Consider the following 228,619-nt stretch of genomic DNA (forward strand, 5'->3'; position numbering starts at 1 on the left):
CTGGTGGAAAAGGTCGTCCCGCCGCCCCACCATGGGGCGCAGCGCCTCGACGACATGCGCGGCTTCGGCGCAGAGCGTGGCGCCCTCGCGGATGAGATGGTTGCCGCCCTCGGCCCGCGGGTCGAGCGGCGAGCCCGGCACGGCGAAGACCTGCCTGCCCTGCTCGTTGGCGAAGCGCGCGGTGATGAGCGAGCCGGAGCGGCGCGCCGCCTCGACGACGACCGTGCCGAGCGCGAGCCCTGAGACGATGCGGTTGCGGCGCGGAAAATCACGGCCGCGCGGCTCGTAGCCGAGCGGCATCTCGCTGACGATGGCGCCCTCGGCTGCGATACGCTCGGCCAGCCCGCTATTCTGCGGCGGGTAGATCCGGTCGAGCCCGCCGGCCAGGACGGCGACGGTTCCGGTCGCGAGGCTCGCCTGATGGGCGGCGGTGTCGATGCCACGTGCGAGGCCGGAGACGATGGCGAAGCCCGCCTCGCCGATCTCGCGCGCCAGCCGGCGGGTGAAGGTCAATCCCGCAGCCGAGGCGTTGCGCGAGCCGACCAGCGCCACCGCCGGCAGCACCGGGAATTCTCCGCGTATCGCGACGAGCGGCGGCGCGGAATCGATCGCTCGCAGGGGCAGCGGATAGTCGGCCTCGCCCAGCGCGACGAAGCGGCCGCCGAGACGGCGCAGCCCCTCCATCTCGCGCTCGGCTTCGGCCTCCGGGAAGATGCGGATGTTGCGGCCGGCCTGCCGCGCGAGGTCGGGTAGCGCTTCCAGCGCGGGGCCGGCACCGCCGAAGCGGTTCGTGAGGGAGCGGAAGCTGCGCGGCCCGATGCCATCGCTGCGAATCAGCCTCAGCCAATCGAGGCGCTGGCGATCGGAGAGGACGATGCCAGCAGCCATGCCATCAGCCCTTCTGGCCGATCTTGCCTTCTCTGCCGGCCAACAGCCGGGCGATATTGGCCCGGTGCATGATCCAGAGCAGGATCGTGAGGACGGCCATCACCGCCGCCGCCTGATGCATCCCGGCGGCAAACCAGAGCAGCAGCGGCGTCAGCACGCTCGCCGTCAGCGCGGCGAGCGAGGAGTAGCGCGAGAGCCAGGCCACGCAGAGCCAGATCGCGGCAAAGGCGAGCGCGATCCAGCCATTGAAGCCGATCAGAACGCCGAGATAGGTCGCGACACCCTTGCCGCCCTTGAAGCCGATCCAGACTGGGAAGAGATGGCCGAGAAAGGCGCCGACCGCGGCGGCCAGCGCCGCCTGCGGCCCGCCGAGCCAGTGCCAGGCGACGAGGACGGCCACCGTGCCCTTGAGCATGTCACCGACGAGGGTCGCCGCCGCGAGCTTCTTGTTGCCGGTGCGCAGCACATTGGTCGCGCCGATATTCCCCGAGCCGATGCTGCGCAGATCCGGCCCGCCGGCGAGCTTCGTCAGGATGATGCCGAAGGGGATGGAGCCGAAGAGATAGCCGATAACGAGGGCAATCAGCGTGGCGGAGCCGGAAAGGCCCCAGGTCAACGTCTCAGCCATGCAGTCCCCTCGCCCCCTTGGCGAGCGTCACAATAGGATTTGTCGGTGGGAATAGAAAGCGCCCGCCCCCCATAAACGCGCTGTCCTCCCGGACAAGCCGCTTTGGCGGCGCAGATCCGGGATCCATGCCGGAGCGCTTTCCGCGGAGGTTCAGGCGTGGATCCCGGGTCTGCGCTTCGCTTGCCCGGGATGACCCATACCTTCCATTTAGAAAACTCAGCCCGGCCCGAGCTCGTAAACCGCCCGCCCACCGACGAAGGTCGTCTGCACGATGCCCTGAAGCCGCGCCTCGTCGAAGGGCGAGTTCTTGGCGCGGGATTTCAGCTTGCGCTTGTCGACGACGAAGGGCGCATCGGGGTCGAGCAGGATGAGATCGGCCGGGGCGCCCGCAGCAAGCCTGCCGCCGCCAAGCCCGAGCAGCCCGGCGGGGCGCGTCGAGAGGGCGGCCAGCAGCGCGGACAGGCCGATCTGCTCCGACTGCACCATGCGCAGCGCGGCCGCCAGCATGGTCTCGATGCCGAGCGCGCCGTCGGCCGCCTCGGCGAAGGGCTGGCGCTTGGTCTCGACATCCTGCGGATCGTGGTCGGAGACGATGACGTCGATCACGCCCTCGGCCAGCGCCGCGACCATGGCGAGACGCTCGTCCTCGGACCGCAGCGGCGGCGAGACCTTGCAGAAGGTGCGGTAGTCGCCGACGTCGTTCTCGTTGAGGGTGAGGTTGTTGATCGAGACGCCGCAGGTGACGCGCACGCCGTCCTGCTTCGCCCGGCGCACCAACTCGGCCGATTCCGCGCAGGAGATCATCGCGGCGTGGTAGCGGGCGCCGGTGGCGCGGGCGAGGCGCAGATCGCGTTCCAACATCACCGTCTCGGCCTCGGCCGGAATGCCCGGCAGGCCCTTGCGGCTGGCGAACTCGCCCTCGTTCATCACGCCGGAACCGCGCAGCTCGGGATCCTCGACATGGTTCATGATCAGCGCGTCGAAATTGCCGGCATAGATCATGGCGCGGCGCATGACCTGCGGATTGCGCAGCGCCCGGGCGCCGTCGCAGAAAGCGACCGCGCCGGCTTCGAGCAGCAGGCCGAATTCGGTGATCTCCCGGCCTTCCAGCCCCTTGGTCAGGGCGGCGCAGGGCAGCACGTTGACGATCGCCTTGTCGCGGGCGCGGCGCTTCAGGAAGTCGATGATGGCGGGGTCGTCGATCGGCGGATCGGTGTCCGGCCGGCAGACGACGGTGGTGACGCCGCCGGCAGCCGCCGCATGCGAGCCGGAGCCGAGCGTCTCGCGGAACTCCGCGCCGGGCTCACCGAGGAAGGCGCGCAGATCGACGAGGCCGGGCGTCAGCACCAGTCCCTTCGCATCGATGCGGCGGACGCTCTCGCCTGTCGCCGGCGCCGCGCCCCATTCCACGGCCGCGATGGCGCCATCGCGCAGCAGGACCGAACCCGCCCCTTCGCGACCCGTGGCCGGATCGACCAGCCGGGCGTTGACGATCGCGATGTCCTGCGCTGCGATGTCCTGCGTTTCAGCCATGATCCGTTCCATTGCGGCCGTCAGCATCCGGCCGGCGCGTAAAGACGAAGCTCCAGAAGGCGACGAGCCCCCAGAACAGCAGACAGAGCCCTGCACCGGCCAGGACGATGAACCAGGTCCAGCCGGCGTGCGGATCGGCCCAGAGATAGCCGGCCGCGACCACGAGATAGAGCCCGACGAAGACGAACCGCACCCGGCGCATCGTTCGAAGCAGCCAGGCGAGAGCTCCGTCCATCGGCCTCAGACATTCGGCAGGTGCTGTGCGAGCGCGTCGAGCACCGCCATGCGGACGGCGACGCCCATCTCGACCTGCTCCCGGATCAGCGACTGGGCACCGTCGGCCACCTCCGAGGAGATCTCGACGCCGCGGTTCATCGGGCCGGGATGCATCACCAGCGCATCGGGCGCGGCACGTTCCAGTTTCTCGCGGTCGAGCCCGTAATAGCGGAAATACTCCTTCGGGGACGGCACGAAGGCGCCATGCATGCGTTCGAGCTGGAGGCGCAACATCATCACGATGTCAGCGCCTTCGAGCCCCTTGTTCATGTCGGTGAAGAGTTCGACGCCCATGCGCTCGATACCCGGCGGCAGCAGCGTCGTCGGCGCGATCAGCCGGACTTTTGCGCCCAGCGCATTCAGCAGGATGATGTTGGAGCGGGCGACGCGCGAATGCAGGATGTCGCCGCAGATCGCCACCGTCAGCCCCTGGATGCGGCCCTTGTTGCGGCGGATGGTCAGGGCGTCGAGCAGGGCCTGGGTCGGATGCTCATGGGCGCCGTCGCCGGCGTTGACCACCGAGCAGCCCACCTTGCGGGCGAGCAGGTTGACCGCGCCGGCGGCATGGTGGCGCACGACAATGATGTCGGGCCGCATGGCGTTGAGCGTCGCGGCGGTGTCGATCAGCGTCTCGCCCTTCTTCACCGAGGAGGAGGCGACCGACATGTTCATGACGTCGGCGCCGAGCCGCTTGCCGGCGAGCTCGAAGGAAGCCTGCGTGCGGGTCGAAGGCTCGAAGAACAGATTGATCTGGGTGCGGCCGCGCAAGGTCGCCGCCTTCTTCTCGACCTGCCGCGACAGCGCGACATAATCCTCGGCCCGGTCCAACAGGCCCTCGATGTCGAGATGGGACAACCCCTCGATGCCGAGCAGGTGGCGGTGCGGATAGAGCGGCGCTGGCGATGTCATTTGAAGCAGGCTGTTTAGGCGCGACTCGCCCGAGGTGCAAGCCGCTCCGAACAGGAAAGACCGCTATGCCGCGCGCAGCGGTGGAGCTTGCCTGCGATTGGCGCTAGGTCAGAATCCGATCCGTCCGCTGCCTGCGTTTGCCGAAGGAATTCGCCTTGTCCGCTTCTACGACCGCTCATGTTCCGGCGCCTCACGGAGCCGATTGGCAGACCATCGCCCCGGCCGAGGCCGGCTTCGATGCCGGGCGGCTCGGCGAGGCCGTCACTTTCGCGCAAGGCCATGAGAGCCCCTGGCCGCGCAGCCTCTATTATCCGGACGGCTCCTATGTCGGGAATGTCGAATGGAACGAGACCGGCCCCTGGACCGAGATCGTCGGCCCGGTGCGCGAGCGCGGCGGCCCGGCCGGGCTGATTCTGAAGGGCGGGCGTATCGTTGCCGAATGGGGCGACACCGGCCGCACCGACATGACCTTCTCGATTGCGAAAAGCTATCTTTCGGTGCTCGCCGGCGTCGCCTTCGACGACGGGCTGATCCGCGATGTCGAGGAACCCATCGGCAAAAGCGTGGATGATCCCGCTTTCGCCGGGCCGCATAACGGCCAGATCACCTGGCGGCACCTGCTGCAGCAGTCGAGCGAATGGCAAGGCGAGATCTTCGGGAAATCCGATCAGGTCGATCACAACCGTCAGATCGGCCCCGGCGCCGACAACAGCCGCAAGGGTCAGCGCCGCGAGCTCAGGGATCCCGGCTCCTTCTACGAATATAACGATGTCCGCGTGAACGTCCTTGCCTATGCCCTTCTCCAGCTTTTCCGCCGGCCGCTGCCGGAGGTGCTGCGCGAACGGATCATGGACCCGGTCGGCGCCTCGCCGGACTGGCGATGGGAGGGCTACAGCTCGTCCTTCGTCGAGATCGATGGCCGGCGCATCCAGTCCGTGCCCGGCGGCGGGCATTGGGGCGGCGGGCTCTTCATCGGCGCCCGCGACCATGCCCGCTTCGGCCTGCTGATCGGCCGCAAGGGCGAGTGGAACGGCCGGCAGCTCGTTTCCCGCAGCTGGATCGAACGCTCGCTGACGCCCTCCCCCACGCTCGGCAATTACGGCTATCTGTGGTGGCTGGCGCGCGGCCCGGCGGCGCGGCCGGGCGTTCCGCAGACCGCATTCTCGGCGCTGGGCGCCGGCAGCAACGTGATCTGGGTCGAGCCGGAGCGCGACATCGTCGCGGTGCTGCGCTGGATCGAGGGCGCCTCGACCGAGGGCTTCATCGACCGGCTGCTGGCGGCGCAGGCCTGAGCGCGCCTCAGCCTTCCTTCACGGCATAAACCTGCTCAGGTCCGGGAAAGCGTCGGGCTCGAACCTCGGCGGCGTAGTCCGCCACGGCCTTGTCGACCCCCTCGGCGAGATTGCCGAAGAGCTTGACGAATTTCGGCACGCGCCCGGTCAAGCCGAGCATGTCGTCGAGCACGAGCACCTGCCCGTCGCAGGCGGCGGAGGCACCGATGCCGATGGTCGGGATCGCGATCCTGGCGGTGATCTCCGCCGCGAGCGGCTCGGCCACCGCCTCCAGCACCACGGCGAAGGCGCCGGCCTCGGTCACCGCCTCGGCATCGGCGATGATCGCCGGCCATTCGGCCCGGTTACGCCCCTGCGCCTTGAAGCCGCCGAGCACATTGACCGCCTGTGGCGTCAAGCCGACATGGGCCATCACCGGAATGCCGCGCTCGACGAGGAAGGCGATGGTCTTGGCCATGCGCTGCCCGCCTTCGAGCTTCACCGCCCCGCAGCCGGTCTCCTGCATGATGCGGGCGGCGTTGCGGAAGGCCTGCTCGGGGCTCTCCTCATAGCTGCCGAAGGGCATGTCGACGACGATCAGCGCGCGACGGGAGCCGCGCATGACCGCCTGCCCGTGCAGGATCATCATCTCCAGCGTCACCGGCACGGTGCTGTCGAGGCCGTGCACGACCATGCCCAGCGAGTCACCGACGAGCAGGAAATCGCAATGGCGGTCGGCCAGCGCCGCCATCGGCGCGGTATAGGCCGTCAGCGAGACGATCGGCTCAGCCGCCTTGCGGCTGCGGATGTCCAACGCCGTCATGCGCTTGATCTGTGCTTGCGACGACACGCTCTTCTCCCCATGTGACCGGTGCTACCCCGTGGAAGGCCCTAAACGCTCTCCCCCATCCCGGAAAGCGCAATCGGCGTTTGACACGGCTCGCCCGCTGAACCACTTTCGCGCGCAATTCCGAACCGCACAGGTCTTGCGGGTCGCGGACCCGTCCGTTACGGCCGGTTCCGCGCTCTGATCAGGGCTGTCATCGAGACACGAAAACCATGAAGCTCCTCGTCGTCGAGTCGCCGGCCAAGGCCAAGACGATCAACAAATATCTCGGCTCCGACTACGAGGTCATCGCCTCGTTCGGGCACATTCGCGACCTGCCGGCCAAGGACGGCTCGGTCGAGCCCGACAATGATTTCGCGATGAAGTGGGAGATCGAGGGGCGCGGCGCCAAGCAGGTCGCCGAGATCGCGCGCGCCGTGAAGGGCGCCGAGAAGCTGATCCTCGCCACCGACCCGGATCGCGAGGGCGAGGCGATCTCCTGGCATGTGCTGGAGGCCCTGAACCAGAAGCGCGTGCTCAAGGGCATCCCCGTCGAGCGCGTCACCTTCAACGCCGTGACCAAGGACGCCGTGCAGAAGGCGTTGGCCAATCCGCGTGCGATCGACCAGGCGCTGGTCGATGCCTATCTGGCCCGGCGCGCGCTCGACTACCTCGTCGGCTTCACCCTTTCGCCGGTGCTGTGGCGCAAGCTCCCAGGTGCCCGCTCGGCCGGCCGCGTGCAGTCGGTCGCGCTGCGCCTCGTCTGCGACCGCGAACGCGAGATCGAGGCCTTCCGGGCCCGCGAATACTGGTCGCTCGTCGCGACGCTCGCGACCGAATCCGGTCAGACCTTCGAGGCCCGTCTCGTCGGCGCCGACGGCAAGAAGATCGCAAGGCTCGACATCGGCAATGCCGAGGAGGCCAAGGCCTTCAAGGAGGCCCTGGAAACCGCGCTCTTCACCGTGACCGAGGTCGAGGCCAAGCCGGTCAAGCGCCACCCCTACCCGCCCTTCCAGACCTCGACGCTGCAGCAGGAAGCCTCGCGCAAGCTGGGTCTCGCCCCGGCCCGGACCATGCAGCTCGCCCAGCGCCTCTATGAGGGCGTCGATATCGGCGGCGAGACGGTCGGCCTCATCACCTATATGCGAACCGACGGCGTCGACATGGACGGCTCGGCCATCACCGCCGCGCGCAGCGTCATCGGCAAGGAATTCGGCGACCGCTACGTGCCGAGCGTGCCGCGCAAATACACGGTCAAGGCCAAGAACGCGCAGGAAGCTCACGAGGCCATCCGCCCGACCGATCTCGGCCGCCTGCCGGCGCAGGTCATGCGTCATCTCGAGCCGGAACAGGCCAAGCTCTACGAGCTGATCTGGAAGCGCACCATCGCGAGCCAGATGGAATCGGCCGAGATGGAACGCACCACGGTCGATATCGCGGCCAAGGTCGGCGCCCGCAATCTGGAGCTGCGCGCCTCCGGCCAGGTCGTGCTCTTCGACGGCTTCCTGACGCTCTATCAGGAAAGCCGCGACGACGAGGAGGACGAGGACTCCAAGAAGCTGCCGGCGATGAAGGCGGCCGACAGGCTGGAGAAGCGCGCCATCGCCGCCGACCAGCATTTCACCGAGCCGCCGCCGCGCTTCTCGGAAGCAAGCCTGGTCAAGCGCATGGAAGAGCTCGGCATCGGCCGGCCCTCGACCTATGCCGCGACGCTCTCGACCCTGCGCGACCGCGAATATGTCCGCATCGAGAAGAAGCGCCTCGTGCCCGAGGACAAGGGCATGCTGGTGACCTCGTTCCTGGAGAGCTTCTTCAAGCGCTATGTCGAGTTCGACTTCACCGCGAACCTGGAAGAGAAGCTCGACCGCGTCTCCAACGCCGAGATCGACTGGAAGGCGCTGCTGCGCGAGTTTTGGGAGGAATTCACCGCCTCCATCGGCGAGACCAAGGATCTGCGCGTCGGCGACGTGCTGGAGGCGCTGAACGGCGTCCTCGGCGACTATATCTTCCCGCAGAAGGCCGACGGTTCCGACCCGCGGATCTGCCCGACCTGCGGCAACGGCCAGCTTTCGCTCAAGCTCGGCAAGTTCGGCGCCTTCGTCGGCTGCTCGAACTATCCGGAATGCCGCTATACGCGGCCCCTCTCCGTGCCCGCCGCCGATGGCGAGGCCTCGGCCGAGGGCGGCCAGGGCGCGCCCGGCGTGCGCATCCTCGGCACCGATCCGGTGACGAGCCTCGAGGTCACGATGCGCGACGGCCGCTTCGGCCCCTATATCCAGCTCGGCGAGGGCGAGAAGCCGAAGCGCTCCAGCCTGCCCAAGGGCATGAGCCCGGCCAGCGTGACGCTGGAGAAGGCACTCGCCCTGCTCTCGCTGCCGCGTGAGGTGGCGCGGCACCCCGAAAGCGGCGAGCCCATCCTCGTCGGCATCGGTCGCTACGGGCCTTACGTGCAGCACGGCAAGACCTACGCCAATATCGACAAGGGCGACGACGTGCTCGAGCTCGGCGCCAACCGCGCCATCGACCTGATCGTCGCCAAGGAGAGCGGCGGTGGGCGCGGCGGCCGGGCATCGACACCGGGACGGGCGCTCGGCGATCATCCCGCCGGCGGCGCGCTGGAAGTGAAGGCCGGCAAATACGGCCCCTATGTCGCCTGGGGCAAGATCTTCGCGACACTGCCCAAGACGATGACTGCGGAGGGCATCACGCTGGAGCAGGCCATCGAGCTGGCGAACGCCAAGGCCGAGGCGAAAGGCGGCGCCAAGGGCAAGGCGAAGGCCGCGGGTGCTGCGGCAAAGGCCAAGGCACCGGCGAAAAAGCCCGCCGCGAAGAAGGCGCCGGCCAAGAAGGCTGCAGCCACGAAGGCTCCCGCCAAGGCCAAGACGGCAAGCGGCTGAGGCCGCTCGCTTTCGCGAGAGACAGCGCGGTCATGCGTCTGGCGAGCTGGTTATTTGCAGGTCTCGGGGCACTCGTCTGCTCCGTGACCTTCGCGGGCTGGGTCTGGCTCAACGCCTACGCCTGCGGAGGCTGCAAGAACTTCCGCCTGCGCTGGGAGGATACCGAGGCGCTCAGCCTGTTCATCCCGCCCTTCTTCCTGGGCTGCGTTCTGATGGTCACAGGCGCCGTGCTGTGGATCGGGAACCGTTCGCAACGGCGCTAGAGCTTGCTGGCTTTACCCGGACCACGGGTCGTTCCGGGCTCATGCTTGTGACATGCCCCTAATGACGGCGTGCTTCCGTCACAGGCTCGCGACCACCACGATCCGTCTCACCTCGCCGCGCAGGAAGGCCTGCAGGAAGCGCTCATAGTCCTTGAACGAGATGCAGCCGTTCGAGTCGCCGCGCGGCCCGAGCAGATAGGTGTGGGCGAGGAGACCGGCGCGGCCGTGGATCGCGCCCGAGCCGCCGACCGGATTGAGCCGGATGGCGCGCACGCCATGGAACAGCGCCTCGCGCTCGGTCAGCGTGTAGGTGTGCGGCGGGGTGACGCCCTTCATGCGGACATGGGCGTAGCTGGGATCATCCATCATCTCGCCCAGGCCGGAATGGGCCTCGAGCCGCTCGCCATTGGGCATGTAGACCATCTTGGCGCTAATATCGTAGATCGCGGTGCCGGCCTCGGCGGTGCGCGGCGGCGTGCCGGCCGAGGGGCTGAGACGTGCGACGCGCCCGCGGTCGACGACGTCATCCTGCGGCGCGGCATAGGCCAGCGCCGTGCCCGCCGGCTGCTGCTTCTGCACGCCGAAGAGCTTCTCGAAGAAATTGCGGTTGTCCTCAGGCGTCGGCGCGGGCGTGGCGGCAGCGACCCGGCTGCGGCGGGCCGATGTCGCCGGCTGCTGCGCCAGGCGCGGCGGCTGGGCCTCGGCAGGCGGCGGCACCAGCTCGGCCGGACGCGGCACGGGGAACGGAGCGGCAGCGAGGCCGGCGATCTCCTGCGAGGCCGTCTCGGGCGGAACGGACGCGATCAGCTCCGAGGGGCGCGACGCCGGCAGCGGCGCCTTTTCGGCCAGGCTCACGGGCGCCTGCGACGGCAGCGGCAGAACCGAACCCGAATCCGGCAGATCGAGCGCTTCCGGCACCGCGGCCAGGCGCATCGCGGAGCCGACCGGCCGGCTCTGCGCGAGCGAGGTCGGGGTCGTGCCGGCGAAATGCGGATCGAGCAGGCCGCCATAGGCCCGCTCGGTGGTCGTTCCGGCGAGGCGCTCCGGCGCAGGTGGCCTGATCACCTGGGAGATGGCGGCTTTCTTGTCGTTGGCGGCAACATCGACGCTGGGATCATGCGGCGCGACATGATCGAGCAAGCGGAAGCCCGTCATCGCTCCAAGGCAGAGCGCGGCCGCCCAGAACAGGGTCCGGCCGATGGGGCGGCGACGCCGCCGAAGACGCAGATGGGGCGCCCCGCTCCGCCGCGCATGTCTGCCATAGCTCATTGCCCGCACTCTCGATACGCCAACGCCACGCCCGGCCTCGACAGGCGCGCATGCTCGTTCCGCCACACCCCGAGGCAACGGGATGCGCGGCGCGTGACGATGCGTCCGGCCATGCTGGGAGAACCCAAACTACGTTCTTCTCCGATAAAGCGCCGTGTTGGTTAATCGTCGGTGAAGCCGACCGCGCTTTTTTTAGGCGGTGGGTGGTGAAGCGGCGCGACGTGTCGCGGGCCCCGAAGGCCACGCAAAGGCGGCACCATCAAGGCGCGGGTTGCAAGGCGCAGGGCGGTCATTCGCAAAGAGAGGGTTTTTCTGGCTCACCCGCCGCGATTAGTTCATCTTTCCGGGCGAAGGGACCCGGTCCTCTCCCCAGCCTGGCCGAATCGCACATGTCGCAAGGACCGCAGCCCGCAGAGACGGCCACGCAGGAGGCAGCGCCTCCGGTGACGCCGCCAGCCGAGGCGAGAACGAGTTCGGTCGCGGCGCTCGGCGCCATCGTGAGCGGCGCACTCATCCTGCAGATCGCCGCGACGATCGTGAACACGGTCATCCCGCTCAAGATGGCGCTCGCCCAGAAGGCGCCGCTGCTGATCGGCCTGGTCGGCTCGGCCTATTCGGTCGGCTTCCTCGCCGGCTGCTTCATCATTCCCGCCTTCATCCGGCGCGTGGGGCATATCCGCGCCTTTGCCGTCTTCGCGGCGTTGCAGGCAGTGCTGACGCTGAGCTTCGGGCAGACGCCGATCGACATCTGGGGCCTGTCGCGGCTGGGCATGGGCTTCGCCGGCGCGGGCCATGCCATCTGCATCGAGAGCTGGATCAGCGGCCAGGCGAAGGCGGGCCAGCGCGGGCGCATCTTCGGCCTGTATCAGATCATCAACCGGCTTGCCCTGATCGGCTCGCAGATCGGCGTCGGCTATGTCGCGATGCAGTCGAGCGAGATCTTCCTGTTCGCCAGCGCTGCGTTCTCGCTGGCGCTGATCCCGGTCGGCATGACGAAAGCCAGGGGCCCGGAATCGGGCGCCGTGATCTCGGTCAGGCTGAACACGATCTGGCAGTATGCCCCGGCCGCCGTCATCGGCTGCCTCTATGTCGGGCTGATGGGCGGGGCGCTCTCCAACGTCGCGCCGGCCTATGGCATCCTGATCGGCCTCGACCAGAAATGGGCGATCCTGCTGACCGCCGGCATCCAGATCGGCGCGCTGGTGCTGCAATGGCCGCTCGGCCTGCTGGCGGACCGGGTCGAGAGCCGCAAGATCATGCTGAGCGCCACCGCCTCGGTGGTGCTCTGCACGCTGGCGCTGGGCGTCGTGCTCTGGTTCGCCCTGCCCCATAGCCGGTTCTGGCTGTTCGGGCTGTTCGCGCTGATCGGCGCCGGCAGCATGCCGATCTATACCGTTGCCGTCGCCCATGCCTATTTCCGGCTCGGCCGCGAGCGGGCGCTCGGCCTCTCGGCGCAGCTCCTCTTCCTCTGGGCGACGGGCTCGGCCATCGGCCCGCTGGTCTCGACCGCCTTCATGCAGGTCATCGGGCCGCAGGGGATGCTGATCTATCTCGGCCTGCTCTCGGCCGCGACCGGCGTCTATCTCGCCTTCCGCCTGCGGCGTAACCCGCCCTCGGCCAATCCTTTCGGGGAACGCCCGACGACCGCGCCGACCATCCCCGACGTCTCGCCTTCGGGGCGTTCGCAGGGCGGCAAGTAACGAGCGCCGCCAACGAGCCGAGGCCTCATGCCTGGGCGGCGTGGCGCGTCGGCTTGGCCTTGAGCTTCAGCGCTTCCAGCTCCTCGCGCTCGCGCGGGGTGTTGCGCATGAGCTGGTCCTTGCCGGGCTGATACGGCACCGGCTGGGCGACATCGACCCCGTACCAGGCGGCCGCGCGCAGCACGAAGGACGGGTCGGCGAGGTGCGGGCGCCCGAGCGCGACGAGATCGGCGCGGCCGGCGGCGACGATGGTGTTGACCTGATCGACTGTCGTGATGTTGCCAACGCACATGGTCGCGACATCAGCCTCGTTGCGGATGCGGTCCGAGAACGGCGTCTGGAACATGCGGCCGTAGATGGGGCGTGATTCCCGCGTGGTCTGGCCGGTCGAGACGTCGACGAGATCGCAGCCCTCGGCGGCGAAAGCCTCGGCGATCGCCACGGAATCCGCCGCCGAGAGCCCGCCTTCGGCCCAGTCCGTCGCTGAGACGCGCACCGATATCGGCTTCTCGCGCGGCCAGGCCTCGCGCAGCGCCCGGAAGACCTCCAGCGGGAAGCGCAGGCGGTTCTCGACCGAGCCGCCATAGTCGTCCGTGCGCTTGTTGGTCAGCGGCGAGAGGAAGCTCGCCAGCAGATAGCCATGGGCGCAGTGCAGCTCCAGCATGTCGAAACCGGCGCGCATCCCCCGTTCGGCGGCCGCGACGAATTCCGCCTTGACCCGGTCCATGTCGGCGCGGGTCATCTCGCGCGGCACCTGGCTTTCCGGGTAATAGGGCAGCGGCGATGCGGAGATGATCGGCCAGGCGCCTTCCGGCAGCGGGCGGTCCATGCCCTCCCACATCAGCTTGGTCGCGCCCTTGCGGCCGGCATGGCCGAGCTGGAGGCAGATCTTCGCGGCCGAGTGGCCGTGCACGAAATCGACGATGCGCTTCCAGGCGGCTTCCTGCTCGTCGTTCCACAGGCCGGTGCAGCCGGGGGTGATCCGGGCATCGGGCGCGATGCAAGTCATCTCGGTGAAGATCAGGCCCGGGCCGCCGATGGCGCGCGAGCCGTAATGCATCAGGTGCCAGTCGCCCGGCAGGCCGTCCTCGGCGGAATACTGGCACATCGGCGAGAGCGTCATGCGGTTCTCGACCTGCATCTCGCGCAGCCTGAAAGGCTGGAAGGCCGGCGGGACCGGCGAGCCGTCCTTGCGGCGCTTGGCGAGGTCTCCGAGCCCATCCGCGACGAGCTTGTCGACGGCTGCGACCATCTCCGGCGCACGCAGGGCGAGGTTGTCGTAGGTGATCGCCTTGGAGCGGGTCATCAGGCCGAATGCGAAGCGCAGCGGCTCGAAATCCCAGAAGCGCTTCAATTCCTCGAACCAGACCAGCGAGACATCCGCGGCATGCTGGGTCTTCTCGACCTCCTCGCGGCGCTGCGTCTCGAACAGCCTCAGGCCCGCCGCGACATCGAGCTTCGCCTGCCCCATCGCCCTGTGAAGCGCGATCGCGTCCTCCATCGCGAGCTTGGTGCCGGAGCCGATCGAGAAATGCGCCGTCGCCTTGGCGTCGCCGATCAGCACGACATTCTCGCTCACCCAGTGGCGGCAGCGGATCATCGGGAAATTGCGCCAGAGCGAGCGGTTGGTGATGAGCTTGTGGCCTTCGAGCTCCTCCGCGAAGACGCCTTCGAGGAAGGCGGCCGACTGCGCCTCGTCGAGTTTGCCGAGCCCGGCCTTCTCGAAGGTCTCGGGGTCGGTTTCCAGCACCCAGGTCGAGCGCCCGGCCTCGTACTGGTAGCAATGGGCGATGAAGAGCCCGTGCTCGGTCTGCTTGAAGAAGAAGGTGAAGGCGTCGAAGGGGCGGGTCGAGCCCATCCAGGTGAACTTGTTCGGCCGCAGGTCGGTCTGCGGCTGGAAGCGGTCGCGCCAGTTCTCGCGGATGCGGCTGTTGATGCCGTCGGCAGCGACAACGAGGTCGTAATCGCGCTTCAGAGCCTCGATATCGGCAATCTCGTCGCCGAAATGCAGGTCGACGCCGAGAGCGCGTGCCCTCGCCTGCACCAGCATCAGCAGCGAGCGACGCGAGCAGCCGCAGAAGCCGTTGCCGGGAACGCGGTGGACCGTGTCCTTGAAGTGGATCTCGATGTCGTCCCAATAGGCGAAGTTGTCGCGGATCGCGGCATAGCTCTCGGCATCCGCCGCCTTGAACGTGTCGAGCGTCTGATCGGAGAACACGACGCCGAAGCCGAAGGTGTCGTCGGCCTGGTTGCGCTCGAAGACATCGACCGCAATCTCCGGCCAGTCACGTTTCATCAGCAGCGCGAAATAGAGCCCTGCCGGCCCGCCGCCCACGACCGCAATGCGCATCGACGCCTCCTCCAGAGCACCAGCCGATCCGGCTGAGAATATTATTTTAAACCTAAAGTATTTTTGAGCTCAAGAGACTTTTGCAACCTTCAAATCGGACACTCAACAACGGAGCTGAAACTCCATCGAACCCCCGCAGCCCCTATCCTGAGGAGCCGCGCAGCGGCGTCTCGAAGGACGGTCAAGAGACCTGCAAGTGCCTCAGGAAGCACCCTTCGAGACGCCATTACCGACGGGGCAGCTCCTCAGGATGAGGGCTTCACGCCCTGCAGACCAGCCCCGACGCCCCCAGAACGGCGCCGGCGTGTCCGCCGGCGCCCGACGAGCCGCTTGCAAATTGATTGAGACTTAAAATATGTTCTGCGGAGGAGGTCGAGCAATCATGACTCTGCGGGAACGGCACGCGCTGGTGACGGGAGGCGGACGCGGCATCGGCCGGGCCATCGCCGCGGCACTGACGCAGGCCGGAGCGCGGGTCAGCATCCTCGGGCGCGATGAAACCTCTCTGCGCGACGCCGTGGCTGCGGGAGTCGCCGCCGATTTCGCTCCTTGCGACGTGCGCGACGAGAGTGCCGTCTCGTCCGCGCTCGATCATCTCTCCGGCGGACATGGCTTCGACATCGCCATCGCCAATGCCGGCGCGGTCGAGACCGGCCCGTTCATGCGCAGCGACAGCGAACGTTTCCGCCGGATGGTCGAGATCAACCTGATCGGCACCGTCAATCTGTTCCACGCCGTGCTGCCGGCGATGCTGGAACAGCGCCGCGGCCGGCTGATCGCCATCGCCTCGACCGCCGGGCATCGCGGCTATCCTTATGTCAGCGCCTATGTGGCGGCGAAGCATGCCGTGGTCGGGCTGGTGAAGTCGCTGGCGCTGGAGACGGCCCGCTCCGGCGTCACCGTCAACGCCGTCTGCCCCGGTTACGCCGACACCGACATGGTCGCGAGCGGGCTCGACACCATCGCGGCGAAGACCGGCAAGAGCCGTGAGCAGGCATTGGCCGAGATGGTCAGGGACAATCCGCAAGGCCGGCTCATCGCGCCCGAAGAGGTCGCGGCCGCCGTGCTCTATCTCTGCGGGCCCGGCAGCGATGCCGTCACCGGCCAGTCGCTCATGATCAATGGTGGGGAGTTCTGAGATGGAGACACCCTCCTCCGCCCCGATGCTCGACCGCGAGACCAAGGCCAGCGAGCGCCCCGGCGACCACAAGGACGAGCTCAGGCTCTGGCTGCGCCTGCTCACCTGCTCGACCCTGATCGAGACCGAGATCCGCAACCGTTTGCGTGAGGAATTCAAGACCACGCTGCCGCGCTTCGATCTGATGGCCCAGCTCGACAAGACCGCCGTCGGCATGACGGTGGGCGAGGTCTCGCAGCGATTGATGGTGTCGAACGGCAATGTCACCGCCGTCGTGGCCGGGCTGGTGACGGACGGGCTCGTCGACAAGCGCTCCGCCCCGCAGGACCGGCGCGTGCAGATCCTCACGCTGACGGCGCAGGGTCGCAAGGCCTTCCGCGCCATGGCCGAACGCCATGAAGGCTGGATCGCCGAGCTCTTCGCCGGGCTCGACCAGCCCGAGCTCGCGCAGCTCTTCCGGTTGCTCGGAGAAACCAAGACCTCGCTGCATCGTGCCATCGCCGACCGCGCGAAGGATGCCGCCGACGAGGCCGCGAAGGGAAACGCCTGATGATCGCCGCCAACGCCACGATCCTGCCGCTGGCGGGCTTCACGCCGCAGCATTTCGCTCTCTCGGTCTCCGGCAAGGTCGCGACGGTGACACTGAACCGGCCTGAGAAAAAGAATCCGCTGACCTTCGCAAGCTACCGCGAACTCACGGATTTCTTCCTCGCCGCGCAGAAGGAGGAAGAGGTCAAGGCGATCGTCGTCACTGGCGCCGGCGGCAATTTCTCGTCCGGCGGGGACGTCTTCGAGATCATCGGCCCGCTGGTTGCGATGGAAACCAAGGAGCTGCTGAAATTCACCCGGATGACCGGCGAGCTGGTCAAGGCGATGCGCGCCTGCCCACAGCCGATCATCGCCGCGATCGACGGCGTCTGCGCCGGAGCCGGAGCCATCGTCGCCATGGCCTCCGACCTGCGCCTCGGCACGGCCGGCAGCAAGATCGCCTTCCTGTTCAACCGCGTCGGCCTGGCCGGCTGCGACATGGGCGCCTGTGCGATGCTGCCGCGCATCATCGGCCAGGGCCGCGCCGCCGAGCTGCTCTATACCGGCCGCGTGCTCAGGGGCGAGGAAGCCGAGCGCTGGGGCTTCCTCAACCGGCTCTGCGCATCCGAGGCCGTGCTGCCGGAAGCGCAAGCCCTCGCGGCCGAACTGGCGGATGGCCCCACCTTCGCCAACGCCATGACCAAGCGCATGCTCGAGATGGAATGGGCGATGTCGGTCGAGAGCGCGATCGAGGCCGAGGCCGTGGCGCAGGCCTTGTGCATGCAGACCGAGGATTTCGCCCGCGCCTATCATGCCTTCGCCGCGAAGCAGAAGCCGGTCTTCGAGGGCAACTGAGATGAGCGGCTCCCCTCGCCTCGGCCTCGATATCCTCGGCGACACGCTGGACTGGCCGTTCTTCGAGGATCGCCACCGCGCCTTCGCCACGGAGCTCTCCGGCTGGGCCGATTCCTATCTCGCCGATTTGCCGCATGACGATGTCGACGAGGCCTGCCGGGCGCGCGTCGCGGCCTTGGGTGCGGCTGGCTTCCTGAAGGCTGCCGTGCCGGCGGCCTATGGCGGGCTTTCCGACAAGCTCGATGTCCGCACGCTCTGCCTCGCCCGCGAGATCCTGGCGGCGCATGACGGACTCGCCGATTTTTCCTTCGCCATGCAGGGGCTCGGCACCGGCTCGATCAGCATCGCAGGCTCGGAGGCGATGAAGCAGCGCATCCTGCCTGATGTCGCGGCGGGAAAGCGCATCGCCGCCTTTGCGCTTTCAGAGAAGGAAGCGGGCTCGGACGTCGCCGCCATGGCGACGACCGCGACGCCGGACGGCAACAGCCATGTCCGCATCGACGGCGAGAAGAGCTGGATCTCCAATGGCGGCATCGCCGACCATTACATCGTCTTCGCCCGCACTGGCGAGGCGCCGGGCGCGCGCGGGCTCTCCGCCTTCCTGGTCGAGGCCGATACGCCCGGCTTGAGCATCGTCGAGCGCATCGAGGTGATCGCGCCGCATCCGCTGGCGACCCTGCGCTTCGAGGGCTGCCGCGTGCCGCTCGAAAACCGCATCGGCGGGCCGGGCGAGGGCTTCAAGGTCGCGATGGCAACGCTCGACATCTTCCGCTCAACGGTCGGCGCCGCCGCGCTCGGCTTCGCCCGACGGGCGCTGCACGAGACGATTTCGCACGCCAATGGCCGCAAGCTCTTCGGCGCCACGCTCGGCGACCTCCAGCTCTCGCAGGCGGCCATCGCCGACAGCGCGGCTGAGGTCGATGCCGCAGCCCTCCTCGTCTACCGCGCCGCCTGGACCAAGGATCGCGGCGCCGCCCGCGTCACCCGCGAGGCGGCACTGGCCAAACTCGTCGCGACGGAGAACGCCCAGAGGGTGATCGACCGGGCCGTCCAGATCCATGGCGGCCTCGGCGTCACCAAGGGCGTCAAGGTGGAGGAATTGTACCGGGAGATCAGAGCGCTGCGCATCTACGAGGGCGCCAGCGAGGTCCAGAAGGTCGTGATCGCGCGCGACCTGCTGAAATTACATGCCGAAAAGGCAGGGGAACGCAATGACAGCAACCGGATTCGCGAGATCAGGACATAAGGACAGCTTTGCGCGGGACAACCTGCCGCCGCGCGAAAGCTGGCCCGATCTCACATTTGCAGAGGCAGGGTTGGCCTATCCCGAAAGGCTGAACTGCGTCGCCGAACTGCTCGACCGGCACATCACCGAGGGACGCGGCCGACGCACCGCCGTTGTCGCGGCCGGTCTCGAGTGGAGCTATGCCGATCTCGCCGACAAGGTGAACCGCATCGCCAATGTGCTGAGCCGTGATCTCGGAATGATCAGCGGCAACCGCGTGCTGCTGCGCGCCGGCAACACGCCGATGATGGTCGCGGCCTATCTCGCCGTCATCAAGGCCGGCGGCGTCGCGGTCGCGACCATGCCGATGCTGCGGGTGGGCGAGCTCGTCTATCCCCTGCGCAAGGCGAAGATCGCGCTGGCGCTCTGCGACCATCGGCTTACCGCCGATCTCGAAGCCGCCGGAGCGCAAGTACCAGAGCTTGCCCGCATCGTCGCCTTCGGCGGCGCGGAGAGCGAGCTGGAGGCGCTGATGGCGCAGCCGGGCTACGAGCATTTCGAAGCCGTCGATACCGCGCGCGACGATGTCTGCCTGATCGCCTTCACCTCCGGCACGACCGGCGAGCCCAAGGGCACGATGCATTTCCACCAGGACATGCTGGCGATCTGCGACTGCTACGGCACCCGCGTGCTGAAGGCTTCGGCCGATGACCGCTTCACCGGCTCGCCGCCGCTCGCCTTCACCTTCGGGCTCGGCGGGCTCGTGCTGTTCCCGATGCGGATCGGCGCGGCGATGGTGCTGCCCGAGAAGGCGGGCCCCGCCGATCTGATCGACGCGATCGAGCGCTACAAGGTCAGCGTCGTCTTCACCGCGCCGACCGCCTACCGCGCCATTCTCGACAAGCTCGACGGGCGCGACATCTCTTCGCTCAGGATTTGCGTCTCGGCCGGCGAGGCCCTGCCCAAGGCGACCTTCGACGCCTGGCAGGCGCGCACCGGCATCCCGCTGATGGACGGCATCGGCGCGACCGAGATGCTGCACATCTTCATCGGCGCGCCACGCGACAGGATCAGGCCGGGCTCGACCGGAATTCCGGTGCCGGGCTACGAGGCCAAGATCGTCGACGAGGAAGGGCGCGACGTGCCGGACGGCACGCCGGGACGGCTCGCGGTGCGCGGCCCGACCGGCTGCCGCTATCTCGCCGACCCGCGGCAGGCGAAATACGTGCTGAGCGGCTGGAACATCACCGGCGACACCTATCTGCGCGATGCGGACGGCTATTTCTGGTACCAGGCCCGCTCCGACGACATGATCATCTCGGCCGGCTACAACATCGCCGGGCCCGAGGTCGAGGCCGCCCTGCTGACGCACGAGGCCGTGGCCGAATGCGGCGTGGTCGGCGCGCCCTGCCCCGAGCGCGGGCAGATCGTGAAGGCCTATGTCGTGCTGCGCGAGGGCGTCATCGGCGATGCCGCCCTGGTCAAGGCCTTGCAGGAGCATGTGAAGGCCGGTATCGCGCCGTACAAATATCCGCGCGCCATCGCCTTCGTCGAAGCCCTGCCGAAGACGGCGACCGGCAAGCTGCAACGCTTCGCGCTCCGCCAGATCGCGCAAGGCGAGAGCTGACCTTTCTTCCAACAGAGCCTGAACGGCCGAAATCGAGGCGATACGCCATGTCCGACCATTCGCAATCCCGCGCCATCCTGCCCGAGGGCTGGCCGCAGCCGCGCGGCTATGCCAACGGTATGGTGGCGGAAGGCCGCGTGCTGGTCACCGGCGGCCTTGTCGGCTGGGACGCGCAGGGCGTCTTCGCCAAGGGCTTCGTCGGCCAGTTGCGCCAGACCTTCCTCAATATCAGGGCGGTGGTCGAGGCCGGCGGCGGGCGCGTCGAGGATATCGTGCGGCTGACCTGGTACGTCACGGATATCGCGACCTATCGCGCCAGCCTCAAGGAAATGGGGCCGGTCTATCGCGAGGTCTTCGGCCGGCACTTCCCGGCCATGGCGGTGGTCGCGGTCACCGCGCTGGTCGAGCCGGAGGCGCTGCTGGAGATCGAGGCGACGGCGGTGGTGGACGGCTGAAGACAGCCTGCGTCAAACCGCCGCGATTCCACGGCCGAGAAGACAACTCACGCAACGTCATTCATTAGGCATTCACCAAGATTCCGAGCGCAGAATCCGGGACGCGTCGCAAGATCGCGACGTGTCCCGGAGTATCTCCATGTCCAGTATCAGCGGGGTGGGCGGCGGCTTCCGCCCCCACCACAAACCTCCCAGCTTCGACCAGATCGACAGTAACAGCGACGGCGGCATCAGCCTCGACGAGTTCGAGAGTGCCGCCCCCAAGGGTGCCGACAGCGCCAAGAGCGAAGAGCTCTTCAAGAAGATCGACACGGACGGCGACGGCTCGATCACCAAGGCCGAGTCGGATGCGTTCAAGGACAAGGCCAAGAAGGCCGACAGCCTGCTGCAGTCCTTCCTGTTCTCACTCCAGGCGGGCGGAACGCAGAACGCCCAAGCTGCCTCCGACAGCGACAGCGATAAAGACAGCAAGTCGGCCTTCGACGCGATCGACAGCGACGTCAATGGCGGGATCAGCAAGGACGAGTTCAGCGCGGCTTTCAAGGACAGCCGGCTGAACAGCGACCAGTTGAACCGGCTCTTCAGCTCGCTGGACAAGAATGGCGACGGCTCCGTCTCGCAGGACGAGGTGAAGGCCTTCCAGTCCTCGCTGCAACAATCCGGCGAGCGGCATCATCACCGGCGGCCGCCGGAAGCCTTCCAGAACGCCTCGCAAGCCTATGGCAGCGCGTCGCAGCTCTCAGCGCAGGGCACCACCGAAACGACCTACGCCAAGGCGGCCTGACTTCCGCCAACCGGATGCCGCCTCGCACCGTGGCAACCGCAACACTCTCGACGCCGACGGCAGAAGCCGCTGGCGCCGCTCCTCAGATCCCTGCCCCGTCCTGCAAGGTCCCGGTCGGCACCTTCCGCCAGAGCCGCATATGCAGCGCCCGCAGGCCCGGTCGCAGCAGGATGTCGCCGAAGGCGAGCGCCAGGGAAGCAGGCACATTCGCCGTCAGCGCAAAGGCCGCGACGAACAACCCCGCCGTGCTGAGAACGCGCCAGCTCACCGCCGCGAGCCAGGCCCTGCGGTCGGGCGTGCCCTTCCGGCCGACGATGCGAAGGACGCCGCGCTGCGCCCGTGCCAGCGCCCCGCCCTCGCCCACCGCCTGCCGGGCCTCGCCCTCGCCCGGCTCGACGAAGCCGAAGGCGACCGTCTCGTTGCTGATGCGGTCGATCAGGATGAAGCCGCCGAGCTCATGGCTGCGCGCATAGGGCAGCGAGACCAGCGGCCGGTCGAGCCGGAGCGTGACGAGGCCGATGCCGTTCATGCGCAGGCTCTGCGCCGGCAGGGGCTGGAAGCCCTCGATGTCGATGCTGTGATGCAGCGCCTCGACCGTGGCATTGGCGCTCTGCGTCGCGAGCTTCACGAGGAACTGCCCGCCTTCGAGCATGGCGCGCTCGCCGGTCCAGAGCAAACGCGCCTTCAGCCCGCGGCTCACCGGCAGCGTCGAACCCGCGGCAGCGATCACGTCGCCGCGCGAAATGTCGATGTCGTCTTCCAGCGTCACCGTCGCGGCCTGGCCGGCGGCGATCTGGCTGGCCTCGCCGGCCGCGCCGATCAATCGCGCGATGCGGCTCGTGCGGCCGGACGGCAGCGCCACGATGGGATCGCCGACGCGGGCTCGGCCGGCGACGGGCGTGCCGGCATAGCCGCGGAAGTCGAGATCCGGGCGGTTGACCCATTGCACCGGCAGCACGAAGCCCTCGTCGCGCGGCGCTGAGGGCGCGATCGCGACGCTTTCGAGATAGGGCAGCAGCGCCGGACCGTCATACCAGGGCATCAGGGCGGAGGGCCGCATGACGTTCTCGCCGTCGCGCGCCGAGACCGGGATGAAGCGGATCGAGGCGAAGCCGAGGTTTTGCACCGCCGCGCGGTAATCGGCGGCGATCTGCTCGAAGACCGCCTCGTCATAGCCGACGAGGTCCATCTTGTTGATCGCGACCACGACATGGCGCACGCCGACCAACGAGACGATGAAGGAATGGCGGCGGGTCTGCGGCAGCAGGCCCTTGCGCGCGTCGATCAGGATGATGGCGAGGTCGGCAGTGGAGGCGCCGGTCGCCATGTTGCGGGTGTATTGCTCGTGGCCGGGCGTGTCGGCGACGATGAAGCTGCGCCTGTCGGTCGCGAAATAGCGATAGGCGACATCGATGGTGATGCCCTGCTCGCGCTCGGCCGAAAGCCCATCGACGAGAAGCGCGAAATCGGGCGCCGCGCCTTGCGTGCCGAATTTGCGGGAATCGCTGTCGAGCGCGCTGAGCTGGTCGTCGAAGACCGCGCCGGCCTCGTAGAGCACACGGCCGATCAGCGTCGACTTGCCGTCATCGACCGAGCCGCAAGTGATGAAGCGCAGCAGCGAATGCTGGCCGGTTTCGGAGGCGCTGGGCGTATCGTTGGCGGGGAGAAGGTTCTGAGCCGGCCTCAGTGCCTTGTTCTTCTTGGCCAGATTCCTGGCGATGGCGAAGCTCATCAGAAATAGCCTTCCTGCTTCTTCTGCTCCATCGAGCCCGAGCCGTCATGGTCGATGACGCGGCCCTGCCGCTCGGAGGATCGCGACGAGCGCATCTCGGCGATGATGTCGGTGAGGCTGGCCGCCTCGCTCTCGACGGCGCCGGTCAGCGGGTAGCAGCCGAGCGTGCGGAAGCGGACCATGCGGGTCTCGACGACCTCGCCGGGGAGAAGCTCCATGCGCTCGTCGTCGCGCATGATCCAGGCGCCGTCGCGCCGGACGACCGGGCGCGGCGCGGCAAAATAGAGCGGCACGACCGGGATGTTCTCGAGCGCGATGTAGTCCCAGACGTCGCGCTCGGTCCAGTTCGAGAGCGGGAACACGCGAAAGCTCTCGCCGCGATGCTTGCGCGTGTTGAAGAGCTGCCAGGGCTCGGGGCGCTGGTTCTTCGGGTCCCAACGATGCTCAGGCGAGCGCAGCGAGAAGACGCGTTCCTTGGCCCGGCTCTTCTCCTCGTCGCGGCGCGCGCCGCCGAAGGCAGCATCGAACTTGTAGAGGTCGAGCGCCTGCTTCAACCCTTGCGTCTTCATCACGTCAGTATGGACGCGCGAGCCCGAGGCGAAGGGGCTGATTCCGGCCCTCACGCCCTCCTGGTTGATGTGGACGATGAGATCGAGCCCCAGCCGCGCCGCCGTCTCGTCGCGGAAGGCGATCATGTCGCGGAACTTCCAGGTCGTATCGACATGGAGCAGCGGGAACGGCGGCTTGGCCGGGTAGAACGCCTTCATCGCCAGATGCAGCAGGACGGCGGAATCCTTGCCGATCGAATAGAGCAGCACCGGCTTGTCCGATGTCGCCACCACCTCGCGGATGATGAAGATGGCTTCCGCCTCGAGCTTCTGGAGATGGCTGAGCTGGATCATGCGTGAGCCTCTGCCGGCGCGGTTTTGGCACGCGCCAGCTTTCCGTCCGACCCGACATGCAGGCCGCATTCCTTGGCGGCATCGTCCTCCCACCACCAGCGCCCGGCCCGCTCGGGCTCGTCGGGGCGGATGGCGCGGGTGCAGGGCTGGCAGCCGATCGAGACGAAGCCCTGTGCGTGCAGCGGGTTGATCGGCACGTCGTTCGCCTCGGCGAAGGCGAGCGTGCGTTCACGCGACCAGTCGATCAGCGGGCTCGCCTTGACGAGGCCGCGCGCCGCATCGGCCTCGGCCAGCTTGACGCCGCCGCGCGCGGCTGACTGATCGGCGCGCAGGCCGGTCAGCCAGATATCGGCCCCGGCCAGAGCCCGGCCGAGCGGCTCCACCTTGCGGATGTCGCAGCAGGATTTGCGGGCATCGCGCGAGCCGTAGAAGCCGTTGATGCCGTTCTGGCGAACATAGAGCTCGACCGCGTCATGGCGCGGATAATAGGGGCGGATCAGGATGCCATAGCGCTCCTCCGTCTCCTGCCAGAGGGCGTAGACCTCCGGAAAGAGCCGGCCGGTATCGAGCGTGGCGAAGGTGACGGGGAGCTTCGCGGTCGCGATGAAATGGGTCAGCACCTGATCTTCGAGGCCGAAGGAGGTGGTGAAGACGACGGGGCCGGCGGCTTGCGCGACGATGCCGGAGAGGCGCTCGGGAACGTCCGCCATGCCGAACGCCGCATCGAGCGCGGCCGCGCGGGCCGCCAGCACCCTAGGTGACTGCGGGTTTGTCGAGGTTTCGTCCGGGCCGGGGCTTGCCGCCATCGTTCTGGCCATCTGTTCGGTAAATCGAACGCTGGATTTATACCCATGAGCCCAAAGGTTCAATTTACGGCAGGTAGCGTGTTTTTTCTTATTTCACTTCCATTGGAGAAGTTTGTTTTAGCGGACATTGCTGGGCATTATCGGAGGGAGGCTCTGCCGCCGCCGCCTCCTCGCCGTCATCCCGGACGGGCGACGACGTCGCGCCGATCCGGGATCCATGCCGGAGCGGTTCCGATAGAGGTTCCGGCGTGGATCCCGGGTCTCGCTGCGCTCGCCCGGGATGACCCGCGCGGAGGCTGAACCGCCTGCCTCTCAGTGGAAATCCCGCGATTTCGGCAGGATGCGGACATTGCGCGGGTGGCGATGGCGCGGGAGCGGCGGGTTCTTCAATTCGTCGATCGGCATCGGAACCTCGGCGCGATGCGTGTCCGAGAGCGACAGGAGATCGATCGAACGATCGGCGATGCGCTGGGCCATGAGATGGGTGACGCCCTCGACGCTCTTCTGCACCCGGCCCTCGACCAGCATCAAACGCGCGCCCATCACCTCGCGGCGGAAGCGCTCGAACAATCGCGCCCAGATCACGACATTGGTGATGCCGGTCTCGTCCTCCAGCGTGACGAAGATGGCGTTGCCGTTGCCGGGGCGCTGGCGGACCAGCACGATTCCGGCCGTGCGGGCGAAGGCGGCGTCCGGCTTCCCCTCGGTCTGCGCGCAGCTCAGGATGCCCTCGCGTTGGAAGCGCGGGCGCAACAACTGCATCGGATGGCCCTTCAGCGAGAGCCGGACGGTCTGGTAGTCGGCGACGATATGCTCGGCAAGCGGCATGCTCGGCAGCGCCATCGCCCGCTCCTGTCCCAGTTCGCGGGCTTGCGCGGCCTGGAAGAGCGGCAGCGCCGCATCATCCGGCAGGCGACGCACGGCCCAGAGCGCCTCGCGCCGGTCGAGGCCGAGCGAGCGAAAGGCATCGGCATCGGCGAGCAGGCGCATGGCGCGGGCAGGAAGGCTGGCCCGGCGCATCAACTCCTCGACGTCGCGGTAGGGGCCGCCCGCTTCCCGCGCCTCCGCAATGGCCTTGCCCCATTCATCCTTGAAGCCGTCGATCTGACGGAAGCCCAGACGCAGGGCGAAGGGGCCCCTTTTGCTCTCCTGACCCAGCCGGTCATGGTAAGAGCTCGATTCCGAAACGGCTTCCAAGCTGTTGTCCAAAAAGCTGGAATTGACATCGGCCGGCCGTGGTTCGACGCCGCCGTTCTCCTCCGCCTCCCGCACGATCTGGGCCGGCGCATAGAAGCCCATCGGCTGGGAATTCAGCAGCGCGGCAGCGAAAGCGGCCGGATACCACCGCTTCAGGAAGGAGGAGATGTAGACCAGCTTGGCGAAGGAGGCGGCATGGCTCTCCGGAAAACCGTAGCTGCCGAAGCCCTTGATCTGCTCGAAACAGCGCTGGGCGAAATCGCGCTCATAGCCGCGCGCGACCATGCGCTCGACCATCATCGTCTCGTAATTGCCGATGGTGCCGGCATTGCGGAAGGTGGCCATCGCCTTGCGCAGGCCGTTGGCTTCGATGTCGGAGAACTTGGCAGCGACCATGGCGAGGCGCATCGCCTGCTCTTGGAAGAGCGGAACGCCGAAGGTCTTCTTCAGAACCTCATAGAGCTCATTTTCGTCTCCATGCTCCGGCGCCGGCGAGGGATAGGTCACCTCCTCGATCCCCGCCCGCCGCTTCAGATAAGGGTGCACCATATTGCCCTGGATCGGGCCGGGCCGGACGATCGCGACCTGGATGACGAGATCGTAGAATTTCCGCGGCTTGAGCCGCGGCAGCATGTTCATCTGCGCGCGGCTTTCGACCTGGAAGACGCCCAGCGACTTGCCCTCGCAGAGCATGTCGTAGGTTGCTTTGTCGCCGTCGGTGAAATCGGCGAGCTGATAGGATTTTCCGCCATTGGCTGCGATCAGATCGAACGCCTTGCGGATGCAGGTCAGCATGCCCAGCGCCAGCACATCGACCTTCATCAACTGCAACGCGTCGATGTCGTCGCGGTCCCATTCGATGAAGGTGCGGTCCGCCATCGCGGCATTGCCGATCGGCACGGTCTCGTCGAGGCGTCCGCGCGACAGCACGAAGCCGCCGACATGCTGCGAGAGATGGCGCGGATAGCCCAAGAGCCGGGTGGCGAAATCGACCGCTCGGCGGATCGTCGGATTGGTCGGGTCGAGCCCGGCCTGGCGGACGCGGGCGTCGCCGATCTCGCTGCCCCAGCTCCCCCAGTTCGTATCGGCGATGCGGGCGGTGACATCCTCGGTCAGGCCCAGCACCTTGCCGGCCTCGCGAATGGCACTGCGCGGCCGGTAATGGATCACCGTCGCGGCGATGCCGGCACGGTGGCGACCGTATTTCTCATAGATCCACTGGATCACCTCCTCGCGCCGCTCATGCTCGAAATCGACGTCGATGTCGGGCGGTTCGCGACGCTCGGTGGAGATGAAGCGCTCGAACAGCACGTCGTTGTCGGCCGGATCGACCGCGGTGATGCCGAGCACGTAACAGACGGCGGAATTGGCGGCCGATCCGCGGCCCTGGCAGAGGATGCCCTCCTTCTCGGCAAATTCGACGATGTCGCGAATGGTCAGGAAATAGCGGGCATATTCGAGCTTCTCGATGAGGGTGAGTTCCTTGACCAATAACCCTTGCACCTTCTCCGGAACGCCGTCGGGATAGCGGATCAGGCAGCAGCGGCGGACCAGTTCCACCAGCCAGTCCTGATCCTTCCAGCCGGGCGGGATCGGCTCGTCGGGGTATTCGTATTTGAGCTGGCCGAGATCGAATTCGATGCGGGAGAACAGGGTTTGCGTCTCGGCGATAGCCTCGGGCGCATCCCTGAAAAGACGGGCCATTTCCTGCGGCAGCTTGAGATGGCGCTCGGCATTGGATTCGAGCAACCGCCCGGCCCGCTCGATGGTGACGCCCTCGCGGATGCAGGTGAGCACGTCCTGCAGATCGCGCTGCGCGATGGAATCGTAGAGCGCGTCATTGCTCGCGATCAGCGGGGTGCGGGTCGCGGCGGCGATGGCCTTGAGCCGCGCGAGGCGGCGGCGATCGTCGCCGCGCCGGTGCATGCTGGCAGCGAGCCAGACCGCGCCGGGCGCGGCCTCGTCGAGCCGGGCGAGCACTTCAGGGAGCCCATCGAGCCTGCGGCCCGGCATCAGGATCAGCAGCAGGTCGCGGGCATCGTTCAGAAGGTCGTCGAGGACGAGGTGGCATTCGCCCTTCTTCACGCCGTCCTTGCGATTGCCGTGGCTGAGCAAACGGCAGAGCCGGCCCCAGCCGTCGCGATTGGCCGGGTAGATGACGATGTCGGGCGTGCCGTCGGCGAAGACGAGACGGGTGCCGGTCGCGAGCTTGAAGCGCTCCGCCAGCGCCTTCATCTCCTCGGGCTTGATGGGCAGGTCGGAGAAATCCGGGTTCTCGATCCAGACATATTCGCCGGGGCTGCCGCCTTCGCGGATTTTCTCGGGCGCCGGCAAGCCATCCTCGCGCAACTGCCTCAACGCCGCCCAGGCGCGCACGACGCCCGCCACCGTGTTGCGGTCGGCGATGCCGATGCCGGCATATCCGAGCAGCAGCGCCGTCAGCACCATGTTCGGCCCCGGCGAGGCACCGCGCAGGAAGGAAAAATTCGTCGCCGCAACAGGTTCGGCGAAAGGGCTGACAGACTGATTCATGCGAAGAGCCCGTGCAGGAACCAGCGCGGCGGCGCGCTCTCGGCCTCGTAGAAGCCGGTGCGGTAGAGCCAGAAGCGGCGGCCTTGCGCATCCTCGACGCGGTAATAATCGCGCATCGGCTCGTCCGAGCCGTCGCGCCACCATTCGGGCGCGATCCGCTCCGGGCCTTCGGCGCGAGCGACGTCGTGGATGAGGCGCCGCCAGCGGAAACGGATCGGCGGTCCATCCGGCACTTCCGCGATCGCCTCGACGGGTTGGGGCGGCTCGAAGAGCTGGAGCGGGCGGGCCGGGGGCTCCTGCGGCTCGGGTGCGGGCCAGGCCGCTTCCGGCATGGGCGCAGCGGCCGAGAGCGCCTTTGCCGCGCGGACGGGGTGATGAGTGTCCTGCGCCGCGAAGCGCAGCACCCGGTCGCGACCGAAGCGGGTGACGAGCCGGTCGACGAGATCGGCCACCGCCTCCTCCTCCACCGCGCGGCCGTCGAGGCTGTGCTGCTGCGTGTTGAGCGGCTCGCAGACCGGCACGGCGAGTTTGATGGCATCGAAACCGAAGCCGGGATCGAGCGGGTCGGCCAGGGTCTCGATGCGCTCGCGATAGAGCCGCAACAAAGCCTTGGCGTCGCGCGAGGGCCGGCCGGTCTCGATGACGAGGCGGCGAACCGTGCCGTCGCTGCGGAAGAAGCCGAGCTCGAAGGCGCGCCCGCCTTCACCGCGCGCCTCCAGCACCCGCGCCGCCTCCCCGATCAACCGGACGACCACTGCCTCGAGGCTCGCCGTATCGGCGAAGGGTTCGGGGAAATGACGCTCGACCACGCAATCCGGCGGCGGACGCAAGGGGGTGATGCGGCGATCCTCATGGCCGAGGATGCGCCGGAGCTTCACCGCCAGCGCCTCGCCGAAGCGGGCGGAGAGGGTTTCCGAGGGGCGCGCGGCGACATCGGCCAGGGTCTTCAGCCCGGCGCGGGAAAGAGCGATCACGGTCTCGGGCTCCGCCTCCAGCGCGGCGACCGGCAGCAGGCGCAGCACCGCTTCGTCCCGTCCCGGCGGGATGATGCCGCGCGGTCCGAAGCGGGAACAGGCGCGTGCGGCCTCGGGCGTGCCGGCGATGGCGGCTCGCAGGCTCAAGCCCGATCGATCCATCACCTGCCGCACGAGATCGAGCATCCCCGCCTCGCCGCCGAAGAGATGGGCGCAGCCGGTGACGTCGAGCGTGAGGCCGTGCGGCTCGTCGCGCGCGACCAGCGGGGTGAAGCGGTCGCAGAAAGCGGCGACCTCATCGAGGAAGGCCCGATCCGCCTGCGGTTCGGCTTCCAGCGCGACGAGATCGGGAATGCGGGCGCGGGCATCGGCCAGCGTCATGGCCCGCGTCAGGCCGAGGCGGACGGCGCGCCGGTCGCAATCGGCGAGGCGCAAAGCGTTGCCCTGCATCTCGACGAGGACATGGGGCTTCTCAGCCGGCGCGCCGAAGGCCGGAATCCGGCCCAGCCGCCGCAGCCTGTCCGTCGCCAGATAGGGAAACCAGAGGGCGAGATAGCGGCGGGACATCGTTCCTGCGGGGGATGAGCCTGTCGGATCGGTCAAAGACGGTTCGGTTCTCGAAAGCGCATCGGTCACGGTTCCACTCCACACGCCACTCACGCTCTGCCGCATCGCCGCGCACGCCGCCGCGATGGCGCAGCAACCTCAAGGCGAAGGCCGGGGCGCCCGGCGCATTCGCCTCCAGCGCCCGCGAGGCCAGCGGCACGACCTGCCAGCGCGTCCGCGCCGCGCTCGGCGCTTCCGCCGCCGCGACGCGCAGGAGCAGGGTCGCCACGCCGGAATCCTCGGCCGCGAGCGCAAGCCGCCGGCTCGCGGTCAGGTCGAAGGCGCGCGGCTCGCCCCAGGGCTCGATCAGCACGGCGCCGAGCGCCGGACAGCGCGCTCCCTCGGCGCCGGCCCGCAACACGCCCAGGGCGTCGCGTGCCCGCACCAGCAGAAGCCTGCCGGGATCGAGGCCGAGTTCGTTCAGCCCCGGCGCATGCAAACGGCCGGTCTCGGCATCGACGAAATCCTGCCGCACCCAGAGGATCGGCCGCGCAGCGTCGTCTCCCGCCTCCCCTTGCGCCGCCCGCAGAGCCAACCCGAGCGCAAAGCCCGTGGCGGCAGCGAGATCGGCGGTGCCGGCGGCGTAGACTTCATGCAGAGCCGCCCGTTCGAGCCCGCCGGACAGGGCCGCATCGATCTCCGCGGCGCCGAGGCTCACCTTGCCCGCCGCAGCCGGCCCCGACCGCAAGGCCGCCTCGGCGAGGCTGCGGCGCAGATCGGACAAGGCTGGCGAGATGGCGTTCTGCATGGGCGACAAAGCAATTGTTCACTCTTTGTTCTTTATAGAACGTCGTGCGGTGGAAGGCGAGTCGAGTCTCCCGTTTCGGCAGTGGACCGCTGACAGCGGGTGGCACGGAAAGATTCCCGGCTTCGTCCAGCGCCGTCATCCCGGACAAGTGGCGAAGCCGCGGCGATCCGGGATCCATGCCTGAATCTCACTCGGAAACGCTCCGGCATGGATCCCGGGTCTGCGCTTCGCTTCGCCCGGGATGACATGATTGTCGGAACAGCTACTCCGCCGCCGTACCCGCCGCCTGCCAGGTCAGCGTCTGCGCCTCGTGCAGCGCCTGGTAAGGCCCGCCGGCGCGGATGAGATCCTCGTGGCGGCCCTGCTCGGCGATGCCGGCCGGCGTCACCACCACGATGCGGTCGGCATGGCGGATGGTGGCGAGGCGGTGGGCGATGACCAGCGTCGTGCGCCCCTGCGCCAGCTCGGTCAGCGATTGCTGGATCGCCTTCTCGGTCTCGGTGTCGAGAGCGGAGGTGGCCTCGTCGAGGATCAGGATCGGCGGGTTCTTCAGGAAGATGCGGGCGATGGCGAGGCGCTGCTTCTGGCCGCCGGAGAGCTTGACGCCGCGCTCGCCGATCACAGTGTCCAGCCCCGCCGGAAGATCGGCGATCATCCGGTCGAGCCGCGCCCGGCGGGCGGCCTCTACGATCTCCGCTTCCGAGGCGCCGAGCCGGCCATAGGCGATGTTCTCGCGGATGGTGCCGGCGAAGAGGAAGACATCCTGCTGGACGATGCCGATCTGGCGGCGCAGCGAGGCGAGCGTCAGCTCGCGGAGATCGATGCCGTCGACGGTGATGCGGCCGGCATCGACCTCGTAGAAGCGCGGCAGCAGCGAGAGCAATGTCGTCTTGCCCGCCCCCGAGGGGCCGACGAAGGCAACCGTCTCGCCGGCCCGGATCGCGAGGTCGATATGGGACAGGATCGGCCTGTCCTTGGCATAGCCGAAGCGCACGCCCTCGAAACGGATGGTCCCCTTGAGCGGCGGCGCCTCGACCGCATCGGGCGCATCGGCGATATCGGGCTCGGTCGCGAGCAGTTCCTGGTAGCGGCGGAAGCCGGCGATGCCCTTCGGATAGGTCTCGATCACCGCCGCGATCTTGTCGAGCGGGCGGTAGAAGACGCCGACCAGCAAGAGGAAGCCAACGAAGCCGCCGATGCTGAGGCTGCCCTGCACGACATACCAAGTGCCGGCCAGCATGACCGCGAGCTGGACCAGGCGCATGCCGAGATAGTTCAGCGCCTGGCTCGCCGCCATGATGCGATAGGCTTCGAGCTTGGTCGAGCGATAGCGCTGGTTGTCGCCGGCGAAGAGCGCGCGCTCATGGGCCTCGTTGGCGAAAGCCTGCACGACGCGCATGCCGCCGATATTCTCCTCCAGCCGGGCGTTGAAGGCGCCGACGCGGCCATATTGCGCCTGCCAGTTGGTGGTCATGCGGCCGCCATAGCGGGCGACGATGAAGCCGGCGAGCGGCACGATCAGCGCCGTGATCAGCGCCAGATGGACATGGACCGAGAGCATCAGCAGGAAGGCGCCGACGAAGGTCATCACCGCGATGAACAGGTCCTCCGGCCCGTGATGGGCGACCTCGCCGATCTCCTCCAGATCCTTGGTGACGCGGGCGACGAGATGGCCGGTCTTCTGGTCGTCGTAGAAGCGGAAGGAGAGCTTCTGGAGATGGTCGAAGGCGCGCCGGCGCATCTCCGTCTCGATATTGATGCCGAGGCGGTGGCCCCAATAGGTCACGATCGCCATCAGCCCGGTGTTGAGCCCATAGATCGCGAGCAGCAGGACGCCCGCGAGCAGGATCAGCGGCCAGTCGCCGCGCGGCAGCAGGAGATCAACGAAGGCCTTCATCGCCATCGGAAAGCCGAGCTCGAGCAGGCCGGACAGCACGGCGCAGCCGAAATCGACCAGGAACAGCGTCCGGTGCGGGCGGTAATAGGCGAAGAACTCTCTCAGCATGGCGCGCTCATAGCAGATCGGCGCCGTTTTGCGTCAGCTTCGCGGCAACAGGCCGGATATTCGGAAACCGATATCAGGAGTTTCGATTCAGATCGGAACGGCGGATTGGCCAGTCAAAAAAGCCGCGGTGCCACTTTTCTTCGCCATGCTCTAGCTTCGCCTCATGTGGCAGATTCTCTCGACCTACTGGCCGCACATCCTCGCCGTCATTTCCGTGGTGATGGCGGCGGTGGCCGCCGCGCATGCGGTGATGACCAAGGACGAGGTGCGCGCCGCCATCGGCTGGGCCGGGGTCATCATCCTCTCGCCGATCGTCGGCCCGCTCCTCTATGCCGTCGCCGGCGTCAACCGCATCCGCCGCGCCACGATCCTCTCGCAACGCCCCGGGCCCGGCGCCGCCGCGGATTCCACCCGACGCTTCCATATCAGCCATGACGAGGTCGGCGAGGTCTTCGGCCAGCGCTTCGCGGCGCTGAAGACATTGGGCGACCGCGTCGCGCGCCATCCGCTGACCAAGGGCAACCAGATCGAGACGCTGCGGACCGGCGACGAGGCCTATGCCGCCATGCTCGCCGCCATCGCAGCGGCCGAGCGCAGCGTGATCCTGGAGACCTACATCTTCGACCGCGACCCGCTGGGCCTGAGGATCGCCGATGCGCTGATCGCGGCCTCGAGACGCGGTGTCTCCGTCCGCGTGCTGATCGATTCGGTCGGCGCCCGTTACTCGGTACCCAGCATCGTCGGCCCCCTGCGCAGCGGCGGCGTCACCGTCGCCGTGTTCAACGGCAACATCATCATGGGCCTCAGGCTGCCCTATGCCAATCTGCGCACCCACCGGAAGATCATCGTCGTGGACGGCGCGACCGCCTTCATGGGCGGAATGAACATCCGGCAGGGCTTCACGACGGAATTCGCGGGCGAGGCTTCGGCCCATGACACGCATTTCCGCATCACCGGGCCGGTCGTGGGCGACCTCTTCGCCGTGGCGGCCGAGGATTGGCGCTTCGCCACCGGCGAGGCGCTGACCGGCGCGGACTGGGCGATGCAGGCGCCGGCACCCGTCGAGCGGCCGGTGCTGATGCGCGCCGTGCCCTCCGGCCCCGACTCCTTCCTCGAGACCAATCACAAGCTGCTGATCGGTGCGCTCTCGGTGGCGCGCCGCTCGGTCAGGATCATGTCGCCCTATTTCCTGCCCGACCAGGAACTGATCAGCGCCCTGGTGACGGCGGCGCGGCGCGGCGTCGACATCGACATCGTCGTGCCCTCGGTCAACAACCTCGTGCTGGTCGACCGGGCAATGACGGCGCAGTTCGACCAGATCCTCAAGAATTACTGCCGGATCTGGCGCGCAACCGGCCCCTTCGACCATTCCAAGCTCTTCGCCATCGACGGGGCTTGGGCCTATGTCGGCTCCTCCAATCTCGATCCGCGCTCGCTCCGGCTGAATTTCGAGATCGACGTGGAGGTTCTCGATCCCGGCTTCGCACGCGGGATCGAGGCCCGGATCGACGCCGTGATCGCCAAGGCCGGCAAGGTCACGCTTGCCGGCCTGCGCGCGCGGCCCTATCTCGTACGTCTGATGGACCGGGTGATCTGGCTCGGCTCGCCCTATCTCTGACGAAACGGTGACGAGCCCGGCCTCCCCGGCGGTATAGACTGCGGGTCCGCCCGATTCGATTCCGTGCCGACACAGGCTGGCGCAGCGATGCAGAAGAAGAGCCCAAGCCTGCGGGCCAGCATCATCTCCTCGCTCCGCCAGCGCAGGAACCGGACGGGAACCCTTTCCGGCATCGCCGGCGAACGGCTCTCCGGCACGCTGGTCGCGTCCTACAATGTCCATAAATGCGTCGGCGTCGACGGCCGCTTCGATCCGGAGCGGATCGCCCGCGTCATCGCCGAGATCGGCCCCGACGTCATTGCCCTGCAGGAGGCCGACAAGCGCTTCGGCGAGCGCGAGGGCCTGCTCGACCTCGCCTGGCTCGAGCAGGAAACCGGGCTGGTGCCGGTCCCGCTCGGCAATGCCAGCCGGGCCCATGGCTGGCGCGGCAATGTCGTGCTGTTCCGGCGTGGCATCGTACAGGACGTCCATCAGGTGAGCCTGCCGGGGCTCGAGCCACGCGGCGCGCTCGTCGTCGATCTCGACCTCGAAAGCGGCGCGGCGCTCAGGCTCGTCGCCGCTCATTTCGGCCTGCTCCGGCGCTCGCGCTCGCAGCAGGCGCGCCGGCTGATCGAGATCATGCAAAGCCGGGACGAGCGCCCCACCCTCCTGCTGGGAGACCTCAACGAATGGCGCCTGGGCGAGCGCTCCTCGCTCAAGGAGCTGGGTCCGGCCTTCGGCAGGCTGCCGGTGCCGGTGCCGAGCTTTCCCTCCGGCCTGCCGCTCCTGGCGCTCGACCGCATCATCGCCAACCGGCCGGAAATCCTGTCCGATGTCGAAGTCCACGACACGCCGCTGGCAAGGACCGCCTCGGACCATCTGCCGATCAAGGCCTATGTCGATCCCGGCCTGCAGGGCCTCGCCCTTCCCGAGAGCGCGGAAACCGATGCCGCGACAGCAAGCGAGGCCACGCACGCCATGCTGTCTGAACGCCCCCTGCCCTTGCCGGAGGCGCTCTCGGGCGACACCGGCGAGCGGCGCAACCGCGAACTCGTCCGGAAAGCCGGCGTCCGCCTGAAACGGGCCGTCAGCCGCACCTTGCGGCGGCGCGAGCCTCCTTCGCGCTGATGAAACAGGCGCAACCCGCCCCTCGTCGTGCCGGTCATGACCAGCATGCGCGGGCGTGCTGGCCAGCCGGGACAAAGCCGGCAATGTGGGACGTTCCAGAGTCGCTCGTCTCCCGGAGTTGAGATGCCGGATTCCTCCCCAACGCCTCAGCCCAAAAGCCGGAACGCGGCGCTCCGAAAAGGCCGGGACGAAGCCCCCGCCGAACGCCCGAGCGCGGTGGAGCTCTTCCTGATCTTCACGCGCATCGGGTTGACCAGCTTCGGCGGCGGCCTGAGCGGCTGGCTGCTGCGGGAGTTCGTGCAGCGGCGCAAGCTGATGAGCGAGGAGGATTTCCTGAACGGGCTCTCGATCGCGCAGGCGCTTCCGGGGGTCAACGTCACCAATATGGCGATCTGGATCGGCTACAAGCTCGGCGGGCGCAACGGCGCCATCGCCTCCTGGCTCGGCATCATCGTGCCGGCCGCCATCGTGATCACGCTGATCAGCACCGTCTTCACCGCGCTCGCCGGCTTCGAGCTGACCCATGTCGCGCTTGCGGGCGCCGCCTGCGCCGCGATCGGGCTGTCGCTCTCGATGGGGCTCGTCGCCGCGCGGCGCGTGCCGCGCCGCGTGTTCCCGCTCGCGATCATGGCCGCCACCTTCGTCGCGGTCGCCATCCTGCAATTGCCGCTGATCTGGACGGTGCTCGTCGCCGGCTCGCTCAGCGTCGCCGTGACCTACCACCAGGGCTGACGGACAATGCCGGCCATCGCCATCAGCATCCTGCTGGTCTTCCTGCCGCTCTCGCTGGTGACGATCGGCGGCGGGCAGAGCGCCGTTGCCGACATGCACCGCCAGATCGTCGACGTGCATGGCTGGATGACCGCCTCCCAATTCGTCGACGCCTTCGCGATCTCGCGGCTGGCGCCGGGCCCGGGCTCGCTGCTCGCGACGCTGATCGGCTGGCGCATCGCCGGCTTCTGGGGCGCGCTGGCGGCGACCATCGGCATCTTCGGGCCGACCGCGCTGCTGATCTACGGTGTCGCCCATATCTGGTCGCGCTTCGAGGGTGCGCGATTGCTCAAGGCGCTGGAAAGAGGCCTGCGGCCCGTCGCGGCCGGGATGATCCTGGCGGCGAGCTACGTGCTGATCAATTCGCTCGACAGCGGCTGGATCGGGCGCGGGCTGGCGCTGGCCTCGACCGCGCTGCTGATGGCGACGCCGATCAATCCGCTCCTGCTGATCGGCGGCGGAGCGGGCTGCTTCGTCCTGCTGCACATGGCGGCGCTGATCTGAATCGCTTCGCAGAAAATGGCGCGACCTACGGGAGTCGAACCCGTCTCCCCAGCGTGAAAGGCTGGTGTCCTAACCGATAGACGAAGGTCGCGTGCTCTCGCGGCCGGGGCCGCGTTGCGAAGCGGGGCGAGGTATAGTGGCGGGCGTGCCGCTTCGCAAGCACCCGTTCACAAGAATCGTGAGCCGACCTCCCATTTTCAAAGCAAGCCGGGCGGACGCGCCTAGACGGCCCTGGCGAGGTCGAGGATCCGCAGCTCCGCCGTCTCGTTGCCGCCCCAGCGGTTGAGGCTCAAGGTCGCGGCGAGATGGACCATTTCGCCGCGTGCCGCGATCAGCGCTTGCCCCAGCGGTTCCTGCGCCGCGCGGAAGGCGACGCCGCCGATGCTGGCCCCATCGCCGCTGCGCAGCTTGATACGGATATGGCCGCCACTGCCGATCGGGATGGCATCGGTCAAGCGATGGGCGGGGAAGACGAAGACCGGCTCGGGGCTGCCTGAGCCGAAAGGTCCGGCCTTCTCGATCTCGGCGATGAGGCGCGGGCTGGCGCCCCCCGCGCTCAAGGCGGCATCGACCAGCAGCGCCTCGGCCTCGCTGGCGCCTGCGACCTCGCGGGCGAGATGCTCGTTCAGGAAGGCGTGGAAGGCATTCGCTTGCCCGCGCCCGAGCGTGACGCCGGCCGCCATGGCGTGGCCGCCGCCTTTCACCGCCATGCCGGCCTCGACCGCCGCGCGCACGGCCCGGCCGAGATCGACGCCCGCGACCGAGCGGCCCGAGCCGGTGGCGCCGCCCTCCCCGTTCAGCGCCAGAGCGAAAGCCGGGCGACGGAAGCGCTCCTTCAATCGTGCCGCCACCAGCCCGACGATGCCGGGGTGCCAGTCGGCGCTGCCTGCGAGCAGGACCGGCAGGCTCTCACTCGCGTCGGCGAGCTCATGCTCCGCCTGCGAGACGGCCTCCAGCACGGCGAGGCGCTCGATCTCCTGCCGCTCCTGGTTGAGGCGGTTGAGCTCGGCGGCGATGGCACGCGCCTCGACCTCGTCGGTGGTGAGCAGGAGGCGGGCGCCGAGAGCGGCATCGCCAATACGCCCGCCGGCATTGATGCGCGGGCCGAGCAGGAAGCCGAGATGCCAGGGCTGGACCGGCCCGTCGAGGCCAGCGACATCCATCAGCGCGGTCAGGCCCGGCCGGATGCGCGCGCGCATCATGGCGATGCCCTGCCGGACGAAGGCGCGGTTCAGCCCACGCAGCGGCACGACATCGGCGACCGTCGCCAGCGCGACGAGATCGAGCATCGCGAGCAGATCGGGCTCGCCACCACGCTCGGCCCAGACGCCCTGCCGGCGCAGTTCCCGGCTGGTCGCGACGAGGGCGAGGAAGACGACGCCGGCGGCGCAGAGATGCCCCAGGCCGGAGAGATCGTCCTGACGATTGGGATTGACCAGCGCCTCGACGGCCGGCAGCCGCTCCGGCGCCTGGTGATGGTCGAGCACGACGACATCGAGCCCGAGCCGGCGGGCCTCGGCCAGCGGCTCGTCGCTGGTGGTGCCGCAATCGACGGTGACGAGCAGCGTCGCGCCCTCGCCCGCCAGCATGCGGATGGCCTCGCTGTTGGGGCCGTAGCCCTCGATCAGCCGGTCGGGGATATGGATGCGCGGGCGGGCGCCGGCCTGCTCCAGGAAGCCGGCGAGCAGGGCGGAGGAGCAGGCGCCGTCGACGTCATAGTCGCCGAAGATCGCGACCTGCTCGCGGGCGGCACCGGCCCGTGCCAGCCGCGCGGCGGCGGCTTGCATGTCCGTGAGGATGGCGGGATCGGGCAAGAGATCGCGCAGCTTCGGCTCAAGGAAGCGCAGCGCCTCGGCCGGCTCGACATCGCGGGCGGCCAGCAGGCGCGCGAGGATGTCGGGCAAGCCCTGCTGCTGGCTCAACGCCTCGGCGCGGCCGAGGCCGGCCATGTCGAGCCGGTCGCGCCAGGGTCGGCCGAGCACGGATCGGGTCACGCCGAGAAAAGCACGGGGCTGCATCAGACTCATCGTGCTCCCGGCGTCGCGCAAGCGGAGCACAAGGTCAACCAGCGTCGAACTTGGCCGGCCGGTAACCGGGCGCCATACTGTGCACAAGCAGCCGGCCAAGGCGCAGGATCGGACAGGAAACGCGCATGGAAACAGAAACCGACGTCGTCATCGTCGGCGCCGGCCTGTCCGGCCTCGTCGCCGCCTGCGAGATCGCGGATACGGGCCGGAAGGCCGTGCTGCTCGACCAGGAGCCGGAAGCCTCGCTCGGCGGACAGGCCTTCTGGTCCTTCGGCGGGCTGTTCTTCATCGACAGCCCGGAGCAGAGGCGGCTGCGCATCCGCGATTCGCGCGAACTGGCGGCGGATGACTGGTTCGGCTCGGCCGGCTTCGACCGGCCGGAGGATGAATGGCCGCAGCGCTGGGCAAAGGCCTATCTCGATTTCGCAGCGGGCGAGAAGCGGAGCTGGCTGCATGCGATGGGCATGCGCTGGTTCCCGGTCGTCGGCTGGGCGGAACGCGGCGGCTACCTCGCCACGGGCCACGGCAATTCGGTGCCGCGCTTTCATGTCACCTGGGGCACCGGACCCGGCGTGCTGGAACCCTTCCTGCGCCGCGCCAAGGAGGCCGAAGCCAAGGGGCTGCTCTCGTTCCGGTTCCGCCACCGCGTCACCGATCTCACGAAAAGCGGCGGCGCGATCGACGGCGTCGCGGGCGAGATCCTGGAGCCGAGTGGCGTCGGGCGCGGCGAGAAGAGCGGCCGCACCGTCGCCGGGCATTTTTCACTGAAGGCGCAGGCGGTGATCGTCACCTCCGGCGGCATCGGCGGCAATCACGAGCTCGTCCGGGCGAATTGGCCGGAACGCCTGGGCAAGGCCCCTGCCCGGCTGCTCTCGGGCGTGCCCGATCATGTCGACGGCGCGATGCTTGCGGTCACGGAAGCCGCCGGCGGCCGGCTGATCAATAGCGACCGGATGTGGCACTATGTCGAAGGCATCGCCAACTGGGCGCCGATCTGGCCGCGGCACGCGATCCGCATCCTGCCCGGTCCCTCCTCGCTCTGGTTCGATGCGCGCGGCAACCGGCTGCCGGTGCCGCTCTTTCCCGGCTTCGACACGCTGGGCACGCTCGAGCACATCATGAAGACCGGCCATGGTCATTCCTGGTTCGTGCTCAGCCGCAGCATCATCGCCAAGGAATTCGCGCTGTCGGGCTCGGAGCAGAACCCGGACCTCACCGGCAAGAGCTGGCGGCAGGTGCTGAAGCGCGCGGGCGGCGGCGTGCCGGGGCCGGTGCAGGCCTTCATGGACAAGGGCGAGGACTTCATCGTCGAAACCGACTTCTCCCGCCTCGTCGCGCGCATGAATGCACTCGCCGGCGAGGCGCTGATCGACGAGGCGCATCTGCGCGGGCAGATCGAAGCGCGCGACCGGGCGCTCGCCAACCCCTTCGGCAAGGACATGCAGGTCGTGGCGCTGCGCGGCGCGCGGGCCTATCTCGGCGACCGATTGATCCGCACGGCAAAGCCGCACCGCATCCTCGACCCCGCCCATGGTCCGCTGATCGCGGTCAGGCTCAACATCCTGACGCGGAAGTCGCTGGGCGGGCTGATGACGGATTTGTCGTCACGCGTGCTCGACGCCGTGGGCGAGCCGGTGCCGGGGCTCTATGCGGCGGGAGAAGCGGCCGGCTTCGGCGGCGGCGGCCTGCATGGCTACCGGGCGCTGGAAGGCACCTTCCTCGGCGGCTGCATCTTCTCGGGGCGGGTGGCCGGGCGCGCCGCGGCGGAAGCTGTGGGATAAGACCGGCGGCGTAGCGCCGTCATTCTCGGGCTTGACCCGAGCATCTCATGACGATGGAGGCTCCAGCGCCTCTCTCGGCCTGAGATGCTCGGGTCAAGCCCGAGAATGACGCCCTATTGCAATTTCCGGCGCAGGCCAAAGGCCGGCGCCGGAAACACGGCTCCGCTCAATCGAGCTGGAACTTCGAGAATTCGCGATGCTCGCCGAAGATGCGGCGGACCGTGCCCGTGATCGAGCGATAGACCAGCGTCTCGGTCTCGATGAAGTCCTTGCCGAACTTCACGCCCGAGAGCAGCCCGCCATCGGTGACGCCGGTGGCGCAGACGATGACGTCGCCCGAAGCCATCTCCGACATGTCGTACTTCTTGTTCGGATCCTTGACGCCCATGCCCGCCGCGCGCACGCGCTTCTCCTCGGTGTCGAGGATCAGCCGGCCCTGCATCTGGCCGCCGACGCAACGCAGCGCAGCCGCCGCCAGCACGCCCTCGGGCGCGCCGCCGATGCCGAGATAGAGGTCGATACCGGTCTTCTCCGGCTGGGTGCAGAAGATCACGCCGGCCACGTCGCCATCGGTGATCAGGCGGATCGAGCAGCCGGTCTTGCGGACCTCCTCGATCAGCTTGGCATGGCGCGGGCGGTCCATGATCAGCGTCGAGATCTCATGCGGCTTCACGCCCTTGGCCTTGGCCAGCGCGTTGATGTTGTCGGCCGGCGAGGCGTCGAGGTCGATCACGCCTTTGGCATAGCCCGGGCCGCAGGCGATCTTGTCCATGTAGACGTCGGGTGCGTAGAGCAGGCTGCCGGCGCCGGCCATGGCCATCACGGCGATCGAGCCCGGCATGTCCTTTGCGCAAAGCGTCGTGCCCTCGAGCGGGTCGACCGCGATGTGCACCTTCGGCCCCTGCTTGTTGCCGACCTTCTCGCCGATGAAGAGCATCGGCGCCTCGTCGCGCTCGCCTTCGCCGATGACGATCTCGCCATCGATGGGCAGGCGGTTCAGTTCGCGGCGCATGGCGTCGACGGCGGCCTGGTCGGCGGCCTTCTCGTTGCCATGGCCGCGCAGGCGCGCGGCGGAAACGGCGGCGCGCTCGGTGACGCGCACCAGCTCCATCGAGAGATAGCGCTCGATGATCTGATCCGGGGAGATACGGAGATCGACGGACATGAAATGGTTTCCCCTTGCAATATGGCGGGCGGAATCGACCCGAAGGCCTATTCCCGCTCTATGCGGATGACTTGCGGCGGTTCCGCGACATGGCCGTCGGCCGTGACCTTTTCCAGCGCCGCCCGGATGGCGGATTCGCTCGTGGCGTAGGTGATGAGCACGACCGGCACCGGCGCGCCCGAGCGGCCGCCTGGATCGCGGTTCACGGCTTCCGGCGAGCGGCGCTGGACGATGCTTTCCAACGAGATGTCGGCTTCGGCCATGCGGGTTGCGATCGCAGCCGCGGCACCGGGACGGTCCGCCACGGCAAGGCGGACATAGTAGCCGCCCTCGTGACGCTGCATCGGCGCGCGCGTCGGCTCCTCCAGCCGCCCGACCGGCAGGCCGAAGGGCAGGCCCGCCGTGCCGCGCGCGACATCGGCGATGTCGGCCACCACGGCCGAGGCCGTCGGATCGCCGCCGGCGCCGGGGCCGACCAGCGTGATCTCGCGGACCGCGTCGGCATCGATGCTGACGGCGTTGAGCACGCCCATCACCTGCGCGATGGCGGAGGCTTTCGGCACCATGGTCGGGTGCACGCGCTGCTCGATGCCGGTCTTGGTGCGCTCGGCGACGCCGAGCAGCTTGATGCGGTAGCCGAGCTCGTCGGCCATGCGCAGATCGAGCGGCGTGATCGCGGAAATGCCTTCGACATGAATCGCTTCGGCGTCGATCTTCGTGCCGAAGGAGAGGCTGGTCAGGATGGCGAGCTTATGGGCGGTGTCGAAGCCCTCGACGTCGAAGGTCGGGTCCGCTTCGGCATAGCCGAGGCGCTGGGCGTCCGCCAGGCAGGCCTCGAAGGTCAGCCCCTCCTGCTCCATCCGCGAGAGGATGTAGTTGCAGGTGCCGTTGAGGATGCCGGAGATGCGGCTGACATTGTTGCCGGCCAGCGCCTCGCGCAGCGTCTTCACCACCGGGATGCCGCCGGCCGAGGAGGCTTCGAAGGCGAGCGCCACACCGTTGCTCTCGGCGAGTTCCGCAAGCGCGACGCCATGGGCCGCAAGCAGCGCCTTGTTGGCGGTGACGACATGCTTGCCGGCCGAGAGCGCGGCCTCCACCGTCGCCTTGGCCGGGCCGTCGGAACCGCCCATCAATTCGACCACGCAATCGACCTCGGCCGATTTCGCCAGCGCCACCGGATCGTCGAACCAGGTGAAACCGCCGAGATCGATCCCACGATCGCGCTTGCGGTCGCGCGCCGAGACGGCGACGACGCGGATCGCCCGGCCGCAGCGCGCGGCAAGCGCGTTCTCCTGCCGTTGTAGGATCTTCAGCACCGAGGCGCCGACCGTGCCGAGACCGGCGAGGCCGATGCGCAGAGGCTGGGAGGCGTTCGGGAGGACAGCGCTGGTCATGGGCGCGGGGTCGCATGAGGCGCGATGCGTGTCAACGGAGAGCAACGCTGCCAGGCCTGCGAAATCGCTCCGGCACGACTAGCGCTCGGCCGAAACGACGAAGGCTGAGATGCCTCCTTCGATCGGGCCGGAGCCGAAGCGACGCTCCAGCGCCCTCGCCACGGCCTCGGTCGCGGCCGTCAGCCCCGGCGCGGCGCGCGCCTCGATCTCGCCGCGGATCGGCGTGCCCTGGCAGAAGCCGGTCGCGACATCCAACGCGGAATTGGCGCGGGAACGCTTCTCGACACGCTCGATCGCCGGCCTCCCGAAGCCGCCGGCCATGACATCGAGCTCGATCATTCCGAGATCATGATAGCCATGCGGCGTGCGCTCGATGAAACGCGGAGGATCGGCTGGAAAAACCTCGGCCAGCGCGTCCAGCAGCACCGCCGTGAAATCGTTGCGGGCGACCGCATCCCAGACATTGAAGAGATAGCGCCCGCCCGGCCGCAGGACACGCCGGGCCTCGCTATAACCCTTCGGCTTGTCGGGGAAAAACATCGCGCCGAACTGGCAGGCGACAACATCGAAGCTCTCATCCGCGAAGGGCAGATCGAGCGCGTCCGCCTGCTTGCAAACGACCCTGGCGTCCCCCGCAAACCGTGCGGCGGCGATGTCGAGCATCGCCTGGTTGAGATCCGTCGCGACGATGCTCGCCCCATCGAGGCGCGCCGCCATCGCATGCGTCAGAGCGCCGGTCCCCGCCGCGAGCTCGAGAACATGGGCGGGCCGAGCGGCCACGACCCGAGCCGCCAGGTCCTCGGCATAGGGTTGAAAGATCAGGGGTACGAGCAGCCGGTCGTAGATCTGCGGAATGGGACCGGTGAAAACCTTGTCCGTCTCTTCCATGGCAGCACCTGTCGCAGCAGCCCTCGCGCAGGATAGCCCAGCGACTGACGTAACGGAACCGCCTTGTTCAGAGCCGCGGGTGCAGAGGCGCGGCGCCGATCCGACGGGCAAGCCGCTTCAGCGGCTCCCGCAACGCCTCTCAGCCGAAATGGCAGATCACCTCGGCGGCGACACGCTTCACCTTGCCGTCGTCGAAGGAGAGATAGACCCGCAGCAGATTGCTGACGAAGGCCGTCGCCTTGATCGTGCGCAGCGCTTCCAGCGTCTGGCCTTCCGAGACCGTGCTGTTCTCGACGTCGGGCGTCCAGAACCACGGCTTCGGCGGATCGATCGTCGCATCGGCGAGAATGCGCTCGGCCTCCGCCCTCTCCGTGCCGATCGGGATCCGCCGCGAAACCACATCGGTCACGTCGCGCGCGCATTCGCGGGCATTGCCGGATGACGCCAGGACGTCCCGGACCAGATCGGAGCTGGTGTCGGTGATGCGGCCCTTGGAGTAATCATAGGTCGCGACCAGGCAGACCGCCGCGAAAGCGGCGAAGCCGATGCCGATAAGGCGGCCTTTTCGTTGCATGGAAGCGAGCCCCGGACGCGATACGGAATCTCCCTTCCGCACCGCCCCGGTTCCCATGTTTTGGCGGCGGGGTCCAGAGGCAGTGCAAAGCCGCCACCGTCATTCTCGGGCGAAGCGAAGCGCAGACCCGAGAATCTCATGCAGGATGAGGCGCCTTTCCTTCAGGAGATGCTCGGGTCAGGCCCAAGCATGACGCCCTAACGCCCCGCCCTACCCTGCCTTCGGCATCTGGATGACGTTGTGCAATGTCGCGTCGGCGCCCTTCAGGAAGCGGCCGATATTGCGGGCGGCCTGGCGGATGCGCTGCTCGTTCTCGACGATGGCGATGCGGACATAATCGTCACCATGCTCGCCGAAGCCGATGCCCGGCGCCACCGCGACCTCGGCCTTCTCGATCAGGAGCTTGGAGAACTCCAGCGAGCCAAGATGGCGGAATTTCTCCGGGATCGGCACCCAGGCGAACATCGAGGCTTCCGGCGCGGGGAAGTCCCAGCCGGCCTTGCCGAAGCTCTCGACCAGCGCGTCGCGGCGCTTGCGGTAGATGTCGCGCATCTCGCGGATGCAGTCGTCCGGCCCGTTGAGCGCGGCAGCGGCAGCGACCTGGATCGGCGTGTAGGCGCCGTAGTCGAGATAGGATTTCACCCGCGCCAGCGCCGCCAGCAGCCGCTCATTGCCGACGGCGAAGCCCATGCGCCAGCCGGCCATGGAGAAGGTCTTCGACATCGAGGTGAACTCGACCGCGACATCGATCGCGCCCGGCACCTGCAGCATCGAGGGCGGCGGGTTGTTCTCGTCGAAATAGACCTCGGCATAGGCGAGGTCCGATAGCAGGATGAGTTCGTGCTTCCTGGCGAAGGCGACGAGGTCACGGTAGAAATCGAGCGTCGCGACATAGGCGGTCGGGTTCGCCGGATAGCAGGTGACAAGCGCGATCGGCTTCGGCACCGAATGCATCACCGCCCGTTCCAGCGCCGGGAACATCGCCGGCGTCGGCTCGGCCGGGACGGAGCGAATCACGCCGCCCGCCATCAGGAAGCCGAAGGCATGGATCGGATAGCTCGGGTTCGGCACGAGCACGACATCGCCCGGGCCGGTGATGGCCTGCGCCATGTTGGCGAAGCCCTCCTTCGAGCCGAGCGTCGCGACGACCTGCGTCTCGGGGTTCAGTTTCACGCCGAAGCGACGCTCATAGTAGTTCGCCTGGGCCCGGCGCAGGCCGCCGATGCCCTTCGAGGCCGAATAGCGGTCGGTGCGCGGCTTGCCCGCCGTCTCGACCAGCTTCTCGATGACGTGCTTGGGCGCCGGCAGGTCGGGATTGCCCATGCCGAGATCGATGATGTCGACGCCCTTGGCGCGTTCGGCGGCCTTGATCTTGTTGACCTGTTCGAAAACGTAAGGCGGCAGGCGCTTGATGCGGTGGAAATCGGTCATCTCGAACAGGTCCCTGAAGCACCGATCCGGAAAGCGGCATCCGCTTCCCGGAAAATCCGATGCGATAACAATAGGATAGATCATCGCGGCCGCATCCGTTCGGACGCGCGACGATCTATCTTCGGCCGGCGGCATCGCTCATGCGCAAGGTCACTTCCTTGCGCCAAGGCTGCTTAGCACCGCATCTTTGTTCAGGACAGGGCCAAAAACGCAAGAAATTGCGATCTTCGACCAATAGGCGAGCAGGCATGGGCGCTTGCCCGCAGGGCTTACGGCCCGGAGAGCGTCAGTTCAGCGGCGGAATCTGGGCCGGCTTCGGCGGCGTCGTCGCGGCTCCGAGGGATTTCGCCGTGTTGCCGGCCGCCTCGTTGACCTTCTGCTTTGCCGCGAGCTGCTTCTCGATCGACTCGAAGCCCGCCCGCGGCTTGCAGGGATCCTTGGGATCGCGGATCGGCGGCGGCGTCCTGAAGCGGGCGGCCTGGCCGGAGGGCACATAGGCCGGCGGAGGATTGGGGCCGGGGCAAAGCTGCGCCACCGGGATCGACGAGCCCACCGGGATATACTCCATCTCCGCCGGGCGGGTCGCGCGGACGAAGGCTTTCGATTCCTGCGGCGTCGTCGCCATGCCGATGGCCTCGGCCGAGCTCTTGACCGGGCCTTCCCCGACGCAGCCGGCCAGGGAGAGCCCCAGCAGCGCAGCCGACAGGATGAGCGGCTTTTTCACGGAGAGTTCGATCGGCATGAGGACTTCCGGCGGTTCGACGAATTTTCTTGGTAAAGCACACCGGCCGCGTCCTTAATAGGACCAAAATGGGGAGCGATGCGCTAACCTCAGAACAAGGGGGAAACGATTCATGGGCCGGCAGGGCGACGACCGATCGAAGGAAGCGGCTGGCGCGTCCGGGACGCCGACCCCGGATCTCGATCAGTTCGCGCAGAATATGGGCCGTCTCTTCGAGGAGTACGGCAAGGTCACGGCCGCCTATCTGAAACCGCTCGAACGCGGGCAGGCCAAGACCGGGCAGGCCGACGAAGCCAGCGACATGGTCAAGACGCTGGGGCGGGTCGCCGAGCGCTGGGTGAACGACCCGGCGAAGATCATCGAGGCCCAGGCCTCGCTCACCGGCGAATTCTTCAACCTGTGGAGCGCGGCGCTGAAGCGGGCCGCCGGCGAGGAGGTCGCCCCCGTCGCCGAGCCGGACAAGCGCGACACCCGCTTCAAGGACCCGGACTGGTCGAACCATCCGACCTTCGACTTCATCAAGCAGGCCTATCTCATCGGCTCGCGCTGGGCCGAGACCATGGTCGACAAGGCCGATGATCTCGACCCGCATACGCGCAACAAAGCTCGCTTCTACATCAAGCAGATCGCCAGCGCCCTCTCGCCCACCAATTTCGTCGCGACCAACCCCGAACTGCTGCGCGAAACCCTGGAACAGAACGGCGAGAACCTGGTGCGCGGCATGAAGATGCTCGCCGAGGATGTCGAGGCCGGCGGCGGCGAATTGAAGATCCGCCAGTCGGACGCCCAGTCCTTCGCGGTCGGCGTCAACATCGCGACGACGCCGGGCAAGGTGATCTTCCGCAACGAGATCATGGAGCTGATCCAGTACGCGCCGGCGACGCCGCAGGTGCTGAAGCGGCCGCTGCTGATCGTGCCGCCCTGGATCAACAAGTTCTACATCCTCGACCTCAATGCCGAGAAGAGCTTCATCCGCTGGTGCGTCGCGCAGGGGCTCACGGTCTTCTGCATCTCCTGGGTCAACCCGGATGCGCGCCATGCCGGCAAGGATTTCGAGAGCTATATGCGCGAGGGCATCTTCGCGGCGCTCGACGCCGTCGAGGAGGCGACGGGCGAAAAGAAGGTCTCGGCGATCGGCTATTGCGTCGGCGGCACGCTGCTCGGCGTGACGCTGGCCTATATGGCCGCGATCGGCGACAAGCGCATCGAGAGCGCGACCTTCTTCACCACCCAGGTCGATTTCTCGAAGGCCGGAGAGCTCTCCGTCTTCGTCGACGAGGAGCAGATCCGCGCCATCGAGGAGCAGATGGCGAAGACCGGTTTTCTCGACGGCTCGCGCATGTCGGGCGCGTTCAACATGCTCAGGCCCAACGACCTGATCTGGTCCTACGCCGTCAACAACTACCTGAAGGGCAAGGCGCCCGCCCCCTTCGACCTGCTCTACTGGAATGCGGATTCGACGCGGATGCCGGCGGCGAACCACTCCTTCTATCTGCGCAACTGCTATCTCGACAACAAGCTCTCCCGGGGCGAGATGGTCATCGGCGGCAAGATGCTCGACCTGAAGGCCGTGAAGATCCCGGTCTACAATCTCGCGACGCGCGAGGACCACATCGCGCCTGCCCCTTCCGTCTTCATCGGCTCGCAATGCTTCGGCGGCCCGGTGGAGCACGTCGTCGCAGGCTCCGGCCATATCGCCGGCGTGGTCAACCCACCCGCCAAGGTGAAGTACCAGTACTGGACCGGCGGCCCGGTGAAGGGCTCCTATGAGAGCTGGATGGACAAGGCGCAGGAGCATCCCGGCTCCTGGTGGCCGCATTGGTTCGCCTGGCTGGAAGCGCAGGCGCCGAAGACGATCGCCGCGCGCGAGCCCGGCGGCGGCAAGCTCAAGGCGCTGGCGGACGCGCCGGGGACCTATGTGAAGGTCAAGGTCTAGCCTCCCCTCCTCGGGCTCGCGATGGGAAGCAGGCAGAGGCTCGGCGCAAAGGTCTTCGCCCGCCCGCGTCGCCGCGTTCGGTGGTGGTGAGGGGCAGCGGAGCGCCGCGAGGCGCGGTTGGGTGTAAGGCCGCTTCCATTGAGCCAGGATGCGGCGCGGAGGGATTGAGCCACCCTCCGCATGCCCCGTGGTGCTCCGCTTATCGGCGTTCTTAAGTCTCCGGGCCGCGCTTATATGGCTTTGCGGGTCGGGAAAGGCGAACTCGGACGCCAGTTCCCCTCATCGGGTTGTCGCGTCCTTGCTCGCACCATCCGTTGCCAGCGAGCTCCTCGCACAGGGGCCGTAGTACCCCCAGGGCGGTGCCCCGAAGCCTCCCGGGAGCGGATCGTGACTCCACCCGCAGGCGCCGACCTCATCCCGCCACTGGCATACCTCCGGATGGCTGCCCCTCGGGGATGAGGTGGCCCGAGGATAAGCCGGACGGAAAGCGCGGGGATAAGTCGGGGCTGGTTCGTCTACTTTCGACCCATTGCGGAACTTCGCAGCGAATAGCTACTCACCGAACGCGGCGGTCTAGATCGGTCTATCGGTCAGATGAGCTGCCAACGACCAGCCCAAGCTCGGGCAGGACAAACATTCCGCGTAGACTGCCTGACCATTGATAGAAGCTTCCCGGCCTTTTCAGAGCTTCAGGTATCCCGCGCGGCCAAGCCCACGAATGCTCCCGACCGCAATACAGGTTCAGCGGTAATCCATCCGAAAAGAACGACGTGGGGACAGGCGTCTCCTTCCAATCGCCGTCGAAATAAGAACGGGTCGCTTGATTGGCCGGGTCGTCAATGTCGGTGAAGAAGCCGATGCCTTGAGATTTGATCGCCGCGACAGCCTGATCACTCAAACTAAACGCAAATGCTCCTTGGTGGCTGAGAAAGCGCGAGCAGCTTCCGTTAGCGTAGAACCAGCCCGTTCGAATTTTTTGAGGCACGCTTCCTCTTTGAAGGCTGCGGTTCACCAATGTGTCAACCGCTGACACCCCGGCAACGAGCGCAAGTCCGAGAATCGTCCATTTAGTAAGAGCGCGAGGCAGAACGTCCCCCGACGGATGGAGCTAGTACGTGCAGCTTAGGGGCTTCACCAGCGTCGGCAAACGACCCGTTGCAGACATCACCGACCGCCATCGCTTAATCGATCCGATACGCAAATCGGCTATCCAAGCGCCACGAAATCGCTTGGACCATTGGCCGTGCTTCTCCGTGCCCTGATCGCCATTGGTGCTTCCCTGGTAGTGCTTGGCCTCGCAGAATTCGTTGCAGAGAGGCTATCAGGCGAACGAATCCTCATCCTGATCGGCTACACACTGGCCCTCATCCTGATCCTATTTCCATTGTCATGGGCGGTGAGCCGTGTCGGAAATCGAGGGCCTCGGAGCCTCTTGCGGAGGAGCTTGGCGAAATTCGGATTGACCGCTGTCGCCGTAGCCCTCGCCTATGCCACCGTCCAATTTGCTCCAACTTGGCTTGTTGAAAAGCTGGACCGGCACGGGCATCGCCAGTTGGCCCCCGCACCTGCGGCCGTGCCGAATTTGGCACCATTGCCGGAGTACCCAAGTGGCGAACTAACATTCAGCAAGTGACCGCTTCCGACCCATAGCTGCCATCAAAGCCGGCACCTCACTTGTCCCTTCGTCGAGTTGACTTGTCGGGAGGGTAACCCAAAGTTGCCCCAAGCAAAGATGCTGGGGGGGCTTCCATGCTTAAGGCCGCGATCGCCGCGTTATTCGTCATAACCGCAACGGCTGCTTCCGCGCAGAATTACCCGCGACCCGTCGAGCGCGGTGCGCATTGCAGATGCGCCCGAATGCTTTTTGGGATTCAATCAGTCAACGGATATTGCCACTGGGACAACCGTCTCGCCGACGCCATCAACGACTGCGCCGCGCGGCAAGAGCGGGTGGTGCAAAGCCCGGTGCGAGCGAATGGCGCTGGCAGCATTCCCTATCGTATCGGTCTCGGTCTAGCCGCGCAGCGCGGCATCTACGGCGCCAGCGGCGGCTGCTTCGCTCGGGTCTTCGAGGCCTCCGCTTCTCAGCAGCCTTCCCCCGGTCCTCGAATCCGATACGGCATTCCCGGTCGGGACATGCCGGCATTTTCCCGAGAGCTGCAGCGGCGCTGTGGGATTTTGCAGTAGCGCCGACAAGGAGTCTCGAATGCCGCAGCCCGAACGGCATTACGCGACCCATTGCCAACCTCGAGAATGCCTGCTTCTGGGTTCTTCAGTAAAACATCGGGTAGGCTGACATGCGTTCGACCGCCATTGCGCTTTCGCTCCTATGCATCGCGCAGGCAGCAAATGCGCAATCGGGCCGGCGCCAGATCGATGTCCCCTCGCTGAACGAACCCGTCATCATCGAGAGCTACGAGAGCTGCGACAGACCGTCGTGCCCAGCAGCCTTGATACTGAGCGGAAGCAAAGGCTTCAAAGCCAAAGCTTACAGCGAGATCATCCGGAAATTTAACGCGGCAGACTTAAATGTCTACCTCGTCCACTTCCTTTCGCAGGCTGATATCGACATGATTGCCAAAGCGGAAAACGCCCACGCACGCCTGGCTTACTACGCAAAGCGCTTGCCGGACTGGATTTTCGCCGTTAGAGGAGTGATCGCTCATCTTAAAGCAAAACCCAATCGCGTACCAATCGGCGTCCTTGGCATCTCCCTAGGCGCGCAGGTTGCTTCGGCTGCGTCGGTCGGACGTGATGATATCGGCGCTCTCGTCCTAATCGATGGCGCCCTCCCGAGCGACCATCCTCGGCCCGTCTCTTCGTTGCCGCCTCTCCTTCTCATCTGGGGAAGCGCCGATCAGGTATTCCCCTTGCCGGTCGGTCGCGACATGCAACGGTCGGCACAACGCCTTGGCGGCTTTGCTGCACTCAGTGTCTATGAGAATGGAGCACATGACTTCTTCCTGAAACCAGGAACGAAAAACGCCGATGCGGCGACGAGAGACGCCATCGACTTTTTAAATTCGCGCCTGTCCCGCTGATAATCGGCCCGCAGTATCCACTTCCGGCGTCCGCTTTTAGGTATAGAGCTAACGACCGCTCCCCTCCCATCGCCGACATGCCTGCCACGCGATGAGCTTGTCGCGGCCTCACAGCAAAAAGCCGGCCCGAAGGCCGGCTTTGCAAAGCTCGCGCGTGCGGCTGCTCAGTACTTGCGGACGACCGGATGGACCGGGAGCGTCTGGGCCGGGTCGTCCCAGCGATAGGTCAGGCCGACCGAGGCGATGTTGATGTAGGGCTTGGCATCGCCCGAGAAGAGCACCGCGCTCTGCTGCGGGTGGAAGCCGGTGTAGTTCACCTTGGCCTTCTTCACGTCGATGAAGGTGTAACCGAGGTCGAGCTTCAGCTTCTCCGTGACCTGGTAGCTCAAGCCCGCGGAGAGCCAGAGCCGGTCGTTGTCGGCGATGAAGATCGTGCGGTTGCGGTCGTTGACCGCCGAGAGTTCGTAGCCGACACCGGCCCGCAGCGTCAGCGCGTTGTTGTACTTGTATTCCGCGCCGAGCGAGAAATACCAGGCGTCGTCATACTGGAAGTTCAGGCTGGTGATCGGAACGCTGCCGGTCTTGCTGACGATCGGGATGTTGCGGAAGCGGCTCCAGTTCGTCCACTCGACGCCGGCATGGACCTGCCACTGGTCGTTGATGACCTGCGAGACACCGAACACCACCGAGTCAGGCAGGTTGAGGTTGGCCTTGACCGGGATGACGCCCGCAGTCGGCGCCCGGAAGGTGCCTTCCAGCGTCTGGCGCACTTCCGAGCGGTAGGCCAGACCGATCGTCGTGCCCTGGAGCGGGGTCAGCGTCACACCGAAGCGGTAGCCGAAATCGATCGTGTTGCCTTCGATGATCACCGGTGCGGCGCTCGGGCCGATGCCCCCAGCCTGCTTCAGCGAGGCGTTGAAATACTGGACCTGCAGCGCCGCGCCGATCGCGAGCCAGTCATTGACCTGATAGCCGATCGTCGGCGAGACGTTGATGGTCTGCACCTTGGCGGAGCGGCCATAGATCTGCGCGGCATTGACCTGATGGTCGGGCTTCGAACGCAGGCCGTAGGGCGCGCCGGTGGTCACGCCGATCCACAGCCTGTCGGTGAGCTGCCAGGACGAATAGGAGGCGGGGATGAAGGCGCCGTCGCCGCCGAGATTGCCGGTGCCGTTCTGGATCGGGCTCAGCGGGAAGCCGGGCAGCGCCAGCCGCGTCGAGGTATTGGGGTCGTAGGCGGCGTTGGCGTTGAGATAGGTGAAGTTCCAGTTGCTGTTGCGGCCCGGGAACATGGTGATGGTCGCCGGGTTCCAGGCCATCGCAGCCATGCCGATGCCGCCCGAGGCCGCGCCGGCATAGGCCATGCCGAGGCCTTCGGCGCCCTGGCCGCTGCGGATCGCGAAGGAACTGGCGGAGGCCGCGCCCGCGGCCAGAAGAGCGGTCAGTGAAACCGAAGTGGCAGCGAGAGTGCGAGCAAGGCCCTTCATCGAATCCATCCCGTTTGTCGTTGTCCGAGGCGCTGCGGCCTCCCCTGATTCTGAGCATGACCCGAGCCGCCTGAGGCCGCAATCCCGCCGCGAACACCCCAAAACGGCCGCCTTGCCACCGCATTCGGCAGTGCAATCCGCAAAAAACGCTCAAAAAGGCCATTTTTGAAGGGGGCGAACCGGCTTCCGCCGAAAAAGGATCGTTCACATGCGAACTATTGCGGATTTTTGACGCCTTCGGTCCCCGGGCCCGCCACTGGGGCTCGCCGTAGCGTCATGTCGCTTTGCCCGCTCACGTTGCATTCGGGCAACAATTTTCCGGCCCTTGCGACGCAGGATCGCCATGCGCGATGATGGACTTGTCAGCAAGCGGCGCATTCGGTCAGATCGCGCGCCATTTATATCGTTTGAATTGGGGAAATGCCTTGAAACTCCTTCGTTACGGTGCGCCCGGCCAGGAAAAGCCGGCCCTTCTCGACGCGAAGGGCGGGTTGCGCGACCTGTCCGGCGTCATTCCCGATCTCGCCGGCAAGGCGTTGACCTCGGCCTCGCTGGCCAAGATCAAGGCGCTCTCGCCGGAATCGCTGCCGCTTGTTTCGGGCTCGCCGCGGATCGGCGCCTGCGTCGGCGATGTGCACAACTTCATCGCCGTCGGCCTGAACTTCGCCGACCACGCCGCCGAGACCGGCGCCGAGATCCCGAAGGAGCCGATCCTCTTCAACAAGGCGCCGAACTGCATCGTCGGCCCGAATGACGACGTGATCATCCCGAAGGGCTCGACGAAGACCGACTGGGAGGTCGAGCTGGCGATCATCATCGGCGATGGCGGCTCCTACATCCCGGAAGACAAGGCGATGGCGGCGATCGCGGGCTTCTGCGTCTGCAACGACGTCTCAGAGCGCGCCTTCCAGATCGAGCGCGGCGGCCAGTGGGCCAAGGGCAAGGGCTGCCCGACCTTCGGCCCGCTCGGCCCCTGGCTGGTGACGACGGACGAGGTCAAGGACATCCAGAATCTCGGCATGTGGCTCGAGGTCAATGGCGAGCGCGTCCAGAACGGCTCGACCAAGACGATGATCTTCGGCGCCGCCTATCTCGTCCACTACATCAGCCAGTTCATGCGTCTCGATGCGGGTGACGTCATCACCACCGGCACTCCTCCGGGCGTCGGCCTCGGCTTCAAGCCGCCGCGCTTCCTCAAGGGCGGCGAGGTCGTGACGCTCGGCATCGAGGGCCTCGGCGAGCAGAAGCAGAACTTCGTCGCCTATAAGGGCTGAGCATCCGGCTCCGTGGAAACGGAAAGGGCCGCGCAAGCGGCCCTTTTTTCTTTGGTTCTCTGTCGCGGACTTATCGAAGGCGTCCCGCCTCAGCCCTCGGGCAGGCCGAGCATCAGGCGGATGTTCTGCACCGCCGCGCCCGAGGCACCCTTGCCGAGATTGTCGAGCCGCGCGACCAGCACCGCCTGGCCGAGATCGTCCTGCCCGAACACCCTGAGCTCCAGCTTGTTGGTGTCGTTCAGCGCCTCGGGCTCGATCTTGCCGCCCATGCCATCCTGCCCGAGCACGCTGACATAGGTCGAGCCGGCATAGCGCTCGGCCAGCACATGGTGGAGGTCGCCCACGCTCGGCCGGCCGGGTAAGGTATCGAGATGCAGCGGCACCGAAACCAGCATGCCCTGCCGGAAATTGCCGACTGAAGGCACGAAGATCGGCCGCCGCGTCAGCTTGGCATAGGCCTGCAATTCGGGCAGGTGCTTGTGGCGGAGCCCAAGGCCGTAGAGCTCGAAGGCCGGGGCGACGCCCGTCTCGAACTCCTCGATCATCGCCTTGCCGCCACCGGAATAGCCGGAGACGGCGTTCACCGCGATCGGATGATCATGCGCGATCAACCCGGCATCGACGAGCGGGCGCAGCAGCGCGATGGCGCCGGTTGGATAGCAGCCGGGATTGGCGACGCGGTTGGCGTTGGCGATCTTGCCGGCATGGCCCGGCTCGAGCTCGGCGAAACCGTAGACCCAGCCCGGCGCGATGCGATGGGCCGTCGCGGCATCGACGATCTTGGGCGCGTGGGATCCGAGTTCATCGGCCAGCGCGACCGATTCCTTCGCCGCCTCGTCCGGCAGGCAGAGCACGACGAGATCGACAGCCGCCATCATATCCTTGCGGGCGGCCGGATCCTTGCGCTTGTCCGGGTCGATGCTTTTGACCGCCACTTCCGGAACCGCCGCGAGGCGTTCGCGGATGCCGAGCCCGGTGGTGCCGGCTTCGCCGTCGATGAAGATGGATTTCAGATTGTGGCTCATCGGGACCCCCGGTGGCTGGGCAGGCAAGCTGGCTAAAGGCATAAAAAAACCGCGCTCGATGGCGCGGTCGCGGGCGTTCGGACTTCAGCCGAGCGTCATCGCGGGCGCGCCGGAGCGGCCTGATACGGGCGACGTCGGGTCACATGCGTGATCATGCTCGCGTATATGAGCCACGACGCCCGCCCCGTCAATCGCCGAGGGATGCAGGCAAGCCCATCGCGCTCGGCGCCGACGCATATCGGCGGTCATACAGCCCGTCAGGACGGAGACAGGCAGCGGGCGGTCGTCTTGGCCGCGGATTCGATCAGTCCGCCAGCCAGGAACCTCGCGGGGCGTTCCGCGCCGATGCGGATCTCGATCCCGTTGCTGGCCAGCAGCATCGATCCGAAGACGCGCCTGCCCTCCTCGCCGTCCAGGACGAGGCGCTTGTCTTCTCCACGCCAGCCCTGGCTGATCCACGGCCCGCCATCGATGCGGTAGGCGACCGCGTCAGCTCCCTCGGCCGGCTTCGGCACGAGCACCAGCTTGAGCTGCTTCTCGGCGTTGCAAAGAATCCCGAGCGTCAGATTGCGACCGGGGTCGATCTGGGTGCTCATGTCCAGCTGCTGGCCGGTCTGCGGATTCTGCATCCGTCGGTGCATCCATACGCCGTCAAGCTCGGACTGCGCCGCCGCTCCGAATCCGCAGAAGACCAAGACGGCGACCAAGCCTGCGGCCCTGCCGCGATGGAACCTCATGAAGCATGCTTCCCCGGCCTGACCATGCCGACCGTGCCAGGCGATCGCCGCAGCTGTCCAGCATCCAGCCATTCAGCGACGGGCCGTGAACCAGACATAGAGGCACCAGGGCAGGATCAGCGCGAGGCCGCTGAGAACCAGGCGCAGCATCGTCCAGGCATTCGGATAGCTGAGGGCGCGCCCGTCCAGCTCCGGCACGCTCTGGATGGCGCCGAGCGCGATCGCGGGTGCAAGGAAGACGACCAGGGCCCGGCCGATGCGGCGGCCGCGCGGCAGCTCCTCCCGCGCCAGCATCATCAAGGCGGGGATCGCGATCATCCCGAAGGCGATCAGGGTCAAAAGAACGCGCATGGCAGGCCGGTCAGAACGAGGACGACCGGCTTTAGCACGGTCCGCCATCCACTTCAGCCTCAACGCCCGCCACGGCCGATCAGGCAGCGTCTCAAAGGACCTCTGCGCCGCCCCGATCCATTCGCAGCCGTTCCCCGGAACGCGGCCGCCCGATGTCCATAAGCCTCATTATGATAAGCGAGCACATCATTGTGATCGCCGCCCCCGATTTGCCACGCGGTTTCAAATTAAAGCCACAGGATCGTCTTTTTCCGGAGAGCATCCTGCAACTGTCCCAGCGAGCTCCGCGGGGGCAAATCGCGCTTATCTATCAAGAACATAGTCGGAGGGTACTATGAGCAAGACACTCGCTGCCGCAGCGTTCGGCCTGGCCTTGGCCATCGGGAGCATCGCCATTCATTCGCCAGCTTCGGCCGCCGGCACGGCAAGCGAACGGGCGCAGAACAAGCTCGCGCCGCAACAGCAGCAGGAGCCGCAGGAATACCCGAAATACCATGACCAGGCGACGGATGCGTATTACTCGCCCGGCGTGAAGGCCAATCCCTGCCACTTCACGCAGGCCAATATCGACGGCGTGATGAAGCAGGTGGAAGTCTGCGACTGAAGGCTACCGCACGTCCTCCCGCCATCCGACACCTCCCTTCACGAGAGCGGCGATCGCAACGGCGAGGAGCAGACGCCTAGACTTCCGACGCCGGCCGCACATTGCCGGCGTTCTTTTTTGCGTCGGATGCTGGCAGCGGCCCGACTGAACGCCCCGATGCCTCCGTTCAACGCCCGCCGGAAACCTTCAGGATCACGCCCGTCGTGTAGCGCGACGCCTCCGACAGCAGGAAGAGCACCGCTTCGGCGATCTCCTCGGGCGTCGCGGCGCGCTTCAGCGGAATCAGCGGCGCGATCCGGGCGACGCGGCCGGCCTCGCCCGTCGAGAGCGCGTGGATCTCGGTCTCGGTGATGCCGGGCGCGACAGCGTTCACGCGGATGCCCTGGCCCGCCAGCTCCTTGGCGAGCCCGATGGTGAGGGAATCGACTGCTCCCTTCGAGGCCGCGTACCAGACATATTCGCCGGGCGAACCGAGCTCGGCCGCGACCGAGGAGATGTTGACGATCGCCCTGCCCTTCGCGTCGGCATTGGCGATGAGCGCGCGGGCGGCCTCCCGCGCCACCAGGATGGCGCCGGTGACGTTGATGTCGATGCATTCCCGGATCACCTCGGTGCCGGCGTCGACGAGTGCGCTCGAACGGCCTGTGATGCCCGCGTTGCTGACGACATGGCTGAGCGGGCCGAGCGCGGCTTCGGCCCCGGCGAAGACGCGCAGGATGTCGGCCTCGCGCGCCATGTCGCCCTGGACCGCAACCGCCTTCGCGCCGGCGGCCTCGCAAGCCTTCACGACGGCGTCGGCGGCTCCGGCATTGCTCTGGTAGTTCACCGCGACATCGTAGCCACGCTGCGCCGCCATGATGCAGGTCGCGGCACCGATGCCGCGGCTGCCGCCGGTGACGAGAAGAACGGGGCGGGTCATGGCGGGCTCCATTAAAATCGGCGTTCGTTCACAGCCCTCATCCTGAGGAGCGAGCCGAAGGCTCGTGTCCCGGAAGATGCTCCAGATGGCTCCGGAGCTCGCTGGAGCCTCTTTCGAGACGCCGCCGCACAATTCCTCAGGATGAGGGATAGAGTGAGATGGGAGGACACTAGAAACGAAAAGGGCGGCTCTTGCGAGCCGCCCTTCCGCATATCGGGATGACCGGAAACGATCAGCGCTTGGAGAGCCAGAATCCTACATTTCCAAATGGCGCGTGACGCGTTCGAGCCAGATCTCGTGCCAGAAGATCAGTTCGTTCTGGGGGCATAGCCCGAGATATTCTCCCGTCGCGGCCACGCCCGCCAGGACAATGCAAGCACTGCCCATCGACAGCATTTTCCCGCTGGCCTCGTCGACAATGGTTCGCACCACCGACGCGACGCGAAACTCCCCGCCGCAAAACCGATGCATTTCGCGATCGAACCACAGCCCGCGATTTTTCGACACGTGATTCAAGGTTTCTTCGATCTGCCGTCGCGTCTTCACGCGCACGATCTCTCCCGGCTGGAGATCGAGCACTTCCTTTGGACTGGTCTTGCGGTCTGTCGGCTCGCGGTAGGGCGCCTCGGCACCGCGGAGTTTGCGCTGCACGGTGTTGAACAGCGCGAGCGCGACGGCCACGATGAAGGGGCCGAGCCGGACATTGCCCGAACGCAGTTCACGCCAGTAGTGCCTCGGGTCGCGCCAGCTCATTCGTGTCGTGGCGGCCGGCAGCTCGGTCATCTGGCAAGCATACCGCTCCTCGCCATCGGCCGATCTGGCCTTCGTGTAGCTGTTCAGCCACAACGCGTCGGCCGCTTCCGGTGCAGGCAAATCCGCCTCGGCGCTGTCGCTCGGGACGAGCCAAGCCTCTTTCCAGATGAGTTGACAACCGGCCTGGCAGCCGCCGTGTCCTGCGCCATCGCACCGCAATTCATCCAATAGCACCGCATCCTGCAAACGCCGCAGATGAGGTGCCGTGGCGCCGTAATAATGGTGGATCTTCTCGACTCGTCGAAAGACGCGGAGACGTTTTCCGCAGTGGCCGATCATCTCGGGCATGAACGGCAGACCGTCCAACCGGCCTTCGTCATCGAGTGTCGCCGCGATTTCCGCGAAGGGCCGGACCTTGACCCACTCGCCCGGCCAGAGCCGCAAGCGTGCCGGCGAGCCCGGAAGCAGGCTTAGCAGCTTCCGTCGCAGGTGAACGAAAGCACCGGCGGCGCATTCGCGCGGACGCTTGGAGTAGTAGGGTTGGCCGCGCAGTTCCATCGCGTCACGGGACAGACCGATGATCCCGCCAAACGCGACGAGACCGGCGATGGCTGCGGCCGCCAAACAAAACGCGAAGAACAGGATCGTGACGAGCCAGGGAACAGCGAAAGCCGCAATTCCCGTCAGTATCGCGAGAACGCAGAAGGTCGATGCGGCGACAGTCGTCCTTTGATAACTGCTCCGATTGTTCGACATCCGGCTGGCGCCCCCGTCACAAACTCATTTGAAATTTCACTTTTGAGATCAATCGTGCATCTATACTTAATTCACCACCGACATAAATGGATCACGACAAATTACTGAAATTTCAACCTATTATATTCCGTAACTGACTGCAAGCTTCTGCCTTATAGAAACCCGATTTGGATTGTCCCTTCCTGCCTGCGAAAGCTGAATCACCTGTAAAATTCGGTCGGACTTGCTGCCCGTCTTTCCCAAGGTTATTCCATCTTTCCTTCCCGCAAATCCTCGGTCGTATTGACGCGCCCGACTGAATTCCAGTCAGCGGCAAGCCTGCCCCATCGCACAGGAGAGGGACCGTGCGGCGCAGCCGTTTCCGTGCGGGAGATGTCGAAAACCGAGGCCGGACCCCCTGCCCCGTCCGGGCGTCAGCGAGCCCGCGCGAACAAAAAAGAGGGCTGGCATTTCTGCCAGCCCTCTGAATTTGAAACTCTTTTGAAGAGTGTAATCAGCGCTTCGAGAACTGGAAGCTGCGGCGGGCCTTGGCCTTACCGAACTTCTTACGCTCGACGACACGCGAGTCGCGGGTCAGGAAGCCTTCCTTCTTGAGCGGGCCGCGAAGCTCCGGCTCATAGAAGGTCAGCGCCTTCGAGATGCCGTGACGCACCGCGCCGGCCTGGCCGGAAAGGCCACCGCCCTTGACCGAGACGACGACGTCATACTGCGTCACGCGATCGACGAGCTGCAGCGGCTGCTTGAGCACGAGGCGCAGCACCGGACGGGCGAAATAGATCTCCTGATCGCGGCCATTGACCGTGACCTTGCCGGAGCCGGGCTTGATCCAGACGCGGGCGATGGCGTTCTTGCGCTTGCCGGTGGCATAGGCGCGGCCCTGCGCATCGACCTTCTTGACGTGGACCGGAGCTTCCGGCTGGGCGGGCTTGGCGACGTCGCCAAGCTGGGAGAGGGACTGAAGAACCTCGGCCATGGTCAGACCCTCTTGTTCTTGCTGTTGAGCGCGGCGACGTCCAGCGCCTCCGGCGACTGGGCGGCGTGCGGATGCTCGGCGCCCTTGTAGACGCGCAGATTGCCGAGGATCTGGCGGAAGAGCGGGCCGCGCGGCAGCATGCGCTCGACGGCCTTCTCGACGATCCGCTCAGGGAAGCGACCTTCGAGAATGAACTTGGCAGAGCGCTCCTTGATACCACCCGGGAAACCGGTGTGGTGGTAGTAGTTCTTCTGCTCGCGCTTGCGGCCGGTCAGGGAGACCTTCTCGGCATTGATGATGATGACATTGTCGCCGCAGTCGACATGGGGGGTGTAGGCGGCCTTGTGCTTGCCGCGCAGACGCATCGCCACCACGGAGGCGAGACGGCCGACGACGAGCCCGGAGGCGTCGATCACAACCCACTTCTTTTCGACATCGGCGGGCTTGAGCGAGACGGTCTTCATCGCGGCACCCTTCGGTTGCGTTAAAAAGGACAAGCCGCCGGAGAGCCCGGCGGCGGTGTGGGTGTGGCAATAGGGGCGGGAAAGCCGGCTGTCAAGCGCTCGACGCGGCGCTCGAACGAGGAAAACGTCTATTTTTCAGATACCTGAGAAAATCGGTATTATGATACCGTATCTCTGCCTGCCATCATGCCCGGGCTTGACCCGAGCATCTCCGGCCGAGAAGGCGCCCCACCCGTCACGAGATTCTCGGGTCTGCGCTTCGCTTCGCCCGAGAATGACGCTGCCAGCCCCTTCTCAACGCGCCGCCGGAATCGAATAGGTCCCCGTGGCGTGGCAGACCATCTCGGCCTCACCCTGCGAATAGAGGCCGACCTCGCCCACCGCCAGCCGCTTGCCCAGCTTCAGGAGCTTCGCCTCGCCGATCAGCGCCGCCTGCCCCGGCTTGCGCAGGAAGTTGAAATTGAGGCTCGTCGTCACCGCCAGCGCCACCGGGCCGATCTGGCCGAGGATCGCGGCATAGAGCGCGAGATCGGCGAGCGCCATCATCGTCGGGCCGGAGATGGTGCCGCCGGGGCGCAGATGGCGCTCGTGATAATCGCAGCGCATCCGGGCCGTCATCGGCCCGATCTCCTCGACGAAATAAGTGCGCCCGCCATGGTGAAGCTGCGGAAAGACCTCGTCGAGATAGGCTTCGATCTCGGAGGCGGTCATGCGAGGCGTCATGCGGAAAACCACGGGCTGAGGCGGGTCTTATCCCCTTGCAGCATGGCCGATGCGCTCCGACAATAGGCGCAAATGCGGAAAGGGAGCGCCATGAACGCCCACCACAAGCCGGACAGCGCCGCCGTCCTGCTGCGCGAAGACGCCAAGGGCATCGCGACCCTGACCCTGAACCGTCCGCAGGCGCGCAATCCGCTGAGCGAGGCGATGCTGGCCGCCCTGAGCGAGGCCTTCACCGCCATCGCCGCCGACCGCTCGGTCAAGGTGATCGTCCTCGCGGCCGCCGGGCCGGTGTTCAGCGCCGGCCACGACCTCAAGGAAATGACGGCCCATCGCGCCGATGCCGACCGTGGCCGGGCCTATTTCACGGACATCCTCGGGCGCTGCTCGGCCATGATGCAGCAGATCACCGCCCTGCCCCAGCCGGTCATCGCGGCTGTCGAGGGCACCGCGACGGCCGCCGGCTGCCAGCTCGTCGCGAGCTGCGACCTTGCGGTCGCGGGCAGCGAGGCGCGCTTCTGCACGCCGGGCGTCCATATCGGGCTGTTCTGCTCGACGCCGATGGTGGCGCTCTCGCGCAACCTTTCGGCCAAGCACGCGCTGGAGATGCTGCTGCTCGGCGAGATGGTGCCCGCCAGCGAGGCGGCCCGCATGGGCCTCGTCAACCGCGTCGTACCGGCCGGCGAGGCGCTGGCGGAAGCAGGCCGGCTCGCGGCGGTGATCGCCTCGAAATCGCCCGCGACGGTCAAGATCGGCAAGCGCGCCTTCTACGAGCAGCGCGAGATGGGTCTCAAGGCGGCCTATGATCACGCCTCGGCCGTGATGGTCGAGAACATGCTGGCGCGCGACGCGGAGGAAGGCATCGGCGCCTTCATGGAGAAGCGGGCGCCGCTATGGGAGCAATCCTGAACCTGCCGAGGCACGCCGCTGGACCGGAAAGGGGCATCGCGACGGTTCCCGACCGACCGCGATGCCGAGTGTGTCCGCGCAAGGCGCGCTCAGAAGATCATAAACGGCTGCCGCACCTCTTCCGCCGGCATGGCCCGCTCCTCGCCTTCCAGCTCAGGCGTGGCCGGGAGTTGCAGCACCGTGAGGCGCTGCCCTTCCACGAGATTCGTGACCTTCAGGATCTCGCCGCTCGGCAGCTCGAGCGCATCGTGGTGGAGATGCGGCTTGTCGAGATCGACCTGACGGAAGCGCGCGACCCTGGCCGCGATCTTCCGGCTGGGCAGCAATCCCAGGCCACGATCGCATTCGATATCGGCGTGGAAGGCGAGCTCGGTCCCCGGCATGACGCAGACGGCGACCTCGGGATGCCCGACGGCGCAGAAGCCGCGGGTGCTCGCATTCGGGAAGCTGGTCGAGACCAGTTCGTCGCCGACCTTGGCGGGAGTGGACATCACATGATGCAGGCTGTAGTCGCACATGGCAGGCACTCCTTTCTTCGCAGCAGGCTGGCCGGGCCTATCCCGTGCCGTTGCCAGTAAAGCATGAAAGCATGGCGAGGCTGTGATGACTCCGTCTTCACCCGCAGAACCAACAAACTGATATCGTTATGCTTTCTTGGGGTGCCGCACGTTGAACCACGATTCCTATGACGATGCGCTCATCCGCCGCATCCTGCGCGAAACGAAGCGGATCGCGCTGGTCGGTGCCTCGGCCAACGAGGCGCGGCCGAGCTGGATCGTCACCAAGTACCTGCTCGCACGCGGCTACGACGTCGTGCCGATCAATCCGGGGCTCGCCGGCCAGACCATTCTCGGCAAGACGGTCTATGCCGCGCTCAAGGACGTTCCCGGCCCGATCGACATGGTCGAGATCTTCCGCAACTCGGAAGCGGCCGGCCCGATCACCGACGAGGCGCTGGCGCTCGACCCGCTGCCGAAGGTGATCTGGATGCAGCTTTCCGTGCGCAATGACGAGGCCGCCGAGCGGGCGGAGGCGAAGGGCGTTACCGTCATCATGAACCGCTGCCCCAAGATCGAATATGGCCGGCTTTCCGGAGAGATCGGCTGGCAGGGCATCAATTCGCGCATCTTGTCATCGAAGAAGCCGGCCCTGGCCGGCAAGGGCTTCCAGAAGCTCACGATCGACCGGCCGGGGACATAAGCGTCCAGCGCGGCTTCAAGGGGCGGACAGGCTCGTGGCGATGCGAAGCGCCAACGCCGTCTGTCCGTTTGGCCGGTAGAAGGTATTGAACGAGGCCTTGTCCATCAGTTCGGCGGCGCGAGGCGTTCCCATCTCGGCATAAAAGGCTCGGGCGCGATCGCTCCCCTTCTCGCTGAATGTGTGGCCTTCGACTCGCCCGCCATCGCGATGAACCGGGTGGAAGCCGAGCCCGTTGCGGGCGCTCATTCCCTCTGCAACATGGTCGCCATTGACGTAGTGGCGTGTGACGCCCGCGACGAAGACGAAGGTGCAGGCGCTCGAGCAGGCTGCGGCATCGGCATCGACGACGGTAGCGATGCCGGCCTTGCGGACCATTCGGGCGATCGCGAAGGCCGGAGCGACCTTCCCGCCGCCACTCGACAAATAGAGCACGCGGATCGGCTGCGGCCGCGGCTTTTCGAGAAACGCCTTGAACGCCGCGTCGTCACCCATGACGAACGGACCGGTCAGCGTCGCCACAGCACCCTTGTCGGAGAGCCAGACGGCCCGAGCCGGGCTGGCAAGCCCGACGAAGCTCGCAGCAAAGCCTGCCAGCACCAGCCCATATCGCGCAGCCATCGTCTGCCCCCCATGCCGTGACGGAACACTCCGCTGGGGCGCTGTGGCTGTCAATTCCAGATCATCGGCCTGAATATCCTATTGATCCGATGACCTAATCCTTTGATTTCGCATCGGCTTTTCCGGGAACCGCGCTCCACTTTCGGACCGACGCTCTAGAAGGAGCGGCTGCACGGCTGTGTCGCCATCGCTGTCGAGCTAAGCTGGTGCGATCAAGACACCGGCCGATGCGTGAGGACAGACCATGCGCGAGCTCGCCACGACCTGCTGCATCGCCGGCGGCGGACCGGCGGGGATGATGCTCGGCTTCCTGCTGGCGCGGGCCGGGGTCGATGTGACCGTGCTGGAAAAGCACGCCGACTTCCTGCGCGATTTCCGCGGCGACACCATCCATCCCTCGACGATGCAATTGATGCAGGAACTCGGCCTGCTCGAGGATTTCCTGAAGCTGCCGCATACCGAGGAACGCAGCATCGTCGCCCGTTTCGGCGACAAGGACGTGCCGATCGCGGATTTCAGCCATCTGCCGGTGGCCGCGCCTTATATCGCCTTCATGCCGCAATGGGACTTCCTCGATTTCCTGGCGGATCGCGGCCGTGCCTTGCCGCATTTCAAGCTGCTGATGCGAGCGAAGGCGACCGGGCTGATCCGCTCGGGCGGTCGCGTCGCCGCCGTCACGGCCGAGACGGCCGAGGGCGAGGCGACGATCTGGGCCGATCTCGTCGTCGCGGCGGATGGGCGCCATTCCGATCTCCGTCAGGCCGGGGGCTTCACGGTGCGCGAGATCGGCGCGCCGATGGACGTGCTCTGGTTCCGGCTGTCGCGGCGCGAGAGCGACGCGGGCCAGACCTTCGGGCAGGTCGGGCGCGGGCGCTTTGCCGTGATGCTGAACCGCGGCGACTACTGGCAATGCGCCTATGTCATCCCGAAGGGCACGCTGGAAAAGCTCCACGCCGCCGGCCTCGGCGCCTTCAGGGCCGGCCTCGCCGAATTGTTGCCGATCGTCGCCGACCGCGCTGAGGAAATCGCAGGCTGGGACGACCTCAAGCTGCTCTCGGTCGCGGTCGACCGGCTCGAACGCTGGTGGCAGCCGGGCCTCATCTGCATCGGCGATGCGGCGCATGCGATGTCGCCGATCGGCGGCGTCGGCGTGAACCTCGCCATCCAGGACGCTGTCGCGGCCGCCAACCGGCTCGCCGGGCCGCTGCGCGATCGGAGCGTCCGCAGTGAGGATCTCGCTGCAGTGCAGGAGCGCCGGAACTTCCCGACCAAGGCGACGCAGGCCCTGCAGGTCGCGATCCAGAACCGCGTGATCACGCCGATCCTCGCCGGCAGCGGCCCGGTGAAGCCGCCCCTCCTGCTCGAGCTGCTGCGCTGGTTCCCCCTGCTGCGGCGCATCCCTGCCCGTCTGGTCGGCATGGGCTTCCGGCCGGAGCATATCGGGCCGGAGCTCGCGCCGCGCGGCTGAATTGACGCTGTCACAGGCGTTCGTTAAACCGAACGCATTGTCTTGCATTCAGAAGATTTCAGGGAGCACGCCATGACCGACCGGATGCCCGGCTTCAATACGCTCGCAATCCATGCCGGGGCGGCACCCGATGCAGCGACGGGCGCGCGCGCGACCCCGATCTACCAGACGACCTCCTTCGTCTTCGACGATGTCGACCATGCCGCCTCGCTGTTCGGTCTGCAGGCCTTCGGCAACATCTACACCCGCATCGGCAACCCGACGAACGCCGTGCTGGAAGAGCGCGTCGCGGCGCTGGAAGGCGGCACCGCCGCGCTTGCCGTCGCCTCCGGCCACGCGGCCGAGTTCCTGAGCTTCCATGCCCTGCTGCAGCCGGGTGACGAGTTCGTCGCGGCCCGGAAGCTCTATGGCGGCTCGATCAACCAGTTCAACCACTCCTATAAGAGCTTCGGCTGGAACGTAATCTGGGCCGATTCCGACGATATCGACAGCTTCGCCAAGGCGGTGACGCCGAAGACCAAGGCGATCTTCATCGAATCCATCGCCAATCCGGGTGGCGTCGTCGTCGACATCGCCGCGATCAGCGCCATCGCGAAGAAGCACAACATCCCGCTCATCGTCGACAACACCATGGCGACGCCCTATCTGCTGCGGCCCTTCGAGCATGGTGCCGACATCGTCGTGCATTCGGCGACCAAGTTCCTCGGCGGCCATGGCAACTCGATCGGCGGGCTGATCGTCGATGGCGGCTCGTTCAACTGGGTCGGCGACGACCGCTATCCGATGCTCTCCAAGCCCCGGCCGGAATATAACGGCATGGTGCTGGGCGAGACCTTCGGCAATTTCGCCTTCGCCATCGCGACGCGCGTGCTCGGCCTGCGCGACCTCGGCCCCGCGCTCTCGCCCTTCAACGCCTTCATGCTACTGACCGGCATCGAGACCTTGCCCTTGCGCATGCAGAGGCATTGCGAGAGCACGCAGAAGGTCGCAGAGCATCTCGCCAAGCACCCGGCCGTCGAATGGGTGAGCTATCCCGGCCTGCCCGGCGACAAGTATCACGAGCTCGCCAAGCGCTATGTGCCGAAGGGCGCGGGCGCGGTCTTCACCTTCGGGCTCAAGGGCGGCTACGACGCCGGCGTGAAGCTGGTCTCGAACCTCAAGCTGTTCTCGCATCTCGCCAATATCGGCGACACGCGCTCGCTGGTGATCCACCCGGCCTCGACCACCCATCGCCAGTTGACGGACGAGCAGAAGGTCGCCTCGGGCGCCGGCCCGCAGGTGGTGCGGCTCTCGATCGGCCTCGAGGATGTCGAAGACCTGATCGCGGATCTGGATCAGGCTCTGATCTGAGCAAAGCCGTCATTCTGACGAAAAGGGCGCTGGAAACGGCGCCCTTTTTGTTTGAGCGATGCTAGGGTCAGGCCCGAGCATAACGTGCCTCATGCCCGCGAGGCCTGCCCTGTGCGCGTGACATGCACCACCGCCATCGCGAGCACGGCGAAGGCGAGCGCCTGATGGGCGAGCCCGGCCCAGAGCGGCACGACCAAAAGCAATGTCGCGACGCCGAGCGCGGCCTGGGCCGTGACCATGCCGGCAATCGCCGTCGCCCGCTTGGCCGCGCTCGATTGCGGCGCCTTCCGCTTCAACCACCAGAGCTGCCAGAGCGCGAAGGCGAACAGCACATAGGCGCCCAGGCGGTGGTTGAACTGCACCAGCGCGACATTGTCGACGAAGTTTTCCCAGAAGGGCTGCTGCGCGAAGAGCAGCGAGCCCGGCGGCACCACCGCCCCATCCATCAACGGCCAGGTATTGAAGGTGAAGCCGGCTTTCGAGCCCGCCACCAGCCCGCCGAGCGCAATCTGGACGAAGGTCAGCAGCAGCAGGAGCCAGGCCATGGCGGCGCTTCCGGCCGTCTCGGGCCGGCGCAGCGGCGTCAGCCAGGTGGCGAAGGCGACGACCGAGGCGAAGAACAGGCCGGCGAAGGTCAGGTGCAGCGTCAGCTTTACCGGCGCGACGGCGACCATGCCGGGCTGGAGCCCCGAGGCCACCATGATCCAGCCGATCGCGCCCTGCAGGCCGAGCAGCAGCCCCATGCCGAACAGGATTGCGATCTGACGCCCCGGCAGGAGGCGGCGCAGCGCCACGACGAGGAAGCCGGCGAGGAAGACGAGCCCGATGAAGCGGCCGAGCTGGCGATGGCCCCATTCCCACCAGTAGATGAACTGGAATTCGCCGAGGCTCATGCCGTTGTTGAGGATCTGGTATTGCGGGCTCGCCTGGTATTTGGCGAACTCCTCGGCCCAGGCCTGCGTGGAAAGCGGCGGCAGCGCACCGGTGATCGGCTTCCATTCGGTGATCGAGAGGCCGGAACCGGTCAGCCGGGTCGCGCCACCGACGACGACCATCAGGAAGACGAGCCCCGCCACCACCCAGAGCCAGCGGCGGATGCCGGCATGGTTCGCAGCCAGGGCCGACATGGCGGTCTGTTTCACGGCGAGGGTCACGGAACGGCCTTAGGGTGCGGGATCGAGGATGGAGCGCTTCACAAGCACGGTCGGCGGTGACATAGCGCGAGCGAAGCAAATTCTGGTCGCAAAAGGGGTGCCCACTTTTGCGGAACATGCTTTAGACCCGTCGCGAAAAGGCGACAATGCCCGCATTGCCGCAGGAGCGGCCAACCCGAAACGCCGAACCCCGGCGACAGAGAGCCCGATGAGACAACGCACGCGCAAGCTGGTCGGAACCGTGGTGATCCTGGTCTTCGTCTGCGTCTACGCGCTCGTCGCGATGGCGCTGGCGCAGGGGCGGATCACCGAGGCGCCGAAGCTGGTGCAGACATTCGCCTATATCGCGCTCGGCCTCGCCTGGGTGCTGCCGCTGCTGCCGCTGATCAAATGGATGGAGCGGCGGGACGAGGTTTGAGCGCGACCAGGCTGTTACCCGATAGCGAGCCGCCGCCCCCGGTTCCGCAGCCAGAACGGCAATCCCGAGAGCAGCGCCCGCAGCGCCGCCTCGTTCTGGTGCAGCCCGTTGAGCGAGACGCGCGGCAGGGCGTGGAGATGGTTCACATGTTCCGGGAAGAGATGGCCGGGTCGCGTCGTGACGGCGCTGGCAAAACCGGCCTCTTTCGCCAAGCCGAACTCCCGTAGCCCGGCCGAACCGGGATCACCCACGGGATAGGCGAAATGGCGGATGGGCAGGCCGAACTCCGCTTCGAGCCGTGCCTTGCTCGCAACGATCTCGCGGTGCGCCGTCTCCGCATCGTGCTTCGCCAGCATCGGATGCGTCAGCGTATGGGCGCCGATCGTGACGCCCGGCGCGCCCGAGAGCGCCCGCAGCGTTTCCCAGGGCAGGCATTCGCGCTCGAGTAGCGCGGCGGCATCGATGCCGGCCTGCCCGGCCAGATCGGAAATCGCTGACAGCAGAATCGCTTCCGGCCCCTTGCGCAGACGCCAGTAGAGCTTGGCGAAGGCCCGGTTCTTTTCCGCATCGGTTTCCGTGCGGGCGGTGAAGCGCCCCTCCGGCAGCGCGAGATCGAGGCGCGGCAGGGCGCGGATCGCCTCCTCCAGCTCCAGCCACCAGAGCCGCGCTGTGCGGTCGGCGAAGCCCGGCGTGACGAAGAGCGTCCAGGGCGCGCCGTGCCTGGCGAGCACCGGCCAGGCATGCTCGACATTGTCGCGATAGCCGTCGTCGAAGGTCAGCGCCACGAAGAAGCGGCCCTGCTTCGGGCTCTGGAGCCGGGCGACGGCCTCGTCGAGCGAGACGAGCTCGTAGCCCTCGGCGCGAACCAGGCCGAGCGTGGCGTCGAGGAATTCGGGCGTGATCTCCAGCAATGCGTTGGGCGTAAAGCCGTGCGGCACAGCCGGGCGGACATGGTGGAGCGTCAGGATCACGCCCCTGCCCTGAGCAAAGCCCCTGCCCCAGCGGTCGGCGCCGACCGCCACCATCATCCTGAATGCGGCCGCGATGGCCCTGTGACGCCCGTTCATCGCCTGTCCATGCAACCGCCCGCTAACGCTATCGCGCGATCGCGCCGCGAAGAAACCGATCTTGACCGATCCGTTCACAATGCCGGGTTAAGGAGGCATCGTCCTGTCCTGCTCGCGAGGCACGGAGCGTGTCGGTTCCTGTCCATTCCCCGGAAGCCCGCCCCTGGGCATCGATCACGATCGCGACCGATCTCGCCGGGATCGCGGCCGAATGGCGCGCCTTCGAGGCGCGGGCGCTGGTCACGCCCTATCAGGCTTATGGCTGGGTCCGGCCCTTCGTCGAAACGGTCGGCGCGGCGCATGGCATGGACTGCCGCTTCGCCCTGCTGCGAGACGCGACGGGGGCGCTGTGCGCGCTGCTGCCCCTCGTCCTGACCCGGCGCAGCGGCATCCGCTTCGCCGAGTTCATCGGCGGCAAGCACGCCAACTACCATATGGGCCTCTATGACCCGGCTTTCGCCGCCGGGCTGGATAGCGGAACGGCAAGGCTCATGCTTGTCGAGGTCGCTCGGGCCATCGGCGGGCTCGATGCGCTGATCTTCGTGAACCAGCCGCCACGGTGGCAAGACATCGCCAACCCGGCTGCGCTGCTCGCGGCCGCGCCGAGCCCGAGCCGAGCCTACAAGCTCGCCCTGATCGCCGGCGACGGCGAGGCCACGCTGAGGCGCTCGATGAGCAGCCACGCCCGCAAGAAGCTCAAGAACAAGCGCAGCCGCTTCGCCGATTTCGGGCCCAGCTCAATGACGCTGGCCCGGACGCCGGCCGAGATCGAGCGGGTGATCGACGCCTTCCTGCAGCAGAAGGCAGAGCGTTTCCGCAGCATGGGCGTGCCCGACCCCTTCGCGGAACCGGCGATGCACGCTTTTCTGGCGCGGGCGGCGGCGGGCGACGGCGACGCGACGCCGACCATCGAGCTTTACTCACTCGATCTGAACGGCCGTTCCGTCGCGACCTATGTCGGCGCGGTTCAGGGAGGCCGCTTCTCCGGCATGGCAACCTCCTTCGACATGGCGAGCGAGACCATCAAGACCAGCCCCGGTGAGCTCCTGCTGGCCGATCTGATCCGGCTGAAATGCGACCAGGGATACGCAGCCTTCGACCTCGGCATCGGCGAGGCGCGCTACAAGACGACCTTCTGCGACGACCATGACGATCTCGTCGACAGCTTCCTGCCGCTGACACTGAAGGGGCGCCTGTTCGTACCGGTCGCGCAGGCGAAGCGGGAGCTGAAGCGGCGCATCAAGAATTCGCCCGTCGCGCTCAAGCTGGCGCAACGCGCCTCCGGCTGGCTGCGCCGACCGAAGGCGGGAGCCGTGGCGGATTAGGGCCGATCGACATCCAGGATTCGCTTCAATCGAATGAAGCACCTCCGTCGCTTTGCTGCGCACTTTGACCGAAGAACCCTTCACTTCAAAGGCTTCGTCTATCTTATAGCCCCGATGCTCCGGCTCTCATGAACGTCGATCCGTACTGGATCACCCGGCAACCTCCCTCAAAAACCCAAGCACCAGTTCCGTCACCGCTTCCGGCCTTTCCTGCTGCAGCCAATGGCCGGCGCCGGGGATGGTGTGGGAGCCACGCAGGCCGGGGACCAGATGCGGCATGGCGGCAATGATCTCGGGCATGCCGGGAATGGCGAGGCCGGTGTCGCGCTCGCCGATGGCAAACAGGGCGGGGACGGTGACGGTCTGGCCGGCATTGGCCTGCTGGAGCTCGTAGTTGCGGTCGAGATTGCGATAGTAATTCAGGGCCGGGCCGAAGCCGGTCGCGGTGAAGGCCTGGGCGAGACGGTTGAAATCTGCGGGCGGCAGCCAGGCGGGAAGCGCTTCGGGATCGGGCAGATCGGCCAGCAGGCCGCGGTTGTGGCTCACCATGCCGAAGGGGTTGGGCGTGCCGTCGCCGGGCCGGCGCGGTCCGGCTTCGCCGCTGGCAGCATGGATCAGCTTGCGCAGCGTCTGGCCGATATCGCGGCTGAACTCTTTCTCTGCGCCCTGCGGATCCTGGAAATAAAGCGTGTAGAACAGCGCTTCGCCATTCTGCGGAAAGAGCTTTGACGGCGGTACCGGCGGCAGGCCCATCATCGGCACGCTCAGCGCCACCACTGCGCGGAATCGGTCCGGGCGCATCAGGGCCGCCTGCCAGGCGATCGTAGCGCCCCAGTCGTGACCGACGATGACCGCCTGCTTCTCACCGATCGCATCGAGAAGCGCCACGAGATCGCCGACAGCATGGACGACGGTGTAGTGATCCGCCCCCTCGGGCGCTGCAGTGCCGCCGTATCCGCGCATATCCGGAGCGACGGCGCGGTAACCGGCGGCCGCAAGGGCACCGATCTGGTGGCGCCACGCATGCTTGGTCTCGGGAAAGCCATGACACATCAGCACCGGCGGGCCGCTGCCGGCATCGAGGATGCTCATCTCGAGCGTGCGGGTTGCGATGGTCTTTTCTTGCATGTTGGGCTCCCGGCCGGAGCCGTGAAGAATGGGTGTCGAGACGAGCAAGGCCGTCGAGGCGGTCAGAAACCGGCGTCGCAGCAGGCTTGCTCCTTTCAGTGCGTAACAATTCCTGTTACGCAAAAGCCGCGATGTCAATATCGCGTAACATCAATAGTTGCGGAAAGACTTGCGATGAAGACCGACGGCCGTCTGGCGCGGATGCTGCACGTGCTGGTGCATATGGGTTTGCTCGGCGGCAAGGAGACCTCGGAGCGGATTGCGCAGATGCTCAACACCAATCCCGTCGTTGTCCGCCGCACGCTGGGGGCGCTGCGCGACGCCGGCATCGTTGAGAGCGAAGGCGGCCGCGGCGGCGGCTGGAAACTGATCAGGACGCTCGACGAAATCACCGTGCTTGCCGTGCAGCGAGCGCTCAACGAGGGCCCCGTGCTCGCCGCCCCGGTCTCCCGCGACCATCCGTCCTGCCCGGTCGAGCGCGCCTCGAACTCCGTGCTGGAGGCAGCCCATGCGGCCGCCGAGACAGTGCTTCTGAAGAAATACGCGGCAACCACGCTGGCCGATATTGCCGGCATCGCGCTGGCCACCGGCAATTAGCGACAGATATCTTTCATCCGGCTCGACCGAGCCTGATGAAGGATAGATTCTAAGCCTCGACCGGCTCTTCCTCGTCCTGCCGCATGCGCGCCATCGGAACTTCGTGCTCGGCATCGAGCACGAGCGAAACCGGCGCCTTGGTCAATTCGCTGAGGCGATAGGCCACTTCGAGCGCGTGGCCGTTGCTGGCCTTTCCGCTCATCACGAGGCCACCCTGCGCCCGGCGCGCGACCGGCTCCAGCATCGAAGCCTCATCGTTGGAAGCGGCGGCGACCAGGACCCAGTCATAGGTCTCGCAGAGCGCGTCGAGCGCGACATCGACCAGATCGGCGGCGGCGAAGACCGCCTCGCGTCCCGCCCGGCCCGGGCCGATGCTGTGCAGGCGCGAGCCCGTCGCCCGCATGATGATGTCGGAAAACAGCGCCTCCCCGGCCAGCAGCTCCGAGAAACCCGGTTCGCCATGGTCGTGGTCGCTGGTGAGATCGACAAGGATGCAGCGGCAGCGCTGCGCCAGCAATTCGGCGAGATCATGCGGCCTGGCGGCGCCCTCGGCACCAGCGTCCAGCACCAGCATGACCGGCGCCAGGCCGCGCTGTGGCTCCTCGGTGCGTTCCGCCATCGCGGCCAGCGTTTCCTCCGGGCGGTCGAGGTCGAGCCTGATATGGCCGAGGCGGCCGGCATGGGTCAGCAGGCCCGCGACCGAATCGCGACGCGGTGTCTCGGGCGTCGGATTCTCCGACTTCGCCGCGGCCTCCTCATCAGCGACCGAGACCCAGCGCGGGCCGCGCGGCTGCGGCAGCGGGCGGGCCTGCCCGTTCAGGAGCTCCCGCGTCACGATGGTCGCCAGCGCGATCAGGAAGGTCGCAAGCGTCGAGACGAGGACGATCGGCAGCTTCTTCGGGAAGGACGGATCGATCGGCTCGACGGCGCGCGAGATGATGCGCGCATCGGCCGGGGTGGCATTCAGCGTGTCGCGCGCCACGGCCTCCCGATAGCGCTGCATATACTGCTCGAGCTGCTCGCGCAGGGTGCGGGCATCGAGTTCGAGCGCGCGCAACTGCACCTCGCTGTCGTTGGAGGTGGCGACGTTCTTCTTCTGGCCGTCGAGCGCGGCCTGGAAGCTTTCGACGCGCTGGCCGGTGATCTTGGCCTCGTTCTCCAGCGTGCGGACGGCGCGCTCGGCAGCGCCGCGCAACTGGCCTTCGAGATCGGCGAGTTGGGCGTTCAGCTCCTTGATACGGGGATGACCGGGCAGGAGGCTGCGCGATTCCGCCGCGATCTGGGCGCGGAGATTGACGCGCTGCTCGATCAGCCGGCGGACGAGTTCGTTGTTGGCCACCTCCGGAATCTCGAAGGTGCGGCCCTGCTTGATCGCATCGCGGATCATCCCCGCCTTGGCCTGCGCCTCGGCCTGCTGGCTGCGCGCCGCGGAGAGCTGCGTCGAGAGATCGGCGAGTTGCTGCGCGTTGATGCTGGTGTTGTTGGGGCCGGCGAAGAGGCCGTGCTGGGCGCGGAACGTCTCGACCTTGGCGTCGGCCTCGGCCACGCGCTTGCGCAGCGGCTCGATGGTGGTCGAGAGCCAGGCTGAGGCGCTGCGGGCATTGTCCTGCTTCGCCGCCTCCTGGAACTCCAGATAGGTCTCGGCGATGGTGTTGGCGGCCTTGGCGGCGAGCGCCCGGTCCTGCGAGGTGAACTCGATCGCGACGATGCGCGAGCGCGCCACCGGATAGACCAGGAGCCGGTCGTAATACTTCTCGAGAACGCGCTCTTCGGGAGAGCGGTCGGCCGGGTGGGCGCCGAGGCCCATCATCACCGCGACCTTGCGCAGGGCTCCGAGCGCGCCCGCACCGGAATCGAATTCGGGATTGCCGACGAGGCCGATGCGCTTGATCGCCTCCCGCGCCAGGTCGCGCGACATCATGATCTGCACCTGGCTCTGCACGGCCTCGGCGTCGAACTGGCCGGAGGTGTCCTGAGCCGACTGGCCGGGCAATGCGTAGAAACCGCTGCGGCTTTCCAGCAGCAGGCGCACCTCGCCGGTATAGCGGGGCGTCACGACGTTCACCGCGAGGAAGGACAGGCCGAGCGCCGCCAGCGTGGGCACGACGACCCAGGCTCTCCGGCGCTTGATCGCCGCCCAGAGTGCCGCGAGGTCGAGCATGTCGCCCCGGCCTTCGCCGTTGCCTCGCGCTTCAGTCCCAGCTTCAGCGGTCATGATCCACCCATGTGACGCAGAACTCTCGCATCCCGGGAAGGACGCCGCGTCATTCAAGGCTCAGTAAGGTTAGTGCCAGGTAAATGCCGGAGCCTCCAACCTCCGAAATCGTCGATTTTCATCTCCTCCACGCCTCCAGACACAAAAGCCCGACCTCTCGGCCGGGCTTCACGTCGACGTCCGGATTGTGCTCCGGGCCCTGTCGGCAACTCTTATGGCTTGGGCGCCTGAGGCATCGAGATGACCTTGCCGTCCGGCATGATGATGTCGCCCGGCTTCTGCCCCGGACCACAATCGCCGAGACGCTTGGCCTCGACCACCAGCCTGCGCTCCACCGGACCGGACTGGCCGGGCATGCCGGAGATCTTCGTCGTCCCCTCGGTTCGCAGCGAAGTTTCGAAATCGCCGGTGATAACGCTGCTCCCAGAGGCCTTGACCGGCCCCATGGAGCACTCCGTCTCCACCGCGTAGCCGGTCGCCGTCTTGGTCACCAGCATCTTGGAACAGGCGCCCGCCGTCATGCCGCCAATGGCGGATTGGTCAGTGCCGGGGCCGACGCACTGCTTGGCCACCGCTTCTCCCTGCTCCCCGGTCGATTTGGTCTCCCAGAGGCCAGGCTTGCGCTGCGGGAGATCCTCGGCAAAGGCCGGGACGGATGACAGGATCGCGATCGCGGCGAGCACCACAGATTTCATTTCCGGTCTCCTCGCGAGAATCGTTCGGGTCGAGCCTCAGACAAGGCCGGCGGGGAGGCCAGAATAAGGCGACCTACCTTGAATGGCTCAGCGGAATACGCCCTCCAGCGCCACCCGGAAGACCAGCGGGAAGACCGGAAGGAAGCCTTTGTTAACCATGTCGGGGCTAATGCTCTGCGCGAATTCCGCACGGATAGCCATCGATGAGTCGACGCCTCGCCTCTCTCGCCCTGGCCGCCGCCATGACGGTGGGCGCCTGCGCGCCCCGGTATCAGGCGACGGACTACGCACTCGCCCAGCCAGAGGGCCCCTATCAGCTCGCCAGCGGCGACAAGCTGCGCATCATCGTCTTCGGCCAGGACAATCTCTCGAACATCTATGCCGTCGACGGCTCGGGCAAGATCTCGATGCCCCTGGTCAATACGATCGTGGCCCAGGGCCGCTCCACCCAGCAACTGGCGCGCGAGATCGAGGCGAAGCTGCGCGGCGGATATCTGCGCGAGCCCAAGGTCTCGGTCGAGGTCGATACCTACCGCCCGTTCTTCGTGCTGGGCGAAGTGACGAATTCCGGCCAGTTCCCCTTCGTCAGCGGCATGACGGTGCAGACCGCCGTCGCCATCGCGGGCGGCTTCACCCCGCGCGGGCAGCGCAATTCGGCGGAGGTCACCCGGCAGATCGAGGGCCAGCTCGTCACCGCGACGGTGCCGATCACCTACCCGGTCCAGCCCGGCGACACGATCGTCATCAAGGAACGCTGGTTCTGACACCCCCGCCCGGCCCCGCCATGAGCGCCGCCGAAGGTGCGCCGCTCAGAATCCTCCATGTCTTTCGCGCACCGCTCGGCGGGCTCTTCCGGCATGTGCTCGACGTGGCGCGCGGACAGGCCGAGCGCGGCCATGAGGTGGGCATCTTCTGCGACGCCACCACAGGAGGGGCTCGCGCCGACGAGGTGTTCAGCGAGCTCGCTCAGACGCTGTCGCTCGGGATCACGCGCGTGCCGATGTCGCGCTATCCGAGCCGGACGGACGTCAAGGCGCAACTGGCGGAGATGGCCCTGCGCCGGCGCCTCGACCCCGATATCGTGCACTGTCACGGCTCGAAGGGCGGGGTCTATGGCCGTGTCCCGGCGCTGCTCTCGCCGGGCCGCCGCTATGCCACCGCCTATACGCCGCATGGCGGCAGCTTCAACTACAAGCCCGGCAGCACCGAGCATAAGGTCTACATGACGGTGGAGCGCCTGCTCGAGCGCGCGACCGACATGTTCCTGTTCGAGAGCCGCTTCATCGCCGGACGCTTCGAGGCCCATGTCGGGCATCAGCCCAGGACGGAGCACCGCATCGTGCTCAACGGCATCTCCGAAGCCGAGTTCGAGCCGATCAGCCACAGCGCGGCGAGTTTCGACCTGCTCTATCTGGGCGAGTTGCGCTCGGCCAAGGGCGTCGACACGCTGATCGACGCGCTCGCATTGCTGCGCCGGCGTGACGGGCTCGTCCCGCGCATCCTCATCGTCGGCTCGGGGCCGGACGAGGCCGAGCTCAAGGGCATGACGGTTTCGCGCGGCATCGCCGATCAATGCGTCTTCGAGCCGCCAGGGCCGATCCGCAAGGCGCTGGCGCGGGCGCGGGCGATGGTCATCCCGTCGCGCGCGGAATCGCTGCCCTATGTCATCCTCGAGGCGGCCGCGGCAGCGCAGCCGCTGATCTCGACCGATGTCGGCGGCATCAATGAAATCTACGGGCCTCGCCACCGGCACCGCCTGATCAAGGCGAACGACCCCGCGATCCTCGCCGACGCCATAAGCGCCATGCTGGCGCGGTCGGAAAGCGAGCGCCTCGCCGAGGCGGCCGATCTCGCCGCCCATGTCCGCCAGCATTTCCAGCTGGATGACATGGTCGACGGCGTCATCGCCGCCTATCGCGATGCGCTTCGGGCACGCCGCGGTGGCGTCGCCACCTTGGCCGCCAGAGCCGGATGACATCAGATGGAATCGCTTCGCGGTTCCATCTGATGTCTGAATCCGTCTCTTGCCGAAGGGTTAGAGCATGATGTCGCCCGAAAACCGGCTCCCACTTTTCGGCATCATGCTCTAGGTCAGTTTGAGAGCCACGACGCCGCCGACCACGAGCAGGATGCCGAGCCAGCCGGCCCGGTTGATCCGCTGGCCGAAGGCGAGCGCCCCGATGATCGCCGTCGCGACGAGGCCGGCCCCGCCCCAGACTGCATAGGCGACCGAGAGATCCATGCCCTTGATGGCCTGAGCAAGGGCGCCGAAGGCGCCCATGACGAGCAGCACTCCGCCAGCGCCCGGCAGGCGACGGGTCATCCCGTCCGAGAGCTTAAGCAGATAGGTGCCCGACAGCTCCAGGAGAACGGCGAAGAGAAGCCAGAGCAGGGGCATGAATTGAACGACGGAGACATTCACACATGCCTCCCCTCGCTCGACAGACGCTTATCCTCTGCCTCGCCACCATGGCCGATGCCGGCTTCGATCAGGACGATGCCGACCAGGATCGCCGCCAGCGCGGCGAAGCGGCCAGCCGTCAGGTGCTCGCCGAAGAGGAGATGCCCCATCGCCGCGATGCCGACGATGCCGAGCCCCTCCCAGACCGCATAGGCGACGGCCATGGGAATGACGCGCAAGGCGATGCTGAGCAGCGCGAAGGACAACCCGATCAACAGCAGCGGCAGGACGCCGACGAGCCAGGGGGCGGAGACGACCGACTTCAGCGCGGCCGTCGCGACGATCTCGACGGCGATGGCCGCGAGCAGAATCAACCAATGAAAAGACATGTTGCACACGGGCGAAGCCGCGCCACACGGCGCATTTGCGCCGCAAAGACAGCCAAGCAATCGTTAGAGATTTAAATCGAGAGTTCCGACGAAATTGAATTGCTGGAGCACCGCTCCGGCAAACTGCACCGCGGAAGGAGCAACGCCATAGGCGCCAGGCTCGTCACGCGAAATATGTGCTTCTCAGACACTCATCGCCGATAGATATGCCCGCACAAAGACCTTCTGTCAACCGATAAACACTTCCGATTAAATAAGACACACCAAATCGAACGAAAAAAGTATTGCGGTAAACTTCAGACAACCCCTTGAGGCGGCAGGGCTATTTCCGTTTCTTCACAGAGGCGGAAAACAGGCGGGGCGGCGTGCCCGCGCGGCCCACGAATCGCATGGGAAAACGTTGCAAATCCGCCGAAACAGCGAATAGTCCGGTTAAGCGTTCCGAGAGCAATTTCGGCTAGAGCAGGATGCGAAAAAATCGAAACCGGTTTTTCGCGAAGACCCGGCTCCAGCTCTCTGGCGGGGCCGGCTTCGGATTTCCGACGGGATCATGGGACGACCCCGCCTGAAATCATCCGGCTCTGGACCACAGCCCGGGTCGCGGCGCGAGACGCCGCGATCGGGACGAGGAATGGACGTCATGGGGACTTTCGATGTCCGCGATATGATGAAGGCGGATGCGGCCGGATCGGCCGCTCCGGCATCCATGGGCAAAACCGAGGACGGGCAGACGCGCCGCTTCCACCCACTCGCGGAGCGTATCGCGGCGCTGCCGGTCAAGCCCACGCTCTCGCCGGTGATGATCGAAGGGCTGGTGCGCCTGCTCGACGTGCTGGTCGTGCTCGCGGCCGGCGGACTGATCTACTGGCTCTATGCGGCCGGCAAGGTGGACGACCCCCTCGCCTATCAGATCACGATCCCGGTGGTCGCCGTCGGTGCGCTCGCCACCTTCCAGGCCCTGCGGCTCTATCCGGTCGGCGCGCTGCGCCATTTCGCCGGCATGGTGGTGCGGCTCATCGGCGGCTGGACGATGCTGTTCCTGATCGCGCTGGCCGCATTCTTCTTCCTCAAGGTCGGCAGCCAGGTCTCGCGTGGCTGGCTGATCGGCTTCTACCTCGCCGGCGGCGGCGCGCTCATCGCCGAGCGTTTCGCCGTCACCGCGGCGGTTCGCCGGCTGACGCGCTCCGGGCGCCTCGAACGGCGCACGGCCATCGTCGGCGGCGGCGAGGCCGGGGCGGAGCTGATCAAGGCTCTCGAGGCGCAGAAGGATACGGGGCTGCGCATCTGCGGCGTCTTCGACGACCGCAACGATGCGCGTTCGCCCGATCTCGTCGCCGGCTATCCGAAGCTCGGCACCATCGACGATCTCGTCGAGTTCGCGCGGCGCACCCGGCTCGACCTGGTGATCTTCACCCTGCCGATCTCGGCCGAGGCGCGGCTCCTGACGATGCTGCGCAAGCTCTGGATCCTGCCGATCGACATCCGGCTCTCGGCCCATATGTCGAAGCTGCGCTTCCGGCCCCGCTCCTATTCCTATCTCGGCGCGGTGCCGGTGCTCGACGTATTCGACCGGCCGATCGCGGACTGGGACATCGTGGTCAAATGGCTGTTCGACAAGTTCGTCGGCACGCTGGCGCTGATCGCGCTCTCTCCGGTGATGCTGGCGACCGCCATCGCGATCAAGCTCGACTCGAAGGGACCGGTGTTCTTCCGCCAGAAGCGCTACGGCTTCAACAACGAGATCGTCGAGGTGCTGAAGTTCCGCTCGCTGCGTCACGAGATGACCGACCACGCGGCGGCAAAGCAGGTCACCAAGGACGATCCACGCGTCACGCGCGTCGGCCGCTTCATCCGCAAGACTTCGATCGACGAACTGCCGCAATTGATCAATGTGGTGTTCAAGGGCGATCTTTCGCTCGTCGGCCCCCGGCCGCACGCGATCCATGCCAAGACGCTGAACCGCGCCTATGAGCAGGTGGTCGACGGCTATTTCGCCCGCCACAAGGTCAAGCCCGGCATCACCGGCTGGGCGCAGATCCATGGCTGGCGCGGCGAGACCGACACCGAGGACAAGATCCAGCGGCGCGTCGAGCACGATCTCTACTACATCGAGAACTGGTCGGTGCTGCTCGATCTCTACATCCTGGCGAAGACGCCGTTCTCGCTGCTCACCAAGAACGAGAACGCCTATTGAGCGCCACCGTGCAGCATTCGCAGGCTCAGGGCCGGCGCCCGGCGATCTCCTTCGCCGCGATCCAGCGCGGCGCGCTCTGGCTGCTGGCGGCTTCGGGCGGCCTCGTGCTGATCGAGCCCTCGCCCTATGAGCTGGTGTTCCTGCTCGTGCTCTTCGTGCTCGCGCTCACCGGCATCCGCTTCTCGCAGAAGCTGCTGCCGCTGGCCGTGCTGCTGCTGCTCTACAATATCGGCGGCGCCTTCTCGCTGATCCCCTGGATGGACGACCAGGCCTCGGTGCGCTTCACGGCCGTCTCGGCCTATCTGATGATCACCGCGATCGTGCTCGCCGCCGCGATGGCGCAGGACACGCTGCCGCGGCTCGAGGCGCTGCGGAAGGGCTATCTGCTCGCCGCCTGGTGCGCGGGGCTGGCAGCGATTCTCGGCTATTTCGACATCGCAGGGCTGGGTGAAGTCTTCGCCCTCTACGGGCGTGCCTCCGGCACCTTCAAGGACCCGAACGTGCTCGGGCCGTTCCTCACCCCGGCGATCGTCTACGTGCTCCAGCGCGTCCTGACCGGACAAACCGGCATCCTGCGCGGGCTCTTCGCACTCAGCGTGCCGCTGGCCGGGCTGTTCCTGACCTTCTCGCGCGGCGCCTGGGGCGTGCTCGTCGCCTCCGCGCTGATGATGACCGCGCTGAACTTCCTGATCGCGCCCGACGGCAAGGCCCGCGGCCGTATCGTCGCGATGTCGCTGGCGGCGCTTGTCGCCATGATCCTGGCGCTTCTGGTCGCGCTGTCCTTCGAGAATATCCGCGCCGTCTTCGAGGTCCGCGCGAGCCTCGACCAGGATTACGACCAGGGCGTCACCGGCCGCTTCGGCAACCAGATCCGCTCGATCCCGATGCTGCTCGAGGCCCCGAACGGCTTCGGGCCGCTGCGCTTCCGCTGGCTGTTCAACCAGAACGACCCGCACAACGTCTACATCAACGCCTTCGCCTCCTATGGCTGGCTCGGCGGCATCGCCTGGCTCGCACTGATGGCGGCGACGATCTATGTCGGCTGGCGGCTCGTCTTCCGGCGCGCGGCCTGGCAGAACCATGCGATCGTGCTGTGGTCGGTGCTGTTCGTGCTCATCCTGCAAGGGCTGCAGATCGACACCGACCACTGGCGGCATCTCTATCTCATGCTCGGGCTGGTCTGGGGCCTCAGCGCCCTGCCCGATCCGAACGCCGCGGGAGCGCCTCAGCCGCGCTCCTTGCGGACCACGACATAGGCGTAGGTGGTCACGAGGCTCCAGCCGGTCTTCGCCGCCAGCGCGTTGAAGCCATGGTCGAGCTGCTTCAGCCCCGGCATCCGGTCGAAATAGCCATGCCCCCAGAAGGGCTGGATATGGATGTCGCGGAAGCCGGCCCGATTCAGCATCGGCGTCAATATCCGCGGATTGCCGCGGCACCAGTCGTAGAGCGCCGGGAATTTCGGATCGCTGCCGCCGTCGCGGCGCGCCGGGAACAGCGCATGGACGATCGCGCGCGAGGCTTTCTCCGGCAGCACATGGTTCAGCGCGAAGACCGGGGCCCACAGTGTCGGGAAGAAGGCAAGCGCCACGCCGCCGGGCGCCAGCAGCGCATGGACGTTGCGCCAGGCCTGCTCGACGCCGTCGATATGCTCGAAGACCATGCGCGAGATCATCATGTCGTAGCCGCCGGGCGCGACATCCGGCTCGGAGAGGTCGCCGGCAATGTCGAAACGGGCCGTCTTCAGGCCGGCGGGGGTCAATGCCAGTTCGCCGGCGTCGATGTCGTTGACGATCAGGTCGATCCCACGCTCGGTCGCCTGCCCGGCGGTGAACAGCGGATCGCGCCCGCCGCCGATCTCACAGACGCTGCGCAGCCCATAAGTGCGCGCGAGCGTGAGGATGGTTGATTCGTAGTTGTCCCAGGCCCAGGCGGAGTGCCAGTCCGGGCGGATCTCCCCGAACAGCCGGGCAAGCGACCGGCCCGTCTGCTCATCGGCGGCAGAGGACGCGTTCACGGATGCACGCGGCGCGGCCGCAGGCGCGAGAGACATGGCTTTCCGAACTCCGACACCTGATCCATCTCCCCTGCGCACAGTGACGCCGGGTGGATCTCCTCGCAATCATCGTATCGGGCGAGGGTAAATGTTTCGCAGCCGCGATCGCTGCGACAGCCCTGAAGCCGCGGTGAGCCCTTCGGGGCAAGGCTCACATGGTGTCTTCAGGAATTTGAATGGTCGGAGCGAGAGGATTCGAACCTCCGACCCCTTGTCCCCCAGACAAGTGCGCTAACCGGGCTGCGCTACGCTCCGACGGACCGGCTTATAGTGGGGGGCCGAACCGGATGCAATCCGCTTTGGAGCCCTGATGACAACATCCACGTCGATGTTCGCACGGACCTCGCCACAATGCTGCCATAGTCGATGTTGCCCGCAGGCCGATTGCAACCTCTAGCTGCGCTCTCCACAGCTTAGAGACCTCCGATGATTCGCCTCCTTTCGCTTGCACTGATCGTCCTGTCGCTCGGCGGCTGCATCAGCGTTTCCAATACAATTCCAGCGGACGAGATCGCATCCTTCGGGTTGAAGTCGGTGCAGGTGGGCTACGACCAGAGCGCCGCCATCTGGTGGGGTGACGCAGAACGCGCCTATGCGGCCTCCAAGGGATTGCCGGCAATCCAGTCGGACGAACTCGGCAAGACCGAGGAAGGCCGTGCCTATGTGCGGGAAGCTGCGGCACGGAAGATCGCAACCGCATTGGAGAGGACGCTGAAGCCCGAGCTCTCCGGGTCGCGACCGGTCACGCTCCGGGTAACGATCAAAAACCTGATGATCAGCTCAGCCATTCAGCGGGTGCTGGTTGGCGGCGATCATCGCATTACGGCCCATGTCGATCTGATCGACGGCAAGAGCGGAAAGATCCTCCTTGCCGTGCCGGATCTCACGGTCAACGCGCTCGCCGGTCAGGGAATCGGTGGCGCGTTGCTCGACCAAGCCTTCATGCCTGATCCGATCGACCGCGTTTCCGGTAATTTCGCACAACGTTACGCCGACTGGCTCCTCCACAAGCAGCAATCCTAAAACTCGGGCGAGGAGCGCCGCCTCCAGATCAAACCCGCGCCAGCCAGTCTTTCAGCAGCCCGATATCCGCCTGGGTGAGTCCATGGCTCGCCGGCAAGCTGCGATGCTCCACGGTGGCACCGTCGGCCGCGAGCGTCTGCGCCAGCGCCTCGGCGCCGGCGGCAGGGACGATCGGGTCGAGCAGACCCGAGAGCAGGAGCACGGGCTTGCCCGCCAGGTCGACACGCAGCGGCTGCCTGAACGGCGGCATGGCGCGCAGCAGCGCCGCGCCGGCCAACGCCTCCGGCCGCAGCAGCAGCAGGCTCGCCGCGATGTTGGCGCCGTTCGAGAAGCCAAGCGCGATCGGCGCCGGCAAGCCGTAACGGGAGCGGGCCTCCTCGATGAAGTCGGCGAGTTCATGGGTGCGGCGGATCAGATCCGCCTCATCGAACACGCCTTCCGCCAGGCGGCGGAAGAAGCGCGGCGCGGCGCCTTCCAGCACCTTGCCGCGCGGCGAGAGCAGGCTCGCCCCCGGCGCGACGGTGCGCCCCAGGGAAAGCAGGTCGCGCTCGTCGCCGCCGGTGCCGTGCAGCAGCAGGAGCGGCTTGCGGGCGGCGTCGCTGCCCGGCTCGAAGACATGGATGAAGCCGGTATCGGCTGCGGTCGCGGTCATGAGGTCTCTCCCTTCAGGAAGCGGAGGAGCCGCCTCGCCCCCGCGAACGGCGAGCGAGGCGGCGGTGTTGGTCGCCGTCAGGCGAGCTCGGGCAGGACGGCTTCGATCTGCGCGCGATGCGCCTCGAGGCCGGCCGGCAGCTTGAGCGAGCGGCCGAGCTCGGCGGCCGGCTCGTCCACGGCGAAGCCGGGGATGTCGGTCGCGATCTCGAACAGGACATGGCCGGGCTCGCGGAAATAGACCGAGCGGAAATAGTTCCGATCGCGCTGTTCCGTGGGGCTGATGCCATGGTTCTGGACAAGACGGCGCACCATCTCCTGCTGCGCGGCGTCATCGGCCGCCCGGAAGGCGATATGGTGGACCGAGCCCGTGCCCTGCCGGGCCGGCAGGAAGCCGCCGGCGACGCGCAGGTCGATGACGCCGCCGATCTGCGTGCCCTTCACCGCATAGCGGATCAGCGTGTCCTCGCGGGCGGCCTCGGCGAAGCCGAAGACGTCGGTGAGGATCGCCGCCGTCGGCGCCGCATCGGCCAGGAGCAGGCTGACGCTGTGGAAGCCACGGATCGCGTTCTCCGGGCCGATGCCGCCATCCGTCCAATAGGGCTCGGCCTCGACGCCGGCCAGGCCGACGAGCGCAAGCCGCATCCCGTCCGGATCGCGGAAGCTCAGCACGGTTTCGCCGAAGCGCTTCAGCGGCGCCTCATGCGGCACGCCCTGCTCGACGAAGCGGTGCGCCCAGAAGCCGATGGAGCCTTCCGGCACCCGGAACACGGTTTCCTGCGTCTCGCCGACGCCGAGACGGCCCGGCGCCGCATGCTCCCAGGGGAAGAAGGTCAGGATCGAGCCCGGCGCCGCGTCGGCATCGCCGAAATAGAGGTGATAGGTGCCGGGATCGTCGAAATTGACGGTCTTCTTGACCAGGCGCAGGCCAAGCACGCGGCTGTAGAAATCGAGATTGCGGCGGGCGGGGCCAGAGATGGCGGTGACGTGGTGAAGCCCATTGATCTGCATGATGACGGTCCTCCGTTCCAAAGGCGTTTCAGGAGAGCGCCGCCCGCCAAAGGGCCGGTTCGGCGTCGCTGTTGGCCGAGAGATTGGCAGCATCGGCCCGGAATGCCAGAGGTAGATCATTGCTTTGGTGCAATGTCATGAGATCGAAATCACAATTTGAATTGCTGCATGTCCCGGACGATTTTGGGTGGCGAACGATACCGCCCACCCCTCACCCAACCGGAGACACGACCATGACCGATACCCGCCTCGCTCCTTACGGCGCCCTCGCCTTGCGCATCGCGCTCGGCGCCATGTTCATCGCCCATGCCTATCTCAAGCTCGTCATCTTCACGCCGGCCGGCTTTGCAGGCTTCCTCGGGCAGGTCGGCCTGCCGGGCTTCCTCGCCTGGCCGATCATGCTGGCGGAGCTTCTCGGCGGCCTCGCCATCCTGCTCGGCTTCTACGGCCGCTATGTCTCGCTGCTGCTGATCCCGATCCTGCTCGGCGCGCTGATGGTCCATGCCCCGAATGGCTGGGTGTTCAATGTCCCGAACGGCGGCTGGGAATATCCGGCTTTCCTGGCGCTGACCGCCTTCGCCCACGCCCTGATCGGCGACGGCGCCTTCGCGGTGAAGCCGGCACCGTCGCTCCTCGATGCGAAGCCCGCCCTCGCCTGACACTGCCTGACTTCACCGAGCCTCCGTCCGACGCCGGCCATGGCCGGCGTCGGTCTTGAACGTGACGATGCCTTGGCGGAAACTGACCGGATGACGTCTTCCCCTCGCCCCTCCGCCACCAAAACGCTCGCCTGGGACGATTTCCGCCTGATCAAGGCTGTCGCCGACAAGCGGGCCCTGCCGGCGGCCGCCGACGCGCTCGGCGTCAACCACTCCACCGTGTTCCGACGGCTCGGCCAGATCGAGGAAGCGCTCGGTGTCAGGCTGTTCGAGCGGCACCGCAGCGGCTATGTCGCGACGCCGGCCGGCGAGGAGATGGTCCAGCTCGCGGGCCGGGTCGACGACGACATCCACGCCTTCACGCGCCGGCTCGCCGGCCAGGAGATCAAGCCCGCCGGCGAATTGCGGATCGCCACCAACGACACGCTGCTGGTCGACCTGCTGACGCCGGTCTTCGCGAAGTTCCTGGCGCAATGCCCGGATATCAGGCTCGACATCCTGATCGGCAACCAGGCCGCCAATCTCTCCAAGCGCGATGCCGACATCGCGATCCGCGCCACCGACAATCCGCCGGAGACGCTGATCGGACGCAAGCCCGCCCGCATCGCCTGGGCGCTCTATGGGCGCAGCGCCGATTTTCCCGGCCCGGAACTGCCCGCGCGCGAGGCCCTGTGGGAGCACAAATGGGTGTCGCTCGGCGAGCAGTTCACCATGCTGAGCGCCGTGCGCTATCTCGCTCGCCACGTCGCGCCCGAGCGGGTCGTCTACAAGCTCAACACGGTGCTCGGCCTCGCGGAAGCGGTCGAGGCCGGCATCGGCATCGGTTTCCTGCCCTGCTTCATCGGCGATACGCGGCCCGGATTGACGCGGCTTGCCGAACCCGATCCCGACCTCTCGGCCGATCTCTGGCTGCTGACCCATCCCGATCTGCGGCATACGCCGCGCGTGCGGCTGTTCCTCGACTTCGCCGCCACCGAGCTGGCGCGCCTGAAGCCGCTGGTCGAGGGCGACAGGATCGTCGGGCGGACAGAGGCCGTCACAGGGACCGGCGCCGCATCCCCAGCTTGACACCGTCCGTCCGGCTGCGGTCGACCCCGGATTTGGCGGGCGGTGCGAGCTTGCCCTATGCTCGCGCCATGGAGATCATGATCCCCCTCATCGCCGGGCTGGCGCTGTTCTGGCTGATCGGTCGTGGCGTTCCCTGGAATGCCAAGCTGACGACGATCGTGGTGACGCTCGCCATCGTCCTGCTGATCGTGGCGCTCGAACGCGGCGGCTACTGGCCCGAGGCCTTTCGCCGCCGCTAGAGCATTTTCGAGCGAAGTGGAAACCGGTTTTCGCGAGAATCCCGCTCTCACTCTTCGGTCAGAGACGGAGCGTCAGGCCGAGACCAGCTTGAGCCCGACGATGCCCGCCACGATCAGGCCGATGCAGGCGAGACGCAGCGCGCCGGCCGGCTCGCCCAGCATGACCATGCCGAGAATGGCGGTGCCGGTCGTGCCGATGCCGGTCCAGATCGCATAGGCCGTGCCGACCGGCAGGTTCTTCAGGGCGAGCCCGAGCAGGCCGACGCTGATCACCATGCTGGCGAGCGTGAAGACGGTCGGCATGAGGCGGGTGAAGCCCTGCGTGTATTTCAGGCCGATCGCCCAGCCGACCTCGAACAAACCCGCGATGAAAAGATAGAGCCAGGCCATGACGGCGCTCCTCGGAAATCCGGCGAGGTCGTCCACGCCTGTCACATGAAAGGGCTGCTAGCCGGGGTCGTCCCCGATGGGGGAACCTAATGCGCAAGCGGCGGCAATCAAGCGCCGGAGCGCAGCCATGGGTCAGACTATGTGCTAACCGGGCAAGCGCTCGACCGCTTGCTACACTCAGGCCGGCTCGGCGGCGGGCTTCAGCGCGCGTTCGAGGATGCGCCGGCACTCGCCGAGCTCGGCCATCACGGCCGTCAGGACCGTGATGTCGTCGAGCCCTTCCGGGACGGGCGGGTGCCGGGGCGCCCTGTCATCGGCGTGAGGCGCCTCGCCTGCGTGATCGGCGCGCGCCGGCGCGGATGACGGGCCGGCGCCGCTGGCCGGGCCGATGGGCCCCCCGCGTCCGATGGCCTGGACATGGCGCGGCCCCTGCTCCTTCAGGATCCGCTGCAGGCCCTTGATCGTATAGCCCTCGCCGTACAACAGGCGGCGGATGCCCTTGAGCAGGGCGACGTCGTCAGGGCGGTAGTAGCGGCGCCCGCCGCCGCGCTTCAGCGGCTTGATCTGGTTGAAGCGGGTTTCCCAGAAACGGAGCACATGCTGGGGAACGTCGAGGTCCTCTGCGACCTCGCTGATGGTTCGGAAGGCATCGGGGCTCTTGGTGTCCAATTCGGCCTCCGCATCTGCTTCGCCGGCGTGGAACTCCAGATTCACTCGGTCTCGTCCTCACCCGTCTGCCCGTTGATGCGGGCCTTCATCACGTTCGAGGGCTTGAACACCATCACGCGACGCGGCTCGATGGGCACCTCAACGCCAGTCTTGGGATTACGCCCGATTCGCTCGCCCTTGTCTCGCACGACGAACGAACCGAACGAGGACAACTTCACGTTCTCGCCGCGCGCGACTGCGTCGCAGATCTCGTCGAGCACGGCCTCGACCAGTTTCGACGCCTCCGTGCGGGACAGCCCGATCTTCTGGTAGACAGCCTCGCACAGATCCGCACGAGTCACCGTTTGCCCCGACATTCATATCCTCCAGAGGCGCATCATCGACGGCGGCCGCAGCCTCCGCCCTTCGCCAAATACGGACGGCGGACGCTAGGCGCCCGCGCTGTCCCGGTCAATCCTCGAACGCGGGATTAGCGGCCACACCGACGAAAATCGACCCGAATCGGCAAGAAAAACGTCACAATTTAAGCAAATGCCGCAAACCGGCTCACCACCGGATCAGCGCCGACCCCCAGGTGAAACCGCCGCCCATCGCCTCGATCAGCACGAGCTGACCCGGCTTGATCCGGCCGTCCTTATGCGCCTCCGCCAGCGCCAGCGGAATCGAGGCGGCCGAGGTGTTGCCATGGCGATCCACGGTCAGCACGACATGGTCGTGGCTGATCCCGAGCTTGTCGGCGGTGGCGTCGATGATGCGGCGGTTGGCCTGGTGCGGCACGAACCAGTCGATGTCGGTACCGGAGAGCCCCGTCTCGGCGAAGGTATGGCGCACCGTCTCGGCGAGGTTGTTGACGGCGTGGCGGAAGACTTCCTTGCCCTCCATGCGCAGGAAGCCGACCGTCTTGGTCGAGCCCGCGCCGCCATCGACATAGAGCTTGTCCTTGTAGCGGCCATCCGAGCGGATATGGGTCGTGAGCACGCCACGGTCGGCGAGCGTCCCCTCGCCGGGAACGGCCTTCAGCACCACCGCACCGGCGCCGTCGCCAAAGAGGACGCAGGTCGCGCGGTCCTCCCAGTCGAGGATGCGCGAGAAGGTCTCCGCGCCGATCACGAGCGCGGTCCTGGCGCCGCCCGTCGTGAGGAACTTGTCCGCCGTCGCCAGCGCGAAGACGAAGCCGGAACAGACCGCCTGCAGGTCAAAGGCGACGCCGCCGGTGATGCCGAGCGCGGCCTGGATCTGAGTCGCGGTGGCGGGAAAGGTATGGTCGGGCGTCGCGGTCGCGACGATGATCAGGTCGATCTCGGCGGCGTCGATGCCGGCGTCGGCGATGGCGTCCTGCGCGGCCTTGAGGCCGACCACGGAGGTGGGCTCGTCATCGGCTGCGACATGGCGCTGGCGGATGCCGGTGCGCTGGACGATCCACTCGTCGCTGGTGTCGACGCGCGTGGCGAGTTCGGCATTGGTGACGATGCGGGCCGGAAGATAGGAGCCGCAGCCGACGACCTGTGAGCGCAAGATGGACAAGGAGACTATTCCCTATTCGGCGTCGGCCGGCTGCGCGGCGACAGGCGCCGGCTGCGTGCTCGCGGCGACCATCTCGCGCAGCTTCGCCATCAGATCCTCGCGCGCCATCTCATAGGCGAGCTCGGCCGCGCTGGCGAAGCCGATGGCATCCGTACCGCCATGACTCTTGATGACGATGCCTTCCAGCCCCAGGAAGACGCCGCCGTTGGATTTGCGCGGATCGAGCTTCTCGCGCAGCGCCGAGAAGGCGCCGCGGGCGAAGAGATAGCCGATCTTCGCCATCAGCGAACGGCTGATGGCGGCACGCAGATAGTCTGTGACCTGGCGCGCCGTACCTTCGGCGGTCTTGAGCGCGATGTTGCCGGTGAAGCCTTCCGTCACCACCACGTCGACCGTGCCCTTGCCGAGATCGTCGCCCTCGACGAAGCCGTGATAGGTCAGATGCGGCAGGTTGCCCTCGCGCAGGATGCGCCCGGCCTCCTTCACCGCCTCGACGCCCTTGATCTCCTCGACGCCGACATTCAGCAGGCCGACCGTCGGCCGGTCGAGATCGAAGACGACGCGGGCCATGGCCGCGCCCATCACCGCGAGATCGACGAGATGGCGGGCATCGGCGCCGATGGTCGCGCCGACATCGAGCACGATGCTCTCGCCGCGCGCCGTCGGCCACAGGCAGGCAATCGCCGGCCGGTCGACCTGTGCCATCGACTTCAGGCAGAATTTCGACATTGCCATCAGCGCGCCGGTGTTGCCGGCGGAGACGGTGACATCGGCCTCGCCGGTCTTGGTCGCGTCGATGGCGCGCCACATCGAGGATTTGTAGCGGCCGTAGCGCAGCGCCTGGCTCGGCTTGTCGTCCATCTTCACCGAGACTTCGGTATGATGGAACGTCGTGACGGCCTTGAGCTTCGGGTGCTGCTCGACCAGAGGCAGAACCTCCTTCTCGTCGCCGAAAATGACGAAGCGCGCATCCGGGCGTCGTTCCAGCATCAGGGCAGCGCCGGGAATGGCGACGGAAGGGCCGTGGTCCCCGCCCATCGCATCGAGCGCGATTGTAACCGGTCTTGTCATGGAGTTCTGGTGTGTCCCGGGAGCGGCCGACCTTCGATCCCGGGCGGCTCTTTGCCGGCCGGACAATAGCGGTTTAGCGCCAAGCCGCAAGCGGCGGAGGCGGTTTGGCGCCGCTCAATCATTGTTGCGATCCGTCTCCGCGGCCCTGCTGCCCGCTGCCCGCGTCACGTGGCGTCCCGCTTCAGCTTCGCGAGCGCGGCGAAGGGCGAGAGCTCTGCGGAATCCGTCGCCGGCGCCTCGAAGCTCACGCCCGGCTTGCGCGGGTAGGGATCGAGCGAGAGCGCCAGGAATTCGAGCGTGACGCTGCCCAGATCGATGACGCCGTCCACGATCGGCTCCGGCGGGTCCTCCTCGTTGAGCAGGACCTCGATGTCGATGTCGGCATCGCCCGAATCGGTGCGGCGCGCGGCAGCAAGCGCATCGTCTTGCGGTGCGAAATCGAGCTTCACCGGCACGTCGAGCCGGACCGGGAAAGGCTCGAGCGTGACGATGCAGGTCTGATGCAGCCGCGCCTCGATGCGGCCCTCGAGCTTCACCCGTTCGCCATTGCGCGAGAGCATATAGCGCGCCTCGAGCGCCTCCAGGGAGGCGAGGTCGAGCATCGCGGCGATGCCGGCCAGCTGCTGCGGCTCGGCCTTGACCACGGCCTCGGTGCCGCGCAGGCGGATGAGCTCGACGCGGATGGGGTGGCTCAAGGGCAAGACGCGCCCGTGATCAGGCGTCATGCACGGCCTCCTGGCTGACGAAATCGGGAAAAAGCGGCTCGCGATGCAGAAGCGCTTCGAGGTCGAGGGCGGCGAGCCCGGCCTGCGCCTCACGCAGATAGGTAGCGACGACGGAAGCACCCTGCTGCGAGGCATTGCGGTGCAACGCTTCCGTCAGCGCCTCGGGATCGGATCCGGCAAAGGCCGGCTCATAGGCCTGGATGCGGCCATAGAACATCTGGCCGATCTTCTTCATCCGCTTCGGCACGGCGATGTCGCTGACGCCGCCATTGCGGAAGCCGAGCTCGAGATAGGCGAAGCAGGCGTCGATCAGCTCCTGCGAGAGGTCGCCCGCAGGCGGCGGCAATTCGCGCAACCGCCGCAAGACCAGGAACATGTGCAAGGTCAGCGATTCGAAGCGCCCCTCGAAGCTGTCGGGAATGCCGCCCGCGAGATAGAGCCCGGGCTGACGCGACGCTTCCGCGACGCGCCCGAACAGCGCATCCACAGGTGCGCGCCGTTGCGCGCGCTTGCCGAACCAACCGAAAATCACGCTCTTGCCTCCGCCCGGCCGCGTCGCGGGCGTCCTCGCCTTGCCAAAGCCATCCTCGGGCGTTACGCCAACCCTGCCCCTTTTGACAAGCGGCTTGGAACGGTCACCCGGCCCTCCACGTCCGCCCTCGCCTTTCGGATCGTGCCCGCATGACCCAGATTTCCCGCCGCGCCGTTCTGCTCGGAGCCCTCGCGACCTCGTCCCTGACGCTGGCCGGCTGCGGCCCCGATGCCGGCGGCTTCGTCCTGCCGACATCGACCGGCATGAACGAGGAATTCACCCGTGGCTTCGTGATGGACGACTCGCTCGTCGCGCAGGTCAAGGTCGGCATGGACGTGCAGTCGGTGCTGCAGATCCTCGGCACGCCGTCGACGACCTCGACCGTCGGCAACCGCACCTTCTACTATATCAGCCAGCGGATGCGCCGTCGCTTCCAGTTCCAGGACCCGCAGGTCATCGACCAGAACGTGCTGGTGATCTATTTCAACAAGAGCTTCAAGGTCGAGCGCATCGCCAATTACGGGCTGCAGGACGGCGTGATCTTCGACTTCATCAGCCGCACCACCCCGGCTGGCGGCCAGGAGCAGAGCTTCCTGCGCAACCTGTTCCGCGGCGTCACCAAGTTCAACCCGCTCGGCGCCTGAACGGCTCCCACGCGGTCAGAAGACAAGAGAACCCCGCGACAAGGTCGCGGGGTTTCTTTTTGGGCCATTTCGGGATGTGCACCGGCCCTCAGGCAGGCCGGGCCTGCTTTTTCTCCGGCAAGGTCATCGCCATCACCCCGACGACCACCAGCGCAAGACCGGCCCAGGCCGTCGGCTGAAGGCGTTCGCCCAGGAAGACGAGGCCGATCGCCACGCCGATCGGCACACGCAGATAGGACACCGCCGTCGTCCCGACCGAGCCGAGCGTGCGGATCAGCCGGAAATAGATGGCGAAGGCGAGCGCCGTCGAGAACACCGACAACGCCAGCAGCGCGAGCAGGGATTCCTGCGAGGGCGCCAGCGTCCAGGGCCGGTCGACGACGAGGGCGGCCGGGATCAGCAGCGCCGTGCCGGTCAGCATCGAACCGGCCGCCGGCAGCAGCGGATCCATGCCGGTGAAATGCCGGCCGAACAGCGCCGCGCAGGCATAGGCGATCGTCGCCGCGACGATGGCGAGCTGCGGCAGGGCTTGCGAGCCCAATCCGGAAAAGGCGTCGACGCCGACGATCAGGCTGATGCCGGCGACGCCAGCGGCGACACCGAGGCCCTTGCGCCAGTCGGGGCGCTTGCCGGACATCAACGCCAGCGAGATCAGGAAGACGAAGACCGGCGTGGTGCCGTTGAGGATCGAGGCGAGGCCGGCATCGACGCTGCGCTCGGCCCAGGCGATCAGCGTGAAGGGCACGACGCTGTTGAGGCAGGCCTGGGTCAGGAAGCGCCGCCAGGCGGTCAGATCCCGCGGCATCCGCAGGCCGCGACCCCGGATGACGGCGAGCAGGATCAAGCCGGCGATCAGCGTGCGGGCGGCGATCAGGGTCAGCGGCGGGATCGTCTCCACGCCGAGCTTGATGAAGGTGTAGGAGCCGCCCCAAAGCGTCGCCAGCGCCAGCAGCAGGGCGAATTCGGTGCTGCGGTTCGGGGCCGCGGATGTGGCTTCAAGCGCTTGCGTGGACATGGTTCCTCCTCGGTCGCGGAGACCATGCCAGCACTTCGCGCCGACAGCATGCGGCAACACTACGCTCCCGGCCGTAGCTTGCGGGCTTGATTCAAGGCGTTGCCGATTTGATTCAATCGGCCGCTGCAAGCCATTGCCCAAAAAGAAGAACCCGCGACTTCCGCCGCGGGCTCCAGATGTTCAGGCGATGCCTGCGCTCAGCTATGCGCCAGGATCGCCAGCAGCAGCAGGGCGATGATGTTGGTGATCTTGATCGCCGGGTTCACGGCGGGGCCCGCCGTGTCCTTGTAGGGGTCGCCGACGGTATCGCCGGTCACCGAGGCCTTGTGCGCGTCCGAGCCCTTCATGTGGCGCACGCCGTCCTTGTCGACGAAGCCGTCCTCGAAGCTCTTCTTGGCGTTGTCCCAGGCGCCGCCGCCCGACGTCATCGAGATCGCGACGAAGATGCCGGTGACGATCACGCCCATCAGCATGGCGCCGACGGCCGCGAAGGCGTTGTTCTTGCCGGCGATCCAGTAGATCACGAAATAGGTCACGATCGGCGCCAGCACCGGCAGGAGCGAGGGCACGATCATCTCCTTGATCGCGGCCTTGGTCAGCAGATCGACGGCGCGGGCGTAATCGGGCCGCTCCGTGCCCTGCATGATGCCGGGCTTCTCGCGGAACTGCCGGCGGACTTCCTCGACCACCGAGCCTGCCGCGCGCCCGACCGCCGTCATGCCCATGCCGCCGAAGAGGAAGGGGATGAGACCGCCGAGCAGCAGGCCGACGACGACATAGGGGTTGGACAGCGAGAAATCGAGCGTGACGCCCTTGAAGTACTGGAAGGCCGTGCTGCCCGCCTTGTTGGCCTCGGTAATGAAGAAGTTGAGGTCCGAGGTGTAGGCGGCGAACAGCACCAGCGCGCCCAGGCCGGCCGAGCCGATGGCATAGCCCTTGGTGACCGCCTTGGTGGTGTTGCCGACCGCGTCGAGCGCGTCGGTGGAGTGGCGGACCTCCTTGGGCAGCCCCGCCATCTCGGCGATGCCGCCGGCATTGTCCGTCACCGGACCGAAGGCATCGAGCGCCACCACGACACCGGCCAGCGCCAGCATGGCCGTGGTCGCGATCGCGATGCCGAACAGGCCGGCGAGGCTGTAGGCCGCGATGATGCCGGCGATGATGACGATGGTCGGCGCCGCCGTCGCCTCCAGCGAGACCGCGAGGCCCTGGATGACGTTGGTGCCGTGGCCGGTCACCGAAGCCTGGGCGATGGAGACGACCGGGCGCTTGCCGGTGCCGGTGTAGTATTCGGTGATGATGACGATGCAGAGCGTCACGGCAAGGCCGACCAGCGCGCAGCCGAAGAGGTTGCCGGAGGTGAAGGTGACGTTCTGGACCGTCGTGAAGCTGGTGGAGAAGCCGCCGAACATGACGTAGTTCACCACCGCGATCGCGCCGACCGAGAGCACGCCGGCCGCGATGAAGCCCTTGTAGAGCGCTCCCATGATCGACTGGTTGGCGCCGAGCTTCACGAAGAAGGTGCCGATGATCGAGGTGACGATGCAGGCCGCGCCGATCGCCATCGGATAGAGCATCATCGTGCCCAGCGCGGGCTGGCCGGCGAAGAAGATCGCGGCGAGCACCATGGTCGCGACCAGCGTCACCGCATAGGTCTCGAACAGGTCGGCGGCCATGCCGGCGCAATCGCCGACATTGTCGCCGACATTGTCGGCGATGGTCGCGGGGTTGCGCGGATCGTCCTCGGGGATGCCGGCCTCGACCTTGCCGACGAGGTCGGCGCCCACATCCGCGCCCTTGGTGAAGATGCCGCCGCCGAGACGGGCGAAGATCGAGATCAGCGAGGCGCCGAAGCCGAGCGCCACCAGCGAGTCGATGACGGTGCGGCTCGAAGGCTCGAAGCCGAGGAAGGAGGTCAGGACGCCGTAATAGACGGCGACGCCGAGCAGCGCGAGGCCGGCGACCAGCATGCCGGTGACCGCGCCGGCCTTGAAGGCGACGTCGAGCCCCTCGCCGAGCGACTGCATCGCCGCCTGCGCCGTGCGGACATTGGCGCGCACCGAGACGTTCATGCCGATGAAGCCGGCGCTGCCCGAAAGCACCGCGCCGATCAGGAAACCGATGCCCACCCACTTGCCGAGCAGCCAGGCCAGCACGACGAAGAGGACGACGCCGACCATGGAAATGGTGAGATATTGGCGCTTGAGATAGGCCTGCGCGCCTTCGGCGACCGCGCCGGAGATCTCCTGCATGCGCTGGTTGCCGGCATCGCGCTTCATGACGTCGCCATAGGCCCAGATGCCGTAAGCAATCGACAGCGCACTCAATACGATGATGAGAAGCAGAGCTGACATTCGGTTTCCTACCTTGAGCTTCCGGGCTGTCGGGAGCGCTGTCGCTCCTCTTTGCAGCGTTGGACGTCAGGCAGCGAAAAAACGGGCCCTGAAGACTAAAAGGCCCGCCTTGCGTCGCCTGTGTCAGGCGAATTTGTGGCAAGTTTCGGCGGTGAGCGCAAACGGCTGCGCTTACAAATTTCGTCGAATGTCAGGTACGGGCGATTCAGGCTCAGAGCGCGACGTCGCGGTTGACGTTCTTGTAGAGCAGGTAGCAGGCGTCGCCATGGCCGGTCGGATAGAATTGCTGGGGGCAAAAGCCGCCCATCCAGATGAAATCCCGCTCCCAGATCTCGTGCCAGTCCTGATCGAGGAAGTAGAGCCCCTGCCCTTCCAGCATGTAGAGGCCGTGTTCCATCACATGGGTTTCGACCGCCGGGAAGCAGACTCCCGGCTTGAACCACATCAGGTTCATCTCGAAATCGAAGCGCATATCGCCATAGGGCAGCAGGAACTGGAAGCCGCGCCCCTCCATGCCGGTATGATTCGTCATCGGCACGGCGTCGCGATGCGACAGGATCGATTCGGGGACAGTGAGGCCGGGCGCCGGCTCGTAGCGTTTGCGCAGCGCCAGCACATCGGCGCGACTGCCCGTGTCGTTGCGCAGCGTGAAGCGCGTGCCGGGCGGCAGATAGGCAAAGCCGCCGGGGCCGAGCGTCCGGCTCTCGCCACCTTCGATGGCGAAGGCGATCTCGCCGGAGAGGACATAGTAGAAATGCTGGATGTCCGGCTCGCCGAAAGGAGCCGGCGTCCCGCCGCCCGGCGCGATTTCGAGCACATATTGCGCAAATCCCGCCCCAAGCACGGGCGCCGCGAGGATGCGGACGACGGTGCTCGCCCAATGCGGCAGGCGGCTGATCAGGACGCCTTCGGGCGGCATGAAGGCATAGTTCCGCTTCACCACGCCGCGGTTATGGCCGATCGCGCCGGGCGGCACGCGGCCGGTGGCAGGCGGAAAGCTGCGGTCGGTCATCCGTTTTCCCCGGCATCGTCAGATCAGGAGGGCTTCAGGCCAGCCCCACGCGCTTCTGCGTGCGCTGCCAGATCACCAAGAGCAAGGCAAGCGCGACCGGCGGAAAGACGAGCCAGTTCACGGTTTCCCAGCCGCCATGACTGAGCAGGCCGCCGGACGAAAACGAGGCAATGGCGACCGAGCCGAAGACGAGGAAGTCGTTGGCCGCCTGCACCTTCACCCGTTCTTCCGGCCGGTAGCAATCCGTCACCAGCGCGGTGGCGCCGATGAAGCCGAAGTTCCAGCCGATGCCGAGCAGCACCAGCGCCAGCCAGAAATGGCCGACGCTGAGGCCCGTCAGGCCGATGATCGCCGCCAGCGCCGTCAGGGCGAGGCCCGTGATCGTCACCGCCTCCTTGCCGAAGCGTTCGATCAGCTTGCCGGTGAAGAAGCTCGGCCCGTACATGCCCAGCACATGCCACTGGATGCCGAGCGCGGCATCACCGACCGAATGGCCGCAGGCGACCATCGCCATGGGCGCCGCCGTCATCACGAAGCTCATCAGCCCGTAGGCCACGAGCGCGGCGATGACCGAGGCAATGAATTTCGGCTGGCGCATGATCTGGCCGAGCGGCCGGCCGAGATCGCTGCGAACCGTCTTCACCGGCGGCGCGTGCAGTTGGGAGACGATGCAGATCGCCAGCAGCGCCAGCGCACCCTGGGCGAGGAAGCTCGCGGCGAAGGGCGCGGATGGTGTCAGGTCTCGGGTCCAGTAGACCGATTGCGGACCGATGATGCCCGCCGCCAGCCCGCCGAGCATGACCCAGGAAATCGCGCGGGGCCGGAAGCTCGCGCTGGCGGTATCGGCGGCGGCGAAGCGATAGCTCTGGACGAAGGCGCCGTAGAGCCCGCAGATGAAGGTGCCGAGGCAAAACAGCCCGAATTGCCGGGAGGCGACGCCGCCGGCCGCCAGGCTCGCTCCCGTGGCCCCGACAAGCGCGCCGATGAGATAGCCGCCGCGCCGGCCGAAACGGCGCATCAGCATCGCCGCCGGAATGACGCCGGCCGCGATGCCGAGCTGCAGCAGGCTGACCGGCACGGTGGCGAAGGTCTTGTCCGCGGCGAGCTGGGCGCCGACGAGGCCGCCGAGCGAGACGATGATCGCCGGATTGGCGCCGCCGAGCGCCTGCGCGCCGGACAGAACGAGCGCATTGCGCTTCGCGAGCCTGTCGCCTTCGGCGACCTGGACATGCTGGTTCATCGCCACGCCATTCCGCGGCGCCGCGGGGCGTCGCTTTCAGAAATGAGAGAAGGAGCCGCGCGTGAAATCCCGCGCCCCGCCCTTCCCGCTGTAACGCACCGCGCCCGCCCCGGAGACGATCCGGCCGATCGGCGTCAGCGGAACCGCATGCTCCGCAGCCGCCGCAATCAGAGAAGAATACTCTCCTTCAGGCGCCGTGCAGAGAATTTCGTAGTCGTCTCCTCCGGTCCAGGCCAGTTCCGCCAGCGCGGGATCGGCCATGAGCGCGGCGCGGGCCGGACCGGACAGCGGAACGGCGTCGAGGTCGATCTCGGCCCCGACCTGGGAGGCCTTCAACATCTTGGCGAGGTCGCCGACGAGCCCGTCCGAGATGTCCATGGCGGCGCTGGCATGACGCTGGAGCGCCTCGGCCAGGGTGGTGCGCGGCTGCGGATGCAGATAGCGGTCGGCCAGGAACCCACGCTGGCCGTCATCCAGCGCGGCGACCCAGCTGGGCTTGTCCGGACCATGCACCTTGAGGCCGAGGGCGCCGTCGCCGATGGAGCCGGAAACGAGCACGACGTCGCCGGGTTTCGCGCCGGCACGGCGGACCATCCGGCCGGCGGGAACCGCACCGAAAGCGGTGATCGAGAGAGTGAGTGGCCCGGAGGTCGAGACGGTATCGCCGCCGATCAGCGGGCAGCCGGCCTGTTGCGCGAGACGGCCGAGGCCTGCAGCAAAGTCCTTCAGCCAGCCTTCGGTCCAGTTGCGCGGCAGGGCGATGGTGAGGACGAAGCCCTCGGGCTTCGCCCCCTTGGCGGCGAGGTCGGAGAGGTTGACGGCAAGCGCCTTCCAGCCGATCGCGGCCGGCGGATCGTCCGGAAAGAAGTGCACGCCGGCGACCAGCGCATCGGCGGTGACGACGACCTCGTAGCCGCGGCCCGGCCGCAGCAGCCCGGCATCGTCGAGGAGGCCGAGGCCGCCCGGCCCGGCCAAAGGCGCGAAATAGCGCTCGATCAGCTCGAATTCGCCGGGGCGCTGGTTATCGGCCATCGTCGACCGGCCTCCAAGGGTTCCGAGCCTGTCCGTCGTCATTCCGGGCAAGCTGCGAAAGCAGCGCCGACCCGGAATCCATCATAGAACGCGACGCCCGACGATGGTTTCCGGATCTCCGCTTCGCTGCGTCCGGAATGACGGCGTAGAGCTCAATGAGCTAAGCCGCCGGAGCGTCGAACTCGTCAGCGCGGAAGTCGCGGGCCATGCGGTCGAGCACGGCGTTGATCATGCCGATCTCGTCGCCGTCATAGAAGGCGCGGGCGACCGCGACATATTCGGAGATGACGGCGCGGGCCGGCACGTCCTTGCGGAAGGCGAGCTCATAGGCGCCGGCACGCAGGACGGCGCGGACGACCGCCTCGACGCGCTTCAGCGGCCAGTCCTTGGCGAGAAGCTCATCGACGGTGCGATCCACCAGCCGCTGCTCGCGCACGACACCACCGAGCAGGTCGCGGAAGAAGGCGATCTCCGCCTTCGGCAACTCGATCTCCTCGACCTCCTGGCCGATCCAGAAAGCCTCGAACTCGGCCATGGCCTCGGTGACGCCGCGGCCGCCGATCTCCATCTCGTAGAGCGCCTGCACAACCGACAGACGCGCGCCGCGCCGCATCTCGGCGCGGCTCATTCCGGTTGCTCCGGATCGGCGGCCTCGGCCAGCGAGCGCTTGTAGCGCAGCACGGCGAGCGCGGCTTCGGCCGCGCCGCCGCCCTTGTCCATCTCGGAGCGGTTGGCGCGGGCCCAGGCCTGCGCCTCGTTCTCGACGGTGAGGATGCCGTTGCCGAGCGGCAGGGCGAAGGCGACCGAGAGGTCCATCAGCGCGCGCGAGCTTTCACCCGCGACGATGTCGTAATGGCCGGTCTCGCCGCGAATGACGGTGCCGAGCGCGACGACGGCCTCGTAAGGGTCGACCGACTCATCGGCGGCGCGCAGGCCGATGACGATCGCCGAGGGAATTTCGAGCGCGCCGGGCACGGTGACCACGTCGACGCGGCAGCCGGCCTTCTCGAGCACGGCAGTGGCGCCCGCCAGCAATTCATCGGCGAGCGTGTCGTAGAAGCGCGCCTCGACCACGAGCACGCGGGCGCCCTCGATGTCGAGCGCGGGAGTTGCGGCCTCGTCGGCCGAGATCTGCCGGGGTCCGGCCATGGTTCTTGTCCTTGTTGCAGTCGACTCCGGTCCAATGACCGGATCACACAGCCCTCATCCTGAGGAGCCATTTCCACAGAAATGGCGTCTCGAAGGATGGTCCAGAGCACGCTGGAACATCCTTCGAGACGCCGCTTCGCGGCTCCTCAGGATGAGGGCTCGAATTCTCGAATTGAGCGCAGGCTCTTACCCCTGCGGGCGCGCCTCCGCAAGCCGCGCGGCATAGCGCGCCATCAGATCGACCTCGACATGGACGGCATCACCCTCCTTGCGTTGCCCCCAGGTGGTGACGGCGAAGGAATGCGGGATCAGCAATACGGTGAAGACGTCGCCCTCGACCGTGTTGATGGTGAGCGAGGTGCCGTCGAGGCAGATCGAGCCCTTGGTCGCGATGAAGCGCGCCAGGCCCTGCGGCGCCCGGATGTGGAAGCGGGCGGTCGCGCCCCAGGGCTCGTCGGGATCGGCTTCGATCGCGTCGATCTTCAGGATGCGGCCGACACCGTCGACATGGCCGACGACGAGATGGCCGCCGAGCTCGTCGCCGACCTTGAGCGAGCGCTCAAGATTGACCAGCGTGCCGGGTTCCCATTCGCCGACCAGCGTCTTGGCCAGCGTCTCGGCCGCCGCCTCGACCTGGAAGATGCAGCCGAGCTCGCCATCCGTGCGCGGCCGGAGCGCCGTGACAGTGAGGCAGACACCGGCGCAGGCGATCGAGGCGCCGATAGCGATACCGTCCGCCTCATAGGGGCAGGCGATGGCGAGGCGCTTGAGGTTCGGCCCCTTGCGCTCGGATTCGACGACCTCGCCGATGGCGGTGACGATGCCGGTGAACATCAGCCTCTCCTCACGAATTGCTCGAAACGATCGCCGCCGATCCATTCGGTTTCGGCGAGGCGGTAAAGATCGGGGTCGGCCAGCAGCCCGGCAAGTCCCGGACGCACGGCAACAATGCCGGGCTGACCCAGCATTTTCGGGGAGGTCGAGACGATGACCTCGTCGGCGAGCCCCGCCAGCGCCAGCTTCTCGCCAATGCGCGGGCCCCCTTCCGAGAACACGCGGGTGATGCCGCGCGTGCCGAGCAGCTTCAGCGCCTCGCCAAGGTCGAGATGACCGTCCGGCGCAGCCGAAACGCGCATGACCTCGACGCCGGCCGCGACCAGCGTGGTTTCCGGCTCGACCGGCGCAGTCTCGGCCGCGATCACCCAGACCGGAACCTCGCGGGCGGTGCGAACGAGCCTCGCCGTCAGCGGCAGCCGCAAATGGGTGTCGAGGATGACCCGCACGGGCGAGCGCTCCGCCATGCCGGGCAGGCGCACCGTCAGTTGCGGATCGTCCGAGAGCACCGAGCCGATACCGAGCATGATCGCGTCGTGATGCGCCCGCTGCAGATGCACCCAGGCCCCGGCCGCCGGACTGGAGACGGCGATCGGCTTGCCCCCTGCCCCGCCGGCATAGCCATCGGCCGTGCGGGCAATCTTGAAGGTCACCATCGGCCGGCCTTGCGTCACCCGTAGGACATGGCCGCGATGGGCGCGCTCTGCCTCCTCCCGCAACACCCCGGTTACGACCTCGATGCCAGCCGTGCGCAGCAATGCATGGCCGAGACCGGCGATGAAGGGATTCGGGTCCGTCATGGCCGAGACGACACGCCTCACGCCGGAGAGAATCGTGTGCTCGACGCAAGGAATGCCGCCGCGCAGCGAACGATGCGAGCAGGGTTCGAGCGTGACATAAAGCGTGCCGCCCATCGATGCGGCGCCCGCCCGCGCGAAGGCCAGGGCCTCGCCATGCGGGCGCCCGCCGGCTTGCGTCAGCCCGCGCGCCACCACGATCGGCCCGTCCGGCGTATCGCGCGTGACGATGGCGCCGACCGAAGGGTTCGGCCAGGTCGCACCGAGATTGCGCGCGCCATAAGCCAGCGCCTGCGCCATGAAGACGCGGTCGACCGCGTCTCGGTCAGTCATCAGCGCGGGGCGGCGGGGCGGAAGCGGCCTCCTCCTCGATGGTGCCGAGCTGGCCGAGCAGCTCCTCGAAGTCCTTGGCCTCGCGGAAGTTCTTGTAGACCGAGGCGAAGCGGACATAGGCGACGTCGTCGAGGCCTTTCAGCCCCTCCATGACCAGTTCGCCGATGGTCGAGCTGGGGATCTCCGCCTCGCCCGAGCTTTCGAGCTGGCGCACGATGCCGTTGACCATGCGCTCGATACGCTCGGGCGCGACCGGGCGCTTGCGCAGCGCATGCGCGATCGAGGTCTCCAGCTTGTCGCGATCGAAAGGCGCGCGACGACCCGAGCGCTTGACCACGGTGAGCTCGCGCAACTGCACGCGCTCGAAGGTGGTGAAGCGGCCGCCGCAATCGGGACAGACCCGGCGGCGGCGGATCGAGGCATGATCGTCGGTGGGACGGGAGTCCTTCACCTGCGTGTCGAGGGAGCCGCAATAGGGACAGCGCATTCCGGTTCGCCAGCCTTTCTCAGAGCCCCTTCGAGACCATCCTCAATAGATCGGGAAGCGCGCGGTGAGCGCCTTGACCTTGGCGGTCACGGCCTGCTCGACGGCGGCGTTGCCGTCCTCGCCATTGGCGGCGAGACCGTCCAGCACCTCGGCGATCAGTTCACCGACCTGCTTGAACTCGGCGATGCCGAAGCCGCGCGAGGTCGCCGCAGGGGTGCCCAGACGGATGCCGGAGGTCGTCATCGGCTTCTCCGGGTCGAAGGGGATGCCGTTCTTGTTGCAGGTGATGTGGGCGCGGCCGAGCGCCGCTTCCGCCGCCTTGCCGGTCAGCTTCTTCGAGCGCAGATCGACCAGCATCAGGTGGTTGTCGGTGCCGCCGGTGACGAGGTCGAAGCCCTTCGCCTTCAGCGTCTCGGCCAGCGCCTTGGCGTTGGCGACGACGGCATGGGCATAGGTCTTGAACTCGGGCTGCAGCGCCTCGAGGAAGGACACCGCCTTGGCCGCGATGACATGCATCAGCGGGCCGCCCTGGATGCCCGGGAAGATCGCCGAGTTGATCTTCTTCGCCAGCGCCTCGTCATTGGTCAGGATCATGCCGCCGCGCGGGCCGCGCAGCGTCTTGTGCGTCGTGGTGGTGACGACATGGGCGTGCGGGAACGGCGAAGGATGCGCGCCACCGGCGACGAGACCGGCGAAATGGGCGATATCGACCATGAAATAGGCGCCGACCTTGTCGGCGATCTCGCGGAAGCGGGCGAAGTCCCAGTGGCGGGCATAGGCCGAGCCACCGGCGACGATGACCTTCGGCTTGTGCTCGACGGCGAGACGCTCCAGCGCGTCATAGTCGATCAGCTGGTCGACGACGCAGACGCCGTAGGAGACGACGTTGAACCATTTGCCGGACTGGTTGACCGGCGCGCCATGGGTCAGGTGCCCGCCGGCGGCGAGATCGAGGCCCATGAAGGTGTCGCCGGGCTGCATCAGGGCCATGAAGACGCCCTGGTTGGCCTGCGAGCCCGAGTTCGGCTGGACATTGGCGAAGCTGCAGCCGAACAGCCGGCAGGCGCGCTCGATGGCGAGCTTCTCGGCGATGTCGACGAACTGGCAGCCGCCATAGTAGCGCCGGCCGGGATAGCCCTCGGCATATTTGTTGGTCATCACCGAGCCCTGCGCCTCGAGCACGGCGCGGGAGACGATGTTCTCGGAGGCGATCAGCTCGATCTCGTCGCGCTGGCGACCGAGCTCCAGATCGATCGCGCGGGCGATCTCGGGATCGGCATCATGCAGCGAGGCGCCGAAGAAGGAGTTCGAGAGGTGCTTGTCGCGCGCGGCTTCGCTCATATCCGGCTCCTGAAGTTCGGCGGCCGGCCACGAACCGGCTCCATCGCCGGCTCCCTATCATGCGGCGGGGGGCTGTCCAAGCGTTTCCCCTTCCCCGAGGCATTGCGCCGCTCGCCGAGGCGCCGCCGCCGCCCGCGAGCGCAGGCTCTAGCCAGCCGCGGCCCCGCCATGTTAGTTGCGAAATATCCGCGTCAGGCGCGGATGCGGCGGCATCCAGCGCGATGCCGCCTTTTTTGTTCTCCGGCGTGGCGACACGCCGCAACCTTCCAGAGGAGATCATGCCTGCGGGCGATGGCAGTAGCAGTTGGGTCGACGTTCTCGGAATCCTGTCGGTCCTCATCCTCGTTGCCGCGAACGGCTTTTTCGTCGCGGCGGAGTTCTCGCTCGTCGCGGTTCGCAAGAGCCGGGTGACGGAGCTGGTCGCGGCAGGCCGCATGAATGCGACCGTCCTTCAGCGCGCGCTCGACAATCTCGACTCCAACCTGGCCGCCACGCAGCTCGGCATCACCATATCCTCGCTCGCCCTGGGCTGGATCGGCGAACCCGCGCTGGCGCATCTCATCGTTCCGCTGCTGGGGTGGCTGCCAGAGGGGCTGATCTCCTTCGGCTCGCATGCCATCGCCGTGGCGATCGCCTTCATCATCATCACGACCCTGCACATCGTGCTGGGCGAGCTCGCGCCGAAAAGCCTCGCACTGCAGCGCAGCGAGGGCACGGCGCTGTGGATCGTGCGCCCGCTCGGGCTGTTCCTGTTCCTGCTGCGGCCGGCTATCGTGACGCTCAACGGGCTCGGCAACCTCGTCCTGCGCGCCTGCGGCCTGCGGCCGGGCGCAGCGGAAGGAGCATTGCACTCGCCCGACGAGCTGAAGCTGCTGGTTCAGGCCAGCCAGGAAGCCGGCATCTTCGAAAGGGCGCAGCAGGAGGTGCTGGTCCGGGCGCTGAACATCGGTGACCTGCGGGTCGCCAACATCATGACGCCTCGCCACGAGATCGAGTGGATCGACGCCGAGGAAACGCGCGAGGACATGATCCGCATCATCCGCGCCTGCCGGCACGAGCAGTTGCTCGTCGGGCGCGGCAGTATCGACGAGCCGCTCGGCATGGTGCTGAAGAAGGATCTTCTCGACCAGTTCCTCGACGGGCAGCCGCTCGACCCCATCGCGGTGATCCGCGAACCGGTGATCGTCCATGAGGCGACATCAGCGGTGAAGATTCTCGAGCTCTTCAAGCGCTCGCCGCTGCGCCTAGCGACGATCGTCGACGAATATGGCAGCCTCCAGGGCATCGTCACGCAAACCGACCTGCTCGAGGCCATCGCCGGCGCCCTGCCCGCCACGGAGGGCGAGGATCCGGACGTCACCGTGCGGGAGGACGGCTCGCTGCTGATCGACGGCATGATGCCGGCGCACGAGGCCCTGAGCCATCTCGGCATCAGGCCGCAATCCGCCGACGGCGATTTTCACACCGTCGCAGGCTTCGCGCTGTTCCAGCTCGGGCATCTGCCCGATGTCGGGGAAAGCTTCGTTTTCGACGGCTGGCGCTTCGAAATCGTCGACCTCGACGGCCGCCGCATCGACAAGCTCCTGGTGCGCCCGGAGTCTGCCCCGCAATAGGCGCGCCTCGTGTTTCGGTCCGGCGTGGCCGCCGGTGCTCCCGCGTCTCCGCGACGCGCGGCCCGGACGATCGAAGCAGGCGAACCAAGCAAAAGCCCGCCGATGAAGATCGGCGGGCTTCGTAGCGATCCGGCGGAGCGCCCGGGATCAGATGTCGTTCTCGCCCTGCAGTGCGGCGACCGGCGCCGGGCCGAGGCCGTCCTTGTTGTAGATGTCGTCGCGGAACTGCACGCCGCCATCCGGCGTCGCCCAGGCCGTGACATAGACCCAATAGCAGGAGACCGGATCGGCGATGCGGGCGTTGACGCGCTGGCCGGAATTGATCGTCTCGTCGATCTTGGCACGGTCCCAGCCGGGGGTGTTCTTGAGCAGCCAGGCGACGTAGTCGCGCACGTTCTGGACGCGCATGCAGCCCGAGGAGACGAAGCGGTAATCGTCGCCGAAGATGCCCTTGGCCGGCGTGTCGTGCATGTAGACGCCGTAGGGGCTGGGAATGTTGATGCGCACGAAGCCGAGCGAGTTGAAGTCACCGCCCGGATCCTGCCGGAAGGTGTAGCGCGTCGCCTCGTCCGAATTCCAGTTGACCTGCGAAGGCGCGATCTCGCCACCGCTGGACGAGATGATGCGGATCTTGTTCTCGGCGAGGTAGTTCGGCTCCTTCCTCATCTTCGGGATGAGGTCCTTCTTGATGATCGAGGCGGGAACCGTCCAGGTCGGGTTGAAATTGACTTCCGGAATCTTGGTCTGGAGCAGCGGCGACTGGCGGTCGATCTTGCCGACGCCGGCAGCATGGCGCGTCGCGACATGGCCGTTCTCGACCGTCTCGACCATCGCAGCCGGGATGTTGGCGACGACATAGCGCCCGCCGAGATTGCCGGACCAGGTGCGCAGGCGCACGACGTTGGTCTCGAGCTGGCGGATGCGGCGGTCGATCGGAACGTTGAGGGCGACGACCGTCGCGCGGTTGATCGCGCCGGTCGTGGAAAGGCCGACCCGGGCCTGGAACTGGCGCACCGCCGCTTCGACATAGGAGTCGTAGACGTTGCTCTCACCGGCATTCTGCTGGAGGTCGCCGGTGATCGAGAGGCGCTGGCGCAGCGCCGCAACGGCGGGGCCCCTGGCGCCGAGGCCCATGCGATCGGGCAACTGCACGGGCTGCCAGCCGCCGCGGGCGGCAAGGTCGCGATAGGCGGCGATCGCCTGCTCCGTCGCCTGCAGCGACTCGGGCGACAGCATCGGCGTCGAGGAGCGCAACACGGCGTTGCGCGGGCCGGCATCGTAATTCTGAAGCCATTCGGCCTGCTGGGCGAAAGCAGGAGCCGCTGCGGTCGAGGCAGCGCCGGAAAGCAGCGCCAGCACAGTCTCGCGGCGTGTCAGGCTCAGTTGCGACATCTCTTCCCTCTTCAACTTCATCCGAACGCGGGCGGCCGGCACGAAAACGCCGCCGGCGGGAGCGGCAGCGCAGCTGATCGGCTCCCATGACGGCGACGGTGTCGTATCACAGTTAAAGAGGCGTGATGAGAGCGGCGAATTTAGGGCATGGCCATGTTTTGCCGCATGCATGGCCATAAAGTCACACTTGACTGCCGGCCGGCATCTCACCGCCGCTGAAACGACCCCGGGCGGCTGGGGTAGCCAGCCGCCCGGTGGGCAATCTCCCGAAAACCCCTGGAAGGACGGCCTTCAGAGCTTGTAGCGGATCTGATCGGTCCAGAAGCGCTCCAGCCGCAGCAGCGCGTTGTTCATGCGCTCGAAGTCATCAGCCGCGATGCCGCCGATCTGCTCGACGGTGCGAACATGCTTGTCGTAGACGCCCTTCACGATGTCGTGCACTTCGGCGCCCTTCTCGGTCAGGCTGATGCGGACCGAGCGGCGGTCGATGCGCGACCGGGCGTGGTGGAGATAGCCGAGCTCGACCAGCTTCTTGACGTTGTAGGAGACGTTCGAGCCGAGATAGTAGCCGCGGGTGCGCAGCTCGCTGGCGGAGAGTTCGGCGTCGCCGATATTATAGAGCAGCAGGGCCTGCACGCTGTTGACGTCGTCGCGACCGCGGCGCTCGAACTCATCCTTGATGACGTCGAGAAGCCGGCGATGCAGCCGCTCCACCAGGGTGAGCGACTCAAGATAAAGCGGCTTCACATTGAGATCGGCCGCGCTATCCTTGGCAACTACAGAAGTCTTCACGCTCGCTTTCATGGTATTACCCGCCTGTTGTGTGCCGGCCGGAATTTCTCTTCCGGTCCGCTTCTGAAAAACACCATAAGCCTGCCCGGATGAAAACGAGTTTAAATATCAGGATGAATCGGAGATTTACCCCTTTGGGTGAATCGTAAGTGAAGCCAGAAACGCTTAAGCTAAAGCGATTCTTACCATGACTCGCGGCAATTGCGCGGTTGCAGGGCGTCAGCGCCCATCGCTTGAAGTCGGCCGGAGGGTCGATATCTGCGCTGAAATCCGAGCCTCATCCTTCGAGACACCGCTTGCGCGGCTCCTCAGGATGAGGGCTCGCTCGACAAGGAGGCCGGAGCGCCCTACTCCGCCTCGTTCTCGGCCGCCCAGGTGACGAGGAAGTAGACCGCGATCAGCGCCATATAGATGCCGACCATCCAGGTCGTCATCGGCACGAAGCGCGGGAAGAAGAAGCTCAACAGGAGTTGGCTCAACGTCGCGAGCAGCCAGAGCACCCCGCCCCAGGTCGAGGTCAGCCACAGCCCCACCGCCGCGACGAGATCGATTACCGCGAAATAGACGATGATCGCCTGGAAACTGAGCAAACGATTCTCGAAGGGCAGCTGGCCGTCGCCCGAAACGCCGAAGATCACCATCCAGGCCATCAGCCCCTTGGCGAGCCAGAGCACCGAGAGCAGCCGCAGGAACCAGACCAGCACGAGCCGCCAGCGGGCCGCATCCTTGGTGCCGCCCTCGCCCGCCTGTTCGCCGCGCAGGGCCTCGACGTCGCCACCCAGACCCAAGCTCAGACCTCCAGCTTCAGCTCGGCGGCGCCGAGCGGAGCGAAATAGGCCGCGATCGCGGCAGGCTCGACGGCTTCCAGCGTATCCGGCCGCCAGTGCGGCGCCTGGTCCTTGTCGATCACCACCGCGCGCACGCCTTCATAGAAATCATGGCCATGGGCGATGCGCGAGACGATGCGGAATTCGGTGCGCATCGCCTCGGCGAAATCGAGATCCTTGCCGCGGCGCATCTGCTCATGGGCGATGGCGACGCTGGTCGGCGATTTGGCGGCGATGGTCTGCGCGAGCTTGCCGGCAAAGGCGCTGCCGCCGGTCGCGAGAGCTTTCAGCCGCGCGACGACCTCCAGCGGCGAGGCGGCGGCGAAGGCGTCCGCGATCGTCGCGGCCTCCGCCTGCAACGGGCCGGGCGGCCGGGCGATGGTGAAGCCGGCGAGGATGTCGTCGAGGGCGGCGCGGCTGGTCAGCGCGTCGGCGAGCTCGGCCATGCGGTCGCTGGCGACGCTATGGGTGGCAAGGCCGACCGAAAGTGCGTCGGCCGCACCGATGCGCTCGCCGGTCAAGGCGAGGAAGTGACCGAAGGCGCCGGGCAGGCGCGGCAAGGCATAAGTCGCGCCGACATCGGGGAAGAAGCCGATGCCGACCTCGGGCATGGCGAAGAGATAGCGGTCGCCGGCGATGCGATGGCTGCCATGCAGCGAGATGCCGACACCGCCGCCCATGACGATGCCGTCGATGAGCGCGACATAGGGCTTGGGATAGGTCTTGATGCGGTGATTGAGGATGTATTCCTCGCCCCAGAAGGCGAGCATCTCGTCCTGGCGGCCGGCCTTGCCGCAATCATGCAGCCAGCGGATGTCGCCGCCGGCCGAAAAAGCCTTCTCGCTCGTGCTGATGACGACGACGCGCGTCACCTGCGGATCGTTCTCCCAGGCGTCGAGGGCGCGGGCGAGCTCGCGGACCATGCCGAGGCTGAGCGCGTTCAGCGCCTTCGGCCGGTTGAGGATGACGACGCCGGCCGCGCCGCGGATCTCGCAGATGATGTCCTGGTCCTGCGCCATGATCCGCCCCGGTTACGATGGGCTGCGGTTCTGGAAGGCGGGGGCGAGGTTGTCAACGCGGGGGGTGGTGTAGCGGTGCAAATGTCGGTTTGGGGTGGAAAACGAACGCTGGAGGACCTCCCTGGAAGCCGGCACCCAGCCCCAAGACCTGCCTCGGCTCAAACGGTGCTGCTGGAGCCGGTGAAGGTTGCGTGCTGGCCGGTGGCTCGGATCATTGGTGCGTCAGGAGCGGGTCGAGGGCGAGCGGCCTGCCGGCGACCAATTCCGAATGGTCTTCGGCACCTTCTCCCCTTGCAGAGGCCTTGCATACAAATAGCCTTGAGCGGAATCGCACCCTGTTTCTCGCAAGCGCGCGGCCTGCTCGGCGCTTTCGACCCCTTCTGCCGTCGTATGCATTCCCATGGCGTGGCCGAGGCTCACGATGGCGGCGACAATCGCGGCGTCACTGTCGTCGCTGATCAGGTTCTGCACGAAACTCTGGTCGATCTTGATGTGATCCACGGGGAACTGCTTGAGGTGCAGGAGCGAGGCAAACCCCGTCCCGAAATCGTCCAGAGCGATGGAGACGCCAGCCTCATGCAGTTCGCTCAAGATGGCGGACGCCGTCGCTGTCCTGCGCCCGAGGAACGCCGTTTCGGTCACTTCGACTTCAAAATGCACCGAGGAGACGCGCGCCTCTTCCAGGATGCGGAGAATCCTGTCGGCGAGTTTCGGGTCGGAGATGTCGGCCGAAGACAGATTGACGGCCACCCGGCCGCATTCGAGACCCTGGTCCAGCCATAACCGGACATCGGCGGCAACCTGGCGGATCATCTGCTCGCCCAGCGCAATCGAAATGGCCTGCTCAGAGAACATGGAGCCAAAGTAACCGGGAGTGAGAAGCCCTTTGGTCGGGTGGTTCCACCGCGCGAGGGCCTCGAAGCCGACGATCCGGCCTGTCACCAACGACACTTTCGGCTGGTAGTACGGGACGAACTGCCGCGCAGTGAGCCCTTCACGCACGTCATGTGCGATGGTCACGCGGTGTTCCATCGTCTCGCGGGCGGCGCTGGTATAGACCACGGCCTGGCTGCGCCCCTGCTCCTTGGCGCGATAAAGCGCGATGTCGGCGTCCTTCATCAGTTCGACCGGGTCGCGGTGATGTTCCGGGAAGGTCGCCAGCCCAATGCTGACCGTGGTGGAGAGCGCCCGCCCCTCGTGCTGGAAGGGCGCGCGCAGAGCCTCGACAATTTCCGCAGCCCGGGCGATGGCGTCGCTCCCCGCTGAAATCTCGGCGAGGATAATGGCGAACTCATCGCCCCCGAGGCGTGCCACGGTATCGCCTTCGCCAACGAAGCTCCTGAGCCGAAGGGCCGCTTCCTGAAGGAGGAGGTCTCCGACCGCATGGCCGAGGGTATCGTTGACATCCTTGAAGTCGTCGAGATCGAGCAGCAGCAGGCCCACACCAACCCCGGAGTCCCCCGCATTCTTCAGGGCCTCGTTCAGGCGGACATGGAACAGCGCCCGGTTCGCCAGGCCCGTCAGGGGGTCGTGGTTGGCGGTTCGCCAGATGGCTTCCTCGGCCGCTTTCCGATCGGCGATGTCGAAGGTCAGTCCGATGAGCCGGTTTTCGCCCTTTCGCTCAGCCCTGAGCGACAGCCATGTATGCGTGCCGTCTGGGGACAGGTAGCGCACTTCAGTCGCGCCACTGCCCTCCGATATGACGGTATGCCAGAAAGTCGTCACCCTCTGCCGGTCGTCGGGATGCACCCGATCGATGAAATCGGCCGCCGGTCCCGAAGAAATCCCCAGCAGCACCATGGAATTCTCAGAGCGATCGACCCACAGCGTCTCGAGATCGAGCTCCCAGGCCGCCATCCTGCTCGCTTGCAAAGCCAGCCGCAGGCGCTCCTCGCTCACCCTGATCGCGTTCTCGGCTGCATTGCGGATGGTGATGTCGGTAAAGGTGCGCACCATTCCGCCATTGGGAAGGCGGTTGGTTCGAACCTCCAGCACCGTCCCGTCCGGTCTCTGCCTCTCATAGTCCAGAATTTCGACGTTTATTCCTTCGTATTTGATGGCGCGAAGGAGCGCTTCGGTGACCGTACCGAATTCACCTTGCTCCATCTGCCATCGTTTCACCGCCTCGAACGACGGATGGGACCGCATCAAGTCGGCAGGCAGGCCGAGCAGATCGATCGCGCGCTGATTGCAGACCGCCACATAGCCGTTGGCGTCCACCATCAGAATTCCCTGGTCCACATGCTCCACGACAGCGTTCAACAGAGCGCTGTCCACGGGGAATGCTCGCGTCATGCGCTGAGTGGTCAAGCGTCGGCCCCTCCCCAAGCTAATGCTCAAGCAAGGTATGGCCGCCCACTTTCGAAATACTGAAAGACCGAATTGCCCGGCATCGCTGGCCAGACCGGCATGCTCGCCAGGCTTGCGACCATGCGCCTCTGGTTTGGAATTGTTCCGATGTGATATGAAGCCGGCATGCCGCTGCCGCCCGCTCAAGCCTCGGGCGTGCCGCGACGTCGTCATTTGAGGCATCGCCATGGAATCCCGGGTCGTCAGGCCGTTCCCCCATCCTGAGTCGCGCCAGAGCGAGGCCCAGGCCGTCCCCTCGCTCGGACTGACGCGCCGCATGCGCCGCAACCGCAAGGCCGAGTGGTCGCGACGGCTGGTGCGCGAGACACGGCTGACGACCGACGATCTGATCTGGCCGATCTTCCTGATGGACGGGCAGCAGGCCCGCACGCCGGTGGAATGGATGCCCGGCGTCGACCGGCTGAACATCGACGAGGCCGTCCGGCAGGCGGCCGAGGCGGCGGCACTCGGCATCCCCGCCATCGCCCCCTTCCCCTATGTCGAAAAGGCGCTGCGCGACCCGACGGGCTCCGAGGCGCTGAGCAGCGAAAACCTGATGTGCCGCGCGGTGCGGGCGATCAAGCGGGAGGTGCCGCAGATCGGCATCATCTGCGACGCGGCGCTCGACCCCTACACCTCGCACGGCCATGACGGCGTGATGGATGGCGAGCGCATCCTGAACGATGCCAGCGTCGCGATCCTCGTCCGGCAGGCGCTGGCGCTGGCCGATGCCGGCGCCGACGTGATCGCCCCCTCCGACATGATGGACGGGCGCGTCGGCGCGATCCGCGCCGCGCTCGACACCGCCGGCCAGGAGGACGTGCAGATCATGGCCTATGCGGCCAAATATGCGTCCGCCTTCTACGGCCCGTTCCGGGACGCCATCGGCACCAATGCGACGCTGATCGGCGACAAGCGCACCTACCAGATGGACCCGGCCAACACCGACGAGGCCATCGCCGAGGTCGCGCTCGACCTCGAGGAGGGCGCCGACATGGTGATGATCAAGCCCGGCCTGCCCTATCTCGACGTGGTGGCGCGGGTGAAGGACCAGTTCCGCGTGCCGACCTTCGCCTATCAGGTCTCCGGCGAGTACGCGATGCTGATGGCCGCCGTGCAGAATGGCTGGCTCGACAGCGACAAGGCGATGCTGGAGAGCCTGCTGGCCTTCAAGCGCGCCGGCGCCGACGGCGTGCTGACCTATTTCGCGCCGCGCGTGGCGAAGATGCTGAAGGCGGGCTGAGCTTTCCGGTCCCAGACGATTTCGGCGCGTTCGGTGGTACCGAATGATTTTCCGCTCCGCTCGAAAGCGACGACGGTTTCAGCATGATGACGGATGAAAGCCAGAGCTTCCTGGCGCGACTGAAGGCCGACCTGCGAACGGCGATGCGAGAGCGCAAATCGGTCGAGGTGACGGCACTGCGTGAATTGATCGCTGCGATCGACAATGCCCAGGCCGTTCCAGTCGGCGATCGGCACGACAGCTATGTGTTTCACGCATTCGGCGACAGCGCGGTCGAAGTCCCACGCAAGGTGCTGGGCAAGGACGAGCTGCGCCGTTTGGTCGAAGCCGAAATCCAGAGCCGAAACGACGCAGCGAAGACGTATCGCAGCCTCGGGCGCGACGACAAGGCTCGGGATCTGTCTGATGGAGCACAGACCCTGAATCGATATCTCGATCCACCCGATCTGAGCTAGCGGCACACCCCCCACTCCAAAGCCATGTTTCAAACGGCACGGGCAAGCGCTACCGTTGCCGCCGCATGCGCCCGCTCCTCCTGCCGATTCTGGTTGCCGTCCTCGTGGCCCTCGCCGGTTGCGGCGAAGACTTCGACACCGACCAGACGCGGCTGTGCCGGCAGGCGATCCCGCCGCTCAACCCGCCGGGAGCGCATATCGAGATCGAGCGGATCACAGCCGGCCCGGTGCGACGGGCGCTGCGCCTGCTCTACCGAATGCAGCTCGGCGACGGCGTCGCGCGGCATCGCAGCATCGACTGCCTGTTCGGCACGGACGACAAGGGGCTCGGGCGGCCGACGCTGATCGGCATCGCCTCGGACGGGCAGCCGATGTCGGATGCCAGCTTCTATTTCCTGCGCCGGTTCTATCTCGAGGATCGCAGCGAGCCGCCGCCGGATCCGGCCGCGCCCACGGCGTCGGACCTGCCCGCCGTGCCGGCCGGCCTCGCCTATGGCCTGCAGCAGGCGCTGAGCGGCCTGCCCTCGGCGGCGATCTACGGGCTGCTCGCCGCCGCCTATGCGCTGGTCTACGGGCTGACCGGGCGGATCATCCTGTGCTTCGGCGAATTCGCCGCGCTCGGGGCGCTGGCCTCGGTGGTCGGGGTGGCGCTGCTGCTCTCGCTCGCCGTCTCGACGCCGCTGACGGGGCTCGCCGTCGCCTTCACCGTGGCGATCCTCGTCTCGGCGCTGCACGGTTTCGCCATGGGCCGCTTCGTGCTGCGCCATCTCGAACGCGCCAGCGGCCAGCAGATGCTGATCGCGACGATCGGCCTTTCGATCGCGCTCTCGGAATATCTGCGCCTCGCCCAGGGGCCGCAATTGCGCTGGCTGCCGCCGGTGTTCAACGCTCCCGTGGCGCTCGTCCATGCCGGCGATTTCATCGTGACGCTCAACCCGGTCGCGACCCTCCTGACGCTGATCGGGTTGGGCGCCACGCTCGGGCTGGTGCAGCTCATCCGCCGCACCGCCTATGGCAGGGCCTGGCGGGCGGTCGCCGACGATGAGGGCACGGCGGCGCTGTTCGGCGTCGATGCACGCGCCGTGCGCGACATCGCCGTCATCATCGCCTGCGCGCTCTGCGGCATGGCGGGCGTCATCGTCACGGTGATCTATGGCGGCATGGGCTTCGCCGGCGGCTTCTCGCTCGGCCTCAAGGCGCTGGTCGCGGCCATCCTCGGCGGCATCGGCTCGGTGCCGGGCGCGGCGCTGGGCGGGCTGTTCATCGCCGGCTTCGAGGCGGTCTGGTCGGCGACGCTGCCGATCGAGCAACGCGACCTCGCGGTCTATCTATTGCTCGCCATCGTGCTGATCTGGCGCCCCGGAGGCTTCTTCGGCGACAGCGAATTGACGCCGCGCCAGGTTTGACGACAGCCTGCGGCATCGGCTTCCGTCCGAAAACACATTTGCCTTTCGCCCCCGGACGAGACACGGACCTCATCATGACCGAGACCTTCGCGATCACGCCCGAGGACATCGACGCCGCCGCGGGGCGGATCGCAGGCCATGTCCTGCGCACGCCGCTGGTGCCGGCGCCGCGCCTCTCCGAGCTCACGGGCGCGCAGGTCATGGTCAAGCATGAGAACATGCAGGCGACCGCCTCCTTCAAGGAGCGCGGCGCGGTCAACAAGCTGCTCTCGCTCAGCGAGGCCGAGCGGGCCCGCGGCGTCATCGCCATGTCGGCCGGCAACCATGCCCAGGCGGTGGCCTATCACGCCAAGCGCTTCGGCATCCCGGCGACCATCGTCATGCCCGAGACGACGCCGCTGGTGAAGGTCGAGAACACCCGCGCCCATGGCGCGCGCGTCGTGCTCCATGGCGAGACGCTCTACGAATCCGCGCAGAAGGCACGCGAGCTCGCCGGCGCCGAGCAGCTCGTCTTCGTCCACCCCTATGACGATGCCGCGGTGATGGCGGGCCAGGGCACCGTCGCGCGCGAGATGCTCGCCGACGAGCCCGATCTCGACATGCTGATCATCCCGCTCGGCGGCGGCGGGCTGATGGCCGGCAACGCCGTCGCCGCCAAGGCGATCAAGCCCGGCATCGAGCTGATCGGCGTCGAGGCCGACCTCTACCCCTCCTTCTTCAACGCCGTGAACGGGCAGGACCGCCCCATCGGCGGGGCGACGCTGGCCGAGGGCATCGCGGTCAAGACCGTCGGCCAGATGACGCTGCCGATCGTCTCGAAACTGGTTTCCGACATCGTGCTCGTCGGCGAAGACCTGATCGAGCGCGCCGTCAACGCCTATGCCTGCCTGCAGCACAGCCTGGCGGAAGGCGCCGGCGCGGCCGGGCTCGCGGCGATGCTGAAGGAGCCGGAGCGCTATGCCGGGCGCAAGGTCGGGCTCGTGCTCTGCGGCGGCAACATCGACACCCGCCTGCTCGCCGCGATCATGGTGCGCGAGCTGGAGCGGGAGGACCGTATCGTCGCCTTCCGCCTGACCAGCAGCGACCGGCCCGGCCTGCTCGGCAAGATCGCGAGCCTTCTCGGCAATGAGGGGGCCAATATCCTCGAGGTCAGCCATGGCCGGCTTTTCCTCGACGTGCCGGCGAAAGGCGTCTCGCTCGACGTCACGGTCGAGACGCGCGGCGAGGCACATTCGCGCGCGATCGAGGACATGCTGGCGAAAAATGGCTTCGCGCCCCGGCGCATCCTGCCGCGTGGCCTTGCGGAACCGACGCGCTGATCAAACATTGTTGCCCGGGTGCGCATTCCCGCGCGCCGTCATGAGGATCGAGTTCGATGAGCGATACCCGCTACGGCCAGCCGCCGATCACGGCCCTGGAGCAGCGTCCCTACCAGAACGTCAGCGGCGTCCTGGGCTCGCGGCTCTTCGCCTGGATCATCGACATCGTCGTGCTGTTCTTCCTCGGCTGGCTGGTCTTCCTGCTGCTGGTGGTGCTCGGCCTCGTCACCTTCGGCGCGACCTGGTTCCTGATCCCGGCCGCCGCCTTCGTGACGGCGCTGGGGTATGCGGCCTTGACGGTCGGCGGCCGGCGCCAGTCGACCTGGGGCATGCGCGTCGCCGGCTTGCGGGTCGAGACCGCGGATGGCGGGCGGCCCGACGGCCTCGTCGCGGCGGTGCATGCGCTGTTCTTCTACGTCGCGGCCGGAACGGTGGCGCTGTGGCTCATCGACATCGGCTGCGGCCTCTTTCGCTCCGATCGGCGCCTCGGCCATGACCTGCTGACCGGCCTCGTGGTCGTGCGGGCTTGAGGGGCTAAAACCGGAAGCGCAGCAGGCGGCCGATTCGCGAGAAGGCCGGGATCATCTCCATGACCGGCACGGCCATTCGCGCGAACAGGGACAGACGCGCGATCTGGTCGAGGTCATAGCCGCGCGAACCATAGCCTGTGAGCTCCTCCACCAGCTCGAGCCGGGGAAGCTGCCGGAGCAGTTCCTCCGGCTCGTCGAGCGCCCAGTGCAAGGCCGCGCCGGTGGCGCGGATGGAGGGCTGCCAGGCGATCAGGATGAGCCCGAGCTGGCTATAGGCATCGAAGGCCAGCTCGCCCCCGGGCAGATGCCCGGTCACGCGTTCCAGCAGCAACGGCACCTCCTCCGACGGCAAATAGGGCAACAGCCCTTCGGCGATGACGAAGGCCGGCTTGTCCCGCGGCACGGCTTCGAGCCATTCGGGCTCGGTCACCGAGGAGCCGATCAGCACACAGCCGTCGCGGGCCGGGTAGAGGCGCTGCCGCAGGGCGATCACGTCCGGGTAGTCGACCTCGAACCAGCGGACGGTTTCGGGCGGCGCGATCCTGAAGACGCGGCTGTCCAGCCCGCAGCCGAGATGAAGCACCGTCGCATCCGGGTGTCGCCCCAGAAAATCGCGCGTCCAGCCATCGATGAGGTGAGCCCGCAAGGCGACGCCGATCATGATGTCGCGGTCGATCCTCAGCCGGTCGAAATCGTAGTCGATCCCCGCCAGGGCCTGCGCGGCAAAGCGGTCCTTCAGCAGGGTATCGGGCAGCTGGCTCTCGCCGGCCTTGGCACAGAGCGTGACGAGAAGCGTTTCGCGCGCGCCGTGGAGAACTACCTTTTCACCGGTCATCGCGTCCTCCCGATCTCGCATCGCGCTTGTTGCCGCCGCTGCCGATGCTACATTGAAGGGCGGAAGCTTCCGGGGAGCCAGCCGACGTGACGCGCCCGTTGCGGGATGCCCCGCAATTCTACCTCACTTCGCCGACCGCGTGTCCCTATTTGCCGGGCCGCGAGGAACGGAAGGTGTTCACCCATCTCGTCGGACCGCGCGCCGGCGACCTCAACAACGTGCTGTCGCAAGGCGGATTCCGGCGTTCGCAGAGCATCGCCTACCGTCCGGCCTGCGAGGTCTGCCGGGCCTGCGTCTCGGTGCGGGTCTGCGTCGACGATTTCCGCTACTCGCGCGGCTTCCGCAAGGTGCTGGCTCGCAACAGCGACCTGATCGGCGAGGCGCGCCCGCCACAGCCGCGCTCCGAGCATTATTCCCTGTTCCGCTCCTATCTCGACGAGCGGCATCCGGATGGCGGCATGGCGACGATGTCGGCGCTCGACTTCGCGATGATGGTCGAGGACACCCATGTCGAGACCAACCTGATCGAGTATCGGCGGCGCGGACCGGATTCCGGCTTCACCGGGCGCGGCCAGGGCGACCTCTTCGCCATGGCGCTGACCGACACGCTGAACGACGGCCTGTCGATGGTCTATTCGGTCTATGATCCCGGGCTGGAGCTCCGCTCGCTCGGCACCTTCATGGTGCTCGATCACATCGCGCGCGCCCGCAGGCTCGGGCTGCCTTACGTCTATCTCGGCTATTGGGTCGATGGCTCGCCCAAGATGTCCTACAAGGCCCGGTTCCTGCCGCAGGAGCGGCTGACGCCGCAGGGTTGGGAACGGGTCGAGACGAACGCTCCCACCGCGTGAAGCGCGTCGCGACGCCGGCGAACCGAATGCCGCAACCTATGAGAGCGCCCCCTCAAGAATGATCGCATTCCCATAGGGCGGTGGGCCATATGGTCAGGGATCGGCGTATCCGCCCCCGTTTTCCCCGAAAAAGCGCAATCGGCTTAAGAGTAAATCAAGTCCGCATCTCGCATTGTCCCGGCACCTGATCGCCTGGGGGGCTTCATGCTGCGCGACCTGACCCGGATGCCGGCCGAGATGTCGTCGGATTCGCGCCGGCAGTTGCTCAATGCCGTCACGGACCTGTTCCTGCTGGACCAGGAGCCGAGCGAGGTCAGCAAGGAGCATTACGGCGACATCGCGGTGACGTCGCTCTCCCATCTCGGCGACGAGGACCGCCAGGGCTATGCCGATCGCGTCGCGGCGCTGCCGAGCCTGCCGCGCAACGTCGCCGTCACGCTCGGCGGCGACGACAATGTCGAGGTGGCGCGGCTGGTCCTGACCCTGTCCCCGGTCCTCACCGACACCGATCTCGCCGCCATCGCCGTCAGCCAGACGCAGCAGCATCTCGCGGCCATCGCCGAGCGCGCGCGCCTGTCCGAGAGCGTCACCGACATCCTGGTCGAGCGCGGCGACCGGACCGTTCTCTCAACCGTCAGCGCCAATGAGGGCGCCGCCTTCTCGGATCGCGGCTTCGACCGGCTGCTGGAGCGCGGCACCGGCGATGCGGGAATCGCCGGCAACCTCGCCCGGCGCTCGGATCTCGCACCGAAACGGGCTGAACGGGTGCTGCGCATCGTCGAGCAATTGTCGGACAGCCCCGGCGCTGCGGGGACACCGACCGACGAAGCGGTCTCGCTCGCCCGGCAGGCCCGCCAGCAGCGCCTCGAAGTGAAGCTCCTGCTCTCCGATCTCACCGCCAAGGTGCGCGAGGTCGACGACGTCCTGACCATGCTGGCCGACGAGGACCGGGCCTTCCATCTGGCGCAGGTCTTGTCGCAAGTCGCCGAGATCACCCCCGAGCAGGCGCTGCGCGTGCTGATGCAGCGCAATGCCAGCGGCATCGCGGTGACCTGCCGTTCGCTCGGCGTCGGCATGACGGCCTTCCGCGCCATCCTGCAATTGCGGGCGCGGCGGCTCTATTTCTCCTCGCGCGACATCGACGACGACGTCGACGCCTATGCCAAGCTCGACCTCGCCACCGCCGAGCGGACGCTGCGCTTCCTCAAGCTGCGCACCAAGATCGCCTGAGCCGCAGCGCGAGCCCGCGCGGAGCGGCCGCGCCACAAAACGGCGACATTCGCCGGACCTCATGCTAGGCTCCAGCAGGTATTTGCCGTGAGGATGCCTTCGACGTGAGATTTCCGGTCGTTTCTGCCGCCGTGACCGCCGCCGGGCTGGCTCTGTTTGCAGCCGCCGGAACGGCACGGGCCCAGACCTCCCTCCCGCTCACCGGCTTCGCCTCGCTGCCCTCCTTCGCCTGGGACGCGCCCTCGCTCTCACCGAAATGGGAGGGCTCCTATGCGCGCATCTCCTCCGGCTTCCAGGTGACGAGCGGCAAGCATATGCGCACCAGCGCGGGGCCGACCTTCGGCCTCGAAATGGGAACGATGCGGCAGGAGGGCAATTTCGTCTACGGCATCGTCGGCGCGCTCGACTACTCGCCCACCCTCGGAGGCTACGGCACGCCGAGCTTCGGCAATGTCGCCTATACCCGCGATTTCGCCGGCGCGTTCCAGATCAAGACCGGCGTGCTCGTGACGCCGGACGTGCTGGTCTACACCAAGGTCGGCATGTCCGCCGCGAACGAGACCTGGCGCTATGGCGCGACGAGCGTCTCCCCGCCCTTCAGCCAGAGCGATATCGCGGTCAGGCCCGAGGCGCGGGCCGGCGTGGAATGGGCCGTTACCGACAAGCTGACGCTCGGCGTCGAGGTCGGCGTGGTCGGCCAACGGCTTCGCTGACGGAGTCGGCGCCGACACCGGCGGGGCGGCATCCCGCGCATCGCCCCGAGATTTCGCCCTCGTCCTCCAAACTGATGATCCCGCCGCTCGCGGACACAATAAGCTGCGCCTGACCGGACGTTCCCGGATCGGGCGAGCGTGCCGCGGGCCGGCAGCCCGGATCCCCGTCGCCCGGCTTCGAACTCCTCAGGCGAGGCGAGGCGAAGCGATGGCGCGCAATCTCAGCAAGGGCATGAGCGGCCAGGATGTGCGGATCCTCCAGGACCGGCTGAACTACCATCTGCGTCGAGAAACCCCGCTCGCGCTCGACGCCATCTTCGGGCCGAAGACTCATGAGCGGGTGAGCAAATTCCAGACGCTTCACGGGCTGACGAAGGACGGCATCGTCGGCCCGAGGACCCGCGCCATCCTGTTCGAAGTCGAAACCTTCCCGGCGCAGGTCCTCGTCTTTCCCGAATTGACGCGGCCGACCTTCGGAGCCGGCGGGGCTTTAGGAATCAAGCCGCCGCAGCTGATCCCGCCGCTGACGCTGCCAGGCACCACGCCCAAGCAGCCGCAATTCGTCCTGCAGCCCCCGGTCATCCTGGGCCCTCAGTTGAGCCTGGCGGGGGTCTCCTCGGCGTCCTTCTCACCCGTGAGACAGCCGAGCCTGCTCAACCTGACCTTCACGCTCGTGCCGGTGCAGGACCCGAGCGACCCGGTCGTGCGATCGACGCAGAACATCGTCAAGCTGGTCCAGGACATCCCGGTCAACAGCAGGTTCAAGGCTCAGATCCTGTCGTTCATCCCGAAGCCGTTCAAATCGATCAGCGAGCCGACGGCCGGGCTCGATGTCGATATCGGAATCCCGAAATATTCCCCGCTCGATCCCAACAAGATCAGCCAATCCGGCAGCGCGCAGTACAATCTCCGGCTGACCGGGCGGCCGGGCGGAGCGACGCCGCTCGTCATGCTGCAAGGCCGGGCCGAAGGCGAGATCGAAATCGACTACACCGGCAAGGCGCAGTCGAACTATTTCAAGGCGACCGTCACCTGCAATTTCTTCCTCGGCGTCGTCGGGACTTTTTGACCGGACCGCCGCGGGCGTCGCGACCTTAAGCCCGTCAGCCGCCGAAGCTGTTGCTCTTCGGGAAGCCCTTGGGCGGCAGACGGCCGGACTCGGCGCGGTGGCCGAGCCATTCGAGCAGATCACCCTGCGGCACCGTCCAGGTCCGGCCGGAGGTGTCGAGCCAGGTCAGGCCGTCAGCCAGCTTGAAGGTCTTGGCGTCGGAGAGGCCGCCATCCTTGTAGCGCTGCAGGCGCACGCCCTTGCCGCGCCCCATCTCCGCGACTTCCGAGATCGGGAAGCAGAGCAGCTTGCGGTTCTGACCGATGATCGCGACATGGTCGCCGTCGGCCGGCACGGCCAGCATGGCGACGGTCGTTCCATCGACATTCAGGACCTGCCTCCCTTTACGCGTATTGGCGACGACGTCGTCCGCAGGCGCGACGAAGCCCCTGCCCTCGCTCGTCACCATCAGCAGCTTCGAACCGGGCTTGTAGGCGAAAGCCGAGACGATCTCGGCCGTCTCCTCGAGCTCGATCATCAAGCGGATCGGATCGCCGAAGCCGCGCCCGCCCGGCAGCTTCGAGGCCTCCAGCGTGAAGACCTTGCCGTTCGAGGCGAGCACCAGCACCTTCGCCGTCGTCTCGGTGAAGAAGGCCGTCTGGAGCGTGTCGTCGCCCTTGAAGGAGAAGCTGGACTTGTCCTGGACATGGCCCTTCAGCGCGCGGATCCAGCCCTTCTTCGAGATCACGACCGTGATCGGCTCGCGCTCGACCATGGCCTGGGTCAGGTCGATATCGGTGGTATCGGGCATATCCGCGAAATCGGTGCGGCGCTTGCCGATCGCCGTCTCCGGGCCGAAGGTCTTCTTCACCTGGCGGATGTCCCAGGCGATGGTCTTCCACTGGGTCGCCTCGGAGCCGAGCAGTTCCTCGATCTGCCCCTTCTCCTTGGTCAATTCGTCGAGCTCGGTCTTGAGCTGCATCTCCTCGAGCTTGCGCAGCGCGCGCAGGCGCGTGTCGAGGATCGCGTTGGCCTGGACCTCGGTGAGCTCGAAGACCTTCATCAGCTCGATCTTCGGCTCGTCCTCCTCGCGGATGATTTTGATCACCCGGTCGAGGTCGAGATAGACGATCAGCAGGCCGCGCAGGATTTCCAGCCGCTTGTCGATCTGGCCGAGGCGGAAGCGCGAGCGCCGCTGGAGCACCTCGCGGCGATGGTCGAGCCAGGCGCGCAGCGCCTCGGCGAGGCCGAGCACGCGCGGCACCAGCCCGCCGGTCAACACGTTCATGTTCATCGGAATGCGCGCTTCAAGCTCGGAGAGCCTGAACAGCGATTCCATCATCAGGTTGGCATCGACATTGCGGGCGCGCGGCTCGATGACGATGCGGATGTCCTCCGCGGATTCGTCGCGAAGGTCGGCGACCAGAGGCAGCTTCTTGTCGTTGAGCAGCTCCGCGATCTTCTCGATCAGCCGGCCCTTTGAGACCATGTAGGGGATCTCGGTGACGACGACCTGCCAGGCGCCCCGCTCAAGGTCCTCCTTCAGCCAGCGCGCGCGGGTGCGGAAGGCGCCGCGCCCGGTGCGGTAGGTCTCCGCCATCGAGGCGCGGGTCTCGACGATGATGCCGCCGGTCGGGAAATCCGGCCCGGGCACGAAGGTCATGAGCTGCTCGGAGGAGGTCTCCGGGTGCTGGATCAGGTAGAGCGCGGCGTCGCAGAGCTCGGCCGCGTTGTGCGGCGGGATCGAGGTCGCCATGCCGACCGCGATGCCCTGCGAGCCGTTGGCCAGCAGGTTCGGGAAGGCGGCCGGGAGCACGACCGGCTCCTCGTCCTCACCGTTATAGGTCTCGCGGAAATCGACCGCGTCCTCGTCGATGCCGTCGAGGAGCAGGCGCGCGACCTCGGTCATGCGCGCTTCGGTGTAACGATAGGCGGCGGCGTTATCCCCGTCGATATTGCCGAAATTGCCCTGCCCGTCGACGAGCGGGTAGCGCTGGGCGAAATCCTGCGCGAGGCGCACCAGCGCGTCATAGACCGACTGGTCGCCATGCGGGTGGAACTTACCGATGACGTCACCGACGATGCGGGCGCATTTCTTGTGAACCTGGCCGGGGTCGAGCCGGAGCAGACGCATCGCATGGATGATGCGCCGGTGGACCGGCTTCAAGCCGTCGCGCGCATCCGGCAAGGCGCGGTGCATGATGGTGGAGAGCGCATAGGCGAGATAGCGTTCTTCGAGCGCCGATTTCAGATCGATGCGCTCGGCTCCATCCTCCGGCGGCGGATCGATCGGTTTGCCCATACGCTGTCAGCCCTCTTCCCGTCCAAATTCGCGCCGATCCTGATCGTCCGGAGCATTGCTCCCTGCGGAAACCGGCACCCGCTTCTTCGCGCCATGCTCTATGGCACAGCACGAATCAGCCCGCCAGAACAATGCAGGTACGCACGCATGCGCGCAAACGCCGGAGCGGCCATTTTGCGTTCAATCGGTGGATGAATTCGCGGCCAAGCGCGTCGCCAGCTCGACCAGCCGGGCGCGCTCCGGCGGCTCCTGCAAGCCGCGCGGCTCGAAGAGGTGCCGGCGCAGGAAAAAGCCGGTCAGGGCGAAGCCCGACATGATGTCGGCGGCGGAGGGCTGGCGTCCGCCCTGCCCCTCGACGAGAAAGGCCGGGAGCTTCAGCAATCGGTCGAGATAGGGCTGCGCCGCCGGGCGGCTGACGGCCTTGCCGGATTTCGGCGAAACATGGCTGAGATCATCGGGCGTGCCGGTCACGGCGCAGCGGGCGAGATCGAGCCCGAAACCGAGCTCGGAGAGCATGGCGAGCTCGAAGCGCACCACCAGCGGCGGGGCGAGCTGCGGCTCGTCGAGATGCTCGACGAGGACGGCGAGCCCCTCATAGAGACCCGGATGCGGATCGCGCTCCGGCAGGAGACGCAAGAGGCCCGCGATGGTCGCCAGCCCATAGAGCGCGACCGGTGTGGCCATCAATCGCGCGGCATGGGAGGTCAGCAACTCCACCTTGTACTCGCCGAGATGCTCGTCGAGACGAGCCCGCCATGTCAGCGCGACCCGGTTGCCGGGCTGGAGCAGCGGCTGCGTCTTCTGCGAGCGCCCGCCGCGAACGAGGCCGAGATGGCGGCCGTGGAAGCGCGTCATCACCTCCAGGATCACGGCGCTTTCGCCATGCCCCCTCAGCCCGATGACGGTGCCCTCGTCGACCCATTCCATGGACTGGATGTAGGGCAGACAAGCGCAGGAAGGAACCGCGTCATGGTCGGGCTTGCCCCGACCATCTCGGAAACCAGCCATCTCGTCATGAGATTCTCGGGTCTGCGCTTCGCTTCGCCCGAGAACGACGCTCGTCGGCCTCACGCATATTGCGCCACGCCGGCGCCGAAGGACCAGTTCTCGCGTGCCGTCTCGACGAGATTGATGAAGATGTCGTCGGAGCGCAGGCCGGGATCGCGGCGCAAATTCTCGTGGATCCTCGCGAACAGCGCCTTCTTCTGCGTCACGCCGCGCGAGGCGCTGACGGTGATCTGGATGACCACCATCGCATCCGAGCGGTCGAAGCCGAAATAATTGGCGTCGTAGATGAACTCGCCGGCATCGTGCCGGTGGACCAGCGCGAAGAGATCGCCCTCAGGCACCTCGAAGGTCTCGCGCAGCGCCTTGTAGACGCCATCGACGATGGCGGCGGGCTCGGAGGCCGGGCGGCCGCGGCGCATGGAAATCCGGATCAGGGGCATGGTCGTCTCCTTTGGCGGCGAAGCGCGATCCCGCGCCGATCGCCGATGGAGAGAAGCTAGCGTTGAAACGACAAACATAAAACCGTATCATACGAGATATCAGAGATACGGATCCTTGATTGATGAGCTCCCCTGCCCTCGACGTGGACGCCGTCGCCGCCTTCCTGCAAGCGGCCGAGCTCGCCAGCTTCACACGCGCGGCGGAGGCGCTCGGCTCGACGCAATCGCTGGTCAGCACCAGAATCAAGCGTCTCGAAACCACGCTCGGCCGGCTGCTGCTGCAACGCCATCCGCGCCTCGTGCGATTGACGCCGGAAGGCGAGCGCTTCCTGCCGGCGGCGCGGGAATTCCTGGCGGCGCATGGCCGGGCGCTCGCAGCCTTCACCGAGGAGCCGGAGCGTATCGCGGTCGGCATCAGCGAACAGGCGGCGGGGCCCGACATCCCGCTCCTGCTCTCGCGTCTGGCGGCGCATGATCCCGGCCTCGTCGTCAATCTCCGGATCGAGCCGTCAAGCCTGCTGGAAGCCGCCTTTGAGGCCGGGGAACTCGACGTCGTGCTCGTCCGGCGGGTCGGGGGAGGCAGGACCGGCGAGGTGCTGCGCGAGGATGTCTTCGGCTGGTTCGCCTCGCCTGCGCTGATGCCCTGGCCGGACGCGCCGCTGCCGATGATCAGCCTCGTCACCGAGTGCCGCCTGCGCCGCCATGCCATCGAGGCGCTGACCCGCTGCGGCCGGCCCTGGCGCGAAGCCTTCATCGGCGGCGGCATGGCGGCGGTATTGGCGGCGGTCTCCGGCGGGCTGGGCGTCAGCCCGCTCGCCAGCCGCATCGCGCCGCGCGACGCGGTCGATGTCGGGGCGGATTGGGGCCTGCCGCCGCTCGGCCGCTCGCAGGTCGTGCTGCGCAGCCAGGTTTCCAGCGCGCGCGGGCGCTCCTTCGTCCGCGAACTCGCGGCGGCGTTCCGGGGGTGAGGCTCGCGGTAAGGCTGCCGTCATCGGGAATGACAGGCGTGCCCCGGAAGAACGGCCCTATCCCAGCACGCGCTCGACCCGGCTGATCTGACGCTTCTCGCGCAATTCGCTGATGATCGCCGAGAGGTGCTTCAGGTCCCAGACCGTCAGATCGATCGTGACATCGGTGAAGTCCGGATTGGGCCGGTTCATCTGGACGGCGTCGATATTGCCATCATGCTCCGCGATGATCGTGGTGATCTGGGCGAGCGAGCCGGGCTCGTTGATCGACTTCAGCGCGATCCGCGCCGGGAAGCGCTGCGGCACCTTGTCGTCGAGATCCCAGCGAACATCGAGCCAGCGATCGGGCTCATTGTCGAAGGCGGCGAGTGCGGGCGACTGGATCGGGTAGATCGTCACCCCCTCGCCCGCCGTCAGGATGCCGACGATGCGGTCGCCCGGCACGGCGCCGCCCTGCGGCGAGAAGCGCACCGGCAGGTCGCGCCCAAGGCCCCGGATCGGAATGGCGTCGGCGCTGGGCTCGCCCGGCAGCTTGAACTTCAGGTTCTCGCCCTTGCCGAGTTCGAACCAGCCCTTGCCGCTCGCCGTGGCCGCGGCCGGCTTGGGCTCGCCGGCCGTGCGCTTCTCCGGCTCCAGATCGGGGTAGACGGCCTTGACCACATCGCCCGAATACATCTCGCCGCGGCCGACGGCGGCCAGCACATCGTCCACCGTGCTGCGCGCGAGGCGCTTCAGCGCCGCCTTCAGCTTCTCGTCGGAGAAGGCCTTCTCGGCGCGCGAGAAAGCGCGTTCGAGGATCTGGCGGCCCAGGCCGGCATATTGCCGGCGCACCGCGACGCGGGTGGCGCGGCGGATGGCGGCGCGGGCCTTGCCGGTGACGACGAGGGATTCCCAGGCGGCAGGCGGAGCCTGCCCCTCGGCGCGGGTGATCTCGACCTCGTCGCCGTTCTGCAATTCGGTCAGCAGCGGGGCGATGCGGCCGTTGATCTTGGCGCCGACGGCGCTGTTGCCGACATCGGTGTGGACGGCATAGGCGAAGTCGATCGGCGTCGCGCCGCGCGGCAGGGCGATGAGCCGCCCCTTCGGCGTGAAGCAGAAGACCTGGTCGTGGAAGAGTTCGAGCTTGGTGTGCTCGAGGAACTCCTCGGGGCTGTCGCCCTCGGCCAGCAGGTCGACGGTGCGGCGTAGCCATTGATAGGCGCGGCTCTCGTCGACGAGCTGCATCGGCTCGCCCGGGCGGCCATCCTTGTAGTGGGCATGGGCGGCGATGCCGTATTCGGCGATGCGGTCCATCGAATCGGTGCGGATCTGCAGTTCGACGCGGCTGTGGCCGGGGCCGACCACCGTGGTGTGGATCGAGCGGTAGTCGTTCTGCTTGGGCGTCGAGATGTAGTCCTTGTAGCGGCCCGGCACCATCGGCCAAGTCATATGGACGATGCCGAGGACGCGGTAGCAATCCTGCGGCTTCTCGACAATGACGCGGAAGCCGAAGATGTCCGACAACTGCTCGAAGGAGACGGATTTCCGCTCCATCTTCTTCCAGATCGAATAGGGGCGCTTGCGGCGGCCATGGACCTCTGCCTCGATGCCGCTGGCCGCGAGCTTGTCTTTCAGGTCGCGCTCGATCTCGCCGATGACCTTGCCCTCGCGCGCGGTCACCTCCTCCAGCCGCTTGGTGACGGTGGCATGCGCCTCCGGCTTGATATGGCGGAAGGCGAGCTCCTCCAGCTCCTCGCGCAATTCCTGCATGCCCATGCGGCCGGCAAGCGGGGCGTAGATCTCGATCGTCTCCTCGGCGATGCGCAGGCGCTTTTCCGGCGGGACGAAATGCAGGGTGCGCATGTTGTGCAGCCGGTCGGCCAGCTTCACCAGCAGCACGCGGATATCGTCGACGATGGCGAGCAGGAGCTTGCGGAAATTCTCGCCCTGCGCCGCCTTCTTCGAGACGAGGTCCAGCTTCTTGATCTTGGTGAGCCCGTCGACGAGCCGGCGGATATCCGGCCCGAAGAGGTTCTCGATCTCCTCCAGCGTCGCCGCCGTGTCCTCGACCGTGTCGTGCAGCACCGCCGCGACGATGGTGGCATCGTCGAGCTTCAGGTCCGTCAGGATCGCGGCGACTTCGAGCGGATGCGCGAAGAAGGGATCGCCGGAGGCGCGCTTCTGCGTGCCATGGGCGCGCATGGCATAGACATAGGCCCGGTTGAGCAGGTCCTCGTCGGTACTCGGATTGTAGCTCCTGACCCGGTCAACGAGCTCATATTGCCGCATCATGCCCATGCGGGCCCCAGCCTCAGCCTACGATCATTGCAACGCATTATTATTTGCACAGGTCTGGGCGGCAGCAAGGCGCTTTTCCGAGTATCGGGCATGAAAAAGCCCGGCAGTGCCGGGCTTTAGAGCAAAACGGTGAAGAAATTCCCCGACGGGAATCAATCCTCGTCGTCGGCGCTCTCGGTCGGCGGCACAAGGCCGTCGAGGCCGCGCAGAAGGTCTTCCTCGCTCATGCGATCGAACTGGACTTCGTTGTCCGAGGTCGCGGCGCTCGTGGGGCTGGCGAGCAGCGGGACGGTCTCCGGCTCCGGCTCGTCGACCTCGACATGCTTCTGCAGCGAGTGGATCAGCTCTTCCTTCAGATCCTCGGGCTTCAGCTTCTCTTCGGCGATCTCGCGGAGCGCGACGACGGGGTTCTTGTCGTTGTCGCGCGCCACCAGGATCGAAGAGCCCGAAGCGATGTTCCGAGCGCGATGAGCCGCGAGCAGGACCAGCTCGAAGCGGTTGTCGACCTTGTCGATGCAGTCTTCAACGGTAACGCGAGCCATGGCGGCTCCTTCCGATCTCGGCGATGCAGGGAGATGAATCTGCGACGGCCATACAGGCAAAGCCGCCGCGATGCAAGAATTTCGCTGGCTGAGATACAAGCCGCCGGCGGCAAACGTCAACCGAGCGGCCACCCTCCGCGGTCATTCCGGACAAGCCGCATCGCGGCGCCGATCCGGAATCCATCATAGAGCACGGCACCTTACGATGGATTCCGGGTCAAGCCCGGAATGACGGTGGATTCAGGCGCGCATCCGCCGCACCAGATCGTCGAGCGTCGGGTCGAAGCGCGCGCCCTCCTCCGCCGTGGTCTTGCCACCCATGGCCGGCAGCTCGTGCGGCGCGAGCGCGGCGAAGCGCATGCGCATGGTCGTCGCCACGCCTTCGCCGAAGGCGATGGCCTCGCGGTTGCCGATCGAGGAGAGGAAGGCGATCGTGCTGGCGGAGGCGTCCGAGATCGCCGAGCGGATGATCTGCTGGTCGCGCTCATTGGCGAGGCGCATCGCGAAGATCGTCGAGCACTGCGACATGATCGTCGGGTCCAGTTCGCCCGGGCGCTGGGTCACGACACCGAGATAGGCGCCGTATTTGCGGCCTTCCTTGGCGATGCGGGCGATGGCCTGGCGCGTCGGCGCGAAGCCGAGCTGAGGGTCGGATGGCACATAGCGATGCGCCTCCTCGCAGAGCACGAGCACCTCGATCGCACCCTGGCTGGCGACCGCCAGCTCGAAGGCGAGGCGCGACAGCACGGAGGCGACCGCATTGACCACCTCGCCCGGCAGGCCGCCGAGTTGGAAGGCCGTGATCGGGCGGCCATGCATGGGAACGCGGAAGATCTGGCCGAGGATCGGCGCCATGGTCTCGTACATGTTGGCGCGGCCGAACATGAAGCGATAGCGCGGATCGGCATGGAGCGATTCCAGCCGGACCTTGAGCGAGCGCAGCGCGGCGCGGGGCCAGCGCTGCTCGTGCAGGCCGATCAATTCGTCGATGATGGCGAAGACGTCCTTGAGCCGGTAGGGCGTCGGCGCATCATGGCTCGCCTGGGCCTGCACCGGCTCCGGCCCGGCCGCGCGCGGGCCGCCGATATCGAGCGGGCGCTTCAGCAGCGAGGAACCGAGATCCCGCGCCAGATCCGGCGCGGTCGGCGTGCGGTAGCGGGTGCGCGCCGCGGCCACGACCTCGCGCAGGATGTCGGGCTCGTCGTCCAGCGCCGGACGCCCGCGGAAGACGACCTCGGCCAACTCCTCCTGCTTGAACATCCAGAACGGCAGATCGAGCGCGTCGCCGTCGATCGTCAGCGCAAGCTCGGGAAAGGCGCTCGAATATTCGTTGTGCGGGTCGAGGATGAGCACGCGCAGGCGCGGGCGGACGGCGACGGCCTTGCGCAGCAGCAGCGCGACCGCGCTCGACTTGCCGACGCCGGTGGTGCCCAGCAGCGCGAAATGGCGGGAGAGCATGTCCTGGATGTTCACGGTCGCGGGGATGCTCGCATCCTGCGTGATCTGGCCGATCACCACGCCGCCGCGTTCGCCGAGATCATGCACCAGCGCGAGATCGCCGGTGCGGATGCGGTGTGCGACAGCGCCGATCGGCGGATAGTTGGTGATGCCGCTCTGGAAGCGCGTCTTGCCGTCCGAGCCCTCCAGCACCTCACCGAGAAACTCGACCTCGATACGGATCGGATTCTCGGCCGTGTCGGTCCAGGCCGCCTCGACCGCATGCACGCGATAGACCAGCGCCACGATGCGGCTGCTGCCGAGATTGATCGAGATCATGCGGCCGATCGCCCAGGCGTCGCCGGCCAGCCAGCTTCCCGTCGAGACGGCGCTGAGGATCGTGGCGCGCGCGCCATCGCAGGCGATCACGCGGCCGAGCACGCGCTCCGGCGGCTGCTTCGTGTCGCGCCGGTCCGGCATGGCGTCGCTTTCGAAGATGCCCGATTTCACGGCTAGCTGCATCGCCTTCCCCGTCCCTGTGCCGACCATAAGTAGAGACGGCCCGGTTACGATTGACTTCATGGCGGCCGGCTCATGGATTCGCGGTTAGCAAACCGCAAAGCCGTTCGCTCGCCTTGGCCGTGTCGGGGCCCATCCCGCGGACCGATCAGAATTGGTGGCCCTGCCATCACATTCGCTGCATTGAGCCCAGGGGTCCGTTTCGTCTATGCACGGCGATACGAAATAAGGGGGCGGATCATGGCCGAGCGGCTGCGTCTGGGTGTGAACATCGACCATGTCGCGACGGTGCGTAACGCACGCGGCGGCGCCCTGCCCGATCCGGTGCGCGCGGCGCATCTGGCGATCAAGGCGGGGGCTGACGGCATCACGGCCCATCTGCGCGAGGACCGGCGCCATATCCGCGACGAGGACATGGCCCGGTTTGCCGCGGAACTGACGAAGCCGCTCAATTTCGAGATGGCCGCTACCGACGAGATGATGGTGCTGGCGGAGCGCTTCCGGCCGCACGCGGCCTGCCTCGTGCCCGAAAAGCGCGAGGAGCGCACCACCGAGGGCGGCCTCGACGTCGTCGGCCAGCAGGCCCAGCTCGCGCCGCGCATCGCCCGGCTGAAGGCCGCCGGCTGCCGTGTCTCGCTGTTCATCGAGCCGGACGAGGCGCCGATCGCGATCGCGGCGAAGCTGGGCGCGCCCGTCGTCGAATTGCATACCGGAAGCTGGTGCCATGCCGTCGCCGATGGCGATGCCGCGAAGGCCGAGGCGGAGTTCCAGCGGCTGAAGAGCGGAGCGGCCTATGCGGCCGGGCTCGGCCTCGAGGTCCATGCCGGACACGGGCTCGACTACGCGACGGCCCGCAAGCTCGCCGCGGTGCCGGCCTTCGCGGAATTCAACATCGGCCATTTCCTGATCGGCGAGGCGATCTTCGTCGGGCTCGAAGCCGCGATCACGGCCATGCGTCAGGCCATGGACGAAGGGCGCGCGGCGATTTAAGTCGGAGGCATGATCCTCGGCATCGGCTCCGATCTCTGCGACATCACGCGCATCCAGAAGTCGCTCGACCGCTTCGGCGAGCGCTTCACCCATCGCATCTTCACTGAGGGCGAGCGGGCGAAATCCGACCGGCGCGCGACGCCGGCTGCGTCCTATGCCCGCCGCTTCGCCGCCAAGGAGGCCTGCTCCAAGGCGCTCGGCACCGGGATGCGTGCCGGTGTGTTCTGGCGCGATATGGAAGTGGTCAACTTGCCCGGCGGGCGGCCGACGATGCGGCTCACCGGCGGCGCGGCCGAGCGGCTGAAGGCGATGACGCCGGCCGGTTTCGAGGCCTTCGTCCATGTCTCGCTGACCGACGATCCGCCGATGGCGCAGGCCTTCGTGGTGATCGAGGCTCGGCCGGCTGGCGGCTGAAAGCACGGCGCGCCAATCCGCGAGAACGGAACAAAAAAGGCCGGCGCTGGTGGCGCCGGCCTCATTTTGAGCCTGAAAGCTCGAGCCTGGCTTATTCGGCCGGCTGGGTGCCGCTGACGACGCCCTGCGGCTCGTCGCTCAGCCAGCGATAGATCACGCCGCCGAGGATGCCGCCGAGCAGCGGCGCCACCCAGAACAGCCAGAGCTGCTGAAGGGCCCAGCCGCCGACGAACAGCGCCGGACCGGTGCTGCGGGCCGGATTCACCGAGGTGTTCGTCACGGGGATGCTGACCAGATGGATGAGGGCGAGGCCCAGGCCGATGGCGAGCGGCGCGAAGCCGGCCGGCGCCTTGCCATGGGTCGAACCCATGATGATGAAGAGGAACATCATCGTCATCACGACCTCCATCAGGAAGGCCGAGACGAGGTTGTACTTGCCGGGCGAATGCTCGGCATAGCCGTTCGAGGCGAAGCCGCCGGCGAGATCGAAGCCAGGCGCGCCACGCGCGATGACATAAAGGAGGCCCGCGGCGACGATCGCGCCGACGACCTGCGCCACGATATAGGGGACCACCTGCCCGCCGGGGAAACGCCCGCCGGCCGCGAGGCCGACCGTCACCGCCGGGTTGAGATGGCAGCCGGAGATATGTCCGATGGCATAGGCCATCGTGACGACCGTGAGGCCGAAGGCGAGCGAGACGCCGAGCAGACCGATACCCACATTCGGAAAGCCGGCGGCAATGACGGCGCTACCGCAGCCAGCAAAAGTAAGCCAAAACGTGCCGATGGCTTCGGCGGCATATTTCTTTGCATTCATTAAAATAACCCCCGATTGAATACTCGCGAACACTGGCCTTGCGCCGGAGATTCGTCAACATCCGACCTCCGCGTCCGGAGCATGGACGCCGGTTCAACCTTGCTGCTTCTGCTGCATTGCATCATCGGCATGGGAGGCACCGCAGAAGGCCGCCGTCGCCGCGGAATCGCCATAGTGCGAGCGCCTTAACCTCGGCGAGATCGCCAGGCACGACGGGCGGATCGGCGACCCTGCACCGGGAGAGCGCATGGCGGCCCATCCCCTTGTCAGGGCAGAGGATTGCGCGGAAAAGTGGTTTCCACTTTGCGGCCCGATGCTGTAGACCGCGCGCTGGATCGCAGTCTGGATCACCGCGCGCCCCAGGGGACGCGCGGTGATCCGTATATTTTATGATCGCACCGGATGTGTCCGGAAAGTGGAGTCCGCTTTCCGGTCCGATGCTGCAGGGAGCGCCCGCGTGGCCAACGACGTCGACAGCAAAACCAAGGCGGCCAAGGAAGAAGGCGGCATCCTCGAGACGATCAAGGTGGTCGTCCAGGCCCTTCTGATCGCGCTCGTCATCCGCACCCTGCTGTTCCAGCCCTTCAACATCCCGTCCGGCTCGCTGATCCCGACATTGCTGATCGGCGATTACCTGTTCGTCTCGAAATACACCTACGGCTATTCGCGCTACTCGATTCCGTTCGGGCCTCCGGTGATGTCCGGCCGCGTCTGGGCGGCCGAGCCCAAGCGCGGCGACATCGCCGTCTTCAAGCTGCCGAGCGACAATTCGACCGATTACATCAAGCGCGTTATCGGCCTGCCCGGCGACCGCATCCAGATGATCGAGGGCATCCTCAACATCAACGGCCAGCCGGTGAAGCGCGAGCGCATCGCCGACTATGTCACGAGCGACAATTGGGGCCGCAACGTCCCGGTAATCCGCTATGTCGAGACCCTGCCCAACGGCGTGAGCCACGAGATCATCGAGCGCGAGGGCGACACCGGCACCTTCGACAACACGCAGGTCTTCACCGTGCCGCCCGGCCATTTCTTCATGATGGGCGACAACCGCGACAACTCGCTCGACTCGCGCGACCGCAGCGTCGGCTACGTGCCCTTCGAGAACCTCGTCGGGCGGGCGGAGATCATCTTCTTCTCGATCGACGAGGGCGCTTCGGCCTGGAAGATCTGGGAATGGCCCTCCACGGTTCGCTGGAACCGGATCTTCAGCACCATCAAGTGAGCAAGGCGGCTGAAGGCGGGCGCAAGGCCCCGGACACGGCGCGGCTCGAAGCCACGCTCGGACATCGTTTCAACGACAAGGCCCTGCTGGCGACGGCGCTCACCCATATGAGCGCCGAGGAATTGCGGCTGGCGAGCTATCAGCGCCTGGAATTCCTCGGCGACCGCGTGCTCGGCCTCTCGATCGCTGACATGCTGTTCCGGCGCTATCCGCAATCCGAGGAAGGCGATCTCTCGCGCCGGCTCGCCGATCTCGTGCGCAAGGAGACCTGCGCCGAGGTGGCTCAGAGCTGGAATCTCGGCCAGTTCATGCGGCTCGGCGACGGCGAGATCCTGGGCGGCGCCCGCAAGAACAAGGCGATCCTGGCGGATGCCTGCGAGGCGATCATCGGCGCGGTCTTCATCGATGGCGGTTACGAGGCGGCGCGCGCGCTGGTCGAGCGCGGCTTCGGCGAGCGGCTGATGAAGCCGGTGCGCCCCTTGCGCGACGCCAAGACCGCGCTGCAGGAATGGGCGCAAGGCAAGGGCTACCCGACGCCGACCTATAGCGAGCTCGGCCGCTTGGGGCCGGACCACGCGCCGGTTTTCATGGTCGCGGCGAAGATCACCGGGCTCGAGGACGCGGAAGCGCGCGGTCCATCGAAACGGCTGGCCGAGCAGGCCGCAGCCGAAGCTTTTCTGAAACGCGAGGGTTTGTGGAACGACAAGCCGGAGGGCGACAATGTCTGAGGCCAACCAACCCACACGCTGCGGCTTCGTCGCGCTGATCGGCGCGCCGAATGCCGGCAAGTCGACGCTGCTCAACCAGCTCGTCGGCGCCAAGGTCTCGATCGTCTCGCGCAAGGTGCAGACGACGCGCACGCAGGTGCGCGGCATCGCCCTGTCGGGGCCGGCGCAGGTCATCTTCGTCGATACGCCCGGCATCTTCGCGCCCAAGCGCCGGCTCGACCGCGCCATGGTGACGAGCGCCTGGGGCGGCGCCACCGACGCCGACCTGATCGGCGTGCTGATCGACGTCGCCCGCTTCGAGCATGAGGAAAACACCGCGCTGCTGGAGAAGCTCTCCGAGCTGAAGCAGCCGAAATTCCTGATCCTCAACAAGATCGACACGGTCGCGAAGGAAAAGCTGCTCGAGATCACCGCCAAGGTGAACGAGCTCGGCCAGTTCGAGGCGACCTTCATGGTCGCGGCACTGACCGGCTACGGCGTCAAGGACATCCTCGTCTGGCTGGAGAAGCGCCTTCCCCTCGGCCCCTGGCTTTACCCGGAGGACCAGATCTCGGATGCGCCGCTGCGCTTCCTCGCCGCCGAGATCACCCGCGAGAAGATCTTCGAGCGGCTCCACGACGAGCTGCCCTACCGCTCGACAGTCGAGACCGAGAGCTGGCAGCAACGTCCCGACGGCTCGGTCCGCATCGAGCAGACGATCTATGTCGAGCGCGAGGGCCAGCGGAAGATCGTGCTCGGCGAAGGCGGCCAGACGATCAAGGCGATCGGCCAGAGGGCGCGCGTCGAGATCGCGGAAGCGGCCGAGGCCAAGGTCCATCTCTTCCTGTTCGTGAAGGTGCGCGAGAACTGGAGCGACGATCCGGAACGCTACCGCGAGATGGGGCTGGACTTCCCGAAGGGCTGAGCCGGGCACGGGACAGCCGCCATGCGCAGCGAAAAGGACAGGATGCTCGCGGGCGAGCTCTATCGCGCCGACGATCCCGAACTGGTCGCCGATCAGCGCCGCATCAGCGCCTGGATGGAACGCTTCAACGCCACCACCGCCAGGCCGGAGGAGAGGCCCGCGCTCTTGCGCGAAGCGCTCGGGCATGTCGGGCGTGACGTCACCATCCGGCCGCCCTTCCATTGCGACTACGGCTACAACATCAGCCTGGGCGACGGGGTTTTCCTGAACTTCAACTGCGTCATCCTCGACGTGGTCGCGGTGGCGATCGGCCAGGGCACGCAGATCGGGCCGGGCGTGCAGATCTTGACGGCCGACCATCCGCGCGATCCCGGCGAGCGTGTGCGGATGCTGGAATTCGGCCGGCCCGTCGGCATCGGCCGCAACGTCTGGATCGGCGGCGGCGCGATCATCCTGCCCGGTGTCACGATCGGCGACGATGCCATCATCGGCGCGGGCAGCGTGGTCACGCGCGACGTGCCGGCCGGTGCGACCGTCGCCGGCAATCCGGCGCGTCCCCTCGGCCGGAAATGAGCAGGGCATGGACGGGCGCCGGACCGATTGCCGCAAGCCCCGCCCGCTTCACCGGCAGCCCCAACGGAACGGGCCTACGCGACAGATCGCCACGCAATTGTCATATGAAACGAGACCATTCTCCGTGAATTGACATTGTTCCAACGCGATTGGCCCCCATCTTGAATATTTGATGACATTTCAGCAGGAGTTGTTGCCATGGCCGCCTCACCGCGCATTGCGCTGTTCATCGACGGCGCCAATCTTTATGCAACCTCGAAGCAATTGGGCTTCGACATGGATTACCGCCGGTTGCTGCGCGAGTTTCAGGGACGCGGCAACCTGATCCGCGCGTTTTATTTCACCACGCTGGTGGAGAGCGAGGAGTATTCCTCGATCCGCCCGCTGGTCGATTGGCTCGATTACAACGGCTATCGCGTCATCACCAAGGCGGCCAAGGAGTTCACCGACGCGACCGGGCGCCGGCGCGTCAAGGGCAACATGGATATCGAGCTGGCGATCGAGATGCTCGAGCTCGCGCCGCATCTTGACCAGATCTACCTGTTCTCCGGCGACGGCGATTTCCGGCCGCTGGTCGAAGCCGTGCAGCGCAAGGGCGTGAAAGTCTGGGTGGTCTCGACCATCTCGACCAACCCGCCGATGGTCTCCGACGAGCTGCGCCGCCAGTGCGACGAATTCCTCGACCTCGCCCAGCTCATGCCGAAGATCGGGCGCGACCCGGCCGAGCGCAGTGCCCGCAGCGGCGGGGCGCCGGGCGGGCCGGTGACGCCGGGCAATCCCGGGCTGGAGCGGCGCTACGGCATCCGCCAGGGCGACGAGCCGGTCGAGGGGTGAGTTTGGCGCGGGACCGGCGCCGCCCTACCCGCCGCTCTTCAACAGCCGCTGCTTGTCGCGATTCCAGTCGCGCTCTTTCTCGGTCTCGCGCTTGTCGTGGAGCTTCTTGCCCTTGCCAAGGCCGAGCTCGACCTTCGCCCTGCCCTTGTCGTTGAAATAGACCTTGAGCGGGATCAGGGCCATGCCCTCGCGCTGGACCGCGCCCATCAGCTTGTTGATCTCCCGCCTGTGAAGCAGGAGCTTCCGCGGCCGGCGGACCTCGTGATTGAAGCGGTTCGCCTCGAGATATTCCGGAATATGGGCGTTGAACAGGAAGAGCTCCGTCCCCATCGGGCCGGCATAGCTCTCGCCGATCGTCGCCTTGCCGCCGCGCAACGACTTAATCTCGGTCCCCTGCAGGGCGATGCCCGCCTCCACGGTTTCCTTGATCTCGTAGTTGAAGCGCGCCTTGCGATTATCGGCGGCGAGCCTGTAGCGCTCTGGATCGGGCTTTTTCATGCGTTCCCGCCGAATCCATGTTCCCTGACGAGCGCCGCCATCGCCTGCGATTCCGATTCAGGATCGGCGCTCAAGCCGTTGAGAACACCGAGCTTGTCATCCTCGCGTCGATTCTGGCTGAGCTTGAACTTGCCGATGATCGAGGCGATCTCGACCTCGATGCCGACGATGCCGCGGGTCTGTGCCGCGATGAAGGGCTCGGGCGCGTCGGTCACGGCCCAGGGCTCGGCGCGGGGCGCCTCCTGCTGCCGCGTCAGCGATTCGAGCTGGGCGCGCAGCCAGGCCGGGTCCTCGATGGTGCGGGCGGGGCCGCGCACCTGCACCGTGACGTAATTCCAGGTCGGCACGACCTTGCCGGTCTCGCGCTTGGTCGCATACCAGGCGGGCGTGACATAGCGCTCGACGCCGGTGAAGATCACCAGCGTCTCGGCACCGGCCGCGATCGCCTTCCATTGCGCGTTGGGTCGGGCGAGATGGGCCCGCAGCACGCCGTTCTTGCCGATATCCTCATGCAGGACGAAGGGCACGGGATTGGCGATCAGGCCGCCCTCGCCCACCGTCACCAGCGTGGCGAGCGGATGCTGGCGGATGACCGCATGCAGTTGCGCGCGGTCCTCGACCTTGAAGTGACTGGGCTCGTACATCGTTCCGGTATCCCTGGCTTCGGCCGGGGCGACCGGTCGAACACAATCCCTATTTAGGCATTCATCAGCCCGGCGAAAACCATGGCCTCGCGGATCACCTTCCCCGTCGCCGGCGTCACCGGCAGCAGCGGCAGGCGGATCTCCTCCTCGATGCGGCCGAGCAGCTTCAGGCCATGCTTGGCGCCGGCGAGGCCCGGCTCCTTGAAGGTGGCGTCATGGAGCGGCACCAGCCGGTCCTGCACCTTCAACGCCTTGGCGTAATCGCCCTTGAGCGCGGCCTCCATCAGGTCGGCGCAGAGGCGCGGCGCGACATTGGCGACCACCGAGATGCAGCCATGACCGCCGGCCGCCATATAGGCCAGCGCCGTCATGTCCTCGCCCGAGAGCTGGATGAAATCCGGCCCCATGGCGTGGCGCTGCTGCGAGACGCGCGCGAGGTTGGCGGTGGCGTCCTTCACTCCGGCGATGTTCTTGAGCTCGTAGAGCCGGGCCATCGTCTCGACCGACATGTCGACCACCGAGCGCGGCGGGATGTTGTAGATGATGATCGGAATGCCGACCGCGTCGTTCACCGCCTTGAAATGCTGGTACATGCCCTCCTGGGTGGGCTTGTTGTAATAGGGCGTGACGACGAGGAGAGCGTTGGCGCCCGCCTTCTCGGCATGGACGGCGAGGTCGATGGCTTCCGTCGTGTTGTTGGAGCCGGCGCCGGCGATGACCGGAACGCGGCCCTTGTTCTGGGCGACGACGATCTCGACGACGCGCTTGTGCTCGTCATGGGAGAGCGTCGGGCTCTCGCCGGTGGTGCCGACCGGGACGAGGCCGGTCGAGCCGCTCTCGATCTGCCAATCGACCAGCGCCCGCAGTGCAGCCTCGTCGACCTTGCCGTCTTTGAACGGCGTGACCAGAGCGGGCATCGAGCCGGTAAAGGCGGGGTGCTTGGTCATGAGGACGATCCTGAAAGGCAGAAACACGGGGTTACGGGCCGTCACACATAAACCCTCACCTCGCCAAGGCAAAGCCAACAACCCATGAAATTGCGTGGCTTCATAGTTAAGCTTTCATCAACCCGCTTCCCCGACCATCATCCGATGCCAGCACGAGGATGGAGACACGCCATGGCCTCGCCTGCCCTCCGGCGACGATTGCCGGGCGTCCTGCTGCCTCTGATGCTCTGCGCCTCCACGACCCGGGCGGGCGACGACGGCATGCTCGCCAGCCAGCAGACGCTGGCCATGATCCGCGACGTCGAGACCACCAGCTCGCTGCCGCCCTATCCCCCTGCCGCGCTCCCGGGAGACGAAACGGTCAATCTCGAGATGGTGCGCTCGGCGGTCGCGGCCTATCGCAAGGGCGCGCTGGCGGACGGCGACGCCCTCGCAGCGCGGATCGACGAGCCGGGCACCCGCGCTTTGCTGGAATGGGTCGCGATCCATGCCAATGCCGGGGTCGTGCCCTTCACGCGGATCGACGCCTTCCTGCGCGATCACCCGAACTATCCGGCCACCACCCGGTTTCGACGCCGGGCCGAGGAGGCCCTGATCGCAGAAAAGAAGAGCCCCGCCGTCATCCGCGCCTTCTTCCACGGCCGGCAGCCGGTTTCACCCTCCGGGCGCATCGCGCTGGCGCTGGCGCTCAAGGACGAAGGCAAGAGCGACGACGCGCTCGCCCTCATCCGGCAAAGCTGGCGCAAGGACCCGTTCGGGCAAGCGCTGGAGAAGATCGTCCTGGCGCAATTCGGCGATGCCTTGACCAAGGAAGACCATCGCCTACGCACCGAGCGCTACCTGTTCCGCCAGGACGGGCCGGCGGCCCTGCGCAGCGCCGCGCGCGTCTCGGCCGATTATGTCCTGCTGGCCCGCGCCCGCCTCGCCAGCGCCGGGGCCCGGCGGCCGATCTCCGAGAAGCTGATCTCGGCCGTGCCGGCCTCGCTACGCGGCGACATCTCCTTCGCCTTCCTGCAGGCGCAGCAGGCGCGGCGCGGCGACAAGCTCGACGATGCCGCCAAGGCCCTGACGGCCATTCCGCGCGACCCGGCGCTGCTGGGCGACGGCGATGGCTGGTGGGAGGAGCGGCGCATCCTGTCGCGCAAGCTGCTCGATGCCGGCAATGCGCAGAAAGCCTATGAGGTCGCGGCGGGGCATGGCGCCGAGGACGCGCCCGAACGCATCGAAGCCGAATGGCAGGCGGGCTTCATCGCATTGCGCTTCCTGAAGAACGCCGAGGCGGCGCTGAAGCATTTCGACGCTGCCGCCACCGTGGCCGAGACACCGATTTCGGTGGCGCGCGCCGCCTATTGGCGCGGTCGCGCCTATGAGGCGCTCGACAAGCCGGAAGAAGCGAAAGCGGCCTTCGGGAAGGCGGCCGAACAGCCCGTCGCCTATTACGGGCAGCTCGCGCGGGCCAGGCTCGGCCTCGCCGACCTGCCGCTGCGGCTCACGGCCGCCGCTGGCCTCGATACGCTGCCGGGCCATCGCGGTGTGCGCCTGCTCTACAAGATCGGTGAGCGCGACCTCGCCAATCTGATGCTCGCCGATCTGGCGCAGCGCCTGCACACGGCCGCCGCGCTGGAGACCATCGCGGCCATCGCCCGCAGGGAGGCCGATGCGCGCACTCTCGTCGCCATCGGCAAATCCGCGCTGCAACGCGGCTTCCCGCTCGACCAGGCGGCCTATCCGACCCATGGCGTGCCGGATTTCGACGTGCTGGGCGATCCGATGGAGCGCGCCATCGTCCACGCCATCGCGCGGCAGGAAAGCGCCTTCGACCCGACCGCCATGTCGCAGGCCGGCGCGCGGGGGCTGATGCAGATGATGCCGGCGACCGCCCGCGAGACGGCGCGCCGGGCCGGCCTGCCCTTCGACTGGGAGAAGCTGGGCCAGGACCCACTCTATGCGGCGCGGATGGGCGCGGCCCATCTCAACGACCTGCTCAGGGAATGGCGCGGCTCCTACATCCTGACCTTCGCCGCCTATAATGCCGGCTCGCCCAATGTGAAGAAGTGGATCGCCGCCTATGGCGACCCGCGCGATCCGGAAGTCGATGCCGTCGACTGGGTCGAGCGCATTCCTTTCTCCGAGACGCGCAACTACGTCCAGCGCGTGATGGAGAATCTGCAGGTCTACCGGCAGCGGCTGAACCAGCGCACCGCCTATCTGATCGACTACGACTTGAAGCGGGGCGGCCGACGCGATTAGCTCGGGGGATGGACACCGGCTTCGCTTCCCGCTTCTTCACGGCTTCCGACGGGCTCAGGCTGCATGCCCGCGATTACGGCCCCCTCGCCTCGCCGGCGCTGCCGGTGATCTGCCTGCCCGGCTTCGCCCGCACCGCCGCCGATTTCCACGAGGTCGCGCTCGCATTGTCGCAGGACGAGACGAAGCCGCGCCGCGTGCTCGCGCTGGATTATCGCGGGCGCGGCCTCTCGGCCTATGACGCCAACTGGAAGAACTACGACATCCGCGTCGAACTCGACGATCTGATGCAGGTGCTGGTGGTCGCCGGCATCGAGCGCGCCGCGTTTATCGGCACCTCGCGCGGCGGCCTGCTCACCATGGCCCTGGCGGCGGCGCGACCTGCCGTCATCACGGGCGTGGTGTTCAACGATGTCGGCCCGGTCATCGATGCGCGCGGGCTGCTGCGCATCCGCGGCTATGTCGGCAAACTGCCCAAGCCGCGCAGCTTTTCGGAGGGCGCGGAGATCCTGAAGCGGCTCTCCGACCAGCAATTTCCGCTGCTGGGCGATGCCGAGTGGGACTTGATGGCGCGGCGGACCTGGACCGATCGCGACGGGCCGCTAAGGCCGGACTACGACACCAACCTGATGAAGGTGCTGGAAGAGCTCGACCTCGAAGCGCCGCTGCCGGTGCTCTGGCCCTATTTCGAGGCCTTGCAGGGCGTGCCGGTTCTGGCGATCCGCGGCGCGAATTCTGACCTGCTCGCCGAGAAGACCTTGCAGGAGATGGCCGAGCGCCACCCGGATTGCGAGACCCATGTGGCGCCCGGACAAGGCCATGCGCCGCTGCTCGGCAGCAAGGACATGATCCGCCGCATCGGCAAGCTCATCGCCAAGGCGGAGCGGCGGGCGGGCTAGGATTTCGCCTTCGCGCGCTCGGCCTTCAGCGTGCGCGAATGCTGCGTGTCGCCGCCATGGGCGAGGATTCCCGCGTCCTCGCGCCAGTTCTCGGAAAGGCCACGGCCGGGCGCCCCTGCGAAGGCGGAGGCATAGCGCATCTCCTCGTCGCCGAGAGCGGCGATCTGGTCGAAATGCCAGATGCCGAGCCGGTTGAGATCGGCTGCGATCGCCGGTCCGATGCCCTTGATCAGCGTCAGATCGTCGGGCTTGCCATCCCGCGCCGCGGCGAGCAGATGTTCCGGCCGCCGCCCTTCGAAGCCGTCGCCTTCGAGCGCCGCGACATTGCCCTGCCCGGCCGAGCCGTCATCACGCGAGGTCTCGACGAGCCCGGCGCGGGCGCGGTCGGCGAATTCCGTGGTCGCGCCGGTGGCCAGGCGCTTCGCCTGACCGACCCAGTCCTCGCGTTCGATGCGTCCGGGAAAAGCGAGATAGCCCCCGATCCATTCGACGTTCTCCGGCGTCCAGGCGGCGATCTGCTCGAAATGCCAGATGCCGAGCCCGTGCAGGCGCCCCTCGTTCTGCCGGCCGATCCCCTTGATGAGCTTGAGGTCGTCGGCCTTGCCGCCGCGCGCCTCGGCCAATGCGGCAGGCCTCTGGCCGGGCAGCGTCTCCTCGTTCTCGACGGGCGGAAACGTCCGGCCGGCATCTGCCGGTGCCTGAACCGCGGCAATGGCGGGCTCGCTGGCCGCAACCGGCACGGCCGTCGATACGGCCGCAGCCGAGGCGGTGGCCGTTTCCTTCACATCATCGTCGAGCGGGTGCAGCAGCGTGCCCGCCACGCAGCCGAGCCAATAGACCGCGACGAAGAGCAAGGCCGTTTCGAGCCACATCGCCGCCACGCCGTTGACGAGCTGCAACCAGGCCAGGACCGCGCCGCAAAGCCAGAGCAAGGCGACGAGGCTCCAGCCACGACTCCAGAAGCGGCGCGCTGACCCGCTCTGGCTGATCCAGCCCATGACGAAGCCCAGCACGAGAGCGGCCAGGAGAAACCAGACGAACCGGCTGGCGAGATAGAGCATGGTCCCCTCCCTACTTCGCCACCGTGAACTGAACCCGGCGGTTCATCTCGCGCGCCTGGGCGGCGCCATAGGGCAACAGCGGCCGCGTGCTGCCATAGCCCTTCACCATGAGCTGGGCGGGATCGATGCCGCGCCGCGCCAGTTCGTCCCGCACGCGCTCGGCCCGCCGCATCGACAGGTCGAGATTGTCGAAGCCGCGCCATTCGCCGTCGCGATTGGCGTGGCCCTCGATGGTGACGCGCGCGCCCGGGCATTTCTTCAAAATGGACGCAGCCTCGCCGATGACGCGCTCGGTCACGGGGTCGAGATCGACCACCGCGGTGCCTTGCGCGAACAGCACCGGATTCTGCCGGGTCAGCCCGTCGAGGTCGTTCTGGCAGCTCGCCGGCGGATCGACGACGCAGCCGGTCTGGCGCTGGCTGACGACGACGTCCGCGGAGAAGCCGGGCGGCAGGCCCGTCGCGGCACTGGTCTCGACCTCGCTCCTGATCAGGTCCCGGCAAGTGAGGCCCCGCAACATGATCGTCCGGTCGGTGAGCGTCGCCGAGCCGATGTCGAGCCGCAGCAGATCGGCGAGCATGGCCTTGGCGGCCTGGGCGAAGCCGTCCGGTGCCCCAGGCAGAATCACGGTCGTGTCCTCGAGCTTGCCGGCGAGCGGCGTTTCCGCGACGAGGGCGTGCAACGCCGCGCGCGCCGCCTCATCCGGCAGGTAGCCGGAGAAGACCGCGCCACCACGATCGGCCGAGAGCGACAGGCCATAAGGCCGGACCGTCACCGTTGCCATGGCGGACGGCAGCACGAGTCCCGCGGGGCGGGCACCGGCCAGCAAGGCCTGCAAGCCCTGCCAGCCTGCCGCATCGGCGGCTTCGCCCGCGATCGAGAGGGCATTGTCGCGGATCGAGACCGATCCGGCCTTGAGCTTCGACAGCGCCTCCAGCGCGTAGCCGGCCGAAGCGGCGAAATCGCCGGCAGAGGAGCCGCCCGCCGCAAGCTCCATGCGGTCCTCCACTGTCGCACCGCCGAAGAGCCGCCCGGCCTGCGCGAGAAGGCTGGCTTTGGCCCCCGCATCGGGCACGGCCCCGGACAGCGTCAGCCGCTCTCCGGAAAGCCGGGCCGTCCAGGGGGCGACCGGAACCGGTTTCGCCGGCGGTGCCGGCGCTTGCGGCGCGGCAGCCGAAGCCGCGGGCGGCGCTCCGGATGGGGATGATTGCCCCCGAGTGCCGGGATCGGGCGCGGGCGCCGGAATCACATCATGCAGGACCGGGCCCGGAATCTCCGGCAAGGGCGGCATGACCGGCTCAGGAGGCGCCGGGGGGCATTCGATCGTCGCCTGAGCGACCGAGTCGGGACCATCGAGCTGGGCGATCTGCAGCCGGAGCGCCTGGCAGGCGGCATAGTCGCTCGGGCCGAGGCCCGAAAGCTTATAGGCATCGCCATCGATCTCCGCCTTGCCGGTTCTGAGCCGGGCCAGCTCCGAAGCGGCCCGCCTCACCTTGGCGAGGAAAGCGGACGGCGCGCCGACGCCCGGCAACATCCCGTCACGGATCGCGACAGGTGACGGAAAGGCCGTCTGGAAGGCTGCGAGAATCTGCCTTCGCGTCGCCTCGTCGGGAACGAAGCCTTGGATCTCGACCGCGTCGGGCGTCGCGTGGGCCGCGCTCCAGCGATAGGGCGAGATCGTCGGCGGCTCGAGACCGCAGGACACGGCGCTGAACCCGGCAACCGGGGGCTTCGTGCCGATCGCCTCCAAGGCCAGAAACGCCTCGGGGGTTGCGGCCTTGCCCTCGATGCAGAAGCGACCGTCATCCAGCGCGATCCGCCCGGTCGCCAGCCGAGGCAAGGCGGCGATCATCGCGGCGCTCATCGCCGCGAATCCCTGGGGAGCACCGAAAGCGACCGTCTGGCGATCGTCGATCCTGAGACCCGGCAAGGCCGCGCCGGCCGCGGCGACATTGGCATCCGCGACAGCGAGGTCGGGCACGAAGCCGCCGATGGTCACGACATTGGGCAAGCGGCTGACGAACCAGGAATAGGGCTTCTGGGCAACGACCTGGGACAGGCCGCCGAGAGCCCGGCGCACGCCGAATTCCCCGCGCAGCTGGGCCATGGCCTTCGCCGCCCCGTCTGACGACATGACCTCGCCACCGATCGTGACGTCGCGCCCCTCGACCTGCGCGGTCACCGGCCTCGCCCCCGGAGTGGCTCCTGCGCTCGCCTCCACGGCCCGCTCGGCCCGGTTGGCGACATCCCGCTGGATCGCATCGTCGAGAAGCAGATTGCCCGCGCCCCAGAGCAGCGCCAGCGGAATCACGCCCCAGAGCCAGCGCGTCGGTTGAGACATCGTTCGCCCCTCATTCCCCGCCGCCCCCCGCAGCGAAGCCAGCCAGATCGCAGCCCGCATCCGCGCGGACGCAACGTCGCGATCCGTTCCTTTATCCCAACACAGGATCGTTCCGACAAGGGGATGCCACGTTTCGGGCCAAGGCTCCAGCCCATCGCCTCGATGGCATTGCAATCAAGGGGTTGGAGCCAATTCCCAAGTTATCGAATCAAGCTGGCGCAGCGCCGTCGTCACCCGCCAGGACCATGCGTCGGGCCGCTCGGCTCAATCAGTCCGGATCGGCCGGAGCCGCCAGCGACGACTATCGGCGGACAAATAGACAACAAAAAAGCCCCGGGTTTCCCCGGGGCTTCCGACTAGGATCGCGAGAGGCGATCAGAAGTCGCGCTGGATGCGCAGGCGGCCAGCAACCGAGTCTTCCGACTTGATGCCGAGGAGCGCGCTGCGAGCGTTGCCGTTGTTCACGAGGCCGACCGGCGAACGAACATCGAGGTGCGAGTAGAGCACTTCGACGCCGATATCCAGGCCGGAGACCGGCGACCAGATCAGGTTGGCAGCGAGCAGGAACTCCTTCGGGTCAGCCGAGCGAGCGGTGACGCCGTTGAAAGCAACCGCAGCGGCGTCGAGGTACTTGAGCTTCAGCTCAGAGTACGAACCGGTGATCTCGGTGCGCAGGGTGGGGGTCCAGAAGTGGCGGAACGCCGCAACAACCGACCAGCCCTTCGAGTTCTCGACATTGCCGGTGATCGGGTTGATCGCGGCATCAGCCAGCGTCAGACCACCGATGCGGCCGAGGCCGAGGCTGCCAGCGGACCAGCCGAGGTAGCCGAGAGCGCCGTCAGCATAAGCAGCCTGCAGCCAGAAGGCGTCGCCAGCGGCGAGCATCGGCAGGTTGATCTTCACGCCGCCCTGGACGGCCCAGATCATCTCGTCGCCGTTGACAGCGTTGAGAGCCGCAGCCGTGGCGTACTTACGCTGGCCGACAGCGCCGGACAGCTGAGCCGAACCCCAGCCCTGATCGACGCGCAGCGACGCGATCAGATCCGGATAGTCCTGACCCTGGACGACGGCCGCAGCAGCGCCGCCGCCAACCAGCGCGTTGAACACAACGCCCGGCAGCTCGCGGCCGGACGTGCCCGAGGTGCGGTCTTCCGCCGAGATCGTGGCCGAGAAGCCCGAACCGAAGGTGGCGGTGTAGGCCAGCAGGTTGACGCGCGAATCAGACGTACGAACCGAAGCGAAGCCCAGGTCCGAAGCATAGAAGTCGAAGAACGACTGAGCGCGACCAGCGGTGATCGGGCCGAACTGGACGAAGGCCAGGTCGAGCAGCGAGCCGGTGGAGGTCGACGAAGCGCCGCGGACGAAGCCCGGGACAGTCGCGCCGACGTTGAACGGGGTGACGCCGCCGGCACCGTAGATGCCGGTGTTGTTGGTCAGCTCGTAGCGGATGAAGGTGCGCAGCGTGCCGTAGGCGGTCGCGGTGCGGACGTCGATGTTCAGACGGCCACGAGCGCGGGTGCCGTAGGCATCCTGATAGTCGCTGTAGCGGGTGCCGACAGCGTACTCGGCGCGAACGCGGCCCGAGATGCGCAGGCAGGAGTCGGTGCCCGGGATGTAGAAGAAGCCGGCACCGTAGGCGGTGCAGACGCGAACGTATTCGACCGGAGCGGCCTTCCGCGAGGGAAGGTCAGCGGCCTGAGCCCCGGCGACCGCGGCGATGCCGGCGGCGGAACCGAGGAGGAGGCTCTTGACGAGCTTCATTTGGTAACCTCCAAAAGAGTTTCGAGACCCTCGGGCTTCGGCTTGCCCCCCGCCCCAGACTTGGCGTCTGATCGCAGAACCTGCCTCTTCCCGGTCTTTCGCCCACGTCCCTGACCCAATTCAGAGGCGAAGACGAAAAACAGCGACCGGGAACGTCCCGACGCATTTCCACCATACGAAAGCGGACTTGCCGATCAACCATGATCGGACCCCAGAGGTCGCCTGGGGGGTGCTTTGGAAACTGGTGTTGCAGGCGAGCCACGCTTTGACCGCCGAAATTCACAAAGCGTTAACCAGACCAGCCCGCGAGGCCGGTGTTTTGGCGATGCAACATGGCTTTGACGGCGAATCTCGGGGGCGAATCCCCGTATGCCGGCCGAATCCCGCGAGTCAGTATTCCCACTCGGCGCCGACGCCGACCGCAGCGCTGCCATCCGCGCCCGTCTCGGCCTGCAGCTTCAGGCGCTTGGTGACGTCGATGCCGACCGAGACGCCGCTGTCCTCCGGCTTGGCGCCGACCTTCACCCCGACCGAGACATTGTCGCTGATGTAGCGCGAGGCGCCCACGGTCGGACCGCCCTCGCCCATCTGGATGTCGAGATTGTCGACGCCCAGCGATTTGCGCAGCCGCTCGAAGGTGTCGTCGCCGCCGCCACCGGCGAACTGCGCCGCCGCCTGCGCGAGCTGGACCGCCTGGAAGGGCGAGAGCGAGCCGGACGCCCGCGCGAAGAGCAGCCGCGACAGCACCTCGTCCTGCGGCAGTTGCGGCTCGGAGGTGAAGGCGAAGGCCGGTTGATCAGCCGGGCCGCTGACGATGATCTTGGCGGTCACGTCGGCGGCACGCGTCTCAGCGACGAAATCGAGATCGGGAATCAGGCCGCCGGCGAAGGTCAGCCGCCCGCGGCTGAAGTCGAGACGCTGGGTCAGCACGTTGAGCCGGCCGCGGCGCAGATCGAAGCCGCCGTCGAGCGCGGGAGCCGCCAGCGTGCCGCCGACGCGAATCTCGCCGCCGAGTTCGGCGTCGATGCCGCGCCCCCGGATGAAGACGCGGCTCGGAGCCGAGACGGTGACGGCCAGCGCCGCATCGAAGGCCGGCGCGGCCCGGCCACGGCTGCCACGCGCCTTCTGCGACTTGCGCGCGGCGGCAAGACGAGCGGCAGCGGTGCCCTTGGCATTGACGTGCTTGATGCCGTCGACCGGCCTGAGCGAAGCCGGTAGGCGATCGGGCACCGCGACATCCAGCGAGACGACGTCGATCCGTCCGCCGATGCGCGGACGCTGCGCCAGCGGGCCAGAAATCTCGAGATTGAGCCCGGCGACAGCGGTAACCAGACCGCTGGAGACGAGCTGGGCGCGATTGCCCTGGATGCGGATCGTGCCCGGGAAGCCGGCGGCGGGATCGACCTTGACCTGTCCGCTTGCCGAAATCGTGCCGCCATTGGGCGTGCTCGCTGAGGCGCTGTCGATCGTCAGATTGTCGCCATTGGCCGCGACGCGCGCCCGCATATCGGTGAGGCGCACGCCCTGCAGCGCATCGGTGAAGCTGCCATTGGAGAGCGTGGCGCTGCCGCTGAGGCGCGGCGCCGTGGGCGTGCCCTCGGCGCGCATGTCGATGGCGACCGCGCCGGTCAGGCGCTGGCCGTTGACCGCGAGCATGGGGTTGGCGAGTGCGGCGTCGAGACGCCCCTGCGCAGCCAGAGACAGGGCACCGGCCGCATTGAGCGGGGCGGTGCCACGCAGAGTCAGGCTCGCGCCGCGGCCGGCATTGAGGGTCGCCTCGACGCTGGTGGCGTTGCCCTTGAAGGCGCCCTGCCCCGCGATCTCGACCGGCGGCAAGCCGGCCTGCTGCGTCTCCGGCGTCACCAAACGGGCGATCCGCAGGTTCCAGGGGCCGGACAGCGCATCCGGCCTGCCCTGAACCTGTGCCTGCGCGTTGAGCGTGCCCGAGAGGTTGAGGCTCGGCGCCACGATGCGCGCAGCCGAGAGAGGCACGTCGCGCGCGACGAAACGCAGGTCGAGCGTCTCGCCCGCCTTGCCGTCGAGCGTGACGCGGCCGCCATCGATCGCGAGCGCGAGCCCGGCGATCTCGACGCCGGAGGCCGGAAAGCTGAAGGTTGCGGGATTGGCGAGCGTGATGACGCGGCCGTCGCGGCGGGCGTCGAAGGAGGCGACCTCAAGCTTCAGCGGCTCGCCCGGCACCAATCGGCCGGCCCCCTTCAGGGCGAAGCCGCGCGCATTGGCACTGAGCGTGAAGGCGCTGGCCTCGGGCGCGCCCTTCGAATCGAAGCGGATCGCGCTGATCGTCTCGCCGGCCGCGACGGCGCGGTCGATGGCGATCGCGGCGTCGAGCATCGGACGGCCGTAGATGTCCTTCGCACCGATGGTTGCGTCGAGCTTGTCGATCGAGACGGAGGGGCCAACGAGCCGGCTGCCGCGCGCGGTGACGTCGATGTTCTGGCGGCTCTCGGGGGTTGCGAGATTGATATCGGCATCGAGCTGGCCGCCGAGCTTGGTCAGCGCCAGCGCCGAGAGATCGTCGAGATTGCGGGCGGCGAGCGTCAGGCGGCCGGCAGCACGGCTGGCCGGATCGAGCGTCACAGCACCGTTGAGGCGCACCGAGCCGATGGCGAGGTCGAGCTGGGAGAGGTTCCAGCCATCGTCCGGCTGGCGGTTCAGCGCGATGCTACCGGTTGCAGGCTTGGCATCGATCTCACCGGAGAGGGTGATGCGGGAATCGAGCGCGCCCTGCAAATCCTTGACCACGGCGTCGATGACGAGCCGCGGGATCGGTCTTGCCAGCGCGGTCGCATTGGCGACGGCGATGCGGGCGGTGGCATCGAGCTTCCTGAGCGGGCCGGTGATCTGCGCATTGACGTCGCCGCGCCCGGACAGGCGCGGATCGGCGCGCTTGAGGTCCGGCAGGGCGAGCGCGAGCTTGAGGTCCGAGGCATTCTGTCCGAGCGCCCCGTCGGCGGTGAAGCTTGCATGCTGGCCCGCCACCTTGAGCCCGGAGAAGGTGTAGTCGCCGGCAAGCGCGTTGACCTTGCCGGCGAGCGTGAGGCTGCCGGCGAGCAGCCGGTCGATAACGGCCTCGCCGGTGGCGAGGCGCTCGGCCTTGCCGCTTAGCGTTGCGGCATAGCTGCTGAGCTTGGGCGTGGCGTCGAGCTCGGCGGCGATCTCGGCCCTGCCTCCGAGCGGGCGCCGGGCGAGGCCGCTCAGCCGGGCGAGATCGGGCAGTATCGCCTTGAGCTGGCCGAGAACGCGGGCCTGACCGAGCTTGCCCTTGTAATCCAGCTCGATGCCGGAGAGCGCCAGGCGCAGCGTCTCGAAATCGGCGGTAGCGTCGTCATTGCCGGTGCCGCGCAAGGTGAAGGTCACCTTGTCGCCGACAGCCTTGGCCAAAGCCTGATCCGTCAGGGCGATGCCGCTCGCCTCGCCGTCGCTGGTCAGCGCGATGCGGCTGCCGGGCTCGCCGATCGTGCCGCTCGGCGTGGCGTTGAAGGTCAGCCCCACCTTGCCGAAGCGGCCCGCCGGCAGCTTCGCGTCCTCGGCGTCCAGCCTGGCGGCAACGATCGGGCCGGCGACGGGGCCGCGGATCGTCGCGTCGAAGGCGAGCTTGCCGATCTCGGCGCCGGAGGCCACGGTGCGGCCCTCCGCATTGGGGCGTGCGGCGGCAGTGACGCGCAGGTCGAGCGTCCTGTCGGCGTTGTAGCGGCCGAGCACATCGAGCCGCGCCAGCGCGGAGACGAGCGCGAGATTGCGGATGTCGACGCCGCCGCCATCGGCGAAGCCGACCGCTCCGTCGAGCCGGGTCGAGCCCGCGAAGACCGGCGCGACCGGCGCCGGCATCAGCCCCTCGATGCGGGCATCGAGCGCGAGCGCAAGCTGCCGCTCCGCACCGGCGCGGTTGAGCGTCGCCGAGCCGTCCGCGCCAATGGTCGGCCCGGCCGTGAAGGTCAGGTTCGAACGGAAGGAATCGAGCGGTCCGTCGCCGTTCAGGTCGAGCTTGACCGGCGGCTCCCCCGGCAGCCCGGCCGCCTTCGAGATCAGGCCGCCGGCCGGCTCGTCGAGCTTGGCGGCGAGCCTCAGCCGCGTGCTTTCCGGCACGAAGGACAGGTCGACATTGAAGTTCCCGCCCATATCGAGCCGCCGCGCCTCGAATTTGAGGTCGAGACCCTCATTGGGGGGGCCAAGCCGCGCGGCACCGGTCGCGCCAAGCCGTGCCGCCGCACCGATGACCGGCTCGCCGAGCACGAGTTCGTTGAGCTGGAAGGCGCGCAGGATCACCTTCAGCGGCAATTCCGGCAGGATCGGCCCGTCATTCGCGGGGACCGTCCCGGCGGGCGGCGGCGCCGGCCGGCGCAGGATCTCGAGCTTGCCGATCTCCAGCCGGTCGACATCGAGCCGGCGCAGCAGCAGCGCGCTGCGGGTCCAGACCAGACGGACGCGGTCGAGCCTGAGCCAGACGCCGTCGCGATCCGAGAGCGCGATGTCGCGGATCTCGACATCGGAGGACAGCGCGCCGTTGACCTCGCCGATCGAGACCTGGCTGGTGTCGCTGGAGAGCGCCTTCGAGATCAGATCGGCGACGACGCCGCGATCGGTCTGGGCGTTCTGGGCAAAGCCGCCGAAATGAGCCGAGGCGAGAAGGCCGACCGTCAGCAGCAGGGCGAAGAGCGCCAGAGACATTCCGCGCTTCTTCGCAGCACGGAATGTCTCCGGGTTTCTGCTGGCGCGCATTTTCTTCACGCGAAACGGTGCCCACTTCGCTTGAAAATGTTTCAACCGCGGAAAGCTCAGGAGGCGGCGCATCAGAAGGCCTGCCCGATGCTGACATAGAGCGCGACGGGCTTGTCGCCCTTGCGCGGATTGAGGGGCGCCGCGACATCGACGCGGATCGGCCCGATCGAGGTATAGTAGCGAAAGCCGAGGCCGGCGGCCATCTGCAGCTTCTGCTTGCCGTCGGGCAGGCTCGATTCGAACGCAGTGCCGGCATCGAAGAACGGCACGATGCCGATGGTCTCGGTGATCTTGATGCGGGCTTCCGCCGACAATTCGAGCAGGCTGCGCCCACCGGTGAGCTGTCCGAACGGCCCGAGCGGCGAAAGCGAGCGATAAGCATAGCCGCGCACCGAACCGCCGCCGCCGGCATAGAAGCGCCGCGTCGCCGGGATCTCGTCGAGGCTCGCGCCCGAAATCGAGCCGAAGCCGACGCGACCGGCCAGGACATAGCGCGCATCATCGTCGAGCGCGTAATAGCCGGAGATCGCGGCCTTGGCCTGATAGATGCCGACCGTCGAGCCGAGGAAGGTCGGATAGGGCGTGAAGGACGCCGTGGCGCGGATGCCGCGCGTCGGGTCGAGCAGGCTGTCGGTCGAATCGTAGTTCACCGAAAGCGGAAGACCGACCAGCGTGTAGTCGACCTGGCCCAGCACATCGCTGGTCTGGCCGCGTTCCACCTCCAGCCCGGCCTGCACCGAGAAGGTATCGCTGAAACGGTAGCGGATCGCCGTGGTGGCGTTGGCGTAGCGGGCGGTGTAGCCGCCATACCGGTTGGTCCCTACGCGCTCGCGGGTAGCGACGCCGTCGAGCAGCCAGTCGTAGCGGCTGCCGTCCAGCGCCGGCTTCATGAAGCTGAAGGCGAAGCGGCCGCCGAGGTCCGAGCGCTCGAAATCGCCGAATCTCTGGATCTTGGTGCCGTCGATGCGCGGCGCGAGGAAGACGCTGGATTCCAGCCGCAGACGCTCGGCCCCGCCGAACAGGTTGCGATGCTCCCAATAGACCTTCACCGCCGGGCCATCGATCGTCGAATAACGGGCGGAGAAGCCGAGAAGCCGCTTGGGACGCTCCGTCACCTCGACGAAGATCGGCAGATTCCCCGCCCCGTCGAGCTTGTCCGCCTCCCGGATGCGCACCGAGGCGACGGCCGGAATCTTGGCGATCGATTTGCGCGTGTCGGCCAGCGCCTTGGGCGAATAGGGATCGCCCGGCTCGAGATAGATGAAGGAGCGCACGACCTCGGGCGGGATCTCGTCGGTCTGGCCCACGGTGATGTCGCCGAAGCCGGCGAGCGGGCCGGGATCGAGCACATAGGTCACGTCCATGATGCCGGCGGCATGATCGACCACCGGTCGCAGTTCCACCACCTTGGCGAGCGGATGCGACTGCGCGCGCATATGGTCGATGAGCCCGGCCTGCGCGGCACGCAGGGAGGCGGCCGTCGCCGGCTCGCCCGCCTTCAGCTTGGAGACCTTGAGGGGATCGGCGATCGCGGCCGAGCCGGCCCTGTCTCGTTCGACGATGTCGATCTTGCGGAAGCCGAAGACCTTGCCAGGACGAACCCTGACGGTGATCGGCACGGCGTCGCGGTTGCGGTGGGCTTCCAGCGCACGGATGAGCGGCGCGCCCGGCTCGGCCCCGACCGCCAGCGGCACGCCATCGACGACGAGCGAGACGTCGGCGTTGAAGTAACCCTGCGACCAGAGCGCATCGACGAGCGGATTGAGATCGGCCGCCATGCGGCGCGACAAGCTCTCGCCATCGGGCGGCGCGTCCTGCCGCAGGCGATAGAGCAAGGAGGCGTCCTGCAGGGTGCGCGTCAGCGCCTTGGCGTCATCGGCCTCGCCGAGGTCGAAGTCGAGCTTGTAGGGCAGCGTCGCGGCACTGGGAGCCGGCGGCTCGTCCTTCCTGGTGAAGAGGCCGAAGACATCCAGCGAGGAGAGATCGAAAGCTTTGGCAGGATCAGCCTGCAAGCCGACGAGCGCCGCAAACGCATAACCGCCGCCCAATGCCACCGTCTGGCTCGCCCTTCGCCAGAACCGCATCCGTCCTCCAAGCAACCCCCGGCCGCAACATCAAAAACTATTCGATGAGCATGGCCATCATAGAGACGGGATGGCCATGCGCAATGCTGAAGGACTCGACGCTTTCCTCTAACGAAGCGTAAACGCTACGCTCGCGAGCGGGCTGAGCTTGGTGACGACCTCGCCCTTACCCGGCGAGAGCACGCCGCCGCAGAGGCTGCCGGTGGTGACGAGCTGGCCGGCGCGCAGGGGCCCGAGCCCCTCCTCCTTCCGGTTGGCCCAGGCCAGGAACGGCGTCATCGGATCGCCGTTTCCATGGACCGCCGGCTGGTCGTAGATCGTCACGCCATTGAGCGAGATGAAGCAGCCGAGCCCGGTCAGGTCGTCCAGCACCTTCATGTCGAGGTCCGGCCCGACGAAGTAACCGCCATGGCCCATCGCATCGGTGAGCCAGAGCGGCATGGCGACGTTGCCCGACCAGTTGGCGAGGCGGCTCTCGACGATCTCGATGCCGAGGAAGGCCTTGTCGCAGCAGGCCAGCAGCTCCGCCCGCGACCAGGGCTGGCCGGGACGCAAGGGCACGTCGCGCGAGAGGCGCAGGCCCAGCTCGATCTCGACGCGCAGCTCGGCGCCGATCGCGCCCTCATAGACCTCTCCGGGGGCGAGCCAGGGGCCCGGCATCAGCCCGCCGATCGGCGTGCCGTCCGGGGCGATGGCGACCTTCCAGCCGAGATCCTCGAAACCCGCGCCGCGGCTGACCGCACGCGCGATGGCGAGGCCCTCCGCCAGCGAGGCCGGCACGGGCAGGCTCGCGGTCTCGATCAGCGAGCGCTCGCGGCGGGCGGTCAGAAGCGCATCGCGGATGGTTTCGGCAGTGGTCGGCATGGGGATCCCCTTCCCTTTCGCGCGCGCCCATCACGGCAGCGACGCGCAGTTCTGCTATCGCAGCCCGACGAGAGGAACAAGCGCGCCCCGGCAACCCGCCCATGCAGGCGGAACCTCGCGCGCGCTGCGTCGTTGCCCTGCCATGACCCGTACACGCCGCGCCTTTCTCGCGGGCATCGCGCCTGCGCTCGCAACGCTAGCCGTCGCTCCGGTCGCGCTGGCCAAACCGTCCCCGCAAGACCTCGTCAATCAGGTGGCCGTCGCCAACATGTTCTGCATCGAGTCGGCGACGCTGGCGCTGAAGCAGAGCAGCTCGTCGGCGATCAAGGACTACGCCCACCGCCTCGCCGACGACCATGCGACGATCGCGAGCAGCCTGAGACGGATCATCGCGCGCCGCTCCGACATCGCCTTGCCCGACCGCCCCGACACGCGCCATCTCGACCTGCTGCGCGACCTCGGCGCCTTGCAGGGCGGCGATTTCGACAAGGCCTATGTCGAGGCGCAGCGCGGCACCCATCACACGCTCTCGCTGCTGCTCGAAGCCTATGCCCGCGACGGCGAGGATCCCGAGCTCAAGGCTTTCGCGGCCGACGCCTTCCCCCGCTTCAAGGCGCTCGAGCAGAAGGCGCAGGAATTGCCGCTGTCGCCCTGAGCGATGGCATGGCCTCCAGCTACTCGACCTTCAGCGGCTTTGACAGCGGCGCTCGCGCCTGTCGGGATAGCGCCCGATCCACCAAAGCGGAGCCGCAGGCCCATGAAGATTCGCGCCGCCGTCCTGAACGAGAGCCCGGTTGCGGCGCCCTACGCCCAAAGCCGCCCGCTCAGGATCGAGGAGCTCGACCTCGCCCCGCCCGGACGCGACGAGGTGCTGGTGAGGGTTCGGGCGGCGGGGCTCTGCCATTCCGACCTCTCCGTCATCGACGGCAACCGGCCCCGCCCCGTGCCGATGGTGCTCGGCCATGAGGCGGCGGGAGAAGTCGTCGAGGCCGGAGAAGGCGTCGATGACCTCAAACCCGGCGACAGGGTGGTGATGGTGTTCGTGCCCTCCTGCGGGCACTGCGCGCCCTGCGCGGAGGGGCGCCCCGCCCTCTGCGAGCCCGGCAACGCCGCCAATGGGCGCGGTGAGATGCTGGGCGGCGGGCGTCGACTCTCGGCTCATGGCCAGCCGGTGCATCACCATATCGGCGTTTCCGCCTTTGCCGAGCACGCGGTGATCTCACGCCGCTCGCTGGTGAAAATCGAAGCGGATATTCCCCATGAGATCGCGGCGCTCTTCGGCTGCGCCGTGCTGACGGGCGTCGGCGCGGCGGTGAACACGGCGCGGATCAAGGCCGGCGAGACGGTGGCGGTTGTCGGGCTCGGCGGCGTGGGCCTCTCGGCCCTGCTCGGGGCGATCGCCTGCGGCGCCTCGCGGGTGGTCGCCGTCGACCTGGCGCAGGACAAGCTCGATCTGGCGCTGGCGCTCGGTGCGACCGATGCCTTCAGGGCCGATACGCCGGATGTGATCGAAGCCATCAGGCAGGCGACGAAGGGCGGCGTCGATCATGGGCTGGAGATGGCAGGCTCGGTGAAGGCGCTCGACCTCGCCTACCAGATCACCCGGCGCGGCGGCACGACCACGACCGCCGGCCTCGCCAACCCCGCCCATACGCTCGCGCTCTCGCCGGTGAGGCTGGTTGCGGAGGAGCGCACGCTGAAGGGCTCCTATGTCGGCTCCTGCGTGCCCTCGCGCGACATCCCGCGCTTCATCGAACTCTATCAGCGCGGGCGGCTGGCCGTGGACAAGCTCTGGACCAGCTCCGGGAGCCTCGACGAGATCAACGAGGGGTTCGACGCGCTGAACGAAGGCCGGACGATCCGGCATATCGTCAGGATGTGACGGGCCACTGCAGGGCCGTCATTCTCGGGCCGCGCCCTGCGCGGACCCGAGAATCTCATGACCAGAACGCGCTGGTTTCCGAGATGCTCGGGTCAAGCCCGAGCATGACGGACAGAGCGCTCACCCGTGCTTGTGCACGATGGTCTTGGTCACCGCGAACTCTTCCAGCGCGATAAAACCCTTCTCGCGGCCATGGCCGCTCTTGCCGGTGCCGCCGAAGGGCAGTTCGATGCCGCCGCCGGCGCCATAGCCATTGATGAAGACCTGGCCGGCACGGACGCGCTTGGAGACGCGCTGCTGGCGCCCGCCATCCTTCGTCCAGACCGCGGCGACGAGGCCGTAATCGGTGCCGTTGGCGGCCTTGATCGCGTCCTCCTCGTCCTCGAAGGGGAAGGCGGCCAAGACCGGCCCGAAGACCTCCTCCTGCTCCAGCCGGTTGCCGCGCGGCACCGGGCCGAACAGCGTCGGTGTGACATAGAAGCCGCCATTCGGCACACCCTGCGCGATCTGGCCCTGCGCGATCACCGGGATGCCGGCCTCGCGCGTCTGGTCGATGAAGCTCTGGACGCGGCCGCGCTGCTTCGCGTTGATCACCGGGCCGCAATCGAGATCCATCTCCGGGGTACCGGCCCGCAGCTTGGAGAATTCCTTGGCGACGGCCGAGACGACGTCGTCATAGATCGACTTCTGGACGAGCAGGCGGCTGCCGGCCGAGCAGGTCTGCCCGGTGTTCTGCACGATGGCCTTGCAGGCGAGCGGCACGAGCGCGTCGAGATCGGCATCCTCGAAGACGATCTGAGGCGACTTGCCGCCGAGCTCCAGCGTGCAGGGGATGAGATGCTCGGCGCAGGCGTGCTGCACCATCTTGCCGACCTCGGGCGAGCCGGTGAAGGACATGAAGTTGATGCCGGGATGGGCGGAGAGCGCAGCGCCCGCCTCATGGCCGCGGCCGGCGACGATGTTGATCGCGCCATCGGGGAAGCCGACCTCGCTCGCCAGTTCCGCAAGGCGGAAAGCGGTGGCGCAGGCGTCCTCGGCCGGTTTCAGCACCACCGCATTGCCCATGGCGAGCGAGGCGGTGAGCGAGCGGCCGATCATCTGCGCCGGATAGTTCCAGGGCAGGATATGGCCGGTGACGCCATGCGGCTCGTGGATGACGCTGACGCTGTACCCGTTGAGGAAGGGGATGACGTGGCCATGCACCTTGTCGGCCGCGCCGCCATAGAATTCGAAATAGCGGATGGTGGCGTCGATATCGGCGCGGGCCTGGCTCATCGGCTTGCCGGTGTCGCGGGCTTCCAGCTTCGCCAGCTCGTCGAAGTGATCCTGCACCTTGAAGGCGAGCTTCGAAATCAGGCGTCCGCGCTCGGCCGCGGTCAGCCTGCCCCAGGCACCGTCGAAGGCGGCCCGCGCTGCCGTCACGGCCGCGTCGATATCGGCGGCGTTGCCGCAGGCGATGCGGGCGAATTCCTCGCCGGTGGCGGGGTCGAGCTTGGCGAGGGTTTCGCCTGTCTGGCCAGCGACATAGCGGCCATTGATGAAATGTCGATTCATGGTGGCTCCCGATCGCTCCGGGCGGTTCATGCGGTCCGTGCGGATTCGCGGCGCAAGCTGGCGCCTTGGGCGTGAATTCACAAGATGCTCTTGCGTCGGGGGCCCTCGCAGCCGGCGCAGGGCCGGCGTCTTCCCCCAGGTGTCACGCGCCTGCCGCAATGCTAGCTTCGTTAGGCGCTGCGCACTGAGGAGTCGGGCATGTCACGGGATCGTCGTTTCAATCGTCGCGAAACGCTGAAGGGCGGAGCCGCCCTGGCCGCTGCCACCGCCATGCCTTCGGCGCTGAAGGCGCAGGCGCAGGCACCGAGCCCCGCACGCCTCAAGCTCAGGGTGCTGGAAACGACGGATCTGCACGTCAATGTCGTGCCTTACGACTATTTCCGCGACGGGCCGGACGACACGGTCGGCCTCGCCAAGACGGCGAACCTGATCAAGGGGGCGCAGGCCGATGTGAAGAACAGCCTGCTCTTCGACAATGGCGACTTCCTGCAAGGCTCCTCGCTCGGCGACTATGTCGCCTACAAGAAGGGGCTCAAGGCGGGCGAAACGCATCCGATCGTCGCGGCGATGAACGCCCTGCCCTATCTCTGCGGCACGCTCGGCAACCACGAGTTCAATTACGGGCTCGAATTCCTCGACCATGGCCTCGCCAAGGCCGAGTTCCCGATCGTCTGCGCCAATGTCGAGCGCGCCGGCGGTGGCTCGCTGGTCGATGCCTGGCGGCTGTTCGAGCAGAGCTTCGAGGACGAGGCCGGCCATCGCCATGTCCTGCAGATCGGCGTGATCGGCTTCGTGCCGCCGCAGATCATGCAGTGGGACAAGGGCAATCTCGACGGCAAGCTTGTCGCCTTCGACATCGTCGAAGCCGCCCAGAAGCACATGCCGGACCTGCTCGACGCCGCGCCCGACCTCGTCATCGCGCTCTGCCATTCCGGCATCGCCGGCGGCGAGCGGCGCGGTATGGAGGAGAACGCTGCGCTGCATTTGTCCAAGATCGAGGGCATCGACGTCATCCTCACCGGCCACCAGCATCTCGTCTTCCCTGGCGGCAAGGCCTTCGACGGCATTCCCGGCGTCGACAATGTCAAGGGTGCGCTCAACGGCAAGCCCGCCTGCCAGCCCGGCTTCTGGGGCTCGCATCTCGGCATCATCGACCTCGATCTGGAAAAGAAGGGCGAGCGCTGGCGCATCGCCGATTTCAAGGTCGAGCCGAAGCCGATCTACGAGCGCACGCCCGAGCGCAAGATCGTGCCGAAGGCCAGCGCTGAGCCCGCCATTCTCGCCGCGGTGAAGGCCGACCACGAGGCGACGCTGATCTATATGCGCGAGCCGGTGGGCTCGACCGCCTCGCCGATCAACTCCTTCTTCGCGCTGGTCGCCGACGATCCCTCGATCCAGATCGTCTCCGAGGCGCAGATCGCCTATGCCAAGCCGCTGATGGCGCAGACGCAGTGGAAGGACCTGCCGATCCTCTCCGCCGCCGCGCCGTTCAAGGTCGGCGGGCGCTCGGGCCCCGGCTTCTTCACCGACATCCCCGCCGGGCCGCTGGCGCTGAAGAACGTGGCGGATATCTATCTCTATCCGAACACGGTGCAGATCGTGAAAGTCACGGGCGCCGAGGTCCGGGAGTGGCTGGAGCGCTCGGCCGGCATCTTCAACCGGATCGACCCGGCGAAGACGGAGGAGCAGCCCCTGATCAATCAGGGCTTCCCCTCCTTCAACTTCGACGTCATCGACGGCGTGACCTACCGGATCGATGTCACGCAGGCCTCGCGCTATGACGGCGACGGCAAGCTCGTGGCGCCCGAGGCGCACCGCATCGTCGATCTCGCCTTCAACGGCAAGCCGATCGACGAGAAGGCGCAGTTCCTCGTCGTCACCAACAATTACCGCGCCTCGGGCGGCGGCAATTTTCCGGGAACGAAGACCACGGTGGTGCTGGAGGCGCCGGACCTCAACCGCGACGTCATCGTCCGCTATCTCGTCGAGAAGAAGACGATCGAACCCAAGGCCGATGGAAACTGGGCGCTGGCGCCGCTGCCGCCGCATGTCAACGTGACCTTCGTCACCTCCCCCGCCGCGGCCGGGAAGCTGCCGGCGACGCTCAAGGCGCAGCCGGCCGGCGATGGCGGCGAAGGTTTCGCCAAGTATCGATTGCTGTCGTAATCGGCCGCGAAATTCCGAAGACCTCTAAGAAATCGGCCGTGCGGCACACCGTTCATTAAGATCTCTCTCCCGAAGATGCCCTTGCCTTGCGTCATCGCAAAACAGGCTTAGGGCGGACATGATGGCGGAAGCTCGCGAAAACGAGCGCGCGATGAAGTCGGAATTGGTCGCCGCGCTCTACGGGACGCCGGGCACGATCACGACGGGCGCCATCATGGTGGCAGCCGTCATGGCCGCCGCCGCCGTTCTGACCGGCGGCGACCGCGTGTTCGGGCTGATGACGGCCGCCATGCTCGCCATCGGCGCGTTCCGCCAGATCGCGCATCGCCGCTTCATGCGGGTCGATCTTCCCAAGGCCAGCGACGCCGAGATCGACCGCCTCGAAAGGCTCGCGATGTTCGGCGCCTGGTCGACGGCAGCGCTGGTCTCCAGCTTCGGCTCCTATGCGGTGCTGAAATACACCTACCAACCCGTGGCCGTGCTCGCGATCGCCCAGACGATCGGCTATCTCGCCGGCGTCTCCGGCCGCAACAGCTCGCGCCCGCTCATCACCCGCGTCCAGATCCTGATCGCGGCGGTCCCCTTCCTGCTCGCGCTCGCCTCGACCGGCGATGCCGCCTATGTCGTGATCGGGCTCACCGTCGCGCTGACGACGGTGCTGACCTTCTCCAGCGCCCAGGTCATCCACCGGATGTTCGTCGCCCGGCTGCGCACGATGCGCGAGCTGGAGACCCTTGCCGTCAACGACACGATCACCAGCCTCTACAATCGCCGCGGCTTCATGCGGGAGATCCGGGCCATCGCCTCGGCCGGGCAGCCGGTGACGCTGATCTCGATCGATATCGACCGCTTCAAGGGCATCAATGACAGCTTCGGCCACGATGTCGGCGACGCGCTGCTGCAGTCCTTCGGCGACATGCTGAGCGCGGAGCTCCGGCGGGGCGACATCGCCGCGCGCACCGGCGGTGACGAATTCATGGTCGCGACCTCGCGCGACGCGCCCGAAGCCGCGACCTTCGCCCGTCGCCTGGTGATGCTGCTCGGCAGCCAGCGCGTCCTGGCCGGGCGGCACGTCACGGCGACCGCCAGCATCGGCATCGCGCCGGCCGGCTGCGCGTCCTCGATCGACGAGGCACTGAAATGCGTCGACATCGCGCTCTATCGCGCCAAGCTCGAAGGGCGGAATCGCTTCGCGGTCTACACCGAGGCGATCCAGGACGAGCATGAGGACGGCCGGGCGATCGAGGCGGAATTGCGCGAAGGCATCCGGCGCGGCGAGTTCTCGCTCGAATTCCAGCCGATCTACAATCCCCGCTCGGGCACGGCGACGATGGCCGAGACGCTGCTGCGCTGGAACCATCCGCGCCGCGGCGTGGTCAGCCCCGAGATCTTCATCCCGCTGGCGGAGCGCACCGGCCTCATCACCGTGCTCGGCGCCTGGGTGCTCGACCAGGCGATCCGCACCGCGCTGACCTGGCCGCGCAGCGTCGGCGTCAGCGTCAACGTCTCGGCCCGGCAGTTCGACCGCGGGCATGATCTGGTCGGGCTCGTCGCGGCGCTGCTGCGGCTCCATGGGCTCGAGCCGCACCGGCTGACGATCGAGATCACGGAGAGCTCGCTGATCGCGGATGCCGAGCATGTCACCGCGCGGCTCGTCGCCCTGCGCGCGCTCGGCGTGCGAATCGCGCTCGACGATTTCGGCACCGGCTATTCCTCGCTCAGCTACCTCGCCCATCTGCCGATCGATACGATCAAGATCGACCAGGCCTTCACGCAGGAGCTCGGCTCGTCGCGCAAGGCCGAATATCTGATGAACGCCATCACCCAGCTCGCGCACGACCTCAAGCTGCGCCTGATCGTCGAAGGCGTGGAGACGCAGGAGCAGCTTGCGATCATCCAGAAGCATGCGACCCACGGGATCCAGGGCTTTGTTTTCGCGCGCCCGATGACAGCGGAGAAATTGCTGCCCATGATCGGCAACCGGGTGGCGACGGGGCGTACAAAGTCGGCACGACCCGGAGGCGGCCCCCGCAAGGGCGACCGCTTCAGCGAAGTCGCATAGTCGCGCCCCCCGCACGCATCCGCGCGAGCCGGAGGCCTTCAATGCAGCGCCCGAACTATCCGAGCGGGAAGGACCTGCTGAGCGCCGACGCGGTCTCGCGCTTCGACCTCGACGACATCTTCGAGCGTGCCGAGCGGCATCTGCGGGAGGAAGAGCAGGAGAAGGCCGGCATCCTGCCGGAGCAGCCGCCGGTCTATCGCCGACGGCCCAAGGTCATCGCCACCCTGTTCGACCAGCGCAGCACGCGCACGCGACTCGGCTTCCAGTCGGCGGCGGCCCGGCTCGGCCACCAGTCGATCGACGCCTACGACACCGACCGCAGCCGCCTGGGAACCAGCACCGGCGAATCGATCGAGGACCACATCCACACGGTCGAGCTCTACAGCGACCTCTTGGTCGTGCGCTCGCATCTGGAGGACATGCCCTACCGCGTCTCGCGGTTGAGCTACCTGCCGGTGATCAATGCCGGCAATGGCGCCGACGAGCATCCGAGCCAGGCGCTGATCGACCTCTTCGCCATCCGCCAGATGCGCGGCGAGATCGAGAAGCTCACGATCGCACTCTCCAGCGACACGCGCGCCCGCTTCGCGATCTCCTTCGTCAAGATGCTGCGACTGACGCCGCCGAAGCGCTTCACCCTGTGCTGCCTGCCCGACGTGCCGATCAACCCGGCGATGCGCGAGGCGATGACGGTTCTCGCCGGGCTCGGCACCGAGATCGGCATCGTGCACGACGTGCGCCAGACGCTCGGCCACGACATCCTCAGCATCCAGATGCAGGACATGAGCAAATTCGCCCATGCCTCGCTCGGCAACGAGGCCGTCGACAAGGAGAAGGAGACCGAGCCCTTCACCATCACGGCGCAGAAGATCCTGGAGGCGCGCTCCGACACGCTGATCCTCAACCCGCTGCCGCGCTTCTCGGAGCTCGACACCTCCTGCGACAGCCTGCCCAATGCCGGCTATTTCCGGCAGGTCCAGCTTTCGGTGCCGATGCGGATGGCGATCCTGGAGCGGATGCTGCTCGGCATCCCCTGGACCGGCCAGGCGGCGGCCGCGAGCGGATCGCCCGCGGCGCCCTGACCGGGCGCCTGCTAGAGCATTTCCGCGTTTCCGCGAATCACGAAAATGCTCTAGCTCTTTGTTTTATCGCATTTTCTTCACGCGAACCGGTTTCCACTTCGCTTGAAAATGCTCTACAGCATCGGACCGAACATTGTATTCGGTCCGATGCTGTAGCTCTTTGTTTTTACATCGGCTTTTCCCGAAAACCGCGTGCCACTTTTCGGGCCGATGCTCTGGCCGTCAGCGCGCGATCTCGAAGACCACGCTGACCTGCGTCTGGTAGCTGTTCTCGCCACTCGCCAGCGGCACCGCCATGTCAGCGGCGGCCTTGCGCATCGGGGCCGCATAGGCGATCGGCCGCGGCGGCGCGGCATTCTCCTCGATGGAGAGGATCGGACCGAGCTTCACGCCCGCCGCCTCGGCCAAGGTGCGGGCCTTGTCCATCGCATCCGCGACGGCACGCTTGCGCGCTTCGGTCAGCGTCGCCTTGAGGTCTTCCTTGACGAAGGTGATACCGCCGCCCTGGTTGACGCCGAGGCCGACGACCTTGTCGATGATGGCGCCGGCCTCAGCCAGCTTGCGGATGCGGACGGTGACCTCGTTGCTGACGGCATAGCCGACGATCTTCGGCTCCTGCGGCTTGTCGCGCGCGGGCTGCGCGTAGCGCGGCTGGATGTCGAGCCGCGAGGTCTGGATATCGCGCTCCGCAATGCCGGCGGCCTTGAGGGCGTCGAGCACCTCCTTCATCGCCGTGCTGTTGGCGTTGAGCGCCTCGCGAGCCGTAGCGGCCTCACGCAGCACGCTCAGCGTCACCACCGCCATGTCCGGCACCACGGAAGCCTCGCCCTCGCCGACGACGCTGATGCGCGGCGGCTGGCGGCCGGCTGCGGCGTCCTGGGCCAGCGCAGGCGCGACAGGCAGCATGGCGGCGGCAAAGAGAGCAGCTCCGGCAAGCGCGGGGGCGAAGAGGCTGGACATCGAAACTCCTGCTGATCATCGGCCGGGATCGGCCATATCGCATCCAAATCGGTCGATCATGTCGAAATTATCACGATTCCGCGCGCCATCCTGGCCGTGCACGCGGGATATCGATCATGGACGAGATTTAACTTTCGCGGGAAAGGCACAGCCCATAGATTAGAATTACTATAATCTATGGAGCTCCGTCATGGCCAACCCCTCCTCCCGGCCTGCAGCCACCTCCTTCTACGACGTGGTGTCCCGCAGGCTGCACTGGGGCATGGCCGTGCTGATCCTGGCGGCCTTCGCCCTGGGGCTGACCGTCGATGTCTTTCCGAAAAGCTGGGAGCACGCGGTGGTCGAAACCCACAAGGCGATCGGCATCGCGATCCTGCTCCTGCTGCTCATCCGCTTCGGATGGCGGCTGAGCCATCGCGCACCGGCTCCGCTGGAAAGCTCGGCCGTGCTGGCCCTGGCGGCGCGAGCCGGCCACGTCTTTCTCTATGTCCTGATGCTGCTCGTGCCGGTGATCGGGCTGGTCTATGCGATCCGGCGCGGACAAGGCATCGACTTCGGCCTGTTCGCCCTGCCGCCCTTCCAGGCGCCGGAAGCGCGTGCCATCACGCGCCCGATCCGGGAATGGCATGAATGGGCTGCCTATGCGCTGATCGGCCTCGCCTGCCTGCATGCGCTGGCGGCGCTCTGGCACCATCTGGTCCGCAAGGACGATACCTTGCGGCGGATGCTGCCGGATGCGTCCCAGCGGCCTCTCTGAGGCCGCGCTATTCCTCCACCAGCCGCCGGGCGATCACCTGCGCCTGGATCTCGGCGGCGCCCTCGAAGATGTTGAGGATGCGGGCGTCGCAGAGCACGCGGCTCACCGGATATTCCAGCGCGAAGCCGTTGCCGCCATGGATCTGCAGGGCATTGTCGGCCGCAGCCCAGGCGACGCGGGCGCCGAGCAGCTTGGCCATGCCGGCCTCGAGGTCGCAGCGGCGCCCGGCATCCTTCTCGCGGGCGGCGAAATAGGTGAGCTGGCGGGCGATCAGGATCTCGGCCGCCATCATGGCGAGCTTGTCGGCGACACGCGGGAAGGCGATCAGCTTCTTGCCGAACTGGATGCGCTCCTGCGCATAGCGCAATCCCAGATCGAAGGCCGCTTGCGCGACGCCGATGGCCCGGGCCGCCGTCTGGATGCGCGCGGCCTCGAAGGTCTGCATGAGCTGCTTGAAGCCCTGCCCCTCGACGCCGCCGAGCAGGTTCTCGCCCTTCACCGCGAAGCCGTCGAAGGCGAGCTCGTATTCCTTCATGCCGCGATAGCCGAGCACCTCGATCTCGCCGCCGGTCAAGCCCTCCACCGGGAAGGGATCGGCGTCGCTGCCGCGCGGCTTCTCGGCGATCAGCATGGAGAGGCCGCGATAGCCCGGCGCGTCAGGATCGGTCCTCACCAGCAGCGTCATGATGTCGGCACGGACCGGATGGGTGATCCAGGTCTTGTTGCCGTAGACCTTCCAGACGGCCTCGTCTCCCTCGCCATCCTTCACCGCCCGGGTGCGCAGGCTGGCAAGGTCGGAGCCGGTGTTGGGCTCGGTGAAGACGGCGGTGGGCAGGATCTCGCCCGAGGCGATCTTCGGCAGCCAATGCGCCTTCTGGGCGTCGGTGCCGCCGCAAAGGATCAATTCGGCGGCGATCTCGGAACGGGTGCCGAGCGAGCCAACGCCGATATAGCCGCGCGACAACTCCTCCGAGACGACGCACATCGAGACCTTGGACAGGCCCAAGCCCCCGAACTCCTCGGGGATGGTCAGGCCGAAGACGCCGAGCTCGGCCATCTTCTCGACCACGGGCATCGGGATGTATTCGTTGGCCAGGTGCCATTCATGGGCATGCGGCGTGACCTCCGCCGCGCAGAAGCGGCGCATCTCGGAGCGGATCGCCTCCAGCGTCTCGTCGAGACCGGGGTCGCCGACGCTGGCCGTGCCGTCGCTCTGGCTGAACAGGGCGACGAAGCGGGCCCGGTTCTCCGGCGTGTTGCCCTCGGCGATCAGCATCTCGGCCGCCTCCGAACAGGCAGCGGCCACGGCGTCCTGCGACAGGCCCAGCGCCGGCAAACGGACGATCTCGCCCTGGCTCATCGGGATGCCGCCGAAGATCTGGGCGGCGTATTCGCCCGCGCCGATGCGGATGGCGCAGTCCTCGACCGCGCCGTAGCGCCCCTCCTCCAGCAGGCGCTCGCCATAGGCCTTCAGCTCACGCAGCGCCGCGACATAGGTGGCGAGCCAGGAAAGACCGTGGGCGGCGTGCTGTTCCGCCTCGAGCCTAGCCGAGGAGATCCGGCCATCGGCCTCGACCTTGCTGCGGACGGCTACGGTCGCGGCCTCCAGAAGCGTTTCGAAGCCCGGCAGGGCGGCGGCGACGAGATCGACCGCGCTCACGCGGCTTTCGGATTGCAACGCGGCGTTGGCGCTCATGGTGATCGACCTCCCTTTTGTTGCGGCGCAGCATAAGGGCAAGTCCGGGGAAACCAAAATCAGCCTTTCGGCGAGGGCGCCTGTCCGGCCGGTGCAGCGGCGAAAGCCGCGGCCTATTTCCGGCTGGCGAGGACGACGCCGAGAATGGTCACCGCCATGCCGGCGATCTGCAGCATCGAGAGCGTCTCGCCGAAGAGCAGCCAGGCCTCGACCGCGACCAGCGCCGGCACGAGGTAGAGGAAGGTCGCGATGCGGGAGACCTCGCCGCGCCGGAGCATGAACAGGTAGAGCCCGATGCTGCCGAGCGAGAGCACGACCACCGACCAGAGCATGACCAGCGCCATGGTCAGGTTCCATTCGATGTGCATCGGCTCCAGCGCCCAGGCGAAGGGAATCGTGATCAGGAAAGCCGCGGTGTACTGGATCGCCGTCATCGTCCTGAGATCGCCCGAGACGACACGCGCCTTCTGGTAGAAGGAGCCGAAGGTGACGGCGAACATGCCGATCACGTTCACGACCACCGGCAGCAACACCCCCCAGAGCGCGGCGGGCTCGACCCTTGCGAGCTGGGGTTCGAGCACGAGCGCGATGCCGGCGAAGCCGCAGGCGATGCCGAGCCAGCGCCACCCCGAGATGCGCTCCCCCACGAGGACGGGGGCGAAAAGCGCCGTCAGGATCGGCTGCAAGCCGGCGATCAGCCCGGAAATGCCGGCCGGCAGGCCGTGGCGCACCGCCCACCAGACACCGGCGAGATAGATGCCATGCAGCAGGATGCCGGTGAGCGCGATGTCGAGGACGGCGCGGCGGCTGCGCGGCCAGGGCGCCCCGGCCGCGAGCGCGAGCAGCGCGACGAGGACCGCCGCCGTCCCGAAACGGAGCGCGAGGAAGGTCAGGGCGTCGGCATAGCGCGCCGAATAGCCCGCCACGATCCACCCCGTCGACCACAGGAAGGTGAAGAGCAGCGGCATTCCGCGCAGGAGAAGAGACGGCATCGGACCTCGGGAACCCGGTAAGGGCTGCCGTCTCTACTCCCGATCCGTTGGCTGCGACAGAGCCGCGGCGCGGCCTTGCCATGTCTCAGCCGAGGGCCTCTCCCGGTCGATCTCAGTCGCGATCGGGCGCTCCGGGCGGGAAAAGCGGGCGGTAGGGCCGCGCCTCCTCGACGGCGCGGGCGAAGGACGGACGCGCGAGGAGCCGTGCCCGGTAAGCGCGGGCATGGGGAAAGGCCGTGTCGATCTCGTGCACCCAATCAGCATAGAAGAGCGACGGGGCCGCGGCGCAATCGGCCAGGCCGAAGGCGTCGCCCGCCGCCCATTCTCGCCCGGCCATGGCGCCGTCGAGCCAGCGATAGGCCGTGTCGAGCGCTTCGCGCGCCCTGGCGACACTGTAGGGATCGCGATCGTCAGCCGGGCGCAGATGGTCGAAGACGATCGCCTGCATCGGCGTCATGACGTAATTGTCGAAGAAGCGGTCCATCATCCGCGCCGCGAGCGCGGCCTTGGCGTCATCGGGCAAGAGCCGGACAGGCCCCGGATGATGCAGGCCGAGATGCTCGATGATGACGCTGGACTCGACGACCGTCTCGCCGCGGTCGACGAGGACCGGGAAGCGCTTCAGCGGCCACAAACCGACCCAATCCGCCCCGGCTTCCGGATCGTCCGGGCCGAGCACCCGATAGGTGAAGGGCGTCCCGTTCTCATAGAGCGCGATCAGCACCTTCTGGCTGTAGGACGAAAAAGGGTGAGCATAGAGGGTCAACGTCATGGCATCCTCCAGACCGATTGCCTTTCGCAATCAGTCCGTAAAGAAACCGATCTCGTTTTGCAACCGGATATGCGGATCCCCTACCCTCCCAGCGCCTCCGCCACATCCTCATAGGTGCGCAAGCCCGTGCGCGGCGCGTAGACCAGCACGGCCATGTTGCCCGGTGCATGCTCGTTCTTCCACATCTTGTGATGGGCGAGCGGGATCTTGTCCCAGGGGAAGACCTCGGACATGCAGGGGTCGATGCGCCGGTCGAGCACGAACTGGTTGGCGGCGCTCGCCTGCTTGAGATGGGCGAAATGCGAGCCCTGGACGCGCTTCTGCCGCATCCAGACATAGCGGGCGTCGAAGGTGATGTTGAAGCCCGAGGTGCCGGCGCAGAACACCACCATGCCGCCGCGCTTGGCGACGAGGCAGGAGACCGGGAAGGTCGCCTCGCCCGGATGCTCGAAGACGATGTCGACGTCCTTCTTGCCGGTGATGTCCCAGATCGCCTTGCCGAACTTGCGGGCTTCCTTGGTCCACTCGTTGTACTCGGGCGAATTGACCTTGGGCATCTGGCCCCAGCAGTTGAAATCCTTGCGGTTGACGACGCCCTTGGCACCGAGGCCGAGCACATAGTCGCGCTTGGTCTCGTCCGAGATGACGCCGATGGCGTTGGCGCCGGACGCCGCGCAGAGCTGGACGCCGAAGACGCCGAGACCGCCGGAGGCGCCCCAGACCAGGACGTTGTCGCCCGGCTTGATGGTGTGCGGAGCGTGGCCGAACAACATGCGGTAGGCGGTCGCCAGCGTCAGGGTGTAGCAGGCGGATTCTTCCCAGGAGAGATGCTTCGGCTTCAGCATGAGCTGGCGCGACTGCACCCGGCAGAACTGGGCGAAGGAGCCGTCCGGCGTCTCGTAGCCCCAGATGCGCTGCGACGGCGAGAACATCGGGTCGCCGCCATTGCACTCCTCGTCGTCGCCATCGTCCTGGTTGCAGTGGACGATGACCTCGTCGCCGACCTTCCAGCGCTTCACCTTCGAGCCGACCGCCCAGACGATGCCCGAGGCATCGGAGCCGGCGACATGGAACGGAGCCTTGTGGACGTCGAAGGGCGAGATCGGCTGGCCGAGGCCGGCCCAGATGCCATTGTAGTTGACGCCTCCCGCCATCACGAGGAGCAGAACCTCCTCCTCGCCGATCGACCATGTCGGCACGACCTCGACCTGGAACGAGTCCTGCGGCGCTCCGTGGCGCTCGCGCCGGATCGCCCAGGCGTACATCTTCTCCGGCACATGGCCGAGCGGCGGCAACTCGTCGAGTTCGTAGAGATCCTTGAGCGGTTTCACGGCAGCTTGCGGCTTCGACATCGTCGTCTCCCTGCTCCCCGCCTGTCTTCGTCCTTGCGGCACTGCGGCGGCTTTGGACGGCGATCATGCACCTTATGTTGCAACGCGCCATTCGCCTAAGGAATTACCTTGCAGCGCAAAATGATCGCCCGAATTCGAGATTTTGCCGATTCCTTCACGGTTTCGGCGGATGATCAAGCCGTTCAAGCGAGGCGAGAAAGCCATGCGCGCCCTATTGACGATCGTCGGCCTGCCCGATCTGCCGCTTCTGTCGCTGATCCTCGTCGTGGTCCTGATCCTGCTCGCCGCCCTGATGTTCGGCTGGATTGCCGATCTGCTGCTCGGGGAGAACGCCTACGGCACCGGCTTCAACGCCGGCATCATCCTGATCGGCGCCTTTATCGGCGCCTGGCTCTGGCATCGCTACGGCTTCCCGACGCGCTTCGATGCCGCGGCCGTCAAGGCGGGCATCGCGACCGGCTCGGGGCTTTTGCTCCTGCTCGTCCTGACGGTGCTGCGCCCCTGAGACGCCGGGCCTTTCAGCCGCCGCGGCTGGCGGCGAGCATGTAGTTGACGTCCATATCCCGCGCGGCGCTCCAGCGGCCGGTCAGCGGGTTGAAGACAACGCCGGTCTGCGTGCCCAGCGTGAAGCCGTTGCTCTCGATCGCACCGCCGAGCTCGGCCGGGGTGACGAACTTCTCCCAGTCATGCGTGCCCCGGGGCAGCCAGCGCAGCACATACTCGGCGCCGACGATGGCGAGCGCATAGGATTTCAGCGTGCGGTTGAGCGTCGCCATCACCAGCAGGCCGTCCGGCTTCACTGCCGCGCAGCAGGCGGCGACGAAGGCCTCGACATCGGCGACATGCTCGACGACCTCCATGGCGAGCACGATGTCGAAGCGCTTGCCGGAGGCGACGACCGCCTCGATCATCTCCTCGCGATAGTCGATGGCGAGCCCGCCCTTCTCGGCATGGGCGCGGGCGACGGCGATATTGGTCGGCGCCGGGTCGAGCCCCGTCACCTCAGCACCCAGCCTCGCCAGCGGCTCGGAGAGCACGCCGCCACCGCAGCCGATATCGACCAGCGTCAGGCCTTCGAGCGACCGCATCTGCTTGGGATCGCGGCCGAAATGCGTGCAGGCCTCGTCGCGAACATAGGCGAGGCGCACGGGGTTGAACTTGTGCAGGACCGCCATCGGCCCCTTCGGATCCCACCAGTCGCGCGCGATCGCGTCGAAGCGGGCGACCTCGGCCGGGTCGATCGTCGAGCCTGTGCGTTGCGTCGCAGCCGCCATGAACCGGTCCCTCGTTTATGCGGCGCCGCATTGACACCGCGCCTGCCGCCCGTCATCTACACCCGCCCCGCCGCCAGTGCGAGGGCGACGTTTCGACCCGGCTTTCCAACCGGGACAGCTATCGAGAGCCAAAAGATCGTCATGGCCCGTCTGGTGATGAAATTCGGCGGCACCTCCGTCGCCACTGTCGAGCGCATCAAGAACGCGGCGCGGCACGTCAAACGCGAATTCGACGCGGGCAACGAGGTCGCGGTCGTGGTTTCGGCGATGTCGGGCAAGACCAACGAGCTCGTCGCCTGGGCCAAGGAAGCGGCGCCGCTGCACGATCAGGCGGAATACGACGTCGTCGTCGCCTCGGGCGAGCAGGTCACCTCCGGCCTGATGGCGATCGTGCTGCAGGAGATGGGCCTGCCGGCCCGCTCCTGGCAGGGCTGGCAGATCCCGCTCTACGGCTCGGACGCGCATGGCGCGGCGCGCATCGAGAGCGTCGACGGCGCCGGCATCCTCGCCGGCTTCGACCGCAACCGCGAGATCGCGGTCTGCTCGGGCTTCCAGGGCGTGAACCCGCGCACGCACCGCATCGTGACGCTGGGCCGCGGCGGCTCGGACACCAGCGCCGTCGCGCTCGCCGCGGGCCTGAAGGCCGATCGCTGCGACATCTACACCGATGTCGACGGTGTCTACACCACCGATCCGCGCATCGTTCCCAAGGCGAAGCGCATGGACAAGGTCTCCTTCGAGGAAATGCTCGAAATGGCCTCGCTCGGCTCCAAGGTGCTGCAGGTGCGCTCGGTCGAGATCGCCATGACGCAGCGCGTGCCGACCTATGTGCGCTCCTCCTTCGACGACCCCGAAAACCCCAATCCTGGCACCCTCATCTGCGACGAGGACGACATCGTGGAACAGCAGATCGTCACCGGCATCGCCTTCTCCCGGGACGAAGCCCAGATCACGCTCCGGCGCGTGGCCGACAAGCCCGGCGTCGCCGCCGCGATCTTCGGCCCGCTCGCCGATGCCAACATCAATGTCGACATGATCATCCAGGTCGTCTCGGACGACCAGGCGACGACCGACATCACCTTCACCGTGCCGACCGCCGATTACGAGCGCGCCCGCACGCTGCTCGAGAGCAAGCACGATACGATCTCCTATCAGGACATCCAGGGCGCGACCGACGTGGTGAAGATCTCGGCGATCGGCATCGGCATGCGCTCGCATGCCGGCGTCGCGGCCCGCGCCTTCCGCGCTCTGGCCGAGAAGGGCATCAACATCCGCGCCATCACGACCTCCGAGATCAAGTTCTCGGTGCTGATCGATGCCGCCTATACCGAGCTCGCGGTGCGCACGCTGCACTCGCTCTACGGCCTCGACGCGGCCTGAGGCTGCGACACCGCCAATCCAAGGACGTCATGCTCGGGCTCGACCCGAGCGTCTCGGAAGAGCGCCCTATCCTGCATGCGCTTCGCCCCGGGAATGACGGAAGGCGCGAGACGCCTATTCCGCCGGATGAGGCGCGCCCGCCGGCTTGTGCTTGTTGCTGCGGAAGAGCCCGCCGAGCTTCACCAGCCCGTCCGAAAGCCTGTTCATGTAAAGGAACAGGACGGGGGTGATGAAGAGCGTCAGCACCTGGCTGATCATCAGGCCGCCGACCACCGCGATGCCGAGCGGCTGGCGCAGCTCCGCGCTGGCGCCGGCGCCGACCGCGATCGGCAGCGTGCCCATCAGCGCCGCCAGCGTCGTCATCAGGATCGGCCGGAACCGCATGACGCAGGCCCGGTGGATCGCCTCCTGCGCCGACACCCCCTCGCGCAGGAGCACCAGCGCGACGTCGATCATCATGATCGCGTTCTTCTTGACGATGCCGATCAGCATCAGCAGGCCGATGATCGCGATGACCGAGAGGTCGAGGTCGAAGAGCCTCAGCGCTCCGAGCGCGCCGATCGCCGCCGAAGGCAGGCCGGTCAGGATGGTCAGCGGGTGGATGAAGCTCTCATAGAGAATGCCGAGCACGATATAGATCGTCAGGATCGCGCCCGCGATCAGGAGGCCCTGGTTCGCCAGCGAGTCCTGGAAGACCTTGGCCGTGCCGGCGAGCGTCGTCGTGATCGATTTCGGCAGGCCGATCTGCTCCTTCAGCACGCCGATGCGGTTGACGCTGTCGCCTAGCGCGACGCCGGCCGGTAGATTGTAGGAGATCGTCACCGCCGGAAGCTGGCCAAGCTGGTTGACCGTGAGCTGGCCAGCCGTCCGCTCGATCCTGGCGAAGGCGCCGAGCGGCACGAGGGTGCCGGTCTTGGTGCGGACGCGGATCGCGTTCAGCCGCTCCGGCGTCCACTGGTCGTTGGGGTTGAACTCGACGACGACCTGATAGCTGTCGCCCGTGGTGTAGATCGTCGAGACCTGCCGGACGCCGAAGCCCGAATAGAGCGTCGAGCGCAGGATGTCCGAGCCGATGCCGAGCTGGTTGGCCTTGTCGCGGTCGATGATCACCGTCGCCTGCAGGGCGTTGTTCTGCAGGTCGGTGGTCACGTCGAGGAAGGTCGAGGGCTCGCGGCTCATGGCGTCGGCGAGGCGTAGCGCCCCGTCGTTCATCGCCTTCTGGTCGAGGCCCTGGACGACGAGCTGGTACTGGCTCTTCGAGGAGCGCGCGCCGATATTGAGGTTCTGGACCGGCGTCATATAGGTGTTGATGCCCGGCACCTGCGCGAGATCGCGCCGCAGCGACGACAGCACGACGGAGAGCTGCGGCCGCTTGTCCTGCGGCTTCAGCTCGACGAAGAGGCGCCCGGCATTGAGCGCGCCGGCATTGCCGTTGGTCGCGCCGACGCTGGACGCGACATGGGCGACATAGGGCGAATGCATGAAGATGTCGGCGACCTGCCGCTGCAGCTTCTGCATGGCGTCGAAGGACACGTCCTGCCGCGCCTCGGTCGCGACCTGAAGCTGGCCGATATCCTCCTGCGGGAAGAAGCCCTTCGGCGAGGTCTGCATCAGCCAGACCGTGCCGGCCATGGTCGCGAAGAAGGCGAGCAGCACCACCGGCTGGAAGCGCAGGCAGAAGGCGAGGCCGCGGTCATAGCCATGCAACAGCGCCTCGAAACCCTTCTCGAGCCAGCGCCCGACGGCATTCTCCTGATGATGCTCGCCATAGCCCGAGAGCAGGCGCGAGCAGAGCATCGGCGTCAGCGTCAGCGAGACGAAGGCGGAGGCCAGGATCGAGACCGTCACCACCACCGCGAACTCGTTGAAGATGCGCCCGACGACGCCGCCCATGAGCAGGACCGGAATGAAGACCGCGACCAGCGAGAGCGAGATCGAAATGATGGTGAAGCCGATCTCGCTGGCGCCCTTCAGCGAGGCATCGAAGGCGGAAAGCCCATCCTCCTCCATATGGCGGACGATGTTCTCGAGCATGACGATGGCGTCGTCGACGACGAGGCCGACCGAAAGGGTCAGGCCCAGCAGCGAGATGTTGTCGATCGAGAAGCCGAACAGATACATCGCCGCCAGCGTGGCGATGACCGAGATTGGCACCGCCACCGCCGGGATGAAGGTCGCGGCGACGCGGCGCAGGAAGACGAAGATGACCATGACGACCAACGCGACGGTGAGCAGCAGCGTGAACTGCACGTCGTCCACCGCCTGGCGGATCGAGGTCGAGCGGTCGTTCAGCAGCGAGAGCGAGGCCGCGGCCGGCAACTGCTCCTCGAAGGCCGGGATCATCGCCTTGACGCGATCGACCACCTCGACGGTGTTGGCGTCGGGCTGGCGCTGCACAGCGAGCACGATCGCCGGAACGCCGTCATAGCTGCTGCGGGTCTGGGTGTTCTCGACGGAATCGATCACCTTGGCGACGTCGCCGAGACGCACCGGCTTGCCCGAGCGGGTGGTGATGATGACGTTGGCGAACTGCGCCGCGTCGGCGAGCTGGGTATGCGCCTCGATGGTGAGCTGCTGGGCGCTGTTCTGGATGGTGCCGACCGGCGTGTTGGCGTTGGTCGCGGTGATGGCGGCCTGCAATTCGTCGAGGCCGATGCCGCGCGCGGCAAGCGCCGTCGGGTCGATCTGGATGCGGACGGCGTATTTCTGGCTGCCGAAGATCAGCACCTGCGCGACGCCATCCACCGTCGAGAGCGCGGGCGAGATCACCTGCTGGGCGAAGGCGTCGAGATCGGAGAGCGGCACGACGTCGCTCTTCAGCGCCATCAGGATGATCGGCGCGTCTGCCGGATTCACCTTGCGATAGCTCGGCGGCGTCGTCATCTCGATCGGCAACTGCTTCTGCGTGCGCGTGATCGCCGCCTGCACGTCGGCCGCGGCCGCGTCGATGTCGCGGTTCAGCACGAACTGGATCGCGATCGAGGTCGATCCTTGCGCGTTGATGGTGGAGATCGAATCGATGCCCGCGATCGTGCCGAACTGCTTGATCAGCGGCGTGGCGACGGAGGTCGCCATCGTGTCGGGCGAAGCGCCGGGCAACTGGGCCGAGACGTTGACGACCGGGAACTCGGCGCGCGGCAGCGCCGCCACCGGCAGGAAGCGATAGGCGAACGTCCCGGCCAGCACCAGCGCGACCGACATCAGGATGGTCGCGACCGGGTGCCTGATGCAGAAGGACGAGACGTTCATGAGTGCCCCTCCTGCGCGACCGGCGTGCTCACCGGCGCCTTCTCGCCGCTGGCTCCCCGCTCGCGCACCGCCGTGCCCTGCTTCAGGCGCATCTGGCCGTCGACGACGACGCGCTCGCCCGGCGCGAGGCCTTCCGTCACCGCCGTCTTGCCGCCATCGCTGAGCGCGACCTTGATCTGGCGCAGATCCACCGTCGCATTCGCCTTGGCGACGAAGACGTAGGGACCTTTCTGGCCGGTCTGCACCGCGACCGTCGGGATGACGGTGACGCCCTTCAGCGTGTCGGGGATGAACTCGACATCGACATACTGGCCCGGCCAGAGACGCAGATCGTCATTGGCGAAGGCCGCCTTGGCCGTGATCGTGCCCGAGGTGATGTCGACATTGGAATCGACGAAGTTGAGCTTGCCCACCGCCGGCTGGTCGCCGCCCTGGGGGATTTTCGCCGTGACCACGGCCGAATCCGGCGCGAGAAGCGCGGCATGCAGCGTCGGCAGCTCGCTCTCGGGCAAGGCGAAGGAGACGCGCAGCGGCTTCATCTGCGTGATCGTCAGGAGGCCGGTGCTGCTGTTGTTGCTGTTGGCGCTGACGAGATTGCCCGGCGTGACCATCACGGCGCCGACCCGCCCATCGATGGGCGCGAGGATGCGGGTATAGCTCAGCTTGAGCCTGTCGGCGTCGAGCGTCGCATGATCGGCCTGGATGTTGGCGGCCGAGCTCTTCTCGTCGGCCGTGCCCAGATCCACCTGCTGCTGGGTGCCGGCATTGCGGGCGAAAAGCTGTTTGTAGCGTTCGAGATCGGCGACGTTGCGCGTATGGGTCGCCTCGTCGCGCAGGAGCATCGCCTCGTCCTTGGCGATCTGGGCCTTGATGTCGCGGTCGTCGAGCGTGAACAGCAGGTCACCCGCCTTGACGAACTGGCCGTCGGTGACGTGCTGCGCGACGATCTGGCTGTCGATGCGCGACTTCACCGTCACGCTCGCCGGCGTCTCGACGAAGCCGATGGCGTGCTTGCGGATCGGGAAATCCGCCTGCTCCGCCACCGCCGACACCACAGACACCGCGGGGGCGCCACGCCCGGCACCGGCGGCCTGCGGCGCCTTCTCGCCCTGCGAACGCGTATACCAGACGCCCGCCGCAACAGCGGCGACCAGAACGAAGCCGACAAGAAATCCCGAACGCTTCATAGTTGCCCCACCGGCTCAGGCCATGCGACCAGCCGAAAGCGGCTGCTGCGTCTTGTCATCCGCCCGCTGGGGCCGGATCTGCTCACGGATCGCCCCGAGCGTATCGAGCGCCGACAGAATCGCGTCGTCTCCGACCGAGCCGAGCAGCTCATGCGCGATCGTGCCGCGCACCTCGTCGAGATCATCGACCAGTCGCCGGCCTGTCGGGCTGAGATAGAGGAGATAAGCCCTGCGATCGGCCGGATTTTCGCGGCGCTCGATCAAGCCCTGATGCTGCAGGCGGTCGAGCAGGCGCGCCAGCGAGATGGGCTGCAGATCCATCTGCTCGGCCAGCGCGGCCTGGTTCAGTCCTTCCTGGCGGCGCAACCGCGCCAGAACGCCCCATTGCGCCCGTGTCGTTCCGTGCTCCCGCGCACGTTGATCGACATAGGTCCTCATCAGGCGAGAGGTTTCGACAAGCTGAAACATCAGCTCCCGCCGCAGGGGGCGCTTCATGCATAGGCCTCCGTGATTGTAAGCCTGCTCATAGTAAGTCAGATTGCGGCGGTTTTATAGTCACGATTTCGCAACTGCGAGAAATTGCCCGACCATGCCAGGCGTGGCATCGGGCCGAGCCAGAAGGGCGGCCTTCGCCCGGCATGGCATCGCCCTTTGCGGGCCTCATTCGCCCCCGAACCGGGCCGGGCGCTTCTCCAGGAAGGCCGCGACCCCCTCGCGGAAATCGGCGGTGGCGGTCGATTCCGCGAAGGCGCGCTCTTCGGCCGCCAGATGGGCGGCGAGATCATGGCCGGCCGCCTCCGTCAGCAGGTGGCGGACGCGGCCATAGGCCTGCGTCGGCCCTTCTGCGAGGCGGCGGGCGAGAGCGAGCGCCTCCGCTTCCGCCTGTTCGTTGGGGACCACGCGGTTGACGAGGCCCAGCCGCAGCGCCTCGGCGGCGTCAAAAGGCTCGGCCAGCAGCGCGATCTCCTTCGCCTTGCGCAAGCCGACCAGGCGCGGCAGGCGGAAAGAGCCGCCGAGATCCGGCGTCGTGCCGAGGCGGGAATAGGCCATCGCGAAACGGGTGTTCTCGGCCGCGACGGCAAGGTCGCAGCCGAGCGCGAGGCTGAAGCCGCCACCCGCCACCGCCCCATGCAGGCAGGCGACGGAGGGCTGCGGCAGGCGATCGAGCACCAGCAGGGCCTCGTGCAGCGGCTCCATGATCGCAGGAATTGTCACGGCGGGGTCGCCGCCGGCCAGGAATTGCGAAACGTCGCCGCCGGCGCAAAAACCCTTGCCCGCACCCTTCAGCAGGATGGCTCGGCTGTCGCCGCGCGCCGCGATATCCTTCACGCGGGCAAGGAACAGCTCCGCCATCGGCGCATCGAGGGCGTTCAGCACGGCCGGGCGGTTGAGCGTCAGCACGGCGACGCCGCCATCCCGTTCGAGCAGAACAGTTTCCACGTGATCTGACATGCGATGGACTCCGTGACGGCGAGGATCGGCGGCAGGCTATCATCCCGCCGCGCCTTGGCGAGGGGTGGCCCCGCGTCGATGAGGCAGCGCATTTGCGTGAACGGCTCTGGCTTCCCGCGGCGCAGAGCTTCTAGACTACGGGCAACATCCCCTCACCCAGAGCCGACCTTCCCCATGAGCCAGCTTTTCAGCCCCTATCAGCTTGGCAATCTCGCGCTTGCCAACCGGATCGTCATCGCGCCGATGTGCCAATATTCGGCCGAAGACGGCAATGCCAGCGACTGGCACGTGATCCATCTCGGCAACCTCGCCCTCTCGGGCGCCGCCCTGCTCTTCCTCGAGGCGACGGCGGTGGAGCCGGACGGACGGATCAGCCCCTTCGATCTCGGCCTGTGGTCGGACGAGAACGAGGCCGCACTGGCGAAAGTGCTCGATTCGGCGCATCGCTGGTCGGATATGCCGATCGGCGTCCAGCTCGCCCATGCCGGCCGCAAGGCCTCTGTGGATCGTCCCTGGAAGGGCGGCCACCAGCTCGGCCTCAACGAGGGCGGCTGGACGGTGCATGCCCCCTCGGAGGTCGGCTTCGAAAGCTATCCCCGCCCGCCCCGCTCTTTGACGGGAGGCGACATCGCCCGGATCGTCGAGGCTTTCGCCGCCTCGGCGCAGCGCGCCGTGCGGCTCGGCCTCGCGGCGATCGAGCTGCATGCCGCCCATGGCTATCTGATGCACCAGTTCCTCTCGCCGCTCTCCAACCGGCGCGAGGACGAATATGGCGGCTCGCTGGAAAACCGGATGCGCTTTCCGCTCGCGGTCTTCGACGCGGTGCGGGCGGTGGTGCCGGCGGGCTACCCGGTCGGCTTCCGCATTTCCGGCACGGATTGGGTCGACGGCGGCTGGGATGTCGAGCAGAGCATCGCTTTTTCCAAGGCCGCCAAGGCTCGCGGCGCCGATTTCATCCATGTCTCCAGCGGCGGGCTCTCGGCCGCGCAGAAGATCCCGCTCGGCCCGAGCTATCAGGTGCCGCTGGCGCGAGCCGTGAAGGAAGCGACGGGCGTGAGCACCATCGCGGTCGGCCTGATCACCGAGCCCGAGCAGGCGGAGGCCATCGTCGGCACCGGCGAGGCCGACCTCGTCGGGCTGGCGCGCGGCATCCTCTACGATCCGCGCTGGCCCTGGCATGCGGCGGCGGCCCTCGGCGCCAGCGTCAAGGCGCCGAACCAGTATCTGCGCTCGCAGCCACGGCAATATTCCAAGCTGTTCGCCTGAATTCTCCAGATTCGCTCCGTCGTCATCCCGGGCGACCGCAGGGAGACCCGGGATCCAGGCCGGAACGCAACCGACGAGCGCTCAGGCATGGATCCCGGATCTGCGCTTCGCTTCGTCCGGGATGACAGCGCACAAGACACGAAAGCACAGAGCCAAACCCCATGACCGCCTATTCCGACCTCGCCGCCCATTTCGGGCGCATCAGTGCCCTCTCCAACGCCGTCGGCATCCTGCAATGGGATTCCGACGTGATGATGCCGAAGGGCGCCGCCGAGACGCGGGCCGAGAGCATGGCGCTGCTGCAGGTGCTGCGCCATGGCATGGTGACGGATGCAAGGATCGGCGACTGGCTGGCCAAGGCCGAGAGCGACGGCTCGCTCGGCGCCTGGGAAAAGGCCAATCTGCGCGAGATCCGGCGCGTCTGGACGGTCGAGACCGCCCTGCCGGCCGATCTCGTCGAGGCCTCGAGCAAGGCCGTCTCGGCTTGCGAGATGCGCTGGCGGCAGGCGCGGGCCGAGTCCGACTTCGCCGGGCTCCTGCCCTATCTCGCCGAAGTGTTGAACCTCCAGCGTCAGATCGGCCGGGCCAAGGGCGATAAGCTCGGGCTTTCACCCTATGACGCCCTGCTCAACGACTACGAGCCCGGCGGAAGCTCGGCCAAGATCGACGCGCTGTTCGACGACCTCGCCGATTTCCTGCCGGGCTTCACGCAGGAGGTCGTCGCGGTGCAGGCGCGCCGGCCGGCGCAGGAGCCGCTCGCGGGCCCCTTCGCGACAGAGACGCAGCGGGCGCTCGGCCTCAGGCTGATGGCGGCGCTCGGCTATGATTTCGAGCGCGGCCGGCTCGACATCTCGACACATCCGTTCTGCGGCGGGGCCGACAACGACGTCCGCATCACCACGCGCTACGACGAGGCCGATTTCACCAAGGCGCTGATGGGCGTGCTGCACGAGACCGGCCATGCGCTCTACGAGCAGGGCCGGCCGCAAGCGCATCTGAACCAGCCGGTCGGCGCCGCGCGCAGCATGAGCATCCATGAGAGCCAATCGCTGCTGATGGAGATGCAGGCCTGCCGCTCGCGCCAGTTCCTCGCCTTCGCCACGCCGCTGATGCGGGAGAGTTTCGGCGGCGCCGGCCCGGCCTGGGAGAACGAGGCAATGTGGCGCCGCTATACCCGCGTCGAGCCCGGCTTCATCCGCGTCGATGCCGACGAGGTGACCTATCCCGCCCATATCATCCTGCGCTACCGGCTGGAGAAGGCATTGATCGCCGACGCCATGCCGCTCGCCGAGCTGCCCGCCGCCTGGAACGACGGGATGAAATCCCTGCTCGGCGTCACCGTGCCGGACGACCGGCGCGGCTGCCTGCAGGACATCCACTGGCCCTCGGGCGGCTGGGGCTATTTCCCGACCTATTCGCTCGGCGCGATGACGGCAGCCCAGATCTTCGACGCGGCGACGCGGGCCGAGCCCGGCATCCTGCCCGGCATCGGCAAGGGCGATTTCGCACCGCTCGTCGGCTGGCTGCGGGCGAACATCCACGGCAAGGGCTCGCTGCTCCCGACCGACGCCCTGCTGACGGAAGCGACCGGGAGGCCGCTCGACGCCGCGGTGTTCAAGGCGCATCTGCGCCGCCGCTATGTCGAGGAGGTCTGAGAGCTGTACGGGGATGGCCCGCAGCGACCACCGTCATGCTCGGGCTTGACCCGAGCATCTCCTGACAAGCGGGCTCCCGAGCCTCTGCCTGCAAGAGATTCTCGGGTCTACGCTTCGCTTCGCCCGAGAATGACGGCGCGTTTTCTGAGTCTTGTCATCCGCTTATACGCGTCGGCTGAAGCGGCACGCGAATCCCTCGAAACGAAAACGGCCGGTCCTCGCGGACCGGCCGTAATCTCATCGAAAGAGCGGGCGGCTCAGCGCTCGATCATCTTGTTCCAGCGGCTGTTCCATTCCGGGCGCTTGGCGTTGATCGCGTCCCAGTCCAGCGTGACCGCTGTCTTCATGTTGATGTTGAAGACGTCGAGCTTGGCCTGGGCCTCGGGCGTCGGTGCCTTGGCGGTGGTGTTCGAGGGCACGCCGTTGCCAAAGGCCATCGCCTTGGCCTGCGCCTCGGCCGAGAGCAGATAGGCCGCAAGCTTCTGCGACAGCTCCGGCTCGGAATTGTTGGCGATGACGCATTCCGCCACCATCAGCACCACCGAACCCTCCTTCGGTTGGGCGTATTCGACCGGAATGCCCTTGTCCTTCAGCGTGGCAACGCCCGTCGGGGTCAGCGGGAAGATCGCCGCGTCGCCCGTCTGGACCATCTCCGAGATCTTGGCCGAATTCGGGATGAATTCGATGACGTTCTTGCCGATCGTGTCGCGGAATTTGGTGAAGCCGGGCTCGACATTGGCCTCGGTGCCGCCCTGGATGCGGTTGAACATCAGGAAGGCATGCAGGCCGAAGGACGAGGCGGAGGCCGACTGGAAGACGACCTTGTCCTTGAACTTGGGGTCGGCCAGATCCATCCAGGAGGTCGGCGCCGCCCAGCCTTTCTCGTCGAACATCTTCTTGTTGTAGGCGAGCCCGGTCATGCCCATGTCGATGCCGGCCGCCATGTTGTCCTTCATGACCGAGCCGGGCGCGAGCTGGCCGAGCTCCGGGCCGGGCTTCAGCTTCTCGCAGAGGCCGGCGCCGATGGCGCGGACCATGACGCCGTCATCGAGGAACATGACATGCATCTGCGGCTTGTCCTTGGCCGCGGTCGCCTTGGCGAGGATATCGGCCGAGGTGCCGGGCACGACCACGACCTTGACGTTGTTAGCCTTCTCGAAATCCGGGAAGACGCCCTGGGTATAGGTGCGCTCGAAATTGCCGCCGTTCATGCCGATATAGAGCGTCTTGCTCTGGGCGAAGGCGCTGCCGGCGGCGGCCAGCGCGACGGCGACGACAGTTCCGGCCAAAAGATTGCGACGGGTGGTCATGTTGAAGCTCCCCTGCTTTGCGGCTCTGGATGCGGACCCGCACCCGAGCCGTGGCTGGTGCGGTCGTGGTTCTCCGGCGGCACGGGCGGCCGGCTGAAGCGGGTGATGGAAAAGGCGTCGATCGGCGTAGGCGTTCGGCCGTCGCGGACGAGTTCGGCCAAAACCTCGCCGACGCCGGGCGCGATCTGGAAGCCGGCCCCGGTAAAACCGAAGGCATGGAGCAGGCCGGGCGTCGTGCCGCTGAAGCCGATCACGGGGTTGCGGTCCGGCATCGCCGCCTCCGTCCCCGACCAGAAGCGGATCGCCTGGGCGTGGCGCAGCGCCGGGAAGATTTCGGCGGTGCGATTCATGATCGCGAGCGCACCCGCGCCGCGCGGCCGCGAGAAATCGGGATCGTCGAGCGGCAGGCCGCGCTCGCCGCCGACCACGACATTGCCGCGTTCGACCTGACGGGCGTAGATGCCGCCACCCTCCATGCCGATATTCACGGTCATGACCGGGGCCAGCGGCTCGGTGACGATCATCGAAGGATAGATGCGCGAAAGCGGCACCGGCTCGCCGAAATCCGTGGCGAAACGGTCGGCCCAGGCGCCAGCGCTGTTGATGACGACGCGCGCGCTCAGGCCGATGCCCTCGCCCGCCTCCAGCGCGAAACCCTTGCCATTGCGGGTGAGGCCGGTGACCGGCGTGTTCTCCAGCACATGCGCCCCGGCACGACGCGCGGCGCTGGCGAATGCCGCCGAGACGAGGCGGGGATTGGCGTGGCCGTCGCCGGCGCAGAGCGAGGCGCCCAAAATGCTGCCGTCGATCCAGGGAAAGCGCTCGCGCAGGCCGTTATGGCCGACGAGCTCGAGATCGAGCCCCTGATCGGCGACCGCTTCGGCATAGGCTTCCAGCGCCGCCATCTCGGCTTCACTGCGGGCGAGCTTGAGATGGCCGGAGCGCAGGAACTCGCCGTCGATGCCGATCAGTTCCTTGAGGCGCGGCCAGATGGCATGGGCGCGCTGCGACAGCGGCAACTGCTCGCGCGGCCGCCCTTGCCGGCGGACGCCGCCATAGTTCACGCCGCTCGCCTGCGCGCCGCAAAAGCCCTTGTCGAGCAGGGCGACGCTGAAGCCCATGCCGCGCAGCGCCAGCGCCGCCGAGGAGCCGACCAGCCCGCCGCCGATGATCGCGACGTCGATGTCGAGATGCCGGCTCACTCTGCTGCCTCCGGCAGGTTTGCCGCGGCCTCCGGCAGATCGGCCGCCAGTTGGAGGGCGAGCGGGATCGGCTTCACCGGGGCCTGCGCCCGCAGACGGCCGACGGCATCGAGCGGCTTGGCCGTCGCGGCGGCCAGCACTTCGGCCGAGGCGGCGGAGCACATCCGGCCCTGGCAGCGGCCCATGCCGACGCGGCTCACCGCCTTCAGCCGGTTGATCTCGGAGATATCGAGACGGTTCACGGCCTCGCGGATGCTGCCGGCCGTGATCTCCTCGCAGCGGCAGAGCGTGGTCGCATCGTCGATCGTCTCTGCCCAATGGGCCGGGAAAGGAAAGGCGGTTTCGAGCGCGTCGCGCAGCTTGCCGATGCGGGCCAGCTCCGCTTCGAGCGTGACGGCACGGGCCTTGTCGATGGCGAGATCACGATCCTCCAGCAAGGCCAGTGCGGCGCGCTCGCCCGCGCGCTCGGCCGCATCGGCGCCGGCAATGCCGGCACCATCGCCGGCGAGATAGACACCCGCCACCGAGGCCCGGCCGGCGGCGTCGCGCACGGGAAGCCAGGCGCGATCACGCTGATTGAAGCGGAAGGCGCAGCCGGCGAGATCGGCGAGCTGCGTCTCGGAGCGCAAGGCGAGCCCGTAGCCGACGCCGTCGCAGGCGAGGCGCCGCTCGCGCCCACCCTCCCGCCAGATGACGCCGGAAACCCTGCCCTCGCCCTCGAAGCGCAGGCCCTCGATGCCGGAGCGGATGACGACGCCGCGCAGGCGCAGTTCGGCGACGAAGCGCGCCCCGCGCAGCACGATGCCGGGATCGAGCGGCAGGGCCTTGATGAGATTGAGCTTGGCGGAGGCCGGGGCAGCATCGAGCACGGCGGCGACTTCGACGCCCGCCTTCATGTACTGCCAGGCGACGAGATAGAGCAGCGGGCCGGAGCCGGCGAAGACGACGCGGCTGCCGATGGCGCAGCCCTGCGCCTTGAGTGCGACCTGCGAGCCACCGAGAGTAAAGACGCCGGGGAGCGTCCAGCCGGGAACAGGCAGGACGCGGTCCGTCGCGCCGGTGGCGAGCACCAGCCCGTCATAGGCGACGCGACGGGAGGTGCCGCCGACAGCGATGTCGGCCACGCCGTCACGCAAATTCCAGAGCAGCGCTTGCGGCCAGTAGTCGATGCGGCCTTCGAGCGCAGCGAAGGCGGCGTGGAGCCGTTCGGCCTTGCCGGCTTCGGAACCGTAGAGATCCTTGGTCGAGCGACCGTCCTGGACGAGGCGCTGGCGGTAGATCTGGCCGCCGCAGGCCGGCGCCTCGTCGACGACCAACGGGCACAGGCCCGCCGCGACGAGCGCCTCGGCGGCGCGGATGCCGGCGGGACCGGCACCGACGATCAGCGGCTGCGGGCGTTCGCTCATGCCACCCTCGCCGTCCCGGTGACGATGTTCATGCCGGGCTGAAGCGGTGTCGTGCAGGCGCGCAGGCGCTCGCCGGTCTCGGTCGCGACCCAGCAATCCTGGCAAGCGCCCATCTGGCAGAAGCCGGCGCGCGGCTCGCCGGTGAATTCGGTGCGGCGCAGGCTCTCGGTACGGTTCAGGATCGCGCTCAGCAGCGTGTCGCCCGCCCGGCCCTCGCAAGGCGCGCCGTCGAGCGTGAAGGCGATGACGGGATGATCCTTGCGGGCGATGCGATGCAGCAGCGGCATGATCGTCACTTCTGGCCGACGAGGATCTTGTCGAGGCCGAAGGCGCGGTCGAGCACCAGCATGGCGCCGGCGGTCAACGCGATCATCAGGGCCGACACCGCCGCCATCATCGGGTCGATCGATTCGGTCGCGTACATGTACATGCGGACCGGCAGCGTCACCGTCTGCGGCGAGGTGACGAAGATCGACATGGTCAGTTCGTCGAAGCTGTTGATGAAGGCGAGCAGCCAGCCGCCGGTGATTCCGGGCAGGATCATTGGCGCGGTGATCCGGCGGAACACGGTCCAGTGCGAGGCGCCGAGCGTCTCGGCCGCCTGCTCGGCGCTGCGGTCCATGCCGGTGAAGGCGGCCATGACGAGGCGCATCACATAGGGCGTGACGATGATGACATGGCTGGCCACCAGCCAGGCGAAGGAGCCGGTCGCGCCGATCAGCGCGAAAAGGCGCAGAAGCGCGACGCCGAGCACCAGATGCGGGATGATCAGCGGGGAAAGGAAGAGCCCGTTCAGCCAGTCGCGGCCGGGGAACCGGTAGCGGTCGATGGCGAGCGCGGCCGGCACGGCGAGCGCGACGGAAATCGTCGCGGCCAGCGTCGCCAGCCACAGGCTGTTGTAGAAGGAGGGCACGAAATCGGGATGCTGGAAGATCGCGGCGAACCAACGCAGCGAGAACGAGGTCGTCGGGATCGAGAGCGTGTTCTCGGGCGTGAAGGCGACGAGGCAGACCACGACGAGCGGCGCCAGCACGAAGGCGACGACGAGGCTATGGAAGAGGAGCGCGATGGGGCCGTTCTTGTGCATGGCGCGCGACCTCAGCCCAGAGCCCGGCGGGCGCGCGTCTCGACGAGACGGTTGTAGCCCAGCATGATGGCGAGGTTGGCGACCAGCACGATGATCGCGATCGCGGCGCCGAGCGGCCAGTTCAGCTCCGACATGTATTCGTCGTAGACGACCGTCGCCGCCATCTTGAGGCGCCGGCCGCCGAGCAGGCCGGGAATGGCGAAGGCGCTGGCCGAGAGGCCGAAGACGATCAGGCTGCCCGAGAGCATGCCGAGCGAGACCTGCGGCAGCACGATCCGGCGCAAAGCCGTGAAGCGCGAGGCGCCCAGCGTCAGGGCCGCCGCCTCGACCGCGGGATCGAGCTTCTGCAGCGCCGTCCAGACCGGGATGACCATGAAGGGCAGCATGACGTGGACGAGCGCGATCACGATCGCCGTCTCGGTGTAGAGCAATCTCACGCTGTCGAAGCCGAGCGCGCGCAGGCTCTGGTTCACCAGCCCGGTCGAGCCCAGCAGCATGCTCCAGCCGAAGGCGCGCACCACGACAGAGACCAACAGCGGTCCGATGATCACCAGCAGGAAGATCGAGCGCCAGGGATCGCCCATGCGCGAGAGCACATAAGCCTCCGGCGCGCCGATCACGGCGCAGATCAGTGTCGTGAGGAAGGCGAGCCTGAGCGTGCGCCAGAAGATCGCGAGGTAGTAGTCGTCGGTGACGACCCGGACATAATGCTCGACGGTGAAGCTGTCCTGGATGCCGGTGGTGTGATCGTAGACGTGGAAGGACAGGATCACCGTCAGGATGAGCGGCAGGATCACCAGCCCGAGGAACAGCAGCGTCGCCGGCGAGACCAGAAGCCAGGGCGTCAGCGCGCGGGACTTCATGCCGCCGCTCCCGCCGCGGCCGCCACGATCGATGCGCTTTCGGGCGGCCAGCCGAGCGAGACGAGCGCGCCCTCCGCCACCGGCTCTGCGCCCTGATTGGGCAGGGAGACGACGACGTTTCCGACCGGCGTCTCGACATTGAACAGCCAGTAGCTGCCGAGGAAGAAGCGGCTCGTGACCGTGCCATCGAACAGCCCCTGCCCGGCCGCGCCGAGCAGGATCTTCTCCGGCCGGACCGCGACGCCGATGGAGGCCCCGTCCGGCAGGCTCGCCGCCTCGGATGGAAGGCCAAGCCCCGCGGCCTCGGCCCGTCCGCCGCGCCAGACCGCCTCGATGCGGTTCATCTTGCCGACGAAGGAGGAGATGAAGGCCGTCGCCGGGCGCTCATAGAGGCGATAGGGCGCATCGATCTGGGTCATGCGGCCCTGCTCCATCACGACGACACGGTCGCTGATCGAGAGCGCCTCGGCCTGGTCATGCGTGACCATGATGGTGGTGGTGCCGACGCTGCGCTGGATGCGGCGCAATTCGAACTGCATCTCCTCGCGCAGCTTGGCGTCGAGGTTCGAGAGCGGCTCGTCGAGCAGCAGCACGGGCGGCTGGATGACGAGGGCGCGGGCAATGGCGACGCGCTGGCGCTGGCCGCCCGAAAGCTGGCGCGGATAGCGCTCGGCAAAAGAGGCGAGATGGACGAGGCCGAGCATCTCGCTGACGCGCCGGTCGCGCTCAGGCCTCGCGACCTTGCGCATCTCGAGGCCGAAGGCGACGTTCTCGGCCACCGTCATATGCGGAAAGAGCGCATAGCTCTGAAAGACGATGCCGAGGCCGCGGCGGCTCGGCTTCTCGCGGGTGATGTCGCGTCCGTCGAGGGTGATCGTGCCCTTGGTCGGCTCGACGAGGCCGGCGATCATCTGCAGCGTCGTGGTCTTGCCGCAGCCGGAAGGGCCGAGCAGCGAGACGAATTCGCCCTGGGCGACGCTGAGGTCGACATCGCGGACGGCGGTGAAGTCGCCGAAGACCTTGCTCAACGATTGCAGCGTCAGAAAGCCCATCGGCACCTCGATCGGTGGGCTTTCCCTTAGCCGGAAAGCCGGACTGCGATGCCGCTACGAAAGCGAGGCCGACACAATTTCGTCAATCTTGAATTCCGCATTAGAGAATTTTTATTGACTAAATTCCGTTATATGGAATTTTGATCCCGACCTAGGCATCTGGATTTCGATTGTGGAAGCCTCGCCCGAACCGCTTTCGTCGCTGCGCCGCGCGCTCGGCTTGCTGCGCGTCCTCGCCGATGGCGAGAGCGGCGGCATGCGGCTGAAGGACATCGCGGATGCCGCCCGCTGCGGGCAGCCGACGGCCCATCGGGCGCTGCGCGACCTGATGGCGGAGGGCTTCGTCGAGCAGGCCAGCGGCGGCAAGCGCTACCGGCTGGCACTCGACTTCTTCGTGCTGGCGGCCCGCGCCGGGCAGGCCGGCGGCTTGCGCGAACTTGCCCGCCCGACCCTGCTCAGGCTCTCGGCCACGCTCGGTGACACGATCTTCCTGCTGGTCCGCAACGGCTATGACGCGGTCTGCCTCGACCGGATCGAGGGCCCCTTCCCGATCCGCTCCTTCACCGGCGACATCGGCGGCAAGGTCCCGCTCGGCATCGGCCAGGGCAGCCTCGCCATGCTGGCGCATCTGCCGGACGCCGAGCGCGAAGCGGTGATCCGCTTCAACATGCCCCGCCTGCTCGACCGCGGCTTCATCGACGAGCCGGCGCTGCGCTGCGCGATCGAGGCGGCCAGGGCGCAAGGCTGGGTCAATCTCAACACCGGCCTCATCCCCGGCATGGCCGGCGTCGCCGTGCCGGTCTTCGACGCGCAGCGGCGCGTCGTCGCGGCGCTGAGCGTCGGCACACTGGCCGAGCGGCTGCGCGAGGACCGGCTGCCCAGCGTCGTCGCCATCCTGCGGGGCGAGGCCGACGAGCTCGGCGCCAAGCTCAACCCCTTCGACGTGACCCTGCGCTATCCCTCGCGCAGCCTGAGCACGGTCGCGGGCTGATCGGCTCCGGCTCCGAGCGCAGCCGCCATGCCGCTTTCGGGCTTGCATCGCGGCAGCGGAAGCGGGATGTCGGGGGCGACATTCCCCGCCACGGTGCTCCGCCATGACCGAAACCAAGCCCGCTCCCCGCATCGCCATCACCTATTGCTCGATGTGCAACTGGATGCTGCGCTCGGCCTGGCTCGGCCAGGAGCTGCTCTCGACCTTCGGGCAGGATCTCGGCGAGGTCGCGCTGATCCCGCGCACCGGCGGCATCTTCCAGATCACCTATGATGGCGAGCTGATCTGGGACCGCAAGACCGATGGCGGCTTCCCCGATTCCAAGGTGCTGAAGCAGCGCGTCCGCGACCGGCTCGACCCCGAGCGCAGCCTCGGCCATGTCGACGGGCATGCGATGTCGGCGGACGCCGAGAGCTGAGGCTCTCCTTTCACCAGCGACATCGCTGGTTGTCATCCCGGGCGAAGCTGCGCTGATCCGGGATGACGGCGTTCAGGAAGCGGGAGAAAGGCGCCCGCGCGTCGCCGCGACCCACGCCTTCAGCCGCGCCTCGGGATCGGCATTGAGCGTGATGTCCGTCACCGCCGCGACGATGTCGGCGCCAGCCTCGAAGACGCCCGGGGCCCGCTCCAGCGAGATGCCGCCAATGCCGACCAATGGCAGGGCGCCGATGCGGCGCTTCCATTCGCCAAGACGCTCCAGCCCCTGCGGGCCGAAACGCATCTGCTTCAGGATCGTCGGATAGACCGGCCCGAGCGCGACATAGTCCGGCTGCATATCCAGCGCACGCTCGAGTTCCGCCTCGTCATGGCTGCTGACGCCGAGCTTCAGGCCGGCTTTCCGGATCGCGCCGAGATCGGCGGTGTCGAGGTCTTCCTGTCCAAGATGCAGCCAGTCGCAACCTTCCCCGATCGCGAGCTTCCAGTAATCGTTGACGACGAGCACGCAGCCGGCCTCGGCGCAGAGCCGCTTCGCGCGAGCGATCTCGCGGGCGACCTCCGGCTCCGGCCGGTCCTTCACGCGCAGCTGCACCAGCTTCATGCCGAGCGGCAGCATCCGCGCGATCCAGTCGGCGCTGTCGAAGATCGGGTAGAATGGATCGAGCTTCATGCGGAATACGTCTTTCAGGCCAGGAAGGCTTTGCCCATGACGGGCGTGGAGGGAGCGGCCATGTCGCGCGCCTCGATCGGTTGCGCGCCGAAGGCGAGCCGGCCGGCACGGATGGCCAGCGCGAAGGCTTCCGCCATCGCGGCGGGATCGCCGGCCTTGGCGACGGCGGTGTTGAGCAGGATGCCGTCATAGCCCATCTCGATCGCCTGAGCGGCGTGGGACGGCAGGCCGATGCCGGCATCGACGACGAGCGGGATGTCCGGGAAATGCTGGCGCATGGTGCGCAAGCCATAGGGGTTGTTGAGGCCCCGGCCGGAGCCGATCGGCGCGCCCCAGGGCATCAGCACCTCGCAGCCGGCATCGAGCAGGCGTCCGCCGACGACGATGTCCTCGGTCGTGTAGGGAAAGACCTTGAAGCCGTCATCGGAAAGGATGCGGGCCGCCTCGACCAGGGCGATCACGTCCGGCTGGAGCGTATCGTCCTCGCCGATGACCTCGAGCTTGATCCAGTCCGTACCGAAGACCTCGCGCGCCATCTGGGCCGTCGTCACGGCCTCCTTCACCGAGTGGCAGCCGGCGGTGTTGGGCAGCACCTTGACGCCGAGTTCGCGGATCAGCGTCCAGAACGCCTGCCCTGCCCCGCCGCCGGCCGATTCCCGGCGCAGCGAGACGGTGACCACCTCGGCGCCCGAACGCCTGACCGCCTCGGCCAGGATGGCGGGCGACGGATATTGCGCCGTCCCGAGGAAGAGCGGATTTTGCGGCTCGAAGCCGTAGAAGGACGCCATCTCAACCTCCCTGCATCGGCGCGACGACCTCGATGCGGTCGCCATCGTTGAGCGCGGTCTCGGCGCGCTTGCGGGCCGGGACGAATTCGCCGTTCACAGCGGTGGCGACGATCCGGCCGGCATAGCCGAGCTCGGCCAGCGCCTCGGCCAGCGTCTTGCCCGCGATGTCCTGGGGCGCGCCGTTAAGCAGCAAGGTCATGCAGCATCTCCGGTCGGGATTGCGGGTTCAATACGGCATCGGCCGCCATCCGCGCCATGGCGGGGCTGAGCAGGAAGCCGTGGCGGTAGAGCCCGTTGACATGGATCACCCGGCCCCGGCGCGTCAGCCGCGGCAGGTTGTCGGGAAAGGCCGGGCGGGCATCGGTGCCGATCTCGACGATCTCAGCCTCGCCGAAGGCCGGATGCAGCGCATAGGCCGCGCCGAGCAGCTCGAGCATGGACCGGGCGGAGATGCGCCGGCGCGCGCCGCTCTCGATCATGGTCGCGCCGACCATGAAATGCCCCTCGGCGCGCGGCACGATGTAGAGCGGAATGCGTGGGTGCAGCAGCCGGACCGGACGCGACAGCGCTATCTCGTCGCTCTTCAGGATCAGCATCTCGCCCTTGACGCCGCGCAGATCGGGCAGGACGTCGCGGGCCGCAAGCCCGCGGCAATCGAGCACGATATCGGCGTCGGGCTCGGCCGGCTCGACCGGGCTCTCGAAATGGATCGTCCCGCCTTGCGCGAGAACCTTGTCACCCAGGGCCTTGATCGCCCGGCGCGGATCGAGATGCGCCTCCGCCGCGAAGAACAGCCCGCGCCCGAAGCGCCCGACGAGATCGGGCTCCAGCCGCGCGATCACCTCGCCGTCGATCTCCTCGAAATGGCTGGTGCGCTGGCCGAAGCGGCGCAGCTCCGACCGGTCCCGGCTCGGCGCGACGACGAGCGTGCCCTGTCGCACGACCTCACCCGTATGCCGCTCCCACCAGCCGGCCGCCTCCTGCCCAAGCCGCACCACCGGCTCCTCGGCGCTCTCGCCCTCGCACCAGGGCGCCAGCATGCCGCCGGCATACCAGGAGCAGGCCTCGGCGCCGATGCGCGGACCGCGCTCATGGATGACGACGGCCGCGCCCCTGTCGAGCAACTCGACGGCGCAGGCGAGGCCGACGACGCCGGCGCCGACGATCGCGACGGTGGTCTGGCTTGGCCGATGCGGCAACTGTGCCATGCGCTTCCCATGCTCCCGGGAAGGCAACGGCCGGAGGCGCGATGCAGAGAACTGCGAGCCGAGGACCGTTCCCTTCGCCGGCATTACCCGGATCAGGTACGATGGGTTGGCGTGAGCCACGCCTCTCAGCCTCTCGGCACCCCAACGGACGCGCCCAATCTAGTGAGCTGGGCCCCAGAGAGCAAGGCGAGCCGATGCATACCGGCCTTTCCGGGAGATCGCTCGGCTCGACCTCTCCCTTACCAAGGGAGTGCTCCAGTTCCTCCTGCGCAGCCATATCCCCTCCCGTGTGAAGGGAGCGACCGCCCGCCCCTGTCGACCCGGAGAATTATCCTTGGTGCAAAGTGGCCGGCGAGGCTTGTCAAACGGCGTCACGATCGGGCATAGAGCCTTGCGCTGGAGACGTGGCCGAGAGGCTGAAGGCACTCGTTTGCTAAATGAGCATACCCCACAAGGGTATCGAGGGTTCGAATCCCTCCGTCTCCGCCACCTCTATCTTATTGATCTCATTGAGAAATAACCCTCGGCCAAACCTGTCCGCGACACAGGTTTCGACACGCCATGGGGCACCTCTGGCGCCGGCCTTCGGGCTGGGTATTCCAATTCCATGTCCCGAAAGGATTCGTTGAGCGGCTGGGTGCTACCCCGTTCCGGGTTCGTCTCGGCCGCCTTCCCGGCCCTGCACGCGGAAGGCATCGTGCTGCCCTCCGATGAGACGGGTAAAAAGAAAAGGGGTCCAGCCTCGCTTCTGTCGGCTGGGTGCTCGATGTTGCAAGAGGAACTATGGCTGTAATCGTCGACAATTAATCACGAAGATGAAGCCTCGCTTCCGACTATCGCAGACCTGTGACCGTCCTGGACTTCAGTTAGGCCTGGCCCGGCACAATACCGGTCGCGCGCTCAATCCGCAGCTTCAAGAGGCGCGTTTGAGAACGCTTAAGCCCCTTATGGAAAGGTTCGATCTGAACTTCGCGAAGCGCGGCTCTGTATGCTCGAGCGACTTTCAATTCGGTCCGTATCCGCTCTGCCCAGCGCTGTCCCAGGGGGAGCGAGCGCAGCCATGCGTGATATTCCTGAGCAGCCCGATAGATCTCACGCTCTTGCGCCGCCGGCGGCAACTCCCCCCACAGCTCTGCTTCGATCTCGAACACTTGCTCTCACCGAATTAATGCGGGCGGGCAAATGGCTCCGCCAGCTAATGCCGGCGGAGCCCTGAAGCACGATAGTCAGCGGGGTTTGACGCGTTGGCCAAGAGACGAACTGAGCCATCGGGGGACGTCGTTGCCGAGCTCCGCCCCCTCGAGATTTCACGGGGGGGCAACGCCGGGAGGGCCGGCAGGGCCCTGGGGGCCGGGAGGGCCCTGAGGGCCGGCAGGGCCCTGAGGGCCTTCTGCGCCGTCCGCGCCGGCAGGGCCGGAAGGGCCTTCAGGGCCGGAAGGGCCGACAGGGCCGGAAGGGCCGGCAGGGCCAGGAGCACCGGGAGCACCAGCAGCACCAGCAGCACCGGGCGCACCGGGAGCACCGGGAGCACCGGGCGCGCCAGGCAGGCCAGCTGCCGTGTTCTGACGCGCCTTCGGCAGGTCGCCCGCATCGCGGCCGATATAGGTCGGCATATAGTCTTCGCGATCGCGCCGGATGAGGGTCTTCTCGCCGAGCCACGGCGACACGTCGTTGGTGCCACTGGAGCCGAAATAGACGCGCAAGCCCGCTAGGAAGCTGAACTCGTTTCCGGAGGAACGGCCGAAGCCGCCATCCGACTTCTTGCCATAGGCGGCGTCTGCGAACAGCGAGGCGGCGGTATTGCCGAAATTGGTGAGATACTCCGCGCCGCCCACGAGCTGGTTGCGGCCGCTGGTGTAGCGGTGGCCGATGTTCAATTTGAGGTTATCGGTCACGTACCAGGCAAGGCGCACATCATCGAAGAATCTGGTTTTGTCGTTGCTGGCCACCAGGAAGCTATTGCCGACGCCGCTATAATTGTTCCACTCGACGCCCGCGAGGCCCTCCAGAGTGAAGCGGCCGAAATAGAGCTGGCCTTCGACGCCGCCCTTGGCGTTGTACATGCCGGTATTGCCAGCGCCGGAGATATTCGCTCCCCAGCTCCCGGTGCCATACAGATAGCTGCCGTAAAGCCCAAGCGCGCCGACCCCAGGGTCGCGCCAGAACAGATGCGCCGCAGCGCCGCCCAGGGCTGTGTTGGAGGCCATGCCGCCTATGGCGTCGACCTGAAACCCGAAGGCGGAGCCAAGCGGCAATGCGAGCAGGCCACTGATCTCGCCAAATCCGGAACGGCCGTTGTAGCCGCCGCCCGCTTCGAGCCGGACATTGGTGGCGCTGACGGCCTGGGGGCCGGTTCCGCGCTGGGCGCCCGGCATAACGCCGTCGCCTTTCGTGACGAGGTGCCGCGGCTGAGGAGCACCTCTACTGCCAGACGAACCCTTCAGCCGCGAGATTTCGGCATCGGCGGCCTTCAGCTTGATTTCAAGCGACCTCTGCTTGGCCTGAAGGTCGGTGACGAGCCTGAACAATTGCTCATTGGAGACGCCTTGCGCCTGCGCTGGTGCGATCGACCAGACGGCACAGGCAATAGCCAGCGCAGAGCACCCGGCTCGCAAATTCTTCTCGCTACCGGCGATTAGAGCCGTCTTACCCTTGATGCCGTAATCGAGCATGTTCGTCCCCCTGATCGCAGTAGTCACACCGCGACCTCTGCCGGAGCGGAACACATTTCGGACGTCTGACCAGAGCAGCGACAGTATCTGCTCCCGACTCCTCTTGACGGGATGTCTATTTTAAGCCGTGCGTCGGGCACGGAAAGATTCGCGGCTTTCCGGCTCTTTCAAGGATCGGTACGAGTATCGGTCAGCGCGAACCCGGCCTTGTCCAGGCCCTCCACGATATGGGCGATCTAATCTTCCTGGAACTTGCGTCCGCGCCAATCGGCATAGAGCTCAATGGCGTACTTGACCTCAAATGGCACATAATTGGGATATTCGTCTCTTCCCTGACTCTAAATCCGAGATGTCCACGGACGTGCGTAAGCATAAAGTGCACGAAATAGTGCTTCTCATCGATGCTTGTATTTAAATAAATCTTAAAATCATCCTCGTAATCACACTTGCGATACTATTCCAGAATCGGGACGCCATATGCCATTGCAAGACGGCAGCATTCGCATGCATTCGCACGCTGGACGAGTTCGACGCCCTCTTCATAGCGCTCCATGACGGAGAGGCGATTGCCCGGCGGATCCCGGGTTCGGGGCTATGGCTCACCGCCCCGCCCGCTCGAACTCCTCGAACTTCCCCATGGCGAACAGCACGGCGCAGGGTGTGCGCCAGAGTCGAGTGCAGCGGGAACCTGCTGCCCCCCGGCGTGTTCGTCTTCACATCAGCCATATCCGGATGTGATTCGCCAATTCGGGCGCTTTGACCAGTCGGAATGGCAATCGACGCCCCTGTGAAGGAGGAGATCATGCCTGCAAAATCGGCTGCGCAGCAGAAAGCCGCCGGCGCCGCTTTGGCGGCCAAGCGCGGCGCCATGAAGAAGAGCGGGCTCAAGGGCGCATCGAAATCGATGGAGGCATCGATGAGCGAGGCCGAGCTGGAAAAGATGGCCTCGACCAAGCGCAAGGGGAAGAAGGAACACGCTTCCAAGCACTGACCGCCCAGGCGCGGAGGCCGAGCCGGGCTCCGCCAAGCAGGAGAGCCGTGATGACCGTCCGTTTCGAACCGCCCTTTCCAGAGCAGAAGCAACCGATGCCGGGCCGAACCGACGCGATGACGCCGCGGCCCGACCATGGCGAGTCGAGCTATGTCGGCTCCGGACGGCTGAAGGGCAAGCGGGCCATCATCACCGGCGGCGACAGCGGCATCGGCCGGGCCGTCGCCATCGCCTTCGCGCGGGAAGGAGCCGATCTCCTGATCTCCTATCTCAGCGAGGACGATGATGCGGCCGAGACCGCCCGCTGGATCGAGGAGGCCGGGCAGAAGGCGGTGCTGATGCCCGGAGATATCCAGCACCCCGCCCATTGCCGGGCCATCGTCGAGCGGGCGGCAGATGAGTTCGACGGGCTCGACATCCTCGTCAACAACGCCGCGCATCAGGCGAGCTTCGATGCGATCGAGGAGATTTCCGACGAGGAGTGGCAGCTCACCTTCGCCGTGAACATCCACGCGATGTTCTACCTGACCAAGGCGGCCGTGCCTCACATGAGGCCGGGCTCCTCGATCATCAACACGGCCTCGGTGAATGCGGACAAGCCGAATCCGAGCCTGCTCGCCTATGCGGCGACCAAGGGCGCCATCCAGAATTTCACCGGAGGCCTGGCGCAAATGCTCGCCGGGAAGGGCATCCGCGCCAATGCGGTGGCGCCGGGGCCGATCTGGACGCCGCTCATCCCCTCGACGCTGCCGGCGGAGAGCGTGAGCCAATTCGGCAAGCAGGTGCCGATGCAGCGCCCCGGCCAGCCGGCCGAACTCGCGACGGCCTATGTCATGCTGGCCGATCCGCTCTCCAGCTACGTCTCGGGCGCGACCATCGCCGTGACCGGCGGCCACCCGATCATCTGAGGCACATCCGAAAGACGAGGGCGAAGCCTTGGCCGGAAAGCTGCAAGCCTATCGCGCCAAGCGCGATTTCCGGAAGACGAAGGAGCCGAGCGATGCGAGCGCGGTGGCTCCCTCCAACCGCCTGCGCTTCGTCATCCAGAAGCACGACGCGACGCGGCTCCATTACGATCTCCGGCTGGAGCTGGACGGGGTGTTCAAGTCCTGGGCGGTGACCCGGGGCCCGTCGCTCGACCCTGCCGACAAGCGCCTCGCCGTCGAGGTCGAGGATCACCCGCTCGCCTATGGCGATTTCGAGGGGACGATCCCGAAAGGGCAATATGGCGGCGGCACGGTCCAGCTCTGGGATCGCGGCTACTGGGAGCCGGAAGGCAAGCTGAGCCCGCAGCGCCAGCTCGAAAAGGGCGATCTCAAATTCACGCTCGACGGCAAGCGGCTGAAGGGCAGCTTCGTTCTGGTGCGGATGAAGCATGACCGCGATGGCGGCAAGCGTACCAACTGGTTGCTGATCAAGCACCGCGACGCACATGCGGTCGACTCCGGCGGCGACGCCGTCCTGAAGGCCGAGACCTCGGTGGCCTCGGGCCGGACGATGGATGCCATCGCGGCCGGGCGTGGACGCTCGCCCAAACCTTTCCTGCTGGCCGAACAGGCCATCGATGCGGGCGCCGTCTGGGACAGCACCGAGGGATCGGCGGCGGATGCGCGCGCGGGCAAGCCGGCACGGACCGAGCCGGCCAGCCGAACTCCAAAAGCGGGGCGCACCGCTCCGGCCGCCCTGCCCGATTTCGTTCCGCCGCAGCTCTGCCAGAGCGTCGAGCGGCCGCCGGCGGGGAGCGGCTGGATCCATGAGATCAAGTTCGACGGCTATCGCATCCAGGCGCGCGTCACCGGGGGCAAGGCCACGCTGAAGACGCGCAAGGGCCTCGACTGGACGAAGAAGTTCGGCGCGGTCGCCCAAGCCTTCAAAGACCTGCCGGATTGCATCATCGATGGCGAGATCGTCGCGCTGGACGACCATGGGGCGCCGGATTTTGCTGCGCTCCAGGCAGCCCTCTCCGAGGAGAAGACCGAGAACCTCGTCTTCTTCGCCTTCGACCTGCTTTTCCTCGACGGCGAGGATTGGCGCGAGCAGCCGCTTCTCACCCGCAAGCAGCGGCTGCAGGCGCTCCTGCGCGAGGGCGCCGATGGCGTCACACTTCGCTATGTCGAGCATTTCGAGACCGGCGGCGAGGCGGTGCTGAAATCAGCCTGCCGGCTTTCACTGGAGGGCATCGTCTCGAAGCGGAGCGACGCGCCTTATGTCTCCGGCCGTAGCGACAGCTGGGCCAAGGCGAAATGCCGGGCCGGCCACGAGGTCGTCATCGGCGGCTGGGCGACGACGGCAGGCCAATTCCGCTCGCTGCTCGTCGGCATCCATCGCGGTCCGCATTTCATCTATATCGGCCGGGTTGGCACCGGCTATGGCGCGGCCAAGGTCGACGCGCTGCTGCCGCGGCTGAAGGAGCACGCAGCCAAGGCCTCGCCCTTCACCGGCAAGGGCGCACCGCGACGGGCTCCGGGTGTGCATTGGGTCGAGCCGGTCCTCGTCGCCGAGATCGAATTCGCGGGCTGGACCGGCGACGGCATGGTCCGGCAAGCCGCCTTCAAGGGGCTGCGCGAGGACAAGCCGGCGGCGGAGGTCGAGACCGAATTGCCGGCGCCGCCCACGGAAACCGCGCCGCCAAAGCCCGTATCGGGACGCGGCGGGCGGGTCGATATTCTCGGCGTGCCGCTGTCCAAGCCCGACAAGCCGCTCTGGCCGGATGCCGAGGACGGCAGGCCCGTCACGAAGCTCGACCTCGCCCGTTATTTCGAGGCCGTCGGCACCTGGCTGCTGCCGCATATCCAGGGCCGGCCGTGCTCGCTGCTGCGGGCGCCCGACGGGATCGAGGGCGAGGTGTTCTTCCAGCGCCATGCGGGCCTCGGCACATCGAACCTGTTCGAGCTGGTGAAGATCTTCGGAGACAAGAAATCCTATCTCCAGATCGACCGGATCGAGGCCCTGATCGCGACCGCCCAGATCGGCGGAATCGAACTGCATCCCTGGAATTGCCGGCCGGGCGAGCCGGAGGTGCCGGGGCGGCTGGTCTTCGATCTCGACCCGGGGCCGGGCGTTTCCTTCGATGCGGTGATCGCGGCGGCCAGGACCATGAAGGAACGGCTCGAAGCGCTCGGCCTCGTCAGCTTCTGCAAGACCACCGGCGGCAAGGGCCTCCATGTCGTGACACCGCTGGCGAAGCCCGGTCGCGGCGGCCTGGACTGGCCGGCCGCCAAGGACTTCGCCCGCCGCCTCTGCGCGGCGATCGCTGCCGATGAGCCCGAGCGCTATGTCGTCAACATGGCCAAGCGCCTGCGCAAGGGGCGGATCTTCCTCGATTATCTCCGCAACGATCGCATGGCGACGGCGGTGGCGCCGCTCTCGCCGCGCGCAAGGCCCGGCGCCCATGTCTCGATGCCGCTGACCTGGGCGCAAGTGAAGGCGGGGCTCGACCCCGCCCGCTACACGATCCGCACGGTTCCGAAGCTCCTGACCACGAGCAAGGCCTGGGACGATTACGACGAATCCGAGCGGCCTCTCGCCGAGGCGATCAGGAAGCTCGGTCGCTCCTGATGCCGGGCGGAACGGATCGGGAGACGATGCGTTTCGCGTCGGACTGGAGTGAGCAAACATGGCCCAGCGGACATTCTGGAAAGGCTATCTCAAGCTCTCGCTCGTGACCTGCCCGGTCGCGATGATGCCGGCGCATTCGGAGAGCGAGAAGGTCCGCTTTCACACGCTCAACCGCAAGACCGGGCATCGCATCCAGAGCCGCTTCGTCGACGCCGTCACCGGCAAGCCGGTCGCCGAGGACGACGAGGTCAAGGGCTATCCCAAGGGCGATGACGACTATGTCATGCTGGAGGATGACGAGCTCGACGCCGTCGCGCTGGAGAGCACGCGCACCATCGATATCGAGGTTTTCGCGCCGCGCTCTTCCGTCGGCTGGATCTGGTACGACACGCCGCATTACCTCGTGCCCGACGGCAAGATCGGCGACGAGGCCTTCTCTGTCATCCGCGAGGCGATGAAGTCGACGAAGACCGTCGGCATTTCCCGCGTCGTGCTCTATCGGCGCGAGCGGGCTGTGCTGCTGGAGCCGCGCGACAAAGGCATCGTGCTGTGGACGCTGCGCTATGGCGACGAGGTCCGCGACGAGAAGGACTATTTCGCCGATGTGAAGACAGCCAAGCCCGAGCCCGACATGCGCGCGCTCATGGAAAAGCTGATTACGTCGCGCACCAGGGACTGGTCGCCCGATCTGGTGCAGGATCCTGTCCAGGACGAATTGTTGAGCATCATCAAGGCCAAGCAGAAGGGCCGCAAGCCGGCCCGGAAAGCCGCGCCGGTGGCCAGCGAGGGCAACGTCGTCAGCATCATGGATGCGCTCAAGCGAAGCCTCGAACCGCGGAAGTGATCAGCTTGCCTTGCGCCGCGGCTCGGCTTTGGCGGGTTTGCGTTTCGCGGTCGATTTGACGCCGGATGTCTGGCCGGCCTTGGCGCTCTGCCGGAGGGCGTCGAGCAGGTTGACGACCTTCGCAGGCTCGGGGCGCTTCGCCGGCTTGAGCTTGCGCCCCTCGATCTTCGCCTTGACCAGCTCGGCCAGCGCGCTTTCGTAGCGATCGTCGAAGGCCTTGGGGTCGAAGCGGCCTGCCTTGGTGCGGATGATGTGCTCGGCGAGTTCCAGCATCTCGCCCTCGATCTTCAGCTTCGGAATGTCGTCGAAGGCGCTCTGCGCCGGCCGGACCTCATAGTCGAAATGAAGGGTCGTCGCGACCATGCCGGCCTCATGCGGGCGGATGAGAATCGATCGCATGCGCCGGAAGATCACGGTGCGCGCCAGGGCGGCCGCATCCCGGCGCGCCATGGCGTCGCGGATCAGGCCGAAGGCTTCGGCGGCGACCGGCGTGCTCGGCGTCACGTAATAGGGCCGATCGAGGTACAAATCGTCGATCTCGCCGCAAGGCAGGAAGGTCGCGACGTCGAGAACCTTGTCGCTGTCGGGAATGGCCTCGGCGATCTCCTCCGGCTCCAGGACGATGTAGTCGCCGTCGCCGCGGTCATAGCCCTTGACCTGGTCTTCCTTCTCGACCGGCTTTCCCGAGACCTCGTCGACGAACTGGCGGTGGACCCTGTTCCCGGTCTTGCGGTTCAACATATGGAAGGAGATGCGCTCACTGGTCGAGGCCGCCGTGTAGAGCGCCACCGGGCAGGTGATTTCGGCGACTTTGAAGACGCCCTTCCAGATTGCGCGCGGCGCCATGTCTCCAGCCTCGACATCAGAGCAATGATTGCGAGGAAGGAACGGCCCAGTCCGGGCGATGGTTCCGATGCCGGAGCGAGTCGATCCACCACGATCGGCTTGCCTCGGGGCCCTTGCGCCAGCGGCACCGTGCGCGTTCTGTCGCGCTCCAGGCTCGCTTTGCGAGAGGCGCTGGCCTCGCCGCTAGGGGCGGGTCGTATCGTCTCACCCGTATTCCGCCTTATTGACGCGATAGGCGCAATCGGGAATTGAACGTTATCGACCGCCTGCAAGAAGGACTGTCCATGTCGGCCCAGCGCGCCCGCTCCCCGTCGCGTTTCGCCCTGCCCGGTCTTCTGCTGTGCGCCACGGCCCTGGCCGGCTGCAACCAGGAAAAGGCGGCGCCTCCGGTGCAGCCTCAGGTCCAGGTCAGCGTCGTCGTGCTGCATCCGCAGCCGGTCGCGATCACCGCGGAACTGCCTGGACGCGTCTCGGCCAATCTCGTCGCCGAGGTCAGGCCGCAGGTCAACGGCATCATCAAATCGCGCCTCTTCAAGGAGGGCAGCGAGGTCAAGACCGGGGACGTCCTCTACGAGATCGACCCCGCGCCCTACCAGGCCACCCTCGACAGCGCGGTCGCGGCCCAGCAGAAGGCGGAAGCGGCCGTCGCCAACGCCCAGATCCGGGCCAACCGCTATCAGGAGCTGTTCCAGCGCAACGCCGGCAGCCGCCAGGACATGGACGACGCCAACGCCACGCTGGCGCAGGCCCAGGCCGATGTCGCCTCCGCCAAGGCGAATGTGGAGACCGCCCGGATCAATCTCGCCTACACGAAGGTCACGGCGCCGATCGACGGACGCATCGACAAGTCGGCGCTGACGCCCGGCGCGCTCGTCACCGCAAACCAGGCCACCGCATTGACGACGATCCGGAAGCTCGAGCCGATCAATGTCGACGTTACGCAGTCGAGCACCAACCTGCTGCGCTTCCGCGACGACATCGCTTCGGGGAAGCTGCGCTTCACGGGCCTCAACGTGGCGGTGAAGCTGAAGCTCGATACCGGCACCGAATACAACCAGTCCGGCAAGCTCGAATTCGCCGAGGCCAATATCGACCCGACGACCGGGACGTTCTCGGTGCGCGCCGAGTTCCCCAATCCCGACCGCATCCTGCTGCCGGGCATGTTCGTGCGGGCCGTGATCCAGGAAGGCGTCGCCGAGAACAGCTTCCTGCTGCCGCAGCGCGGCGTGGGCCGCAACACCAAGGGCGAGGCGACGGGCAAGTTCGTCGGGCCGGACGGCAAGGTCGAGGAGCGCGTGCTGGCCACCCGCCGCAACATCGGCAACAACTGGCTGGTGGACAGCGGCGTCAAGGACGGCGAGCAGCTCATCGTCGAGGGCGGCCAGCTCGTCCGGTCGGGCCAGACCGTGACCGTCAGCGAGGTCTCCATCGACGAAGCGACGGGTGAGCTCAAATCGGCCAACCGGCGGGCGGAAGCCAGCCCCAGCACGGTCAAGAACTGACCATGTCGCGCTTCTTCATCGAGAGGCCGATCTTCGCCTGGGTCGTCGCCATCGTGATCATGCTGGCGGGCGTGCTCGCCCTGCGGACCCTGCCGGTCTCGCAATATCCGCAGATCGCGCCGACGACCGTGCAGATCAGTGCCAATTATCCGGGCGCCGACGCCCAGACCGTCGAGAACTCGGTGACCAAGGTCATCGAGCAAGGCATGACCGGCGTCGACAACCTGCAATACATGACGGCGACCTCGACCTCGACCGGCAACGCCACGATCACGCTGACCTTCACGAACGCGGCCGATCCGGACGTGGCGCAGATGCAGGTGCAGAACAAGCTCGCGCTCGTGACGCGCCAGTTGCCCCAGGTCGTGCAGAGCACCGGCGTCACCGTCGCCAAGGCCGCGACCGGCTTCCTCATGGTCGCAGCCTTCGTCTCCAGCGACGGGCGGCTCTCGACCACGGACCTCGCCGACTATGTCGACTCGACGCTCAACGACACGCTGAAGCGCGTCGAAGGCGTCGGCACGACCCAGCTCTTCGGCGCCGGCTACGCAATGCGCATCTGGCTCGACCCCGACAAGCTGCAGAAATACGCGCTGATGCCGGGCGACGTGATCAACGCGATCCAGGCCCAGAACGTGCAGATCTCGGCCGGCCAGCTCGGCGGGCTGCCGCAGGTCAAGGGCCAGCAGCTCAACGCGACCGTGACCGCGCTCAGCCGCCTGCAGACGCCACAGCAATTCGAGAACATCATCCTCAAGAGCGGCACCTCGGGCTCGATCGTCCGGATCAACGATGTCGCGCGCGTCGAGCTCGGCGCCAAGAGCTACGACACGGTCAGCTTCTACAACGGCAAGCCGACGACCGGCCTCGCGATCAGCCTCGCCACCGGCGCGAACGCGCTCGACACGGCGGCCAAGGTCAAGGCCACCATTGAGCGGCTGGCGCCGACGCTGCCGGAGGGGGTCGAGGTCGTCTATCCCTACGACACCACGCCCTTCGTCCAGCTTTCCATCGAGAAGGTGGTGCACACGCTGTTCGAGGCGATCCTGCTCGTCTTCGTGGTGATGTTCGTCTTCCTGCAGAGCCTGCGCGCGACGGTGATCCCGATGCTCGCCGTGCCGGTCGTCCTGCTCGGCACCTTCGGCGTGCTCGCCGTCGCCGGCTATTCGGTGAACACCCTCACCATGTTCGCCATGGTGCTGGCGATCGGCCTGCTCGTCGACGACGCGATCGTCGTGGTCGAGAATGTCGAGCGCGTGATGCACGAGGAAAAGCTCGGCCCCAAGGAAGCGACGATCCGCTCGATGGGCGAGATCACCGGCGCGCTCGTCGGCATCGCCACGGTGCTCTCGGCGGTGTTCGTGCCGATGGCCTTCTTCGGCGGGTCGGTCGGCGTGATCTACCGGCAGTTCTCGGTGACGATCGTCACCGCCATGATCCTGTCGGTCCTCGTCGCCATGATCCTGACGCCGGCGCTCTGCGCCACGCTCCTCAAGGCGCCCGGCGAGCACAGCAAGACATGGGCTCCCTTCGCCTGGTTCAACCGCAATTTCGACCGCACCACCAATGGCTACCGCAACGGTGTCGGCGGGATGATCAAGCGCCCGATGCGCTTCCTGCTCGTCTTCCTGCTGATCGGCGGCGGCATGGGCTATCTGTTCGCGCGGCTGCCCAGCTCCTTCCTGCCCGACGAAGACCAGGGCGTTCTGTTCACGCTCGTGCAGCTTCCGGTCGGAGCGACGCAGGACCGGACGCTCAAGGTGCTCGACGAGGTGCGCGAGCACTACCTGACCAAGGAGAAGGATCTGGTCGAGGGCGTCCTGACGGTCGGCGGCTTCAGCTTCAGCGGCCAGGGGCAGAATGTCGGCCTCGCCTTCGTGCGGCTCAAGCCCTTCGAGCAGCGGCCCGGCAAGCAGGCGACGGCGCAGGCCATCGCCGGCCGCGCGATGGGCGCGTTCCGCACGCTGAAGGACGGCTTCGCCTTCGCGCTGGCACCGCCCGCCCTGCAGGGCTTCGGCAACACGTCGGGCTTCGATTTCTACCTGCAGGACGTCGCCGGCGCCGGCCATGAGCGGCTGATGCAGGTCCGCAACCAGCTCCTCGGCCTCGCCGGGCAGAGCAAGCTGCTCACCGGCACCCGGCCGAACGGGCAGGAGGACCAGCCGCAATACTCCGTCACCATCGACCAGGAGAAGGCGAGCGCGCTGACCCTGTCGCTCGCGGACGTCAATACGACGCTCTCGGCAGCCTGGGGTTCGGCCTATGTCAACGACTTCATCGACCGCGGCCGCGTCAAATCGGTCTATGTCCAGTCGGATGCGCCCTTCCGCATGCAGCCTCTGGATGTCGGGCGCTGGTATGTCCGCAACCAGGAGGGAGGCATGGTGCCGTTCTCGGCCTTCGCCTCCGGCCAATGGAGCTACGGCTCGCCACGCCTCGAACGCTATAACGGCGCCTCGGCGGTCGAGATCCAGGGAGCGGCCGCGGCCGGCGTCAGCTCGGGCGCGGCAATGGACGAGATCGACCGGATCGCGAGCCAGCTTCCGACCGGCTTCGGGCATGAATGGACGGGGTTGTCCTATCAGGAGCGGCTGTCGGGCAGCCAGGCCGTCGCGCTCTATGCGCTGTCGATGCTCGTCGTCTTCCTGTGCCTGGCCGCGCTCTATGAGAGCTGGTCGATTCCCTTCGCGGTGATGCTGTGCGTGCCGATCGGCATCTTCGGCGCGCTCGCGGCGGCGACGCTGTTCGGCCAGAGCAACGACGTCTACTTCAAGGTCGGCCTGCTCACCACGATCGGGCTGGCGGCGAAGAACGCCATCCTGATCGTCGAGTTCGCGATCGAGCAGGAGGCGTCCGGCAAGGGGCTGGTCGAGGCGACGCTCGAAGCGGCGCGCCAGCGCCTGCGTCCGATCCTGATGACCTCCTTCGCCTTCATCCTCGGCGTGCTGCCGCTCGCGGTTGCGACCGGCGCCGGCTCCGGCAGCCAGAACGCGATCGGCATCGGCGTGATGGGCGGCATGATCGCGGCCACGGCCATCGGCGTCTTCTTCGTGCCGTTGCTCTATGTCGCCGTGGTCCGCCTCGTCCGGCGGATGCGCGGACAGGGCAAGGATACCAAGGAAGTCGAGACGGCGGCCTGAGGCTCTGCCCTTGGTCGAAACCGCTCCGTCATTCCGGGCGCCGCGAAAGCGGAGACCCGGAATCCATCGCAGAGCGCCGTCGCCCTATGATGGATTCCGGATCGGCGCAGCTCTCGCGCCTGGTCCGGAATGACAGCGTGCATCCTGCTCTCACTTTTTGATGAGAGACGGATTCAGATTTCAGATGGAAACACTTGTGTTTCCATCTGAAATCGTCCTGCGCTCACCCCGCCGACAGCGCTCTCAGGGCGCGAAGGCGAGCGGGCGGCCCGTCTGCGGATGCTGCAGCACGGTCATCCGCACGCCGTAGATCGCCTCGAGCTCGGCGGGACGCATGATCGCGTCGGGCGCTCCGCGCGCGATCATGCGCCCCGAATGCAGGGCGACGATCTCGTCGCAATAGTTCGCCGCCATGTTGACGTCGTGCAGCACGACGACCACGCCGATATTGCGCTCCTGCGAGAGGCGCCGCACCAGCGCGAGCACCTCAATCTGATGCGCGACATCGAGCGCCGAGATCGGCTCGTCAAGCAGGAGATATTCCGCATCCTGCGCCACCAGCATGGCGAGCCAGACGCGCTGGCGCTCGCCGCCCGACAAGGTGTCGACGAGCCGGTCGGCGAAGCGCGCGACATCGGTCAGCGCCATCGCCTCCCTGACCTTCTCGCGGTCCCGCTCGCCGAACCGGCCGAGCGCACCATGCCAGGGATAGCGGCCGAGCGCGACGAGCTCCTTCACCAGCATGCCGGAGGCCGGCGGCGTCTGCTGCGGCAGATAGGCGACCTTGCGGGCGAAGGCGCGGTCGCCCCAATCCGGCAGCGCCTTGCCCTCGAAGCGGATGGTTCCGCCGGACACCGGCTGCTGGCGGGCCAGAAGCTTGAGCAGGGTCGATTTGCCCGAGCCGTTATGGCCGATGAGCCCGACGACGCGGTGGCCGGACAAGGTCAGGCTCAGCGGCTCCAGCAGCACGCGGCCGGGGATCGCGAAGCTCACCGCGTCCAGCGCAAAGAGCGGCTGCGGCACGGCCGGCTGGAGCGCGGCGGAAGGAGAGGCTGTCTCGAGCATGTGCGTCATCGTTCCTTCTGGAGCATCGGCCCGAAAACTGGCATGCGGTTTTCGAAAAAAAGCCGATGCAAAAACAAAGAGCTACAGCATCGGACTGAATACGATATTCGGTCCGATGCTGTAGGCGGTCGAACCCGGTTCAGTCGCGCTCGCGCTCGACCGCGGCGTGCCCCCGGCGCCAATACGCCGCGACGAGGTGGCGATCCCTGGCCATGCCGCGCTCCTTGCGCAGATAGGTCCTGATCGCACGGGCGGAGGCCTGCTCGCTGCCGATCAGGGCATAATGCGCCCCGCCTTGCGGCCATTCCACCGCCCGGATGGCCCGTTCGAGCAGATCGGTCGAACCCGCTTCGGCGCCGTTGCGATGCAGCCAGCGCAGATCGAGCGTGGCGGCGGAAGCGATCGGTTGCTCCTCCCGCGCATCGGCGACCTCGATACGCAAGATCGCCTTCGCACCAGCCGGCAGGCTTTCCGCGAAACGCGCGATCACCGGAAGCGCAGTTTCGTCGCCGCCGAGCAGGTAGCAATCGGCCGGGACGATCTCGCCGCCGCCCGGCCCCATCAGGCCGACGGTGTCGCCCGGCCCGGCCGTACGCGCCCAGACGGAGCCGGGCGTGTCCTCATGCAGCACGACATCGATATCGACCTCGCCGCGGGCATGGTCGAGGCTGCGGATGGTGTAGACGCGCGTCGTCAGCTCGTCCTCGCCCTTCGGCCAGAGCACGCGGCCATCGGGCGCCAGCGACGGCCAGACGGGCGCCCTGCCCTGCGGCGGGATCAGCACCCGGACATGCAGGCCGCCCGTCTCGAGCTGGCCGACATCCGCGACCGCGAGCGTGACGCGCCGCATGCGTGGGGTGACCGGGCGGCTCGCACGCACGGTCGCCTGATGGAAATACGGAATCGCGATGAGGTCGCAGCCATCGCCGCTCCAGAGGAAAGCGGGTGCCGACCCTTCAGTGCATTCGGCGATGTGTTCGGCCAGCAGGGAGCGGGCGATGAACAGGTAATTCAGCTGATCCGACGCGGCATGCAGGTGCAGCGCCTGCGCCCCGGCCTCCATCTCGACGGCGCCCATCCGGCTCTCGAAGCGGCCGCGGGGTCCGTCCCGCGTCACGGTTCCGCGCTCCGTGAGACGCTCGCAGAGACGATCCAGCAGCGCGTGCGGATCGGGCAGCGCGATCGAGGTCGATGCGGTGAAAAGGATCGTCTCAGTCATGGCTTTCCGCTCCGCGGCTCAACAGCCAGATCAGGTAGGGGCCGCCGATCAGGGCGGCGAAGAGCCCGACCGGGATCTGGTAGGGGAAGATGACGACGCGCGAGAGCCAGTCGGCCAGCACCATGACGCCTGCGCCCAGCGCCATCGCCGCGGCAAGCTGATGACGGCCCTGGGCGAAGCCGGAGAGGCGCGCCAGATGCGGCGCGACGAGGCCGATCAGGCTCAAGGGCCCGATCAGCAGCGAGGCGATGCCGGTGAGCAAGGCGGCGAAGGTCGCCAGCGTCAGCCTTCCAAGGCGGCGCGGCAGGCCGACCGCAAGGCTCACCCCCTCCCCCAGCGGCAGGATGTCGAGCCAGCGCGAGAACAGGAACAGCGGCAGGCAGAGGGCGACGCAGCTCGCGACCGCGATCCAGGCCTCGGCGGCGCCAACCCGGTTGGTCGAGCCGGACATCCAGACCAGCAGCAGGTAGCCGCGCATGTCGCCCTGAGCGAGCACCGTCGAGACGACCGCCATCGACAGCGCTCCGAGTGCGACGCCGGCCAGCAGCAGGCGCGCCGGCCCCGTCCCGGCCCGGCCGGCGATCAGCAGCATGGCGAGGAGCACGGCGAGCGAGCCGCCGCCGGCTCCGAGCGCCATCGTCCATGGCGTGACGGTGCTGCTCAGAAACAGCACCAGCGCCAGACCGACGCCGCCGCCCGCGCTGACGCCGAGCACGTCCGGCCCGGCGAGCGGATTGGCGGTGAGGCGCTGCATCAGCGTTCCCGCCGCCGCCAGCATCGCTCCGGCGAAGCCCGCGGCGACGATACGCGGCCCCCGGAACGGCAGCAGATCGGCGAAAAGCTGGCCTGTCGCGAGGCTCCAGCCATCCGGACCGCGCCCGAGCACGAGCGCGCCGAGGGTGACGATGGCCGCCACGGCCATGAGGGTGGACACGGCCAGCACGGGCCGGCGGACGCGGCTCGACTCGCGCCAGCCGGATGTCATCTGCGGCGGCACGGTCGGCGGGATGCGCCCGAGCATCCAGAGCAGCAGCGGCCCGCCGAGCAGCGCTGTTGCCGCACCGGTCGGGGCGAGATCGGCCGTGGCCGAACCGAGTATCTGCACGGCGCTGTCGGTGAAGGAGACCAGGACGGCGCCGGCCAATGGCGCCGCTATCAGGCGATCGCGCAGGCGCCGCGCCCCGAGCGCCCGCGCCAGGATCGGGGCGGCGAGTCCGACGAAACCGATGATGCCGATTTGCGCGACCACCGTCGCCGCGAGCCAGACCGCGACGACGAGGACGGCCAGCCGCGCCGCCAGCAGCGCGACGCCGAGACTGCGGGCGCTGGCATCGTCGAGCGCGAGCAGGGTCAGAGGCCGCAGCAGGGCGAAGGAAGCGGCAAAGCCGAGGAGGAGACGTGGAGCCAGCGCGAGTGGCACGTCCCAGCTCTGCTGGTTGAGCGAGCCCGCGCCCCAGATGAAGAGGGAAAAGAGATAATCGCCCTTGGCCAGCACCACGGCCGCACCCAGCGCCGCCGCCACCAGCGAAACCACCATGCCGGAGAGGATGACGGTGACCGGGTCGAGCTTGCGCCGCCAGCTCAGCGCCAGCACGAGCGCTACGGCGGCCGCCCCGCCCGCGAAGGCCGTCGCCTCGCGCGAGAAGGCGATCAGCGCCGGCGCGAAGGCCGTGGCCATGGTGAGCGCGAGCTGGGCGCCCGCGGCGAGGCCGAGCGTCGAGGGATCTGCGATGGGATTGCGCAGCACCTGCTGCAGGAGCAGGCCGGCAAGGCCCAGCGCAGCGCCGCAAAGCAGCGCCGTGACGAAGCGCGGCAGCAAGCTGTGCCAGAGCAGGATCTGCTCCAGCGGCGCGACGATGGCCGGATCGCCCGGCAGCGGCGCGCGGGTGGCGAGCACGGCGGCGAAGGGCAGTGCGACGAGCGCGAGCGCCGCCAGCGCGGCCGCGAAGGGCCGATGCAGGAAGAGCGGCCTAATCACGCTTCGCCGCTCCCGCCTGTTCGAGGGCCGCCGTCAGCAGGCGGGCGAAGCGACGCGCCGCCGGCAGACCGCCATAGGGGTCGATCGAGCCCAGCGTCAGGACGCGCCCGGCCCGGACATTCGGCAGGGCATTCCAGAAGGCGCTGCGTCCGAGCAGGCGCGAGGCATCGGCCGGCACGGGCGGGATCATCACGATCCAGGCCTCGGGCACGCGGGCGAGTTCCTCCAGCCCCACCGGCGCCATGGCGGAATAATTGGTCGGCTCGGTCCAGGCATTGGCGATGCCGAGCCGGGCCAGCACCGCGCCGAACATGCTGTCGGCGCCGAAGACGCGGAAATGGCGGGCATCGCCGAGATTGATCGGGATGACCGGCAGGCCGTCGAGCGCCTGGAGCCGCTGCCGGCAGGCATCGAGCTCGGCATGGGTCTCGGCGATATAGCGCCCGGCCCGTTCGGCGATGCCGAGGCGCTCGCCGATCGCGCGCATCATCGCCTCCGCCGCCGGGAATGGATCGACGCGCGGTGCATAGAGCGTGAAGCTCTCCACCGGCGCGATCAGGCGCAGGCGCGGCACTGAGGATTCATAGAAATGAGTGATGTAGATCAGCTCCGGCCGGGCGAGCTGCAGCACCTCGTAATTGACCGTGCCGCGCAAGCCGAGATCGGCGACGCCATCCGGCACCGGCGGCTCGACCGCGACCTCGCGGAACTGGACGAGCTCGGTCGCAGCCACCGGCGGGCGGCCGAGCGCCAGCGACGTCTCCAGCACCGCCCAGTCGATCGTCGCGACACGCAGCGGCGCCTGCCCCCGTCCCGGCGATGCCAGGCCGAGCAGCGCGGGCAGAGCTAGCATCGCGCGCCGGGTCATGCCGGCGGCTCGAATGGCCTGTTCGCTGGATAGGGTCGGCGGCAAGACGATACGTGGTCCAGTGTTCGGGAACGGCGAAGAGGCCGCGGCTTTTGCCCCGGCCTCGCATCATGCGGTATTTGGTTCATTGCATCGGCTTTTTCCGAAAACCGCATTCCACTTTTCGGGCCGATGCTCTCGCCGCGCGCGACCTACCATTTGTAGCTGGCGGAGACCGTGACGGTGCGGGCATCGCCATAGCCGCAGCCGGAATAACCCTGGCAGCTCTTCACATAGACCTTGTCGAGGAGATTGGTGACGTTCACCGCGAAGGACCAGTCGTCGATCTTGTAGCGGATCGCGGCATCGACCAGCGTCACGGCCGGCACCTTCAGCGTGTTCTCGTTGTCGGCCCAGGACTTGCCGACATAGCGCAGGCCGGCGCCGAGGCCGAGGCCCCTCAGCGGCCCCTCGGTGACGGTGTAGTCGAGCCAGCCCGAGGCGGTCACCTCCGGCACGATGAAGGGCGTCTTGCCGATATAGGCAGCGCGGGTGTCCTTCGTCGTCTTGAGGTCGAAGGCGGTGAAGCTCGCCAGCACCTTCCAGTTCTCGTCGAGATTGGCCTTGGCCTCGAGCTCGAAGCCGGTCGAGGTGACCTCGCCGAGCTGGGTCGAGGCGAAGGGGTTGAGCGCCGTCGGCGACGGGGTGACGACGTTCTGCTTCACCAGCCGGAAGACCGAGGCCGTGATCAGCGCGTCCATGAAGCCCGGCTTGTACTTCACCCCGGCCTCGTATTGGTGGCCCTTCTCCGGCTGGAACGGCGTCGCCGGACCGCCCGTCAGGTTGGGCACGGCATCGAAGACCGGGTTGAAGAAGGTCGCGGCGCTGACATAGGGCGTCAAGCCGTTGGCGAACTCATAGGCCAGGCCGGCGCGGCCGGAGAAGGCCGCCTCGTTCTTGCTGTAGCTCGGCGAGAACAGCAGGCCGGGCGCGCTGACGGATTTTTTCTTGGTGTAGTCGTAGCGGCCGTTCAGCGTGACGAGCCAGCCATCGCCGAAGCGGAGCTGATCCTGGAGGTAGAGCCCGAACTGGTGGTGGTCCAGTTCCTGGTTCAGATAGACCGAGGGCATGCCCTGCGGCGCGCCGTAGACCGGGTTGGTCACGCTGATCGGCGTGGCGCCGCCCGATGCCTGCGTCTGGTCGATGTTGAAGTATTTGTAGTCGGCGCCGAGCAGCAGCGAATGCTCGACCGGCCCGGTGCGGAAGCTCCGCTCCAGCCGGTTGTCGAGCAGGAAAGTGTTGACCTGCGTGCGCTCCTGGAAGCCGATGCGGTAGAGCTGGTAATCGGGCGCCAGCGGCTGGAAGCCGTTCCCGAACGGCGCGTCCGGCCCGGAATAACCGTAGCCATAGGGGCCGAGCTGCGAGCCGCGCATATGGCCGTAGCGGGCGTTCTGGCTGAAGGTCCAGCCATTGTCGAACTCGTGCTTGAACTCCCAGCCCAGCATGGTCTGGACGCGCTTCTGGCTGTCGATATCCGGCTCGCCGAGAAAGGCCTTGCGCGGGATGCGGCCGAAGGGCGCGTTCACCACCGTGCCGACATAGGGCAGGAAGCCGCCGCCGACATGGATCTGGTCGAGCGCCGAATAATAGCCATAGGCCGTGAAGCTGGTCGCCCCGTTCGGCTTGTAGGTGATTTGCGGCAGGATGAAGCCGCGGAAATCCTTGGCGACGTCGGTGTACTGGTCGCCGCCGGAGATGCGCCCCGTGAGGCGCGTGCTCCAGATGCCCTGCTTGTCGCTGACCCCGATGTCAATATTCGTATAGGCGTTGCCGAAATTGTTGATGCCGGTCTCGACCAGGCCGAAATTCCTCCCGTTCGGGCGCTTGCTGATCATGTTGACGATGCCGCCGGGATTGCCGCCGCCGTAGAGGACAGAGGCCGGTCCCTTCAGCACCTCCACCCGCTCGAGCATGAACGGGTCGATCTGGAAGCCGCCGAAGCCGAAGGCATAGTTCGACAGCCCGTCGAGATACATGCCGGTCTGCGTCGCCTGGAAACCGCGGATGAAGACCCAGTCGGTATCCGGGTCCGGGCCGAAGGGCTGGGCCGTGACGCCGGCGGTGTAGCGCAGGGCTTCGTCGACCTTCTGGACGTTGCGGTCCTCGAGCTCCCGCCGGCCGATCACCGAGACGGCCTGCGGGATCGCCGTGATCGGCGTATTGGTCTTCGAGCCCGTCCCCGTGCGCTGCGGCACGTAGCCGTTGACCGGACCGGTCGCGGTCTCGGCCTGGCCTTCGACCGTGATCGTGTCGAGCTGCACCGTTGCCGGCTGAGCCTGGACCTGCCGATCTTGCCGGGCCTGGGCGAAGGCCGGGCCAGCGATCGCCAGAAGCGAAGCGGCCGATCCAAGAATAAATCTAATCTTCATGCGATCAGTATAGCGCATAATTCGCTTCTACCAGAATGAGTGATGTCGTATTCGAATATTCGGTATTTAGAATAATTCAAAACGACGCTTATCTCGGGACAATTCCCCCTAACATTCACACCAACAACCGGATTGATCGTTTCTGCTATGCATTGAACGTTTTTGTTCTGTCCCGTATCATGCGGCCACGGTGTTGCATTCTCGCCACCTTTCCATCGCCCCCGACGGAAGAAGTCGATGTCGTTCCAGCCGCGCATGAATTCCGTCCGGGAGGGCATCAGCGTCATCGGCACGCTGAAATGGCGCGCCTTCAACGGTGTGATCGCCGATCTCTGGCAGGCGCGCTGCGAAAAGGGCGCGCGCGGCGAATATGTCTCGCAGCATCCGCGGCTGTTCATCGTGCTCGAGACGGAAGGCGGATCGTTCGAGACGCGGCTCTCGCCCGGCGGGCCCGGCATTGCGAGCGCACCCGGGGGATCATCGATCAGCTACATGCCGGCCGGGATGCCGGTCTGGACGCGCATCGACGAGCGGCTGCGGCTGAAGCATCTCGACCTGCATTTCGACGCGCAGGAGATCGCGGAACGGCTCGCCGAGCCGCTCGACCGGGCCATCCTCGCGCAACCCCGCATCATGTTCAGCGACGAGCGCATCATGGCGCTGGCGCGGATGATCGCAGCCGAATGCGCGGAGCCGGAGCGACGGCACGACCTCTATGGCGACGGGCTCGTGCTCGCCCTGCTGATCGATCTCTTCCAGGTCCAGCGCCGTGAGCCGCGCCGGCGCTCGTCGCTGACAGGCGAGCAATTGCGGCGCGTCACCGATTTCATCGCCGATCATTGCGGCGACAATATCCGCCTGCAGGAGCTGGCGGCGCTGGTCGACCTCTCGCAATCGCATTTCAGCCATGCCTTCAAGGCGGCGACCGGCCTGCCGCCGCACCAATGGCAATTGCAGGCGCGCGTGCGGAAGGGCCAGGAGATGCTGGCTGCCGGCGACCGCACCCTGACGGAGATCGCGGCCGAGATCGGCTTTTCCGACCAGGCGCATTTCACCCGCGTCTTCCGCCGCATCGCCGGCGAGACGCCCGCCGCCTGGCAGCGGGCGCGGCGCAGTAGCGCGGCCATCCCATTGGGCGGAGCGAGGCAGCCGGCCAAACGCAGGGAATCGGCGTAACGCGCTCCATCGCGACGGGCCTTCAACGCGAGCGCGAACCGCGGGTTTCGCCGGCAACGGACTACGACAAAAGTCTAGCCATGCGACGCAATGCCCAAGCAAGAGGCAGCTTGACGCCCCCTGGCCAGAGTTTCACTATTCCAAATTGAACGATACGTGATTGTTCGCCTGGGAGGTTGAGATGCTGCATGAGCTCTCGCGCCGCCAGTTCATGAAAGCCGCAGGAGCGGGGATCGGCGGATCTGTCGTCGCCGCGCTCGGATTCGGCGGGGCTGAGGAAGCCCTCGCCCAGGCCGTGCGACCTTTCAAGCTGACGGGCACGACTGAAACCCGAAACACCTGCCCGTACTGCTCCGTCGCCTGCGGCGTCATCATGTACGGCCTCGGCGACGGGTCCAAGAACGCCCATCCCGCGATCATCCATATCGAGGGCGACCCCGACCATCCGACCAATCGCGGCACGCTCTGCCCGAAGGGTTCCGCCCTTCTCGACTTCGTCCATTCCGAGACGCGCACCAAGGTCCCGCAATATCGGGGGCCGGGCGAGCGCGAATTCCGGCAGATCAGCTGGGGCGAGGCGCTCGACCGCATCGCGCGACTGATGAAGGACGATCGCGACAAGAACTTCATCAAGACCAATCAGGACGGCGTCACGGTCAATCGCTGGCTGACGACGGGCTTCCTGGCGGCGTCGGCGACCACCAACGAAACGGCGTTCCTGACCTACAAGGTCGTCCGAAGTCTCGGGATATTGGCGTTCGACAACCAGGCGCGCGTTTGACACGGACCGACGGTGGCCAGTCTGGCCCCAACATTCGGTCGCGGTGCGATGACCAACTCCTGGACGGACATCAAGAACACCGACCTCATCGTCGTCATGGGCGGCAACGCCGCCGAAGCGCATCCTTGCGGCTTCAAATGGGTCACTGAGGCGAAGGCCCAGCGCGGCGCCAAGCTGATCGTCGTCGATCCGCGCTTCACGCGCACGGCCTCGGTCGCGGATTTCTACGCGCCGATCCGGCAAGGCACCGACATCGCTTTCCTGCTCGGGGTGATCAAGTACTGCATCGATAACGACAAGATCCAACACGACTATGTGCGCGCCTTCACCAACGCGCCCTATATCGTGAAGGAGGGCTTCGGCTATCAGGACGGTTTGTTCACCGGCTACGACGAGGCCAAGCGCGACTATGACCGCTCGAGCTGGGAATACGAGCTCGGGCCGGACGGCTATGTCCAGATCGACGAGACGCTGCAGCATCCGCGCTGCGTCTACCAGCTCCTGAAGAAGCATATCGCGGTCTACACGCCGGAGATGGTCGAGCGCATCTGCGGCACGCCAAAGGACAAGTATCTCACGATCTGCAAGATGATCGCGGAGACCTCGGCGCGCGACAAGGTCATGACCTCGATGTACGCGCTCGGCTGGACGCAGCACTCCAAGGGCTCGCAGAACATCCGCTCCATGGCGATGCTGCAGCTCATGCTCGGCAATATCGGCATGCGCGGCGGCGGCATGAATGCGCTGCGCGGGCACTCCAACATCCAGGGGCTCACCGACATCGGCCTGATGTCGAACCTGATCCCGGGCTATCTGACGCTCGGGACCGACAAGGAGGTCGATTTTTCGACCTATATGTCGACGCGCGGCTTCAAGCCGCTCAGGCCCAACCAGATGAGCTACTGGCAGAACTACAAGAAGTTCATGGTGAGCTTCCTGAAGTCGATGTGGGGGCCGGCGGCGACGGCGGAGAACGACTTCGCCTATCAGTGGCTACCGAAGCTCGACGTGCCCGGCTACGACGTGCTGCGCACCTTCGAGCTGATGAGCCAGGGCAAGGTCAACGGCTATTTCTGCCAGGGCTTCAACCCGCTGCTCTCCTTCCCCAACCGGGGCAAGGTCACGGCCTCGCTGTCGAAGCTGAAGTTCCTCGTGGTGATGGACCCGCTGCAGACCGAGACGGCGCGGTTCTGGAAGGACGAGGGCGTCCATAACGACGTCAAGCCCGAGGACATCAAGACCGAGGTCTTCGAGCTGCCGACGAGCTGCTTCGCCGAGGACGAGGGCTCGCTGGTCAATTCCGGCCGCTGGCTGCAATGGCACTGGCCGGGCGCCGAGCCTCCGGGCGAGGCCAAGCACGACAACTGGATCATGGCGCAGCTCCATATGCGCCTGCGCGCGCTCTACCAGAAGGAGGGCGGGGCCTTCCCCGATCCGATCGTCAATCTCCACTGGCCCTATCGCGATCCGGGCGAGCCCGAGCCGGACGAGATGGCCAAGGAGATGAACGGCTATGTCGTCTCGACGGTGACCGACCCGGTCGACCCGAGCAAGGTCATCCTGGAGAAGGGCAAGCAGGTCGACACCTTCGGGCAATTGCGCGACGACGGCTCGACCGCCTGCGGCTGCTGGATCTATTCCGGCTGCTGGACCGAGAAGGGCAATATGATGGCCCGCCGGGACACCAGCGACCCCGGCAATACCGGCGCCTATTCGAACTGGGCCTTCTCCTGGCCGGCGAACCGCCGGATCCTCTACAACCGCGCCTCGGCCGATCTCGACGGCAAGGCCTGGGATCCGAAGCGCAAGCTGATCGAGTGGAACGGCACGGCCTGGGCGGGCTTCGACGTGCCGGACATCGCGCCCGGCGCCAAGCCGCAGGATGTCGGCCCCTTCATCATGAATCCGGAGGGGACCGCACGGCTCTTCGCCCGGGCGATGATGAAGGACGGCCCCTTCCCGGCCCATTACGAGCCCTTCGAGAGCCCGGTCGCCAACGTGCTCGCCCCGAAGATCCGCGGCAACCCGGCCGCGCGCATCTTCAAGGACGATCTCGCGGCGCTCGGAACCTCGGACAAGTTCCCCTATGCCGCGACCTCCTACCGCCTGACCGAGCATTTCCACTTCTGGACCAAGCATGTCTGGGTCAATGCGGTGCTGCAGCCGGAGTTCTTCGTCGAGATCAGCGAGCAGCTCGCCGCGGAGAAGAACATCCAGAAGGGCGGCTGGGTGAAGGTCTCGTCCAACCGCGGCTCGGTCTATGCCAAGGCGATGGTGACCAAGCGCATCAAGCCGCTGATCTGCGACGGCAAGACCGTCCATATCGTCGGCATCCCGCTCCATTGGGGCTTCACCGGTGCAGCGCGCAAGGGCTTCGGCCCGAACAGCCTCACCCCGTTCGTCGGCGACGCCAATATCGAGACGCCCGAGTTCAAGGCGTTCCTCGTGAATGTCGAGCCGTCGAACGGGCCGGCGACGAGCTAGGGAGGCGAAGACCATGGGATTGCAGAGCCAGGACTTCGCCCGCATCTCGGCGACCAATATGCGGCCGCCGGATGTCCGCCACGATTTCGAGGTGGCGAAGCTCATCGACGTCTCGAAATGCATCGGCTGCAAGGCATGCCAGTCGGCCTGCCTGGAATGGAACAATCTGCGCGAGGAGGTCGGCTTCAACACCGGCTCCTATGACAATCCGCACGATCTGACGCCGAACAGCTGGACGCTGATGCGGTTCACCGAATGGGAGAACCCGCAGAGCGGCAATCTCGAATGGCTGATCCGCAAGGATGGCTGCATGCATTGCGCCGATCCGGGCTGCCTCAAGGCCTGCCCCTCGCCGGGCGCGATCGTGCAGTACAACAACGGCATCGTCGATTTCGTCTCGGAGAACTGCATCGGCTGCGGCTATTGCGTGAAGGGCTGCCCCTTCAACATCCCGCGCATCAGCCAGACCGATCACAAGGCCTATAAGTGCACGCTCTGCTCGGATCGGGTCTCCGTCGGCCAGGCGCCGGCCTGCGCCAAGGCCTGCCCGACGGGGGCGATCACCTTCGGCACCAAGCAGGCGCAGCTCACCTTCGCGCAGACGCGCGTCGCGGATCTCAAGTCGCGCGGCTTCCAGAATGCCGGCATCTACGACCCGCCGGGCGTCGGCGGCACGCATGTGATGTATGTGCTCCACCATGCCGACCAGCCGCAGCTCTATGCCGGGCTGCCCAACAATCCGCGGATCAGCCAGGTCGTCGAATTGTGGAAGGGCCTGACCAAATATGCCGGCATGGCGGCGATCGGCTTCGCCGCCGCCTTCGCCTTCGTCCATGGCATCGTGGCCCGGCGCAACGATGTCAGCCGCGCCGAGGACCGCGAGGCCGAGCATGTGATCGACGAGGAGGCAGCCCGTGGTCGTCAGGCGTGAAGAGGAGCGCACGACCGTCGACCGTTATCCCGGCCGCGTGCGCGTCAATCACTGGGTCACCGCGATCTCGCTGATCCTGCTCGCTCTCAGCGGGGCGGCGCTGTTCCATCCCTCGCTGTTCTTCCTGTCGGGCCTGTTCGGCGGCGGCGCGAACACCCGCGCCCTGCATCCCTGGATCGGCGTCGTGCTGCTGGCGAGCTTCGCCATCCTCTTCGTCCAGATGGTCAGATACAATTTCTGGCAGAAGGTCGACACGCAATGGATGCGCCATATCGGCGAGGTGATGTCGGGCCATGAGGAGAACCTGCCCGAGATCGGCAAGTACAACGGCGCCCAGAAGATCGTCTTCTGGCTGATGACGCTGCTGATCCTCGTCCTGTTCGGCACGGGGATCATGATCTGGTACGAGTATTTCGGCGCGAGCTTCACCATCGAGCAGCAGCGCTTCGGCCATATCATCCACGCGCTCGCGGCGGTCGCGATGCTGCTGGTCGTCATCGTCCATATCTATGCCGGCTTCTATGTGCGCGGCACGATGGGCGCGATGACGGAGGGTAAGGTGACGGGCGGCTGGGCTTTCCGCCACCATCGGCTCTGGCTGCGCCAGGAGGCGCGCGAGGGCGTGATCGACGAACGCCAGACACCACCGCGCCGCCACACTGTCGGCCCGGCCGAGTAGCAATATCCTTGCATGCGGGGCGGCCGGGCCGCTCCGCCTCCCGTGACCCGTGCGGTTCGAGAGGACCAGAATGAGTGATGCTCCGGGCTTCGCGCCCTTCGAGGAAGTCGGCATCGCCGAGCGCGACAAGCCGCCCTTCATCCGCCTGCCCTTGCCGGAGACGCTGTTCGGGCTGCGCGCCATGCGCTTCGCAGCGCTCGCGCCCGGCCACCAGCTCGAGCCCTATCTGAGCTTCCTGGCCGCGCTGTCGAAGGCGCAGGACGAGCTCGCGCGCACCTTGCCGCCCCCTGCCCTGCCCACCTTGGGCGAGCTTCGGATGCGGGCCGCCAATGCCATGCCGCTCCTGCCCCGCGAAGATCTTGCCGACGATCCGGCCGCCTCGGCCGCGCTCGACGGGCTGGCGAAGCTGCTGGCAGGCGTCGCCATGCCGGACCTTGCCCGCGCGGCCCTCGAACGGGCCATGGCGGTCGATGACGAAGGCCGCCGCGCGATGTTCGCCGCGGTGCTGGCCGATGCGATCCCGGTCGAGGCGGTAGCCGAGCACATCTTCGCCGCCGCGGCCTTGCAGGTCGTCGCGGCCCGCTGCGTGGCGCAGCTCGACCCGCTCCTGCCGCAGCCGGTCGCGGATGGCGTCTGCCCTTGTTGCGGCGGGCCGCCGGTAACGAGTTCGATCGTCGCCGACGTCAATGTCGAGGGCGTGCGCTATGTGCAGTGCTCGCTCTGCGCGGCGCAATGGAACCATGTCCGGGTGAAATGCGTCACCTGCGGCTCGACCAAGGGCATCGCCTATCAGGCGATCGAGGGCATCGCCGACACGATCAAGGCCGAGACCTGCGACGAATGCCGGACCTATGTGAAGATCCTGAACCGCCGCAAGGATACGGAGCTGGAACCCGTCGCCGACGATATCGCGAGCCTCGGCCTCGATCTGCTGGTGACGGAGGCCGGCTGGAAACGGGCGGGGGTGAATCCGTTCCTGCTCGGCTATTGACGATCATGCGTCTCCCGGAGGGAGCCTGATGAACAGACCCGAACGCTTCCGCCCCCCTTCGGTCGACGAGATCCTGCGCAGCGGCGAAGGCGCCCTCGCCATCGCCCGCCATGGCCGCAGCGAGACGACGCAGGCCGTGCGGCAGGTGCTGGAGCGGATGCGGCAGAGCGAGACCTCTCACTCCGCCTCGGCCGAGACCATCGCGCGCATGGCGCTCGATGTGCTGGAGGAGCGCGGGCGGCCGTCGCAGCGCCCCGTCATCAACCTCACTGGCACGGTGCTGCACACCAATCTCGGCCGCGCCCTGCTGGCCGAAGAGGCGATCGAAGCCGTCGTCACCGCGATGCGTGCGCCGACCAATCTCGAATATGAGATCGAGGCCGGACAGCGCGGCGAGCGTGACGCGCATGTGCGCGGCCTGATCCGGGAATTGACCGGCGCCGAGGATGCGGTGCTGGTCAACAACAATGCCTCGGCGGTTCTGCTCGTGCTCAACACCCTCGCCCGGGATCGCGAGGCCATCGTCTCGCGCGGCGAGCTGATCGAGATCGGCGGCGCCTTCCGCATGCCGGATATCATGGGCCGCGCCGGCGCGATCCTGCGCGAGGTCGGCACCACCAATCGCACGCATCTCAAGGACTATGCCGAGGCCATCGGCCCTGAGACCGGATTGCTGCTGAAGGTGCACACCTCGAACTATGTCGTGCAGGGCTTCACGGCGGAGGTGGAGCCGGCAGAGCTGGCGAAGCTCGCTCGCACCCACGACCTGCCTTTCGTCGACGATCTCGGCTCGGGCACGCTGATCGATCTCGCCCGCTGGGGGCTGCGGCACGAAAAGACCGTGCAGGACGCGCTGAAGGGCGGGGCCGATCTCGTCACCTTTTCGGGCGACAAGCTGCTCGGGGGCCCGCAGGCCGGCATCGTTGCCGGGCGGAAGGATCTGATCGCCAGGCTCGCCAGGAATCCGCTGAAGCGCGCGCTCCGGCTCGACAAGCTCCGCCTCGCGGCGCTGGAGGCGACGCTCAGGCTCTATCGCGACCCCGACCGGCTGGCCGAGCGCCTGCCGACGCTGCGCCTGTTCACACGGAAGGCCGCGGAGCTGCGCGCGCTGGCCGAGCGGCTGCGGCCACAGGTAGCGGCCGCGCTCGGTGCCGGCTGGGAGGTCGAGACGATCGACTGCGCCAGCCAGATCGGCTCCGGCGCGTTGCCGCTGGAGACGCTGCCGAGCGCGGGGCTGGCGATCGCGCCGGCCGGCAAGGCCAGCGGCGGCGCCGTCGAGGCCTTGGCCGCCGCCTTCCGGGCCGTGCCGGTGCCGGTGATCGGGCGCATCGCACAAGGCGCGCTCGTCCTCGATCTGCGTTGCCTCGAAGACGAAGCGCTCTTCGCCGCACAGCTCGCGGCGTTGACGCCCGGAGGCGGCGATGGGCTGGCTTGATCGGCTGCGCCACAAGGACAACTCCGGCGCGGAGGATGTGGCTGCCGCCATGGCGCGCGCCACTGATGCCGTCGAGCGCGGCGACCATCGCGCCGCACTGGCGCTCTGGGGGCCGCTCGCCCATGCCGGCATCGCGCGGGCCCAGAACAATATCGGCGCCTGTTTCGCCGAAGGGCTCGGGGTGGAGCGCGATCTGGCGCTGGCGTTGCGCTGGCTGACGCTGGCCGCGAATAGCGGTGATCCGGTCGGGCAGCGCAATCTCGCAGCGCTCCATTTCAGGGGCGACGGCGTCGCGCAGAGCGATGACGAGGCGATGCGGCTCTACCGGCTGGCGGCAGAACAGGACGATGCCCCGGCGCAGGACATGCTGTCCTGGATGCTGCTCGAAAGCGGCCTGCCCGAGGCGCGGGCGGAAGCCCTGCGCTGGGCGAAAGCCGCCGCCGAGGCCGGCATCGCGACCAGCATGACCCGGCTCGGCATGATGTTCCACGACGCGCTCGGCGTGGAGCGCGATCCGGCTGCGGCCGCCGAATGGTGGCGGCGCGGCATGGCCGCCGGCGATCCCGATTCCGAAGCCATGCTTGGCGCCGCGACCCTGCTCGGCCAGGGCGTGGCTCAGGATTCCGAGCGCGCGCTTTCCCTGCTGCTCTCGGCCGAAGCCAAGGGCAGCCGTCTCGCCGCGCCCTTCATCAAGGCCGCGCGCGCCGCCTCCCCGATCGAGGCCGCGCCATGATCATCGGCACGGCCGGCCATATCGACCATGGCAAGACCTCGCTGGTGAAGCGCCTCACCGGCGTCGATACCGACCGGCTGAAGGAGGAGAAGGCGCGCGGCATCTCGATCGCGCTCGGCTTCGCCTATTGGCCGCAGGCCGACGGCTCCGTGATCGGCTTCATCGACGTTCCCGGCCATGAGAAGCTGGTCCATACGATGCTGGCCGGCGCTTCCGGCATCGACCTCATCCTGCTCGTCGTCGCGGCCGATGACGGCGTCATGCCGCAGACGCGCGAGCATGTCGCCATCGCCCGCCTGCTCGGCATCCGCGAGGCCGTGGTGGCGCTCACCAAGACCGATCTCGTCGGTGCGGAGCGGATCGCCACCGTGCGCAACGAGGTCGCCATCCTGCTCGCGGACACGCCCTTCGCCGACGCACCGCTGCTGCCGGTCTCGGCCGTGACCGGCGACGGCCTCCCGGAATTGAGCGAATTGCTCGCGGCCAAGGCACGTCAGGCGCAAGGCAGGCGGGGCGACGGCGCTTTCCGCCTCGCTGTCGATCGCTGCTTCACCTTGCAGGGCACCGGCACGGTGGTGACAGGCACGGTGCTGTCGGGCTCCGTCCACGTCGGCGACAGCGTCATCGTCTCGCCGGCCGGCCTGCCGGCGCGCATCCGCTCGATCCATGCCCAGAACCGTCCGGCCGAGACCGGCCATGCCGGCGACCGCTGTGCGCTCAACCTTGCCGGACCGGGCATCGCGAAGGAGGCGATCCGGCATGGCGACATGGTGCTGGCGCCGGTCCTGCACGCACCGGCAAGCCGCATCGACGCCGAGATCACGCTGCTCGCCTCGGAAACCAGGCCCCTCGCCATGTGGCAGCCGGTGCGCCTCCACCACGCGGCGGCGGAAGTCGGCGCCCGCATCGTGCTGCTGGGCGAGGAGATCGCGCCGGGCGCGACCGCCCCGGTCCAGCTCGTTCTCGACAGCCCGCTCGCCGCGGCGGCGCTCGACCGCTTCGTGCTGCGCGACATCTCGGCCTCGCGCAGCATCGGCGGCGGCCGCTTCCTCGACCTGCGCGCTCCGGAGCGCAGGCGCCGCAGCCCGGAGCGGCTGGCGCAGCTTGCCGCCCTCGGCCTCGCCGATCCGGCCGAGGCTTTGCGTGCGCTGCTGGGGGTCGCGCCCTACCATGTCGAGATCGACAGCTTCGTCCGCGACCGCGCGCTGGGCGCTGACGCCGCGGAGCAACTGACCGCACGGCTTCACCTCGTCAGGATCGGCGCCCTTGCGATGCTGCCCGAGCATTGGCAGGCGCTGGCTAAAGCCGTGGCCGACACGCTCGACGCCTATCACGCTGAGCATCCCGACCTGCCCGGCATGGGGCTGGAGCGTTTGCGGCTCGCTGTGGCGCCGCGCCAGCCGGCGCCCTTGTTCCGCCAGGCGCTGGCGCGGCTCACGGAGGACGGCGTGGTCGCCGCCTCCGGCTCCTGGATCAGGCGGCCGGGTCACGAAGTCCGGCTCTCGCCGGAGGACGAGACCCTGTGGGGCCGCATCGCACCGCTGATCGGCGGCGATGAGCGCTTTCGCCCGCCGCGCGTGCGCGACATCGGCCAGATGCTCGGCCGTCGCGAGGAGGAAATCCGTCGGCTGTTCCGGCTGATCGGACGGCGCGGCGACGTGCACGAAATCGCGCTCGATCACTTCTTCCAGCGCGACACGCTGGTCGAGATGGTCGGCATCGCGAGCGCGCTTGCCGCACAGCATCCGGCCGGCTTCAACGCCGCGCAATTCCGCGACAGGCTCGACAACGGCCGAAAGGTCGCTATCCAGATTCTCGAATTCTTCGACCGCCACGGCGTCACCATCCGCCGCGGCGATCTCCGGCGCATCAACCGGCAGCGGCTCGACCTGTTCGGGCCGCTGCCGGTGGCACCCGATGGAGGAGAAACGTCCCCGGTGGGGCGTCCGGACTTCAAATCCGGGAGGGGCCGTCAGACGGTCTCTGGTGGGTTCGACTCCCATTCTCTTCCGCCAGTTTTTACGGCATCGAACTGAGTTCCTGATTCAAGCCGATGTCGCAATCATTTGTTTTTATTAGATTTTCTGAGCATCGAACGTCATTGTCCGGGCAAAGATCGAGAGGCCGCATGACCGACAGCGAAGCCCCCGCCCTCGATCTGATCGCCGGCTTCGAGCACGCCGCCGAAGCCGCTGGGGAGGCTGAGGACGCCTATCGCAAGGAGGTGGCTGCACGGATCGCCGTGCTCGCTCTCGAACGCGCCACGGCCTTCCGGCGGCTCAATCTCGTGCGCGGCGCCGTCAGGGCCATCAGGGAAGCCGACGAGCCCGAGAAAGCCGTTGCACGCGCCCGCTTCGTCATCGCGCAAACGCTCGGCTGGGAGGAGATCGGGCCCCGGCAGGAGCTCGTCCTCGACCGATTGACGCCTTTTCTCGAGGCGCTACGGACCGAATTGTCGACGGAAGCCGCCTCCACCACCGAAAGCGCCGCGGAGGCGCTGCGCGGCTTCGAGGATTGGTATCGCGCCGAGATCGGCAGCGACTTCTACGCGCTGTTCGAGCGCTACATGCCGGATACGCCGCGTGTCGACTTCTAGAGGGCTCGGCACCGATTTCGATCGCTGGCTCGGCAAGCTCTTCCGCAAGGGCCCGTTCACGGCGCTGATCGTGCTCGTCAGGATCGCCCCGCCGAAGGTGGAGCCGCTGCGCTCGACCTTCGTCCATGTCGTCGGCGACGAGATCGACTGGGGCGACATCGTGCTGATGCTGCGCGGCGCGGGCACGAGCTGGGATGGCGCCGCCTTCTTCCCCACCCGCGACGCGGATGGCGGGCTCGTGCCCGACGAAACCGCCCGCGCCCGGCTGCGGGAGCTGGAAGGCGCGCTCAGGGAGAACCGGCTGGTACTGAACGAAGGCGCCTTCTTCGACGTCTGGGGCCGCAACCTCAAGGTCGAGGCGGCATGAAGCGCATCAAACCACCAGCACCCGCCCCGGCCCTGCCTCCACGGCGCCGATGATCCGCGCGGCCGGGCAGCCCGCCGCCTTGATCTGCGCGAGCACATCCCCCGCCCGTTCCGCCTTGCAGGAGACCAGCAATCCGCCGGATGTCTGCGGATCGGTGAGCAGATGCCTGCGCCACTCCGGCAGGCCGGCCGGCAGAACGACGCCCTCGCCATAGCTCGCCCAGTTGCGATGGGAGGCTCCGGTCACCCGCCCTGCCTGCACGAGCCTTTCCGCCTGCGACAGGAACGGCAGGTCGGCAAGGCGAAGCTTCAGCGTCGCGCCAGAGCCGCGCGCCATTTCCAGCCCGTGGCCCAGGATGCCGAAGCCGGTGACGTCGGTGATGGCGTGCACGTCCTCGTCCTTCGCCAATTCGGCGCCGACGCGGTTGAGCAGCGTCACCGAGGCGATCATCTCGTCATAGGCCGCCGCCGAAAGCTCGCCCTTCTTGAAGGCGGCCGAATAGATGCCGACGCCGAGCGCCTTGGTCAGGATCAGTGCGTCGCCCGGCCGCGCGCCGCTGTTGCGCCGCAGGGTCTTCGGATTGAGCAGGCCGATGACGGCAAGCCCATAGATCGGCTCGGGCGCGTCGATGGAATGGCCGCCGGCGACGGGAATGCCGGCCTCCGCACAGATCGAGGCGCCGCCCTTCAGGATCTCGCGGGTCATCTCCACCGGCAGCTTGTCGAGCGGCATTCCGAGGATGGCGAGCGCCATGATCGGCTTTCCGCCCATGGCGTAGACGTCGGAGATCGCGTTGGTCGCGGCGATGCGGCCGAAATCACGGGGATCATCGACCATCGGCATGAAGAAATCGGTCGTGGCGACGACGCAGGTCTCGTCGTCGATCTGCCAGACGGCGGCGTCGTCGCCGGTTTCGGTTCCCACCAGCAATTGTTTGTACGGCCCCGCCGCCGGGTGCTCGGCCAGCAA

At 67.2% G+C, this 228,619-nt stretch carries 198 protein-coding genes, 4 tRNA genes, 2 pseudogenes and 1 riboswitch (2 of these 205 only partly in view); of the genes and pseudogenes, 87 read left to right on the forward strand and 117 right to left on the reverse strand.

Translation table 11 applies throughout. The annotated features are described in order from the left end of the window. The 5 genes from dprA to GY40_RS24815 all read right to left on the reverse strand — a co-directional run. Positions 1-888: the 5' portion of a DNA-processing protein DprA gene (dprA, locus tag GY40_RS24795; RefSeq protein ID WP_248311275.1), read on the reverse strand. Its footprint begins 333 nt before the window's first position; only the first 888 of its 1,221 coding nucleotides appear in the window; the start codon lies at positions 886-888; the stop codon falls past the left edge of the window. A gap of 4 nt (positions 889-892) precedes the next feature. Beyond that, complete coding sequence (gene plsY / locus GY40_RS24800; RefSeq protein ID WP_051988491.1) at positions 893-1,516, reverse strand: glycerol-3-phosphate 1-O-acyltransferase PlsY; 624 nt, start codon at positions 1,514-1,516, stop codon at positions 893-895. A 216-nt stretch (positions 1,517-1,732) separates the two neighbouring features. Further along, a complete protein-coding gene (pyrC, locus tag GY40_RS24805; RefSeq protein WP_038368140.1) occupies positions 1,733-3,049 on the reverse strand; it encodes a dihydroorotase in 1,317 nt (438 codons plus the stop codon). Beyond that, the gene (locus GY40_RS24810) at positions 3,042-3,284 is read right to left on the reverse strand and encodes a hypothetical protein (RefSeq protein ID WP_038368143.1); all 243 of its coding nucleotides are present in this window, start codon (positions 3,282-3,284) and stop codon (positions 3,042-3,044) included. Before GY40_RS24810 ends, pyrC begins: the two co-directional genes overlap by 8 nt. 5 nt (positions 3,285-3,289) lie before the next feature. Then, positions 3,290-4,234 (reverse strand): aspartate carbamoyltransferase catalytic subunit, encoded by a 945-nt coding sequence (locus GY40_RS24815; protein WP_038368145.1) that lies wholly within the window; start codon positions 4,232-4,234, stop codon positions 3,290-3,292. A 155-nt stretch (positions 4,235-4,389) separates the two neighbouring features. On the opposite strand from GY40_RS24815, the gene GY40_RS24820 reads away from it, so the two are divergent. After that, positions 4,390-5,526 (forward strand): serine hydrolase domain-containing protein, encoded by a 1,137-nt coding sequence (locus GY40_RS24820; RefSeq protein ID WP_038368805.1) that lies wholly within the window; start codon positions 4,390-4,392, stop codon positions 5,524-5,526. 7 nt (positions 5,527-5,533) lie between these two features. Here the strand turns inward: GY40_RS24820 and panB are convergent, their stop codons facing one another. Then, the gene (gene panB / locus GY40_RS24825) at positions 5,534-6,355 is read right to left on the reverse strand and encodes a 3-methyl-2-oxobutanoate hydroxymethyltransferase (protein ID WP_038368147.1); all 822 of its coding nucleotides are present in this window, start codon (positions 6,353-6,355) and stop codon (positions 5,534-5,536) included. A gap of 209 nt (positions 6,356-6,564) precedes the next feature. Here panB and topA point away from each other — a divergent pair, with 209 nt between their 5' ends. Next, on the forward strand, positions 6,565-9,228 hold the full coding sequence (gene topA / locus GY40_RS24830) for a type I DNA topoisomerase (protein WP_038368150.1): 2,664 nt from the start codon (positions 6,565-6,567) through the stop codon (positions 9,226-9,228). Positions 9,229-9,260: 32 nt separating this feature from the next. After that, the gene (locus GY40_RS24835; protein WP_038368152.1) at positions 9,261-9,491 is read left to right on the forward strand and encodes a hypothetical protein; all 231 of its coding nucleotides are present in this window, start codon (positions 9,261-9,263) and stop codon (positions 9,489-9,491) included. 78 nt (positions 9,492-9,569) lie between these two features. On the opposite strand, the gene GY40_RS24840 is transcribed toward GY40_RS24835, so the two are convergent. After that, complete coding sequence (locus tag GY40_RS24840; RefSeq protein WP_051988492.1) at positions 9,570-10,646, reverse strand: tlde1 domain-containing protein; 1,077 nt, start codon at positions 10,644-10,646, stop codon at positions 9,570-9,572. Positions 10,647-11,203: 557 nt separating this feature from the next. Here GY40_RS24840 and GY40_RS24845 point away from each other — a divergent pair. Then, the gene (locus GY40_RS24845; protein WP_197062818.1) at positions 11,204-12,460 is read left to right on the forward strand and encodes an MFS transporter; all 1,257 of its coding nucleotides are present in this window, start codon (positions 11,204-11,206) and stop codon (positions 12,458-12,460) included. Between the two features lie 25 nt (positions 12,461-12,485). Here GY40_RS24845 and GY40_RS24850 read toward each other — a convergent pair whose 3' ends face one another. Next, positions 12,486-14,810, reverse strand: a complete 2,325-nt coding sequence (locus tag GY40_RS24850) for a bifunctional salicylyl-CoA 5-hydroxylase/oxidoreductase (protein WP_038368155.1) — start codon at positions 14,808-14,810, stop codon at positions 12,486-12,488. A 382-nt stretch (positions 14,811-15,192) separates the two neighbouring features. Between GY40_RS24850 and GY40_RS24855 the strand changes: the two genes are divergently transcribed. The 7 genes from GY40_RS24855 to GY40_RS24885 all read left to right on the forward strand — a co-directional run bounded on the left by GY40_RS24855 (position 15,193) and on the right by GY40_RS24885 (position 21,422). Continuing rightward, complete coding sequence (locus GY40_RS24855; protein ID WP_038368156.1) at positions 15,193-15,948, forward strand: SDR family NAD(P)-dependent oxidoreductase; 756 nt, start codon at positions 15,193-15,195, stop codon at positions 15,946-15,948. A 1-nt stretch (position 15,949) separates the two neighbouring features. Continuing rightward, complete coding sequence (locus tag GY40_RS24860; RefSeq protein ID WP_038368158.1) at positions 15,950-16,498, forward strand: MarR family winged helix-turn-helix transcriptional regulator; 549 nt, start codon at positions 15,950-15,952, stop codon at positions 16,496-16,498. Then, a complete protein-coding gene (locus GY40_RS24865) occupies positions 16,498-17,331 on the forward strand; it encodes an enoyl-CoA hydratase family protein (RefSeq protein WP_038368160.1) in 834 nt (277 codons plus the stop codon). The genes GY40_RS24860 and GY40_RS24865 overlap by 1 nt, the downstream gene beginning before the upstream one ends. 1 nt (position 17,332) lies before the next feature. Then, a complete protein-coding gene (locus GY40_RS24870) occupies positions 17,333-18,577 on the forward strand; it encodes an acyl-CoA dehydrogenase family protein (protein WP_051988493.1) in 1,245 nt (414 codons plus the stop codon). Then, complete coding sequence (locus GY40_RS24875; RefSeq protein WP_051988494.1) at positions 18,519-20,183, forward strand: benzoate-CoA ligase family protein; 1,665 nt, start codon at positions 18,519-18,521, stop codon at positions 20,181-20,183. Before GY40_RS24870 ends, GY40_RS24875 begins: the two co-directional genes overlap by 59 nt. Before the next feature lie 47 nt (positions 20,184-20,230). Next, complete coding sequence (locus tag GY40_RS24880) at positions 20,231-20,638, forward strand: RidA family protein (protein ID WP_038368165.1); 408 nt, start codon at positions 20,231-20,233, stop codon at positions 20,636-20,638. 139 nt (positions 20,639-20,777) lie between these two features. Next, positions 20,778-21,422, forward strand: a complete 645-nt coding sequence (locus GY40_RS24885; protein WP_038368166.1) for an EF-hand domain-containing protein — start codon at positions 20,778-20,780, stop codon at positions 21,420-21,422. An 82-nt stretch (positions 21,423-21,504) separates the two neighbouring features. On the opposite strand, the gene GY40_RS24890 is transcribed toward GY40_RS24885, so the two are convergent. The 7 genes from GY40_RS24890 to GY40_RS24920 all read right to left on the reverse strand — a co-directional run bounded on the left by GY40_RS24890 (position 21,505) and on the right by GY40_RS24920 (position 32,924). Further along, positions 21,505-23,154: a GTP-binding protein gene (locus tag GY40_RS24890; protein ID WP_081925643.1), complete on the reverse strand. Its 1,650-nt coding sequence runs from the start codon at positions 23,152-23,154 to the stop codon at positions 21,505-21,507. Beyond that, positions 23,154-24,056 (reverse strand): sulfate adenylyltransferase subunit CysD, encoded by a 903-nt coding sequence (cysD, locus tag GY40_RS24895; RefSeq protein ID WP_038368167.1) that lies wholly within the window; start codon positions 24,054-24,056, stop codon positions 23,154-23,156. Before cysD ends, GY40_RS24890 begins: the two co-directional genes overlap by 1 nt. Then, positions 24,053-24,862, reverse strand: a complete 810-nt coding sequence (locus GY40_RS24900) for a phosphoadenylyl-sulfate reductase (protein WP_081925644.1) — start codon at positions 24,860-24,862, stop codon at positions 24,053-24,055. The genes cysD and GY40_RS24900 overlap by 4 nt, the downstream gene beginning before the upstream one ends. Before the next feature lie 312 nt (positions 24,863-25,174). After that, the gene (locus GY40_RS24905; RefSeq protein ID WP_038368170.1) at positions 25,175-28,591 is read right to left on the reverse strand and encodes an error-prone DNA polymerase; all 3,417 of its coding nucleotides are present in this window, start codon (positions 28,589-28,591) and stop codon (positions 25,175-25,177) included. Then, positions 28,588-30,132: a Y-family DNA polymerase gene (locus GY40_RS24910; protein WP_081925645.1), complete on the reverse strand. Its 1,545-nt coding sequence runs from the start codon at positions 30,130-30,132 to the stop codon at positions 28,588-28,590. Before GY40_RS24910 ends, GY40_RS24905 begins: the two co-directional genes overlap by 4 nt. Beyond that, positions 30,038-30,919, reverse strand: coding sequence for an ImuA family protein (locus GY40_RS24915; protein ID WP_038368174.1), 882 nt, complete (start codon positions 30,917-30,919; stop codon positions 30,038-30,040). Before GY40_RS24915 ends, GY40_RS24910 begins: the two co-directional genes overlap by 95 nt. Before the next feature lie 262 nt (positions 30,920-31,181). After that, positions 31,182-32,924, reverse strand: coding sequence for an ABC transporter ATP-binding protein (locus GY40_RS24920; RefSeq protein WP_038368177.1), 1,743 nt, complete (start codon positions 32,922-32,924; stop codon positions 31,182-31,184). A 163-nt stretch (positions 32,925-33,087) separates the two neighbouring features. Between GY40_RS24920 and GY40_RS24925 the strand changes: the two genes are divergently transcribed. The 4 genes and pseudogenes from GY40_RS24925 (at position 33,088) to GY40_RS24940 (ending at position 36,924) form a co-directional block, all read left to right on the forward strand. Further along, positions 33,088-34,542: a phospholipase D-like domain-containing protein gene (locus GY40_RS24925; protein ID WP_038368179.1), complete on the forward strand. Its 1,455-nt coding sequence runs from the start codon at positions 33,088-33,090 to the stop codon at positions 34,540-34,542. Between the two features lie 87 nt (positions 34,543-34,629). Next, positions 34,630-35,424: pseudogene (locus tag GY40_RS24930) on the forward strand (endonuclease/exonuclease/phosphatase family protein); the annotation flags it as partial. A 441-nt stretch (positions 35,425-35,865) separates the two neighbouring features. Then, entirely contained in the window at positions 35,866-36,381 is a 516-nt protein-coding gene (locus GY40_RS24935; protein WP_051988495.1) for a chromate transporter, read from the forward strand. A 6-nt stretch (positions 36,382-36,387) separates the two neighbouring features. Then, complete coding sequence (locus tag GY40_RS24940; RefSeq protein WP_038368185.1) at positions 36,388-36,924, forward strand: chromate transporter; 537 nt, start codon at positions 36,388-36,390, stop codon at positions 36,922-36,924. 16 nt (positions 36,925-36,940) lie between these two features. On the opposite strand, the gene GY40_RS24945 is transcribed toward GY40_RS24940, so the two are convergent. Then, a tRNA-Glu gene (locus tag GY40_RS24945) sits at positions 36,941-37,015 on the reverse strand. A gap of 130 nt (positions 37,016-37,145) precedes the next feature. Continuing rightward, positions 37,146-38,951, reverse strand: a complete 1,806-nt coding sequence (recJ, locus tag GY40_RS24950) for a single-stranded-DNA-specific exonuclease RecJ (protein ID WP_038368188.1) — start codon at positions 38,949-38,951, stop codon at positions 37,146-37,148. A 125-nt stretch (positions 38,952-39,076) separates the two neighbouring features. On the opposite strand from recJ, the gene GY40_RS24955 reads away from it, so the two are divergent. Continuing rightward, positions 39,077-40,732: an FAD-binding dehydrogenase gene (locus GY40_RS24955; RefSeq protein WP_038368192.1), complete on the forward strand. Its 1,656-nt coding sequence runs from the start codon at positions 39,077-39,079 to the stop codon at positions 40,730-40,732. A 166-nt stretch (positions 40,733-40,898) separates the two neighbouring features. Here the strand turns inward: GY40_RS24955 and glpX are convergent, their stop codons facing one another. The 6 genes from glpX to GY40_RS24985 all read right to left on the reverse strand — a co-directional run bounded on the left by glpX (position 40,899) and on the right by GY40_RS24985 (position 46,926). Next, the gene (gene glpX / locus GY40_RS24960; protein ID WP_038368195.1) at positions 40,899-41,897 is read right to left on the reverse strand and encodes a class II fructose-bisphosphatase; all 999 of its coding nucleotides are present in this window, start codon (positions 41,895-41,897) and stop codon (positions 40,899-40,901) included. A 47-nt stretch (positions 41,898-41,944) separates the two neighbouring features. Beyond that, positions 41,945-43,291: a homoserine dehydrogenase gene (locus GY40_RS24965; protein ID WP_038368198.1), complete on the reverse strand. Its 1,347-nt coding sequence runs from the start codon at positions 43,289-43,291 to the stop codon at positions 41,945-41,947. Between the two features lie 78 nt (positions 43,292-43,369). After that, entirely contained in the window at positions 43,370-44,179 is an 810-nt protein-coding gene (locus GY40_RS24970) for a class I SAM-dependent methyltransferase (RefSeq protein WP_038368200.1), read from the reverse strand. Positions 44,180-44,318: 139 nt separating this feature from the next. Next, on the reverse strand, positions 44,319-44,753 hold the full coding sequence (locus GY40_RS24975; protein WP_038368203.1) for a hypothetical protein: 435 nt from the start codon (positions 44,751-44,753) through the stop codon (positions 44,319-44,321). A gap of 210 nt (positions 44,754-44,963) precedes the next feature. After that, the gene (locus GY40_RS24980) at positions 44,964-46,184 is read right to left on the reverse strand and encodes an LL-diaminopimelate aminotransferase (RefSeq protein ID WP_038368817.1); all 1,221 of its coding nucleotides are present in this window, start codon (positions 46,182-46,184) and stop codon (positions 44,964-44,966) included. Between the two features lie 286 nt (positions 46,185-46,470). Beyond that, positions 46,471-46,926: a hypothetical protein gene (locus GY40_RS24985; protein WP_038368206.1), complete on the reverse strand. Its 456-nt coding sequence runs from the start codon at positions 46,924-46,926 to the stop codon at positions 46,471-46,473. Between the two features lie 112 nt (positions 46,927-47,038). On the opposite strand from GY40_RS24985, the gene phaC reads away from it, so the two are divergent. Continuing rightward, positions 47,039-48,862, forward strand: a complete 1,824-nt coding sequence (gene phaC, locus GY40_RS24990) for a class I poly(R)-hydroxyalkanoic acid synthase (protein ID WP_038368208.1) — start codon at positions 47,039-47,041, stop codon at positions 48,860-48,862. 583 nt (positions 48,863-49,445) lie between these two features. Here the strand turns inward: phaC and GY40_RS27815 are convergent. Next, complete coding sequence (locus tag GY40_RS27815; RefSeq protein WP_156116076.1) at positions 49,446-49,874, reverse strand: hypothetical protein; 429 nt, start codon at positions 49,872-49,874, stop codon at positions 49,446-49,448. A 737-nt stretch (positions 49,875-50,611) separates the two neighbouring features. Here GY40_RS27815 and GY40_RS27820 point away from each other — a divergent pair. Both GY40_RS27820 and GY40_RS27330 read left to right on the forward strand, forming a co-directional pair. Next, positions 50,612-51,049: a hypothetical protein gene (locus tag GY40_RS27820; protein ID WP_156116077.1), complete on the forward strand. Its 438-nt coding sequence runs from the start codon at positions 50,612-50,614 to the stop codon at positions 51,047-51,049. 110 nt (positions 51,050-51,159) lie between these two features. Further along, entirely contained in the window at positions 51,160-51,903 is a 744-nt protein-coding gene (locus GY40_RS27330) for an alpha/beta hydrolase (protein ID WP_081925647.1), read from the forward strand. A 164-nt stretch (positions 51,904-52,067) separates the two neighbouring features. Here GY40_RS27330 and GY40_RS25000 read toward each other — a convergent pair whose 3' ends face one another. Then, positions 52,068-53,390, reverse strand: coding sequence for an OmpP1/FadL family transporter (locus GY40_RS25000; protein WP_162719956.1), 1,323 nt, complete (start codon positions 53,388-53,390; stop codon positions 52,068-52,070). Between the two features lie 425 nt (positions 53,391-53,815). Here GY40_RS25000 and GY40_RS25005 point away from each other — a divergent pair, with 425 nt between their 5' ends. Then, on the forward strand, positions 53,816-54,664 hold the full coding sequence (locus GY40_RS25005) for a fumarylacetoacetate hydrolase family protein (RefSeq protein WP_038368214.1): 849 nt from the start codon (positions 53,816-53,818) through the stop codon (positions 54,662-54,664). A gap of 89 nt (positions 54,665-54,753) precedes the next feature. Here the strand turns inward: GY40_RS25005 and argC are convergent, their stop codons facing one another. From argC to GY40_RS25020, 3 genes are all read right to left on the reverse strand, one after another. Next, complete coding sequence (argC, locus tag GY40_RS25010; protein WP_051988497.1) at positions 54,754-55,689, reverse strand: N-acetyl-gamma-glutamyl-phosphate reductase; 936 nt, start codon at positions 55,687-55,689, stop codon at positions 54,754-54,756. A 257-nt stretch (positions 55,690-55,946) separates the two neighbouring features. Continuing rightward, complete coding sequence (locus GY40_RS25015) at positions 55,947-56,426, reverse strand: hypothetical protein (protein ID WP_038368219.1); 480 nt, start codon at positions 56,424-56,426, stop codon at positions 55,947-55,949. Positions 56,427-56,498: 72 nt separating this feature from the next. Further along, complete coding sequence (locus GY40_RS25020; RefSeq protein ID WP_038368222.1) at positions 56,499-56,777, reverse strand: hypothetical protein; 279 nt, start codon at positions 56,775-56,777, stop codon at positions 56,499-56,501. Positions 56,778-57,111: 334 nt separating this feature from the next. Between GY40_RS25020 and GY40_RS25025 the strand changes: the two genes are divergently transcribed. Then, the gene (locus tag GY40_RS25025) at positions 57,112-57,381 is read left to right on the forward strand and encodes a hypothetical protein (protein WP_038368225.1); all 270 of its coding nucleotides are present in this window, start codon (positions 57,112-57,114) and stop codon (positions 57,379-57,381) included. Positions 57,382-57,547: 166 nt separating this feature from the next. Here GY40_RS25025 and GY40_RS25030 read toward each other — a convergent pair whose 3' ends face one another. The 5 genes from GY40_RS25030 to GY40_RS25050 all read right to left on the reverse strand — a co-directional run bounded on the left by GY40_RS25030 (position 57,548) and on the right by GY40_RS25050 (position 61,957). After that, positions 57,548-58,300: an SDR family oxidoreductase gene (locus GY40_RS25030; RefSeq protein WP_038368820.1), complete on the reverse strand. Its 753-nt coding sequence runs from the start codon at positions 58,298-58,300 to the stop codon at positions 57,548-57,550. Between the two features lie 255 nt (positions 58,301-58,555). Continuing rightward, positions 58,556-59,809, reverse strand: a complete 1,254-nt coding sequence (locus GY40_RS25035; RefSeq protein WP_081925648.1) for a hypothetical protein — start codon at positions 59,807-59,809, stop codon at positions 58,556-58,558. Between the two features lie 493 nt (positions 59,810-60,302). Then, positions 60,303-60,782, reverse strand: coding sequence for a 30S ribosomal protein S9 (rpsI, locus tag GY40_RS25040; protein WP_038368228.1), 480 nt, complete (start codon positions 60,780-60,782; stop codon positions 60,303-60,305). A 2-nt stretch (positions 60,783-60,784) separates the two neighbouring features. After that, positions 60,785-61,246 carry a 50S ribosomal protein L13 gene (gene rplM / locus GY40_RS25045; protein WP_038368231.1) on the reverse strand — a complete coding sequence of 154 codons (462 nt, stop codon included), beginning with the start codon at positions 61,244-61,246 and terminating at the stop codon, positions 60,785-60,787. A 294-nt stretch (positions 61,247-61,540) separates the two neighbouring features. Beyond that, complete coding sequence (locus GY40_RS25050; protein WP_081925676.1) at positions 61,541-61,957, reverse strand: PaaI family thioesterase; 417 nt, start codon at positions 61,955-61,957, stop codon at positions 61,541-61,543. A gap of 102 nt (positions 61,958-62,059) precedes the next feature. Between GY40_RS25050 and GY40_RS25055 the strand changes: the two genes are divergently transcribed. Further along, complete coding sequence (locus tag GY40_RS25055) at positions 62,060-62,875, forward strand: enoyl-CoA hydratase (RefSeq protein ID WP_038368235.1); 816 nt, start codon at positions 62,060-62,062, stop codon at positions 62,873-62,875. Between the two features lie 89 nt (positions 62,876-62,964). On the opposite strand, the gene GY40_RS25060 is transcribed toward GY40_RS25055, so the two are convergent. Continuing rightward, positions 62,965-63,393, reverse strand: a complete 429-nt coding sequence (locus GY40_RS25060; protein WP_038368238.1) for a hypothetical protein — start codon at positions 63,391-63,393, stop codon at positions 62,965-62,967. Between the two features lie 151 nt (positions 63,394-63,544). On the opposite strand from GY40_RS25060, the gene GY40_RS25065 reads away from it, so the two are divergent. Next, positions 63,545-64,075, forward strand: coding sequence for a CoA-binding protein (locus GY40_RS25065; RefSeq protein ID WP_248311276.1), 531 nt, complete (start codon positions 63,545-63,547; stop codon positions 64,073-64,075). A gap of 15 nt (positions 64,076-64,090) precedes the next feature. Here GY40_RS25065 and GY40_RS25070 read toward each other — a convergent pair whose 3' ends face one another. Next, complete coding sequence (locus tag GY40_RS25070; protein WP_038368243.1) at positions 64,091-64,693, reverse strand: hypothetical protein; 603 nt, start codon at positions 64,691-64,693, stop codon at positions 64,091-64,093. Positions 64,694-64,937: 244 nt separating this feature from the next. Here GY40_RS25070 and GY40_RS25075 point away from each other — a divergent pair, with 244 nt between their 5' ends. Together GY40_RS25075 and GY40_RS25080 are read left to right on the forward strand one after the other, a co-directional pair. Beyond that, the gene (locus GY40_RS25075; RefSeq protein WP_038368245.1) at positions 64,938-66,161 is read left to right on the forward strand and encodes an FAD-dependent oxidoreductase; all 1,224 of its coding nucleotides are present in this window, start codon (positions 64,938-64,940) and stop codon (positions 66,159-66,161) included. A gap of 72 nt (positions 66,162-66,233) precedes the next feature. After that, positions 66,234-67,511: an O-acetylhomoserine aminocarboxypropyltransferase gene (locus tag GY40_RS25080; protein WP_038368247.1), complete on the forward strand. Its 1,278-nt coding sequence runs from the start codon at positions 66,234-66,236 to the stop codon at positions 67,509-67,511. An 89-nt stretch (positions 67,512-67,600) separates the two neighbouring features. Here GY40_RS25080 and GY40_RS25085 read toward each other — a convergent pair whose 3' ends face one another. Then, positions 67,601-68,638, reverse strand: coding sequence for a COX15/CtaA family protein (locus tag GY40_RS25085; RefSeq protein WP_038368250.1), 1,038 nt, complete (start codon positions 68,636-68,638; stop codon positions 67,601-67,603). Positions 68,639-68,873: 235 nt separating this feature from the next. Between GY40_RS25085 and GY40_RS25090 the strand changes: the two genes are divergently transcribed. Continuing rightward, entirely contained in the window at positions 68,874-69,083 is a 210-nt protein-coding gene (locus GY40_RS25090) for a DUF2842 domain-containing protein (protein WP_038368252.1), read from the forward strand. Positions 69,084-69,097: 14 nt separating this feature from the next. On the opposite strand, the gene GY40_RS25095 is transcribed toward GY40_RS25090, so the two are convergent. After that, on the reverse strand, positions 69,098-70,150 hold the full coding sequence (locus GY40_RS25095; RefSeq protein ID WP_038368254.1) for a polysaccharide deacetylase family protein: 1,053 nt from the start codon (positions 70,148-70,150) through the stop codon (positions 69,098-69,100). A gap of 128 nt (positions 70,151-70,278) precedes the next feature. Here GY40_RS25095 and GY40_RS25100 point away from each other — a divergent pair, with 128 nt between their 5' ends. Continuing rightward, positions 70,279-71,475, forward strand: a complete 1,197-nt coding sequence (locus GY40_RS25100; RefSeq protein WP_051988498.1) for a GNAT family N-acetyltransferase — start codon at positions 70,279-70,281, stop codon at positions 71,473-71,475. Between the two features lie 150 nt (positions 71,476-71,625). Here GY40_RS25100 and GY40_RS25105 read toward each other — a convergent pair whose 3' ends face one another. Next, positions 71,626-72,603, reverse strand: coding sequence for an alpha/beta fold hydrolase (locus GY40_RS25105; protein WP_156116079.1), 978 nt, complete (start codon positions 72,601-72,603; stop codon positions 71,626-71,628). 174 nt (positions 72,604-72,777) lie between these two features. Between GY40_RS25105 and GY40_RS25110 the strand changes: the two genes are divergently transcribed. Next, positions 72,778-73,200, forward strand: a complete 423-nt coding sequence (locus GY40_RS25110; RefSeq protein WP_038368257.1) for an RrF2 family transcriptional regulator — start codon at positions 72,778-72,780, stop codon at positions 73,198-73,200. 49 nt (positions 73,201-73,249) lie between these two features. Here the strand turns inward: GY40_RS25110 and GY40_RS25115 are convergent, their stop codons facing one another. Both GY40_RS25115 and GY40_RS25120 read right to left on the reverse strand, forming a co-directional pair. After that, entirely contained in the window at positions 73,250-75,415 is a 2,166-nt protein-coding gene (locus tag GY40_RS25115; protein WP_081925649.1) for a GumC family protein, read from the reverse strand. Positions 75,416-75,627: 212 nt separating this feature from the next. Then, complete coding sequence (locus GY40_RS25120) at positions 75,628-76,098, reverse strand: DUF3617 domain-containing protein (protein ID WP_248311277.1); 471 nt, start codon at positions 76,096-76,098, stop codon at positions 75,628-75,630. A gap of 215 nt (positions 76,099-76,313) precedes the next feature. Here GY40_RS25120 and GY40_RS25125 point away from each other — a divergent pair, with 215 nt between their 5' ends. Continuing rightward, positions 76,314-76,874, forward strand: coding sequence for a polysaccharide biosynthesis/export family protein (locus GY40_RS25125; protein WP_038368262.1), 561 nt, complete (start codon positions 76,314-76,316; stop codon positions 76,872-76,874). A 20-nt stretch (positions 76,875-76,894) separates the two neighbouring features. Next, a complete protein-coding gene (locus GY40_RS25130; RefSeq protein WP_051988500.1) occupies positions 76,895-78,085 on the forward strand; it encodes a glycosyltransferase in 1,191 nt (396 codons plus the stop codon). A 111-nt stretch (positions 78,086-78,196) separates the two neighbouring features. On the opposite strand, the gene mdtI is transcribed toward GY40_RS25130, so the two are convergent. Together mdtI and GY40_RS25140 are read right to left on the reverse strand one after the other, a co-directional pair. Next, a complete protein-coding gene (mdtI, locus tag GY40_RS25135) occupies positions 78,197-78,532 on the reverse strand; it encodes a multidrug/spermidine efflux SMR transporter subunit MdtI (protein ID WP_197062819.1) in 336 nt (111 codons plus the stop codon). Continuing rightward, complete coding sequence (locus tag GY40_RS25140) at positions 78,529-78,900, reverse strand: DMT family transporter (RefSeq protein ID WP_051988501.1); 372 nt, start codon at positions 78,898-78,900, stop codon at positions 78,529-78,531. The genes mdtI and GY40_RS25140 overlap by 4 nt, the downstream gene beginning before the upstream one ends. A gap of 640 nt (positions 78,901-79,540) precedes the next feature. On the opposite strand from GY40_RS25140, the gene GY40_RS25145 reads away from it, so the two are divergent. Then, on the forward strand, positions 79,541-81,094 hold the full coding sequence (locus tag GY40_RS25145; RefSeq protein ID WP_191123442.1) for an undecaprenyl-phosphate glucose phosphotransferase: 1,554 nt from the start codon (positions 79,541-79,543) through the stop codon (positions 81,092-81,094). Continuing rightward, entirely contained in the window at positions 81,091-82,350 is a 1,260-nt protein-coding gene (locus GY40_RS25150; RefSeq protein WP_051988502.1) for an O-antigen ligase family protein, read from the forward strand. Before GY40_RS25145 ends, GY40_RS25150 begins: the two co-directional genes overlap by 4 nt. On the opposite strand, the gene GY40_RS25155 is transcribed toward GY40_RS25150, so the two are convergent. Beyond that, positions 82,320-83,144 carry a class I SAM-dependent methyltransferase gene (locus GY40_RS25155; protein WP_051988503.1) on the reverse strand — a complete coding sequence of 275 codons (825 nt, stop codon included), beginning with the start codon at positions 83,142-83,144 and terminating at the stop codon, positions 82,320-82,322. The two genes, GY40_RS25150 and GY40_RS25155, sit on opposite strands and share 31 nt — an antisense overlap. Before the next feature lie 180 nt (positions 83,145-83,324). After that, a tRNA-Pro gene (locus GY40_RS25160) sits at positions 83,325-83,402 on the reverse strand. A 171-nt stretch (positions 83,403-83,573) separates the two neighbouring features. Here GY40_RS25160 and GY40_RS25165 point away from each other — a divergent pair. Then, positions 83,574-84,170, forward strand: a complete 597-nt coding sequence (locus tag GY40_RS25165; RefSeq protein WP_038368263.1) for a hypothetical protein — start codon at positions 83,574-83,576, stop codon at positions 84,168-84,170. Between the two features lie 28 nt (positions 84,171-84,198). Here the strand turns inward: GY40_RS25165 and GY40_RS25170 are convergent, their stop codons facing one another. Together GY40_RS25170 and GY40_RS25175 are read right to left on the reverse strand one after the other, a co-directional pair. After that, positions 84,199-84,822 (reverse strand): alpha/beta hydrolase, encoded by a 624-nt coding sequence (locus GY40_RS25170; protein ID WP_038368265.1) that lies wholly within the window; start codon positions 84,820-84,822, stop codon positions 84,199-84,201. A gap of 77 nt (positions 84,823-84,899) precedes the next feature. Continuing rightward, complete coding sequence (locus GY40_RS25175) at positions 84,900-85,832, reverse strand: ring-cleaving dioxygenase (protein ID WP_038368267.1); 933 nt, start codon at positions 85,830-85,832, stop codon at positions 84,900-84,902. Between the two features lie 233 nt (positions 85,833-86,065). Here GY40_RS25175 and GY40_RS25180 point away from each other — a divergent pair, with 233 nt between their 5' ends. The 3 genes from GY40_RS25180 to GY40_RS27825 all read left to right on the forward strand — a co-directional run bounded on the left by GY40_RS25180 (position 86,066) and on the right by GY40_RS27825 (position 87,798). Next, a complete protein-coding gene (locus GY40_RS25180; protein ID WP_038368269.1) occupies positions 86,066-86,491 on the forward strand; it encodes a DoxX family protein in 426 nt (141 codons plus the stop codon). Positions 86,492-86,581: 90 nt separating this feature from the next. Continuing rightward, positions 86,582-87,559: a LysR family transcriptional regulator gene (locus GY40_RS25185; RefSeq protein ID WP_038368270.1), complete on the forward strand. Its 978-nt coding sequence runs from the start codon at positions 86,582-86,584 to the stop codon at positions 87,557-87,559. Positions 87,560-87,609: 50 nt separating this feature from the next. Then, on the forward strand, positions 87,610-87,798 hold the full coding sequence (locus GY40_RS27825; RefSeq protein WP_248311278.1) for a hypothetical protein: 189 nt from the start codon (positions 87,610-87,612) through the stop codon (positions 87,796-87,798). 72 nt (positions 87,799-87,870) lie between these two features. On the opposite strand, the gene sugE is transcribed toward GY40_RS27825, so the two are convergent. The 7 genes from sugE to GY40_RS25220 form a co-directional block, all read right to left on the reverse strand. After that, positions 87,871-88,188, reverse strand: coding sequence for a quaternary ammonium compound efflux SMR transporter SugE (gene sugE / locus GY40_RS25190; protein WP_038368271.1), 318 nt, complete (start codon positions 88,186-88,188; stop codon positions 87,871-87,873). 177 nt (positions 88,189-88,365) lie between these two features. Next, on the reverse strand, positions 88,366-88,857 hold the full coding sequence (locus GY40_RS25195) for a MerR family transcriptional regulator (RefSeq protein WP_038368838.1): 492 nt from the start codon (positions 88,855-88,857) through the stop codon (positions 88,366-88,368). Positions 88,858-88,898: 41 nt separating this feature from the next. Further along, a complete protein-coding gene (locus GY40_RS25200; RefSeq protein ID WP_038368274.1) occupies positions 88,899-89,213 on the reverse strand; it encodes an integration host factor subunit alpha in 315 nt (104 codons plus the stop codon). Between the two features lie 190 nt (positions 89,214-89,403). Further along, a complete protein-coding gene (locus GY40_RS25205; RefSeq protein ID WP_038368276.1) occupies positions 89,404-90,381 on the reverse strand; it encodes a beta-ketoacyl-ACP synthase III in 978 nt (325 codons plus the stop codon). A 12-nt stretch (positions 90,382-90,393) separates the two neighbouring features. Continuing rightward, a complete protein-coding gene (gene plsX, locus GY40_RS25210) occupies positions 90,394-91,452 on the reverse strand; it encodes a phosphate acyltransferase PlsX (RefSeq protein ID WP_038368278.1) in 1,059 nt (352 codons plus the stop codon). Between the two features lie 164 nt (positions 91,453-91,616). Continuing rightward, positions 91,617-92,177: a YceD family protein gene (locus GY40_RS25215; protein WP_038368281.1), complete on the reverse strand. Its 561-nt coding sequence runs from the start codon at positions 92,175-92,177 to the stop codon at positions 91,617-91,619. Further along, on the reverse strand, positions 92,167-92,709 hold the full coding sequence (locus tag GY40_RS25220) for a ubiquinol-cytochrome C chaperone family protein (RefSeq protein WP_038368284.1): 543 nt from the start codon (positions 92,707-92,709) through the stop codon (positions 92,167-92,169). The genes GY40_RS25215 and GY40_RS25220 overlap by 11 nt, the downstream gene beginning before the upstream one ends. Positions 92,710-92,858: 149 nt before the next feature. Between GY40_RS25220 and GY40_RS25225 the strand changes: the two genes are divergently transcribed. Beyond that, positions 92,859-93,353, forward strand: a complete 495-nt coding sequence (locus GY40_RS25225; protein WP_081925652.1) for an outer membrane protein assembly factor BamE — start codon at positions 92,859-92,861, stop codon at positions 93,351-93,353. 88 nt (positions 93,354-93,441) lie between these two features. Here GY40_RS25225 and GY40_RS25230 read toward each other — a convergent pair whose 3' ends face one another. From GY40_RS25230 to glyA, 11 genes are all read right to left on the reverse strand, one after another. After that, complete coding sequence (locus tag GY40_RS25230) at positions 93,442-94,368, reverse strand: DMT family transporter (RefSeq protein ID WP_051988504.1); 927 nt, start codon at positions 94,366-94,368, stop codon at positions 93,442-93,444. A gap of 197 nt (positions 94,369-94,565) precedes the next feature. After that, positions 94,566-96,722, reverse strand: coding sequence for a sodium-translocating pyrophosphatase (locus tag GY40_RS25235; protein WP_038368288.1), 2,157 nt, complete (start codon positions 96,720-96,722; stop codon positions 94,566-94,568). 211 nt (positions 96,723-96,933) lie between these two features. After that, the gene (allE, locus tag GY40_RS25240; RefSeq protein WP_038368291.1) at positions 96,934-97,734 is read right to left on the reverse strand and encodes a (S)-ureidoglycine aminohydrolase; all 801 of its coding nucleotides are present in this window, start codon (positions 97,732-97,734) and stop codon (positions 96,934-96,936) included. A gap of 34 nt (positions 97,735-97,768) precedes the next feature. Further along, complete coding sequence (locus GY40_RS25245; protein WP_038368294.1) at positions 97,769-98,974, reverse strand: MFS transporter; 1,206 nt, start codon at positions 98,972-98,974, stop codon at positions 97,769-97,771. A gap of 36 nt (positions 98,975-99,010) precedes the next feature. Then, positions 99,011-100,006, reverse strand: a complete 996-nt coding sequence (gene thiL / locus GY40_RS25250; protein WP_038368296.1) for a thiamine-phosphate kinase — start codon at positions 100,004-100,006, stop codon at positions 99,011-99,013. Positions 100,007-100,166: 160 nt separating this feature from the next. Beyond that, on the reverse strand, positions 100,167-100,634 hold the full coding sequence (gene nusB / locus GY40_RS25255; RefSeq protein WP_038368298.1) for a transcription antitermination factor NusB: 468 nt from the start codon (positions 100,632-100,634) through the stop codon (positions 100,167-100,169). Next, positions 100,631-101,155: a 6,7-dimethyl-8-ribityllumazine synthase gene (ribH, locus tag GY40_RS25260; RefSeq protein ID WP_038368300.1), complete on the reverse strand. Its 525-nt coding sequence runs from the start codon at positions 101,153-101,155 to the stop codon at positions 100,631-100,633. Before ribH ends, nusB begins: the two co-directional genes overlap by 4 nt. Positions 101,156-101,341: 186 nt before the next feature. After that, positions 101,342-101,989: a riboflavin synthase gene (locus GY40_RS25265; protein WP_038368303.1), complete on the reverse strand. Its 648-nt coding sequence runs from the start codon at positions 101,987-101,989 to the stop codon at positions 101,342-101,344. Continuing rightward, positions 101,989-103,119: a bifunctional diaminohydroxyphosphoribosylaminopyrimidine deaminase/5-amino-6-(5-phosphoribosylamino)uracil reductase RibD gene (gene ribD, locus GY40_RS25270; RefSeq protein WP_038368306.1), complete on the reverse strand. Its 1,131-nt coding sequence runs from the start codon at positions 103,117-103,119 to the stop codon at positions 101,989-101,991. Before ribD ends, GY40_RS25265 begins: the two co-directional genes overlap by 1 nt. Then, positions 103,112-103,606 (reverse strand): transcriptional regulator NrdR, encoded by a 495-nt coding sequence (gene nrdR, locus GY40_RS25275; protein ID WP_038368308.1) that lies wholly within the window; start codon positions 103,604-103,606, stop codon positions 103,112-103,114. The genes ribD and nrdR overlap by 8 nt, the downstream gene beginning before the upstream one ends. Before the next feature lie 42 nt (positions 103,607-103,648). After that, entirely contained in the window at positions 103,649-104,947 is a 1,299-nt protein-coding gene (gene glyA / locus GY40_RS25280) for a serine hydroxymethyltransferase (protein WP_038368309.1), read from the reverse strand. Positions 104,948-105,225: 278 nt separating this feature from the next. Between glyA and GY40_RS25285 the strand changes: the two genes are divergently transcribed. Further along, positions 105,226-106,560, forward strand: coding sequence for a hemolysin family protein (locus tag GY40_RS25285; protein ID WP_038368843.1), 1,335 nt, complete (start codon positions 105,226-105,228; stop codon positions 106,558-106,560). A gap of 147 nt (positions 106,561-106,707) precedes the next feature. Here GY40_RS25285 and GY40_RS25290 read toward each other — a convergent pair whose 3' ends face one another. The 5 genes from GY40_RS25290 to GY40_RS27830 all read right to left on the reverse strand — a co-directional run bounded on the left by GY40_RS25290 (position 106,708) and on the right by GY40_RS27830 (position 112,852). After that, positions 106,708-107,952: a L,D-transpeptidase family protein gene (locus GY40_RS25290; RefSeq protein ID WP_051988505.1), complete on the reverse strand. Its 1,245-nt coding sequence runs from the start codon at positions 107,950-107,952 to the stop codon at positions 106,708-106,710. A 291-nt stretch (positions 107,953-108,243) separates the two neighbouring features. Further along, positions 108,244-108,756 (reverse strand): transcriptional regulator LdtR, encoded by a 513-nt coding sequence (locus GY40_RS25295; protein ID WP_038368311.1) that lies wholly within the window; start codon positions 108,754-108,756, stop codon positions 108,244-108,246. A gap of 335 nt (positions 108,757-109,091) precedes the next feature. After that, complete coding sequence (locus GY40_RS25300) at positions 109,092-109,532, reverse strand: DUF6163 family protein (protein ID WP_051988506.1); 441 nt, start codon at positions 109,530-109,532, stop codon at positions 109,092-109,094. 2 nt (positions 109,533-109,534) lie between these two features. After that, the gene (locus GY40_RS25305) at positions 109,535-110,590 is read right to left on the reverse strand and encodes an enoyl-CoA hydratase/isomerase family protein (RefSeq protein ID WP_038368313.1); all 1,056 of its coding nucleotides are present in this window, start codon (positions 110,588-110,590) and stop codon (positions 109,535-109,537) included. A gap of 222 nt (positions 110,591-110,812) precedes the next feature. After that, positions 110,813-112,852, reverse strand: coding sequence for a putative bifunctional diguanylate cyclase/phosphodiesterase (locus GY40_RS27830; protein WP_197062820.1), 2,040 nt, complete (start codon positions 112,850-112,852; stop codon positions 110,813-110,815). Between the two features lie 274 nt (positions 112,853-113,126). Here GY40_RS27830 and hemB point away from each other — a divergent pair, with 274 nt between their 5' ends. The 5 genes from hemB (at position 113,127) to GY40_RS25335 (ending at position 117,892) form a co-directional block, all read left to right on the forward strand. Continuing rightward, on the forward strand, positions 113,127-114,182 hold the full coding sequence (gene hemB, locus GY40_RS25315; protein ID WP_038368314.1) for a porphobilinogen synthase: 1,056 nt from the start codon (positions 113,127-113,129) through the stop codon (positions 114,180-114,182). Positions 114,183-114,265: 83 nt separating this feature from the next. Next, on the forward strand, positions 114,266-114,637 hold the full coding sequence (locus tag GY40_RS25320; protein WP_038368315.1) for a GatB/YqeY domain-containing protein: 372 nt from the start codon (positions 114,266-114,268) through the stop codon (positions 114,635-114,637). 65 nt (positions 114,638-114,702) lie between these two features. After that, positions 114,703-116,043, forward strand: coding sequence for a branched-chain amino acid ABC transporter permease (locus tag GY40_RS25325; RefSeq protein ID WP_038368317.1), 1,341 nt, complete (start codon positions 114,703-114,705; stop codon positions 116,041-116,043). Between the two features lie 74 nt (positions 116,044-116,117). Beyond that, positions 116,118-117,362 carry a threonine ammonia-lyase gene (locus GY40_RS25330; RefSeq protein WP_038368319.1) on the forward strand — a complete coding sequence of 415 codons (1,245 nt, stop codon included), beginning with the start codon at positions 116,118-116,120 and terminating at the stop codon, positions 117,360-117,362. Between the two features lie 56 nt (positions 117,363-117,418). Beyond that, positions 117,419-117,892 carry an RDD family protein gene (locus GY40_RS25335; RefSeq protein ID WP_051988508.1) on the forward strand — a complete coding sequence of 158 codons (474 nt, stop codon included), beginning with the start codon at positions 117,419-117,421 and terminating at the stop codon, positions 117,890-117,892. A gap of 4 nt (positions 117,893-117,896) precedes the next feature. On the opposite strand, the gene GY40_RS25340 is transcribed toward GY40_RS25335, so the two are convergent. After that, positions 117,897-118,727, reverse strand: a complete 831-nt coding sequence (locus GY40_RS25340) for a class I SAM-dependent methyltransferase (RefSeq protein WP_038368321.1) — start codon at positions 118,725-118,727, stop codon at positions 117,897-117,899. A gap of 86 nt (positions 118,728-118,813) precedes the next feature. Here GY40_RS25340 and GY40_RS25345 point away from each other — a divergent pair, with 86 nt between their 5' ends. From GY40_RS25345 to GY40_RS26815, 4 genes are all read left to right on the forward strand, one after another. Further along, on the forward strand, positions 118,814-119,578 hold the full coding sequence (locus tag GY40_RS25345) for an arginyltransferase (protein WP_038368323.1): 765 nt from the start codon (positions 118,814-118,816) through the stop codon (positions 119,576-119,578). A 204-nt stretch (positions 119,579-119,782) separates the two neighbouring features. Then, on the forward strand, positions 119,783-120,808 hold the full coding sequence (locus GY40_RS25350) for a DUF2336 domain-containing protein (protein WP_038368325.1): 1,026 nt from the start codon (positions 119,783-119,785) through the stop codon (positions 120,806-120,808). A 104-nt stretch (positions 120,809-120,912) separates the two neighbouring features. Continuing rightward, positions 120,913-121,521 carry an outer membrane protein gene (locus tag GY40_RS25355; RefSeq protein WP_038368326.1) on the forward strand — a complete coding sequence of 203 codons (609 nt, stop codon included), beginning with the start codon at positions 120,913-120,915 and terminating at the stop codon, positions 121,519-121,521. A gap of 208 nt (positions 121,522-121,729) precedes the next feature. Continuing rightward, entirely contained in the window at positions 121,730-122,590 is an 861-nt protein-coding gene (locus tag GY40_RS26815; protein ID WP_051988509.1) for a peptidoglycan-binding domain-containing protein, read from the forward strand. A gap of 34 nt (positions 122,591-122,624) precedes the next feature. On the opposite strand, the gene parC is transcribed toward GY40_RS26815, so the two are convergent. The 3 genes from parC to GY40_RS25375 all read right to left on the reverse strand — a co-directional run bounded on the left by parC (position 122,625) and on the right by GY40_RS25375 (position 126,319). Beyond that, on the reverse strand, positions 122,625-124,871 hold the full coding sequence (gene parC / locus GY40_RS25365; RefSeq protein ID WP_038368327.1) for a DNA topoisomerase IV subunit A: 2,247 nt from the start codon (positions 124,869-124,871) through the stop codon (positions 122,625-122,627). A 180-nt stretch (positions 124,872-125,051) separates the two neighbouring features. Continuing rightward, the gene (gene recO, locus GY40_RS25370; RefSeq protein ID WP_038368329.1) at positions 125,052-125,798 is read right to left on the reverse strand and encodes a DNA repair protein RecO; all 747 of its coding nucleotides are present in this window, start codon (positions 125,796-125,798) and stop codon (positions 125,052-125,054) included. Positions 125,799-125,938: 140 nt separating this feature from the next. Further along, positions 125,939-126,319, reverse strand: a complete 381-nt coding sequence (locus GY40_RS25375; protein ID WP_038368330.1) for a tautomerase family protein — start codon at positions 126,317-126,319, stop codon at positions 125,939-125,941. Positions 126,320-126,441: 122 nt separating this feature from the next. Here GY40_RS25375 and GY40_RS25380 point away from each other — a divergent pair, with 122 nt between their 5' ends. Then, positions 126,442-127,287: a LysR family transcriptional regulator gene (locus tag GY40_RS25380; protein ID WP_038368331.1), complete on the forward strand. Its 846-nt coding sequence runs from the start codon at positions 126,442-126,444 to the stop codon at positions 127,285-127,287. Between the two features lie 57 nt (positions 127,288-127,344). Here the strand turns inward: GY40_RS25380 and GY40_RS25385 are convergent, their stop codons facing one another. The 3 genes from GY40_RS25385 to GY40_RS25395 all read right to left on the reverse strand — a co-directional run bounded on the left by GY40_RS25385 (position 127,345) and on the right by GY40_RS25395 (position 132,065). Then, positions 127,345-129,558 (reverse strand): RelA/SpoT family protein, encoded by a 2,214-nt coding sequence (locus GY40_RS25385; protein WP_038368850.1) that lies wholly within the window; start codon positions 129,556-129,558, stop codon positions 127,345-127,347. 158 nt (positions 129,559-129,716) lie between these two features. Continuing rightward, on the reverse strand, positions 129,717-130,106 hold the full coding sequence (gene rpoZ / locus GY40_RS25390) for a DNA-directed RNA polymerase subunit omega (protein WP_038368333.1): 390 nt from the start codon (positions 130,104-130,106) through the stop codon (positions 129,717-129,719). A 240-nt stretch (positions 130,107-130,346) separates the two neighbouring features. Then, a complete protein-coding gene (locus GY40_RS25395; RefSeq protein ID WP_197062821.1) occupies positions 130,347-132,065 on the reverse strand; it encodes an ATP-binding protein in 1,719 nt (572 codons plus the stop codon). Between the two features lie 234 nt (positions 132,066-132,299). Here GY40_RS25395 and GY40_RS25400 point away from each other — a divergent pair, with 234 nt between their 5' ends. Continuing rightward, complete coding sequence (locus tag GY40_RS25400) at positions 132,300-133,052, forward strand: pyridoxine 5'-phosphate synthase (protein WP_038368853.1); 753 nt, start codon at positions 132,300-132,302, stop codon at positions 133,050-133,052. A gap of 9 nt (positions 133,053-133,061) precedes the next feature. Then, positions 133,062-133,466 (forward strand): holo-ACP synthase, encoded by a 405-nt coding sequence (gene acpS, locus GY40_RS25405; protein ID WP_038368334.1) that lies wholly within the window; start codon positions 133,062-133,064, stop codon positions 133,464-133,466. 91 nt (positions 133,467-133,557) lie between these two features. On the opposite strand, the gene aqpZ is transcribed toward acpS, so the two are convergent. Next, on the reverse strand, positions 133,558-134,283 hold the full coding sequence (aqpZ, locus tag GY40_RS25410) for an aquaporin Z (protein ID WP_038368335.1): 726 nt from the start codon (positions 134,281-134,283) through the stop codon (positions 133,558-133,560). Between the two features lie 457 nt (positions 134,284-134,740). On the opposite strand from aqpZ, the gene lepB reads away from it, so the two are divergent. The 5 genes from lepB (at position 134,741) to GY40_RS25435 (ending at position 138,547) form a co-directional block, all read left to right on the forward strand. Next, positions 134,741-135,508 (forward strand): signal peptidase I, encoded by a 768-nt coding sequence (gene lepB, locus GY40_RS25415; RefSeq protein ID WP_038368337.1) that lies wholly within the window; start codon positions 134,741-134,743, stop codon positions 135,506-135,508. After that, entirely contained in the window at positions 135,505-136,236 is a 732-nt protein-coding gene (rnc, locus tag GY40_RS25420) for a ribonuclease III (protein WP_038368339.1), read from the forward strand. Before lepB ends, rnc begins: the two co-directional genes overlap by 4 nt. Further along, positions 136,229-137,140, forward strand: a complete 912-nt coding sequence (gene era, locus GY40_RS25425; protein ID WP_038368341.1) for a GTPase Era — start codon at positions 136,229-136,231, stop codon at positions 137,138-137,140. Before rnc ends, era begins: the two co-directional genes overlap by 8 nt. A gap of 21 nt (positions 137,141-137,161) precedes the next feature. Continuing rightward, entirely contained in the window at positions 137,162-137,713 is a 552-nt protein-coding gene (locus GY40_RS25430; RefSeq protein WP_038368343.1) for a sugar O-acetyltransferase, read from the forward strand. A gap of 198 nt (positions 137,714-137,911) precedes the next feature. Further along, a complete protein-coding gene (locus GY40_RS25435; protein WP_038368345.1) occupies positions 137,912-138,547 on the forward strand; it encodes a LabA-like NYN domain-containing protein in 636 nt (211 codons plus the stop codon). Between the two features lie 24 nt (positions 138,548-138,571). Here GY40_RS25435 and smpB read toward each other — a convergent pair whose 3' ends face one another. From smpB to dapA, 3 genes are read right to left on the reverse strand one after another with little or no spacing between them, the layout of a single operon-like run. Beyond that, positions 138,572-139,045: an SsrA-binding protein SmpB gene (smpB, locus tag GY40_RS25440; protein WP_038368346.1), complete on the reverse strand. Its 474-nt coding sequence runs from the start codon at positions 139,043-139,045 to the stop codon at positions 138,572-138,574. Continuing rightward, positions 139,042-139,689, reverse strand: coding sequence for an FMN-binding negative transcriptional regulator (locus GY40_RS25445; protein ID WP_038368348.1), 648 nt, complete (start codon positions 139,687-139,689; stop codon positions 139,042-139,044). The genes smpB and GY40_RS25445 overlap by 4 nt, the downstream gene beginning before the upstream one ends. 53 nt (positions 139,690-139,742) lie before the next feature. Next, a complete protein-coding gene (gene dapA / locus GY40_RS25450; RefSeq protein ID WP_038368349.1) occupies positions 139,743-140,636 on the reverse strand; it encodes a 4-hydroxy-tetrahydrodipicolinate synthase in 894 nt (297 codons plus the stop codon). 171 nt (positions 140,637-140,807) lie between these two features. Between dapA and GY40_RS25455 the strand changes: the two genes are divergently transcribed. Both GY40_RS25455 and GY40_RS25460 read left to right on the forward strand, forming a co-directional pair. Continuing rightward, the gene (locus tag GY40_RS25455; RefSeq protein WP_197062822.1) at positions 140,808-142,886 is read left to right on the forward strand and encodes a lytic transglycosylase domain-containing protein; all 2,079 of its coding nucleotides are present in this window, start codon (positions 140,808-140,810) and stop codon (positions 142,884-142,886) included. 8 nt (positions 142,887-142,894) lie between these two features. Next, positions 142,895-143,782: an alpha/beta fold hydrolase gene (locus GY40_RS25460; protein WP_038368350.1), complete on the forward strand. Its 888-nt coding sequence runs from the start codon at positions 142,895-142,897 to the stop codon at positions 143,780-143,782. Here GY40_RS25460 and GY40_RS28085 read toward each other — a convergent pair. From GY40_RS28085 to GY40_RS25490, 6 genes are all read right to left on the reverse strand, one after another. Then, entirely contained in the window at positions 143,779-144,843 is a 1,065-nt protein-coding gene (locus tag GY40_RS28085; RefSeq protein WP_051988513.1) for a hypothetical protein, read from the reverse strand. The genes GY40_RS25460 and GY40_RS28085 overlap by 4 nt on opposite strands. Positions 144,844-144,853: 10 nt before the next feature. After that, positions 144,854-147,184 carry an OmpA family protein gene (locus tag GY40_RS25470; RefSeq protein WP_038368352.1) on the reverse strand — a complete coding sequence of 777 codons (2,331 nt, stop codon included), beginning with the start codon at positions 147,182-147,184 and terminating at the stop codon, positions 144,854-144,856. 375 nt (positions 147,185-147,559) lie between these two features. Beyond that, a complete protein-coding gene (locus GY40_RS25475; protein WP_038368354.1) occupies positions 147,560-148,945 on the reverse strand; it encodes a porin in 1,386 nt (461 codons plus the stop codon). Between the two features lie 390 nt (positions 148,946-149,335). Next, entirely contained in the window at positions 149,336-153,634 is a 4,299-nt protein-coding gene (locus GY40_RS25480; RefSeq protein WP_038368355.1) for a translocation/assembly module TamB domain-containing protein, read from the reverse strand. Positions 153,635-153,756: 122 nt separating this feature from the next. Continuing rightward, a complete protein-coding gene (locus GY40_RS25485; RefSeq protein WP_051988514.1) occupies positions 153,757-155,769 on the reverse strand; it encodes an autotransporter assembly complex protein TamA in 2,013 nt (670 codons plus the stop codon). A 108-nt stretch (positions 155,770-155,877) separates the two neighbouring features. After that, a complete protein-coding gene (locus tag GY40_RS25490; RefSeq protein WP_038368358.1) occupies positions 155,878-156,633 on the reverse strand; it encodes a hypothetical protein in 756 nt (251 codons plus the stop codon). 142 nt (positions 156,634-156,775) lie between these two features. On the opposite strand from GY40_RS25490, the gene GY40_RS28090 reads away from it, so the two are divergent. Then, entirely contained in the window at positions 156,776-157,288 is a 513-nt protein-coding gene (locus GY40_RS28090) for a DUF4142 domain-containing protein (protein WP_038368361.1), read from the forward strand. 102 nt (positions 157,289-157,390) lie between these two features. Further along, positions 157,391-158,515, forward strand: coding sequence for a zinc-dependent alcohol dehydrogenase family protein (locus GY40_RS25500; protein WP_038368364.1), 1,125 nt, complete (start codon positions 157,391-157,393; stop codon positions 158,513-158,515). A gap of 120 nt (positions 158,516-158,635) precedes the next feature. On the opposite strand, the gene GY40_RS25505 is transcribed toward GY40_RS25500, so the two are convergent. Further along, the gene (locus tag GY40_RS25505; RefSeq protein WP_038368367.1) at positions 158,636-160,069 is read right to left on the reverse strand and encodes an aldehyde dehydrogenase family protein; all 1,434 of its coding nucleotides are present in this window, start codon (positions 160,067-160,069) and stop codon (positions 158,636-158,638) included. A 198-nt stretch (positions 160,070-160,267) separates the two neighbouring features. Here GY40_RS25505 and GY40_RS25510 point away from each other — a divergent pair, with 198 nt between their 5' ends. The 3 genes from GY40_RS25510 (at position 160,268) to GY40_RS25520 (ending at position 165,379) form a co-directional block, all read left to right on the forward strand. Further along, the gene (locus GY40_RS25510; protein ID WP_038368369.1) at positions 160,268-162,235 is read left to right on the forward strand and encodes a bifunctional 2',3'-cyclic-nucleotide 2'-phosphodiesterase/3'-nucleotidase; all 1,968 of its coding nucleotides are present in this window, start codon (positions 160,268-160,270) and stop codon (positions 162,233-162,235) included. 151 nt (positions 162,236-162,386) lie between these two features. After that, positions 162,387-164,297: a putative bifunctional diguanylate cyclase/phosphodiesterase gene (locus GY40_RS26820; RefSeq protein ID WP_142020680.1), complete on the forward strand. Its 1,911-nt coding sequence runs from the start codon at positions 162,387-162,389 to the stop codon at positions 164,295-164,297. A 41-nt stretch (positions 164,298-164,338) separates the two neighbouring features. Next, positions 164,339-165,379, forward strand: a complete 1,041-nt coding sequence (locus tag GY40_RS25520; protein ID WP_038368371.1) for an aspartate carbamoyltransferase — start codon at positions 164,339-164,341, stop codon at positions 165,377-165,379. Between the two features lie 222 nt (positions 165,380-165,601). Here GY40_RS25520 and GY40_RS25525 read toward each other — a convergent pair whose 3' ends face one another. Then, positions 165,602-166,339: an SIMPL domain-containing protein gene (locus tag GY40_RS25525; protein ID WP_038368374.1), complete on the reverse strand. Its 738-nt coding sequence runs from the start codon at positions 166,337-166,339 to the stop codon at positions 165,602-165,604. A gap of 190 nt (positions 166,340-166,529) precedes the next feature. Between GY40_RS25525 and GY40_RS25530 the strand changes: the two genes are divergently transcribed. Further along, positions 166,530-167,096 (forward strand): cytochrome b, encoded by a 567-nt coding sequence (locus tag GY40_RS25530; protein WP_038368377.1) that lies wholly within the window; start codon positions 166,530-166,532, stop codon positions 167,094-167,096. Between the two features lie 7 nt (positions 167,097-167,103). Here the strand turns inward: GY40_RS25530 and GY40_RS25535 are convergent, their stop codons facing one another. The 4 genes from GY40_RS25535 to ccrA all read right to left on the reverse strand — a co-directional run bounded on the left by GY40_RS25535 (position 167,104) and on the right by ccrA (position 171,908). Beyond that, positions 167,104-168,792, reverse strand: coding sequence for an acyl-CoA dehydrogenase family protein (locus tag GY40_RS25535; RefSeq protein WP_038368378.1), 1,689 nt, complete (start codon positions 168,790-168,792; stop codon positions 167,104-167,106). Positions 168,793-168,905: 113 nt separating this feature from the next. Next, the gene (locus GY40_RS25540; RefSeq protein ID WP_051988516.1) at positions 168,906-169,784 is read right to left on the reverse strand and encodes a DMT family transporter; all 879 of its coding nucleotides are present in this window, start codon (positions 169,782-169,784) and stop codon (positions 168,906-168,908) included. Between the two features lie 112 nt (positions 169,785-169,896). Then, complete coding sequence (locus tag GY40_RS25545) at positions 169,897-170,556, reverse strand: glutathione S-transferase family protein (protein ID WP_038368379.1); 660 nt, start codon at positions 170,554-170,556, stop codon at positions 169,897-169,899. An 80-nt stretch (positions 170,557-170,636) separates the two neighbouring features. After that, a complete protein-coding gene (ccrA, locus tag GY40_RS25550; RefSeq protein ID WP_038368381.1) occupies positions 170,637-171,908 on the reverse strand; it encodes a crotonyl-CoA carboxylase/reductase in 1,272 nt (423 codons plus the stop codon). Between the two features lie 202 nt (positions 171,909-172,110). Between ccrA and GY40_RS25555 the strand changes: the two genes are divergently transcribed. Further along, complete coding sequence (locus tag GY40_RS25555) at positions 172,111-172,413, forward strand: hypothetical protein (protein WP_142020676.1); 303 nt, start codon at positions 172,111-172,113, stop codon at positions 172,411-172,413. Positions 172,414-172,426: 13 nt separating this feature from the next. Here GY40_RS25555 and ubiG read toward each other — a convergent pair whose 3' ends face one another. After that, positions 172,427-173,182, reverse strand: coding sequence for a bifunctional 2-polyprenyl-6-hydroxyphenol methylase/3-demethylubiquinol 3-O-methyltransferase UbiG (gene ubiG / locus GY40_RS25560; protein ID WP_038368385.1), 756 nt, complete (start codon positions 173,180-173,182; stop codon positions 172,427-172,429). A 141-nt stretch (positions 173,183-173,323) separates the two neighbouring features. Here ubiG and GY40_RS25565 point away from each other — a divergent pair, with 141 nt between their 5' ends. After that, positions 173,324-174,562, forward strand: a complete 1,239-nt coding sequence (locus GY40_RS25565; RefSeq protein ID WP_038368386.1) for an aspartate kinase — start codon at positions 173,324-173,326, stop codon at positions 174,560-174,562. Positions 174,563-174,676: 114 nt separating this feature from the next. Here GY40_RS25565 and GY40_RS25570 read toward each other — a convergent pair whose 3' ends face one another. The 4 genes from GY40_RS25570 to GY40_RS25585 all read right to left on the reverse strand — a co-directional run bounded on the left by GY40_RS25570 (position 174,677) and on the right by GY40_RS25585 (position 180,450). After that, on the reverse strand, positions 174,677-177,811 hold the full coding sequence (locus GY40_RS25570) for an efflux RND transporter permease subunit (RefSeq protein WP_038368388.1): 3,135 nt from the start codon (positions 177,809-177,811) through the stop codon (positions 174,677-174,679). Beyond that, the gene (locus GY40_RS25575) at positions 177,808-178,998 is read right to left on the reverse strand and encodes an efflux RND transporter periplasmic adaptor subunit (RefSeq protein ID WP_051988517.1); all 1,191 of its coding nucleotides are present in this window, start codon (positions 178,996-178,998) and stop codon (positions 177,808-177,810) included. The genes GY40_RS25570 and GY40_RS25575 overlap by 4 nt, the downstream gene beginning before the upstream one ends. 15 nt (positions 178,999-179,013) lie before the next feature. After that, positions 179,014-179,493, reverse strand: a complete 480-nt coding sequence (locus GY40_RS25580; RefSeq protein WP_038368391.1) for a MarR family winged helix-turn-helix transcriptional regulator — start codon at positions 179,491-179,493, stop codon at positions 179,014-179,016. Positions 179,494-179,658: 165 nt separating this feature from the next. Then, positions 179,659-180,450: an enoyl-CoA hydratase/isomerase family protein gene (locus GY40_RS25585; RefSeq protein WP_038368393.1), complete on the reverse strand. Its 792-nt coding sequence runs from the start codon at positions 180,448-180,450 to the stop codon at positions 179,659-179,661. Between the two features lie 174 nt (positions 180,451-180,624). Here GY40_RS25585 and GY40_RS25590 point away from each other — a divergent pair, with 174 nt between their 5' ends. Continuing rightward, a complete protein-coding gene (locus GY40_RS25590) occupies positions 180,625-181,716 on the forward strand; it encodes an NADH:flavin oxidoreductase/NADH oxidase (RefSeq protein ID WP_038368396.1) in 1,092 nt (363 codons plus the stop codon). Between the two features lie 161 nt (positions 181,717-181,877). After that, the gene (locus GY40_RS25595) at positions 181,878-183,371 is read left to right on the forward strand and encodes a carboxypeptidase M32 (RefSeq protein ID WP_038368399.1); all 1,494 of its coding nucleotides are present in this window, start codon (positions 181,878-181,880) and stop codon (positions 183,369-183,371) included. Positions 183,372-183,628: 257 nt separating this feature from the next. Here GY40_RS25595 and GY40_RS25600 read toward each other — a convergent pair whose 3' ends face one another. From GY40_RS25600 to GY40_RS25630, 7 genes are read right to left on the reverse strand one after another with little or no spacing between them, the layout of a single operon-like run. Further along, the gene (locus tag GY40_RS25600; protein ID WP_038368401.1) at positions 183,629-184,681 is read right to left on the reverse strand and encodes an extracellular solute-binding protein; all 1,053 of its coding nucleotides are present in this window, start codon (positions 184,679-184,681) and stop codon (positions 183,629-183,631) included. Beyond that, positions 184,678-185,883 carry an NAD(P)/FAD-dependent oxidoreductase gene (locus tag GY40_RS25605; protein WP_038368404.1) on the reverse strand — a complete coding sequence of 402 codons (1,206 nt, stop codon included), beginning with the start codon at positions 185,881-185,883 and terminating at the stop codon, positions 184,678-184,680. The genes GY40_RS25600 and GY40_RS25605 overlap by 4 nt, the downstream gene beginning before the upstream one ends. Continuing rightward, complete coding sequence (locus GY40_RS25610) at positions 185,880-187,289, reverse strand: FAD/NAD(P)-dependent oxidoreductase (protein WP_051988518.1); 1,410 nt, start codon at positions 187,287-187,289, stop codon at positions 185,880-185,882. The genes GY40_RS25605 and GY40_RS25610 overlap by 4 nt, the downstream gene beginning before the upstream one ends. Further along, entirely contained in the window at positions 187,286-187,576 is a 291-nt protein-coding gene (locus GY40_RS25615) for a (2Fe-2S)-binding protein (protein ID WP_038368864.1), read from the reverse strand. Before GY40_RS25615 ends, GY40_RS25610 begins: the two co-directional genes overlap by 4 nt. Positions 187,577-187,581: 5 nt before the next feature. Further along, positions 187,582-188,376, reverse strand: coding sequence for an ABC transporter permease (locus tag GY40_RS25620; protein WP_038368406.1), 795 nt, complete (start codon positions 188,374-188,376; stop codon positions 187,582-187,584). A gap of 11 nt (positions 188,377-188,387) precedes the next feature. Continuing rightward, on the reverse strand, positions 188,388-189,239 hold the full coding sequence (locus GY40_RS25625) for an ABC transporter permease (protein WP_038368409.1): 852 nt from the start codon (positions 189,237-189,239) through the stop codon (positions 188,388-188,390). Next, the gene (locus tag GY40_RS25630) at positions 189,236-190,291 is read right to left on the reverse strand and encodes an ABC transporter ATP-binding protein (protein WP_038368411.1); all 1,056 of its coding nucleotides are present in this window, start codon (positions 190,289-190,291) and stop codon (positions 189,236-189,238) included. Before GY40_RS25630 ends, GY40_RS25625 begins: the two co-directional genes overlap by 4 nt. A 169-nt stretch (positions 190,292-190,460) precedes the next feature. Here GY40_RS25630 and GY40_RS25635 point away from each other — a divergent pair, with 169 nt between their 5' ends. Both GY40_RS25635 and GY40_RS25640 read left to right on the forward strand, forming a co-directional pair. After that, positions 190,461-191,282 (forward strand): IclR family transcriptional regulator, encoded by an 822-nt coding sequence (locus GY40_RS25635; RefSeq protein ID WP_038368413.1) that lies wholly within the window; start codon positions 190,461-190,463, stop codon positions 191,280-191,282. Positions 191,283-191,385: 103 nt separating this feature from the next. After that, positions 191,386-191,700 carry an Rdx family protein gene (locus GY40_RS25640; protein ID WP_038368414.1) on the forward strand — a complete coding sequence of 105 codons (315 nt, stop codon included), beginning with the start codon at positions 191,386-191,388 and terminating at the stop codon, positions 191,698-191,700. Positions 191,701-191,772: 72 nt separating this feature from the next. Here the strand turns inward: GY40_RS25640 and GY40_RS25645 are convergent, their stop codons facing one another. Genes GY40_RS25645 through thiO form a run of 4 tightly spaced genes read right to left on the reverse strand, consistent with a single transcriptional unit; the run spans position 191,773 to position 194,386 of the window. Beyond that, a complete protein-coding gene (locus GY40_RS25645; protein WP_038368416.1) occupies positions 191,773-192,390 on the reverse strand; it encodes a thiamine phosphate synthase in 618 nt (205 codons plus the stop codon). A 14-nt stretch (positions 192,391-192,404) separates the two neighbouring features. Next, positions 192,405-193,178 (reverse strand): thiazole synthase, encoded by a 774-nt coding sequence (locus GY40_RS25650; RefSeq protein WP_038368417.1) that lies wholly within the window; start codon positions 193,176-193,178, stop codon positions 192,405-192,407. A gap of 1 nt (position 193,179) precedes the next feature. Further along, complete coding sequence (thiS, locus tag GY40_RS25655; protein ID WP_038368420.1) at positions 193,180-193,377, reverse strand: sulfur carrier protein ThiS; 198 nt, start codon at positions 193,375-193,377, stop codon at positions 193,180-193,182. Beyond that, on the reverse strand, positions 193,361-194,386 hold the full coding sequence (gene thiO / locus GY40_RS25660) for a glycine oxidase ThiO (protein WP_051988519.1): 1,026 nt from the start codon (positions 194,384-194,386) through the stop codon (positions 193,361-193,363). The genes thiS and thiO overlap by 17 nt, the downstream gene beginning before the upstream one ends. A gap of 52 nt (positions 194,387-194,438) precedes the next feature. Further along, positions 194,439-194,540, reverse strand: a riboswitch (TPP riboswitch). Positions 194,541-194,784: 244 nt separating this feature from the next. On the opposite strand from thiO, the gene GY40_RS25665 reads away from it, so the two are divergent. Then, positions 194,785-194,875: transfer RNA gene (locus tag GY40_RS25665), tRNA-Ser, on the forward strand. A 377-nt stretch (positions 194,876-195,252) separates the two neighbouring features. On the opposite strand, the gene GY40_RS25670 is transcribed toward GY40_RS25665, so the two are convergent. Together GY40_RS25670 and GY40_RS28530 are read right to left on the reverse strand one after the other, a co-directional pair. Next, positions 195,253-195,537, reverse strand: coding sequence for a hypothetical protein (locus GY40_RS25670; protein ID WP_038368422.1), 285 nt, complete (start codon positions 195,535-195,537; stop codon positions 195,253-195,255). Between the two features lie 156 nt (positions 195,538-195,693). Then, positions 195,694-197,058 (reverse strand): hypothetical protein, encoded by a 1,365-nt coding sequence (locus tag GY40_RS28530; protein WP_197062823.1) that lies wholly within the window; start codon positions 197,056-197,058, stop codon positions 195,694-195,696. Between the two features lie 802 nt (positions 197,059-197,860). Here GY40_RS28530 and GY40_RS25680 point away from each other — a divergent pair. From GY40_RS25680 to GY40_RS25695, 4 genes are read left to right on the forward strand one after another with little or no spacing between them, the layout of a single operon-like run. Next, positions 197,861-198,049 (forward strand): DUF3008 family protein, encoded by a 189-nt coding sequence (locus GY40_RS25680; protein WP_038368869.1) that lies wholly within the window; start codon positions 197,861-197,863, stop codon positions 198,047-198,049. A gap of 50 nt (positions 198,050-198,099) precedes the next feature. Continuing rightward, complete coding sequence (locus GY40_RS25685) at positions 198,100-198,957, forward strand: SDR family oxidoreductase (protein ID WP_038368425.1); 858 nt, start codon at positions 198,100-198,102, stop codon at positions 198,955-198,957. 28 nt (positions 198,958-198,985) lie between these two features. After that, positions 198,986-201,607 carry a DNA ligase D gene (gene ligD, locus GY40_RS25690; RefSeq protein WP_038368428.1) on the forward strand — a complete coding sequence of 874 codons (2,622 nt, stop codon included), beginning with the start codon at positions 198,986-198,988 and terminating at the stop codon, positions 201,605-201,607. Between the two features lie 58 nt (positions 201,608-201,665). After that, positions 201,666-202,451, forward strand: a complete 786-nt coding sequence (locus tag GY40_RS25695; protein ID WP_038368431.1) for a non-homologous end joining protein Ku — start codon at positions 201,666-201,668, stop codon at positions 202,449-202,451. On the opposite strand, the gene GY40_RS25700 is transcribed toward GY40_RS25695, so the two are convergent. Beyond that, complete coding sequence (locus tag GY40_RS25700) at positions 202,452-203,297, reverse strand: non-homologous end joining protein Ku (protein WP_038368433.1); 846 nt, start codon at positions 203,295-203,297, stop codon at positions 202,452-202,454. Between the two features lie 284 nt (positions 203,298-203,581). Here GY40_RS25700 and GY40_RS25705 point away from each other — a divergent pair, with 284 nt between their 5' ends. Both GY40_RS25705 and GY40_RS25710 read left to right on the forward strand, forming a co-directional pair. Then, positions 203,582-204,799: an efflux RND transporter periplasmic adaptor subunit gene (locus GY40_RS25705; protein ID WP_051988521.1), complete on the forward strand. Its 1,218-nt coding sequence runs from the start codon at positions 203,582-203,584 to the stop codon at positions 204,797-204,799. A gap of 2 nt (positions 204,800-204,801) precedes the next feature. Then, positions 204,802-207,939, forward strand: a complete 3,138-nt coding sequence (locus GY40_RS25710) for an efflux RND transporter permease subunit (RefSeq protein WP_038368434.1) — start codon at positions 204,802-204,804, stop codon at positions 207,937-207,939. A gap of 243 nt (positions 207,940-208,182) precedes the next feature. Here the strand turns inward: GY40_RS25710 and GY40_RS25715 are convergent, their stop codons facing one another. The 5 genes from GY40_RS25715 to GY40_RS25735 form a co-directional block, all read right to left on the reverse strand. Next, positions 208,183-209,004, reverse strand: a complete 822-nt coding sequence (locus tag GY40_RS25715) for an ATP-binding cassette domain-containing protein (RefSeq protein ID WP_038368435.1) — start codon at positions 209,002-209,004, stop codon at positions 208,183-208,185. 139 nt (positions 209,005-209,143) lie between these two features. After that, positions 209,144-210,223, reverse strand: a complete 1,080-nt coding sequence (locus GY40_RS25720) for a siderophore-interacting protein (protein ID WP_038368436.1) — start codon at positions 210,221-210,223, stop codon at positions 209,144-209,146. After that, on the reverse strand, positions 210,216-212,201 hold the full coding sequence (gene fhuB, locus GY40_RS25725) for a Fe(3+)-hydroxamate ABC transporter permease FhuB (protein ID WP_051988522.1): 1,986 nt from the start codon (positions 212,199-212,201) through the stop codon (positions 210,216-210,218). The genes GY40_RS25720 and fhuB overlap by 8 nt, the downstream gene beginning before the upstream one ends. Further along, positions 212,194-213,069, reverse strand: a complete 876-nt coding sequence (locus GY40_RS25730) for an ABC transporter substrate-binding protein (RefSeq protein WP_038368437.1) — start codon at positions 213,067-213,069, stop codon at positions 212,194-212,196. The genes fhuB and GY40_RS25730 overlap by 8 nt, the downstream gene beginning before the upstream one ends. A 191-nt stretch (positions 213,070-213,260) precedes the next feature. Then, positions 213,261-215,477 (reverse strand): TonB-dependent siderophore receptor, encoded by a 2,217-nt coding sequence (locus GY40_RS25735; protein WP_038368873.1) that lies wholly within the window; start codon positions 215,475-215,477, stop codon positions 213,261-213,263. A 237-nt stretch (positions 215,478-215,714) separates the two neighbouring features. Here GY40_RS25735 and GY40_RS25740 point away from each other — a divergent pair, with 237 nt between their 5' ends. The 11 genes and pseudogenes from GY40_RS25740 (at position 215,715) to GY40_RS25790 (ending at position 227,650) form a co-directional block, all read left to right on the forward strand. After that, positions 215,715-216,653 (forward strand): helix-turn-helix domain-containing protein, encoded by a 939-nt coding sequence (locus GY40_RS25740; protein ID WP_051988523.1) that lies wholly within the window; start codon positions 215,715-215,717, stop codon positions 216,651-216,653. Between the two features lie 181 nt (positions 216,654-216,834). After that, positions 216,835-219,918, forward strand: coding sequence for a formate dehydrogenase-N subunit alpha (gene fdnG / locus GY40_RS25750; RefSeq protein ID WP_156116083.1), 3,084 nt, complete (start codon positions 216,835-216,837; stop codon positions 219,916-219,918). Positions 219,919-219,931: 13 nt separating this feature from the next. Continuing rightward, a complete protein-coding gene (gene fdxH, locus GY40_RS25755) occupies positions 219,932-220,849 on the forward strand; it encodes a formate dehydrogenase subunit beta (RefSeq protein ID WP_038368440.1) in 918 nt (305 codons plus the stop codon). Then, entirely contained in the window at positions 220,833-221,528 is a 696-nt protein-coding gene (locus tag GY40_RS25760) for a formate dehydrogenase subunit gamma (RefSeq protein WP_051988524.1), read from the forward strand. Before fdxH ends, GY40_RS25760 begins: the two co-directional genes overlap by 17 nt. Before the next feature lie 70 nt (positions 221,529-221,598). Then, complete coding sequence (gene fdhE, locus GY40_RS25765) at positions 221,599-222,519, forward strand: formate dehydrogenase accessory protein FdhE (RefSeq protein ID WP_038368443.1); 921 nt, start codon at positions 221,599-221,601, stop codon at positions 222,517-222,519. A gap of 28 nt (positions 222,520-222,547) precedes the next feature. Further along, positions 222,548-223,954: an L-seryl-tRNA(Sec) selenium transferase gene (gene selA, locus GY40_RS25770; RefSeq protein WP_038368446.1), complete on the forward strand. Its 1,407-nt coding sequence runs from the start codon at positions 222,548-222,550 to the stop codon at positions 223,952-223,954. Further along, positions 223,941-224,687, forward strand: coding sequence for a tetratricopeptide repeat protein (locus tag GY40_RS25775; protein ID WP_038368448.1), 747 nt, complete (start codon positions 223,941-223,943; stop codon positions 224,685-224,687). The genes selA and GY40_RS25775 overlap by 14 nt, the downstream gene beginning before the upstream one ends. After that, positions 224,684-226,498: pseudogene (selB, locus tag GY40_RS25780) on the forward strand (selenocysteine-specific translation elongation factor); the annotation flags it as partial. The gene GY40_RS25775 and the pseudogene selB, both read left to right, overlap by 4 nt. Positions 226,499-226,606: 108 nt before the next feature. Then, positions 226,607-226,702 (forward strand) — tRNA-Sec (locus tag GY40_RS27840). Positions 226,703-226,815: 113 nt separating this feature from the next. Beyond that, the gene (locus GY40_RS26830; protein WP_051988525.1) at positions 226,816-227,283 is read left to right on the forward strand and encodes a hypothetical protein; all 468 of its coding nucleotides are present in this window, start codon (positions 226,816-226,818) and stop codon (positions 227,281-227,283) included. Continuing rightward, a complete protein-coding gene (locus GY40_RS25790; protein ID WP_038368454.1) occupies positions 227,270-227,650 on the forward strand; it encodes a hypothetical protein in 381 nt (126 codons plus the stop codon). The genes GY40_RS26830 and GY40_RS25790 overlap by 14 nt, the downstream gene beginning before the upstream one ends. A gap of 6 nt (positions 227,651-227,656) precedes the next feature. Here GY40_RS25790 and selD read toward each other — a convergent pair whose 3' ends face one another. Continuing rightward, a protein-coding gene (gene selD / locus GY40_RS25795) for a selenide, water dikinase SelD (protein ID WP_051988527.1) crosses the window boundary here: on the reverse strand, positions 227,657-228,619 show its 3' portion. The gene runs 114 nt beyond the window's last position; 963 of the gene's 1,077 nt are visible here — the last part of the coding sequence; its start codon lies beyond the right edge, outside the window; it ends in the stop codon at positions 227,657-227,659.

This window comes from Allobosea sp. UNC402CLCol (assembly GCF_000745475.1).
Lineage (GTDB): Bacteria > Pseudomonadota > Alphaproteobacteria > Rhizobiales > Beijerinckiaceae > Allobosea > Allobosea spartocytisi.

Excerpts from the sequence above, each read along its gene's own strand:
- plsY (WP_051988491.1), bottom strand. The coding sequence starts at position 1,516 with ATGGCTGAGACGTTGACCTGGGGCCTTTCCGGCTCCGCCACGCTGATT.
- pyrC (WP_038368140.1), bottom strand. The coding sequence starts at position 3,049 with ATGGCTGAAACGCAGGACATCGCAGCGCAGGACATCGCGATCGTCAAC.
- GY40_RS24810 (WP_038368143.1), bottom strand. The coding sequence starts at position 3,284 with ATGGACGGAGCTCTCGCCTGGCTGCTTCGAACGATGCGCCGGGTGCGG.
- GY40_RS24815 (WP_038368145.1), bottom strand. The coding sequence starts at position 4,234 with ATGACATCGCCAGCGCCGCTCTATCCGCACCGCCACCTGCTCGGCATC.
- topA (WP_038368150.1), top strand. The coding sequence starts at position 6,565 with ATGAAGCTCCTCGTCGTCGAGTCGCCGGCCAAGGCCAAGACGATCAAC.
- GY40_RS24835 (WP_038368152.1), top strand. The coding sequence starts at position 9,261 with ATGCGTCTGGCGAGCTGGTTATTTGCAGGTCTCGGGGCACTCGTCTGC.
- GY40_RS24840 (WP_051988492.1), bottom strand. The coding sequence starts at position 10,646 with ATGACGGGCTTCCGCTTGCTCGATCATGTCGCGCCGCATGATCCCAGC.
- GY40_RS24850 (WP_038368155.1), bottom strand. The coding sequence starts at position 14,810 with ATGCGCATTGCGGTCGTGGGCGGCGGGCCGGCAGGGCTCTATTTCGCG.
- GY40_RS24855 (WP_038368156.1), top strand. The coding sequence starts at position 15,193 with ATGACTCTGCGGGAACGGCACGCGCTGGTGACGGGAGGCGGACGCGGC.
- GY40_RS24860 (WP_038368158.1), top strand. The coding sequence starts at position 15,950 with ATGGAGACACCCTCCTCCGCCCCGATGCTCGACCGCGAGACCAAGGCC.
- GY40_RS24865 (WP_038368160.1), top strand. The coding sequence starts at position 16,498 with ATGATCGCCGCCAACGCCACGATCCTGCCGCTGGCGGGCTTCACGCCG.
- GY40_RS24870 (WP_051988493.1), top strand. The coding sequence starts at position 17,333 with ATGAGCGGCTCCCCTCGCCTCGGCCTCGATATCCTCGGCGACACGCTG.
- GY40_RS24875 (WP_051988494.1), top strand. The coding sequence starts at position 18,519 with ATGCCGAAAAGGCAGGGGAACGCAATGACAGCAACCGGATTCGCGAGA.
- GY40_RS24880 (WP_038368165.1), top strand. The coding sequence starts at position 20,231 with ATGTCCGACCATTCGCAATCCCGCGCCATCCTGCCCGAGGGCTGGCCG.
- GY40_RS24885 (WP_038368166.1), top strand. The coding sequence starts at position 20,778 with ATGTCCAGTATCAGCGGGGTGGGCGGCGGCTTCCGCCCCCACCACAAA.
- GY40_RS24890 (WP_081925643.1), bottom strand. The coding sequence starts at position 23,154 with ATGAGCTTCGCCATCGCCAGGAATCTGGCCAAGAAGAACAAGGCACTG.
- cysD (WP_038368167.1), bottom strand. The coding sequence starts at position 24,056 with ATGATCCAGCTCAGCCATCTCCAGAAGCTCGAGGCGGAAGCCATCTTC.
- GY40_RS24900 (WP_081925644.1), bottom strand. The coding sequence starts at position 24,862 with ATGGCGGCAAGCCCCGGCCCGGACGAAACCTCGACAAACCCGCAGTCA.
- GY40_RS24905 (WP_038368170.1), bottom strand. The coding sequence starts at position 28,591 with ATGAATCAGTCTGTCAGCCCTTTCGCCGAACCTGTTGCGGCGACGAAT.
- GY40_RS24910 (WP_081925645.1), bottom strand. The coding sequence starts at position 30,132 with ATGTCCCGCCGCTATCTCGCCCTCTGGTTTCCCTATCTGGCGACGGAC.
- GY40_RS24915 (WP_038368174.1), bottom strand. The coding sequence starts at position 30,919 with ATGCAGAACGCCATCTCGCCAGCCTTGTCCGATCTGCGCCGCAGCCTC.
- GY40_RS24920 (WP_038368177.1), bottom strand. The coding sequence starts at position 32,924 with ATGCTGAGAGAGTTCTTCGCCTATTACCGCCCGCACCGGACGCTGTTC.
- GY40_RS24925 (WP_038368179.1), top strand. The coding sequence starts at position 33,088 with ATGTGGCAGATTCTCTCGACCTACTGGCCGCACATCCTCGCCGTCATT.
- GY40_RS24940 (WP_038368185.1), top strand. The coding sequence starts at position 36,388 with ATGCCGGCCATCGCCATCAGCATCCTGCTGGTCTTCCTGCCGCTCTCG.
- recJ (WP_038368188.1), bottom strand. The coding sequence starts at position 38,951 with ATGAGTCTGATGCAGCCCCGTGCTTTTCTCGGCGTGACCCGATCCGTG.
- GY40_RS24955 (WP_038368192.1), top strand. The coding sequence starts at position 39,077 with ATGGAAACAGAAACCGACGTCGTCATCGTCGGCGCCGGCCTGTCCGGC.
- glpX (WP_038368195.1), bottom strand. The coding sequence starts at position 41,897 with ATGTCCGTCGATCTCCGTATCTCCCCGGATCAGATCATCGAGCGCTAT.
- GY40_RS24965 (WP_038368198.1), bottom strand. The coding sequence starts at position 43,291 with ATGACCAGCGCTGTCCTCCCGAACGCCTCCCAGCCTCTGCGCATCGGC.
- GY40_RS24970 (WP_038368200.1), bottom strand. The coding sequence starts at position 44,179 with ATGGAAGAGACGGACAAGGTTTTCACCGGTCCCATTCCGCAGATCTAC.
- GY40_RS24975 (WP_038368203.1), bottom strand. The coding sequence starts at position 44,753 with ATGCAACGAAAAGGCCGCCTTATCGGCATCGGCTTCGCCGCTTTCGCG.
- GY40_RS24980 (WP_038368817.1), bottom strand. The coding sequence starts at position 46,184 with ATGACCGATTTCCACCGCATCAAGCGCCTGCCGCCTTACGTTTTCGAA.
- GY40_RS24985 (WP_038368206.1), bottom strand. The coding sequence starts at position 46,926 with ATGCCGATCGAACTCTCCGTGAAAAAGCCGCTCATCCTGTCGGCTGCG.
- phaC (WP_038368208.1), top strand. The coding sequence starts at position 47,039 with ATGGGCCGGCAGGGCGACGACCGATCGAAGGAAGCGGCTGGCGCGTCC.
- GY40_RS27820 (WP_156116077.1), top strand. The coding sequence starts at position 50,612 with ATGCTTAAGGCCGCGATCGCCGCGTTATTCGTCATAACCGCAACGGCT.
- GY40_RS27330 (WP_081925647.1), top strand. The coding sequence starts at position 51,160 with ATGCGTTCGACCGCCATTGCGCTTTCGCTCCTATGCATCGCGCAGGCA.
- GY40_RS25000 (WP_162719956.1), bottom strand. The coding sequence starts at position 53,390 with ATGAAGGGCCTTGCTCGCACTCTCGCTGCCACTTCGGTTTCACTGACC.
- argC (WP_051988497.1), bottom strand. The coding sequence starts at position 55,689 with ATGAGCCACAATCTGAAATCCATCTTCATCGACGGCGAAGCCGGCACC.
- GY40_RS25015 (WP_038368219.1), bottom strand. The coding sequence starts at position 56,426 with ATGAGGTTCCATCGCGGCAGGGCCGCAGGCTTGGTCGCCGTCTTGGTC.
- GY40_RS25020 (WP_038368222.1), bottom strand. The coding sequence starts at position 56,777 with ATGCGCGTTCTTTTGACCCTGATCGCCTTCGGGATGATCGCGATCCCC.
- GY40_RS25025 (WP_038368225.1), top strand. The coding sequence starts at position 57,112 with ATGAGCAAGACACTCGCTGCCGCAGCGTTCGGCCTGGCCTTGGCCATC.
- GY40_RS25030 (WP_038368820.1), bottom strand. The coding sequence starts at position 58,300 with ATGACCCGCCCCGTTCTTCTCGTCACCGGCGGCAGCCGCGGCATCGGT.
- GY40_RS25035 (WP_081925648.1), bottom strand. The coding sequence starts at position 59,809 with ATGTCGAACAATCGGAGCAGTTATCAAAGGACGACTGTCGCCGCATCG.
- rpsI (WP_038368228.1), bottom strand. The coding sequence starts at position 60,782 with ATGGCCGAGGTTCTTCAGTCCCTCTCCCAGCTTGGCGACGTCGCCAAG.
- rplM (WP_038368231.1), bottom strand. The coding sequence starts at position 61,246 with ATGAAGACCGTCTCGCTCAAGCCCGCCGATGTCGAAAAGAAGTGGGTT.
- GY40_RS25050 (WP_081925676.1), bottom strand. The coding sequence starts at position 61,957 with ATGACCGCCTCCGAGATCGAAGCCTATCTCGACGAGGTCTTTCCGCAG.
- GY40_RS25055 (WP_038368235.1), top strand. The coding sequence starts at position 62,060 with ATGAACGCCCACCACAAGCCGGACAGCGCCGCCGTCCTGCTGCGCGAA.
- GY40_RS25060 (WP_038368238.1), bottom strand. The coding sequence starts at position 63,393 with ATGTGCGACTACAGCCTGCATCATGTGATGTCCACTCCCGCCAAGGTC.
- GY40_RS25070 (WP_038368243.1), bottom strand. The coding sequence starts at position 64,693 with ATGGCTGCGCGATATGGGCTGGTGCTGGCAGGCTTTGCTGCGAGCTTC.
- GY40_RS25075 (WP_038368245.1), top strand. The coding sequence starts at position 64,938 with ATGCGCGAGCTCGCCACGACCTGCTGCATCGCCGGCGGCGGACCGGCG.
- GY40_RS25080 (WP_038368247.1), top strand. The coding sequence starts at position 66,234 with ATGACCGACCGGATGCCCGGCTTCAATACGCTCGCAATCCATGCCGGG.
- GY40_RS25085 (WP_038368250.1), bottom strand. The coding sequence starts at position 68,638 with ATGTCGGCCCTGGCTGCGAACCATGCCGGCATCCGCCGCTGGCTCTGG.
- GY40_RS25090 (WP_038368252.1), top strand. The coding sequence starts at position 68,874 with ATGAGACAACGCACGCGCAAGCTGGTCGGAACCGTGGTGATCCTGGTC.
- GY40_RS25095 (WP_038368254.1), bottom strand. The coding sequence starts at position 70,150 with ATGAACGGGCGTCACAGGGCCATCGCGGCCGCATTCAGGATGATGGTG.
- GY40_RS25105 (WP_156116079.1), bottom strand. The coding sequence starts at position 72,603 with ATGCAAGAAAAGACCATCGCAACCCGCACGCTCGAGATGAGCATCCTC.
- GY40_RS25110 (WP_038368257.1), top strand. The coding sequence starts at position 72,778 with ATGAAGACCGACGGCCGTCTGGCGCGGATGCTGCACGTGCTGGTGCAT.
- GY40_RS25115 (WP_081925649.1), bottom strand. The coding sequence starts at position 75,415 with ATGACCGCTGAAGCTGGGACTGAAGCGCGAGGCAACGGCGAAGGCCGG.
- GY40_RS25125 (WP_038368262.1), top strand. The coding sequence starts at position 76,314 with ATGAGTCGACGCCTCGCCTCTCTCGCCCTGGCCGCCGCCATGACGGTG.
- GY40_RS25130 (WP_051988500.1), top strand. The coding sequence starts at position 76,895 with ATGAGCGCCGCCGAAGGTGCGCCGCTCAGAATCCTCCATGTCTTTCGC.
- GY40_RS25140 (WP_051988501.1), bottom strand. The coding sequence starts at position 78,900 with ATGTCTTTTCATTGGTTGATTCTGCTCGCGGCCATCGCCGTCGAGATC.
- GY40_RS25145 (WP_191123442.1), top strand. The coding sequence starts at position 79,541 with ATGGGGACTTTCGATGTCCGCGATATGATGAAGGCGGATGCGGCCGGA.
- GY40_RS25155 (WP_051988503.1), bottom strand. The coding sequence starts at position 83,144 with ATGTCTCTCGCGCCTGCGGCCGCGCCGCGTGCATCCGTGAACGCGTCC.
- GY40_RS25165 (WP_038368263.1), top strand. The coding sequence starts at position 83,574 with ATGATTCGCCTCCTTTCGCTTGCACTGATCGTCCTGTCGCTCGGCGGC.
- GY40_RS25170 (WP_038368265.1), bottom strand. The coding sequence starts at position 84,822 with ATGACCGCGACCGCAGCCGATACCGGCTTCATCCATGTCTTCGAGCCG.
- GY40_RS25175 (WP_038368267.1), bottom strand. The coding sequence starts at position 85,832 with ATGCAGATCAATGGGCTTCACCACGTCACCGCCATCTCTGGCCCCGCC.
- GY40_RS25180 (WP_038368269.1), top strand. The coding sequence starts at position 86,066 with ATGACCGATACCCGCCTCGCTCCTTACGGCGCCCTCGCCTTGCGCATC.
- GY40_RS25185 (WP_038368270.1), top strand. The coding sequence starts at position 86,582 with ATGACGTCTTCCCCTCGCCCCTCCGCCACCAAAACGCTCGCCTGGGAC.
- sugE (WP_038368271.1), bottom strand. The coding sequence starts at position 88,188 with ATGGCCTGGCTCTATCTTTTCATCGCGGGTTTGTTCGAGGTCGGCTGG.
- GY40_RS25200 (WP_038368274.1), bottom strand. The coding sequence starts at position 89,213 with ATGTCGGGGCAAACGGTGACTCGTGCGGATCTGTGCGAGGCTGTCTAC.
- plsX (WP_038368278.1), bottom strand. The coding sequence starts at position 91,452 with ATGACAAGACCGGTTACAATCGCGCTCGATGCGATGGGCGGGGACCAC.
- GY40_RS25215 (WP_038368281.1), bottom strand. The coding sequence starts at position 92,177 with ATGACGCCTGATCACGGGCGCGTCTTGCCCTTGAGCCACCCCATCCGC.
- GY40_RS25225 (WP_081925652.1), top strand. The coding sequence starts at position 92,859 with ATGACCCAGATTTCCCGCCGCGCCGTTCTGCTCGGAGCCCTCGCGACC.
- GY40_RS25230 (WP_051988504.1), bottom strand. The coding sequence starts at position 94,368 with ATGTCCACGCAAGCGCTTGAAGCCACATCCGCGGCCCCGAACCGCAGC.
- GY40_RS25235 (WP_038368288.1), bottom strand. The coding sequence starts at position 96,722 with ATGTCAGCTCTGCTTCTCATCATCGTATTGAGTGCGCTGTCGATTGCT.
- allE (WP_038368291.1), bottom strand. The coding sequence starts at position 97,734 with ATGACCGACCGCAGCTTTCCGCCTGCCACCGGCCGCGTGCCGCCCGGC.
- GY40_RS25245 (WP_038368294.1), bottom strand. The coding sequence starts at position 98,974 with ATGAACCAGCATGTCCAGGTCGCCGAAGGCGACAGGCTCGCGAAGCGC.
- thiL (WP_038368296.1), bottom strand. The coding sequence starts at position 100,006 with ATGGCCGATAACCAGCGCCCCGGCGAATTCGAGCTGATCGAGCGCTAT.
- nusB (WP_038368298.1), bottom strand. The coding sequence starts at position 100,634 with ATGAGCCGCGCCGAGATGCGGCGCGGCGCGCGTCTGTCGGTTGTGCAG.
- ribH (WP_038368300.1), bottom strand. The coding sequence starts at position 101,155 with ATGGCCGGACCCCGGCAGATCTCGGCCGACGAGGCCGCAACTCCCGCG.
- GY40_RS25265 (WP_038368303.1), bottom strand. The coding sequence starts at position 101,989 with ATGTTCACCGGCATCGTCACCGCCATCGGCGAGGTCGTCGAATCCGAG.
- ribD (WP_038368306.1), bottom strand. The coding sequence starts at position 103,119 with ATGACTGACCGAGACGCGGTCGACCGCGTCTTCATGGCGCAGGCGCTG.
- nrdR (WP_038368308.1), bottom strand. The coding sequence starts at position 103,606 with ATGCGCTGTCCCTATTGCGGCTCCCTCGACACGCAGGTGAAGGACTCC.
- glyA (WP_038368309.1), bottom strand. The coding sequence starts at position 104,947 with ATGAGCGAAGCCGCGCGCGACAAGCACCTCTCGAACTCCTTCTTCGGC.
- GY40_RS25285 (WP_038368843.1), top strand. The coding sequence starts at position 105,226 with ATGCCTGCGGGCGATGGCAGTAGCAGTTGGGTCGACGTTCTCGGAATC.
- GY40_RS25290 (WP_051988505.1), bottom strand. The coding sequence starts at position 107,952 with ATGTCGCAACTGAGCCTGACACGCCGCGAGACTGTGCTGGCGCTGCTT.
- GY40_RS25295 (WP_038368311.1), bottom strand. The coding sequence starts at position 108,756 with ATGAAAGCGAGCGTGAAGACTTCTGTAGTTGCCAAGGATAGCGCGGCC.
- GY40_RS25305 (WP_038368313.1), bottom strand. The coding sequence starts at position 110,590 with ATGGCGCAGGACCAGGACATCATCTGCGAGATCCGCGGCGCGGCCGGC.
- hemB (WP_038368314.1), top strand. The coding sequence starts at position 113,127 with ATGGAATCCCGGGTCGTCAGGCCGTTCCCCCATCCTGAGTCGCGCCAG.
- GY40_RS25320 (WP_038368315.1), top strand. The coding sequence starts at position 114,266 with ATGATGACGGATGAAAGCCAGAGCTTCCTGGCGCGACTGAAGGCCGAC.
- GY40_RS25325 (WP_038368317.1), top strand. The coding sequence starts at position 114,703 with ATGCGCCCGCTCCTCCTGCCGATTCTGGTTGCCGTCCTCGTGGCCCTC.
- GY40_RS25330 (WP_038368319.1), top strand. The coding sequence starts at position 116,118 with ATGACCGAGACCTTCGCGATCACGCCCGAGGACATCGACGCCGCCGCG.
- GY40_RS25335 (WP_051988508.1), top strand. The coding sequence starts at position 117,419 with ATGAGCGATACCCGCTACGGCCAGCCGCCGATCACGGCCCTGGAGCAG.
- GY40_RS25340 (WP_038368321.1), bottom strand. The coding sequence starts at position 118,727 with ATGACCGGTGAAAAGGTAGTTCTCCACGGCGCGCGCGAAACGCTTCTC.
- GY40_RS25350 (WP_038368325.1), top strand. The coding sequence starts at position 119,783 with ATGCTGCGCGACCTGACCCGGATGCCGGCCGAGATGTCGTCGGATTCG.
- GY40_RS26815 (WP_051988509.1), top strand. The coding sequence starts at position 121,730 with ATGGCGCGCAATCTCAGCAAGGGCATGAGCGGCCAGGATGTGCGGATC.
- parC (WP_038368327.1), bottom strand. The coding sequence starts at position 124,871 with ATGGGCAAACCGATCGATCCGCCGCCGGAGGATGGAGCCGAGCGCATC.
- recO (WP_038368329.1), bottom strand. The coding sequence starts at position 125,798 with ATGGAATGGGTCGACGAGGGCACCGTCATCGGGCTGAGGGGGCATGGC.
- GY40_RS25375 (WP_038368330.1), bottom strand. The coding sequence starts at position 126,319 with ATGCCCCTGATCCGGATTTCCATGCGCCGCGGCCGCCCGGCCTCCGAG.
- GY40_RS25380 (WP_038368331.1), top strand. The coding sequence starts at position 126,442 with ATGAGCTCCCCTGCCCTCGACGTGGACGCCGTCGCCGCCTTCCTGCAA.
- GY40_RS25385 (WP_038368850.1), bottom strand. The coding sequence starts at position 129,558 with ATGATGCGGCAATATGAGCTCGTTGACCGGGTCAGGAGCTACAATCCG.
- rpoZ (WP_038368333.1), bottom strand. The coding sequence starts at position 130,106 with ATGGCTCGCGTTACCGTTGAAGACTGCATCGACAAGGTCGACAACCGC.
- GY40_RS25395 (WP_197062821.1), bottom strand. The coding sequence starts at position 132,065 with ATGCAGCTAGCCGTGAAATCGGGCATCTTCGAAAGCGACGCCATGCCG.
- acpS (WP_038368334.1), top strand. The coding sequence starts at position 133,062 with ATGATCCTCGGCATCGGCTCCGATCTCTGCGACATCACGCGCATCCAG.
- aqpZ (WP_038368335.1), bottom strand. The coding sequence starts at position 134,283 with ATGAATGCAAAGAAATATGCCGCCGAAGCCATCGGCACGTTTTGGCTT.
- era (WP_038368341.1), top strand. The coding sequence starts at position 136,229 with ATGTCTGAGGCCAACCAACCCACACGCTGCGGCTTCGTCGCGCTGATC.
- GY40_RS25430 (WP_038368343.1), top strand. The coding sequence starts at position 137,162 with ATGCGCAGCGAAAAGGACAGGATGCTCGCGGGCGAGCTCTATCGCGCC.
- GY40_RS25435 (WP_038368345.1), top strand. The coding sequence starts at position 137,912 with ATGGCCGCCTCACCGCGCATTGCGCTGTTCATCGACGGCGCCAATCTT.
- smpB (WP_038368346.1), bottom strand. The coding sequence starts at position 139,045 with ATGAAAAAGCCCGATCCAGAGCGCTACAGGCTCGCCGCCGATAATCGC.
- GY40_RS25445 (WP_038368348.1), bottom strand. The coding sequence starts at position 139,689 with ATGTACGAGCCCAGTCACTTCAAGGTCGAGGACCGCGCGCAACTGCAT.
- dapA (WP_038368349.1), bottom strand. The coding sequence starts at position 140,636 with ATGACCAAGCACCCCGCCTTTACCGGCTCGATGCCCGCTCTGGTCACG.
- GY40_RS25455 (WP_197062822.1), top strand. The coding sequence starts at position 140,808 with ATGGCCTCGCCTGCCCTCCGGCGACGATTGCCGGGCGTCCTGCTGCCT.
- GY40_RS25460 (WP_038368350.1), top strand. The coding sequence starts at position 142,895 with ATGGACACCGGCTTCGCTTCCCGCTTCTTCACGGCTTCCGACGGGCTC.
- GY40_RS28085 (WP_051988513.1), bottom strand. The coding sequence starts at position 144,843 with ATGCTCTATCTCGCCAGCCGGTTCGTCTGGTTTCTCCTGGCCGCTCTC.
- GY40_RS25470 (WP_038368352.1), bottom strand. The coding sequence starts at position 147,184 with ATGTCTCAACCGACGCGCTGGCTCTGGGGCGTGATTCCGCTGGCGCTG.
- GY40_RS25475 (WP_038368354.1), bottom strand. The coding sequence starts at position 148,945 with ATGAAGCTCGTCAAGAGCCTCCTCCTCGGTTCCGCCGCCGGCATCGCC.
- GY40_RS25480 (WP_038368355.1), bottom strand. The coding sequence starts at position 153,634 with ATGTCTCTGGCGCTCTTCGCCCTGCTGCTGACGGTCGGCCTTCTCGCC.
- GY40_RS25485 (WP_051988514.1), bottom strand. The coding sequence starts at position 155,769 with ATGCGGTTCTGGCGAAGGGCGAGCCAGACGGTGGCATTGGGCGGCGGT.
- GY40_RS25490 (WP_038368358.1), bottom strand. The coding sequence starts at position 156,633 with ATGCCGACCACTGCCGAAACCATCCGCGATGCGCTTCTGACCGCCCGC.
- GY40_RS28090 (WP_038368361.1), top strand. The coding sequence starts at position 156,776 with ATGACCCGTACACGCCGCGCCTTTCTCGCGGGCATCGCGCCTGCGCTC.
- GY40_RS25500 (WP_038368364.1), top strand. The coding sequence starts at position 157,391 with ATGAAGATTCGCGCCGCCGTCCTGAACGAGAGCCCGGTTGCGGCGCCC.
- GY40_RS25505 (WP_038368367.1), bottom strand. The coding sequence starts at position 160,069 with ATGAATCGACATTTCATCAATGGCCGCTATGTCGCTGGCCAGACAGGC.
- GY40_RS25510 (WP_038368369.1), top strand. The coding sequence starts at position 160,268 with ATGTCACGGGATCGTCGTTTCAATCGTCGCGAAACGCTGAAGGGCGGA.
- GY40_RS26820 (WP_142020680.1), top strand. The coding sequence starts at position 162,387 with ATGAAGTCGGAATTGGTCGCCGCGCTCTACGGGACGCCGGGCACGATC.
- GY40_RS25520 (WP_038368371.1), top strand. The coding sequence starts at position 164,339 with ATGCAGCGCCCGAACTATCCGAGCGGGAAGGACCTGCTGAGCGCCGAC.
- GY40_RS25525 (WP_038368374.1), bottom strand. The coding sequence starts at position 166,339 with ATGTCCAGCCTCTTCGCCCCCGCGCTTGCCGGAGCTGCTCTCTTTGCC.
- GY40_RS25530 (WP_038368377.1), top strand. The coding sequence starts at position 166,530 with ATGGCCAACCCCTCCTCCCGGCCTGCAGCCACCTCCTTCTACGACGTG.
- GY40_RS25535 (WP_038368378.1), bottom strand. The coding sequence starts at position 168,792 with ATGAGCGCCAACGCCGCGTTGCAATCCGAAAGCCGCGTGAGCGCGGTC.
- GY40_RS25540 (WP_051988516.1), bottom strand. The coding sequence starts at position 169,784 with ATGCCGTCTCTTCTCCTGCGCGGAATGCCGCTGCTCTTCACCTTCCTG.
- GY40_RS25545 (WP_038368379.1), bottom strand. The coding sequence starts at position 170,556 with ATGACGTTGACCCTCTATGCTCACCCTTTTTCGTCCTACAGCCAGAAG.
- ccrA (WP_038368381.1), bottom strand. The coding sequence starts at position 171,908 with ATGTCGAAGCCGCAAGCTGCCGTGAAACCGCTCAAGGATCTCTACGAA.
- GY40_RS25555 (WP_142020676.1), top strand. The coding sequence starts at position 172,111 with ATGCGCGCCCTATTGACGATCGTCGGCCTGCCCGATCTGCCGCTTCTG.
- ubiG (WP_038368385.1), bottom strand. The coding sequence starts at position 173,182 with ATGGCGGCTGCGACGCAACGCACAGGCTCGACGATCGACCCGGCCGAG.
- GY40_RS25565 (WP_038368386.1), top strand. The coding sequence starts at position 173,324 with ATGGCCCGTCTGGTGATGAAATTCGGCGGCACCTCCGTCGCCACTGTC.
- GY40_RS25570 (WP_038368388.1), bottom strand. The coding sequence starts at position 177,811 with ATGAACGTCTCGTCCTTCTGCATCAGGCACCCGGTCGCGACCATCCTG.
- GY40_RS25575 (WP_051988517.1), bottom strand. The coding sequence starts at position 178,998 with ATGAAGCGTTCGGGATTTCTTGTCGGCTTCGTTCTGGTCGCCGCTGTT.
- GY40_RS25580 (WP_038368391.1), bottom strand. The coding sequence starts at position 179,493 with ATGAAGCGCCCCCTGCGGCGGGAGCTGATGTTTCAGCTTGTCGAAACC.
- GY40_RS25585 (WP_038368393.1), bottom strand. The coding sequence starts at position 180,450 with ATGTCAGATCACGTGGAAACTGTTCTGCTCGAACGGGATGGCGGCGTC.
- GY40_RS25590 (WP_038368396.1), top strand. The coding sequence starts at position 180,625 with ATGAGCCAGCTTTTCAGCCCCTATCAGCTTGGCAATCTCGCGCTTGCC.
- GY40_RS25595 (WP_038368399.1), top strand. The coding sequence starts at position 181,878 with ATGACCGCCTATTCCGACCTCGCCGCCCATTTCGGGCGCATCAGTGCC.
- GY40_RS25600 (WP_038368401.1), bottom strand. The coding sequence starts at position 184,681 with ATGACCACCCGTCGCAATCTTTTGGCCGGAACTGTCGTCGCCGTCGCG.
- GY40_RS25610 (WP_051988518.1), bottom strand. The coding sequence starts at position 187,289 with ATGAGCGAACGCCCGCAGCCGCTGATCGTCGGTGCCGGTCCCGCCGGC.
- GY40_RS25615 (WP_038368864.1), bottom strand. The coding sequence starts at position 187,576 with ATGCCGCTGCTGCATCGCATCGCCCGCAAGGATCATCCCGTCATCGCC.
- GY40_RS25620 (WP_038368406.1), bottom strand. The coding sequence starts at position 188,376 with ATGCACAAGAACGGCCCCATCGCGCTCCTCTTCCATAGCCTCGTCGTC.
- GY40_RS25625 (WP_038368409.1), bottom strand. The coding sequence starts at position 189,239 with ATGAAGTCCCGCGCGCTGACGCCCTGGCTTCTGGTCTCGCCGGCGACG.
- GY40_RS25630 (WP_038368411.1), bottom strand. The coding sequence starts at position 190,291 with ATGGGCTTTCTGACGCTGCAATCGTTGAGCAAGGTCTTCGGCGACTTC.
- GY40_RS25640 (WP_038368414.1), top strand. The coding sequence starts at position 191,386 with ATGACCGAAACCAAGCCCGCTCCCCGCATCGCCATCACCTATTGCTCG.
- GY40_RS25645 (WP_038368416.1), bottom strand. The coding sequence starts at position 192,390 with ATGAAGCTCGATCCATTCTACCCGATCTTCGACAGCGCCGACTGGATC.
- GY40_RS25650 (WP_038368417.1), bottom strand. The coding sequence starts at position 193,178 with ATGGCGTCCTTCTACGGCTTCGAGCCGCAAAATCCGCTCTTCCTCGGG.
- thiS (WP_038368420.1), bottom strand. The coding sequence starts at position 193,377 with ATGACCTTGCTGCTTAACGGCGCGCCCCAGGACATCGCGGGCAAGACG.
- thiO (WP_051988519.1), bottom strand. The coding sequence starts at position 194,386 with ATGGCACAGTTGCCGCATCGGCCAAGCCAGACCACCGTCGCGATCGTC.
- GY40_RS28530 (WP_197062823.1), bottom strand. The coding sequence starts at position 197,058 with ATGCTCGATTACGGCATCAAGGGTAAGACGGCTCTAATCGCCGGTAGC.
- GY40_RS25680 (WP_038368869.1), top strand. The coding sequence starts at position 197,861 with ATGCCTGCAAAATCGGCTGCGCAGCAGAAAGCCGCCGGCGCCGCTTTG.
- GY40_RS25685 (WP_038368425.1), top strand. The coding sequence starts at position 198,100 with ATGACCGTCCGTTTCGAACCGCCCTTTCCAGAGCAGAAGCAACCGATG.
- GY40_RS25695 (WP_038368431.1), top strand. The coding sequence starts at position 201,666 with ATGGCCCAGCGGACATTCTGGAAAGGCTATCTCAAGCTCTCGCTCGTG.
- GY40_RS25700 (WP_038368433.1), bottom strand. The coding sequence starts at position 203,297 with ATGGCGCCGCGCGCAATCTGGAAGGGCGTCTTCAAAGTCGCCGAAATC.
- GY40_RS25705 (WP_051988521.1), top strand. The coding sequence starts at position 203,582 with ATGTCGGCCCAGCGCGCCCGCTCCCCGTCGCGTTTCGCCCTGCCCGGT.
- GY40_RS25710 (WP_038368434.1), top strand. The coding sequence starts at position 204,802 with ATGTCGCGCTTCTTCATCGAGAGGCCGATCTTCGCCTGGGTCGTCGCC.
- GY40_RS25715 (WP_038368435.1), bottom strand. The coding sequence starts at position 209,004 with ATGCTCGAGACAGCCTCTCCTTCCGCCGCGCTCCAGCCGGCCGTGCCG.
- GY40_RS25720 (WP_038368436.1), bottom strand. The coding sequence starts at position 210,223 with ATGACTGAGACGATCCTTTTCACCGCATCGACCTCGATCGCGCTGCCC.
- GY40_RS25730 (WP_038368437.1), bottom strand. The coding sequence starts at position 213,069 with ATGACCCGGCGCGCGATGCTAGCTCTGCCCGCGCTGCTCGGCCTGGCA.
- GY40_RS25735 (WP_038368873.1), bottom strand. The coding sequence starts at position 215,477 with ATGAAGATTAGATTTATTCTTGGATCGGCCGCTTCGCTTCTGGCGATC.
- GY40_RS25740 (WP_051988523.1), top strand. The coding sequence starts at position 215,715 with ATGTCGTTCCAGCCGCGCATGAATTCCGTCCGGGAGGGCATCAGCGTC.
- fdxH (WP_038368440.1), top strand. The coding sequence starts at position 219,932 with ATGGGATTGCAGAGCCAGGACTTCGCCCGCATCTCGGCGACCAATATG.
- fdhE (WP_038368443.1), top strand. The coding sequence starts at position 221,599 with ATGAGTGATGCTCCGGGCTTCGCGCCCTTCGAGGAAGTCGGCATCGCC.
- selA (WP_038368446.1), top strand. The coding sequence starts at position 222,548 with ATGAACAGACCCGAACGCTTCCGCCCCCCTTCGGTCGACGAGATCCTG.
- GY40_RS25775 (WP_038368448.1), top strand. The coding sequence starts at position 223,941 with ATGGGCTGGCTTGATCGGCTGCGCCACAAGGACAACTCCGGCGCGGAG.
- GY40_RS26830 (WP_051988525.1), top strand. The coding sequence starts at position 226,816 with ATGACCGACAGCGAAGCCCCCGCCCTCGATCTGATCGCCGGCTTCGAG.